Here is a 230,686-nt window from a genome sequence, read left to right as displayed (position 1 = left end):
GCCCGAAGAGGTACCGGCCGCCGCACCGCTCGACACACCGCTCGATATACCTGAAGCTGAAGAAACACCGGCGGAACTGCCCGAACAGCCCCTGCCCCAGCCGATGGCGCCTTTCAAGCGCCGCCAGGTCGATGACGCGCCCGCCTTTGTCACGTATCTGCGCGACAGCCGCCGCGAGCCGAACCTGGAAGCAGCGGCAGCCCCAGTCATCCCAGCCGAAAAAGTCAGCCTGGACAAGCCCGCGCCCGCGCGCCGGGAACCGACGCTGACTGACCACTCTTTCGAAGCGCTGCCCGCCGCACCCGTCGCGCCGGAACCAGCCGAAGAGCAGGAAGAACCTGTCCTGCCGCCAGCCGACGACGAGCCGGCCTTTGTAACCTTGGGACGGCGCCGCGAACAGAGCGGCAAGGCCTTGCGCATGGCCATGGCCGCCGGCTCGGCAGTACTGCTTTTGCTGCTATTCCTGCAAGTAATGACCACCTTCCGCAACCCGCTGGCGGCGCAATTTCCGCAGTGGAAGCCGACCCTGGTGGCGCTGTGCAAGCTCAGCGGCTGCCAGGTCGACTTGCCCGCGCAGATCGAGGCGCTGGCCATCGAGCAAGGCGAGTTGCAGACCTTGAAGGACCACACCTTTTCCTATGTCTCGCTGCTGCGCAACCAAAGCCGCAGCGTGCAAGCCTGGCCCAGCATCGAACTGATTCTCAACGACGCCAACGACAAGCCCGTCTTGCGCCGCGTGATCGCGCCGCGCGACTACCTGCCAGCCAATATCGACGTGAGCAAGGGCTTTGCGCCGCGCTCGGAACAAACCATCAAACTGTATTTTGCATTAGACCAGCTCACGGCGTCTGGCTACCATATCGCCATCTTTTACCCTTAACAGACACTATCATGACCAAAACATCGCTGATCTGCGGCTCGCTTGCCACCGACACCATCATGCAATTCCCCGGCCGCTTCGGCGAATCGCTGCTGGCCGACCAGTTGCACAAGGTGAACGTGTCCTTCCTCGTGCCCACCATGCGCACGGAGTTCGGCGGCTGCTCGGGCAACATCGCCTACAGCCTGAAAATGCTGGGCGGCGACCCGCGCATCGTCGGCGTCATGGGGCAAGACAGCGCCGCCTACCTGGAGCGCCTGCAAAAGCTGGGCATTTCCACCGCCAACATCCTGATCAAGGCCGACAGCTACAACGCGCAGTGCTTCGTCACGGCCGACGCGGACAATAACCAGATCAACGCCTTCCACCCGGGCGCCATGTCGTTTGCGCATGAAAACCCGATCGCCAATGCGGGCCCGGCCAAGGTCGCCATCATTTCGCCGGACGGCGACCAGGGCATGCTCAGGCACGCCGCCGACTTGGCCGAGCTGGGCATCCCCTTCATGTTCGACCCGGGACAGCAGTTGCCACGTTTCAATGGCGAACAGTTGATCGACTTCATCAACAAAGCCACGTATGTGTCGGCCAACGATTATGAAATGGAAATGTTGATGGAACGCACGGGCTTGACCCTGCCGGACATCGCCAGCCGCCTGGAAGCGCTGATCGTCACGCGCGGTGAAAAAGGGTCGGAAATCTATACGGACGGCAAGCGCATCGACATTCCTGTCGTGACCGCCAAGGAAGTGCTGGACCCGACCGGCTGCGGCGATGCCTACCGTGCAGGCTTGCTGTTCGGCATCACCAACGACCTGGGCTGGGAAACCAGCGGCCGTCTGGCCAGCCTGCTGGGCGCCATCAAGATCGCCACCCAGGGCGCGCAAAACCACGTGTTTACGCCAGAGAGCATCGCCGACCAGTTCGAAGCGGCGTTCGGTTACCGCTATTAATATGCAGGTCGGATGTGCGCGGCGCGGCCGCGCGTCATCCGGCAACATCATTGGCATGGCAAGTGCTGATGTCGGGTTACGCTACGCTAACCCGACCTACGCCACCATCATCGCACCACAATAATCATCCCCACCAGCACTTGCGCGATCTGCAACAGGATCAGCGCGACCAGCAACGACAGATCCAGGCTGCCGATCAACGGCACGACCTTGCGGATCGGACGCAGCAGCGGCTCGTTCAGGGCCCGCACGAACGGTGCCAGCGGCGCATGCGGATTGACCCAGCTGAAGATGGCTTCGATAATCAGCAAGGCCATGAAACCGTAGAGTATCCATTGCAGGAAGCGTTGCAGCGACTTGAGCAGCACCACTTCGACGGGATAGCCGGAAATAAACAGCACCGAGCTGGCCAGCAGCACGATCAGGAAGGCGCCGATCAGGCTGGCCCAGTCATACCCGCCCACACCCGGCACCACGCGGCGCAGGGGGCGCACCAGCCAGTCGGACAATTGAAACGTGAATTGCGCCACCGACGAGGGCGGCCGCACGCGCACCGCCTGCATCCAGAAGCGCAGCAGCAACACGCCGCCCAGCAAGGTAGCGATGGTATCAACGATCAATGTAAGGATAACGATCAGCACGACTAATTCTCCAAAAAAAAACCGCTGTGTGATTGAGTCACACAGCGGCGTGTTGCCTCATCCAGGCACCCGTATCGTGGAAATTACGATGGGCGGGTGCTGGTTGGGAATGGCCAGGCTGCAGCCGGTGCCAACACGGTTTTTGCTACAGGTGCGATAGGTGCCGATGGCTTGGCGACAGGAGCTGCCTTCTTCGGTGCGGCCTTTTTAGGCGCGGCCTTCTTGGCGGCTGGCTTGGCGGCCACGGCGGCTGGTGCCGCTGGAGCTGCTGCCGGCGCTGCTGCTGGTGCGGCTGCCACGACTGGCGCTGCGGCTGGCTTGGCGGCAGGTTTCGCTGCTGCTTTCGCTGCCGGCTTTGCTGCGACCTTGGCGGCTGGCTTCGCTGCAGCTTTTGCTGCTGGCTTGGCTGCCGGTTTTGCTGCGACCTTGGCAGCAGGTTTCGCTGCTGGCTTGGCTGCCGCTTTGGCTGCTGGCTTCGCTGCTACCTTGGCTGCTGGCTTCGCTGCTGCCTTTGCCGCTGGCTTCGCTGCTGCTTTTGCTGCCGGCTTCGCTGCTACCTTGGCCGCTGGCTTGGCTGCCGCCTTAGTTGCTGGCTTGGCTGCTACCTTGGCTGCCGGCTTGGCTGCCGCTTTGGCCGCTGGCTTCGCTGCAGCTTTTGCTGCTGGCTTGGCTGCTGCTTTTGCGGCTGGCTTCGCTGCTGCCTTGGCGACGACTTTTTTCGCTGCTGGCTTGGCTGCCGCTTTGGCGGCCGGTTTCGCTGCTGCCTTGGCTGCAGGTTTCGCTGCGGCTTTTTTCACTGCTGGCTTGGCTGCAGCTTTTGCTGCTGGCTTCGCTGCTGCTTTGGCGGCCGGCTTGGCTGCCGGTTTTGCTGCGGCTTTTTTCGCTGCTGGCTTGACTGCTGCCTTGGCGGCCGGTTTGGCTGCTGCCTTGGCGGCTGGTTTCGCTGCGGCTTTTTTCACTGCTGGCTTGGCTGCTGCTTTGGCGGCTGGTTTTGCTGCGGCTTTTGCCGCTGGCTTGGCGGCCGGTTTGGCTGCGGCTTTTTTCGCGACAGGCTTGGCTGCTGCCTTGGCGGCCGGTTTCGCTGCGGCTTTCGCTGCTGGCTTGGCTGCCGGCTTGGCGGCCGGTTTTGCTGCTGCCTTGGCCGCTGGTTTCGCTGCGGCTTTCGCTACTGGCTTGGCAGCCACTTTTGCTGCAGGCTTGGCTGCGGCTTTGGCGGCTGGTTTTGCTGCTGGTTTCGCTGCGGCTTTGGCAGCTGGTTTAGCGGCAACCGTCTTCGCTGCGGCTACCGGCTTCTTCGCGGCAGGAGCAGCCTTGGCGGCTGGTTTCTTTACTTCTGATTTCTTAGCGGCTGTTGCCATTTGTCTCTCCTTCATCTGAGATGAGAAATTTAAGCTACAAGATTTAAACCCGTCCGACCCACCACAGGGATAGGCCAGGCGAATTATTCATCGGCGCAAACGGTCGTTTGCGCTAATGAATTCGGCACCAGCTGAACTGCTGCAACTCCTCACGTTTGCAGCACTTCAGCCATCGTCGGTGCCACCCTGCTTTATCTCGCAGCTGGTGGCAAAGTCTGAATTCGGTCATTCGTTTTCGATGCCGTGCGTTTTTTCGCTCCTCGCATCGCGCTCGCCACAACACCGATGCGTCAAATAAAAAACCGCCATGCCTGAAAAAATTCGGGCACGGCGGCAGACGAAAACGGTGTGGTTTTGTGCATATCCGTGTAAATCTGTATCCCTGTTTTGCGAGGTTTTTTCGCTACCGCGCTGGTTAAAAAACCCCGCATTCTAACGCTCGCATTTGCAATCTCATAAAGTACACGAAAACCTTGTCAATGCGCAACCGGCACGACACGTTTTCGTCCGCTTTTTTGCACGATACGCGTGCTATCGCACAATCGCGCGGCAAATGCCGCCGCCAGCGTGTGCGGAAACGATATTTACACCCCGCCCCGCGCGCATTGGCGCCATCAAAAAAATGCGGTGCGGCGTGCGCGATGCGGCGAAAAAATGGCCGCACTTTTCTGCGCCACCACGCCACTGCACTTCATGAAAAAGCAGCGCGAAAAAAACGCGGCAGGCGATGCCGCAGCCGGTCTCCAGGATGATGGCGGCAGGCTGGAAAAAGCAGGCGAGGCTAGCGCGTGTCGCCGGAAGACGCAGGCCGGGAAAGCGCCAGCGCCGTATCGATGAAGGCGCGCAGTTTGGGCTGGCTTTGGGTACGGGCGGGAAAATACAGGAACAATCCGCTCGTCGGCGGCACGTAGTTTTCCAGCACCCGCAGCAAGCTGCCGCTGGCCAGGTCAGCTTCGATTTCCACATCGGGCATATACGCCAGGCCCAGACCCGAGCGCGCGAAATCGGCGATCAGCGTGGTGTCATTGACGACCAGGGGCGCGCCGGCTTGCACCAGAAATTCCTCGCCATCGCGCATGAAGCGCCAGCGGTGCAAGGCGCCGGAAGTATGGAAGCGATAGGCCAGCGTATCGTGGCGCATCAGGTCTTCCGGAATCAGCGGCCGCCCTTTCCGCTCGAAGTAGCCGGGCGCGCCAACCACGGACCAGCGCAAGTCCCCCGTCAGGCGTACGGCCACCATCTCCTGCTCCACCGACTGTCCCAGGCGGATGCCGGCGTCGTAACCGTGCGCCAGCAGATCAACGGCGCCATCGTCGAGCGACAGGTCGATGGTCACGTCAGGATAGCTGCCGCGAAAACGCGGTATCAATGCGCGCATCACCAGCGCGCCCAGCGCGCGCGGCACCGTCAGCCGCAAATGGCCGGCGGGCCGGTCGCGAAACATGGTCAGCGCGGCGAAGGCGTCATCGATTTGCCGGGTGGCGCCGGCCAGGCTGGCGTACAGGCCCGCGCCGGCTTCGGTGAAGGCGACATTGCGCGTATTGCGCTTGAAGAGCAGCACGCCATGCTGGCGCTCCATCACCTTGACCGCCTTGCTGACGGCCGTCACCGTCACGCCAAGCTGCAGTGCCGCGGCGCTGAAACTTTTGCGCTCGGCGACCGCGAGAAAGGTACGGATGCCATCGAGAGAGTTAGTTTTCATGCGCGATCACGCCGCCAATAATGAACCTGAAGTGCAAAGCCTATCACCCCTACGCTACTATTTCTCTGCAATTGAACGCCATATGATGGTCGCTCCCTACTCTCCATTGAAAGGAAGCACCATGTCTCTCCTCATGCCGGCCATCGTCGGCGACTACTTTAGCGCCGACAAGCATCACGATAGCAAGGCCGTGGCGCAATGCTTCACCGCCGATGGCGTCGTTCACGACGAAGGCCGGACCCACGCGAGCCATGCCGCCATCCAGGCCTGGAAAGAAGCTGGCAGCCAGCAGTACGGCGCCACCGTCAGCCCCATCGCGGCCGACACCCAGGGCGCGCGCTGCGTGGTCACCGGCAGCGTCAGCGGCAGTTTCCCCGGCAGCCCGCTGGCGCTGCGCTTTGTCTTCACGCTCGCCAGCAACCGCATCCAGGCCCTGGAAATCGGCGCATGAATACCGATTTCAAGGGCAAGCGCGTGCTGATCACGGGCCGCACCATCCCGACCGTGTGAGCCCGTTCAATAAGCTCGCCAGATAGCAAAAGGCCCCGCATTTGCGAGGCCTTTGTTACATACATGACTTGTGACGCTATCGGCTGGCTTATTCCCAGTTCAGCGCGCCGCCGGTCTGGTATTCCGTCACGCGCGTCTCGAAGAAGTTGCGTTCCTTCTTCATGTCGATCATTTCGCTCATCCACGGGAATGGATTTTCTTCCTGGGCGAACAGCGGCTCGATGCCGATCTGCTGCGCGCGGCGGTTGGCGATGAAGCGCAAATAGCCCTTGAACATCGGCGCGTTCAGACCCAGCACGCCGCGCGGCATGGTGTCTTCCGCGTATGCGTATTCCAGTTCCACGGCCTGCATGAACAACACTTTAATCTCTTCGCGGAATTCGGCCGTCCACAGCTGCGGGTTTTCCATCTTGATCGTGTTGATCAAGTCGATGCCGAAGTTGCAGTGCATCGATTCGTCGCGCAGGATGTACTGGTACTGCTCGGCCGCGCCCATCATCTTGTTCTGGCGGCCCAACGCCAGGATCTGCGTGAAGCCGACGTAGAAGAACAAGCCTTCCATCAGGCAGGCAAACACGATCAGGGATTTGAGCAGCTTCTGGTCGTTTTCCACCGTGCCGGTGACGAACGCCGGGTCGGTCAGGGTGTTGATGAACGGGATCAGGAATTCATCCTTGTCGCGGATCGACTTGACTTCGTTGTACGCGTTGAAGATCTCGCCTTCGTCCAGGCCCAGCGATTCGACGATGTACTGGTAGGCGTGCGTGTGGATCGCTTCCTCGAACGCCTGGCGCAGCAGGTACTGGCGGCACTCGGGCGCCGTGATGTGGCGGTAGGTGCCCAGCACGATATTGTTGGCGGCCAGCGAGTCGGCCGTCACGAAGAAGCCCAGGTTGCGCTTGACCAGGCGGCGCTCGTCGTCCGTCAGGCCGTTCGGGTTTTTCCACAGCTCGATATCGCGCTGCATGTTCACTTCCTGCGGCATCCAGTGGTTGGCGCAGCCGGCCAGGTATTTGTCCCATGCCCATTTGTACTTGAACGGCACCAGCTGGTTGACGTCCGTCTTGCCGTTGATGATGCGCTTGTCGTCGGCATTCACGCGGCGCGCCACTTGCTCGGCGTTCGCTTCGGACGGCTCGGCACCTGCCGGCAGGTTCAATTCGGTATTACCCAGTGGCGCTTGCTGCGCCGGACGCGGCACAGCTGCCGACGTGGTTTCATCATCCCAGGACAACGACATATTCTTCTTCCTTTCCATGCCGGCGAGCCGGCGATCCGCAACAGGCCCGTTGAATCGGACAATGCGGATATTGACAACATTGAATCAGCCCAGACGCTCTGGGCTGACAACTTTAAATTTTTTAAAAACCGTCGCGAGCAAGCCCGATATCGGGTCGAGTAGCGCAGCCGTACTTTAGTACGGTGAGCAACACAGAACCCGAGAGGGGGCTGCGCAGCAGGTTTTTACTGGCAGGCTTCGCACTCTTCGAAACCGTCATCACCTGGGCGCAGGTAGCAGGCTTCGCCATCGGCGTCGTCCGCTGCCGCCGCCACCACTGGTGCCACGGCCACCGCTGCTGCCGCCACGACCGCTGCCTGGGCGCTTTGCGCGCTGGCCGACATGCCGCCGTCGACAGCCACGGCGTTCAGGGCACCCGTCTTGGAGGTCGATTTCTCCATGTGGGTAGCGGCGATGGTACGCAGGTAGTAGGTGGTTTTCAGGCCACGCAGCCATGCCAGCTTGTAGGTTTCGTCCAGCTTCTTGCCCGATGCGCCAGCCATGTAGATGTTCAGCGACTGGGCCTGGTCGATCCACTTCTGGCGACGCGAAGCCGCTTCCACCAGCCAGCTTGGCGACACTTCAAAGGCCGTGGCATAGATATCGCGCAGGTCTTGCGGGATGCGGTCGATCTTCACCAGCGAGCCGTCGAAGTACTTCAGGTCCGAGATCATGACTTCATCCCACAGGTCGCGCGCCTTCAGGTCGCGCACCAGGTAGCCGTTGATCTCGGTGAATTCGCCCGACAGGTTCGATTTCACGTACAGGTTCTGGAACGTCGGCTCGATACAGGCCGACACGCCGATGATGTTCGAAATCGTCGCCGTCGGGGCGATCGCCACGCAGTTCGAATTGCGCATGCCGAACTTGGCGATGCGTTCGCGCACCGGAGTCCAGTCCATGGCCGACGAGGAATCGACTTCCAGGTAGCCGCCGCGCTCTTCGGCCAGCAGTTTGACCGAATCCTGCGGCAGGATGCCGCGGTCCCACAACGAGCCGGCGTACGACTCATAGCGGCCGCGCTCTTCGGCCAGTTCCGTCGACGCCAGGTAGGCGTAGTAGCAGACGGCTTCCATCGAGGTGTCGGCAAACGATACGGCAGCGTCCGAGGCGAACGGCACGCGCATCATGTGCAGGCAGTCCTGGAAGCCCATCACGCCCATGCCGACCGGACGGTGGCGCATGTTCGAATTGCGCGCCTTGTCGACGGCGTAGTAGTTGATGTCGATGACGTTGTCGAGCATGCGCATGGCGGTGCGGATGGTCTTGGCCAGCTTGACGTGATCGAGCTTGCCTTCCTTCATGTGCGCCGGCATGTTGACGGAACCGAGGTTGCAGACGGCGATTTCGTCAGGACCCGTGTTCAGCGTGATTTCCGTGCACAGGTTCGAGCTGTGGACGACGCCGACGTGCGACTGCGGGCTGCGGATGTTGCAAGGATCCTTGAACGTGATCCATGGGTGGCCCGTTTCAAACAGCATCGACAGCATCTTGCGCCACAGGTCCAGCGCGGCGATCTTTTTGAAGACGCGGATTTCGCCGGCGGCGGCCTTGGCTTCGTAGCCCAGGTAAGCCTGTTCAAAGGCCTTGCCGACCTTGTCGTGCAGGTCTGGCGTGTCCGATGGCGAGAACAGGGTCCAGTCGCCTTTTTCCATGACGCGCTTCATGAACATGTCGGGAATCCAGTTCGCCGTGTTCATGTCGTGGGTGCGGCGGCGGTCGTCGCCCGTGTTCTTGCGCAGGTCGAGGAATTCCTCGATGTCCATGTGCCAGGTTTCCAGGTAGGCGCAGACGGCGCCCTTGCGTTTGCCGCCCTGGTTGACTGCCACGGCCGTGTCGTTGACCACTTTCAGGAACGGTACCACGCCTTGCGACTTGCCGTTGGTGCCCTTGATGTGGGCGCCCAGGGCGCGCACTGGCGTCCAGTCGTTGCCCAGGCCGCCGGCAAACTTGGCCAGCAGCGCATTGTCCTTGATGGCGTCGTAGATGCCTTCCAGGTCATCGGAGACGGTGCTCAGGTAGCACGACGACAGCTGCGAGCGCAGGGTGCCCGAATTGAACAGGGTCGGCGTCGAGCTCATGAAGTCGAACGAGGACAGCAGGCTGTAGAACTCGATGGCGCGCGCTTCGCGGTCCGCTTCGTTCAGCGCAAGGCCCATGGCCACGCGCATGTAGAACGCTTGCGGCATTTCGATGCGCACGTCCTGGATGTGCAGGAAGTAGCGGTCATACAGGGTTTGCAGGCCGATGTAGCCGAACTGCAAGTCGCGGTCGGCGACGATGGCTTTCGCCAGGCGCTCCAGGTCGAAACTGGCGAGTACCGGGTTCAGCAGCTCGGCGGCGATACCCTTGGCAATGTATTGCGGGAAATACGTCAGGTATTCGGCGGCAGCGGCCGCTTGCGGCACTTCCTTGCCGAACACTTCCTTGCGCACCGTGTGTAGCAGGATGCGGGCCGTGACCTGGCTGTAGGCCGGATCTTTTTCCATCAGCGCGCGCGCCGCCAGGATGGCCGACTTGTGCAGCTCTTCGACAGGCACGCCGTCGTACAGGTTTTTCACGGTTTCAGCCAGGATGGCGTCGGCATCGACGTGCTTTTCCAGGCCGGCGCAGGCGGCATTGATCAGGTCGCGCACTTCCTGCATGTCCAGCAGGCGGCGCACGCCGTTGTCGGTGACGTTCAGCTGGGGCGCGGTCACTTGCGCGGACGCGCCTTGCGCTTCCTTCTGCAGGCGGCGCTCTTCCATGTGCTTGGCGCGGTACAGCACGTAGGCACGCGCCACGTCGTGCTCGCCCGAACGCATCAGCGACAGTTCCACCTGGTCTTGCACGTCTTCGATATGGAAGGTGCCGCCGCCCGGATGGCGGCGCACCAGCGCGGCGACGACGCCGTCGGTCAGCTGTTCCACCAGTTCGCGGATGCGTGCCGAGGCTGCGCCCTGGCCGCCGTTAACGGCCAAAAACGCCTTGGTCATGGCGATGGCGATCTTCGAAGGCTCAAATGCCACCACCGCACCGTTGCGGCGGATGATGCGATAGTCGCCCAATGCCGCGCCCGTGCTCGCCACGCTGTTGGCCGCGCCTGGCGCTGGCGATACTGGCGTTGGATGGATGGAAATATCTTGTGGTGATTGCATTGAAGCTCCCGTTGTCAGCTAAAGTCAGCCTGCAGTTTTGCTGCCGCGTGTGTTGTTGAATAGAACGCCCGATGGTCAGGGTTTCTTCAGGTATTTGTTGCTAAATAGTAAATTCTTAATGCATAAAACAGAGTCAGAAGCCATATCGCCACACCGTACTGCCCGGCTGGCGCGAAACACGATCAAGGGTGATAAACCGCCAGTTCCAGTGCTTTATCAGCAATCCGGGTAGCTTTGACAATAATTCTGAAAACGTCTGTGATGGCACTAGATATAGTCTTTACATCCAACTTCTGCACTAATTGTAGTACCCATCGGAGGGTGATGCAATAGTTTTCCGGCATCCGCCGGCGTAATTTTTTGTATTTTCATATACGATTTCGGTTGACTTTTCAGGGTGTGGATGGAAAGCCCAATCCCCGCGAAGTAAGCGCTAACGCAGGCTGCCCGTGCAAGGTTTCCAGCCAGCATTTTTGATAAAAATGCCAGTCAAAAAACGGCCCCGGATCCGTCTTCCTCCCCGGCGCGATATGCTCGTGGCCGCGCACTTGCGACAGTCCGTAGCGCGCCACCAGCGCCGCCGTCAGCGCCGCCAGCACATGGTATTGCCACCGCTGGAAGGGCACATCGTCCGCGCCTTCCATTTCGATACCGATGGAATAGCCATTGCACTGCGGGCGTCCTTCGAACATGGACGCGCCCGCATGCCAGGCACGTTGATCAGTAGAAACATATTGCAGCAGCGCACCATCGCGCCGCACAAAAAAGTGCGCCGACACCTGCAAGCCACGCAGGTCGGCGAAAGAAGGATGGGCATTATAATCTACCCGGCCCGTAAACAAGTCCGACACATGCGGCCCGCCAAATTGGCCGCCCGGCAAGCTGATGTTATGGATCACCAGCAAGTCGACTTGTGCACCGTCCGGGCGCGCATCGTGGTGCGGCGAGTCATAGCGCAGCGCGCCGTCGCACCAGCCGTCTTCATCTATCGTCCATACGCTCATCAAGTAAAGCTTCCTGTATCGTCAATTTCTGCATGCGGTAACGCAACTGGCGCACGCTCAAGCCCAGCTGGCCCGCCGCCCGTGCGCGGTGGTAGCGCGCCTGCACCAGCGCCAGCATGATCATGTCGCGCTCGGCCTGGCGCAAATACACGTCGAGCGGCAGGACGGGGGCCACGCCATGCGCCGCCATGCCGGGCAGGCACAGTTGCCGTTCCGGCAAGGCCGGCAATGCCGGCGCCGCCCGCAAAGGCATAGTACCCGCCGTGGATGGCAAGGCCAGCCCGTCGAGCGCGATCACGCCGCCGTCGGCAAACGCCAGCGCCCGCTCCAGCACGTTTTCCAGTTCGCGCACATTGCCGGGAAACGCATACGCACCCAGGGCCGCCAGCACCGGCGGCGCCAGGCTCACGGTCCGGCGTGGCGACAGGCGCGCGAGGATCACCTCACATAATACCTGCAGATCGCCGCGCCGCTCGCGCAGCGGCGGCAACGCCAGCTCGATCACGTTGAGCCGGTAAAACAGGTCCTGGCGGAACGTGCCGGCGGCCACGCCGCGCGCCAGGCCATGCTGGCTCGCGCACAGGATGCGCACGTCGACGGCTTCGTCATTACTGCCGCCCAGCTTGCGCACGCGGCGCTCCTGCAGCACGCGCAACAGCTTTACCTGCATGGCCAGCGGCAGGTCGTCGACTTCATCGAGCAACAGGCTGCCGCCATGGGCCGCCTGGAACAAACCCTGGCGTTCGTGCCGCGCGCCCGTATAAGCGCCCGGGCGGCAGCCGAAGAATTCCGCTTCCATCAGCGCTTCGGGAATGGCGCCGCAGTTGACGGCGATAAACGGGAAGCTGGCGCGCGCGCCCTGGGCATGGATGGCGCGCGCCGCCAGTTCCTTGCCCGTGCCCGATTCGCCGCGGATGGCCACCGGCGCGCCACAGCGGGCGATGCGGCCGATCTGCGCGCGCAGCGCCTGCATGGGCAGCGAGTTGCCGCTCAGTTGCGGCGCCGGCGGCATGCCGGTGGCGGTCACGGTATCCGGACCAGGATTGGGACGGGACATGGAAGCGCGCCTTTCCGCAATGGCGGCGGCGAACCGCCTCATGCAGATGCTACGCCGGACGGAGGCCGGAGGACGTTACGATACGGATGAGCAACGCGAGCGCACCTGCGGGCCTGCCCTTACAACGTGGCGTGCGCGTGGCTGCAGTAATCGTGGCCCTTGGCCTGCACATTTTCGGAGGCCGGGTAGTACACGCCGCAGTGGGCGCAGCACAGCATCAGCTCGGCATCAGGCAATTCCTGCGGCCGGCCGGGCGGCGCAAACGGGTTCGGCTGCTGTTGTTGCTGCGCGCGGGCGCGCTGCTGCATGCCACGGATCTTGCTGCGGATCGCAAACAGCACCAGGAACACCAGCGCCAGCCAGAATAAAACACGTGTCATGCGAATCCTCGGTGTAAAACCACTTCCAGTACAAAACGGCTGCCGACATAGGCCAGCAGCAAGGTGGCGAAACCGGCCAGGGTAAAGCTCAGGGCCGTCTTGCCGCGCCAGCCGCGAAAGCGCCGGCCTGCCAGCAGCGAGGCAAACAGCAGCCACGACAGCATGGTAAACACGGATTTGTGATCCCAGTTGAGCGCCTTGCCAAACAGTTGTTCGGAAAACACGATGCCCGACAGTACGGTCAGGCTGAGCAAAATAAAACCCAGGCCGATCATGCGGAACAGCAGCTTTTCCATCGTCAGCAGGGCTGGCAGCTGGTCCAGCGCCGTGCCGATGAAGCCGCGGCTTTCGCTGCGCGTATGCAGACGCGATTCCTGCAGCGCCATCAGCACGGCGTGAAAGGCGGCAATCGTCAGGGTGCTGTAGGCGAGCACGGCCACGGCAATATGCCAGCCGAAGACGGCCGACTTGCCTTCCATGCTGACCTGGCTGCCGGGAAAGGCCCAGGCCAGGCCAATGGCGAGGACGGCGCTGGGCATGACCATGCGGCGCAGTCCGTCCAGGCTGAAATTGCGGTTCTCTATCCAGTAGGCGCCCACCGAGACCCACAGCGCGGCCGACAGCATGGCGGAAAAACCGAAGCGCAAGGTGCCCGGCGCCATCAGGTCGAACCACAGGGTGGCGGCGTGCGCCAGCCAGGCAACGCCGGTCAGGCCGGCGATGAGCCGGGCACGGGACGAGGGAAGCACCGCGCACGCCGCATACAACAGGGCTGCGATGAAAAAGAAATAGATCTGCATAGTTTAAGTTTACACCATAGCCGGCAAGCGCGATTCAAGCGACAGTATGGGCTGCAGGCAATTCGCCGCCAGCCGACACCGCAAGCCTGCCATGATATCGCGCCTCGGGCGCGGCGGGGTGGCGCACCCTCAAGATTTTGGCAATCTTTCCTGCGGCGCACTGCCGCCGCGTCACGGCCACGTTGCCATCTGGATGAGCCAGCCCTATAATTATGTCCATAGAGCAACAATCTTTCACTTTTCGCCACTCGCCCACCACCGCCATGTTTTCTTTCAAAAAAATTTCCTGGACCTGTCTCCTGCTGGCCGCCTGCACCGTATTAAGCGGTTGCATGAAAGATGCGCCTTCCCAATCCACATACGAGGAGTATTTCCGCACGTCCATCCAAAGCTATGACCTGTACAAGGAGTACTTCGACATTGCAAAGCTGGAAAAGCTGAACGGCTGGAAAGAGAACGAACAGTACGAAATCAAGGGCTCGGCCGTGCTGCGCGCCAAGGTGGGCTACCTGGAATTGCTGGCCGACGTGGCCGACAAGCTCGAAACGCAGGCAAAGACGGACGGCTCCGTGGGCATGACCATGGGCCTGGGCCTGATGGCGCGCGGCATGGGCGGAGAGAACAAGGTCTTCCGCGAATTCTGGGTGCAGCAGCAGGAAAAGAAGGCGATTCCCGCGCCGCTGCTGGCGCGCCAGGCGGCAATGACGGCCGAGCGTTTCGACAACCTGATGCAATGGTCGGACCAGCTCGTGCAAGACAATTACGGCGCCATCATCAGCCGCCAGCTGAAGAAAGGCGATGAGCTGACCCGTATCTACACGCTGAGCTTCCGCCAGACGGAGAAGGGCTGGATGGGTTTTAACGCCCGCTAAGGCCACCCTTCCATAAAAAAACCTCCGCGCCATCGCTGGTGCGGAGGTTTTTTTCATGGCTGCCTGATTTACTTCACGTTCAGGCTCTTTTTCGCCTGCTCCAGCAAGTCCGTCTTGACCCAGTCCTTGGCCACGGGCGGTTTCGTCATGCGGCCCACGCCCGTTTTCACCATCACGTCCGTGGTGATCTGGATATGCTCGGGCGAGATATCGTACGAATACGGCGAATTGCTGATCGCGTCGTCGAAGTCATCCTTCGTGATCTGGCCGCGGAACACGACTTCGCGCACATATTTTTCCGCCGTCGCCTTGTTGTCGATAAAGGTCTTGGTCGCTTCGACGAAGCAACGCATGAATTTTTCCGCCACGGGACGGCGTTCCTTGTAGAACTTTTCCGTCATCACCATGGTCCGCACGGGCTCGCCGATCGGCGTGTCGTACGGTTTGATGACCTCGGTGCCGAAACCCTTGTTGATCGCCTGCGACGATTGCGGCTCGGACTGCATCATGGCGTCGATATTCTTGCCCATCAGCGCCTGGTTCAAGTCGGCGTAGGCGAGAAATACCAGCTGCACATCCTTGCCCTTGGTTTCCGAGTACGTCAGGCCCGCTTGCGACAGCTCGGCCAGCAGCAGCACTTCCTGGATGCCGCCGCGCGTCACGCCCACACGCTTGCCCTTGAGTTCCTTGACGCTGGTGATCTTTTGCCCCGCCCCGCCCACCAGGCGCGCGCCGCCCTTGGCAAAACCGGCCACCACATAGATCGGGGCACCACCGGCGCGGCCGGAAATGGCCGCTTCGGACGCCGTCGCGCCCACGTCCAGCTCGCCCGCGATAATCGCCTGCATCACGTCGAGACCCTTGGCGAAGATATGCTCTTCGACCTTGATGCCGCACTTGGGCGCGATTTCCTTGATGTACGACACGGCGCCGTAATGGGCGAATTTCAAATTACCCAGGCGCACGACTTCCTGCGCCTGCACGGCGCCCATGCCGAAGACCAGCATGAGGGCGGCGGCGATACCGGTCTTCAGGGTTGATTTTTTCTGCATCGGGTTCTCCTGTGGTGGTTGGTGTGTGCCCGCAAGGGCAAAACTACGCGAAACACTGCTTTTATTATCAGGAGATAGTACCGCGTGTTAGAGCCAGGGCAACATTTTTTTGCCGGCAGCCACGCTGCCGGCGTTGTTATTACTGTCCCGCCAGTGCCACCACCGGATCGAGTCCCGACGCCTTGCGCGCCGGCATGAAGCCAAACACCAGTCCCGTCACCACGGCGCAGGCGAATGCGCCGGCGATGGCGCTCAGGGAAAAGATCACCGGCACGTCCCACACCAGCAGCAAGCCGGCCACCGTCACGCCGACCACGATGCCGGCCACGCCGCCCACCACCGACACCAGCACGGCTTCGGTGAGGAACTGGCGCAGGATATCGCGCCGGCGCGCGCCCGTCGCCATGCGGATGCCGATTTCTCGCGTGCGCTCGCGCACCGTCATCAGCATCACGTTCATGACGCCGATGCCGCCCACCACCAGCGAGACGGCCGCAATCAGGCTGAGCATCATGGTCATGTTGTCCTGCGTCTTGGCTTCGGCGGCGATCGAGGCGGCCGCGTTGCTGATGCCGTAGTCGCGGATGCGGTGGCGCTCGAACATGGTGGCGTCGACCGCCGCCTCCACCTCCGTCACGCGCTTGACGTCGTCCACCGCCATCACCGTGTAGGTGGGCTCGCGCTGGCCGAAGACGCGGATGCCGGCCGTGGAAAACGGCAGCAGCAGCACGTCGTCTTCATCCTTCTCGCCCGTCAGCGCGCCCTTCGCGCTCATCACGCCGATCACCTGGAACGGCACGTTGCCGATCAGGATGCTCTGCCCCACGGGGTTGGGTACGTCGGGCATCAGCTTTTCCGCCAGGTGCGCGCCCAGCACGGCCACGGTGGCCATCTCGCGCTCGTCTTCCTCGGTAAAGAAGCCGCCCTTGGCCACGGGCCAGGTCTGGATCTGCGGCAGGGCCGGCCCAGTGCCGCGCACATAGGTCTGCACGTCGAGGTTGCCGTGGCGTATCACCTTGTTGCCCGTGACGTTAGGCAGCACGTGGGAAATGCCCGGCACGTCCTTGAGCGCATCGAGGTCGGCCAGGGTGATGCTGCGCCCGGGAATGCGCGAGCTTTCGCCGCGCGACGCCATGTACAGCAGATTCGAGCCGAACGCGCCCAATTGCGCCATCACTTGCTGGCGCGTGCCCAGGCCGATGGCCAGCATGACGATCACGGAAGCGACGCCGATGACGATGCCGAGCAGGGTCAAGCCCGTGCGGAAGCGGTTGATCCACAGCACGCGCCATGCCGCGCGGGCCGCATCGAGCAATTCCGTGCCCAGCGACGCGCCCGTGTCATGGGCGGCGCGCGACATGTCCAGCGGCGGCAAGGCCGCCGACGTGGCGGGAATGGCGATGGCGCCCGAATCTTCGACGATTTCGCCATCGCTGATCTCGATCACCCGGCGCGCCTGGGCCGCCACCTTGCGGTCATGCGTAATGAGGATGATGGTGTGGCCCGCGTCGGCCAGTTCGCCCAGCAGGGCCATGACTTCGGCGCCGCTGCTGCTATCTAACGCTCCCGTCGGTTCATCGGCGAGGATGATGCGTCCGCCATTCATCAGCGCGCGCGCGATCGACACGCGCTGCTGCTGCCCGCCCGACAATTGATTCGGCCGATGATCAAGGCGTTCACCGAGACCCAGGCGCTTGAGCAGCGCTGCGGAACGCGCATGGCGGGCCGCCGCCGGCATGCCCGCGTACAGGGCCGGCACTTCCACGTTTTCGCGCGCCGATTCCGTGGCGATCAGGTGATACCCCTGGAAGACGAAACCGAACGCTTCGCGCCGCAGCCACGCCAGTTCATCGGGGTTCAGGCTGGCCACGTCATGGCCGGCGAAGCGGTACGTGCCGTCGCTGGGGCGGTCCAGGCACCCCAGCAAATGCATCAGGGTCGACTTGCCGGAACCGGACGCGCCGACGATGGCAACGAATTCGCCGGCGCCAATCGACAAGGTCAGGCCGCGCAGCACTTCCACGGCCGGCGCGCCATCGTGGCCGCCGTAGCGCTTGCGAATACCCTCCAGTTCAATCAGTGGCGCCGGCTGGCCAGATTCTCCGGGTTGCCCCAGCGACGCGGCCTCGCTCATCGCGCTCACAGCTGGAACCTGCTGCTGCCGCTGTTCGATGGCTGCTCGCCCGTGACCAGCAATTCGCCTTCGCGCAAGCCTTGCAGCACTTCCGCGCTAAGGCGGTTGCGCACGCCGACGGTGACGGCGCGCGTATCGACCTTGCCGTCCGCATCCATCACGCGGGCCGTGAACTGCCCCGGCTTGGCGCCTTCTTCCGTCGACGGTTTCAGGGCCGGCAAGGGCACGGCCAGCACATTGTTCGCCGCCGCCGTGACGAACACCACTTGCGCCGTCATCTGCGGCATCAGTTCGCCGTCCGCGTTATCAACGTCGAACAGCACTGTATACAAGATCACCTTGCTGGTCGACGGCGCCAGGGCCGTGCCTGCGGCGGAACCGCCGGGTACCGGCGGCGCGGGCAGCACTTGCCGCACCTTGCCGCTCCAGCGCCGCTGGTCGCCGCCCAGGGTGGTGAAATACACGGGCATGTCCGGGCGCACGCGGCGCACGTCCGCTTCCGACACTTCCGTCCACACCGTCATGGCCGACAGGTCGGCGATGCGCAGGATGTTCGGCGTCTGGTACGTGGCGTTCAGGGTTTGCCCTTCCTTCGCGTCCAGGCCCACCACCTTGCCGGCCATCGGCGCGTAAATGCGCGTGTAGCCGAGGCGCGCCTCGTCCGCCTTCAGGCTGGCCTGGGTCTGGTCGATCTGCGCCTTCAGGTGGTCGATCTTGGCGCCGGCCGAGGCCAGCGTGGCTTCGGCCGTTTCCAGGTCGGCCAAAGGCGTCGAGTCAAACTTGGCCATCTGTTTCTGGCGCACGTGCTGCTGGCCCGCCAGGCGGTGCTGCGCCTGCTGGTCGGCCAGCTGCGCGCGCAGTCCCGCCAGTGCGGCGCGGCCTGCGTCGACCGTGGCTTGCTGCACGCTGGGGTCGATCTCGGCCAGCAACTGGCCTTTATCCACGTCGCTGCCCGGCTGCACGTGCAGCCGCGTGATCTGGCCCGACACCTGCGCGCCCACATCGACGTAGGTTTGCGGCTGCAGGGTGCCGATGGCCGTGACGCTGGCCTCGATATTGCCGCGCTTGACGGGCGCCGTGTCGAACACGGTGCTCGGGCCGCGCGTGGCCCACAGGGCGCCGGCGCCGAACAGCGCCAGCAAGACCACGCCGCCCAGGATACGGGCGCGGCGGGAAGGCAGGCGGGCCGCCATCAGGCAGCCGCTTTCAATATAGTCACAACATCAATCGGTGTCGCCAAACGTGAAAAGTGCATCGGTCTATCCTTGAAAATGGCGGTGAATATCACCGCAGGAACGTCACAAGACCTGCCAGCGCGGCGACGGCTGCCAGCAGGGAACTACGAAACAGCAAGCGGGGGGCATACGGCAGCAACAGGGCCACCAGCAGCGCGCCGGCCGATATGAAACCAAGCCAGGCGACGACGCCGACGGTCGCGCTCCAGCCGGCCACGCAGGGCCAGATGGCCAGCGCCAGCAACACCGCGCCCGCCAGCTGCAGCGCGCGCCGCACGTTCGGCGCCGCATCCCTGCCCCAGACCTGGCCATGGTGGCGGTCCATCGCCAAGGAGAGGCTGGCCATGCCCGCATACGACAGGCCCAGCGCGCACAGGATGGTAGGGGTCATGACTGTCCTTCCGTATTAATTTGCAGGCTGGCCGAGGGCGCGGCGCTTTCCCTGGCGGCGGCCTTGCTGGCCGGTTTTTCCTTGCGCTTGTGGACTTTCCACGCACCCCAGGCGGCCAGCAGGCCGAAGGCCATGCTGCCCAGTTCCACGCCGGCGCTTTCCCAGTCGCCGCGCGCGATCTGCGCCGCCAGATTGTCGCCCGTGCTCAGTACATTGAGCACCGGTAGCAGCAGGCACAGGGCCGCCAGCAAGCCCAGTTGCTCGATCCACGCGCGCTTTTCCGCGCGCAGGCAGGCGTGCACCAGCATCACAAACCACACGCCGAAGAAGGCGCGCAATTCCCAGCCGGCGCGGTGTTCGACGCCGACGGGAATCAGGCGGTTGGCCCACAGGAAGCCCACGCAGGCGATGGACAGGCCGGCAATCGCCGCCACGTTCAGGCAGGCGACGGTGCGGTACACGCGCTGCGTATAGGCGCCGAACTCGCCGCCGGACTTCTGGCGGCGCTTGACCATGAACAGGATGGCGCCCGTGCCCATCATGGCCGTGCCGGCCAGGCCGCAGAAGAAGTACAGCCAGCGCATCGGCGTGCCGCCGAAGCCCACCATGTGCAGGTTCGACATGACGGCGCGCGTCAGGCCCGCGCCGCCCGTATCCGACTCGCCGGGACGGCGCATGGCGACCTGCTCACCGGTGGTCAGCGCATAGCAAGCCCTGCCCGTGTTGGCGCTGATGCGTTCCATCGTGTCCGTCTCTTCATTCCAGCCGTACATGCACACGCGCATGGAGGCGTCGTTCGGGTTGTCCAATACCACGGCGCGGATTTCCTGGCCGATGGCCTGCTCGGCGCGCAGCGCGTACGGTTCCAGCGCGGGAATGGCCAGCGGCTGGCCTGTCTTCGCGGGCTTGCCCACATCGTTCCAGTCGGCCAGGAAGGCCTTCTTGGCGTTGTCCATGCCGTATTGCGCGACCACGGGGGCCGGCACATAATCATCGCTGAAGAACGCCAGCCCCGTGTAGGCGATCATGAACTGGAACGGCAAGGTCAGCACGGCCACCGCGTTGTGCGCGTCGAGCCACGAACGCTGGCCCTTGGCCGGGCGGAAGGTGAAGAAATCCTTGAAGATGCGCTTGTGCGTGATGACGCCGCTCACCAGCGCCACCAGCATGATCATGGTGGTGATGGCGACGATCCACACGCCGATGCGTCCCGCGTGCAGCTCGTAGTGAAAATCGACGAAATGGTGGCCGCCGATGGTGTCGCGCTCCGTTGCCTCGCGCGCATGTTCGATGACGGCGCCCGTCAGCGGATCGAGGTCCGCCGAGCCATAGCCGCCGGCGGGCTGGAACCAGTAGGCGGACAGGCCGTGGCCGGGACGCTGCACGGGCCAGATTTCCCACATGTCCGCCTTCGGGTGTTCCTTCGCCATGAAGTCGAGCGCCAGTTCCAGGCGGTGCCCACGGTCCGTGACCTTCGGCAGCGGCGGATCGTTCGCATGCGCCGCCTCTTCCAGTGCATGTTCGGGCGTCATCCAGTGGGTGATCGGTTCGTCGAAGACGGCCAGGGTGCCGGTGAGGAAAATGGCGAACAGCAGCCAGGAAATCCACAGGCCGCTCCATGTATGCAGCCAGGCCATGGCCTGGCGCAAGCCGCCCTGCTGCGGCGTCTTGGCCACTTTGTCTACCTTGACGGCGTTCATGCGGCACCTCGCGACAGCAGCAAGCCAAGGCCGCCGCAGGCGATGGCTGGCAGCAGCATGCCGAGCCAGGCGCGGCGCAGGTCCTGCACGGCAAAGACCCAGATGACGGCGCAGGTATAGACGACGAAGGCGCTCAGGGTAGCCGTCAGCACGGCTTCGGCGCGCGACAGCGGCAGCACGGCCGCCAGCAGCACGGCCACGCCGGACGTCAGTGCATAGCCGCCAAAGATGGCGGCGAGCACGCGCGAGAACAACATCATGTGGGCCGATTTCATCATCGCGGCGCTCCCTGTGGCATACGCTGGCTCACACCGTCGCGGGCCAGATTCAACTGCACTTCCATAAGCCATGCATCCTTCATCAAGATAGATCATTCAAAAGCGGTTATTTACAGTTTGTAGTTCAAGGTCAGCATCAGGTTGCGCGGCGCGCCCACCATGTTGCCGAAGACATCGGAATAGATGCTCTGGTAATAGTGCTTGTCGAGCGCATTGTTCACGTTCAGGCGCAGCTCGGCGCGGCTGTCGATCTGCCACGCCGCGTTCAAGCCCACAATCGCGTAGCGGCCCTGGCGCAGATGGTAAGTGCCGTCATTCGATTCGGTCGCGCCCTGGCCGTACACGGAAGCGCCGACGCGCCAGCCCTGCGCCGCACCGGACAGGCGGTAGCTGGTGGCCAGCTTGAGCTGCTGGCGCGGATAGCGGCTGTTGAAAACCTTGCCGATATTGGCCGGATCGCTGTCGCGCTTGAATTGCGCCTTCACATAGGTAAAACCGGCCGACAGCTGCCAGTCGGGCGTCAGCGCGCCCGCCACGTCCAGCTCCACGCCTTCGCTGCGCACTTCGCCCGACGCGCGCTGGCAATAGCCCCACGTGCTGCCCGGGCAGGGGTTCGGGCCGGCCAGGTCGTCCACGCCGCGGTTTTGCTGGCGGATCTGGAACACGGCCGCGCTGGCATTGAGGGCGCCGCCAAAGTATTCGCCCTTCACGCCCGCTTCATAGTTGGTGCCGCTGATCGGCTTCAATGGCTGCGCATTGGCGTCGGTGGCCGCCTGCGGCTGGAAGATTTCGGTCCAGCTGGCGTACACGGAATGCTGCTTGTCGAGGTCATACACGACGCCGGCATACGGCGTGAATTCGCGCGCCACCGAGTAGCCGGCATCGTCCTTGTACCAGCTCACGCGCCCGCCCAGCACCAGCGACAGCGGGTCGGCCAGGCGCATGCGCGTGCCCGCATACACGCCGCTTTGCTCGGTGATGCTGGCCGTGCGCCACTGCGCGTAGTTGATGACGGGACGCGCCACGCTGCCCGCATCCCAGTGGAACGGGTCGAGCACCGGCGCCGCCGCGCCCCAGCTGTACGGGGCCCAGCCGCCATAGCTGTTTTTCGACGAACGGCGGTGGCTGGCGCCGACGGTCAGCTCGTGCTCGCGGCCGAACAGGCTGTAGCTGCCGCTCGCATACGCGTCATAGCTGGTGTTGGCCAGCTCGGCGCGGTAGCTTTGCGAATTGAAGCGCAGGGTGTCGCCGCGGCGGTTGATGCCGGAAAACGTCGTGTCGATCTCGGGCGTCTTGCGCGTGGCTGCCAGCTTGGCTTTCCAGCCATTGGCAAAGCGGTGCTCCAGTTCGGCGAAGATGGTTTTATCCGTCTGGCGCCAGTCATCGAAGTCGCTGCCCAGGTAAGTGGAACGGGGCAAATTCAAAAAGCGGCCGTCTGCGGCCGTCACCACGCCCGTCGAGACGCCGTCGTTGTCCGTCTTGCGGTAATGCGCGCCCACCGTCAAGGTGGTGTCGGGGCGCAGGTCCGCTTCGATGATGCCGTACAGCTGGTGGTTGCGGCCATGCAGCACGTCGACAAAATCCTTCTTGTCCTGCACCGTCACGACGATGCGCCCGCGCAGGGTCTTCGCTTCGTTGAGCGCGTTGGCCGCATCGGCTTCCAGGCGGTAGTTGCTCCAGCTGCCCACGCTGGCCGAGAATGACGCTTGCGGCGCGGCCGTCGGACGCTTGCGCACCATGTTGATGGCCGCGCTGGGCGTGCCGCTGCCCGTCATCAAGCCCGTGGCGCCGCGCACCACCTCGATGCGGTCATAGATGGCCAGGTCGTCATTGTCGCCATTGAAGGTGCCGTTCGCGCCCAGGCTGGTGGGCAAGCCATCGAACAGGATGTTGTCGATTGGAAAGCCGCGTGCGCTGAAACTGCCCGAATCGCCCGTGAAGTTGCCCTTTTGCATGACCAGCCCCGTGATCGACTGCACGGCGTCGTCCAGGGTCGTGATGCCCAGGTCGTCGATCTGCTGGCGCGTCAGCACGCTGACCGACTGCGGCGTCTCGCGCAGAGACAGGTTCAGCTTGGTTGCCGTATTGCTCACGCCCGTCGTGTAGGAGCCGCTGCCTTCCGTTGTCGCATCGCGCCCCGCCGTGACGGACACGCCGAGCATGGTCTGTTCGGCGGCGGGGGTGGCTGGCGCCTGCTGCGCGATGGCCGGCAGGCTGGCGGCCAGGCACAGGGCCGCAGCCGCTTGCGCCAGCGGACGCAATGCGCAGTGATGAGATGGCAAACTGACAAAATTCAAAGCGTGAGACATGCAAGTTCCTGATAGTAGTGGCGTCATCAGACGGTGAAAAACAGGCGCCCTACTCTGTAGGTGCCGCGAAAACGAAAAACGGGCAGCCGGATGGCTAAATATTTTTTAATGACATGGCCGGTTCGACCGTCACCCAGTAGCGCGTGCGGCTGCGCACCTGCACGGGCAGGGAATTGGGCAGCATGTTCAAAATGCGCTGCGTGTCGGCCAGCGGGAACACGCCCGACAGGCGCAGCTGGGCCACTTGCGGCGCGCAGTCGATCACGCCGGGGCGGTAGCGGGCCAGGTCGGCCAGGAAATCGCCCAAGGTCACGTCGTCGACGATCAGCTGCCCGCGCGACCAGGCGTCCGCATACGCACCGAGGGCGTGCGGCGAGTCCAGCGCGTGGCGGGAAAATGCCACGCCGTGCCCGGCCGCCAGCAGCAAGGGTGCCCCGCCGTCGCGGGGACGGATTTCAACGGCGCTGTCAAACACGTCCACGGTGCTGTAGTCATCCTGCTGGCGCACGGCAAAGCGCGTGCCCAGCGCGCGCACCAGGCCTTCGCGCGTGGCCACTTCCAGCGGTGCACCGCTGCCGGCGCCATGGCCACTGGTGACGAGGATTTCGCCAGCCAGCAGCTCGATCAGGCGGCGGCTGGCATCGAAACGCACGTTCACGGCCGATCCCGTATTCAGGCTGAGCACACTGCCATCGTCCAGCGCCACCTCGCGCCGCTCACCCGTGGCCGTGCGGTAGTCGGCGCGCAGGATGCGCACGCCATCCCAGGCATCCGTCTGCGCGGCCAGCATGCCGCCGCCGGCCGCCACGCCCAGCCACGCCAGCAACTGGCGCCGCTTGCCGTTGACGGCTTTCTGCTGCGTGCCGGCCAGCGCCTGCGCAGCCGCACCGCGGTGCAAGCCGTTGAAGCGCTGCGACACGGCTTCGATATGCCGCCAGGCCCGCTCATGTTCCGGATCGGCCTCGCGCCAGCGCTGCCATGCGGCCTGTTGCGCCGCGTCCATCTCGCCCGACATCAGCATGGTCAGCCACTCGGCCGCCTGCTGCTGCACGTCCTCGCGGATGGCCGCCGGGGCCGCAGCATTGCCCACCTTGCTCATGCCGGCAGCGAGAAAAACACCTGGCGGTTGGCGCGCGTCAGGTATTGCTTGACCGAGCTGACCGACACGTTCAGGCGCGCGGCGATCTCGGCATAGCTGAGCCCTTCCAGTTGCGCCAGCAGGAACGCCGTGCGCACGGGCGCGGGCAAGCCAGCCAGGGCCTGGTCGATTTCCTGCAAGGCTTCCAGCGCCAGCAGCCGCTCTTCCGGCGCGGGCGCCACTTCGGGCGGCAGGCAAGCCAGCGCTTCCAGATAGGCGTCTTCCAGCACTTGCCGGCGGTGGCGGTGCGCCACCAGGCGGCGCGCGATAGTGGCCAGGAAAGGCCGCGCTTCACGGATCTGCGGCGCGGCATCGGCCGTCAGCACGCTGACGAAGGTGTCTTGCGCCAGGTCCGCCGCCTCGCCCGCATTGCCCAGCTTATGCCGCAGCCAGCCCTGCAGCCAGCCGTGATGGCTGCTGTAGAGCGCGTGCAGGTCTTGTTGCTGTGCAAAATCGGCGGCCGACATGGCATCCCTTTCCGCCCGGACGTGCGGCGCCCGAGAATGTAAATAAGAATTATTCTCATTCTAACCGCGTTCCTGCCATTCATGCAATCGCGGCATTGCCAGAAATACCAAGTAATTCAAACGCCGGCCAACCGCCAGGCGGTGCAGCGCGGGACCGCCAGCCACCCGCGATGGGGTAAAATGGCGGCCATCGTCCGGCTTGCGCCGCCCACTCCCAAGCTTTTCATTGCAGGTTCATCATGCTAGATAATCTCACCCAACGGCTTGCCAAAGTCGTCAAGACCATGCGCGGCGAGGCGCGCCTGACCGAAGCGAACACCGCCGACATGCTGCGCGAAGTGCGCCTGGCGCTGCTCGAAGCCGACGTCGCCCTGCCCGCCGTGCGCGAATTCATCGCCAAAGTCAAAGAAAAAGCCATGGGCGAGGATGTCATTTCCTCGCTCACGCCAGGCCAGGCCCTGGTGGGCGTGGTGCAGCGCGAGCTGGCCGCCCTGATGGGCGCCGACCTGGGACCGGAAGCGTCGCAGATCAGCTTTGCGCAGCAGCCGCCCGCCATCATCCTGATGGCCGGTCTGCAGGGTGTGGGTAAAACCACCACCGTCGGCAAGCTGGCGAAATACCTGAAGGAAGAAAAGAAGAAGAAAGTGCTGACCGTCTCGGCCGACGTGTACCGTCCCGCCGCGATCGCCCAGCTGCAATCGGTCACCGCCCAGGTGGGCGCCGACTTCTTCCCGTCCACCAGCACGGACAAGCCGGTCGATATCGCGCTGGCCGCGCTGGACTGGGCGAAAAAGCATTACCACGACGTGCTGATCATCGATACGGCGGGCCGTCTCGGTATCGACGAAGAGATGATGCGCGAAATCGCCGCCGTCCACGGCGCCGTGAAACCGATCGAAACCCTGTTTGTCGTCGACGCCATGCTGGGCCAGGACGCCATCAACACGGCGAAAGCCTTCAATGATGCCCTGCCGCTGACCGGTATCGTGCTGACCAAGCTCGATGGCGATGCGCGCGGCGGTGCGGCCCTGTCCGTGCGCCACATCACGGGCAAACCGATCAAGTTTGCCGGTGTCTCGGAAAAACTCGACGGCCTGGAAGCGTTCGACCCGACCCGCATGGCCAACCGCATCCTGGGCATGGGCGACATCCTCGCCCTGGTGGAAGAAGCGCGCAAGGGCGTCGACAGCAAGGCGGCGGCCGACCTGGCGCAGAAGATCAAGGTCGGCGGCAAGTTCGACATGAACGACTTCAAGGCGCAACTGGGCCAGATGAAGAAAATGGGCGGCATGGCCAACCTGATGGACAAGCTGCCGGCCCAGTTCCAGCAGGCGGCAGGCGGCAAGAACATGGATCAAGCCGACAAACAGGTGCGCCGCATGTGCGGCATCATCGACTCGATGACGCCGCAGGAACGCGCCAAGCCTGAACTGATCAAGGCCACGCGCAAGCGCCGCATCGCCGCCGGCGCCGGCGTGCAAGTGCAGGAAGTAAACCGCATGCTGACGCAATTCGAGCAAATGCAGACGATGATGAAGAAATTGTCGGGCGGCGGCATGATGAAGATGATGCGCAGTATGAAAGGCATGATGCCTGGCATGAGGTAAGGCTTCAAAATCCGCTGCGCGGTGGTCTTTGCGGCCGGCGATGCTCACCGTACTTTAGTACGGTTGCGCTTCTCGGCCACAATTACCATCCGCTCGCTATGATTTTGAAGGCCTTTTTTACGCCGCGTGAGACGTAGTTCAAGTCAAAAAACATCGTTCTAAATAATGCCGGATTGCATTTTCATGTGTCCGGCATCACTGTTCCCTCCCTCAGCAGCCCCCCTCCCCGCATAGCCAGCAACCATGCCATTTACGGGCAAAAACGCCAATCCACGCCCCCAAGCGGTGCGCCCGGGCGACAGCATTGCCATTTCCCTGCTTTTTCCTCGTGAAAACGTGAAAAACACTTGCATACTAGGTAAATCCACACCAATATTAGCCGTGCGATTAATTGCGCAATTTCCCATGTGTTTGTTAAGGAGGCTCGAAGATGGCAACAGCCAAAAAAACCCCAGTAGCAGCGCCAGCCAAAGCAGCAGCAGCCAAGCCTGCAGCCGCCAAGAAAGCAGCACCCGCAGCCAAAGCGGCAGCTAAACCTGCAGCGGCGAAGAAAGCGGCAGCACCGGCAACACCACGCAAGCCAAACGCAGCATTCATGAAAGCAATGACGCCATCGAAAGATCTGGCCGCCGTTGTTGGCGCAGCACCACTGCCGCGCACGGAAGTGACCAAAAAGGTATGGGATTACATCAAAAAACTCGATCTGCAAGATCCGGCCAACCGCCGCATGATCAATGCGGACGACAAGCTGAAAGCAGTTTTCGGCGGCAAAGCCCAAGTCTCCATGTTTGAAATGACCAAACTGATCTCCGATCATTTGAAATAATCAGATACGCACAGGGCGTCTACGCCGTGTGAGTGCCCTGCCGCTTTACTGCGAGCGGGGCATTTTTTTGGGCATTTTGGGGTCAGACCCTCAACACCGTTAACACAGAGCTCTGCGCCAACGCTGCCGGGGGTCTGACCCCAGCCTTCATTTGAATTCCCACTGCCGCCAAGCCGCCCGCACGGCATTCGGATACTCGGCCCTGCCCCGGCTGCCGTTGTACCGCCCCAGCGCCAGGTACAAATCGCCCTTTTCCATGTCCAGGTACATGCGCAGGATCGCGCAGCCGTAGCGCAGATTCGTCTGCATGTGAAACAGCTTGCTGCGGTCATGGTCGCCGATGACGCCCGTCCAGAATGGCATCACTTGCATGTAGCCGCGCGCGCCGGCCAGCGAGACGGCGTATTTGCGGTAGGCCGACTCCACCTGGATCAGGCCCAGCACGAGGGCCGGCTCCAGGCCTGCGCGGCGCGATTCGTACCATACGGTTTCCAGGAATTCCGTGCGCAGCTGGGCGTCCGGCAGCTTGCGCTGCAGGCGCGACGACATCTGCGCCAGCCATTGCTGGTAGCGCTGCAAGTCGGCGGGCGTGGCAAATTTGGGTTGCGGCGGGCGTTCGTCGCGGATCGCGTGCGACAGGGCCAGACGGACGGAGTCGGCCAGCGCCTCCTCCTTCTGGTTGCCAGCCTGCGCCAAGGGAGCGCAGGCCAGACAGGCGGCCAGCGCGAGCGCGCCAGCCGTCTTGCTTACTGATAGACGCTTCACTGCGCCATTTGGCCCTGGATGAAGGCGACGATCTCGTCCGGCGCCACGCCGGTCGCTTCCGCGTCGCGGCGGCCCTGGTATTCCAGCTTGCCTTCTTTCAGGCCGCGCTCGCCGATGACGATGCGGTGCGGCACGCCGATCAGCTCCCAGTCGGCGAACATGGCGCCTGGACGCAAGCCGCGGTCGTCGACGATGACGTCCACGCCAGCGCCTTGCAGGGCCGCGTACAGCTTCTCCGTCTCTTCCTTGACCAGTTCGCTGCGATCCATGCCCATCGGGCACAGCACGACCTCGAATGGCGCGATCGACGCGGGCCAGATGATGCCCTTGTCGTCGAAGTTCTGTTCGATGGCGGCGCCCAGGATGCGCGTCACGCCGATGCCGTAGCAGCCCATCTGCAGCGGCGCAGGTTTGCCGTTTTCATCGAGGAAGGTGGCTTTCATGCTTTCCGAGTACGCCGTACCCAACTGGAACACGTGGCCCACTTCGATACCGCGCTCGATCGCCAGTGCGCCCTGGCCGTCCGGCGAAGCGTCGCCGGCGACGACGTTGCGCAAGTCGGCCACGATGGCAGGCTCGGCCACGTCGCGGCCCCAGTTGGCGCCCGTGTAGTGGAAACCGGCGTCATTCGCGCCGCACACGAAGTCGCTCATGTGGGCAACCGTGCGGTCCGCCACCACGGTGACGGGCGCTTTGGTGCCGATCGGGCCCAGGTAGCCGGGAATCGTGCCGTAGACTTCCAAGATTTCCGCTTCCGTCGAGAAACGGTGACCGGCCAGGCCGGCAACCTTGCCCACCTTGATCTCGTTCAATTCATGGTCGCCGCGCAGCAGCAGCATGAAATGCTGTTTCGTGACTTTCTCGTCCTTGCCCGCCGTTTCCACCGTCAGGGCGATGGTTTTCACGGTGCGCGACAGCTCGATACCCAGCAGGGTAGCCACGGTTTCGCACTTGACGGTGTCCGGCGTGGCCGTTTTCGTCAGTGCCTGGGCGGCAGCCGGGCGCTCGCCCGCTGGCGGCAGCGCTTCGGCCGCTTCCATGTTGGCCGCGTAGTCGGACGTCGGGCAGTACACGAGCGCGTCTTCACCCGTGTGGGCGATGACGTGGAATTCGTGCGAACCGGAACCGCCGATGGCGCCGTTGTCGGCGGCCACGGCGCGGAATTTCAGGCCGAAACGCGTGAAGATGCGCGTGTAGGCGTCAAACATGACCTTGTACGACGCTTGCATGCCTGCCAGGTCGCGGTCGAACGAGTAGGCGTCCTTCATCGTGAATTCGCGGCCGCGCATCAGGCCGAAGCGTGGGCGGCGCTCGTCGCGGAACTTGGTCTGGATATGATAAAAGTTCAACGGCAACTGGCGGTAGGACTTGATTTCCGTACGCACGACGTCGGTGATGACTTCTTCCGATGTCGGCTGGATCGCGTATTCGCGGCCGTGGCGGTCTTTCACGCGCATCAGTTCGTCGCCCATCTTGGTCCAGCGGCCCGTCTCTTGCCACAGTTCGGCCGGCTGCACGAGCGGCATCAGCAGTTCGATACCGGCGGCTTTGTTCATCTCGTCACGGATGATGGCTTCCACCTTGCGGATCACGCGCAAGCCCATCGGCATGTAGGTATATATGCCGGAACCGAGGCGTTTGATCATGCCTGCACGCATCATCAATTGGTGGCTGACGATTTCCGCGTCAGAAGGTGCATCTTTAAGTGTGGAAATAAAAAAACGGGAGGCGCGCATAACGGTGAATTCTTTTTAAAAAGAGAGGGTTATAATCAACCTAATTTTAAAGGATTAGCTGGCTGATGCGTCCATACTTTACACAAATGCGCTCAATTGGTGCGATTCCGGCGCTTTTCGCACCCCGAAAAGGTCACCGGCTTGCGAAGTTGTGGGTAATTATGTAAAAAAGGACGCACTGTCGCAGAAAGTTTGAGGTGCATTATGCTCGACCGTGAAGGGTTTCGGCCCAACGTCGGCATCATCCTGCTAAACGCCCAGAACGAGGTGTGGTGGGGCAAGCGGGTGCGCGAGCACTCATGGCAGTTTCCGCAAGGCGGTATCAAATATGGCGAAACACCGGAACAAGCCATGTTTCGCGAACTTGAAGAGGAAATCGGACTCAGACAGGAACACGTCAAAATTGTCGGCCGCACCCGCGACTGGCTGCGCTATGAAGTGCCAGACCACTTCATCAAGCGCGAGATTCGCGGCCATTACCGTGGCCAGAAGCAGATTTGGTTTCTGCTGAGAATGTGCGCGCGCGATAACGACGTCAATCTGCGCCTGACCGACCATCCCGAGTTCGACGCCTGGCGCTGGCATGAATACTGGGTCCCGCTCGATGTCGTCATTGAATTTAAACGCGATGTGTACCAGCGCGCCTTGCAGGAGCTGTCCCGCTTCCTGACCTGGCCCGTGCATGGCAACGCACAGCAAGCGCACCGCCACACGTCGCGCTACCTGCGCCAGCCCCATGCGCCACGGGCACAGGACGGTACGGCTGTGGCCAAGCCTTGCGACGGCATTGCCGCCGAAGGATGTACGCCGGAGCTGATTCTGCCGGGCAAGGAGTAGTCTGCCGCAATGAACGCACTCTCCCACGCAAAAGGGGCAGCCTGAACAGGCTGCCCCTTTTTTCATGCCGGCAGGAAACTCCCCTGCCGGTCAGGCTGGCTTAGTTTGCTGCAGTAACTGGCGCAGCGGCGGGAACATCCAGCGTGATGGCTTTGAGGCCCAGGATATTGCTGCTGTAGTGGCGGATCTTGTTGGCCAGGGCCGGGTCGTTATTCAGCTTTTGACCGTACGACGGCACCATTTCCACCATCTTCGCTTGCCATTCCGGTGTTGCCAGGCGGCTCTTGAATGCCGTTTGCAGCACCTTGATCATGATCGGCGGCGCGGTCGAAGCGCCTGGCGATGCACCCAGCAGGGCGACGATGCTGCCATCGGCGGCGCCGACGACTTCCGTGCCGAACTGCAGCAAGCCGCCTTTGACAGGGTCATCCTTGACGATCTGCACGCGCTGTCCCGCGTTTTGCAGGGTCCAGTCTTCCATCTTGGCGTTCGGCAGGTATTCGCGCAGGGTCTTCAAACGGTCTTCCGGCGTGTTCATGACCTGTTCCACCAGGTATTTCGTCAGCGGAATATTGTCGTAGCCGGCTTGCAGCATCGGTTTCACGTTGCCCGTGCCGATCGAGGCAGGCAAGTCGATCCACGAACCGTTTTTCAGGAACTTGGTCGAGAAGGTGGCAAACGGGCCAAACAGCAGGGCTTTCTTGCCATCGATGATGCGCGTGTCCAGATGCGGCACGGACATCGGCGGCGAACCGACGGATGCCTTGCCGTAGACCTTGGCCGCATGCGCCGCCACCAGTTCAGGATTGGTCGTCACCAGCCATTGGCCGCCGACCGGCACGCCGCCGTAGCCCTTGGCTTCAGGAATGCCCGATTTTTCCAGCAGCGGCAGCGAACCGCCGCCGGCGCCGATGAAGACGAACTTGGCGCGCATGGTCTTTTCCTTGCCGGCGGCCAGGTCTTTCACCGTCACGTTCCACACGCCATCGGCGCCGCGCTGGATGTCTTCCACCTGGTGGCGCAGGTGCAGGACCATGCCGTGGCTGTCCGTCAGGTATTTCACGAGACCGCGCGTGAGGTTGCCGAAATTGACGTCGGTACCGATTTCCATGCGCGTCGCGGCCACTTTCTGGCCCTTGTCACGGCCTTGCATGACGAGCGGCGCCCACTGCTCGATCTGCGCCTGGTCTTCCGAGAACAGCATGCCCTTGAACAGGTTTTCCTTTTGCAGCGCGGCATAGCGCTTCTTCAAAAAGGAAATATTGTCGTCACCCCACACAAAGGCCATGTGCGGCACATTGTTGATGAAGGTTTGCGGCGCGCCCAGGTGCTTGTTGGCGACCTGATAGGCCCAGAACTGCTTGGAAATTTCGAATTGCTCGTTGATGGCAACGGCTTTCTTGGTCTCGATGCTGCCATCGGCCGCTTCCGGCGTGTAGTTCAGTTCGGCAAACGCCGAGTGGCCCGTGCCCGCGTTGTTCATCGCGTCCGAACTTTCGGCGGCCACGGAATCGAGGCGCTCGACCATTTCCATCGTCAGCGACGGATCGAGTTCCTTGAGCATGCTGCCCAGGGTGGCGCTCATGGTGCCGGCGCCGATCAGCAGCACGTCGACCGGTTTTTCGGACGAGGCCGGAGGGGTCTTGTTACATGCCGCCAGGATCAGGCACGACATCAAAAGTAATAGCGATTTACGCATACGTAACTCCGTTTATGAATACTGAAGGATGATTCTTGCGCGCCACCGTGACGGCACCATCGCTGTATGGAATGCAAACAGCCAGCCAGCCGGAACGCCAGGGCGGCCGGACAGCTCGATGTCGATGGTGATAGGCATGCTGCCGCGCTCCGGGATAAACCAGGAGCAAGATCTGGTGGCAAAGGTGCGGGCAATGGAAGCACGGAGTGACAACAAAATCGTCATCGTGTCCAGAGCAAATATCAAGAGCGGCGATTTTATCACCGTTATTTGGCGCCGCCGGGCCGTGGCGGTAGTGGATAATACTTACTGCAGGGTATTAAATTTCGGTGACTATCGGGTCATGAAAGCGGGCGCCAGACGGCAAAAAGGGCATCCTCGATGCCCTTCGTTGACGTACGCGGTACAATGCCGGCTGCCCTTTAGCCATAGCCATTCAGCCATGTTCAACCCCTCTTCCGACGACGTGCGCCGCTTCTTTTGCGACACCTTGCGCAAGCACCGCGCCCATGAAATCCTCACGCCGATGGAAGCCATCGCGCTCGACTGGATACTCGAACACCCCGAGTATGAAAACGAGCTGTCCGACGTCGAAGCGGCGCTGGAGCGCGACTATTCCGTCGAAGGGGGCCAGGCCAACCCCTTCCTGCACCTGTCCATGCATCTGTCGATCACGGAGCAGGTCCAGGTGGACCAGCCGCGCGGCATCCGCCCGGCCGTCCAGCAGCTGACCCAGCGCCTCGATTCGGCCCATGCCGCCCAGCACGAAGTGATGGAATGCCTGGGCCAGATGATCTGGGCTTCGCAGCGCTCGGGCTTGCCGCCGGATACAGAGGCATATATCGACTGCGTGCGACGCCGCTGATCAGGTAGTATCATGTTGCCAAGAAACTCAGCCACTGAAGGATATCTTGGCCCATCACACCATTCTCGTACTCGGCGGTTACGGTTTTTTCGGCACGCGCATTTGCCAGGCGCTAGCCGGCAATCATAATATCCATCTACTGGTGGCCGGGCGCGACGCCGCCAGGGCCAAGGCACTGGCGGCGCAATTGGACTTGCCACCGCGGCAAGCACTGGCGCTCGATGCCGATGCACCTGATCTGGCGCGGCGCCTGACCGAACTGGGCGTCGATACGCTGATCCATACCGCCGGCCCGTTCCAGGGCCAGGATTACCGCGTCGCCCGTGCGGCGATCGAGGCCGGCGCCAACTATATCGACCTGGCCGACGGCCGCGATTTTGTCGCCGGCATCGTCAGCCTCGACGACTTCGCGCGCCAGCGCGGCGTGTTCGTCACCAGCGGCGCCAGCTCGCTGCCAGCGCTGTCCTCGGCCGTGGTGGACCGCTACCTGCCGCGCTTTCGCCAGCTCACATCGATCCGCCACGGCATCGCCTCCGGCGCCCGCGCGCCGGGTATCGCCACCATGGCAGGCATCTTCTCGTACTGTGGCAAACCGTTCCAGCGCCTGGTTGCCGGCAGCCAGCAGACCACGCACGGCTGGCTCGACCTGAAACGCCACCGCTTTGCCGCGCCCGTGGGAGGGCGCTTGCTGGGCAGCTGCGACGTGCCCGACCTGGCGCTGTTCCCGCAACGCTATCCGGGCCTCGAGACCGTCACTTTTCACGCCGGTTTTGCCGGTGCGCCCGGCCATCTGTTCGTCTGGGCCGCCGCGCAACTGGTGCGCCTGGGCCTGTTGCGCAGCCTGCTGCCACTGGTCAGGCCATTGCACGCCATCAGCCAATGGGTGGAACCGGTGGTCAGCGACAAAGGCGCGATGTTCGTGACGCTGGAAGGCACGGGACTCGATGGCCTGCCGCTGACGCTGACCTGGCAATTGCTGGCGGCGCAAAACCACGGCCCGCATATCCCGTGCGGCGCGTCGATCGCGCTGGCGAACCGGTTGGCCAGCGCCAGCACCGGTGGCGTGCCGCTACCGCGCGGCGCAATGCCCTGCGTCGGCCTGCTCACGGTGGAAAATTACCTGGCCGCGCTGCAAGGCCATGACGTGACCGAGGTACCGGCATGAGCTGGTACCTGTTCGTCAAATGGCTGCATATCCTCAGCGCCACCATCCTGTTTGGCACCGGCATCGGCATCGCTTTCTTCAAGTGGATCAACGACCGGGGTGGCGAGGTGCGTACGATCCGCCTGTCGGCCGAAAAGACCGTGCTGGCCGACTGGCTGTTCACCACGCCGGCCGTCATTGTCCAGCCGCTGTCCGGACTGGCCCTGGCGCACCTGGCCGGCTATCCGATTCTGTCCGGCTGGGTCCTCGCCTCGATGCTGCTGTATGCGGTGGCCGGCGCCTGCTGGCTACCCGTGGTATGGCTGCAGATCCGCATGCGCAGCCTGGCCCGCCTGGCTGACGACACGGGCACACCGCTGCCGCGCCTGTACTGGTTGTATGCGCGCTGCTGGTTCTGGCTTGGCGCGCCCGCATTTGCCGCGCTCATGCTGGTCTACTGGCTGATGGTTGCCAAGCCCGCGCCATGACGCCAGCCAAACTGCAAGGGCTATACTGGGCCATGCGCCTCGGCATGGCCTTTATCTGGCTATGGACGGCGTTTGTGTCCTGGTATCTGTATCCGCATGCCGAATCGCTCGCATGGCTGCGCCGCAGCGGCATCACGCTGCATACGGAACACGTGTTTGCCGCCTCCTGCCTGGCCGACCTGGCCATGGGCATCGCCTCGCTGTTCCATGCCAGGCCGTTGCTATGGTGGACGCAGTGCGCGCTGGTGGCCGGCTATACACTGGTGATCGCCGTCTTCCTGCCGGAATTCCTGATACACCCTTTCGGGCCGCTGACGAAAAATATCCCGCTGGTTGCCGGCCTCGTCTTCCTGGCCCTGTATGAAAAAAGCCGTGGCTAGCACGGCTTCGGGAGAGCGATCAACAACACTCGGCGGTGCAGCAACCGATCAGGCTGGCCGTACCGCCTGTGGCAGCGCGGGTACCTTCGCCTTGCCCATCAACCCCAGCACCACCTGCAGCGCCATGGCGATGGCGCCGCCGATGAAGACCACGTCGCCAAAGGTGCGTATCCAGCGCAGGTTCTGCAGCAGCGGCTGCTGCATGAATGCTTCGCTGCGCGCATACCACAGGCCTTCCGTCACGCTGGCGTGGAACTGGATGATGCCAATCGGCAGCAAGCTGGTAAAGATCATCAGGACCAGGCCCACGTTCAAGCCCCAGAACGCCGTCTTCATCAAGGCAGGGCTGAAGCGGTAGTCGGGACGCAGATAGCGCAGCACCAGCAAGGTAAAGCCCAGCGCCAGGAAACCGTACACGCCGAACAGCGCAGCATGCGCATGCACGGGGGTCGTGTTCAGGCCCTGGATGTAGTACAGGGCGACGGGCGGATTGATCATGAAGCCCAGCACGCCAGCGCCCAGCATGTTCCAGAAGGCGACGGCGACAAAGCACATCAGAGGCCAGCGCAGGTTTTCCATCCATGGCGCGCGTTCCTTCAGACGCCAGTTTTCCCACGCTTCGTGTCCCAGCACGATCAGCGGCACCACTTCCAGCGCGCTGAAGCTCGCGCCGATGGCCATCACGGGCGTGGTGGTGCCGGCGAAGTACAGGTGGTGGAAAGTACCGGGTATCCCGCCCAGCATGAACAGCGAGGCAGAGGCCAGGCTGGCCGCCGTGGCCATGCGCACCGACACCAGGCCCAGGGTCGAGAAGATGAAGGCCAGCGCCGTCGTGGCGAAGACTTCAAAGAAGCCTTCCACCCACAGATGCACCACCCACCAGCGCCAGTACTCCATCACGGACAGGTGCGTGCGCTCGCCGTAGAACAGGCCGGCGCCGTAGAACAGGCCGATGGCGCCCACGGATGCGGTCAAGAGCGCCAGCAAATTCTTGTCGCCGCCCGGCTTGCGCAGGGCCGGCACGACACCGCGCAGCATCAGCACGAGCCACAGCAGGATGCCGATGTATTTACCGATCTGCCACAAGCGTCCCAGGTCCACATATTCATAACCCTGGTGACCGAGCCAGAAATTCCACTCGGGCGGCATCACTTGCGCAATGGCCAGGTAGTTGCCGATGAAGGAGCCGACCACCACGGCGACGAGGGCCCAGAACAGCACGTCGACACCGAGGCGCTGCCACTTGGGGTCCTTGCCGCCATTGATCAGGGGCGCGAGGAACAGGCCGGCCGCCAGGAAGCCCGTGGCGATCCAGAACAGCGCGGCCTGGATATGCCAGGTGCGCGTGAGCGCATACGGGAACCAGCGCGACACGTCGATGCCGTAGAACTGCTGCCCTTCCACCGTGTAGTGCGCCGTGAAGCCGCCGATGAAGACCTGGAAGATGAACAGCGCCACGACCAGGAACAGATATTTTCCCAGTCCCCGCTGCGAAGGCGTCAGCGCGAACGTGGTGAGCGGGTCGCGCGGACCGGCCGCCGGCAGCGCTTCGTCATGGTCGCGCAAGAAGGCCCAGCCCCAGACGAGGAAGCCCACGCCGGCCAGCAGCACCACCACGCTGGCAACCGACCAGACGAGGTTTTCGCCGCTGGGCTGGTTGCCGATCAGCGGTTCATGCGGCCAGTTGTTCGTATAGGTCACTTTCTGGCCAGGACGCTCGGTCGCGGCGGCCCATGCCGTCCAGAAGAAGAACTGCGTCATCTGCGCGCGCCGCTCGGCGCTGGGCAGGGTGTTTTCCTTCATGGCGAAATGCTCGCGGCTTTTTTGCAGCGCCGGCGCGTCGGAGAACAGCTGGTCGTAATAGTGGGCCGTGTTGGCGATCGCTTGCACGCGGCGCGGCGACAGGCGCAGCACTTGCGCATCATCGGTGCGGTTGCCGCGGTATTCGAGCTTGAGCGCTTCGCGCAGCGCCGCCTGCGCGGGGCCGTCGAGCGCCGCGTACGCCTTGCCATGCTGCTCTTGCGCGGCCAGTTCCAGCCAGGCCGTCAGTTCGCGGTGCAGCCAGTCGGCCGTCCAGTCGGGCGCCTGGTAGGCGCCGTGGCCCCAGATGGAGCCGAGCTGCATGCCGCCGGCCGATTGCCAGGCCGTCTGGCCATCGAGGATGCCCTCGCGGTCGAACAGTTGCCGGCCATCCTGCGCCAGCACTTGCGCGGGGATGGGCGGCGCCTGCCGGTACACTTCGGCGCCGTAGTAGCCGAGCAGCGAAAACGTCACGATCAGCACACCGATCAGGGTGAACCAGAGTTTTTTGTAGGGACCCATGGGTCTTTCCTTTGTCAGTGCACCACGGCCGGCGCAAAGCGCTCGAACAGGATATTGTTTTCAGTATGGATGTGCGCCATTAGGTCTTCGCGGAAGGTGCGCAAGCCTGTGTACAGCGCGCGCCAGGTGGTGCAGGCGCCGGCCGGCGCGGTGATGTCGTTCGTCATTTCCTCCATCGCGCGCAAGGCCACGCCATGGTCGTCATGCTCCATGCGCATCACGTTGATGGGCGCGCCGGCCCGGGGGCCCTGGCCACGCACTATCATGGGGAACAGCACGTCTTCTTCCTTGCGCATATGGCTTTCCAGTTCCTGCGCCATGGCCGACAGGTGTTCCGCCAGCCCGTGCGGACAGTCGGCGCGGTCGCCATGCACCTGCTCGACCTTGCGCGCCAGGCGTATCAGCTCGGGCAGCTGCTCGCGGTGCACGGCGTGGTAGCGCGACAGGATGTGTTCCACCAGCTCGGTGGCCGAAGCTTCCTGCCAGTCACGCTCGCCGCTGGCGTCAGTCCGTCCTGCCAGCACTTGCAGTTCCTTGACGATGGGCGCCGTGTCCACGCCGGCCGCTTCGGCCGCCGCGCGCAGGGTCTTGTTGCCGCCGCAGCAGAAATCCAGGCGGTGGGCATCGAACAGGCGCGTGGCGCCAGGGATGCGGCGGGCCAGCTGGCCCAGGGATTGGTCGATCATTTCCATAATGGTTCCTTGAGGATGAATGGGGTTTATTGATGGGCGCCAGCGTGATAGACGCCGGGCACGGGTTCGCCAGTCACTTCCAGCACGCCCACGGCGCCCTTGCCTGCGCGCGACAGCGCATGGTCGACCAGCAGATAGCTGCCAGGATGCTGTACCTTGAGTTCGACGATGGTCGCGCCGCCCGGTGCCACCAGGGTGGTTTGCACGTCGTGTTTCGGGCTGCTGATCGAGCCTTCGCTGTACACCTTGTCGAAGATCTCGCCGATGATGTGGAACGATGAAATCTTGTTCGGGCCGCCGACGCCGAAATAGATGCGCACCGTCTCGCCGACTTTCGCCTGCAGTTTGTGCGTTTTGCTCAGGGCGCCCACTTCGCCGTTGAAGACGTAGTAGTCGGGCAGCTCATTGGCCATTTTTTCCAGGTTCGCTTCCTGGTGCACGGGTGCGCCGTGCGGACGGCCCGTGTACATCTCGCCCTGCATCACGTAATACTCGCGGTCGACTTTTGACAGGCCGCCTTCCGGTTCGACCAGGATCATGCCGTACATGCCGGCCGCGATATGCTGCGGCACCAGCGGCGTGGCGCAGTGGTACACGAACAGGCCGGGATTGAGCGCCTTGAAGGTGACGGTTTTTTCCTGGCCAGGCGCCACCTGCGTGTGCTGTCCGCCGCCATGGCCACCCGTCACGGCATGCAAGTCGATCGAGTGGATCATCTTGCTGTCCTTGGCGTTGAACAGGGTCAGTTCCACCGTGTCACCCACCTTCGCGCGCAGCATGGGGCCGGGCACCTGGCGGTTGAAGGTCCAGTAGGTAAAACTGGTGCCGTCATCGAGCTTGCCCGGCAATTCCACCGTCTCCATCCTGTATTTCAGGGTTTGCGGCGCACGCGCGCCGATGGCGGTCGGTACGGAGGCGGGGTTGGCCGCCACGTTGACGGCCGAGGGATCGGGGCCGCGCATCGGCGATGGCGCGGGCGTGTACAGGGCCAGCGCCGCGGCCTGGCTCGATTCGCTGGCAGCGCTGCCGGTGCCAGCAGCCTTCGGCGCTCCGGCTTCGGCCAGCGAGGTACCGCTCACTTCCAGCTTGCCTTCCATGCCGATCTGGCGATGGCCGGGGATCGAGCAGTAATAGGTGAACGTGCCGGCGCGCGTGACCTTGAAGCGTACGGTGGTGCTGCCGCTGTTGGCGCTGAACTTGGCCGAGGCCACATTCAGTTCCGGGATCAGCAGATCGTGCTCGGCGCCTTCGCCGCTTTTCAGCACCAGTTCCACCGTGTCGCCCACCTTGGCCGCCAGCACGGGGTTGACCTGGCCCTTGGCGTCGATGAACACCATCTTGCCGTCGACGATATTGGTTTGCAGTTCATAGCGCTTGACCGCGGCGACGGCCGGTTTGGCGGCGGTGGCGGCGGCGCTGGCAGGGAGGCTCACCTGGGCTTGCACGGACAGGGGCATGGCCAGTACGCAGACGGCGGCGGCGATGGCGCGGAGGGAGGGAGTCGTTTTCATCAAGCTTTCCTTGGTCTTGTATGCCGGTTCGGCACCCTTACCTAGGCAATCCGTGTGCCAGGAAAAACTTGTTTTAAATCAACGATTTGAAAAATGCAGGGTCGATATGACCCTGTTCAAGCATGGTCCGTTGTACCCTGCATGGTACTTATGACCACCACCGCCATCCACCTGCTGTTACTCACCGACCTGGTCGCCGACCTGCCCGTGGCCGTGCGCCTGCAGCGCCTCGTCGGCAGCCTGCGCGCCCACTTCGGCTGCGAGGCCGTGGCCTTGCTCAAGCTCGATGGCGAGCATTTGCGCCCCGTGGCGATGGCCGGCCTGGCCAACGACGCGCTGGGACGCCGCTTCGCCGTCGCCGACCATCCGCGCCTGGCCGCCATCCTGCAGCGGCGCGGCGTGCTGTGCTTCCATCACGACAGCTCGCTGCCCGATCCCTACGATGGCCTGATCGCCGAGCGGGCCGGCGAGCCGCTGCCCGTGCACGACTGCATGGGCATGGCGCTGGACCTGGAAGGCGAACGCTGGGGCGTGATCACGCTCGACGCGCTGCAGGTGGGCACCTTCGATACGCAGGCGCAGCGCGACCTGGGCGAACTGGCCTGCGCCATTGAGGCGGCCGTGCGCGTCACGCGGCTGGAAACGGAAATCCGCGCCCTGCGCCTGTCGGGCGGCGCCATGCTGGCCGATGCCCAAGCGCCGCGCGAGGAACACGATTTCGTGGGCCAGAGCAGCGCCATCACGCACTTGCTGCACGAATTGCAGGTGGTGGCCGATTCCGAACTGCCCGTGCTGCTGCTGGGAGAGACGGGCGTGGGCAAGGAATTGTGCGCGCACCGCCTGCACCGGCTGTCGCGCCGCGCGGGCAAGCCTTTGATCCACGTCAATTGCGCGGCCTTGCCGGAATCCTTAGCAGAAAGCGAATTATTCGGCCATGTGCGCGGTGCGTTTTCCGGCGCCGTCAGCGACAGGCCCGGGCGTTTCGAGGCGGCCGAAGGGGGTACCCTGTTTCTCGATGAAGTGGGCGAATTGCCATTGTCGATACAGGCCAAGCTGCTGCGCACCTTGCAAAATGGCGAAATCCAGCGCCTGGGCGCGGACCGGCCGCGCCGGGTCAACGTACGCGTGATCGCCGCCACCAACCGCAGCTTGCGCGAACATGTGCGCGACGGCTCGTTCCGCGCCGACCTGTATCACCGTTTATCCGTGTATCCCGTGCCGATTCCGCCGCTGCGCGAGCGGGGCAATGACGTGCTGCTGCTGGCCGGGGGTTTCCTGGAACTGAACCGCGCGCGCCTGGGCTTGCGCAGCCTGCGCCTGTCCGCCGCGGCGGAAAACGCCTTGTGCCATTACCGTTGGCCGGGCAATGTGCGCGAATTGGAACATGTGATCAGCCGGGCCGCGCTGAAAGCCGTGATACGCGGCGCGGACCGCAAGGACATCGTGACCCTGGAAACGGATATGCTCGATCTCGATGCGCTGGAAGCGCCGGCCGGCACGGACGCGCCGCCGCTGGCGCCAGCCGCGTGCGGCACGCCGGCGGCGCCGCTGCTATCGATGCATCAGATCGTGGAAGCGAGCCAGCGCCAGGCCATCCGGCAAGCGCTGGTCCTGCATCAGGATAACTGGGCCGCTGCGGCGCGCCAGTTGGGGCTCGACGCCAGTAACTTGCACAAGCTGGCGCGCCGCGTCGGCTTGAAAGCCTGAGCCGGCGTTACCGCTCAGCGATGAGTGACCAGGCTGCTCGGCAAGCTGTGCAGGTAAGCGGCCAGGTCCTTGATGTCCTGGTTGCTCAGCGGTTTTACCTGGCCCGTCATGATGGCGTTGTTGCGGCCGTTGGCCTTGTCGCCCCGTTTATACGCGGTCAACGCATGTTCCAGGTAATCCTTGTGCTGGCCCGCCAGTTTTGGGTACGACGGGTCGATGGGCGAACTGTAATCCTTGCCGTGGCAGGTGGCGCAGCTGTATTTTTCGGCCAGGGCCTTGCCTGTATTGATATTGCCGGCGGCGCTGGCGGAAAACGAGACGGTGGCGCAAACGAGGGCGGCGAGTAGTTTTTTCATCAGGCTGGTCCTCAGTTCGTCTTGGCTTGTTGCGCATAATACGCGGCGACATCGGCGATATCCTGGTCCGACAGGCTGCTGGCGATGCCCTTCATGCTGGGGTGCTTGCGGTCGCCCTTCTTGTAGGCTTGCAGCGCATTCTCGATATATTTTGCCGGCTGGCCGCCGATCATCGGCACCTGGAATACTTCAGGGAAGGTTGCCTTGTAACCGGGAATGCCGTGGCAGCCGATACACATTTCCACCTTGGCAGGGGCTGCCTTGGCGTTTCCTACAATGTCAGCCGCTGTGACGGCATTTGCTATGCCGGCAAGCACGAGAAGTGCAAATATTTTTTTCATAGTGGCAATGTGAACAAAGGTAATCGGAGAAACGCCAGAGCTGGTTTTTTTTGATTTTATGTGTTGACAATTAAGGTTGCCAATTAATCTGCTGCTTGCCGATTCTAGCCAAGATATTCTTGCAAGTCCACCTATAAAACCCGCATTGTAGGCACGCAGGCACAGGCCGTCCGCGTGACGCTAGGCCACAGTTCTGTTTATACTCACCATTTCCCCACTTTGGCAGACCGCTCATGCAAGCACAGCACACCCAGCAAGGCCAACGCTTCGAAGGTTCCGACAGCTATGTCGCCACCGCCGACCTGAAACTGGCCGTGAATGCGGCGCTGACCCTGCAACGCCCGCTGCTGATCAAGGGAGAACCGGGCACGGGCAAGACCATGCTGGCCGAGGAAGTGGCCGCCGCGCTGAACATGCCGCTGATGCAATGGCATATCAAATCGACCACCAAGGCGCAGCAGGGCCTGTACGAATACGACGCCGTCTCGCGCCTGCGCGATTCGCAGCTCGGCGACGAGCGCGTGCGCGACATCCAGAACTACATCGTCAAGGGCGTGCTGTGGCAGGCCTTCACGGCGCCCGAACCGGTGGTGCTCTTGATCGATGAAATCGACAAGGCCGACATCGAATTCCCGAACGACCTGCTGCGCGAACTGGACCGCATGGAATTCTATGTGTATGAAACGCGCGAAATGGTCACGGCGCGCCACCGTCCGCTCGTCATCATCACATCGAACAACGAGAAGGAATTGCCGGACGCCTTTTTGCGCCGCTGCTTCTTCCACTACATCAAATTCCCGGACAAGGACACGATGGAGCAGATCGTCGCCGTCCACTACCCGCACCTGAAACAGGAATTGCTGGCGCAGGCGCTGCAAACCTTCTATGAAGTGCGCGACGTGCCGGGCCTGAAGAAAAAACCGTCGACGTCGGAATTCCTCGACTGGCTGAAACTCCTGCTGGCCGAGGACATTCCGGCCGAAGCCTTGCGCAGCAAGGACAACAAGGCCGTCGTGCCGCCGCTGCACGGGGCGCTGCTGAAGAACGAGCAGGACGTGCACCTGTTCGAGCGCCTGATGTTCATGTCGCGCACCAACCGCTAAGGAGCGCCGGTGAACGACATCAGCCCCGACAAGGTCTTCGTCCCCCTGGAACTGCACGGCATCCGCCTCGAAGCGCTGGCGCCGCACCATGCGGCCGGCCTGCGCGCGGCGGCCATGGATGGCGAACTGTGGAATCTGCGCGTCACCTCCGTGCCCGAGCCGGACCAGGTGGACCAGTACATTTTCAAGGGCATCGAGATGCGCCCCACGCGCTTCGCCTTTGCCGTCGTCGACGCGGCCAGCGGCGAGGTGCTCGGCACCACCAGCTACCACGACGTGGTGCCGGCCATCGGGCGCCTGGAAATCGGCTACACCTGGTATGCGAAGCGCTGCCAGCGCAGCCACGTCAACACCACCTGCAAATTGCTGCTGCTGGCGCACGCCTTCGACACGCTCGGCTGCGCGCTGGTGGGCCTGCGCACCGATAATTTCAACCACGCCTCGCAGGCGGCCATCGAACGCCTGGGCGCGAAAAAGGATGGCGTGCTGCGCCACCATGCGCTGCGCCGCGACGGCACCGTGCGCGACACCGTCATGTACAGCATCACGCGCGGCGAGTGGCCCGAGATTGCCGCCCATCTGCGCTACAAGCTGGCGCAGCGCCCCATCGCCGCACTGCCGCGCGCGGGAGAGCGGTCGCCATGCTGATCGATTTCTTCTTCACGCTCAAGGACGCGAAGATTCCCGTCTCGATCAAGGAATTTCTGACCTTGCTCGAGGCGCTGCAAAAGAACGTCATCGACGCTTCGATGGATGATTTTTACTATCTGTCGCGCCTGACCCTGGTCAAGGATGAAGCCCATTTCGACAAGTTCGACCGCGCGTTTGCCCAGTATTTCAAGGGCGTCAACGCGGCCTTCGACACGAACGCGGCGATTCCGCTCGACTGGCTGCTCAAGCGCATGCAGCGCGAGCTGTCCGAGGAGCAGAAGGCGCAGCTGGAGAAATTCGGCTACGACAAACTGATGGACCGCCTGAACGAGCTGCTGAAGGAGCAGAAGGAGCGCCACGAAGGCGGCAGCAAGTGGATAGGCACGGGTGGCACGTCGCCGTTCGGCAATGGCGGCACGAATCCGGAAGGCATCCGCATCGGCGGCAAGGGCGGCAACCGCACGGCCGTGAAAGTGTGGGAAGCGCGCAGCTACAAGGATTACGACGGCGAGCGCGAACTGGGCACGCGCAACATCAAGGTGGCGCTACGCCGCCTGCGCAAGTTCGCGCGCGAAGGCGCGGAAGACGAACTGGCGCTGGACGCCACCATTGCCGCCACGGCGAACAACGCGGGCTACCTCGACATCAGGATGCGGCCCGAGCGCAAGAACCGCATCAAGGTGCTGATGCTGTTGGATGTGGGCGGCAGCATGGACGACCATATCGAGCGCACCGAGGAACTGTTCTCGGCGGCGAAGACGGAATTCAAGAACATGGAGTTCTTTTACTTCCATAACTGCGTCTACGACTATTTGTGGAAGAACAACCGGCGCCGCAACGCCGAGCGTTTTCCCACCTGGGACGTGCTGCGCAAATACCCGCCCGACACCAAACTGATCTTCGTCGGCGACGCCACCATGAGTCCCTATGAAATCCTGCAGCCGGGCGGCAGCGTCGAGTACAACAACGAGGAAGCGGGGTCGACGTGGCTGGCGCGCTTTACCCAGGCGTTCCCGAAATTCATCTGGCTCAATCCAGAGTCCGAGGGCTTGTGGCAGTACCGCCAGTCGATCGGCGTGATGCGGCAGTTGATGAACAACCGCATGTTCCCCCTGTCGATCGACGGGCTGGAGCGGGGCATGCGCCTGCTCAGTAAATAAAAGCGCCTAACAAAAAGTCCATGGCGGCAGGGGGCCGCCATGCCGTACACTGCGACACGGCACTACCGTGCGGAGCATCTCCGCCGCGGGCGGGTACCATACGCTGGTACCAGTCCTGCCCTACCCTGCTGCATCCTGTGCGCGGCCGCCATGGCCGCGACACTGTTCGATTGCGCACATCGTGCGCGCCTTCTGCTCCGGTAGAATCGGCGCATCGCTCTGCGCAAACAATGCACCATCGCTGCACCACGACATTGCCGCGCCAGCCCCCGTGCTGCCGGCCGGTGCCAGCGCCATTTTCAAAGGAATGAGCATGCAAAGTCTGATCTCGATCGCCGCCGACCTGTCCTGGCCGTTCGCCATTACCCTGGCCTGGGTAGTGGGCGAATTCGGCCACCGCTGGACGGGCCTGCCGCGCATCAGTTTTTACGGCGTGATCGGTTTCGTCCTCGCGCAGACGCAGGTGGGCATCCTGCCGCAGACGGACGCCGGCCCCATGCTGGTGCTGGCCGACGTGGCCTTCGGCCTGATCCTGTTCGAGGTGGGCTACCGCATCAACCTGCGCTGGCTGAAGAACAACCCGTGGATCGCCGTCACGGGCCTGGTCGAATCCCTGCTGACCTTTGCCGTCGTCTACTTCATCGGCATCGAATTCGGCAGCACTTCGATGACGGCGCTGCTGCTCGCGTCGCTGGCCATGTCCACTTCGCCGGCCACCATCATGCGCGTCATCAACGAGGAACGCAGCTCGGGCCAGGTCACGGAACGCATCGTCCACCTCACGGCCTTGAATTGCGTGCTGGCCGTCTTCACGTTCAACATCATCGTCGGCTTCTGGATGTTCCAGAGCTCCACCGATTTGATCGAGGCGAGCAGCAGCAGCGCCGCCGTGCTGGCCGCCTCGGTGGCCGCCGGTACCGTCTTCGGTATCGTCGTGCCGGCCATGCTGCGCCGCCTGGGCAATATGGCGCAAGACGCCACCGTGGCGTTCGCGCTGTCGGTGATGCTGCTCGTCGCCCTGACCTACACCACCAGCCTGTCGCCGCTGCTGGCCACCCTCACTTTCGGCCTGGTGGCGCGCCACCGCAGGGTCGCCTTCAGCCAGGCGCAGCGCAATTTCGGCGCCATGGGCGAGCTGCTGACGGTGCTGCTGTTCGTGTATGCCGCCTCGACCCTGGAATGGGCCAGCGTGACGGCCGGAGCGGGCCTGGCCCTGGCCGTCGTCGGCGGACGCTTGCTGACGAAGGTCGCCGGCGTGGCCGCGTTTTCGCACGTGAGCGGCATTTCCTGGCGCAAGGGCGTGCTGACGGGCGTGGCGCTGACGCCCGTTTCCGTCTTCATCATCCTGCTGCTCGAACACGCGCGCCAGCACGGCGTGAACTTCGGCGACGAATTGAACGCCCTGGCCGCCATCACCTTGGGCCTGGAACTGGTCGGCCCCGTGCTGGTGCAGCGCGTGCTGATGCTGGCCAAAGAAACCCATGAAATCAAGGAGCGCTAAATGCCACTGGAACCCTTTGGCCAATCGGCCGCGCTGACCTTCGGCGTCGAACTCGAACTGCAACTGGTGAACCTGTCGGACTATGACTTGACGGCCGCCAGCCCCGACCTGCTGCATCTGCTGAACAAGAAACCGTTTCCCGGCAACGTCACGCCGGAAATCACCGAGAGCATGATCGAGATTAACTCGAGCGTGCACACGCATCACGGCCCCCTGCTGGCGCAGTTGCAGGAAATCCGCGACACCTTGATCACGGCCGGCGACAAGCTCAATATCGGCATCGCGGGCGGCGGCACGCACCCGTTCCAGCAATGGTCGTCGCAAAAGATCTTTTCCAAGCCCCGCTTCCAGGAGATTTCGGAGCTGTACGGCTACCTGGCCAAGCAGTTCACCATCTTCGGCCAGCACGTGCACATCGGCTGCGCCTCGGGCGATGACGCCATGTTCCTGCTGCATTCGCTGAACCGCTACATCCCCCACTTCATCGCCCTGTCGGCTTCCTCGCCCTACGTGCAGGGGCGCGACACCCTGTTCGACTCGGCCCGTCTGAACTCCGTGTTCGCGTTTCCCATGAGCGGGCGCGCGCCGTTCACCCTGAGCTGGGACCAGTTCTCCAACGAGTATTTCGCCAAGATGGAGAACACGGGCATCATCAAGAGCATGAAGGACTTTTACTGGGATATCCGTCCCAAGCCGGAATTCGGCACCATCGAACTGCGCGTGTGCGACACGCCGCTGACGGTGGAGCGTGCCGCCGCACTGGCCGCCTACCTGCAGGCCCTGTGCCGCTACCTGCTCGAACGCAAGGAAGTGCCGCCGGTCGAAGACGATTACCTCGTATATAACTACAACCGCTTCCAGGCTTGCCGCTTCGGCCTCGATGGCGCCATCACGCATCCGAAAACCTACGAGACGATGTCGCTGCGCGAAGACATCATGACGACGCTGCGCAAGATGGAACCGCATGCCGAGGCGCTGGGCAGCACGCCGGCCCTGAAACACCTGTCGGACGTGGCCAAGCAATGGAGCGACGCGCAATACCTGCGCAAGCAGCACAGTTTGCAGGGCAGCGCCGAGGGCATGGTCGATTCGGCGATCCGGTGTTTCCGGGGCGAGCCGATGAACTACTAAGGACTAGCCCGTCCAACCCAACACCTGAACTTCCGGGGTCGGACCCTGCAGGGTCCGACCCCAGATCTTGCTTCTGGGGTTTAAACAACGCCAGCAACGCGCTAAAAAACCACACCCCACATTTACACCTTATCCCCCGCTTGCTACAATAGTTGAGAATGATTCCTATTAACTAAATTGATCTGGCTGGCCCGGTCACGCTTGCAAGGGGAATGCGATGCCGCTGGCAAAGCCGTTACAACGCCAGGACATCACGACACTGTATGCCGACCACCACGGCTGGCTGCAGGGCTGGCTGCGCAAGAAGCTGGGCAGCACGGCGTGCGCGGCCGATGTGGCGCAGGACACCTTCATGCGCCTGCTCGACCGCGAAGACGCCGTCGCCGCGCGCGAACCGCGCGCCTTTCTCGCCACCGTCGCCCAGCGCGTGCTGTTCAACCATTACCGCCGCCAGAAACTGGAACAGGCTTATCTCGACGTGCTGGCGCAGCTGCCGCCCCTGCATGCGCCGTCGCCCGAGGATCGGGCGCTACTGCTGGCCACCGTGTTTGAACTCGACCGCATGCTCGACGGCTTGCCGCCTCCCGTGAAACGGGCTTTTTTACTCCGCCAGCTCGACGAACTGCCGCAGGAAGACATCGCGCGCCAGCTCGGCATCTCGCTGGCCACCGTGAAACGCCATCTGCAGCGCGCCGGCAGCGCCACGCAAGCGTGGCAGCAGCTGCAAACGCAGCACGAACACCTGCCGTCCGCCGTGCACGCGACCCTGCTGCGCGCCTGCGTGCAAGCGAACGCGCCGCGCCGCCACGCCGTCAAGACCCTGGCACTGCTGCTGGCCTGCGGTGCCTCGCTGTATGCGTTCGAACGCCGCAGCCCATGGCGCGGCTGGATGGCCGACTACCGCACGGCCGTCAACCAGCGCCGCGTGGTGACCCTCGATGATGGCACGCAGCTCGCGCTCAATACCAATAGCGCCGTGAATATCGCTTACGACGGCGCATGGCGCCGCATCGAACTGCTGGCCGGTGAAATCTTTATCGCCACCGGCAAGGATGCGGCGCAGCGCCCCTTCTTCGTCGACACGCCGCATGGCAGCCTGCAGGCGCTGGGCACGCGTTTCACCGTGCGCCTGCACGAGCAATACGCCAGCGCCGGCGTGCTCGAAGGGGCCGTCGCCGTGCTGGCCGATGATGGCGCGCAGCGCCTGGTGCTGCGTCCCGGCGAAGGCGCCCATTTCGACGGCACGGGCGTGCACCGCCAGGCCCTGGCGCCGTATGGCGGCGCGTGGCTCAATGGCATGCTGGTGGCGCGCGACATGCGCCTGGCCGATTTCCTCGCCGAGCTGTCGCGCTACAGCGACCATCCATTGAGCTGCGCGCCCGCCATCGCCGGCCTGCGCGTCTCCGGCTCCTACCCGCTGGCCGATGTCGATGCCATCCTCGACGCCGTCGGCGCCAGCCTGCAGCTGCGGCGCCATACCGTCACGCGCTTCTGGGGCCATCAAGTCGTCAGGATAGAACTGGCGGCCCGCTGAAAAATATTTTCTGCAAAGTGAGCTGTTTCGCCGTGCTTGCGTGACCTGGAAGATAGGCAGTCTCCATCTTGCGCATCCACGAAAGGTTTTATTCCATGCACCACGCTTCGCGTTCCCTCCTTACCCGCACCGTCCTCGCCTGCGCCCTGTCGCAGATCGGCATGGCCCTGGCCCTGCCGGCATCGGCCCAGGCGCAAACCCGGCAAGTGCGCACCTACAGCATTCCCGCCGGTACGCTCGGCGACGTGCTGACGCGCTTCGGCAGCGACAGCGCCATTTTATTGTCGTTCTCCAGCGAGGCCACGCAGGGCTTGCGCAGCGCCGGCCTGCAAGGCAGCTATGGCGTGCACGATGGTTTCCGCGTGCTGCTGGCCGGCAGCGGCCTGCAAGCCGTGCCGCAGGCGAATGGCGGCTACCTGCTGCAGAAAATCCCCGCCAGCGCCGGCGCCCCTTCGGCGGACAGCCGCGGCGTGGCCGTCATGGGCGGCGTCACCGTGGTGGCGGCAGCCGAACGCAGCGCCGTCACCAGCGGCACGGGCAGCTATACGGGAGGCCCCGCCAGCGGCGCTACGGGCCTGGCCCTGACGCAGCGCGAAACGCCGCAATCGCTGACCATCGTCACGCGCCAGCAGATGGATGACCAGAACAGCAATGCCGTCTCCGATGTCATGAAGAACGTCAATGGCGTCAACGTGCAAAACTATGACAGCGACCGCTGGAGCTTCTGGGCACGCGGCTTTGCCGTCACCAATTTCCAGTATGACGGCGTGTCGGCCATCTATGACGGCGTCTACGACTGGGGCACGACGAACAGCGACATGGCCATCTACGACCGCATCGAAGTGCTCAAGGGTGCAACGGGCTTGATGAGCGGCTCGGGCGACCCGTCGGCCACCGTCAACATGGTGCGCAAGCGCCCTACTGCAGCCTTCGAAGGCTCGGCCACCCTGGGCGCGGGATCGTGGGATAACTACCGCGGCGAAGCCGATGTTTCCGGCCCGCTCAATGCCAGCCGCACGGTGCGCGGCCGCCTGGTGGGCGCCTACCAGGACAAGCATTCCCACCTGGACCGCTACACGCAGCAGAAATCCGTCGCCTACGGCATCATCGAGGCGGACCTGACGCCCGTCACCCTGCTGACGGCCGGCTTCACGCACCAGGACTACAAGCCGCGCGGCTCGACCTGGACCGGTTTCCCCGTGCTGCTGGCCGACGGCTCGCGCACGGATTTCCCCACCTCGTGGAACCCGGCCACGGACTGGAGCCGCCGCGACATGCAGAACACCACGCTGTTCTCGTCGCTCGAACATACGTTCGCCAACGAGTGGAAACTGAAATTGAGCGCCAACCAGCTGCGCAGCAAGCATGACAGCGTGCTCGGTTCGGCCAGCGGCGGCAATCCCGATCCCGTCACGGGCGAAGGCGCCTACTTCTTCATGGGAAAATACAAGGGTGACCGCCGCCAGACCACCGTCAACGTGGACGCCAGCGGACCATTTACGGCCTTCGGCCGCCGCCACGAAGCGATGATCGGCTATTCCCACTCCAGCGCGAAGCAGGACGGTCCCGTCTACGAATCCGTCTACCCGCCGGTGGAAGGCAGCTACTTCGACTGGCGCGGCCAGTACGCGGAACCGGCGTTCACGCGCCTGGGCAACGACAACGACAAGACACGCCAGAGCGGCCTGTATGGCGCGCTGCGCCTGCGTCCCCTGGAGGCGCTGTCCGTCATCGTCGGCGCGCGCGTCAGCAACTACAAGCAGGACCAGGACCGTATCTTCTTCGACAGCGGCACAGCGCGCATCACCTCGCGTATCGACGAAAGCAATGTCATCACGCCGTATGCGGGCGTCGTGTATGACCTGGACAAAACCTATTCCCTCTTCGGCAGCTACACGAGCATCTTCGCGCCGCAAAGCAACCGCGACATGAACCGCAACTTCCTCGCCCCCGTGCGCGGCAAGGGTTTCGAGGCGGGCGTGAAAGCCGAATTCCTGGAAGGTAAAGTCAACGCCAGCGCCTCGCTGTACCAGATCCGCCAGAGCAACGTGGCCAACTATGTGGGCGAGGTCAATGGCGAGGAAGCGTATGAAGGCATCGACGGCGTCACCAGCCGCGGCCTCGAAATGGAAGTGACCGGCGAAGTGCTGAACGATGTGAAACTGAGCGCCGGCTATACCTATACGCGTATCCGCGACAAGGATGGACAGGAAGTGTTTTCCACCATGCTGCAAACGACGCAGCCGCCGCACCTGCTGCGCGTGCAGGGGACATGGCGCCTGCCGGCCAGCCTGAATAAAATCATCGTGGGAGGTGGCGTCAACTGGCAAAGCGGCTTCTACGGCCATATCTGGAACCCGGCCGCCAATGACTATGCGCGCATTGAACAAGGCGGCTTTGCCCTGGTCAACCTGTTGGCCCGCTACGAAATCAGCAAGAACACAACGGCCAGCCTGAACGTGAACAACCTGACGGGTAAAAAGTACTTCACGGGCCTGGGCCTGTTCCAGACGGGCTTTTACGGCGAACCGCGCAATGTCATGCTGACCTTGCGCACGAAGTTTTAATCAGTTGCCGTACAGCGCCAGCGCCCAGGCTGGCGGACGCAATTCCAGCGCCAGGGACAGGTAAGCGGGATCGAAGCGCGCCGCCAGCAAATACACATTGGCGGCCCCCTTCGGTTCCCAATTCCCCGTAAAGCCCTTTTCGCCGGCCGCCACGCGCTTGCGGTCGAAGGGCACGGCGCTTTTCGCGAATTCCTCGTGCGTCTTTTTGCCCTGCGCATACGGTGACAGCCAGGCCAGCGCCTCGGCAAGGCGCTTCGCTTCCGGCGCGCCATACCAGTCGTCGCCATGCGCCTGCGCCATCAGAGCCGTCGTCAGCAGCGGCTCCAGGCTGTAGGTGGTGTAGTGCAGGGCGTCGCGCTGCTCGAAGTCGAAGGGCACGCCGCCAGCGCCGATATTGCGCGGCACGTGCGCCAGGAAGCGCTCCTTCGCGCGCGCGATCAGCAGGGCGTCGCCCGTGACATACGCGGCGGCCGTGCCGATCTTGATGCGGTGGCTGTGCCAGTTATTGCGCGCCGTGGACGGGCCGCCCACCTTGATGGGATCACTCAGATACCCGTTCGCCAGGGTGCGGCAAAACGCCTGCACCTGCTCGCGCTCGACGCCGTTCAAGCGTTCCTGTACCAGGTCAAAGCCCATCAGCAGGCTGGCCAGCTCCGTCTCGTCCACGGGACTGAATGAGGGCTGATAACTGCCGCTCCAGGCCAGCAGCAGCTGGCGCGCCGCCTCGAAATGCGCCATCTCGCCAGACAGCCGCCAGGCCAGGGCCTGCAAGCGCGCCTGGCGCCAGTCTTCCTGCGCCTGCTGGCTGGTCTCGCGCCCGCCCTCGCCCTTCAGCAAGCCGCCCGTGCGCACTTCGGCCATCAGATGCACGGGCCGCGCCGCATCCTTGCGCGCCGCCTTGAGCACCTGTTCGGCGATGGCCGGCGCCACCTTCGCCTTGAGCATGCGAGCCCGCGCGGCGGAGGTCAAGGCAAACGCCAGCGGGCCGTCGTGCGGACGCGGCGCCGCGCGCAAGCCCGCCAGGGGCAGCGCCAGCAGGCCGGCCAGTACCATGCGCCGGCGCATCAGGTGCGCACTCAAAACCGCGTCTCCCGCGCCGCGCGCAAGAAATTATCGAGGATGGGCGTGCAATCGAGCAGCTCGACGCCGCCCGCCGAATGGAATTCCGGGTGCCACTGCAAGCCCATGACGAAGCGCGCCCGCTGGTAGCGGATGGCTTCGACGATGTTGTCCCCTTGCGAATACGCTTCCACGGTGACGTCGCGCCCCAGGTCCTTGACCGACTGGTGGTGGATGGAATTGACGAGCGCCTCGCCCGCCTTCGGGAACATGCCCGCCAGCGACGAGCCTTTCGGGAAGACGATGGTGTGGCGGTGACGGTCATACAGGTCGTTGACGTGCGAGGCGGCGCCTTCCACGTCCGAAGCGATGTCCTGGTACAGGGTGCCGCCAAAGCCCACGTTGATCAGTTGGCAGCCGCGGCAAATGCCCAGCACGGGTTTGCCCGCGTCGACGAATTCGTGCAGCAGTTCCAGTTCGTACAGGTCGCGCGCGCGGTCGCCGTTCCATTCGGGCCGCGTGGCCGCCTCGGAATACGTCTGCGGCGAAACATCGGCGCCGCCCTGCAGCACCAGGCCGTCGAGGTGGCGCGCATAGTGGCGCAAGGTGATGTTACTCGGGTGTAGCTGACCGTTGGTATTGACCGTCGGGATCATGAACACCAGCACGTCGCGCGACATGACCCACTGCGCGATCGACTCTTCCAGGTATTGCAGGTTCTTGCTGCGCAGGCCAGTGGCGCCCGGCTCGGGGTGGAAAATGCGTGCCGAGATGCCGATGCGCAGGGTGCGCCGCATGAAATCGCGGCTGGCCTTGTCGCGCATGGAGCGGTAGCGCGACGAGATCACCCGCCAGGCCAGCGCCAGTGGCGTATCGTTATCCTTCAGGTAGCGGGGGGCGGCGTCGCGCGCGCGGTGCTCGTCATCGGGTGCCCGGCGGCCGACCCGGTCGGGCCGCGCCGGTGCTGGCTCTGGCGGCGCTGGGTCGGTGGACGGGGGCTGCTGGGGATCTTTTTCGTCTGACATGGCGGGGCTGACTGAAAGCGGAGAACGGTTTCAATATAAACCCCTGCCTTCAAAAGCACGATTCAATTTTGTAACAAAAGCATACCTGCGGGGCGTCCACGCAACACGCCGGCGGCAAACGCATACGCCCCGTTTACGCTGGCGGCCCCGCTTTTTAGAGAATCTTTACGCCCCCGCTGCTAATCTTGAACGTACCTCAACCACCGCTGCAAAGCCACCATGGAACCCCATTCACGCCTGTCCGCACGCCAAGCCCTGCCCCACCGCCACCCGCGCCTGCCCACTTTCCTCATGCATATCACGGTCGACAAAGCCTGCCTGGCCGAGCTGCGCCAGCTGGTCGTCAGGACGTGCGGCGGCATGCTGTCATTCATGCGCGTCGAGGCGGTCGACCACGCCGAGCGCATGAAAGTCTGGTTGTGCGTGACGGAACCGGCCCTGCGCCTGACGATGGACGCCGTCATGCGCCTGCTGCCGGCGGCCGAATTTGGCCGCATCAGCCAGGGGAAATCGCTATGAACCAGTATTCGTGCGAGCAGGCGATGTCCTCGATGCGCATCACCACGCACTTCCAGGGCATCTGGGTGCCGATGGTCACGCCCTTCCGCGATGGCGACGGCGACATCGACTTCGACGCGGCCCAGCAGCTCGCGTGCGAACTGGCCGCCAGCGGCATCGATGGCCTCGTGGTGTGCGGCACCACGGGCGAAGCGGCCATGCTGAGCGCCGCCGAACAGACCATGCTGTTAGACAGCGTGCTCGAAGCCGTCGGTCCACGCTTCCCCGTCGTGATGGGAATAGGCGGCAGCGATACGCGCAATGTCGTCGCCACGGTGCAGCGCTACAACGACCATCCGCTGGCCGGTCTGCTGGTCTCCGCCCCCGCCTATGTGCGCCCGTCGCAGGACGGCATCGTGCGCCACTTCCAGGCCATCGCCGGCGCCACCGACCAGTCCATCGTGCTGTACAACGTGCCGGCCCGCACGGGCGTCAATATCGAACCGCAGACGGCCGCCCTGCTGGCGCGCGACTCGCACTTCGTCGCCATCAAGGAAGCGGGCGGCAAGCTGCAGCAGCTGGGCGAACTGCTGCTCGACACGCGCCTGGACGTGCTGTGCGGCGACGATGCGCTGCTGCTGGCCAGCCTGTCCATGGGCGGCCACGGCGCCATGTCGGCCGCCGCCCAGGTGCGCCCCGACCTGTATGCGCAGCTGTACCACCTCGTCAGGCAGGGCCGCCACGGCGCCGCCGGCGCCCTGTTCAAGACCATGCTGCCCGTCATCCGCCTGCTGTTTGCCGAACCGAATCCCGCTCCCGTCAAAGCAGCGCTGGCCATGCAGGGCAAGGTGCGCAACGCCTTGCGCCTGCCGATGACGCCCATGTCGGCCGCCGGCCAGGCCGCCCTGGCCGCGGCCCTCGAGCCCCTGCTGGAACTGCCCGTATGGACGGCCAGCGACAGGGACGAGCCGCGCGAAGGCTGTCTGCTGCAGCTGGTTTCCCCTGCCAACATCATGCCAGCCGTGCGCCAAGATGATCATCGCCATCACGGATGAACGCGGAGGGATGGAGAAATCCATCCTGGCCGGGCGGCTGGCCGCTTCGCGCGCGCTGGCCGGACGCAAGGTATTGCTGCTCGATGCCGATCCGCGCCAGGGCGCCATGGCGCAGGCCAGGAACATGCACGACGGCGCCATGCACGGCAGCCTGACGCGGCCGCGCCTGATGGCGCGCGCCATCAGCGCCAAGGGTTTGCAGCCGGAGCTGGAACACCTGGTGCACTGCTACCACGACATCGTCATCGACAGCGAAGGCCGCGACTCCATGGGCAGCCGTTCGGCCCTGATCGCCGCGCGCGTGCTGGTGGTGCCGCTCGACGGCGTCATCGACGCCGCCGCGCAATCGGGCCTGGCGCGCCGCATCGCACATGCGCGCAGCGTCAATCCGGGCCTGCGCGTGCTGCTGGCAACGGACACGCAAGCGGCGCCCGCCCATGCCCTGGCCGCGCAGATTCCCGCCGCCCGCGTGGTCGGCCTGGGACAGCTGTACTGCGCCGTTTTCAGCCTGCCCGCCTAGCCGGGCCGGGCACGCAAAAAAAGGCGGCGCATGCGCCGCTTCTCTTCTTTGTCAATTAAAACGTCTTGCTGACCGTCAGCTGCAGCGCCGTCTTGCCCATGAATTTGCCATTCACGGGCGAGGCATAGGCCGATTTGCCCGCGTTCGTGCCGATCACGGCCAGCGCGCCCGAAACAATGCCAAAGTCGCGCGTGACGCCCACTTTCCAGTCCGTATAGCTCGATGCATCATTGTTCCTGACCTTCTGGTGGCCCGCGTGCAGGTTGCCGGTCCAGCCGTTCGTCAGGTCGATATTCGCGCCGATGTCCAGGTAGCCGCTGTTCTTGCTGTTGACGATGCCGAACAGGTTCGAGACGGCGTGCGAATACTTGATATAGGCGGGGCCATACGACAGCTGGCCGTAGACTTCCTGCGTGTCCGCGTCGGCCAAGCCGGCGACGTGCTTCAAGCCGTTGTCCGCATACACATAGGCGAGCACGCCGACGTCATAGCCAACATCGCTGCTCAACTGGCCGCGCTTGCCCGCATACAGGTCCACTTCCACGTCGCCGCTGCCGCCCGCGTCCTTGGTCCACTTGATGGTGGAGGCCCAGGCGCCCGCATACAGGCCCGTCGGATTGTTGACATAGTCGACACCGCCCTGCAGCGCGGGCTTCAAGCGCGTCTGCGAGATGCCGCGGTAGCGGTAGTCGGATACGCCGGCCACGTTGAAGCTCACTTCATTATCGGGCTTGGCCTCGTCCGCGTGGGCCAGGCTGCCCGTCAAGGCGGTGAAGGAGGTGGAAAGGGCAAGTGCAACTAGCATTTTGTTCATGGTTGTTCTTCTTCATTGGTGGTATGGGCCTTTGCCAACATGGCGCAGCTGGCCCGCCGCTGCAAAAAATCGCTGCAAAAATTTTAAGTAAAGCGTCCCCCTGGCGCGCGCGGCGCCTGTTTTCAAACAGGGGATATAAAGTTGGCTAGAGCGGCAGCAGCAACCGGTAGCCGACGGCCGTTTCCGTCAGCAGGTACTGCGGCTGGGCCGGATCGGCTTCCAGCTTCTGGCGCAGATGGCCCATGTAGATGCGCAGGTAATGGCCGTTTTCGCTGTTCGACGGCCCCCACACTTCACGCAGCAGCTGCGGATTGGTGACCACCCTGCCCGCGTTTTTCACGAGCACGGACAGCAAACGGAATTCCGTCGGCGTCATGTGCACCAGCTGCTTGTTGCGCGTGACCAGGCGGTCCTTCAGGTCGACGCGCACGTCGCCGAACTGCACCACGCCATCGTCGCTGGCGGCGGGCTGGCGCTGGCGGCGCAAGGTGGCGCGCACGCGGGCCAGCAATTCGCCCACGCCGAACGGCTTGGTCAGATAATCGTCGGCGCCCGCGTCGAGCGCGCGGATCTTGTCCTGCTCGTCGACCCGCGCCGACAGCACGATGATGGGCACGGCCGACCATTTGCGGATGTCGGCGATGAAATCGATGCCATCACCATCGGGCAGTCCCAGGTCCAGCACGATCAGGTCGGGCCGGCGCGTGCCCGCATCGATCAAGCCCCGCTGCATGGTGGCCGATTCGAAAATCTGCCAGCCCTCGTCTTCCAGCGCGGCGCGCACGAAGCGGCGGATTTGCGGTTCATCCTCGACCAGCAAGGCGGTGGCGGAAGGTTCGTTCATATTGATTTTCCTGTTTTATGGTCGTTGGCGTCATCGAGCTCGAGCTCCGGCGGCGCCGGGGGCGTACCCAGCGGCAGGCTGAAGACGATGGCGGCGCCCTGTCCCGGCGCGTGCGGCTGCGCGTGGATGGTGCCTCCGTGGGCTTCGACGATGGCGCGGCAAATGGCCAGCCCCAGGCCGACACCCGGCTTGTTCGATTCGCGTTCGCCGCGCGTGAATTTTTCAAAGATGGCTTCTTCGCGGCCGGGCGGCAAGCCCGGGCCATCGTCCAGCACCGTCACCTGCAGGAACTGGCCGTGCACCCCGGCCGCGACCGTGATGGTGCTGCCGGGCGGCGTGTACTTGGCCGCGTTTTCCAGCAGGTTGCACAGCACGCGTTCGACCAGCACGGCGTCGTAGCGCACCAGCGGCAAATCCGGCGCCAGCTGCGTCTGCACAGCATGCTGCTGCAATTGCGGCCCGCTGGCGCGCAGCGCGCTGCCCACCACTTCTTCCAGCGCCTGCCATTGCAGGTTCAGCCGCACCTGGCCGCTCTCGATGCGCGCCATGTCCAGCAAGTTCGCCACCAGGGCGCTCATGCGCACGGTTTCGGACTGCAGCGAGCGCGCCATGTCCAGCTGCGCGGGCGACAGCGCAGGCCGGGACAAAGCCAGCGATTCGGCCAGGCCCACCAGCGACGTCAACGGCGTGCGCAAATCGTGCGACAGAGCCGCCAGCAGCGAATTGCGCAGCCGCTCGGACTCCATCTGCAGCAGCGCGCCCTGGGCCACGTCGATGTAGTGCACACGCTCGAGGGCGATGGCCGCCAGAGCGGCAAAGGTATCGAGGTGCTGGCGCTGTTCCGGCACCAGCAGCCAGCGTCCGCGCTGCGCACCCTCGAGCGGCAGCAGCGCCAGCACGCCGCGCGTGCGCATGGGTGCGATCAGCGGCAGGTAGAAAATGGGCGACGCCGGCAAGGTGTCGGTACCCGTTCCTGCCGCCTGCGCATGGTCGAAGGCCCACTGGGCGATGCCGATATCGAGCGCCTCGCCGCCGTTAGGGACTTGCAAGCTGCCTTCGTCATCGGGCAACAGCAAGGTTGCGCGTGCGCGGAAAGCCCGCTCGATGGCGCTTTTCGTGATGTCGAAAATCTGCTCCGTCTGCAGCACGCCGGACAGCTCGCGCGAAAATTCGTACAGGGCGCGGGCGCGCGCCTCGCGGTGCGAAGCCACGCGGGCCTGGAAGCGCAGGCCGGCCGTCAGGTGGCCCGTGATCAGGCCCACGGCCAGCATCACGCCAAACGTGATCACATACTGGAAATCGCCCACGGCAAACGAGAAACGGGGCGGCACGAAGATGAAATCGAAGCTGGCCACGCCCACCAGGCTGGCCAGCGCCGCAGGCCCGCGCCCCAGGCGCACAGCCACCAGCACCACCGTCAGCAGGGACAGCATGGCGATATTGGCCAGGTCCAGGTACGGTTGCAATGGAACCGAGGCGAGGGCCGTGGCCAGGCTGACGCCGGCGGCCACGATGTAGCGCCAATGGCGCGAGGACCGGCGTGGCGCTTCCGCATCGTCGCCGCTTGCGCGCCGGGGCGCCGCATCGGCTGGCGGCAAGCCCACCTCGATCAAATCGATATCGGGCGCCAGGCTGGCCATGCGCGCGGCCGGCGGCACATGCCACAGGCGCGCCAGCGCATTGGTGCGGCCTCGGCCCACGATGACTTTCGAGATATTCGCGCTGCGCGCATACTCGACCACGGCGCCGGCGATGTCGGCCGACGGCACAATGGCCGTGCGCGCGCCCAGGTCCTGCGCCAGTTTCAGGGTTTTCAAAATACGCTCGCGCTGGCCCGCCGGCAGGCGCTGCAAACGCGGCGTTTCCACGTACAGCGCATGCCATTCCGCATTCAGCTGGCTGGCCAGGCGCGCCGTGCTGCGGATTACGTGCTCGCCTCCCGCGTGCGGCCCCACGCAGGCCAGCAGCGCGGCGCCCGTCTTCCATACGGGGTTGATCGATTTCTCGACGCGGTAAGCCTGCACATCGTCCTGTACCCGGTCCGCCGTGCGGCGCAAGGCCAGTTCGCGCAGGGCGATCAGATTGCCCTTGCGGAAAAAATGCTGCGACGCCCGCTCGGCCTGCAGCGGCTGATACACCTTGCCCTGCTTCAGGCGGCGCAGCAGTTCATCGGCGGGGATATCGACGAGCACCACTTCATCGGCACGGTCGAATACCGTGTCGGGCAGGGTTTCGGCCACGCGCACGCCCGTGATCCCCCCCACCACGTCGTTCAGGCTTTCCAGGTGCTGCACGTTGACGGTCGACAGCACGTCGATGCCGGCGGCCAGCAATTCCTCGACATCCTGCCAGCGCTTCGGATGGCGCGAGCCGGCCACGTTCGAGTGGGCCAGTTCATCCATCAGTATCAAAGGCGGCGCGCGGCGCAGCGCTTCGTCGAGGTCGAACTCATACAGGGTCTTGCCCCGGTACTCGATGGCCTTCAGGGGCAGCACGGGCAAGCCGTCAAGCTGGGCGGCCGTATCCTGGCGCCCATGCGTCTCCACCACGCCCACCAGCAAGTCCTGGCCATCGGCCAGCAATTTGCGCGCGGCCGCCAGCATCGCATAGGTCTTGCCGACGCCGGCCGAAGCGCCAAAATAAATGCGCAGCCGGCCGCGCGCGGCTTTCTTTTCCTGCGCCTGCACTTGCGCCAGCAGGGCATCAGGGTCGGGGCGTTGGCTGTCGTTGGGGAGCATGTTGTATTTTAATCTTCCTGCGTAATGCTATCTTGTTATTTTGCCGTGGCGCCAAGCGGCGACGTAAGCACGTAGGTCGGATTAGCGCTTGCGCGTAATCCGACGACATTGTTGGCCTGGCTGGTGGTGGTGTCGGCTTACGCTGCGCCAAGCCGACCTACGCCGACCTACGCCGACCTACGCGCCGTCGCCAGCTTACTTTGCCATCGCATCGAGCGCCAGGTTCAGTTCCAGCACATTCACGCGCGGTTCGCCGAAAAAGCCGATATATGCGGTTTTCTGCACCTTGGCGATGGCGTTTTCCACCTGCGCCAGCGGCATGGCGCGCACGCGGGCCACGCGTGGCGCCTGATAGAGCGCGCCGGCCAGGCTGATTTCCGGATCCAGGCCGCTGCCCGACGCCGTTACCAGGTCGACGGGGATGGCGCGCGTGTTGCCGGGATCCGCTTCCTTCAGGGCGGCGATGCGCGCCTTGACGGCGTCCACCAGGGCCGGATTGGTCGGCCCCTGGTTCGAGCCACCCGAACCGGCGCCGTTATTCGCCATCGGCGCGGTGGCCGATGGACGGCCCCAGAAGTACTTGGGCGACGTGAAGGACTGGCCGATCAGGGTCGAGCCGACGGGTTTTCCGCCACGCTCGACGATGCTGCCATTGACTTCATCGTTGAAGGCCAGCTGGCCGATGCCGGCCGTGGCAAATGGATAGACGACGCCGCAGATCACGGTCAGCGCGGCAAACAGGACCAGGGCGGGACGTACGATAGTGCTCATGATGGTTCCTTTAGACTAAATTGAGTGCGGACAGCAGCATGTCGATCAGCTTGATCCCGATGAAGGGCAGGACGATGCCGCCCAGGCCGTAGATCAGCAGATTGCGGCGCAACAGGCTGGCCGCGCCGATGGCCCGGTATTGCACGCCTTTCAGGGCCAGCGGAATCAGCACGACGATGATCAACGCATTGAAGATCACGGCCGACATGATGGCCGACGCGGGGCTGGCCAGGTGCATGATGTCCAGCGCCTTCAGTTGCGGATAAGTGCCCACGAAGGCGGCCGGGATGATGGCGAAGTACTTGGCGATGTCGTTCGAAATCGAGAACGTCGTCAGCGAGCCGCGCGTCATCAGCATCTGCTTGCCGATTTCAACGATTTCCAGCAGCTTGGTCGGGTTCGAATCGAGGTCGACCATATTGCCCGCCTCTTTCGCCGCCTGCGTGCCCGAATTCATGGCCACGGCCACGTCGGCCTGCGCCAGCGCGGGCGCATCGTTGGTGCCGTCGCCCGTCATCGCCACCAGGCGGCCTTCGGCCTGGTAGCTGCGGATCAGTTTCAGCTTGTCTTCCGGCGTCGCTTCGGCAAGGAAGTCGTCCACGCCCGCTTCGGCGGCAATGGCGGCGGCCGTCAGCTTGTTGTCGCCCGTGATCATGACGGTCTTGATACCCATGCGGCGCAATTCCGCGAAGCGTTCCTTGATGCCGCCCTTGACGATATCTTTCAGCTCGACAGCGCCCATGACCTTGCCATCGTCGACCACCACCAGCGGCGTGCTGCCGCGGCGCGCGATGTCGTCGACGGCACGCGCCACTTCATCGGGATACGGCTGGCCCAGCGCTTCCACATACTTTTTCATGGAATCGGCCGCGCCCTTGCGCAACTGGCGCACCTGCTGTTCGCCCGCGATATCGACGCCGCTCATGCGCGTTTGCGCCGTGAACGGGACAAACGTGGCGTGCAGGCTGGCCATCTCGCGTTCGCGGATATTGAACTTCTGCTTGGCCAGCACGACGATGCTGCGCCCTTCCGGCGTTTCATCGGCCAGCGAGGCCAGTTGCGCCGCGTCGGCCAGCTGCTGCTCCGTCACGCCCGGTGCCGGCACAAAGCTCGACGCCTGGCGGTTGCCCAGGGTGATGGTGCCCGTTTTATCGAGCAGCAGCACGTCCACGTCGCCGGCCGCTTCCACGGCGCGGCCCGACGTGGCGATCACATTGGCCTGCATCATGCGGCTCATACCGGCCACGCCGATGGCGGACAACAAACCGCCGATGGTGGTCGGGATCAGGCACACGAGCAGCGCGATCAGCACCGTGATCGTCACGGGCGTGCCAGTGCCGGCCGCCGCCACGGAAAACAGCGAATACGGCAGCAGGGTCACGGTGACGATCAGGAAGACGATCGACAGGGCCACGAGCAGAATCGTCAGGGCGATCTCGTTCGGCGTCTTCTGGCGCTTGGCACCTTCGACCATGGCGATCATGCGGTCGATGAAGGCTTCGCCGGGATTGACGGAAACGCGCACCAGCAGCCAGTCCGACAGCACGCGGGTGCCGCCCGTCACGGCGGAAAAGTCGCCGCCCGATTCGCGGATGACGGGCGCCGATTCGCCCGTGATGGCGCTTTCATCGACGGAAGCCACGCCGGCCGTCACTTCGCCGTCGGCGGGAATCACGTCGCCCGCCTCGACCAGCACTGTCATGCCCTTTCGCAGGTCGGTGGCCGGCGTGGGCAGCCAGGAAGTGCCGTATTTCGGCGTCTGCATTTTCTTTGCCATCACCGTCTGCTTGAGGGCGCGCAACGAGGCCGCCTGCGCCTTGCTGCGGCCTTCGGCCAGTGCTTCGGCGAAGTTCGCGAACAGCACGGTAAACCACAGCCACACGGCGACGGCGACGATGAAGCCGAATGGCGCTTCGCCCTGGCCGCCGCTGATCCCGGCCTGGGTCGCCAGCAGGCTCGTGATGATGCTGCCCGCGTAGACGACGAACATCACGGGGCTGCGCCACTGCGTGCGCGGGTCGAGTTTTTTGAACGCATCGACGACGGCGGGGCCAATCAGTGCGGAATCGAACAAAGTCAGGCTTGTGCGTGACATGGTAGCCTCTTATTTGATGAAAAGTTGCAGGTGTTCGACGATCGGGCCCAGGGCCAGCGCGGGAACGTAATTCAATACACCGACGAGCACGACGACGCCGATCAGCAGGCCGATGAACATGGGGCCGTGCGTGGGCATGGTGCCGGCATTGGCCGACAGGCGCTGCTTGGCCGCCAGCGAACCGGCCACCGCCAGCACGGGCACGATCACGCCGAAGCGGCCAAACCACATGGCGATCGCCAGCATCACGTTGTAGAACGGCGTGTTGGCGGACAGGCCGGCAAACGCGCTGCCGTTGTTGTTGGCGGCCGATGTGAACGCGTACAGGATTTCGGAAAAACCATGCGCGCCCGGGTTGGCCACGCCGATCTTGCCCGGTTCGACCATCACGGCGATCGCCGTACCCGTCAGCACCAGGGCTGGCGTGATCAGGATGGCCAGCGAGACCATCTTCATTTCATAGGCCTGGATTTTCTTGCCCAGGTATTCAGGCGTGCGGCCTATCATCAGGCCGGCGATGAAGACGGCCAGGATGGCGAACATCAGCATGCCGTACAGGCCCGTGCCCACGCCGCCGAAAATCACTTCGCCGAACTGCATCAGCAGCAGCGGCACCATGCCGCCCAGGGGCATGTAGGAGTCGTGCATGGAATTGACGGCGCCGCACGATGCGGCCGTCGTCACCGCCGCGAACAGGGTCGAGGAGCTGATGCCGAAGCGCGTTTCCTTGCCTTCCATGTTGCCGCCCGATTGCAGGCTGCTGGCCTGCTGGTCCACGCCCAGCGCTTGCAAGGATGGATTGGCTTGCTGCTCGGCGCTCATCACGCCGGCCGTCATGACGACAAAGATCACGGTCATGGCGGCCAGCACTGCCCAGCCCTGGCGCAGGTCCCCCACCATGCGGCCGAAGGTGAAGCACAGGCCGGCGGGAATGATGAAGATGGCCAGCATCTGCAGGAAGTTCGACAGCACGGTCGGGTTTTCATACGGGTGCGAGGAATTGGCGTTGAAGAAGCCGCCGCCATTCGTGCCCAGCAGCTTGATCGATTCCTGCGACGCGACGGGACCCATGGCGATCGTCTGCGTCGTCGCCACTTGCGCTTCCATCACAGGCTTGCCGGCCGCATCCAGCACGGGCTGGCCGTCGGCCGTCATTTTCGGCGTTTCATACGCCACGTGGTCGAGCAGGGTCACTTCCTTGTAGGCGGAAAAATTCTGGATCATGCCTTCGCCCATGAAGACGACGGACAGGGCCAGCGACAACGGCAGCAGGATGTACAGGGTCGAGCGCACGAGGTCGACCCAGAAATTGCCGATCGATTTGCCCGAGCGCGAGGCGAAGCCGCGCACCAGCGCGAAGATCACGGCGATGCCGGTGGCCGCCGAAAAGAAGTTCTGGCATGCCATGCCCAGCATCTGGGTCAGGTAGCTCATGGTCTGTTCGCCGCCATAGCCCTGCCAGTTGGTATTGGCGACGAAGCTGACGGTGGTATTGAACGAGGAATCGGGGCTGACGGCGCCCAGGCCCTGTGGATTCAACGGTAAAAAGCCCTGCAGGCGCTGCAGGCCGTAGACGAAGACGGCGCCCACGGTATTGAAGACGATCAGGGCGATGGCATAGCTTTTCCAGCCCATGGCCTTGTCGGCGGGCAGGCCGGACCAGCGGTACAGCAGGTTTTCCAGCTTTTGCAGCCAGCCCAGGCCGCGCACGGGCGCATCGCCGGCCACCTTGGCCATGTACAGGCCCAGCGGATAGCCGGCGGCCAGCAGCACGGCCAGGAAAGCCACCAATAACAGTATCGATTGCGTCGTCATCACAGTTCCTCCGCCTTCAGCAGCGCCACCAGCAGGTAGACGAGCAAACCAGCCGAGACGACGGCGCCCAGCACATAAAACGCGTTCATTTGACGCTCCCTAATTTGTCGCAGGCGACGGCGAAGCCGGCCGCCAGGACGAAAAACACGGCAATCAAGCCGAGATACACGAGATCCATTCCCACCCTCATTCAGGTTTGTTTTGATAGTGAGCAGATTAGCCAAAAGGGTCTAAAAAATTCGTAAAGACTGGGGAGGCGCATGTAAACAAGATGTAAAAACGGGGGCTTTACCACATAAAATCCATCACAATTGGCGCAAAACCACGCGCGCGGCGCACTGTTGTTGCCTTGGAGTAGCGCTATTGCCCGCCGATCAAGATAGAATGCGCGAGCGTCCGCACAAGGACGCCTGGCCTGCCGCACTGCCCTCCCCCAGTGACGCTGGACGGGATATACTGTATATTCATACAGTTATCGCCGCCGCTGTCATTGCGCCCGCAGTGCCCTGGCCTGGCGTTCCAACCACTGTCTTTACTTAGCTTGAACACGTATGGCCACTAAAAAACCAGCATCCGACTACAGCGAATCATCCATCCGTGTCCTGAAAGGACTGGAACCCGTCAAGCAGCGCCCGGGGATGTACACCCGCACTGAAAATCCGCTGCACATCATTCAGGAAGTGATCGACAATGCCTCCGACGAGGCGCTGGGCGGTCATTGCACGCACATCGCCGTCACGCAAAACACGGATGGCAGCATCACCGTGGAAGACAATGGCCGCGGCATTCCCGTCGGCCTGCACCCGGAAGAAGGCGTGCCGACCGTGGAAATCGTGTTTACAAGGCTGCACGCGGGCGGCAAGTTCGACAAGGGTTCGGGCGGCGCCTACGCGTTCTCGGGCGGTCTGCACGGCGTCGGCGTGTCCGTCACCAATGCGCTGTCGACGCGCCTGGAAATCACCGTCTGGCGCAAGGAAAGCGACGGCAACGGCTTGCACCACATGGTGTTTGCGAATGGCGATGTGATCGAGCCATTGAATTCCCGCCCCGCCCCGCGCGACGGCAAGAAGTCGGGCACGCGCGTCACGGCCTGGCCCGATGCAAAATATTTTGATTCGCCGAACATCTCGCAAACGGAGCTGCAACGCCTGCTGCGCTCGAAAGCCGTGCTGCTGCCGGGCGTCACCGTCACCCTCACCAACGCGAAGACGGGCGACACGCAAACGTGGCAGTACGCGGAAGGCTTGCGCGGCTACCTGACCGAAACGCTGGCGCAGGTATCGAATGGCGAAACCCTGATTCCCCTGTTCGAGGGCGCGCAGTACGCGGGTCCGGACTCGGAAGGCTTTGCCGAAGGCGAAGGCGCGGCGTGGGTGGTGGCCTGGACGGAAGAAGGCGCCATCGTGCGTGAATCGTACGTCAACCTGATCCCCACCTCGAATGGCGGCACGCACGAATCGGGCTTGCGCGACGGCCTGTTCGGCGCCGTGAAAAACTTCGTCGAAATGCACTCGCTGCTGCCGAAAGGCGTGAAGCTGCTGCCGGAAGACGTGTTCGCGCGCGCTTCGTTCGTGCTGTCGGCCAAGGTGCTGGACCCGCAATTCCAGGGCCAGATCAAGGAACGCCTGAACTCGCGCGACGCCGTGCGCCTCGTCTCGACCTTCACCAAGCCGCCGCTGGAACTGTGGCTGAACCAGCACGTCGACTACGGCAAGAAGCTGGCCGAACTCGTGATCAAGCAGGCGCAGTCGCGCCAGCGCTCGCTGCAAAAAGTGGAAAAGAAAAAATCGTCGGGCGTCGCCGTCCTGCCCGGCAAGCTGACCGACTGCGAATCGTCCGACATCGCGCGCAATGAACTGTTCCTCGTCGAGGGCGATTCGGCGGGCGGTTCGGCCAAGATGGGCCGCGACAAGGAATTCCAGGCGATTCTGCCCCTGCGCGGCAAGGTCTTGAACTCGTGGGAGACCGACCGCGACCGCCTGTTCGCCAATAACGAGATCCACGATATCGCCGTGGCCATCGGCGTCGATCCGCACAGCGTGGGCGATACACCCGACCTGTCCGGCCTGCGCTACGGCAAGATCTGCATCCTGTCCGATGCGGACGTGGATGGCTCGCACATCCAGGTACTGCTGCTGACCTTATTCTTCAAGCACTTCCCGGTCCTGATCAACAAGGGCCACATCTGCATCGCCCGCCCGCCTTTGTACCGGGTCGACGCGCCCGCGCGCGGCAAAAAGCCGATCCAGAAAATCTACGCACTCGACGACGGCGAACTGGTGGCCATCGAGGACAAGCTGCGCAAGGAAGGCGTGAAACAGGGCGCCTGGTCGATCTCGCGCTTCAAGGGCCTGGGCGAGATGAACGCCGAGCAGCTGTGGGAAACGACGATGAACCCGGACACGCGCCGTTTGCTGCCCGTCACGCTCGGTGAAGTCGATCACATGGCTTCGGCCTTGCGCTTCAATATGTTGATGGGCAAGGGCGAAGCGGCAGGACGCCGCGCCTGGATCGAAGAACACGGCAATGAGGCGGAGGCGGATATCTGATGATCATCGGCATCGACCTGGGCACCACCAACAGCCTGGTCGCCATCTGGCGCGACGGCAAGGCTTCCATCATCCCGAATGCGCTCGGTGAACACCTGACGCCATCGTGCGTGAGCATCGATGACGACGGCACCGTGCTCGTGGGCCGCGCCGCGCGTGAGCGCCTGCAGACGCACCCGCAGCTGACGGCGGCCGTCTTCAAGCGCTACATGGGCAGCGAAAAGAAGATCATCCTCGGCACGCAGCAATTCCGTCCGGAAGAACTGTCGTCGATGGTGCTGCGCGCGCTGAAGGAAGATGCCGAAGCCTTCCTCGGCCACAAGGTCGAGGAAGCCATCATCACCGTGCCCGCGTATTTCAGCGATGCGCAGCGCAAGGCCACGCGCATCGCCGGCCAGCTGGCGGGCTTGCGCGTGGAGCGCCTGCTCAACGAGCCGACGGCCGCCGCGCTGGCCTATGGCATCCGCGACAAGGAACAGGAAAGCAAATTCCTCGTTTTCGACCTGGGCGGCGGCACGTTCGACGTGTCGATTCTCGAGCTGTTCGAAGGCGTGATGGAGGTGCGCGCATCAGCCGGTGACAATTTCCTCGGCGGCGAAGACTTCGTTACCGTGCTGGTCGACGCCTTCCTCGAAGGCAGCGGCCTGCGCGACGCCGTCGGCAGCCGCCTGCTCGACCCGCGCCAGCAGCAGTTGCTGCGCGATGAGGCCGAGCGCGTCAAGCGCCTGCTGTCGGAGCAGCCGTCCGTGCGCATGGCTACGCGCTACCAGGACAAGGAATACAGCTGGGAGATCGGCGAAGACAAGCTGGCGCAATTGTGCGAGCCCCTGCTGGCTCGCCTGCGCCTGCCAGTGGAACGGGCACTGCGCGACGCCACCATCCGCGCCGCGGAATTGAATGAAGTGGTGCTGGCCGGCGGCGCCACGCGCATGCCGCTGGTGCGCAAACTCGTCTCGCGCATGTTCGGCCGCTTCCCCGCCATCCACCTGGACCCGGACGAAGCAGTGGCGCTGGGCGCCGCCGTGCAGGCGGGCCTGAAAATGCGCGACGCGGCCCTCGACGAAGTGGTCATGACGGACGTGGCGCCATACTCGCTGGGCATTTCCATTTCGCGCCAGGTCGGCGCGAACCAGTATGAAGGCGGCCATTACCTGCCCATCATCGAGCGCAATTCCGTGGTGCCCGTCTCGCGCACGGAAAACATCACCACCATCTACGACAACCAGAAGGAAATCAACGTGGCGATCTTCCAGGGCGAATCGCGCCTGGTGGCCGACAACGTCTTCCTCGGCAAGATCAGCTTCCCGATACCCGCGAAAAAAGCCGGCGAGATCGGCATCGACGTGCGCTTCACCTATGACATCAGCGGCGTGCTGGAAGCGGAAGTGACGGTGCTGGCCACGCAGGAACGCCACAAGATGATCATCAGCGACAACGCGGGCGTGATGACGCAGGAACAGATCGAGCAGCGCTTTGCGGAACTGGCCGACCTGAAGATCCACCCGCGCGAGCAGCTGGAAAACCGCACCCTGGTCACACGCGCCGACCGCCTGTACGAACAGTCGCTGGGCGACGTGCGCCAGTACCTGGCCGCGCACACGGCCAATTTCCAGGCCGCGCTGGAAACGCAGGACCCGAACACCATCCGCAAGGCGCGCCAGGCGCTCGACGAGGTGCTGCGCCAGGTCGAGAGCGAGAGCTTCCTGTAAATGGACGGCGGCATGGACAACGGACAGCGCAGCCTGTGGGCAATCCTGGGCACGGAGCCGACGGGCGACGAGCGCGCGCTCAAGCGCGCGTATGCAAAGCGCCTGAAGGTGACGCGCCCCGAAGACGATCCGGCCGCCTTCCAGGAACTGCGCGACGCGTATGAATACGCGCTGCGCCATGCGCACCTGTTTGCCGAGGAGTTCCCGGAAGCGCAAGCGGCCGAGGCCGAAACGGTAGAGGCGCAAGCGCCAGAAGCGCCGCCCTTGGAAGCGGCCGAGCTGTGGGGCGTGATCGACGAACCCGCGCAGGAAGCGCAGGAGCCGCCTGCGGAACTGTGGGGCGTCATTGCCCTGGAGCCCGCACCGCCGCCGGAACTATGGGGCGTGGTCGCCATTGATCCCGTCCAGGAAGGCGCCAGCCTGTGGCAGGCATTCCTGGAGCAGTCGCGGCATGCGGATGCCAGCGAGGTACTGGCCGGCATCCTGCAGGACGACGCCATGCTCAACCTCGACGTGCGCGAAGAATTCGAGCTGTGCGCGCTGCGCTACTGCGCCAGCGCCGGCTATGACCTGGCGCTGCGCCAGGCCCTGTTCGAGCAGCTGGGCTGGGACCGCGATTTTTCCTACCTGGCGCGCAGCCATGGGGATCTGGTGCGCAGCGCCGTGCAGCGCTACCGGGCCGACCGCTCGTTCGCCCATTTCAGCGACAACCGCGACAGCTACCCGGGCCTCGATTGCATCATGTCGCTGCAGCCGCCTTCGGCCTACGCGCGCCAGCTGTTCGACCAAAAATTCACGCTGCAGCTGCGCGAACTGCTGCACACGATACGCTGGCAGCACGGCGAGATGCTCGCTTACAAACTCGATACGGACCTGTTCGAACGGTGGGAACACGCCGTCCATGCGAAGCGCTACTTCAAGCAGACGGCACTGGCCTCGGGCGGCCTCGGTTTCGTGCTGCACTTCATGCTCGCGGGCGTGCTCGATGCGGCCGGCTTCAAGCTCGGCGACACGGCGGCCTATGCCAGCCTGCTGGGCTTCCAGGCGCTGGCCTTTTCCCTGCTGGCCATGCATGCCTTGCGCTGGCCGCAGCCCCTTTTCACGCGCCTGGAAGCGCTGCAAGAAACGCTGCAGGAACGCCTGCCCATGCTGTGGCAGCGGCCCGGCTTGCGGCAACTGGGCTGGATCGCGCCCTACCTCGTGCTGGCCTTGCTGCTGTTCCTGCCCGAACGCAGCGACACCATGCGCCTCGTCACCGCGGCCGGCTTGTGCGCGTCCGCCCTGCTCGCGTATGCGATGAACCGCCAGCTGCTGCATGGCATGCTGCTGCTCCTGTGTCTGGGCCTGTCGCTGTTCGCGGCCATGTTCATGAGCGGCAAAGGCCCGTCGGCGCTGGCCATCGGCGATGCCATGCCGATGCTGTTTTGCCTGGCGGCGCTGGCCCTGCGCAGCGCCACCGGCCTGTATGGCGATTGCGGCTTCCCCGAGGCGCTCTTGCCCCGCCTGCGCGTCGCATGGCTGATCGGCTGCGCGGGCTTGCTGTTGCAACTGTATTTGCAATTGCTGCCGGCCGCCCTCGTCGGCGCTGCGCTGTATGCCTGGTCGTGCGCCGGCTTGCTGTTTTCCCCCACCGATTTCAAATGGAAGACGATCTGGCCGGTGGTGCTGGTACCGTCCCTCGCCAGCGTCGTGCTGGCCGGCCATGCCCCGGCCATCCGCGCCATGCCGATGATGGATCACAGCGTCGAACTGGCCCTGGCCGTGCTGTATCTGACCTTGCGCTATATGTATCTGACGTACGGCAAGTCCTTTTCCAAATCCGGGCTGTCATAATCAGCCCCACGAATTCAACCGCAACCACTCAACACCGAAACAAGCGCCATGTCCACACAAACGAATTTATTTGACGATGCCCAGCCTGAGCCGATCGAGCCGGATGAACCGGTATTCGACGGCGAAGCGCTGACCCTGTCCACCTTTGCCGAGCGCGCCTATCTCGATTACGCCATCTCCGTCGTCAAGGGCCGCGCCCTGCCCGACGTGTGCGACGGCCAAAAGCCCGTGCAGCGCCGCATCCTGTATGCGATGAACGAGCTGGGCCTGAACTCCACGGCGAAGCCGCGCAAATCGGCGGCCGTGGTCGGCGACGTGCTCGGCAAATTGCATCCGCACGGCGACCAGTCCGTGTACGACGCGCTGGTGCGCATGGCGCAGGATTTTTCCTTGCGCTACCCGCTGATCGATGGCCAGGGCAACTTCGGCTCGCGCGACGGCGACGGTGCGGCGGCCATGCGTTACACGGAAGCGCGTCTGACGCCGATCGCCAAGCTGCTGATGGATGAAATCGGCATGGGCACGGTGGACTTCCAGCCCAATTACGACGGTTCGACGGAAGAACCGAAGCTGCTGCCGGCGCGCCTGCCGATGGTGCTGCTGAACGGCGCCTCCGGCATCGCCGTGGGCCTGGCGACGGAAATCCCGTCGCACAATCTGGCCGAAGTGGCGAAAGCGGCCGTCGCCATGATCCGCGATCCGAAGATGACGCACGCCGAGCTGATGGCCATCATTCCCGGTCCCGACTTCCCCGGCGGCGGCCAGATCATCACGCCGCCATCGCAGATCCAGGACATGTACGCGAGCGGCCGTGGCAGCATGAAGGTGCGCGCACGCTGGAAGATCGAAGAGCTGGCGCGCGGCCAGTGGCAAGCCGTCGTGACGGAACTGCCGCCGGGCACCTCGTCGCAAAAAGTGCTGGAAGAAATCGAGGAGCTGACGAATCCGAAGATCAAACTGGGCAAGAAGGCGCTGTCGCCGGACCAGGTAGCCCTAAAAGCGCTGATCCTCAATTCGCTCGACACCATCCGCGACGAATCGGGCCGCGCCGCGCCCGTGCGCCTCGTGTTCGAGCCGAAGTCGAAGAACCAGGACCAGACGGAATTCATGCTGATGCTGCTGGCGCACACCTCGCTGGAATCGTCGACCTCGATCAACCTGGTGATGATAGGCGGCGACGGCCGTCCGCGCCAAAAGGGCCTGGGCGACATCCTGCGCGAGTGGATCGACTTCCGCTTCGAGACCGTCACGCGCCGCACCGGCTACAAACTGGGCAAGGTCAAGGACCGCATCCATATACTGGAAGGGCGCGAAGCGATCCTGCTCAATATCGACAAGGTGATTCAGATCATCCGCAATTCGGATGAACCGAAAGCGGCCCTGATCGAAGCGTTCAATCTGTCCGAGCGCCAGGCCGACGACATCCTGGAAATCCGTCTGCGCCAGCTGGCGCGCCTGGAAACGATCAAGATCCAGCAGGAGCTGGCCGAGCTGCGCAAGGAAGAAAAATCGCTGCAAGACCTGCTCGACAATCCGGGTTCGATGAAGCGCGCCGTCATCCGCGAAATCGAAGCGGATGCCAAGCAGTTCGGCGACGCACGCCGCACGCTGATCGAGGAAGCGCAGAAAGCCGTGGCGGAACAGAAGGTGGTCGATGAACCGGTCACCGTCATCATTTCGGAAAAAGGCTGGGTGCGCGCGCGTACCGGCATCGGCCACGATGCGGCGCAATTCACGTTCAAAGCGGGCGACAGCCTGCATGGCGCCTTTGAGTGCCGCACAGTCGACACCCTGCTGGGCTTTGGCAACAACGGTAAGATTTACTCGGTTCCCGTCTCGGCGCTGCCCAACGCGCGCGGCGACGGCGTGCCGATCACAACCTTGTGCGACCTGAGCGGCGGTACCCCGGGCAATGCCGTGCGCATCTTGCACTACTTTGCGGGCAATGGCGCCACCAATTTGCTGCTGGCGTCGAGCGCCGGCTACGGCTTCATCGCCAAGGCGGGCGACATGGTCAGCCGTCTGAAAGGCGGCAAGGCCTTCATCACCCTCGATGACGGCGACGTGCCGCTCGAACCGAAGGTCATCGCCGAGGCGGCCAGCGCCCTGGCCTGCCTGACGGAAGGCGCGCGCTTGCTGGTGTTCGGCCTCGATGAAATGAAGACCCTGTCCAAGGGCGGCACGGGCGTCAAGCTGATCGACCTCGATGCCAAGGACAAGCTGCTGGCCGTGCAGCCGATCACGCAGCGCGGCGTGGTCGTCTCCGGCATCGGCCGGGCGTCGAAACCGCAGGATGCGTCGCTGGGCGCCACGGCCCTGGCCGACCACTTCGGCAAGCGCGCCAAGAAAGGCAAGGCGCTGGCGGCCAAGCTGAAACCGGTGTCGATGGCGGCCATCGGCTGATCACCATCGCGCCACACGAAAAGACAGGTTCGCCTGTCTTTTTTTTCGCCCATCGCAGCGTATCGAAGCAGGAGAAATAGTTTTACAGATACGCCCCGTGCTCCCGTTATCCCTGCAGGCATGCCACCGGCATGCCGCCCACGGACAGGAGAACAGCGATGACAAACAACGTTTCAGGCAGGCCGCCATGCAGCGTTTGACCCCGGCCGAGCGGCTGGTGGCGGCCATGGCGGCTGAAGGTCTGCCCTACAAAAGCATCGCCAGGGAACTGGGCAAGTCGCCGGCCACCGTGCGCAACCAGCTGCACGCGATTTATCAGAAGCTGGACGTGGGCAACCGCACAGCGCTTGCGCACAAGCTGCGCGGCCAGGCTTAACGCCGCGCCAGGCGCAGCACGTCGGGCGTCGCTTCGACGATATCGATCACGTCCTGCGCCCCGGCGCCGTCACCGAGCGCATAGCGGCCCATGCCCAGGGGCACGAGCCGGGTCACGGGGCCGGCGCGGGGCCGGTCGTCGGGGCCGGGCGCCATCGGCGTCAAGGTCGCCGCCCCTTGCGCCATGGCGCCGGCGGGCGTGCCGAACTCCAGCACCTTGCGCCCCTTGCGGCTGGGAGGAAAGACAAACGTGGCCGTGGGCCGGTACACCTCGATGCCGTCCGCATCCTCCTCGAACGAGTGCGTCCAGCTGCCGCTGGGCAGTGCCGTTGTCATGCCATGCATGGCGATCCCTCCCTCAGAAGCACGATACCACGCCGCCCAGGTTTTCATAGCCCGTCACGGAGGGCGACCAGGCCGTGCCGTTCCAAGCCTTGTGGAACAGCGCGCCATTCGTGCCCGTGACAAACACGTCGAGGCGGTCCGGCGCCCAGGCCGTGGCGCGCGGACGCGAAGTACACACGCCACCCAGGTTGTCAAAGCCCGTCAGGGAAGGCGACCAGGCCGTGCCGTTCCAGGCCTTGTGATACAGGGCGCTGTCCGTGCCGATGACGAACAGGTCGAGCCGGTCCGGCGCCCAAGACACGGCTTCCACCTCGCCCACACAGATACCGCCCAGGCGCTCGAAACCATCGTTGGAAGGCCCCCATTGCGCGCCATCCCACCACTTGTGGTACAGCGCGCCATCGGTGCCCGTGACAAAGACGTCGAGGCGGTCCGGTCCCCACGCCACGGCTTTCGGCGACGAGGTGCAGATGCCGCCCAGGCGCTCGTAGCCCGTCAGGGACGGCCCCCAGGCCGTGCCATCCCACCACTTGTGGTACAGGGCCCGGTCCATGCCGACGACGAAGACATCGAGGCGGTTCGGCCCCCACGCCACGGCTTCCGGCTGGCCCAGGCAGATGCCGCCCATGGCTTCGTAACCGGTCAGCGACGGCCCCCAGGCCGATCCGTTCCACCATTTGTGATACAGGCCGCGGTCCGTGCCGACGACAAACACGTCGAGGCGGTTCGGGCCCCAGGCCACGGCGCGCGGGTCGCCCACGCACAGGCCACCCATCGCTTCATAGCCGGTCAGAGACGGTCCCCAGGCCGTGCCGTTCCACCACTTATGGAACAAGCCGCTGTCGGTGCCCGTGACGAACACGTCGAGCCGGTTCGGCCCCCACGACACCACTTGAGGCGCACTGGTGCAGATGCCGCCCTGGGCTTCATAGCCGCTGACGGACGGCGCCCAGGCCGTGCCATTCCAGGCCTTGTGATACAGGGCGCGGTCCATGCCAACGACGAAGACATCGAGGCGGCTTGCCCCCCAGGCCACGACGGGAGAGGAGCTTTGGCGCGGCGTGGCGCCTGCGCCAGTACCGCCCGTGCCGATGCTGGCGCGCGGGCCATCGAGGCAAGCCTGCATACGCGCCACCTGGCCCGCCGTGAACATGAACATGGCGGGATCGTCGACGTAATCCATGTAGTTCATGAACATGTCGCCATTCGGTCCGTTATTGCACGACACCTGGGGAAATGAAGGCTGGCCCGTGTTCGGCCCGCCCTGGTTCGGCGTGTCGGCCACGTTGTCCGTGCCCGAGCATCCGGTGCCGTCGTCGCCCCAGATATGGTTCAGGTTCAGCCAGTGGCCGATTTCATGCGTTGCCGTGCGCCCCAGGTGGAACGGCGGCGCCGCCGTGCCCGTCGTGCCAAAGGCCGATTGCAGGATCACCACGCCATCGGTGGCGGCCGGGCCGCCGGGAAACTGCGCGTAACCGAGCAAGCCGCCACCGAGCTGGCACACCCATATATTGAGGTAACTGTCGGCCGGCCAGGCATCCATGCCACCCGTCGCCTGCGACTTGACCGCATCGTCCGCGCCAAACGAGGCCACCGTCGTCTGGCGCCGCTCGATGCCGCTGGTGGCTGCGCCATGCGGATCGGTCGTGGCCAGCGCGAACTCCACGCGCGCATCGGCCGTCAACGGCAGGAATGGCGCCGGCGTGCTGTTGACATCGGGATTCACACGCCGGAAGTCGCGATTGAGCACATCGATCTGGCTGGCGATCTGCGCATCCGAGATATTCTGCTCGGCCGTATTCCACACCACGTGCACCACCACCGGAATGTGCGTCACGCCGGAACGCCCGGCAATGCTGGCGTCGCCCTCGTACAGTCCCGCCAGGTTTTCAATATCGGCGCGCACGTTCGCGTACGCCGGATCTTCGGTGAGCAGGCGGCGATGCACGTCCATCGTGGCGCAGGTGCGCTTCTGCGGAGTGCCGTCCCCCTGCCCGCCGCCCTGTCCTCCATCACCGCCCATGCCGCCACTACCGCCACCATCGCCTCCCATGCCGCCGCCAACGCCCACCTGCATGCAACTGGCGCCCGCCATGCCCTGCGATGGCGGCTGCATGCCGCCGCCCGGCATGGCGCCGGCATACACGGCTGCCGCGCCCTGGGTGAGCGCCGCCTGGTCCGCATACGACACGCCCAGGCGCGGCCCCGGCATGGCATCCGCCGCCCGAGCATCGGCCTGCATGTCACCTTCGACCGGCATGGCTGGCATGCTTTCGGCCGAACTGGTGGCCGGCGTTTTTTTCGTTTTAGCGGTGCTCATGATGTCTCCTTCGTCTATGTGCCAATTCACTATGGCACGGCGAAAAGAGGAGCACTTGCGCGAGATCAAGGCTGGCAAGCGGCGCCAGGGAAAAGTGGCGGACGAAAAAAAAGACAGCCGAAGCTGTCTTGTGGGCTTGCGGGCCGAAGCCCGCAAACGGTGTATTACTTGGCGGCGGCGGCCTTGACTTCAGCGTCGGCCTTGGCCTTGGCTTCTTCCGTTTTGGTGGCGGCGATGGCTTTATCCTGGTTCGCTTCCACTTTTTCCTTGGCCACTTTGGCGTCCGCTTTCACGGCGGTTTTACCCGCTTTCGCATCGGCCTTGGCGGCAGCCTTGTCAGCCTTGGCCTGCGCCTTCATCTTGTCTTCCGGATCGGCATCGACCACTTTGTCGTGGGCCTTGGCCTTGGTTTTATTTGCCTTGTGCTGGGCATCGGCTTTCTTTTCGTCGGCCTTCATTTCCGCCTTGGCGACGTTGGCGTCAGCCTTGGCATCGACTTTGGCTTCCTTGTTGGCAGCCTTGTTGATGTCATGCTGCGCAGACGCCTGGGCGCTGGCAACGGCTGGGGTAGTTGGCGCCGTTTGCGCGATGGCAGCGGTGGCAAACAGGGTAGCGATCAGGGTGGCGAGTAATTTGTTCATGATGAGACCTTTCAATATGGTTTAATTTTATTCTTACTAAAGGCGGGCAAAATGCTCAAAATTTGCCAGGCATCGCGCTGTTTCTTGATGTAGCGCAATGGCATGACTTCATAGTAAAGATATCTGGCAAACCACACAGTGCGTTAGCGCACTCAACGGAAAATATGTGCAAATCAGCAAATTTTCCATTGGGTGCGATGCAGGTCTCATAGCCTCATGCGCCCACGGCCAGCGCCGCGTGGCGGGCAGCCACCCATTCCTCGTTGGCCGGCTCCACGCCCACGACAATGCGGCTGGCATCGGTGGAGATACGGCTGGCATTGCGCGCATTGGCCTCCCCGTCGAGCACGGGGCCGATAAACCCCAGCTCGTCGCAGATGCGCTGGCGCAGCTCAGCGCTGTGTTCGCCGATACCGGCCGTAAACACCAGAATGTCCAACCCACCGAGCACGGCCGTCAGGGCGCCGATCTCGCGCACGATGCGGCGGATATATAAAGCCAGCGCGGCGCGGATGCGCTCGCCCGTGGCATCCTGCCGGTCCTGCTGCGCCAGCAAGACCGGCGGGTCGGCCGACACGCCCGACACGCCCAGCAAGCCCGACTCGTGGTACAGCACGTGCGCCACTTTTTCCAGCGACAGCTTTTCGATTTCCATCAGGTAGATCACGGCGCCCGGATCGAGCGAACCGCAGCGCGTGCCCATCATCAGGCCATCGAGCGCCGAAAAGCCCATGGTGGTGGCCACGCTGTGCAAATTCTCCATCGCGCACAGGCTGGCGCCGCTGCCCAGGTGGGCCACGATGACCTTGCCGCGCGCGGCAGCGCCAAAACGCTGCTCCAGCACCAGCGACTGGTATTCGTACGACAGGCCGTGGAAACCGTAGCGGCGCAAGCCCCGCTCCCACGCATCGTAAGGCAGGGCCAGCATCTGCTCGACCTGCGGCACCGTGTGGTGGAAGGCCGTGTCGAAGCACGCCACCTGGGCGATGTCGGGCCGCGATTCGAGCAGCACTTCGATGGCTTCCAGCGCGAACGGCTGGTGCAGGGGCGCGAGCGGCACATAACTTTTCAGGTCGGCCAGCACGGCAAAATCGATGCGCACGGGGGCGAAATACTTGCTGCCGCCATGCACCACGCGGTGCGCCACGGCGCGCAAGGGGCGCCCGTCCAGCTGCGCCACCACTTGTGCGCGGATGTATTCGAGCGCCGCATGATGCGGCTGCTGCGGATCGAGCTGCAGGGCGACGGCAGGCAGGCCGCCGGCGCGGTAGGTGGCGTTTTCGCGGCCGATGCCTTCGACCTTGCCGCTCCATTGCGCCTGCTGCGGCAGCACGCCGCCCGCCTGCTCAAACAGGGCGAACTTGATGCTCGACGAACCGCAATTGAGCACGAGGATCAGGGCGCCATCGGCATGTGTGATTGGTGCGTTCATGGCGGCGTGCTCCGGTAATGGTTGGCCAGCATCACGGCGATGGCGCACGAGGCGATGCGGCTGGCGCGCGAGTCGGCGCGGCTGGTGAGGATGACGGGAATTTTCGCGCCCAGCACGATGCCGGCGCTGTCCGCGTCGCCCATGTATTCGAGCTGCTTGGCCAGCATGTTGCCGCTTTCCAGGTCGGGCACCAGCAGGATATCGGCGCGGCCCGCCACTTCCGAGACGATGCCCTTGACGGTGGCGGCGGCGATCGACACGGCATTGTCAAAAGCCAGCGGGCCATCGAGGATGGCGCCCGTGATCTGGCCACGGTCGGCCATCTTGCACAGGGCGGCCGCGTCCAGGGTGGCGGGCATGTCCGCATTCACCGTTTCCACGGCAGCCAGGATGGCCACGCGCGGACAGGCCACGCCGATCACGTGGGCCAGGTCAATGGCGTTGCGCACGATGTCGGCCTTCATGGCCAGGTTGGGCGCGATATTGATGGCCGCATCCGTGATGATGAAGGGACGCGGATACGCGGGCGTCTGCATCAGGAAGCAGTGGCTGATGCGGCGCTTGGTGCGCAGCCCGGCGCTGGCCGACAGCACGGCCGACATCAGTTCATCCGTGTGCAGGCTGCCCTTCATCAAGGCTTCCACTTCGCCCTTGCCCGCCAGTTCGGCGCCGCGCGCGGCGGCCGCATGGCTATGCTCGACGTCCTCGATGGCGATGCCGTCCAGGCTCAGGCCCGCTTCGGCCGCCACCGCTTCCAGGCGCGCGCGCGGCGCCACCAGCACGGGGGTGATCAGGCCGGCCGCATGCGCGTCGAGCGCGCCGGACAGGCTCAGTTCATCGCAAGGATGGATCACGGCCACCCTGATCGGTCCCAGAGTGCGCGCGTGCTCGAGCAGGCGCCGCGTACCGTCGCCGTTATGCAGGCGTACTTCGGGCAAGGTGGCGCGCGCCCGCTCGATCTGCTCGGCGGGCGCGATCACCTGCGCCTCGCCTTCTAGCACCACGGCGCCATGCTGGTTGACGCAGCGGCAAGCGAGGGTCACGTGGCGGCTGCGCGGTTCCAGCGCCGTGACGGTGACGCTGATGGCCAGCGTATCGCCCACGCGCACCGGTTGCAAAAAGCGCAGGGTCTGGCCCGTGTAGACGGTGCCGGCGCCGGGCAGGCGTGTGCCCAGCACGGCGGAAATGAGGGACGCGCCCCACATGCCGTGCGCGATCACGCCCTGGTAGCGGGTGGCGGCGGCAAATTCCGTATCGAGGTGCTGCGGGTTGTCATCGCCCGACATCACCGCGAACAGGGCGATATCGTCCATGCTCAGGGTGCGCGTGATACTGGCCGTGTCGCCGATGGCGATCTGGTCGAAGGTGCGGTTGCGTACGATATTCAGCTCATCGTCTTGGGAAGTAGTCATCGTGGTCTTCTATACAGGGGTAATGTGTTTGGCCGGTTTGGCTTTGGGGCCGGGAGCGGATGTGCGCGCGTCCGGCGGCAGCGCCTTCGTTTGCGCCTTGACCGCCCGGTCGAAGACGTCCAGCATCTGCTGCAGGCTCGCTTCCTCGTCCGGCGTCGGCGCCTCAGGCACTTGCAGCACCTGCTGCAGCCACCCGGCCAGTGCACCGATGTCGTCCGGGTCGGCGCGCGACAGCAAGGCCGGCAAGGCGGCGATGGCCGCATCGAAATCATGCAGCATCAGGCGTGCCTGCTGGCGCACGATACCGCGGAACTCCTCCATGCCGACGTCCTGCCGGTATTGCGGCTTGATCAGTTTGAGGGCCAGGTTGACCCTGCGCTCGTCGGCGATCATGCGGAAGCGGTAAATATAGAACAGCGCGCGCACGGCCGCTTCCACCAGGCCGCCCCGCTGCATGTCCTCGTCCATCTTGCGCGTTTCGCAGCGCACGTATTCGCAATGCTCGGGCGAGATGCCGGGATGGGGGCGCGGCGGCGTCGTATCGCCGATGGCTTGTCCCGTCAGCGCCTGCACCAGCGGCGAGCCGTACACCAGATCGAAAGTGGTTTCCTGCACCGTGTCGCGCCAGTCGCGCCAGCCGTTCAAGCCGGCCGTGATGGCGCCGGAGATCGCTTCCTGCATGGCCAGCAGCGGGTTGTCTGGCGCCACCGGCTGGCGTTGGGCGCGCACTTTTTCCGCCTCCTTGGCCACCAGCCTGGCCAGAGGATTATGGTCGGTCCAGCGCTCGTACGACACGCGCAGCGGGTGTGCCAGCTGCAGGAAGCGCGCCGTCTGCGGCGTGACCATGGCGCGCACCCACGGCTGCGCAAACGTGCGGTACAGGGCCAGGTTCACTTCGGACACGCGCGCGGCGGCGGCAAACTTGCGGTCGTTTTCCACGCTCGGCTGCACGATGGCGCGCACGTCGTCGATGCCGCGGTGCTCGACCTGCAGCACGTAGTCGCCGCTGGCCAGGTCCGCGTTCGGCGTATCGGGCGTCTTGTCGACGATCCGCGCTTCGTAGATACCGGCCGGCAGCAGGTTGATCAAGTCGATATTACTGGCGAATTTCTGGTGTTCCTTGTGCCCCACCTTGGCCGATACAAAGATGCCCAGGTGGCCAATGCTGTCATGCACGGCGTAGACGATGGTCTGGTCGTGCATCAGTACGTCCTTGTCGTCGCGGTACAGGTCCGTGATCCAGCCCAGCGCCTGCGGCGGCGGCGTGATGTTGTCGCCATTCGAGCAGAACACGACGATGGGCGAACGGATATTGCGCAAGTCCAGGCGCACGCCGTCGGAGGTGATCAATTCGGCCGTGGCCAGGCGGTTGCCGATGAACAGATTGTCGACGATGTACTGCATCTCGACGTCGTTGAGGAAGACGTGGCCGCCCCAGTATTTTTCAAATTCCAGGTAACGGGGCGCTTCCGTATCAATGTTCGCGTACAAGTTGTACTGCTTGCTCCACAGCGTGTTGGCCGGGTTGAGCTTCTCGAAATTTTGCACCAGGCTGGCGCCGTCGAAGCGGCCGTTGCCCAGGTCGCCCGCCAGCGCCGTGGCCCAGCTGCCGCCCATCAGGCCGCCCGCGTAGCGCATCGGATTGCGGCCATGCCAGCCGGCCCAGTACGAGACGGGCGCGCCTGCCACGATGATGGGACCGAACAATTCCGGGCGCATGGCCGCCGTCATGAGGATTTGCCAGCCCGCCTGGCAATTGCCGATGACGACGGGTTTCCCCTCGCTGTGCGGATGCAGGGCGATGACTTTTTCCAGGAAGGCCGCCTCGGCGTGCATCACGTCTTCCACCGTCTGTCCCGGCACGGGATCGGGCAGGAAGCCGATGAAGTAGCATGGATGGCCTGCGCGCAGGGCCACGCCGATCTCGCTCTCGGCCTTGAAGCCGCCGATGCCGGGACCATGGCCGGCGCGCGGATCGACGACGACGAAGGGCCGCTTCGATGGATCAGGTTCGGGCGCATCGGGCGTCAGGATGCGCGCCAGGCCGTAGTTGACGGGACGCGCCAGTTCCAGGCCCGACATCACCAGTTCGGCGGGGAAGTCGAGCACGTTCGGCACTTCCTCGGCCATGTGTTCCTGGTACTGGTTGCCGCGCCGGCGCATCACGTCCGCGTACAGCACGATGCGCTGCCACGAATCGCGCGCATAGTCGCCCAGCACGCCCAGCGACGGCAAGCCGCCGGTGGAGAAAAATGGTGCAGCTTCGGTTTTCATGGCTATCCTTTTCATGCAAAAAACGCCGGACCATTCCGGCGCGGGAGCTACGCCATCTGGCTGATGGTCTTGCGAAAACGGGCAAGGGCAAACGTGAACAGGGCCGTGCCGATGGCCAGCAGGGCCAGGAACGGTTTCCACACCACGTCGATGCCGGCGCCCCGGTACAGGATCGCCTGGCTCAATTCGACGAAATGCGTGGTCGGGGCGATCAGCATGATGTTCTGCACCAGTTCAGGCATGCTTTCGCGCGGCGTGCTGCCGCCCGAAAGCATCTGCAGCGGCAGCAGCACGAGGATCAAGAGCATGCCGAACTGCGGCATGCTGCGCGCCACGGTGGCGAGGAAAATACCCATCGACGTGGTGGCGAACAGGTGCAGCGCGGCGCCGCACAGGAACAGCGCGATCGAGCCTTCGATCGGCACGTGCAGCATGCCGCGCACCACCAGGTTCAGCGACAGGGCAGCGGCCAGCAGCACCACGAGGCCCATGGACCATACCTTGCCCAGCATGATTTCGGCCGGCGTCACGGGCATCACCAGCAAATGCTCGATGGTGCCGTGTTCGCGCTCGCGTATCAGGGCCGCGCCAGTCAAAATGATCGACAGCATCGTCACCTGGTTGATAAGCTCCATCAGCGAGCCAAACCAGGCCTGGCTCAGCGACGGGTTGAAGCGCGCGCGCATCACCAGCTCCACGGGCGAGACGGTTGCGCCCCGGTAGCGCTTGGCGAATTCCGATATCTCGCCGGCGGCGATCTGCTGGATGTAGCCGCTGCCGCTGAAAGCCTGGCTCATGCGCGTGGCGTCCACGTTCAGCTGCAGTTCCGCCTGGCGTCCGCCCAGCACGTCGGCCTGCAGCTTGGGCGGGATCGTCAGCACGAAGGTGTACTGTCCCGCGTCGAGGCCCGCGTCGACCTGGCTCTGGTTGATCATGGCCGGCGGCGTGAACTGGGGCGGGAAGAAGGCCGAGGCGATGCGCCCGGACAGCGGCGAGCCATCCTCGTCGACGATGGCGATCGACGCCATGTGCAGCGTTTCCGGCTTGGCCGTGGCGGCCACGTAGATCGCCAAAGTGAACGTGTAGAGGATCAGGATCAGCATCATCGGATCGCGGATCAGGCTCCAGATTTCCTTCACGCCCAGGCGGTAGATGTTTTCAAGGTGGCGCATATCAGCTCTCCTGCTTCTTCAGCAGCGCCACGGTCACGCCGAGGATCACGGGGATGGCGATGATCAATGGCCAGAACGAGGCGTGCAGGTCGCCCAGTCCCAGCGCCTTGTTGAACACGCCCCGGCTGATATTGAGCATGTGCGTGGCCGGGTACATCAGGCCGATGGCCTTGCCCACGCCTTCCATCGACGAGACGGGATTGAGCAGGCCGGAAAACTGGATGGCCGGGATCATGGTGCCGATCATGGTCACGAACAGCGCCGCGATCTGGCTGCGCGTAAAGGTCGAGGCGAACAGGCCGATGCCGGTGGCGCAGATATTGAAGATGAACGTGGCGCCGATCAGGGTCGCCAGGCTGCCCTTGACCGGCACGCCAAAAGCGGTCACCGCCAGCAGCGCCATGAGAAGGAAGTTGAACATGGCCAGCACGACGTAGGGCACCTGCTTGCCGAGCAAGAATTCCAGGCGCGTGACGGGCGTCACGTACAGGTTGATGATGGAACCCAGTTCCTTTTCGCGCACGACGGACAGCGCCGCCAGCATGGCCGGCAGCATCAGCAGCAGCAAGGGAATCACGGCCGGCACCATGGCGGGCAGGCTTTTCACGTCGGGGTTGTAGCGGTAGCGCGTCTGGATGGCGACGGGGTTGCTCATCGTGATGCCATAGCGGTGCAAGGCCTGGTCGGCCAGCCACAGCTGATGCATGCCCTGCACGTAGCCTTGCACGGTTTCCGCGCGCATCGGCATGGCGCCGTCGATCCACGCGCCCACCTGAGCCGGCGCGCCGCGCTGCACGTCGCGCGCGAAGCCGGGCGGGATCTCGATGGCCAGCGACAGTTCTCCGCTGCGCATGCGCTTGTCGATATCGGCATAGTCGCGCAGCGGCGCTCGCTCAATAAAATAGCGCGAGCCGGCCAGGTTGTTCGTGTAATTCTGGCTCAACGTCGTCTGGTCGTGGTCGAGCACCGCGTAACTCAAGTCTTCCACATCGAGGCTGATGCCGAAGCCGATGACGAACAGCAGCAGCACGGAGCCGCCCAGCGCCAGGGTCAGGCGCACGGGATCGCGGCGCAATTCCAAAGTCTCGCGCCACATGTAGCTGAGCATGCGGCCCAGGCTGAAACGGCTGCGCCGGTGTTCCTGTTGCGGTGCGACCGCTTCCGCCTTCTGCACGGGCGCCTCGCTTTCCTGCACCGCCGGCGCCGTGCCGCCGCCCGCCTCTTCCAGGTAGGCGATGAAAGCCGCTTCCAGCGAGGGCGCGCCCTTCTTGCGCACCAGTTCGGCCGGCGCATCGCTGACCAGCACTTTACCCGCATGCATCAGCGAGATACGGTCGCAGCGCTCGGCCTCGTTCATGAAGTGGGTGGAGATGAAAATGGTGACGTGGTCGCGCCGCGCCAGCTCGATCATCAGGCGCCAGAAATTGTCGCGCGCGATGGGGTCGACGCCGGACGTCGGCTCGTCGAGGATCAGCATTTCCGGCTTGTGCACCATGGCCACGGCCAAGGACAGCCGCTGGCGTATGCCCAGCGGCAGGCTGTCGGGCAAGTCGTCCATCACCGCACCCAAGTCGAAGCGCTGCGCCATTTCGTCGATGCGCGCAGGTATCTCGCCCTCTGGCACGTGGAACAGGCGCGCGTGCAGCACGAGGTTCTGGCGTACCGTCAGTTCGCTGTACAGCGAGAACGCCTGCGACATGTAGCCGACCCGGCGGCGCGTATCGATGTCGCTGGAATCGACCTGCTTGCCGAACAGCCAGGCCTTGCCCTCGGTCGCCGGCAGCAAGCCCGTGAGCATCTTCATGGTGGTCGACTTGCCGCAGCCGTTCGAGCCCAGGAAGCCGAAGATTTCGCCGCGGCCGATGCGGAAATTCACGTGGTCGACGGCCGTAAAATCGCCGAAGCGCATGGTCAGGTCCTGCGCCTCGATGGCGACGTCCTGCGCGCTGGCGGCATCGAGCGGCGTGATGAGGACGGGCTGGTGGCCCGCGCGCTTCGCTTCCGGCAGCAGCTTGATGAAAGCCGCTTCCAGGTTGCCGCTGTCCGTGCGCGCCAGCAGTTCGGCCGGCGTGCCCGTATCGAGCACCTTGCCGTCATCCATGGCCACCAGCCAATCGAAGCGCTGCGCCTCGTCCATGTAGGCCGTGGCCACCATCACGCTCATTTGCGGGCGCTGCACGCGGATGCCGGCGATCAGGTCCCAGAACTGGGCGCGCGCCAGCGGATCGACGCCGGTGGTCGGCTCGTCGAGAATCAGCAGGTCAGGATCGTGGATCAGCGCGCAGCACAGGCCAAGCTTCTGCTTCATGCCACCCGACAGCTTGCCCGCCGGGCGCGCGAGGAACGGTTGCAAGCCCGTGCTGCGGGTCAGCTGGTCGATGCGGCGGCGGCGCTCGGCCGCGTCGTGGCCGAACAGGCGCGCGAAAAACTGCAGGTTTTCCTCGACCGACAGGGTCGGATACAGATTCTTGCCCAGGCCTTGCGGCATGTAGGCGATGCGGGGGCAAACGTCGTCGCGGTGGCGCGCATCGCGCATGTCGCCACCGAGCGCCATCACTGTGCCCTGCTGCACGGCGCGCGCGCCCGCCACCAGCGACAGCAAGCTCGATTTGCCCACGCCATCGGGACCGATCAAGCCCACCATGCGGCCGGCCGGCACATCGAGGTCGATGCCGTCCAGCGCCACCGTCTTGCCGTAATGCTGGCTGACGCCGCGGATGCTGACGACAGGGGAAGTGGAAGCCACAGTCACTGCGGAACCTTCGCCGTCAATTCAGCGGGCCAGGCCTGCTTGGTATCGAGACGCACCCAGGCCACGCCGGGCAAGCCCACTTTGACGAGGGCCAGATGCTTTTGCAGCAGCTCCCGGCTGATCTGCGCTTTCACGCGGAACATCAGCTTCTGGCGTTCGCTGGCCGTTTCCACGGTCTTCGGCGTGAACTGCGCGCTGGCGGCGACAAACGAGATCGTCGCGGGAATCACGTACTGGGGCGCCGCGTCGAGGATGATGCGCACTTCACCGCCCAGCGCCACCTTGCCGGCCGCCGTCTCGGGCAGGAAGAAGGTCATGTAGACGTCCGACAGGTCGACCAGGTTGAGCACCTTGCCGCCACCGGCCAGCACTTCGCCCTGCTGCGCCACCAGGTATTGCACGCGGCCGTCGCGCGGCGCCGCCAGCTGGCCATCGGCCAGGTCGGCATCGATGCGCGCCGTCGTCGCCTCGGCCGCCACGACGGCGGAACGCGAGCCGACCACCTGCGCCTTGGCCGCGTCGATAGCCGCCTGCGCCGCCGTCACCTGCGCCCTGGCCGCATTCAGGGCGGCGGCCACGCTGCGCACGCGGGCACGGTCGTCATCGAGTTCCTGCACCGAGGACGCGCCTTCTTTCGACAGGGTCTCGGAGCGGGCCAGGCGGCGCTTGGCCGCATCGAGTTCGCTTTCGCGCTGCGCCACCATGGCCAGCGCGGCCGCCTTGTCGCTCTCACGCACGGCCACCTGCGCCTGCGCGCCGACCACCGCATCGGATGCCTGCTGCTGGCGCGCGCGCGCTTCGTCGCGCTGGGCCATCAGCGAATCGACCTGCATGGTGGCCAGCGGCTGGCCCGCCTTGACGAAGTCGCCCTCGCGCACGAGGATCTCCTTGACCCTGCCGGCCAGCTTGGTGGCGACGTCGATTTCCGTCGCTTCGATGCGGCCATTGCCGCTGACAAAACCTTCGCCAGGACCCGTAGGACGCATTTTTTGCCAGGCCACATAGCCCAGCACGAGAACGGCCACGACGAGTGCCGCGGGGATAAGTTTTTTCTTCAGTTGAGCATTCATGGTATCGGGGCGATCAAATTAGTGGGTGGAAGCGGCGGCGGAGGCGACGGGCGCGCCGCCGCCCAGGGCCGCATACAGGCTGACCTGGCTCGAGAGCAGAGCGCGGCGCGTCTGCACCAGCTGCTGCTCCACCGTCAGCAGGTCGCGCTGCGCGTCGAGCACTTCCAGGTAGGGCGCGGCGCCATTGTCGTAGCGCAGCTTGGCCAGGCGTGCCCGTTCGCTCTGCGCGGCCAACGTCGTCTTGCCGATGTCGACCTGCAGCGCCAGCCAGCGCCGGTTCGACAGCGCGTCGGCCACTTCGCGGAACGCGCCCTGCACGCTCTTTTCGTAATTGGCCACGGCCACGTCGCGGCGCACCTCGGCCAGGTCCATATTGGCGCGCAAACGGCCCGCGTCAAAGATCGGCAGCACCAGGCGCGGCGCGAGATTCCAGGCGCCGCTGCCCGAGTCGAACAAACCGTTCAATTCCGCGCTGGCCGTGCCGTAGGCGGCCGTCAGTGAAATCGTCGGGAAGAAGGCGGCGCGCGCGGCGCCGATATTGGCTTGCGCGGCGCGCAACTGGTGTTCGGCCGCGATCAGGTCGGGGCGCTGCGTGAGCAAGGCCGAGGACAGGCCCGCATGCAGCGGCTGCAGCACGCTGGCGTCGTCGAAGCGGCGCACCTCACCAGCCACCGGCGTCAGATCGACGGGGCCGCCCACCAGCTGGGCCAGCGCGTGCGCCTGCACGGCGCGCGCCTGTTCCAGCTGGGCCGACAGCGAGAGGGCCTGGCTGAGCAGGGTTTCCACCTGCGTCAGGTCCAGCTTGGAAATCGAGCCTACCTCAAAGCGGCGGGTGAAGATGCGCAGCGATTCGGCGCGGCTGTCGACGGTGGCGCGCGCCAGTTCCACCCTTTCGTCGAGTTCACGCAAGCCCAGGTAGCCATTGGCCACCTGCGCCACGAGGGCCACGCCGACGGCGCGGCGCGCCTCGTCGCTGGCCAGCAGGGTTTGCAGCGCGCTGTCTTTCAGGCTACGTACCCGGCCCCAGAAATCGAGTTCCCACGCGCTCACGTTCAAGCCCGCCTGGTACTGCGCGCTCGTCATGGCGCGGCCCGTCGGACTCAGGTCATCTGGCACGCGTGCGCGGCTGCCGGAGGCGCCCAGCGCGATAGTGGGAAATTGCTCCGCGCGCTGGATGCCATACGCGGCGCGCGCCTCTTCCACGCGCAACGCGGCGATGCGGATGTCGCGGTTGCTGGCCAGCGCCTGCGCAATCAGCGCCTGCAGGCGCGGGTCGGAAAAATAACTTTGCCAGGCGACGTCGGGCGCGTGCGCGCCGGCCGGATCGGTTTCCGGATACTGCGCCGCCACGGGCAGCGGCGGTGGCGCATACGGCGGCGCCATCGAGGCGCAGCCGGCCAGGGCCAGCGTGGCTGCCAGGGCGGCCAGCATGGCGCGGTGTGGCAAGGTAAAAACAGCCATGGTCATCATCTTCCAGTCAATTCAGAATGTTGTAGCCGCCATCGACGTACAGGGTGCCGCCCGTGATGGCGCGCGCGCCGTCGCCGGCGAGGAAGGCGCACAGCGCGCCCACGTCCTCGATGGTGGCCAGGCGGCGCATGGGCGAACGTTCGATGGCGTCGGCCATCAGGCGGTCGAAATGGGCGATGCCGGAAGCGGCCCGCGTTTCCAGTGGCCCCGGCGAAATGGCGTTCACGCGGATGCCTTGCGGCCCCAGTTCGGCGGCCAGGTAACGCACGGACGCTTCCAGCGCCGCCTTCACGGGCCCCATCAGGCCATAATCGGCGATGACTTCCTCGGCGCCCAGGTAACTCATGGTCATCAAGCTGCCGCCATCCGGCATCAACGGTTCGGCCAGTTTCGCCATACGCATGAAGGAGTGGCAGGAGACATCCATCGCCTGCGCAAAGCCGTCGGCGGAACTGTCCGTCACGCGGCCATGCAAATCGTGTTTCGGCGCATAGGCGATGGAATGAACAAGGAAATCGAGCCGCCCCCACTGCCGTTCGATCTGCGCGAACAGCGCCTCCAATTGCCCCGGCACGGCCACGTCGAGCGGCGCCATGATCGACGCCTGCACTTGCTGCGCCAGCGGTTCCACGTGCGTTCTCGCCTTGTCATTGAGCCAGGTCACGGCCAGTTCGGCGCCGGCCGCGCGCAGGGCGCTGGCGCAGCCCCAGGCGATGCTTTGCGCGTTGGCGATGCCCACCACCAGCCCCCGCTTGCCCTGCAAAGGCAAGGATGGGCGCAAGCCGGCCGTCATGCCGGGACTGGACGCAGGGCGGGCCACGGCGTAGCCGCATGCACGCAGCGCACGGCGCCCGCATGCATGGCGGCGGCGCACATGGCCAGGGTAACGCCGCCAGCACGCGCATACGGCAAGGCAATCGGAGTGTGGGGATGGAGGGTACTGCACGCGTCAGGCGCGGGGGGCTGCATCTTCATGAATCTGGCTTCCGTCACTGAAATTCGAGGCCGGCACCAGTGCATTCTCGGGGAACTGGTACAGGGCGAAAATTACTCTACAGCATTTAGATACGTGATTCGCGATGAGTCCGGTCCGCATGCTTATCGTTTTGAGCTAGGTCAACTATAAGTGCGATTGCGGCAATGCAACATTGATATACATCAAATTCTACATCAATATTATTTAAATGAACTAATTGACAAGCAAGCGAATCGCGGTGCCTTTTTGATAACTCCGTGGGGCTGGCGCACAGAAAAGCAGCCGTGCAAAAAGAAAGGGAGATTGCCTGGAAAACAAGCGGTGGGGCGACTTGGCGCGCGGCGCCAGGCGGGGAATGGGAAAAATCGGGGCCATGCTATTGCGATGCAACATGGCCCCCATGCACTACTGGAATGACAGGAGCGGTTATTTGCCCGGCGCCGATGCCGGACGCGAATACAGGTCGATGATGGTGCTGATGCCATCCTGGCATACGGAGCAGAACGTCTCGCTGCGGTCGAACATGATGCACTGCATCTCGGGCCGGTAGTAGCCGGACGACTCGTAGTGCGCGCCTTCGAAGGCGCCCACCGCATGGCGCTGCGGCGCTTTCGAGAACAGCTGCTGCGTGTACGCCAGGTCGGCCTTGAACAAGGTGCTCATTTCACTTTCCGGGCGGTTGGCCGCGCGCAGGGCAGCGCGCTGCTTCTGGTATTCGCGCGCATGGCTGTCGTACGCCTCCTTCGGCCATGGCGTGGGTAGCGGCGTGCCCGCCTTCACATGGTTTTTCCATTTCAGCTTGGCCGGATCGCGCAGCGCCGTGGCGTTCGGTTCCCACGGTTCCTGCCGCTCGCCATTCGACTGGTAGGCCACGGGCGAAGTGTAGTACTCGTCGGCCAGGCCGGCGAAATGGTGGCCGAATTCGTGCACAAACAGGTAGTTGGCCCAGTCGCTGTTGGCCGCCGCCGTGCTGAACTGGCCGAAGATGCCGCCACCGCCGTAGGTATCGTTATTGACGAGGATTTCGATGAATTCATATGGCGCGTACTGCGCCAGGTCGCGCAGCGCGCGGTTGTCCGCCGTCAGCACATAGCGCTCGCTGCCGAAGATGTCGTAGCGCGTGCCCAAGGGCGAGGCGTGATGCACGCCCGTCGAGGGACGCGACACGCCCGACTCCTGCGTCGGCGCGGCCATGGCCCACACATTGAAGTCATTGGCCCGCTCGCGGAACGGCGACACCGTGAAAAGATGCTCGGCCAGCTTGCGTGCCGTCGCTTCAAACTTGCCCATTTCGGCCGCCGTATAGCCATCGCCCATGATCAAGAGGTCGACCTTGCCGGACGATGGACCGCTGATGCGGATCGGGATCGGCTTGGCGGGCGCCGGCGGCTGCTTGCGGATCACGTCCTGCGCGGCAGGATCGACATCCGTGCTCCACGCAACGGAAAACAGGCCGCGCTCGTCGCGCTTGAGGATGCGCACGCGCACGGGCTGCTCGGGCTGCGGGAAGCGCACGGATTCCTGGAACGCGCGCGTGGTGGTTTTCGCTTCATCCGTGCTGGCCCATTCGCCGAAGATGGTGGAAAAACCGCGCGAATACAGCACCTTTCCCGACTTGATGTCGACCACTTCCAGCATATTGTTGCCGCGGTTGCTGTCATCGATGGGGCGCGCCAGGTTGCCCGCCCATGGCAGGGGCTCGACCAGCACGCGCTCGACCGCATAATGCTCGCCCAGCGCATTGCCGCTGTGCTGGTAATCGAGGCGCATGGTGGCCGGCTGGGCGGCACTGGCCGCTTGCGCGGCAGGGGCGATGCCGGCGGCCAGCGCCAGCGCGCAGAGGAAGGATCGAATCGGGGTCTGCTGCATGTCATTCCTAAAACGGTAGAAAAACAGGTGAAGGGATCGGTTTTCCAAACAATCGGCGGGCCTGCCGGCAGGCGCGGGGAAAACCGCTGCGGCACATTGTAGCGACAGGAAGCGGACGTGCAAAGCGGCCAGCTTGACCCGGCAAGGCAATCGGTTTATATTAGACTGACCAGTCGATTAATTAAAGGTAAGTCCATGCGCACCATCGATCCCGATAAACACGCGGCACGCCGCGACGCCATTCTCGCCGCCGCGCGCCACTGCTTCGCGCACAAGGGCTTTCACCAGACCAGCACCGCCGCCATCTGTGCGCAGGCGGGCATGAGCCCCGGCAACCTGTTTCATTACTTCCCCACCAAGCAAGCGATCATCGCCGCCATCGTCGACCAGGAAGGCAGTGAGACGGCCGCCTATTTCGCGGGCGTGCAAGGCAGTGCCGATGCCTACGGCGCCCTGCTCGACTTCATGGACGTGGTGCTGGCGCTGGCGGCCGACGCGGACTTTGCGGGACTGGCGCTGGACATCGCCGCCGAGGCGATGCGCGATACGGACATCGCAGCCAGGGTGGCGCGCAACGACGCCGGCCTGCGCGGCGGCGTGCAAACCTTGCTCGAAGAGGCGGCCGCGCAGGGCCAGGTCGACGCCGCGCTGGACCCCGCGCAAACGGCCGGCTGGATCGCCGCACTGATCGATGGCATCTTCAACCGCGTCGCCGTCGATCCCGATTACGCGCCGCTGGCGCAGCGGGCAAGCCTGCACCTGTTATTGGCGCGCTTCCTGCGCCCTGCCCTGGCATGAGCGCCGCCATGAGCCGCTCACCGAGTACGCCGCCCACACGCATCGCCGACGTCGACGCCCTGCGCGGCTGCGCCCTGTTCGGCATTTTGGTCGTCAATATCGGCGCCTTCGCCACGCCCTGGTTCGGCCTGGGCCTGACCGATCCCGCCTTTCACGGCGGCGTGGACCGCGCCACGCATTTTCTCATCGCCCTGCTGTTCGAAACCAAGTTCTACCTGCTGTTTTCCTTTTTGTTCGGCTACAGCTTCACCCTGCAGTTGCAGGCGGCCGCGCGCGCTGGCGCACCGTTCGTGCCGCGCATGCTGCGCCGGCAAGCGGGCCTGTGGCTAATCGGCGCTCTGCACGCCGTGTTCCTGTTTCATGGCGACATACTGACCACCTACGCCGTGCTGGGCATCGTGCTGCTGGCGCTGCACCGCTGCGGCGAACGCCAGGCTTTGTCCCTGGCGTTGACGCTCGTCGCCGTCTGCGTGGCGTTCTGGGCAGGCATGGCCTGGCTGCAAAGCCTGCAGCCGGCGGGCAACGACGCGCAGCTGGCCGTGGACATGGCGCAAAAGGCGGCAAGCGCGCTGGCCGCCTACCGCGCCACGCCAGCCGCCGTCATCCATCAGCACCTGCGCGAACTCAGTGACATCTGGCTCGTCCTGCTGCTGGTGCAGGCCCCGTGCGCGCTGGCCATGTTCCTGTGCGGCCTGGCCGCCGGCAAGCGCGAGATGCTGCTGCATGCGAGCGACTATCTGCCGCTGCGCCGCCGCCTGCTGCGGGCCGGCACGCTGGCGGGATTGCCCGGCGCCGCCTTCTATGCGTGGACCTCCGTGTATGGCGACAGCCAGGCATGGCAGGTGGCGGGACTGGCCGTGGGACTGGCCACCGCTCCGCTGCTGGCGGGCGCCTACCTGGCATTGGCCCTATCTCTGTTCGAGCGTCTGCGCGACGGCACGCTGTTTGCGCTGCTGGCCGATACAGGCCGCATGGCCCTGTCGAACTACCTGCTGCAGTCGGCCATCTGCGCCGTGCTGTTCCTCGCGTATGGCGCGCGGCTGATGGGCAGCGTCTCGCCGCTGGGCGCCCTGGCGCTGGCCGCCATCATCTTTGGCGCGCAGCTGCCATTGAGCCGCTGGTGGCTGCGCGGCCACGCTTATGGCCCTGTCGAGTGGCTGCTGCGGGCCCTGACGGTCGCCGCGTGGCCGCGCTGGCGGCGCTAGCGCGCCACTTACTTGTAGCGGTACAGGGGCTGGCGCAGCTGGATCGGGCGGATATCGAGGCGCAGCTTCAGCACCGAGTACGCTTCCGCCTCGGTCGAGCTGTAGCCGACGCTGTTGACGGTTTTACTGAAGCGGAACTCGAAGCCCAGGTCCGGGTACGGGTCGCGCGGATTGCCGAAGGCGATGCCGATGGCTTCCTGCTGGGCGTTGTCGATCAAATTGCCCATCAGGTCGAGTACGGCGTTGTTGCCGAGGATATCGTTGGTAAACACAGGTTCGCGCATGTCGGGCTGGTTCGGATCGAGCTTGTTGTCGGCCTTGTCCGGCGACGGCGTAAACACGCGCGTGACAAGATTGAATTTGTCGCCACGGTCCAGATAGCTGATGGCCGCGTTGCTGATATTGAAATTTTTTACGCCACGGTCGCTGATGGCGCCCGACAGGTCGATCAGCAGGGCGCCGCTGTAGCCGATGACTTCCACGTCGCGCATGGCGTCGACCACCATGGCGCTGTTTTCATCGATGCCCAGTCCCAGGTGATAGCCTTTTTTCAGCATCACGGGAATCATGCGGGCAAAACGCCCACGCACCAGCAGATGCTGGTCCACAAAAACGTCGCTGCCGATGAAGCCCAGGCCCGGCGCGATCTCGCGGCCATCCGTCACGCCCATCTTGAGCATGTCGAGCACGGGTTTGGCGTCGTAGAACATGGTCGTGCTCATGATGGCCGCGCCGGCGCTGGAACCGGCGATCACGCCGCCGTTGCGATAGACCGACCAGATGGCTTCCAGCGCGGCCGTGCGGCTGCCGTCCGGGCGCAGCAGGGCTTGCGTGATGCGTCCCTGATCGCCGCCGGCAAAATAGATGCCGGTGGCCGACTTGATCTGCGTGACGATGGCAGGGTCTTCGGCCGCCTTGCGGTAATCGCGATTGGCCAGCTTGACGGCCAGCGGCACGAAAAAGGCCTCGGCGCCATATTGATTGAGTTTCTTGATGATGTTTTCACCGGATTTTTCCGGGTTCATCGCGGCCGACGCCAGCACGGCGATGCGCGCGCCCGGCCCGCCCGACAGCTTGACGATACGTTGCCAGACTTCGGCATTGTCGGCGCGCAGGCCGCCGCCGATGATGACGAGAGTGCCCTGCGGCGCGCTGCCGATGGCACTGCCGGCCGGCGCCGCCACGGCATGGACGCTGCACAATGCCAGCACGAACAGCAGCGCGGCGCGGAAGGTGTGGTACAGGCTTGAAGATGATTTCATGGTGCCTTTCGAATACAAGAAAAGTGGCGCGCACTTGTCGATACCGGCGCGCGCCCTTGCTGCCAAACTGCTGCTTGCAACCCGACTCCAGCGAACGACGATACTACCTGCCGCATATGACAGCGTTGTTGCGGCATCCCCGACTTTTTTTACTTGAAGCTGTAATTGGCGCTCGCATAGAAGCGCCGGCCGCGCGGGTCCGTGTAGCTGGGATCATAGCCGGACAGGAAAAAATAGGCCTGGTTCGAGTATGGCGGACTGGTATTGAACAGATTCTGTATGCCCGCGCGCAGCTTGAACTGCTGGCTCACCGCATAGGCCGCCGACATGTCCCACAAGGTGTACGCCTTCACCCGGTTCGGCTTGACCACGCTGCCGTCATCGATGTTGATGGCCGAGTTCTGATCCCGGTAGCCGCTCGAATACGTGTTCGACAGGCTGGCCGAATACGGGCCGCTATCCCAATCGAGTGTGATCGTGTGGCGCCAGCGCTGCACCACGCCGTCCGTGACGAAGCGATTGAGATTGCTGATGAAATCGTCGCCAGGACTGGTCTGGATTTTTGAGCCCAGCACATACGTGCCGCTCAGGTGGCCGCCAAAGCGTCCCCACGCCGTTTGCACGCCATGCAGGTCGGCCGTGATATCGATGCCAGCAGCTTTTTGCGCGCCGCGGTTTTCCTTGCGCAGCTCGATATAGTCGATTTCATTGTCCTCGTTGCGGTGCACGAGGTCGCCGTACTTGGCCAGGTTCCCGAGGATGATGTCGTCGCCGATTTCGCTGATCAGGTTCGTGCGCCTGATGTTCCAGTAATCGGCACTGAAGGTCCAGTGCTGGCTCGTTTCGAGCACCAGGCCCACCGAGAACTGGCGGCTGCGTTCCGGTTTCAGCTTGTCGTTGCTGTAGCGGCGCGTATCCCAGTCTTGCGCACAATCGGCATAATTGTTGTCGACGGTGGCGCACAGCACGGGATCGGGTAGGGTCGCCGTACTGCTGTAGACGGTGGGACGGTGCAAGTCCGACATCGACGGCGCGCGGAAACCCTTGCCGGCCGAAGCGCGCAGCAGCACCTGCTTGCTGGGCATGTAGGTCAGGCCGACCTTGGGACTGAGGGCGCCGCCCACCTGCTCGTAATGGTCGTAGCGGCCTGACAACTGCGCCTGCCATTGCCTGGTCAACGGCAGCAGCAATTCGCCATAGACGGCTTGTACATTGCGGCTGTCGCTGGTGCCCCTGCCGCCTTCCGGCGCCGCATCGTTGCTGATGTTGTCGCTCATGAGCAGCGCCGATGGGCGAAACTCGGTGCGTTCGCGCCGCACTTCGCCGCCCACGGCCAGCGCCATGTCGCCGCCGCCCATGGGCATCAAGGCGCGCGACACCTTGAAATCGAGCGAGTCCATGACGCCGCGCGCATGGCGCACCTCGTCGTCGACCTGGATGCTGTCGAGCAGCGCCCGGCCTTTCGCGCTGGAGGGCCCGAAGGGATTGATGTCGCCGGCCGCGATCCCTGCCTGCAGCTTGTCGTACAAGACGTAGCCGTGGGTATCGCGGTCTTTCACCACATTGACGCTGTGATTGAAGCCCACGTCGTAATCCCAGCCGGCGAGCGTGCCGGTGGCGCCCACCACGTAGCGCTGGCTCTCGCTGGTCAGCTGGCTGGTGCGCATGCCCGCCTCGTTCAGCCGCATGCGCAGTTCCAGTTCGCGCTCCACCTGCTTGCCATCGTCATCGAGCAGCGTGTCGAAACCCGCATTGGCCAGCTGCGGCACCTTGCTGTAATCGAGGTAGCCGATCACGCGCGCCGACGACCCCACGTAATGGCTGCGCGAGCGACTCAGCGCCACTTCCGCATACAGCTGGTGATCGCTATTCAATTTCAGCACGCCGCGCGTGAGCAGGTTCTGCTTGTCCGTCTTCGGATACAGCTCCGTGTCGCCCATATAGTTATAGGTACAGGCATCGACGCCACCCGTGCCCGCCGGCAGGTACAGATTGGCCGGCGGCGCGCAGTTCGGAATGCCAAAATTGATCTGGCGGTTGGTGATCGGCTGGCCATTGAGCAGGAAGCCGTTGTCCTGCAGGTGCTCGCGCTGGGCGCTGGACAGGCGGATATTCGCCGGGCTGGTAAAGTTCGACAGCAAATGCCCGAGGCGCTGCGGAATCTGCAGGTTCGGGATGAACTTGCGCTGCGAGGAGCGCAGGCCGTCCGTTTTTTGCAGGTCGACCACGGCGAAGATATTGTAGCCATCCGCAGCCAGGTCGCCCGTGCCGGCCGTGATGCTGGCCGTGCGCTTGCCCGCGCCCCCTTCATCGGTGCGGCTGCCGTAGACGTTCAGCTCCACGCCCTGGTAATCCTTGCGCGTAATGAAATTGATGACGCCGCCGATGGCGTCCGTGCCGTACAGGGCCGATGCGCCATCGAGCAGCACTTCCACGCGCTGCAGGGCGGCGGCCGGGATGTTGTTCAGGTCCACGCCCGCATCGTCGCCGGGCGAGGCAAAGTTGGCCATGCGCCGGCCATTGAGCAGCACCAGGGTCGACGAAGTGCCCACGCCGCGCAGGTTGGCGCTGTTGAAGCCGCGCTGGTCGCCGCCCACGTTGATGCTGGCGCCGTCCGTCAAGCCGCCCACGTTGGCCGACACGCGCGCCATCAGCTCGGCCGCCGTCGTCACGCCTGCCTTTTCGATTGCGGCGCGCGTGATGATCTGCACGGGCAGCGCCGTTTCCGATTCCAGCCGCTTGATGGCCGACCCCGTGATCTCCACGCGCTGCATTTTTTTCGGCGCAGGTTCTGTCTCCTGCTCCTGCTCCTGCGCCTGCGCACCATTGCCCAGCATGCCCAGCGCCGCCGTCACGCTCAGGGCGCCCAGCGCCACGCGCACGCCTTGCGCCAGCACCGACTCGCGTGGCAAGGCGCCGTCCTGTCTTTTCATCTGCATTGTCACTCTCCCCCTGATGTTGATGTCTGATTTTTATAATGATTTTGCGACTGCCTTGCGCTGCTTCGCCGCTGTTTTTCGTGGGCCCTGCACGCCATGTTCGCCGCCATACAGATAGGCGGCGATGACGTCGCTCAAGCGGGCCGCTTTTTCTACGTTCTTTTTGTTCGATACCATCAGCGCCACGGCCAGCGCCTCGATCATGGCCAGCGCCGTGCTGGCGCTGCTGGGCAGGACAGGATGCGTGCTTTGCGCGTACAGCGCGTGGTCGGCCAGTTCGGCCAGCGGCGAGGCGGGCGAGTCGGTGAGCGCCACGATGCAGGCGCCGCGGTCGCGCGCGAAGCTGGCCAGGCCGATGCAGTCGAGCGTATAGCGGGGAAACGCGATCACCACCAGCACGTCGTGCGCCGTCAGGTTGACCAGGTGGCCGGCCGCTACTTCCGAGCCGCCGATGCCCACCACTTCCACCACATGCGGGCAAAACGGCTGCAGGTGCTGCACCAGCATGCCCGCCAGGTTGGCCGACAGGCCAAAACCCATCACATACACCACCCTGGCGCGCGTCAGTCGGCGCACCACGGCCTGCATGGCGGGCGGCGACAGGGCATCAGACGTGGCGGCGATATTCGCGGCCGCATATTCGAGGCTTTGCGTGATGGGCGAGGTGGCGCGCGCGCGCCGTTCTATCGTGCGGCGCAGTTTGTCGACCGGCTGCAACAGCGATTGCAGGGTTTCTGCCATGGCGCCGCGCATGGCAGAATAATTCTTCTGGCCGATATCGCGCGCGAAGCGGCTGATGGTGGCCGTCGACACCTGGCAGCTGTCGGCCAGTTCCTCGATGCCCAGCGCCGTCACGCGCATCTGGTTGCGCAGCAGGTAATCGGCGATCTGCCGCTGCGAAGCCGAGCCGCCAGCCAGCACGTGCAGCAGCGCCTGCCCCAGCGGCGATTGCGCGAACGCGGCGTCGGGCGACGCCAGCGTGGTAGCAAATGGCATGGGGGCGTTGCTTCTGGCAGGACTAGCGGATGCTCTCATATCACTGGCGGCCTGTATTCTTGGGCACTGCGGATCACTGGCGGAAGGCGAAATCGGGTCGCTGGAACTTACTGTACTCATATCAAAAAGAAAACTCAACAAATATTTGTAAAAGGATTTTCATTGATTTACTTCGTGAAAATATTGCTACATAATCGACCGGAATCCATCAACCATGCACCTTTCCGGGGCGCCCACCATGCAAGTACAACAGCATCCCATCTCCACCGCGCACGCCAGCATGTCCTGCCAATTGAGCAGCTTCCACTTCGGCGCCGCGGCCGCCACCAGCCGCAGCGGCAAGAAGGTGTATATCCAGGCGGCCCTGCACGCGGACGAGGTGCCGGGCATGCTGGTGTCGCAGTTTTTGCGCCGCGAACTGCTGGCGCTGGAAGCGGCGGGCAAGGTCCACGGCGAAATCATCCTGGTGCCGGCTGCCAACCCGATCGGCCTGGCGCAAGCCATCCATGGCGCACCGTTCGGCCGCTTCGACCTGACCACCGGCATCAATTTCAACCGCGCCTACCGCCACGTGGCCGATGAACTGAAAATCACGCTGGCTGGTCAGCTGGGACAGGATGCGCAAGCCAACGTGGCGCTGATACGCGAGCATGCGCGCGCCGCCATCGCCGCCTGGCGGCCGGGCACGGATGCGGAAACCTTGAAGAAAACCCTGCTGGGCATGGCCATCGACGCCGACATTGTGCTCGACCTGCACTGCGATAACGAGGCCGCACTGCACATCTATACGGGCACGCCGCTGGCGGCGCAGATCGCGCCCCTGTCCGCGCTCCTGGGCGCGCGCGCCGTGCTGCTGGAACTGGCGGCCGGCGAAGAGCCGTTCGACGAAGCCTGCAGCCGCTTGTGGTGGGATCTCGACGCGCACTTCGGCGGCCGCTATCCGATTCCCGCCGCCTGCCTGTCGACCACCGTCGAACTGCGCGGCGAAGTGGAAGTGAGCTACGTCCTGGCCGAACGCGACGCCGCCGCCCTGCTGCGTTTTCTCGCCATCGAGGGCGTGCTGGAGATCGACGGCGCCGGCGACAACCTGCCCGCGCCGCAATGCGAGCCGACGCCGCTGGCCGGCGTGGAGCCGATCCTCGCGCCGCATCACGGTGTGCTGGTCTACCTGCGCGAAATGGGCGAGGTGCTGGCCGCCGGCGATGCGGTGGCCGACCTGATCGACCCCGTCAGCGGCGAGACGACGACCTTGCGCTGCACGGTCGCCGGTGTCTTTTTTGCGCGCAGCGCCCACCGCCACGTCCTGCGCGGCATGAACGTCGGCAAGGTCGCCGGAGCCGTCGCCTACCGCGGCGGCAGCCTGCTGAGCCAATAAGTGACACCCATGAGAAAATTCAAGCTCCCCAATACCTTCGTCCTGCTGTGCGGCATCCTGGCCATGATCGCTGTGGCCACGTGGCTGGTGCCGGGCGGGAAATTCGACACCCAGCTGGTGAACGGCAAGCAGTTGATCATCCCCGGCACGTTTCACTATGTCGACAACAAGCCGCAAGGCCTGGCCGCGCTGATGATGGCGCCCATCAAGGGCTTCGTCGACGCCAGCCTGATCATCGGCTTCGTGCTGATCGTCGGCGGCGCCTTCGCCGTGCTGCAAAAAACGGAAGCCTTCGATTCGCTGATCAAGGCCATCGCCAAGGCGCACACCAGTTCGCGCTTCGTGCGCGCCGCCATCATCCCCGTCTTTTTCACCATGTTCTCGCTGGGAGGCGCCACCTTCGGCATGAACGAGGAAGCGATCCCCTTCATCCTGATCTTCGTGCCGCTGGCCCTGGCCCTGGGCTATGACACCATCACGGGCGTGTCGATTCCCTTCATCGGCTCGCAGGTGGGCTTTTCCGCCGCCTTTTTGAACCCGTTCAACGTCGGCATCGCGCAAGGTATCGCGGGCGTGCCGATCTTTTCCGGCATCGGCTATCGCCTGATAGTGTGGGCCATCGCCACAGCGGTCAGCATCGTGTTCTTGATGTGGTACGCGGCGCGCATCAAGCGCCATCCGGAGAAAAGCCCGACCTACCTGCTCGATATCGAGAAGCGCAGCGAGCACTCGATGGACCTGGACAGCTTTGCCGGCATGACGCGCACGCACCGCGCCGTGCTGTGGATCTTCATGGCGACCTTGCTGACGATGGTCGTCGGCGTCGTCAAGTACGACTGGTTCATCGATGAAATCGCCGCCCTGTTCCTGGTGATGGCCATCGTCGTCGGCCTGGTTGGCCGGCTCGACATGGATAGCCTGGTGGCGTCGTTCGTGCAGGGTGCGCGCGACATGGTCAGCGTGGCGCTGGTCATCGCGCTGGCGCGCGGCACCATGATCCTGGCGCGCGATGCGCAGATTATCGACACCATGCTGCATGCATTGACGCCGCTGGTGGCCTCGTCGAGCCCCGTCTTCGCCGCGCAAAAGATGTTCTTCATGCAGTCGGTGATCAACTTCTTCATCCATTCCGGCAGCGGCCAGGCGGCGCTGACCATGCCCATCATGGCGCCGCTGGCCGATCTGGTGGGCGTGACGCGCCAGACGGCCATTCTGGCCTTCCAGTTCGGCGAATTCACCACGCCGATGATCCCCACCTCCGGCATCACCGTCGGCGTGCTGGCGCTGGCGCGCGTGCCGTGGATCACGTGGGCCAAGTGGATGATCCCGCTGCAGCTGATCTACCTGGTGCTGGCGCTGCTGCTATTGATTCCGCCCTGCCTGATGCACTGGCAGTAAAACGGAACACGCCATTGGCCAATGCCGATGGCGAGTTGAAAAATGCTGTGAATGGCCCACCGTCTCCACCGGATTGCGATGATCAGCGTCGATGCCAGACGCCCTGCCCTACTGCGCGCATACACTGCCAACTCAGTTCTGGCTCCACTGCGGTAGGTACTCTTGCACAACATCCTCGACTGAACTCGCCTGCAGTGCATCGCGACGACGCTTGAGCGGATCGCGCTCGGGCAATGCACTCATCCATTGTTTGAAACGGACAAAGGCCATCGGCTCGAGCGTATTCATCCTGGCCATAGCACCGTTGGTGGCGACGATGACCGCAGAGAATTGCGCTGAATCGAGCAACTCCTGGGCACGCGGTGCTTGCGCCACCCAGAAATCGTCGTCCTCATCGCTTAAGCGAATGGGATGCGGATCATCACCGACCTGCACGCGGCGGATAATATCCACTTCGAATCCATCTTTATTGACGGCGGTATATTTCTGCGCGTCCCGGATCCGGAACGTCGGGTCCACTTTCTGAAGCACGCCCAACATGGAAACGTCAACTTTGCTCAAGGCGGTAGCGAATGCGACGCGTTTTCGTACATCCCACAGCAGATCAATATCGCGTGTTGCTACCGCATCGTCTTCAAAGGTCATGCCGGCAGCCGATTCATAGGCATACAGCGCGTGCGTACCAACCACGCGAAAGTGCTCACCGAGCCTGGTAGCCGCCAGGCGGTTCAAAATATCCACAATAATCGGCGCGACGCGTCCAACGCGAAGTGCACGGTTCATGCGTTTATGCTTGAGCAATGAAGCCTTCAGACCATCTCGCCGCTCGGCAGCCATTTCCTTTCTCTGACGGAAACTGGCGTACATTGCTTCCGTTTCCGGCGAGCGCCGCCCCAGACTCTTCTCACTGCCGGAGGCGCTGGTACGTACCAGATAGGCATCGTCAGGCGCTGAGGCAGGCCCCTTATGCCAATACATACCCCCTCGCACTTTGGCGGCCTCGGCAAGAGCATCTTCATAGGCCTCAAAAGTGGCGACCGCATCAATATATTGTCGCGTGGCGTCGGCAGGCCGTTCTCGCATGACTAGGCTCCTCGGTACATTTATCTATTTTTTGATTTTATGCCGAAAAAATATAATAATCAATTACTTACAAAGCAATACGCGGGTGTTGATATTTTATAGAACCTGAAAGGACACTAGCACCAGAACACAAGCGATGGTTGATCGCACGCTGCACGGATGCCAACGGGATGCCCATGCCACCGAGCCGCGCTGATGGTACTAGGGGACAATGTTCGCTGTATTGACGTTGCTGTCACGTGGGCAGGCAAGAAGCGGGGTGACTGCCGATGATGCTGTATTGCTGAAGCTGATGGTGCTACTGGTATGGCTTACTGATACTGCAGACAATGCATGGCCGCGCTTACAGGGCGGCTTTTTCTTCCGCGTTCAAACGCTTGGCGCTGACGTACACGGTGTGCATGGTGGCTTGATCGGCGCTGGCGACAAGGGCGGCGGAAGCGGCTGGCGCGGCGCGGAACTTCGGCACGGCGGCGGTGGCCAGGCTCGTGGCAGCGGCGACGGCGATGATGGCAACGAAGATGGCTTCCATGTTTTTAGCGATGTTCATGATGGTGTCCTTTGAGTGGCTGGTTGTGTGCTGCGATGATTGAACTGTAGGCCGATCCCCCCTGAACTGCCATCGGATTGCGACCAAACGCACGATTTGCGGGACAGAATACAAACAGCCCGGATGGAACGCGCAACAGGCCATCGCCGTGGCATTTGACGCTTGCCGGCCCCATTCCTGGCCATTTCAGCGCCTTGCAAGCCCCTAAAAGCCCTACCGCCGGCCAACCTTGTTTATAATCGCCGTACACTAAAGGACTTCTTTCATGACTGATCAATTCTCCAAAAAGGGCGAAGCCTGGTCGGCCCGGTTTTCCGAACCGGTCTCGGACCTCGTCAAGCGCTACACAGCTTCTGTATTTTTTGACAAGCGCCTGGCGCTGTTCGACATCGAAGGTTCGCTGGCCCATGCGGAAATGCTGCATGCGCAAGCCATCATCAGCCCTGCCGACTACGCGGAAATCCAGCGCGGCATGGCGCAAATCTCGCAGGAAATCGCCGCCGGCCAGTTCGAATGGCTGCTGGACCTGGAAGATGTCCACCTGAATATTGAAAAACGCCTGACCGAACTGGTAGGCGATGCGGGCAAGCGCCTGCACACGGGCCGTTCGCGCAACGACCAGGTGGCCACCGACATCCGCCTGTATGTGCGCTCCGCCATCGACGACATCACCGCCCTGCTGGCGACGTTCCGCAGCGCGCTGACGGACCTGGCCGAGCAGCATGCCGACACCATCATGCCGGGCTTTACCCACATGCAGGTGGCCCAGCCGATCACCTTCGGCCACCACATGCTGGCGTATGTCGAAATGTTCGGCCGCGACGCCGAACGCATGGCCGACTGCCGCAAGCGCGTCAACCGCCTGCCGCTGGGCGCCGCCGCCCTGGCCGGCACCACCTTCCCGATCGACCGCCTGCGCGTGGCAAAAACGCTGGGCTTTGACGACGTGTGCCACAACTCGCTCGACGCCGTCTCGGACCGCGATTTCGCCATCGAATTTTGCGCCGCCTCCGCCGTGCTGATGATGCACGTGTCGCGCATGGCCGAAGAACTGGTGATCTGGATGAGCCCACGCATCGGCTTCATCGACATCGCCGACCGCTTCTGCACCGGCTCGTCGATCATGCCGCAAAAGAAAAACCCGGACGTGCCGGAACTGGCGCGTGGCAAAACGGGCCGCGTCTACGGTCACCTGACTGGCCTCTTGACCCTGATGAAAGGCCAGCCGCTGGCCTACAACAAGGACAACCAGGAAGACAAGGAACCGCTGTTCGACACCGTCGACACCGTCATCGACACCCTGCGCATCTTCGCCGACATGGCTGGCGGCATCACGGTGAAACCGGAAGCGATGCGCGCGGCCGCCCTGCAAGGCTACGCCACGGCGACCGACCTGGCCGACTACCTGGTCAAGAAGGGCTTGCCGTTCCGCGACGCCCATGAAGCGGTGGCCCTGGCCGTGCGCGCCTGCGTCGACGCGGGCTGCGACCTGGCCGACCTGTCGCTCGAGCAGCTGCGCGCGTTTTCCCCGTTGACGGACGAAGACGTGTTTGCCGTGCTGACCCTGGAAGGTTCTGTCGCCGCGCGCGACCACGTGGGCGGCACCGCGCCACGCCAGGTACGCGCCGCGATCGCCCGCGTGCGTACGCAGCTGGAAAAATAAACGGCGCCTGCGCCTTCGGACGCCCCGCTGCATCGCTGCAGCGGGGCGTTTTTCATTGGCTATGTCACCGTCAGGTGTGGAAACGCTCCCAGCGTTGCCTTCAATAATGTTTCTGGCGAACGGATGCGCCCGGCATCTAGTATCCAGCGCCAGCCCAGGTAGTTCGGCAGGTAGCGCGTCGCGACGCCGTGAAAGGGACCCAGCCATTGCCGCAGTCGGCTGTGATAGGCGTTGACGTTCTGCACATGGGCGGCACCCTGCACACGGATGCCGGCGCGCAAGTTGACGGCCTGGTGGCTGATGCCCGCTTCCCTGGCGAAGGCCCGATAGGCCGCATGACCATCGGTGACCAGCAGCACATCCTTGTCGATGACGGGCAACAAACAGTGATGCAGATGCGCCTTGGTCAGCGCTCCTTTGCCCGTGACGAAATCGAGGGTCTGTCCCGTGCGGTCGCGCGCCACCAGGATACAGACCTGTTCGTTCGATATGCCGCGCTTGTGGGCATGGCCGCCCCGGCAGCGGGCCGGACGCGTCATCTGCCGCGCTCCCTTTTCCGATTCCAGCAGATATAACTCGTCGGCCTCGGCGATGCCGTGCAAGCCATGCGGCCGGTCTGTCTTTGCCAACGATAAAAACCGGTGGCGCCAGCGAAACGTGGTGTTGCGGTGCACGCCCAGTTGAGTGGCTGCCTTGCGCACGGAATCCGATGCCAGCAGGCAATCGGCGTAGTCGAGCCACAGCGATTTATGACGCAAGCGCGCCAGCGGCGTGCCGGTTAGCGCATTGAAGGTGCGCCCGCACGGCACGCAACGGTATCGCTGCAGTCCGTGTGCATGGCCATGCCGGTGAGCATGGTTGCTATTGCAGGCAGGACAGTGCAATCGCTGCCGGGCCACGCTTTCGACCAATGCCACGATGACGTCTTGCGATGCAACCCCGCGCAGCAGGGTGATGCCCGCCAGGCGCTGGCGGCGGCTCAATTCGGCGAACTGGGCGATGAACGTTTTCCATTGGGCTGGCTGCATGGAAGGCTCCCGTTTGTCTGGTATACATAGTCAGACAGCAGGGACACAGGAAGATTCCTGGAGTTCCCCTACTTAGCGGAGACAGAGCCTTTTTCATTGCGCGACGATTTTTGAAAGCACGGAAAAAGCCGCCCCCGTCTGCGACGCCTCCAGCAGCAAGGTCAGTTCCGTATACGTGCAGATGATGTTGATCAGGTTGATCCGCTCCCACGCCAGGCGCTTGAGGATGGCGTGATACACGCCCGGCGTGTAGCAGGTTTCTGGCGCCAGGTGCAAGGTCACGGCCGTCACGCGCTCCAGGCGCGCCAGTTCCTGCTCTTCGCCGAACACCTCTTCCACCAGCGCATGCAGCGAACGGCTGCAGATCACCATCACCTCGTTGACGCCGCGCGTGACCGTGATGAACGTGCCGCGCTGGGGCGCCGCAAGCGCCAGCAACTGGCGCTGGCAGTCATAGGTCTGGTCGGAATAACGGTAGGTAAAAATCATCAATTCGCTGCGTGTGGAGAGCTCTCCCGCGCGGTGCGCCAGCACGATCTCGCCGCTTTTCTGCTGCGGCATCCGTTCGGCCAGCCGGCGCAGCGCCATCACTACGGCGGCCTGCCCCACCGGTTTCCACAAGTCGGTCTGCAATTGCGGCTGCAGCTGGCGCGCCAGTTCCGACAGGTTCAGCAAGCCACGGCCCAATCCCTCGCTGAGAAAGGCCGATTCCATCACGATCTGTTCCACTTTGGTCGCTATCGAAAGCATAGTTCTTCGGGCCGGTGATTCCGGTGCACGCACCAGGAGCCGGCAACCCTTCCTGAAAAAAGGATGCACTGCGCCAGCGGCCACGCCGGGCGGCGCGGTCGGACTCGCGGAAAAGATCCCCCTCGCGGGGGAAGAGCCGGCTGGCGGCGGCTAGGAAGGCGGATGCAGCATGAATGCCGCTCCAGAGGGGAAATGGCTGAAACCAACAGCAGAAAACAGAACTGACGTCATGTGAAACTCCCGATTTTTTTCCCGATGCGCTGTATCTGGACGCGGTCATTGCCGCGTGCGCTTTTTTTGTCTTCGCGTGGTCCGCAGGGAACAACGCGAAGAGCTAGTGTAGATCGCAACATTTAGAAAAGGCAACAGTGTTTTTCCAACAGAACGCTCCATTAGGGGAAGTAGTCCATAACAAAAGTTGCAGCTTGTGGTAGATCAAACTTTCCAACGATGCGATGCCGATAAATGTTCAATTCTTAACAAAAAATCGCGGAGTGACCCATTTCTTGAATTTTTTGACATGGCGATCTCGACAAGTTTAGTGTCCCCCTACCCGGCGTCATGCCACAACAAAACGGCAGGCTATCCGCCCGCCGCCAGGCACGCCGGGGTGGCCATCAGGCATCGCGGCCAGCTCATTCACCATTTCCTTAACCGATACCCTGGAGCAGAAATGAATTTACGTTTGACAATAGTTGCCGCATCCATCGCCGCCCTGCCGCTGATGGCCACCACGGCAGACGCCGCCACGCCGCTGCCACAGACCCTGATGGCCGCCCCGGTCGCCCTGGCTTCTCCACAAGAGACCGCCAGCCTGGTCAACAAGCTGGCCGCGCAGGCGCGCAGCCGTGGCCTGAATACCGAACATGGCTTTGCCGTCGGCGCCCAGCATCCTGGTGTCAGCGGCACGCGCGTGAGCCGCGTACAGCACACCTACAAGGGCTTGCCCGTCTTCGGTTCCGAAACGGTCGTGGTCAGCAACAGCGCCGGCGACATCGTCAGCGAATCCGTGTCGGACCGCGCGTCCGGCCTCGGTAGCGGCGGCGTCAATTCCGTCACCCGCAGCGCCACCACCGATATCGACACCACGCCCGCCATCAGCGCGGCAGCCGCCATCGCCGCCGCCGTGAATAACATCGGCGTGCGGGCCGTCGACCACGTGCCGCCGCATGCGCAGCTGCTGATCTATCCCGTCATGAAAACCGTGCGCGTGGCCGGCGCCGAGAACAAATCGGAAGCCGCGCTGAACGCCCTCGACGTGCAGGACGTGGTCGACCACTACGAGCTGGCCTACCTGGTGCAGACGCGCATGATCAGCGGTAACAAGCCGGTCTACTACGACACCGTCGTCAGCGCCAAGGATGGTCGCATCCTGCGTCAATGGAAAGCCCTGAAAACCGTGGCCGGCATCGGCAACAGCCAGTACAACGGCCAAGTGCCGCTCAACACCACGCTCACGGGCAGCACCTACACCATGAAGGACCCGAGCCGCGGCACGGGCGGCAGCTTCGGCGGCATGGCCATCACGAATGCCAACCACGGCACCAGTTCGGGCAGCGTGTACAGCAGCACCAGCAATACCTGGGGCGACGGACAGCAATACATCAACGGCGGCAGCACCACCAACGCCAACGGCCAGACGGCGGCCGTGAACGCGATGTGGGGCTTGATGAATACCTACGACACGCACAAGAATGTGCTGGGCTGGTCCAGCCTGGACGGCAACAACACGGCCACCCACATCGCCGCCCACGTCAACACGGCCTACGACAACGCCTACTACGACAGCAGCTGCAAGTGCATGTACATCGGCGACGGCGGCAGCTCGTTCAACAACCTCGGTTCCATCGACGTGATCGGCCACGAAATGGGCCACGGCATCACGGACGCCACCTCGGGCCTGATCTACTCGCAGGAGTCGGGCGGCTTGAACGAATCGAGCTCGGACATCGCCGGCGAAATGGTGGAAGCGTATGCGCGCGCCGGCGGCACGGGCACCACGATTCCCAACACGGGCAACGATTGGATGACGGGCAAGGAAATCGCCAAGAATGGCCAGCCGCTGCGCTGGCTGTACAAGCCAAGCAAGGATGGCAGCAGCCCGAATGCGTGGAGCAGCACCATCAAGAACCTCGACGTCCACTACAGCAGCGGCCCGAACAACCGCATGTTCTACTTCCTGTCGCAAGGTTCGAACTCCACGTCCAGCAGCGACTACTACAGCTCCTACCTGAACAAAAGCCCGCTGGCCATGACCGGTATCGGCAGCGACAAGGCTTACCGCATCTGGTTCAAGGCAGCCACCACCAAGTTCACCTCGTCGACCAACTACGCCGACGCGCGCAACAAGGTGCTGCAGGCAGCCGAGGAACTGTATGGCGTGGGCAGCACCGAGGCGACCGCCGTCAAGCGCGCATATGCGGCCATCAACGTGGGCGCCGACGTCGATGAATCGACGACGGGCGGCGCGGTGACGATCACCAGCCAGCCGGCCAGCATCACCGTCGCACCGGGCGCCACCGCCTCGTTCGCCGTGGGCGCGGGCGGCGGCACGGCACCGTACACCTACAAGTGGTTCCGCAACGGCGCCGTGATCAGTGGCGCCACGTCGCCGGCCTACAGCTTCACGGCCGTAGCGGCCGACAGCGGCGCCGTCTTCAAGGCCACGGTGACGGATTCCTCGTCGCCCGCCGTGACGGCCACGTCGAACAACGCCACCCTGACGGTCGGCACGAGCAGCGCCACCGAGCGCGTGACGAACGGCGGCTTCGAGTCCGGCGCCACGGGCTGGAGCGGCACTACGGGCGCCATCGGCACCTTCACGGGCCAAACCGCGTACGAAGGCACGAAGTACGCCTGGCTGGGCGGCAATGGCACCACGGCCAGCGAATCGCTGACGCAAAGCGTGGCCATTCCGGCCGCCGCCACGTCCGCCAGCTTGAGCTTCGCGCTGCATATCGACACGGCAGAAACGGGCAGCACCGTGTACGACAAGCTGGTCGTCACCGTGAAGAACAGCGCCGGTACGGTGCTGGGCACCCTGGCCTCGTATTCGAACGTGAACAAGGCCGCCGGCTACCAGATCCGCACCTTCGACCTGATCGCCTACAAGGGCCAGACCGTGCAGATCTCGTTTGCCGCGACCGAGGATGCATCGCTGCAAACCTCGTTCGTGATCGACAAGGTCAGCCTGGTTACCCAGTAAGCGGCTGAATTGCGGGCAAGCCATCGATACAAGGCTTGCCCGCACGGCACGATTGATTTCCTGGCAATTCCAGTCTACCCTGAGGCAGTGATTGCCTCTTGCCTGCTGCCGGTACCCGCGACGAATTGAACTTTTTTTGGATTGTTCCTGACCGATGCCTACTTCGACCTTGTCCGCACGCGCTGTCCCCTTTTCACATCACCCCATTTTCACGCCCCAGGCCATCACCATGCTCGCCTGAGCCGACGATGCAGTTCCACCTCCAGGTGCAGGGCCCGGCGGGCAGCCAGGCGCTGGCCATCGACGCCGCCAGCGAGGCCGAGGCGATCCGCGCGGCCGTGCGCGGCGGCTGGCGCGTGCTGGCCGTCGACGCTGGCGCCACGTCAGACACGGGCGCCGCGGCGCTGCGTCCCGGCAAGCAGGGCCTGCCCCTGCTGCAATTCAGCCAGGAGCTGCTGGCCCTGCTCGAAGCGGGCCTGAACCTGGGCGAGGCCATGGCCACCCTGCACAACAAGGAAACGCGCGCGGGCGCCAAGGCCCCCCTGGCCGCCATCGTGCTCACCCTACAGCAGGGCCTAAGCTTTTCCGACACCCTGGCCGGTTTTCCCGACATCTTCCCCGACATTTACATCGCCACCGTGCACGCGGCCGAACGCTCGGGCAACCTGCCCGAGGCGCTGGCGCGCTTCGTCGCCTACCAGCTGCAGTTCGACGCCATCCGCAAAAAACTCATTTCCGCCGCCATCTATCCGTGCATGCTGCTCGTCGTCGGCGGCCTCGTGACCCTGTTCCTGCTCGGCTACGTAGTGCCCAAGTTCAGCGTCGTCTACGAAAGCTCGGGCCGCGAGATCCCGTGGATGTCGCAAATGCTGCTCGGCTTTGGCCAGACCCTGGCCGCGCATCCGCTGCTGTGCGCCGGCGCGCTGGCTGCCGTGGTCGGCGCCGTGGTCTTCGGCATCGCCAACCGCGCCATGCGCATGGCGCTGGTGCTGCGCCTCTTGCGCCTGCCCGTGCTGGCAGCAAAGGCGGCGGAATTCCGCCTGGCCCGCTTCTACCGTGCCCTCAGCCTGCTGCTGCACGCCGGCATCCCGCTGCACAAGGCGCTGGCCATGGTCGGCCCCATGCTGCTGCCGGCGCAGCAGGAGCAGCTGGCGCAGGCGCGCCGCGCGGTGCAGGAAGGCATGCCGTTTTCCACCGCCTTGGAACAGGCCGGCATGGCCACGCCGGTGGCGCAATCGCTGCTGAAAGTGGGAGAGAACACGGGCCGACTGGGCGACATGCTGGAACGCTCGGCCAAGTTCCACGACGAGGAATTCGCCCGCTGGGTGGACTGGGCGTCGCGCCTGCTCGAACCGCTCTTGATGACCATCATCGGCGTCGTCATCGGCGGCGTGGTGGTGCTGATGTACATGCCGATCTTTGAACTGGCCGGGAGCTTATCGTGAGGAGCATGCCATGAACGCACGCGACGAAGAACGGGCCGTGCTCGATGCCGCCATGCTGCGGCGCGCCCACGCCAGCGCGCTGGAACAGGGCCGCCCGCAGATGGCCGTGCTGCAGGAAACGGCGGCCCTGCCGCCCGAAGTCTTTTTGCGCCAGCTGGCCGCCCTGTTCCGCTACCCGGCCTGGACGATGGCCGAGCTGCAGGCCGCCTTGCCCGCCTTTGGCCTGCTGCCCTACACGGATTGCGCCCAGCGCGACTGCGTGCTGCTGCAGCCTGGCGTTCCCGGCGCGCCGCCCGTGCTCGTCATCGGCAACCCGTTTGCCGAAGACTTGCTGCAGTGGGCCGACTTCGCCCTGTCCACGTCCTTTACGGTGGCGCTGGCGCACCCGGACGACCTGGCCGCCTATTTGCTGCAGCAGGAAAGCGTGCAGCAGGCGATGCAGGAAATGCAGCATGGGGACGATGTGCCTGGCCTGGACCAGAGCATCGAAGACATCTCGCTGATCCGCATCAGCGAGGACAGCAGCCCGGTGGTCAAACTGGTGAACTCCACCATCTACGACGCCCTGAAATTCCAGGCCAGCGACATCCACCTCGAATGCGACGTGGCCAGCCTGGTCATCAAATACCGCGTCGACGGCGTGCTGGTGCAGGCGGGCCAGGTGCAGGGGCTGGCGATGGCCGAGCAGATCATCTCGCGCATCAAGGTCATGGCCGATCTCGACATCGCCGAGCGGCGCGTCCCGCAGGATGGTCGCTTCAAGGTGCGCGTGAAAGGGGCGGAGATCGATTTTCGCGTTTCCATCATGCCCAATATCTTTGGCGAAGACGCCGTATTGCGCCTGCTGGACCGGCGCGCGCTGACGGAAGCGGCGCAGGCGCTGCGCCTGGAAAGCCTGGGCCTGAACGAGGACGCCATCGAGCAGATCCGCCGCCTGGCCGCCAAGCCGCACGGCATGCTGCTGGTGACGGGACCCACGGGTTCCGGCAAGACCACCACCCTGTACGCGGCCATCACGGAAATCAACACAGGACGCGACAAGATCGTCACCATCGAAGACCCGGTCGAATATCGCTTGCCGCGCGTGCTGCAGATCCCCGTCAACGAAAAGAAGGGACTGACGTTCGCGCGCGGCCTGCGCTCCATCCTGCGCCACGACCCCGACAAGATCATGATCGGTGAAATCCGCGACGATGAAACGGCGCAGATCGCCGTGCAGGCCGCGCTCACGGGCCACCTGGTGTTTACCACCGTGCATGCGAACAACGTCTTTGATGTGGTCGGCCGCTTCCTGCACATGGGCGTCGACGCCTACAGCTTTGCGGCCGCCCTGAACGGCATCGTGGCGCAGCGCCTGCTGCGCCTCAATTGCGCCCATTGCGCCGTCGACGCCAGCGCCGAAGTGCTGGCCGATGCGCAGCAGCTGCGCGACAGCGGCCTGGCCCTGCATCAGGTGCAGGACTGGCAATTCATGGCCGGCAAGGGCTGCGGCCACTGCCGCGGCACCGGCTACAAGGGGCGCAAGGCCGTCGCCGAAGTCTTGATGCTCAGCGACGCAATGCGCGAAATGATCTGCACGCGCGCCCCCCTGAGCCAGATGAAGGAAGAAGCGGCACGCAACGGCTTTCGCCTGGCGCGCGAAGCGGGCCTGGATCTGGTGCGGCGCGGGGAAACCACTTTAGCGGAGCTCAATCGTGTCACTTATTGAACACCTTGCCCGCGCCACCGTGTGCCTGCACCTGGCGCCGCACGGGCTGCACAGCGTGCTGCGCCGCGCCGGCCGTCCCGTGGCGGACAGCGCCTTCCACCTGTCCATTGCGAATCCCGACGCCAGCTGGGAAGTGGCGCTGGCCGCCCTGCGTGGCTGGCTCGAACAGCATAGTGAAAAAAAACTGCCGCTGGCCGTCAGCCTGGCCAGCCGCTGGTGCGCCATGCAAGTGGTGCCGTGGAGCGGCGCCCTGCTCGACCGGGCCAGCGCGCAGCGCTTCCTGCATAGCCAGTTCGCCGCCGTCTACGGCGATGGCGCGCGCGCCTGGCGCCTGGCCGCCGACGACGCGCCCTATGGCAAGCCGCGCCTGGCCTGCGGCATCGATGCGGCTCTGCTGCAAGGCGTGCAGGATGCGGCGGCCGCGCATGGCAGGCGCTGCCTGTCCATCGAACCGATCGCCGGACCGGCCTGGCGCAGCATCGCCGGTGCCAAGCCCGACGCCTTCGCCCTGGTGGAAGCGGGACGGCTGCTGCTGGCAACGGCGAGCGGTGGGCGCATCACGGCCCTGCACAGCCAGTCCTGCGCCACGGACTGGGGCGATGAACTGGACCGGGCCTGGCGGCGCTGGAACTTGCGTGCGCCACAGCTCGACGCCATCGACCAGGTGGCGTTGATCGACTTGAGCGGCGTGCCGCAAGCGAACGTGCCGGAACGCTTCGTGCCCGTCGCCGTGGCCAGCGGCGCCCACCTGATGCGGGAGGCCGCATGGGCCTGAGCCGCCTGGAGTTCCTGCCGCCTGGAGCGGCGCAAACCTTCAAGGGCTGGCGCCTGGCCCTGTGCCTGGCGGGCGGCTTGATGCTGCTGCCGGCCGCCGTGTACTGGCTGGTGCAGACGCAGGAAACGCGGCGCCTGGAAGCGCAACTGGCGCAGCTGCAGCCCGCGCGTCCCGTGCGCGCGCCCCTCTCGGCGAGCCAGCAGCGCGAACGCGACCTCGAACTGAAACAGGTGGCTGCCGCCGTGCGCCAGCTTAACCTGCCCGTCACGCGCCTGGTCAAGACGGTGCAGGCGCCGCGCGACGTGCGTGTAGCCCTGCTGGGGCTGGACCTGAACGCGCAGCAGGGACAGGATGGCGCCAGCGTCCTGAAGATCGCCGCCGAAGCGGAAACGCCGCAGGACATGCTCAATTACCTGGCCTTCCTGAACCAGCAGCCGATGTTCAGTTCCGTGTATCTGCTCAAGCACGAGATGAATGTGAACGCCCCCGAACACCCTTACCGTTTTCAGCTGGAGGCGCAATGGCGGCAATAAAACCCGTGTTAAAAGCTGGCACGCCCGTGGCCCGCGCGCGCCTGCAGCTGCACGTGCCGCCGCGCCTGGTTTGGGAGGCGCAGCGGCTGTGGCGCATGCTGGGCTGGCCCAGTGCCATCGGCGCAGCCTGCCTGGCGCTGGCCGCTTTCGCCGTGCAGCAGGGCGATGCCTTGGGCACGCGCCAGCAGCAACTGGCGGCGCAACTGGCCACTGCCGCCAGACAGGCGGCGCTGCCGCCGGCACCCGTCACGCTCGATGCGGATGCCGACAGCCTGGCCGCCTTTCACGCCTACCTGCCCGCGCATGACAGCATTCCCGACCAGTTGAAGGCCTTGCTGGAAGTGGCGCAAAAGAGCGGCGTCACCCTGGCCAAGGCCGACTACAAGCCGCAGGAAGACGGCAACACGGCCTTTTTGCGCTACCAGATCACCCTGCCCGTCAAGGCTGAATACGCACAGCTGCAAACCTTTATCGTCGACGCCCTGCAGGCGCTGCCCACCCTGACACTCGACTCCGTGCTCTTCAAGCGCGAGCAGATCGAGGCGGGCGAGATCGACGCGCGCATCCAGTTCATCCTGCTGGTGAAGAAGGCGGAGGTGCGCCGATGAAAAAAGCCGTACTGGGAGGCACCGCCGTGGCGACCTTGCTGGCCGCCCTGTTCGCGCCCGAGGACGAAGGCAGCATCGTGGGACCGGCCACGGCCACCACGCGCCAGGTGGAGCGGGTGGCGCCGCTCCCCCTCGTCGTCGCCACTGCCGCTGCGCAAACCAATCGCGCACTGGCCATCGAACCGCGCCGGGGCCTCGACGACGAGGAAGCGGCCACCCTGTTCGCCAAGCAAAGCTGGCAGCCGGAGACGCCGAAAAAAATCATGCTCGACCAGCAGGCGGCCCAGGCCGCGCTGCCCGCCGCCCGCGTCGATGCGAACGCGCCGCCACCGCTGCCATTTCAATTCCTGGGCCGCTTTGTCGACGAAGGCAAGGCGGCCTACTTCCTGCAAGCGGGCGAACGCAACGTGGTGGCGCGCCCCGGCGACACGCTCGAAGAGCGTTACCGCTTCGACGGCGTGGTGCAAGGCGCCCTGCAATTTACCTATCTGCCGCTCAACCTGAAACAGACACTCGCCGTAGGGGACCTCAATTGAAACGACGCGCCGCACGTATGTCTCGTAATCTCATCACCCTGCTCCCAGTGCTGTCCCTGCTGGCCGCCTGCGCCGGCAACCAGGCCTATAACGATGGCCAGGCCATGCTGGGCGCGGGGCGCACGGAACAGGGACTGGCCCTGCTGGAACAGGCGGCGCAGGCCGAACCGACCAACGCCAAGTACCGCATCGCCGTCACCAACGGCAGGATGCGCGCGCTGAACAATCTGAATGGCCGCGCCGAGGCGCTGCGCCAGCAGGGCAAGCTGCCCGAAGCGCAAGCGCTGTACCAGCAGGCCTTGGCGCTGGACGCCAGCAACGACGTGGCGCAGCGGGGCTTGGCCGGCGTGGCGCAGGATGAACGGCACCGCAAGCTGGTGCAGGAAGCGCAGGCCAGCTACCAGCGCGGTGGCGAAGCGAATGTCGCGCAGGCGCAGGAAGCCTTGCGCCAGGTGCTGCAGGAACGCCCCGCGCAGCGCGAGGCGCTGGCCCTGAAAAGCCGCATCGGCGAAGCGTCGTCGAAAAGCCTGCCGGCCGGCGGCAAGCTGGCGGCCGCCTACAGGAAACCCGTCACCCTCGAATTTCGCGACGCGCCGCTGCGCTCCGTGTTCGATTTCATCAGCAAAGTGTCGGGCCTGAACTTCGTCTTCGACAAGGAAGTCGACCCCGCCCTGCGCGCCACGATCTCCGTGCGCGACACCAGCATCGAAGAGGCGATCGCCATGCTGCTGGGCGCCAACCAGCTGGAACAAAGCGTCACCAGCGACAAATCGATCACGATCTATCCGAACACGCCGCAAAAGGTGAAGGATTACCAGCAGCTCGTCGTGCGCACTTTTTTCCTCGCCAATGCCGACGTCAAGACGGTGGCGTTTTCCATCAAGACCCTGCTCAAGGCCAAGGACGTCGTCACCGATGAACGCCTGGGCATCATCATGCTGCGCGATACGCCGGAAATGGTGCGCATGGCCGAGCGCATTATCAATGTGCAGGACCTGGCCGATCCGGAAGTGATGCTGGAAGTCGAGGTGCTGGAAGTCAAACGCACGCGCCTGATGGAGCTGGGCGTGCGCTGGCCGGACCAGGCCAGCCTGACCTTGGCCGGCGTTGCAGGCAGCACGGGAGGCCTGGGCGGCCTGAAAGTGGCGGACCTGCACCGCATCAATGGCAACAATATCAACCTGGGCATCGGCGGCGTCACCCTGAATGCCAACAAGACGGACAGCGACAGCAATATCCTCGCCAACCCGCGCATCCGCGTGCGCAACAAGGAAAAAGCCAAGATCCTCATCGGCGACCGCGTGCCCGTCATTACCGTCACGACGAATAACGGCGTCAGCTCCGACAGCGTCAACTACATCGACGTGGGCCTGAAACTCGACGTGGAACCGAACGTCTACCTGGACGACGAGGTGGCCATCAAGATCAACCTGGAAGTGTCAAACGTCGTCAAGGAAGTCATCAGCAAGACGGGCACGCAGGCTTACCAGATCGGCACGCGCAGCGCGTCGACCGTGCTGCGCCTGAAGGATGGCGAGACCCAGGTGCTGGCGGGCCTGATCAGCGATGAAGACCGGGGTACGGCCAACAAGGTGCCGGGCGTGGGCGAACTGCCCGTGCTGAACCGTTTGTTCGGCAGCCAGAAGGACGACGCCATGCGCAGCGAGATCGTACTGTCGATCACGCCGCGCCTGCTGCGCAGCATCCGCCGCCCGGACCTGATGACGGCCGAATTCAACTCGGGCACCGAAGCATCCGTGGGTGGCCGCGCCAGCGTGGGTGGCTCTCCCGAGGCGATCGCCGCGCCCGAGCAGGCCGCGCCACGCACCGGCTCGCCCATGACGGGCGGCGACGAGGCGCCCGCCGCCGGCGAAAAATCAGGCAAGGGTGGCCAGTGAAGCCAAGGGGATTTACCTTCATCGAGCTGATGATCACCCTGGCCATCATGGCGACCCTGGCCACGGTGGCAGTGCCGATGGCGCAGGTGGCCTTGCAACGGTCCAAGGAGCAGCAATTGCGCAGTGCCCTGATCGAGATGCGCGAAGCGATCGATGCCTACAAGCGTGCTTCGGACAATGGCCGCATCAAGCTGTCGCTGGGCGCCTCCGGCTATCCGAAAAAACTCGAGGAACTGGTCGAGGGCGTGCCCGACCAGCGCAGCCCGTCCAAGCAAAACATCTATTTCCTTCGCCGCCTGCCGCGCGACCCGTTCCAGCCCAGGGAAGAAGGCAGCGCCGCCGACAGCTGGAGCAAGCGCGCCTATGCCTCGCCGCCCGACAATCCCAGCGAAGGCGAGGACGTGTTCGATGTCGCCTCGCGCTCGACCAAGGTGGGCCTGAACGGCGTGCCGCTCAATCAATGGTGAACCCGATGCCTGCCTCTTCTCTACGCCGCGGCTTCACCCTGGTCGAACTGCTGGTGGTGCTGGCGATCATCTCGCTGCTGCTGACGATCGCCATCCCCCGCTATTTCGGTTCCGTGGAAAAATCGAAGGAAGTCGCGCTGAAGGAAAACCTGCAAGTACTCAGGAGCGGCCTCGATAAATACTATGCCGACAAGGGCGAGTATCCGGCCGCGCTGGCCGACCTGGTGACCCACCATTATTTCCGCAGCGTGCCGCTCGACCCCGTCACGGAGTCCGCCGCCACCTGGCAGCTGATCCCTTCGCCCAATGGCGAGATCGGCGGCGTGGCCGACGTGCGCAGCGGCGCCAAGGGCAAGACGCGCGAGGGCATCCCCTTTGAGCAGCTCTAGTTTTCAACGCCGCGCACAGGGCTTCGCGTATATCTGGACCCTGATGCTGGTGGCTTTCATGGGCGTGGGCCTGGTACTGGCCAGCGAATTGCATGCCACGGCCGCGCGGCGCGACAAGGAGCGCGAGCTACTGTTCATCGGCCATGAATTCCGCAATGCGCTGGGCCGCTACTACGACAGCACGCCGGGCGACGGGCGGCCCCGCTATCCATTGACCCTGCAGGAACTGCTGCGCGACCCGCGCTTTGCCAACGCCCGGCGGCATCTGCGCCGCCTGTATGCGGATCCCGTCACGGGCAAGGCGGAATGGGGGCTGCTGCGCCAGGAGGGACGCATCGTCGGCATCCATTCGCTGTCGCCGCAGTTGCCCATCAAGCAGGACAATTTTCTCGATGAAGACGCAAGCCTGCGCCGCAAGCAGCGCTACGCGGACTGGCACTTCACGTATCCGCACGACCTGGTGCTGGCCCCGCCCGATGCGGCCGGCGGCGCGCCCGGGCTCAAGCCGAAAGGCGCGAACTGATATCATGCCCGCATTCCATATTCAGCATCGAGCAAAGGAGCAGGCATGAGCATAGGTGGCACTTCCATCGAACAGGCATTGGCATCGCTGTCGGACATGACGGGCGGCATGGTCGCCATCGGCAAGGACGAACATGCGCAACGCATCGCCAAGGCGCAAGCGTTCATGCGCCAGCAGGGCATCGCCGCGATCTACCTGAACGCGGGCGCCAACCTCACCTATTTCACGGGCACCAAATGGTATGCCAGCGAACGCATGGTGGGCGCCATCCTGCCGGCGAGCGGCGACATCGAATACATCGCTCCCGCGTTCGAGGAAAGCACCTTGCAAGGCTTCATGCTCATCGAAGGCCGTGTCAATTGCTGGGAAGAGCATGAAAGCCCTTACCAGCTGTTCGCCGACGTGCTGGCGCGCATGGGGATAGCGCAGGATACGGCCGCGCCGCCGCGCGTAGGCATCTGCGAAAGCGCCGCCTTCTTCATCTACGATGGCGTCAAGCCGCTGGCCCCCGGCTATGCGCTGGAAAACGCGCGCACCGTCACGGCGTACTGCCGCAGCCGCAAGTCCCCGGCGGAAATCGCCCTGATGCAGCGCGTGATGGACATGACCCTGGCCGTGCACGTGGCCACGGCCAGCATGCTGTACGAAGGCATCACGACGGTGGAAGTGGAAGAATTTATCCAGCGCGCGCACCGCAAGGTAGGCGCGCCCCGCTCGTATTTCTGCATCGTGCTGTTCGGCGAGGCGACCGCGTATCCGCATGGCGTCAACTATGTGCAAACCCTGAAAGCGGGCGACACGGTGCTGATCGACACGGGTTGCCAGGTGATGAACTACATCTCCGACATCACGCGCACCTATGTGTTTGGCGCCATCAGCGAACGCCAGCGCAGCGTGTGGAACAGCGAAAAGGCCGCGCAGGCCGCCGCATTCGCCGCCGCCCAACTGGGCGTGCCCTGCGGTGACGTCGACCGCGCCGCGCGCGTGTCGCTGGAAGCGGACGGCTTCGGTCCCGGCTACAAGCTGCCAGGCCTGCCGCACCGCACGGGCCACGGCATTGGCCTCGATATCCACGAGTGGCCCTACCTGGTGGGCAATGACACGACGCCGCTCGACGTGGGCATGTGCTTCTCGAACGAACCGATGATCTGCATCCCCGGCGAATTCGGCATCCGCCACGAAGACCATTTTTACATGACGACAGACGGTCCCCGCTGGTTCACGCAGCCCGCGCACAGCATCGATGATCCGTTCGGGCTGCGGGCCTAGCTTGACGCCCTTGTGTTGGATTACGCTGCGCTAATCCAACCTACGTCTTCGCCAACGCCAACGGCCGTGGCACGGGCATGCTGGACAAACCGCCCTGCGCCAGCTTGAACACGGCCAGCGCCGTGCCCAGTTGCACGGCTTGCTCCTGCAGCGATTCGGCCGCCGCCGACGCTTCTTCCACCAGCGCGGAGTTTTGCTGCGTCATCTGGTCCATGCTGCCGATGGCCACGCCGATGTCGCCGATGCCGGCACTTTGCGCCTGGCTCGCGGCGCTGATGTCAGCCATGATGTCGGCCACTTTTTTCACGGAATCGACGATCTGGCCCATGGTCAGCCCCGCCTCGTCGACCAGCTTCGAACCGACGTTCACCTTGGCCACCGAATCGCCGATCAGTTGCTTGATCTCGCGCGCCGCGGACGCGCTGCGCTGCGCCAGGCTGCGCACTTCGGACGCCACCACGGCAAAGCCGCGTCCCTGCTCTCCGGCGCGCGCCGCTTCCACGGCCGCGTTCAAGGCCAGGATGTTCGTCTGGAAGGCGATGCCGTCGATGACGCCGATGATGTCGACGATGCGTTTCGAGGAATCGTTGATCTCGCCCATGGTGGTGACCACCTGGCTGACCACTTGCCCGCCCTTCACGGCCACCGACGATGCCGACACCACCAGTTCGTGCGCCTGGCCCGCGTTGGCGGCGTTGTCGCGCACGGTGGAAGTCAGACTGTCCATGCTGCGCGCTGTCTGATCCAGGCTGCCCGCCTGCGATTCCGTGCGCGCCGCCAGGTCCGCATTGCCCTGAGCGATTTCCGCGCTGGCCACCTGGATGGTTTCAGCCGACGCCTTGATACCGGACACCATGCCGGCCAGCCGGCCGCGCATCTCCTTCAGCGCCGCCAGCAGGCTGTCCTGGTCGCCCGCCTCGGTCACAATCTGCATCGAGAGGTCGCCATCGGCCACGGCGCGCGCGATCTGGCGCGCATATTCGGGCTCGCCGCCCAGCTGCTGCCAGATGGCGCGCACGACGAAATGCGAGACGGCCACCAGGCAGACGATGACGGCCAGCGCCACGGCGATGCTGGTATTGAGCGCATTGCGCACATTGGCCGCGCTGCGTTCGATGCCCTGCTTGAACTGCAATTGCGCCTGTTCGTTGGTCTTGGCCAGGTCCGTGTTGAGGACCGCCAGCGCGCCCTGCATGCGCGCCACGGTCGCTTGCGGGTCGCCCTCTTCCATTTCCAGCATGATGCGCGCCGCGCTCAGTGCCGGCGCATAGTAGGCATCGAATTCCTTGGCCAGGCGCTGGCCCTGCTCGCGCTGGCCGGGAATCGCCGCAAAGGCGGCCAGTTTTTCACGCAGCTTGACGGCCTGGCCGCCGACTTGCCCGATGCGCTCCTTGTCGCCTTCGCTGACGGCGTCGCGCAGGGCGTCACCCACGGCGGCCACGTCCAGGGTCAGCGACTTCGCCATGTCGAGCACGGGATAGTCGGCGCTTTCCGTGGCGTGGATGGAATTGAGCGTGGCCGTGGACAGATAGGCGCTGACGGCCAGCCCCATCCCGAAAATCACGGCCGAGACGACAGGCAGCGCCCATATCTTGCGTTTGATGCTCATTGCTGTCTCCTGATGGTATGTGTACCGGGCCGCCGCATGGCGCGCGGCCCGGGCCGGCTTTATGGCGCCGTCAGCACCACTTTGACGCTGGCGTCGACGGCACTTTTTTCGATATAGCCGATGGCTTTCGGATCGGCGGCCACGGCCTTCTTCACGTCGGCGCTATTGGCCACTTCTTTCGGCAAGGTGGCCTTGCCCGTGAAGACCAGCTTGGACCACAGGGCCTTCGCCTGCGACGGTTCCTTGTCCGTCACCTTCTTGTAGAATTCGGCGCGCACGGGAGCGCTTTCCGGCTGGTCGATCGGCGTCATGGCCGTCGATTTTCCGAGGAAAAATTGCGCCACCTGTTCGTTCGTCATCGCGCCGGCGGCACTCTTAGCATTGACCACCACGACCACTTCGGCCATGGCGGGAACAGCGGTCGACAGCGCCAGCAAGGCAGCCGCAAAAATATGGGGTTTCATGCGGCGCTCCTTAGAAAACGAAATCGATGGCGGCGGCAGCCACCGTGACGGGGCCATGGAAGCCTGGCTTGGCTTGCACGAACAGGCCCGGGCCATTCTTCGGCTTGATGCGGTCGATCTGCACTTTCAGCGCGGCCGAACGGTGGAAATCCCAGCGCACGCCGATGCTGTCCGTCGATTGCTCGAGCTGGTTGCGCATGGTGGCCAGGGTGTCGACACCGGCCGACAGCGCGCGCAGGGTCGGCGTGCAGGCGGCCGGATAGCCGGCCGGGCAGGATGCGGGCACCGTGTTGTTCACGCGGCCATCGGCCTTCAGGCTGGCGTGGCTGTAGTAGGGCAAAAAGGCGCCGATGCGGTAGCCGCCCATCACGTACCACGAGGTGCTGTCGCTGACATAGCTGTCCGTCTTGCGCTTCGCATATTCCGACTGCACCAGCACGTTGTTCCAGTCCAGGCCCAGGCCCACGGACGTGAACGACGCCTTCTTGTCCTTCACTTCCAGCGCATCGGCCAGAGCGCCCAGCTGGGCGATCCTGTAGCCGCTGCCGGCCGCGCGCAAGCTGCCCATCAGGGTATTCAAGCTGGGCGAATCGTTGATCGTCAGCTTGGTCTCGGCACGGCCGAAGCGCACGGTGACGGGGCCATGTTCGGCCACGACGTTGAGGGCCACGATGGACTTGCCTTCCACCTGCACGGTCGAAGCGGGGCCTGTGGCCAGGGTGGCCTTGGTGCGGCCCAGCGCCAGCTGCGTGGTGACGCTGGTGTCGCCCGCGCTGAACTGGTAGGTGCCGTCGATGCCGTCAATACTGTTGAGGGGAACCTGCGAATACATTTCGCCGGGTGGACGCAGCATGGTGTTGGCATAGCCGACGTTACGGTAATCGGAAATCATGAAGACGGGCAGACCCATGCGGCCGACGCGCACGCTGAAGCTGTCCGACACCTTGGCCTTGGCGAAGGCCCACGCCAGTTCGGCGCCGAAATCATCCTCGCCATCCTTGCGCGCCAGGCCCTGCACGGTGGCCGACAGCCACGGGTTGACGGCGACATTGGCTTGCAGTCCCAGGTTGGAATCGACGCCCGTGCGGGCTGTCTTGCTGGCGCCAGCCGCCTGGTTCGGGCGCGCGAACTGCGCGCTGTCGGTATCGGCCATGGTCAGGGCGGCACTGCCATAACCGCTGATCTTGACCGCGGGGCCGGTGGGCTCTTCGGCATAGGCATGGCTGATGGCCAGGGGCATGGCCAGCAGGAAAATCAGGACGTGTTTATTCATAGTAATTAAATACCCGTAGCGGTGAACGTGGAGTTGGGCTCGAGGTCGATGGCTCACCGGCCGTAAAAGGCCGGGTCCGTTTTTTTCGCGCCGCCATCGCCTTGGGCGTGATGGCGGCGTAACCAGTGAGTAAAACCATGCTACAGAGAAAAGGTTTTACGTTGGAAAGTTTTCTTGAGGCAATGAACGAATTCACCTCTTTTCACGGAAAAAGCACGCGTTCTAGAGGGGTTTATCTAAATAGCACGCCGTGCAAAACCACACTTACGCTATGTTTTTCATACACTTATGGATAATTCAAGACAAAAAGAACCGCGATAAAAAAAGCGCCACCCGCGCGAAGATCGCGGGCGGCGCCATTCACACCAGTGCTGCAGCAGAAGCTTATTCGCGCTTCGACACCAGGGTCAGGATGTCGTAGCTGGCCACCAGTTCCTCGTTCTGGTTCGTCACCTGCACGTCCCACGCGACCACGCCCTGGCCCACGCCAAACACGTCCTTGCGGTTGCGGTCGACCTTGCGCTTGCACGTCAGGCGGGCGCGGATGGTGTCACCAATCGCCACCGGCGCGACGAAGCGCAGGTTGTCCAGGCCATAGTTGGCCAGCACGGGACCGACACCGGGCGAGACGAACAGACCGGCGGCGGCCGACAGCACGAAATAGCCGTGGGCGATGCGCTTGCCGAACTGCGATTCCTTGGCCGCGATTTCGTCGAAGTGCATGTAGAAGAAGTCGCCCGAGATGCCGCCAAAAGCGACGATGTCCGCTTCGCTGACGGTGCGGCGGTGCGTGAGCAGCGAGTCGCCCGTCTTCAAGTCCTCGAAGTGCTTGCGGAACGGGTGGATCGGGCTTTCATTGACGTCCGCACCGCGCACGTATTCACCGGTGATGGCCGCCAGCATGGTCGGCGAGCCTTGCACGGCCGCCCGTTGCAGATAGTGGCGCACGGCGCGCACGCCGCCCAATTCTTCGCCGCCGCCCGCGCGGCCAGGACCGCCGTGCTTCAGTTGCGGCAAGGGAGAACCATGCCCCGTCGAATCGACGGAAGCGACGCGCTCGAGCACGTGCACGCGGCCATGCGTGGCCGCCACTTGCGGCACCACGCGCGCGGCGATCTTCGGATCGCGCGTCACCAGGGTGCTCACCAGGCTGCCCTTGCCGCGCGCGGCCAGGGCCAGCGCTTCGTCGATATCGTGGTAACCCATCATGGTGCTGACAGGGCCGAACGCTTCCACGTCGTGCACGGCGTCGTTGCCGAAGGCGTCGCGGCACATCAGCAAGGTCGGCGAGAAGAAGCTGCCATCCAAGGCGCCATCGCCCAAAGGATTGAAACCGTCGGCCGCGCCGAACACCACCTCGTTACCCTGCGACAGTGTGGCGACACGTTCAGCCACGTCGTTCTGCTGCTCTTTCGATGCCAGCGCGCCCATGCGCACACCTTCGATGGATGGATCGCCCACCACCACCTTGGCCAGCCGCTCGCGCAGGCGCGTGCCGACGGCGTCCATCAGGTGCTCGGGCACGATGATGCGGCGAATCGCCGTGCACTTCTGGCCCGACTTGCCCGTCATCTCGCGCACGACTTCCTTGACGAACAGGTCGAATTCCACATCGTCTGGCGTGACGTCCGGTGCCAGGATGGCGCAATTGAGCGAATCGGCTTCGCCGTTGAAGGGCACGGACTGAGCAATCAGGTTGGGATTCGTGCGCAACTTGGCGGCCGTCGCGGCCGAACCCGTGAATGTCACGAAATCCTGGCCGTTCAGGCGGTCCAGCAAGTCGCCCGTGGAGCCGATCACCAGCTGCAAACTGCCGGCCGGCAGCAAGCCCGATTCATGCATCATGCGCACGACGGCCTGCGTCAGATAGCTCGTCGCCGTGGCCGGCTTGGCGATGCAGGGCATGGCCGCCAGGAAGCTGGGCGCGAATTTTTCCAGCAAGCCCCAGATGGGGAAGTTGAAGGCGTTGATATGCACGGCCAGGCCGCCGCGCGGCACCAGGATGTGCGTGCCGGCGAAACCGCCTTTTTTACCAAGCGCGATGGCCGGGCCTTCATGCAGTACGTTCGACGACGGCAGCTCGTTGCTGCCCATGCTGGCGTAGGCGAACAGGGTGCCCGTGCCGCCTTCGATGTCGACCCAGCTGTCGGCGCGTGTGGCGCCCGACAAATGCGAGATCGCATACAACTCTTCCTTGCGCTCGACCAGGTACAGGGCGAGCGCCTTCAGGCGCGCGGCGCGCTGCTGGAAGTCCAGCGCCATCAGGCCCGGCACGCCCGTCTTGCGCGCATAGGTGACGGCTTCGTCGAAGTCGATCTTTTCCGCATGCGTGTGATAGATGACGCGGTTGTTCAAGGCGCTGTGCAGGGGCACGGCGGCGCTTTCGCCCAGCCAGCGGCCGGCGATCAGGCTTTGCAGGGTGGATATTTGAGCCATGTGGTTTCTCCGTAAAACGAGGGTGTGGTGACGTTGGTGGTAGTGTCGGATTACGCGGGGCGCTGCCCCGCTAATCCGACCTACGCCCATATTGCTTACTGCGCCGCTGCGTTCTTGTGCAGGTGCAGCGGCAAGGCGGATTCGAAATTCAGGCGCTGGCGGTTCGCCTCGACTTGCGTCAGGGCTTCCACTTCGCGCATCGTCTGCATGGAGCGCACGGCCAGTTCGTGGTACTGGCCCGTGCCCGAGCTTTTCCATTTGATTTCATCGTCGGTCAGTGCGCGGATGATCTTGGCGGGCGTGCCGACGACCATGCTGCGCGGCGCGACGATCATGCCCGCTTTCACAAAACTCATGGCGGCGACGATGGATTCCTCGCCGATGACGGCGTTGTCCATCACCACGGAGTTCATGCCGACGAGCGCATTGCGGCCGATGCGGCAGCCGTGCAGCACGGCGCCGTGGCCGATATGACCGTCGACTTCGACCACCGTGTCGCAGCCGGGAAAGCCGTGCATGACGCAGGTGTCCTGCAGGTTGGCACCTTCTTCCAGGATCAGGCGGCCGAAGTCGCCGCGGATCGAGGCCAGCGGGCCAATATAGCAGCGCGGCCCGATGATCACGTCGCCGATCAGCACCGCCGACGGGTGCACGTAGGCGCTGGGGTGGACGACGGGGGTGACGCCGTTGATTTCGTAGACTTTGACCATATTGCTCTCCAAAACATTATTGCCAGCCGTAGCGGCTGATGTCGGATTACGTGCAAGCGCTAATCCGACCTACGTCATCACATACCCAAGTAGGCGCTCTGCACCTGCTCGTTATGCAGCAATTCAGGACCAGGCCCGGACAAGGTGATGGCGCCCGTCTCGATCACATAGCCCACGTCGGCAATCGACAGGGCCGCATGGGCGTTCTGCTCGACGAGGAAGATGGTGATGCCCTGGTCGCGCAGTTCGGCCACGATGCGGAAGATTTCCGCGATCAGCAAAGGCGCCAGGCCCATGCTCGGTTCGTCGAGCAGCAGCAGTTGCGGACGGCCCATCAGCGCGCGCGCCATGGCCAGCATCTGCTGCTGTCCGCCCGATAAGGTCCCGGCCAGCAGCAAGCGCTTTTCCTTCAGGATCGGGAACAGGCCGTACATACGCTCCATGTCACCGGCCACGTCTTGCGGCGGACGTGTAAACGCACCGAGGCGCAGGTTGTCTTCCACCGTCATGGGGCCGAACACTTGGCGCCCTTCCGGCACCTGGCAGATGCCGGCGCGCACGCGCTTGTCGGCGCTCATGCGGCTGACGTCCTGGCCGGCGAAGGCGATACTGCCGGCGCTGATCGGCTGCACACCGGAGATCGCCCGCAGCAGGGTCGTCTTGCCGGCGCCATTCGCGCCCACCAGCGCCACCAGCTGGCCCTGGCGCACTTGCAGGTCGATGCCGTGCAGGGCCTGGATGCGGCCGTAATGGCTGGTCAAGCCGGCGATATCGAGCACCAGCGGTGCCTGGGGTTTTTCCATCTTCATCATGCCGCCACTCCCAGGTACGCCGCCACCACGTCGGGGTTCGCGCGCACTTCGGCGGCGGTCCCTTCGGCCAGCTTCTTGCCATAGTCGAGCACCAGGATATGGTCCGACAGATTCATCACCAGTTTCATGTCATGCTCGACCAGCACCACCGTCACGCCCGATTGCGCCACCTTGCGGATCAGGGCTTCGATCTCGCCCGTCTCCGTATGGTTCAAGCCGGCCGCCGGTTCATCGAGCAGCAGCACCTTCGGCTTGGCCGCCAGCGCGCGGGCGATTTCCAGGCGCTTCAATGCGCCATACGACATCTGCCCCGCCTCGTCATCGACATGCCGGCCCACGCCGACGAATTCCATCAGGCTGGCCGCCTCGTCGCGGCAGGCCGCATCGGCGCGGCGCACGGATGGCAAACGCAGCATGGAAGCGAACAGGTTCTGGTTCAGGCGCAGGTGCGCGCCCACCATCACGTTGTCGATGGCCGTCATGTTCATGCACACTTGCAGGTTCTGGAAGGTGCGGCTCATGCCGCGCCGCGCCAGCGCATCGGGCGACATGGCGGCCACGTTCTCGCCATTGAGCAAAATCTCGCCCTTTGTTGGCGTGTAGACGCCGGTGATCAGGTTGAACAGAGTCGTCTTGCCTGCGCCGTTCGGCCCGATCACGGAGTGGATATTGCCTTCCTTGACCGTAAAACTGACGTCCTGCACCGCGTGCACGCCGCCGAAGCTCTTGCTCAGCTTGTTAATTGTCAGCATCTCAGACCTCCTGTGCAGATTTAGGCGGTGCTTTCGGCGTGGCTGCCCGCTTGCGCGAACGGCTGGCCAGGCTCGGCACCAGGCCTTTCGGCATGAAGATCATGGTGGCCATCAGGATCACGCCAAACACCACCGTTTCCCAGCCCTCGAAACTGGACAGCAGCTGCGGCAGAATCGTCAGCAGTGCCGCACCGATGATGGAACCGAAGATCGACGCCATGCCGCCCACCACCACCATCGTCACCAGCTCGATCGAGTGGAAGAAGCCGGCCAGGTTGGGCGTGATGAAACCGATGTAATGGGCGCTGATACTGCCCGCGATGCTGGCAATGACGGCCGACAGCACGAACACGCGCACCTTGAAGCGCGTCGTATCGACGCCGACCACGCGGGCTGCCACTTCCGAACCATGGATCGCCTGCAGCGCGCGGCCGACGGGCGAGTCGATCAGGTTCAGGGCCAGCCAGGTGACCAGCAACAGCAGCACGGCGCACACCAGGTACCACGATTTTTCACCGGCGATCTCCAGGCCGGCGACACTGAAGGCGGAGACGCCGATGCCGTCCGGGCCGCCCGTCCACTGCGTCTCGTTGTTGATGACGATGGAAATGATGATGCCCAGGCCCAGGGTCGCCATGGCCAGCGTATGGCCCTTGAGCTTCAAGACGGGGCGCGCCAGCAGCAGTGCCAGCAGACCCGTGGCGACGGCACCGGCGGCCAGGGCGGCCAGCGGCGGCCAGCCATAGTGCGTGGTCAGCACGGCCGACGCATACGCGCCCAGGCCATAGAAACCCGCGTGACCGAGGCTGATCTGGCCCGTGTAGCCCATCAGCAGATTGAGGCCGATGACGACGATGGCGTTCAGCGCAATGCGGATCGCCACGTCATAGTAGAACGCGTTGGTGAGGAACAGCGGCAGGATGGCCAGGATCAGCGCCAGCACCAGCAGGCCGCCGTGGCGCGAGCGGGTAAATAAATTCTTCATACACGCTCCGAATTTTTAGCGCCGAACAAGCCTTGCGGCAGGAAGAACAGGATCAGCAGGATCAGCACGAAAGGCACCGCATCTTTGTAGGCCGACGAGATGTAGCCGGCCGTCATGGCTTCGGCGATGCCGAGGATCAGGCCACCGGCAATCGCGCCCGCGCCGCCACCGAGGCCACCGAGAACAGCTGCGACAAAGCCTTTCAGGCCCAGCATGATGCCCGCGTCGTAGGACGTGTAAGTGATCGGTGCGACGAGAATGCCGCCGGCAGCACCCAGCAGTGCCGACAGGCCGAACGAGAACAGCAGCACCTTGCGCGTGTTGATGCCCACCAGTTGCGCGGCCAGCTTGTTGTGCGAGGTGGCCAGCATGGCCTTGCCCATCAGGGTACGGCCGAAGAACCAGCCCAGCACCAGCACGATGACGACCGTCACGCCCAGCACCCACAGGCTTTGTGGCAGCAGGCTGGCGCCCAAAAATTCGATCGGCGCGTCGCCGGAAAACGCTGGCAGCGAGTGCGTATCCTTGCCCAGCCAGATTTGCACAAGGCCGCGCAGCACGAGCGAGGCGCCGATGGTGATGATCAGCAGCGTGATGACCTGCGCATTTTGCGCCGGCTCGATCACGGTTTTTTCCATCAGCAGGCCAATGATGCCGGTGGCGATGACGGCCAGGATGATGGCCAGCGGCAGCGGCACGCCGGCGGCCGACATCACGGCGGCCAGCATCCCGCCCAGCATGATGAATTCGCCCTGGGCGAAGTTGATCACGCCGCTGGTGTTATAGATGATGGTAAAGCCCAGCGCCGCCAGCGCATAGGCGGAACCGACCGTCATCCCGGAATACAGAAATTGTAGAAATTGTGCGACTTCCATGGTGTCTCCAATATGTTCGGCGATGCGCGGGCCGTCTTCGAGGGCGGCCTCGCGCAGGTACTTCTGGCTTACCTTGTTTCGAACATCACTTCGACAATTGCCATTCGCCGTTCTTCACTTCGACCATGCGGAACGCCGACAGGTCCAGGCCCATGTGGTCTTTGGCCGACATGTTGAAGACACCGGTGGTGCCCACAAAACCCTTGGTCGATTCCAGCGCCGCGCGCACTTTTTCGCGGTCCGTGCCGCCGGCGCGCTTGATGGCGTCGACCGACAGGTTCAGGGCGTCGAGCGCATAGCCGCCGAAGGTCGACGGATCGATCTTGTAGCGGTCTTTATACGTCTTGTCGTAGCCGACGACGACGGCCTTCTGGCCGTCGCTGTCCGGCAGCATGGCACCGATCAACAGGGCTGGCGTTGGCAGGCGCACGCCTTCGGCGGACTTGCCCGACAGTTTCAGGTATTCGTCCGACGCCACGCCATGCGACTGGTACAGCGGCAGCGCGGCCATGCCCAGCTGGCCATAGTTCTTGGTCACGACGGCCGGCCCCTGGCCCAGGCCGAAAACGAACACGGCTTGCACACCCTTGGTGTTCTTGATGCGGGTCAGCTGCGCCGTGATGTCCGTATCTTTCGGGCCGTAGGTTTCGTCAGCCACCAGGGTGATGCCGTATTTCGATGCGACGATTTGCGACTCCTTGCGACCCGAGGCGCCAAAGCCGCTCGTTTCCGACAGCAGGCCCACCTTGCTGATGCCGCGCTTCTTCATGTCCTCGAACACCTTCTCGGCCGCCATGCGATCCGTGTGCGGCGTCTTGAAGACCCATTTCTTGACCGGGTCGATGATCACCACGGCGCCCGCCAGCGAGATGAACGGCATGCTGGCGCGCTCCACCAGCGGCGCCATCGCCATCGTCGCACCCGTGGTCGTGCCGCCGATCAGCACATCGACCTTGTCGGACTCGATCAACCGCTTGGTAAAGCCGTTGGCCTTGGCAGCATCGCTGCCGTCGTCGTAATGCACGAGTTCCAGCTTGCGTCCCAGGACGCCGCCGGCTGCGTTGATCTTCTCGATGTACAGCTGCAGGGTTTTCAGTTCAGGGTCGCCCAGGAAGGCGGCCGGTCCCGTGACGGACAGCACGGAACCGATCTTGATGTTATCGGCCGCGTACGCGCCCGTGGCGGACATGGCCAGCACGCCGGCGATCAGGGTTTTCTTGAAGATATTGGCAATCATTATGGTCTCCACCAGGTTGGCACTACGGTCAATTTTGGTTGGCGCTTTTTTTACAAGCCAGCGCCTTTTTTGTTTTTACTTTGTTATACGCGTTCAATCACGACGGCAATCCCCTGCCCCACGCCGATGCACATGGTGCACAGCGCATAACGCCCACCTGTGCGTTCCAGCTGGTTCAGCGCCGCCATCACCAGACGAGCGCCCGATGCGCCCAACGGGTGGCCGATGGCGATCGCGCCGCCATTCGGATTCACGTGGGCCGCATCGTCAGCCAGACCCAGGTCGCGCGTGACGGCCAGGGCCTGCGCCGCAAACGCTTCATTGAGTTCGATGACGTCCATCTGCTCTATGGTCAATCCCGTCTGCGCCAGCACCTTGCGCGACGCGGGCGAAGGGCCAAAGCCCATGATGCGCGGCGCCAGGCCGGCCGTGGCCATGCCCAGCACTTTTGCACGCGGCGTCAGCTTGTATTTGTCGACGGCGGCGGCGGACGCCAGCAGGATGGCGCAAGCGCCGTCGTTCAAGCCCGAGGCATTGCCGGCCGTGACCGTGCCATCCGGCTTGACCACGCCCTTGAGCTTTGCCAGCATCTCCAGCGAGGTATCGGGACGCGGATGTTCGTCACTGGTGACCATCTTAGGATCGCCCTTTTTCTGCGGCACGGCGACGGGCACGATTTCGCGCTCGAACACGCCGGCAGCATGGGCGGCGGCCCAGCGCTGCTGGCTGCGCAAGGCCAGACCATCCTGGTCGGCGCGGCTGATGCCAAATTCCACGGCCACGTTTTCCGCCGTTTCCGGCATGGTGTCGATACCGTACTGCGCCTTCATCTTGCCGTTCACAAAACGCCAGCCCAGGGTCGTGTCTTCGATTTTCGCCGCGCGCGAAAACGCGCTGTCGGCCTTGCCCATCACGAACGGCGCGCGCGTCATGCTTTCCACGCCGCCGGCGATGATCAGCTCAGCTTCGCCCGCCTTGATCGAGCGCGCCGCCAGGCCCACGGCATCCAGGCTGGAGCCGCACAGGCGATTGATGGTATTGGCCGGCACGTCGACCGGCAAGCCGGCCAGCAGCGCGGCCATGCGGCCCACGTTGCGGTTGTCTTCGCCCGCCTGGTTGGCGCAGCCGTAGAACACGTCGTCGATGGCGGACCAGTCGACGGACGGGTTGCGGGCGATCAGCGCCGCGATCGGCAGCGCGCCCAGGTCGTCCGCGCGTACGCTGGACAGCGCGCCGCCGTAGCGGCCAAACGGGGTACGTACGGCGTCACAGATAAAGGCTTCGTTCATGTCTGCTTCCTTGTTCGGGCTATCAGGAGAAAATCTTCGGGCGCTGGTCGACCACGCGGCGGGCCTTGCCCGTCAAGGTGCGCTCGATGCCGGCGGCGGCCACCAGGCGCACGCGGGTGCTCACGCCCACGTGGGTCTTGATGCGGTGTTCCAGTTCGCGCGCCAGCGCGTCCGTTTCGCTGGCCGAGATAGTGGCGGTCAGGTCGATACGCAGCTCGGCGATCACTTCCAGTTTGTCGAGGTGGCCGTCGCGCGTTACCACCAGCTGGTATTGCGGCGCCAGGCGCGGCATCTTGAGGATCAGCTCTTCGATCTGCGTGGGGAAGACGTTCACGCCGCGGATGATCAGCATGTCGTCGGAACGGCCCGTGATCTTGCCGATGCGGCGCATCGAGCGCGACGTCGGCGGCAGCAAACGGGTCAGGTCGCGCGTGCGGTAGCGGATGATGGGCAGCGCCTCTTTCGACAGCGAGGTAAACACCAGCTCGCCCTCTTCGCCGTCCGGCAGCACTTCGCCCGTTTCCGGGTCGATGATCTCCGGGTAAAAATGGTCTTCCCAGATGACGGGACCGTCCTTGCTTTCGATGCACTCGGATGCCACGCCAGGACCCATCACTTCGGACAGGCCGTAGATATCGACGGCGTCGATGCCGGCGCGCGCTTCGATCTCCGAACGCATGGCGTCCGTCCACGGCTCGGCGCCGAAGATGCCCACCTTCAGCGACGATTCCGCCGGGTCCAGGCCCTGACGCGTGAATTCCTCGATGATGTTGAGCATGTACGATGGCGTGACCATGATGATCGAAGGCTTGAAATCCTGGATCAGCTGCACCTGCTTTTCCGTCTGCCCGCCCGACATCGGGATGACCGTGCAGCCCAAACGCTCGGCGCCATAGTGCGCACCCAGGCCGCCCGTGAACAGGCCGTAGCCGTACGAGATATGGACCATGTCACCGGCGCGCCCGCCGCCTGCACGGATCGAGCGCGCCACCACGTTGGCCCAGGTGTCGATGTCGTTCTGCGTGTAGCCGACCACCGTGGCCTTGCCCGTGGTGCCGCTCGACGCGTGGATACGCACCACTTGCTCACGCGGCACGGCGAACAGGCCGAACGGGTAATTGTCGCGCAAGACCTTCTTATCGGTGAACGGGAATTTGGCCAGGTCCGCCAGGGATTTGAGGTCGTCCGGATGCACGCCCGCTTCGTCAAAAGCGGCGCGGTAATGGGGCACGTTGTCATACGCGTGCTTGAGCGTCCATTTCATGCGTTCGAGCTGCAGCGCCTGCAGTTCATCCTTGCTGGCGCGCTCGATCGGCTCGAGGTCATTCGGGGAAGGCGTACGTTGGACCATCATTGTCTCCTGAATCGTTTCTATCACTGTGTAATTTGTACCGGCAGTTCAAACCTGCTCTTGTAATTTCAAACGCTAATAACTTCGCCGGCCACCCGGATCGACTTGCCGCGGAAGAGCGCAATGGCGCGGCCTTCCTGATTGCTGACCTTGACGTCATAGACGCCGCTCTTGCCCGCCAGCGCCTGCTCGACGGCATGCGCCGTCAGCACGTCGCCTTCGCGGCCCGGCGCCAGGTAGTCGATGGTGCAGCCGGCGCCCACGGTATTCATGTTGTAGCTGTTGCAGGCAAAGGCGAAAGCGCTGTCGGCCAGAGCGAAGATGAAACCGCCGTGGCAGGTCTGGTGGCCGTTGAGCATGTCGGCGCGCACCGTCATCGTCATGCGCGCATGACCGGGGCCTACATCGGCCAGGGCGATGCCCATGGCGGCGGTGGCGTTATCGCGCGACAGCATGGAGGCGGCGGCCGCTTCGGCCAGGGCTTGCGCGCTCATGTTGTGGTCCTTATTTGACATATCATTCGGCATGAAACGGTGCTCCATTGGCGAGTTTGCGGCGCAGCAGCGGCGAGACCCGGTAGCGGTCTTCGCCATAGCCCAGCGCCAGATGCTGCAATACGGTGACGATGTGCTGGACGCCGACGGCATCGGCCCAGGCCAGCGGTCCGCGCGGATAGTTGACGCCCTTCTGCATGGCGATATCGACGGCGGCCACCGTGCATACGCCCTGGTTGACGGCGTCGGCCGCTTCGTTGGCCAGCATGGCGACCGTGCGCATGACGGCCAGGCCAGGCACGTCGTCCAGGCGCGTGACGATGAAACCGGCCGCCTGGAACAGGCCGACGACGGCCGCGTAGGCGGCGTCGCTGCACTGGTCGGCACGGGCCACGGCGATGCGTTTGGCGCCGGCGTAATCGAGCGCCAGGTCGAACAGCACCGTATCCGGATGCTGGTTGTCGTGCGCACGCTGGGTGGCGCTGCGGCCATCGGTCAGATAAATCGCGGCGCCATGGCAATGCAGGGCCGGCGCTTCGTCGTGCGATTGCCCTTCCTGCGTCACGCGGCGGCTGACGGTGATGCCGGCCTGCTCCAGGCGCTGCACCAGGCTGTGGATGATGCCGCTGTGGCCACGGCCATCGCCGCCGATGGCGGCCGACAGGGCGACGAATTCCGGTGTCGGCTGCGCGCACTCCGCCTGCGCTACAGGCGCGCTGGCCCCTTCGCCATACGGGTAGAAACCGCGGCCCGATTTGCGGCCGAGGAAACCGGCGTTGACCATTTCCTGCTGCAGCACGGATGGCGTGAAGCGCGGGTCGTTGAAATAGGCGCCGAACACGGATTGGGTGACGGAGAAATTCACGTCGTGGCCAATCAGGTCCATCAATTCGAAGGGCCCCATGCGGAAACCGCCCGCTTCGCGCAGCACCGCGTCGATGGTGGCGGCGTCGCCGGCCTGCTCGCTGAGCAAGCGCCAGCCTTCGGCGTAGAACGGACGGGCCACGCGGTTGACGATAAAGCCGGGCGTCGATTTCGCATGCACGGGGTTCTTGCCCCAGGCAAGCGAGGTGTCGTAGACGGTGGCGGCCACCTGCTCGCTGGTGGCCAGGCCACTGATCACTTCGACCAGCGCCATCAGGGGCACGGGATTAAAGAAATGCATGCCGACCAGGCGTTCCGGGCGGCGCAGTTTGGCGGCAATCGCCGTGACGGAAATCGACGACGTGTTCGTCGCCAGGATGCAGTCGTCGCCGACCAGCGCTTCGAGTTCGGCGAACAGGCCGCGTTTGACGTCGAGGTTTTCCACGATGGCTTCCACCACCAGGGCGCAATCGCTCACATCGGCCAGGCTGCCGGCCGCCTGCAGGCGCGCCGTGGCGGCCGTGGCTTCGTCTGCCGTCATGCGCCCCTTCTCGGCCAGCTTCGCGTACATCTTGCCGATGTCGAGCAAGGCCTTGCTGACGGCTTCCGCGCGCGTATCGTACAGTTTGACGCGGTAGCCGGCGGCGGCCGCCACCTGCGCGATGCCGGCGCCCATGGCGCCGCTGCCGATGACGGCGACGATACTGTTGTTGTCCAGAGCTGCCATATCAATGTCCCTTGAATTGCGGTGCGCGCTTTTCCATGAAGGCGGCCACGCCTTCGCGGTAATCGTCGCTGTTACCGAGATCGCTCATCATGCGCGCTTCCAGCGCCAGCTGCTGCGGCAAGGTATTGGCGCCGCTGGCGGCCAGCGCCTGCTTGGTGTAGGCCAGGCCCTTGGTCGGCGCCGTGGAAAAGTGCACGGCCAGCTTGCGCGTTTCCTGCGCCAGTTCTGCATCCTCGACGCATTTCCAGATCAGGCCCCAGTCTTCCGCTTTTTCCGCCGTCAGTTTTTCACCGAGCATGGCCAGTCCCATGGCGCGCGCCGAACCGATCAAACGTGGCAGGAAGAAGGTGCCGCCCGTGTCCGGGATCAGGCCCAGCTTGCAGAACACTTCGACGAAACTGGCCGACTTGCCGGCGATGACGATGTCGCAGGCCAGCGCCAGGTTGGCGCCCGCGCCGGCAGCCACGCCGTTGACGGCGCAGATCACGGGCATGGGCAAAGCCTTCAAGGCCAGCACCAGCGGCGCATAGTTCTTTTCCACCGATTCGCCCAGGTCCACGCCCTTCGAACCCGGCTCCACGGCGCGGTCGGACAAATCCTGACCCGCGCAAAAGCCGCGGCCCGCGCCCATCAGCACGAACACGCGCACAGTGCTGTCCGCATTGACTTTCGCAATCGCGTCGCGCACTTCCTCGTGCATGGCTTGCGTAAAGCTATTCAGTTTGTCGGGACGGTTCAGGGTCAACGTGGCGATGCCCTGCTCGATGGTGAAGAGGATGTTTTGGTAGGTCATGGCGTGTCTCGCTATTTTATTTATTGGCCCGCAGCGGAAATCTGGGGTCAGACCCGGCGGGTCTGACCCCGGCATTTATTCAGCCTGGTCGAAATCGACAATCACCTTGTCGGTGACAGGAAAACTCTGGCAGCTGAGGACAAAACCGCGCGCCACTTCGTAGTCTTCCAGCGCGTAGTTGACGTCCATTTCGACCTTGCCGTCGAGGATCTTGCAGCGGCAGGTCGAGCATACGCCGCCCTTGCACGAGTAGCGCATGTCCAGCCCGGCGCGCAGGCCCGCGTCGAGGATGGATTCCTTGTCCTTGTCCATCGTGAAGGTGGTGTGGTTGCCGTCCATGATGACGGTCACTTCCGTTTCCTGCACGGCGTCGGCGGCCAACTGGGCGCGCGGCTTGTGGGCATTTTTCGGGATGCTGGCGGCGAACAGTTCGATCTTGATGTTCTGCTTGGGCATGCCGGCCGCCTGCAGGGCGGCGGAGACGCCCAGCATCATGTCTTCCGGGCCGCAGATAAACGCATTGTCGTAGTCTTCGACCTTGATCCAGTGCTGCAGGAATTGCTCGCATTTTTCCTGGGTGATGCGGCCGTTGAACAATTCGATGTCCTGCTGCTCGCGGCTCATCACGTAGACGAGGTTCAGGCGCTCCAGGTACACGTCTTTCAAGTCCGTCAATTCTTCCTTGAAGATGACGGACGACGAGGCGCGGTTACCGTAGAACAAAGTGAAGCGGCTCAGGGGTTCCGTCAGCAGGGTCGTCTTGATGATGGAGAGGATGGGCGTGATGCCGCTGCCTGCCGCAAAGGCCAGGTAGTGCTTGCGGTTGACACAGTCGAGCGGCACGTTGAAATGGCCCATGGGGGGCATCACCTCGATGGTGGCGCCAGCTTTCAGGGTGTCGTTCGCCCAGGTCGAGAAGGCGCCGCCGGGCGTGCGCTTGATGGCCACGCGCAGGGTGCCGTCCTGCACCGCCGAACAGATCGAGTACGAACGGCGCACGTCTTCCGCATTGATATTGGCGCGCAGGGTCAGGTGCTGGCCCTGCTGGAAACGGAACTGCTGCTGCAGCTCGGCAGGCACGTCGAACGTGACGGCGATGGTGTCGCGCGTTTCGTTGCGCACGTTGGCCACGCACAGCGGATAAAATTTACTCATGCTTCATCTCCAGTTTCTTCGGAACGTGTGCCTGATTTTTTTAGTGGCACTTGAAGTAGTCAAACGGTTCGCGGCAATCGATGCATTTGTACAGGGCCTTGCACGGCGTGGAGCCGAACTGGCTGGTCAGCTGCGTGTGCGTCGAGCCGCAGTTCGGGCAGATCACGTCCAGTTTCGGCATCGCCTGGCGCTTGACGCCGCCACGCAGGCCGCTGATATCGATCACCTGCTGCTGCGGCGGGGCGATGCCATAGCCTTTCAGCTTGGCCTTGCCCGCTTCGCTCATCCAATCCGTCGTCCAGGCGGGCGCCAGCTGGTTCACCAAGGTCACCTTGGCCACGCCATGGCTGCGCAAGGCCTCCGTGACGGCGTCGGCGATCACCTGCATCGCCGGACAGCCCGAATACGTGGGCGTGATCGTCACGATGCACGCATCGCTATCCGTGACTTCGACGGCGCGCACGATGCCCAGGTCCACCACCGAAATGACGGGGATTTCCGGGTCCGGCACGTCGCCGAGCCAGGCCCAGACTTGGGCGGCGTCCAGCGCCGTGGCGCCAGCGACCGTGTTCATTACCACTCCGCCCCGGGATAGGCGCGCTGCAGGAACTGCATCTCGGCCAGGATGAAACCCAGGTGTTCCGTGTGCGTGCCCTGCTTGCCGCCTTTTTGCATCCAGGCGTCGGGCGCCGGCATGGTCAAGGTGGCTTCGGCGAAGATCTCGGCCACGTGTTCGAGGAAAGCCCGGCGCAGTACGTCCGATGGCGGCGCGATGCCGGCGGCAACCATGGCCTGGTCGACGGCGTCGTACGTGAACATCTCGCCCGTGTACATCCACAGCTTGTCGGCGGCGGCCTGCGTTTTCGCGTGGCTGTCGGCCGTGCCATCGCCGAGGCGCACGATCAGGTCGCCGCTGCGGCGCAAGTGATACGTGACTTCCTTGATCGACTTTTGCGCCACTTCGACGATGCGCGCATCCGTCGATTTGGTCAGTTCCAGCAGCTGGAAGTAGTGCCAGCTGTCGAAGAAGAACTGGCGCATCATGGTGTCGGCGTAATTGCCGTTCGGCTGTTCGGCCAGCAGGCAGTTCTTGAAGTCGTGGGCGTCGCGCAAAAAGGCGATGTCGTCCTCGTCGCGGCCCGCGTTTTCCAGTTCGGCCGCATAGCTGAACCACAAGCGCGTCTGGCCCAGCAAGTCCAGCGCCACATTGGTCAGCGCCATGTCTTCTTCCAGCGCCGGCCCCTTGCCGCACAGCTGCGACAGCTGCTGGCTGAGGATCAGGGCGTTATCGCCCAGGCGCAAGAGGTAATTGACCTTGTCATCCATTGCAGGCGCTCCCATCACAGGTTCTTGACTTCTTCCGGCATCGGGAAGAAGGTGGGATGGCGGTACACCTTGCTGTTCGACGGTTCGAACAGGGCGCCCTTGTCGCCGGGGCTGCTGGCGACGATATCGGCCGCGCGCACCACCCAGATGCTCACGCCTTCATTGCGGCGCGTGTAGACGTCGCGCGCATGGTTGACCGCCATGGTGGCGTCGGACGCGTGCAGGCTGCCCACATGCTTGTGCGCCAGGCCGTGCTGGCTGCGGATGAAAACTTCCCACAATGGCCATTCTTTGCTCATGTTGCTATCCCCTATCTGTCTTATGTATTTACGCTGCCGCTTTGTTAGCAGCTTGCTTGTCTGCATACGCGACCAAGGCATCGCGGAACCATGCGCCGTCTTCATACGCTTTCACGCGCGTTTGCAGGCGTTCGCGGTTGCACGGGCCATTGCCCTTCAGGACGTTGTTGAACTCGGACCAGTCGATCTCGCCGAATTCATAGTGGCCCGTCTCCGCATTGAACTTCAGGTCGGGATCGGGCACGGTCAAGCCCAGGTATTCGATTTGCGGCACGGTCTGGTCGACCATGCGCTGGCGCAGTTCATCGTTCGAAAACAGCTTGATACGCCATTGCGCCGACTGGGCGCTGTTGACGGAGGCGGCGTCCGACGGGCCGAACATCATCAGGGATGGCCACCACCAGCGGTTCAGCGCATCCTGCGCCATGGCTTTCTGCTCGGGCGTGCCCTTGCACAGCGACATCATGATGTCGTAGCCCTGGCGCGCATGGAACGATTCTTCCTTGCACACGCGAATCATGGCGCGCGCATATGGACCGTATGAGCAGCGGCACAGGGGAATCTGGTTGATGATGGCGGAGCCGTCAACGAGCCAGCCGATGGCGCCCATGTCGGCCCACGACAGGGTCGGATAGTTGAAGATGCTCGAATACTTGGCTTTGCCCGAGTGCAAGGCGGCCAGCAAGTCGTCGCGCGACACGCCCAGGGTTTCCGCGGCGCTGTACAGATACAGGCCGTGGCCCGCTTCGTCCTGGATCTTCGCCAGCAGGATCGACTTGCGTTTCAGGGTCGGGGCGCGCGTGACCCAGTTACCTTCGGGCAACTGGCCGACGATTTCCGAGTGCGCGTGCTGCGAAATCTGGCGGATCAGGGTCTTGCGGTAGGCGTCCGGCATCCAGTCCTTGGCCTCGATCTTGATACCTTCGTCGATGCGCGCCTGGAAAGCGCGCTCTTCTTGACCCATGTCGTCGAGGGAACGGACGTTCTTGAGGCCGGTTTCAACCATTTGTGCGTACATGATGTGTCTCCCATGTCTTTGATTTTGCGCAGCAACGCGGTGCGATGAACAGATAATACGATACAAAAAACGATTTGCATACACTTGATATGAATCATTTTAAAATTTCGTATCTTGTGCAGCTTTTTTGTGCGTATGATATTGCTTATGAGAAAACACTATGGAGCGCCACCAGCGCTTCCGGCAAATTATTGCCGCGCTACCCGCGCAGCCAAGTAAACTGCTGCTTTTATTGATTCGACCGCAACACGGCCAGACCGGAACCACATGAAGAACACCCGCTGCACGGCATGGATAGCCGATTTCCTGGAAAGCGACCCACCGCGCTCGAAGTCCCTGGTGATGACCATCTTTGGCGACGCCATCGTGCCGCGCGGCGGCGCCATCTGGCTGGGCAGCCTGATCGAACTGCTGGCGCCTTTCGGCGTCAATGACCGGCTATTGCGCACCAGCGTGTTCCGCCTGGCGCAGGAAGGCTGGCTCAGCTCGCAGCGCGACGGCCGCCGCAGTGCCTATACGATACGCCCGGAGGCGCTGGCCCGCTTCGAACGCGCCTACCGCCGCATCTATGCGCCGCTGGTCGTGCATTGGGATGGCAGTTGGACCTTGGTGATCGGGCCGGCCGGCAGCATCGGCGCCGCCGAGCGGGGGGCGCTGCGCAAGGAATTATTGTGGGCCGGCTATGGCTTGATTTCTCCCGGCATCTTCGGCCACCCCGCCAGCAATGCGGAAGCGCTCGAAGATATCCTCGTGCGCAACGAGGTGCAGGGCAAGCTGTACGTCTGCCACACAACAGAATTGCCTGGCGTGAGCACGCGCCCCCTGCGCGACATGGTGGGCGACTGCTGGGACTTGTCGGAAGTGATGGCCGGCTACGAAAAATTCATCGCCAGCTTCCAGCCCCTGCTGACCCTGCTGCAGGAAGAACCCGTGTTCGATGCGGAGCAGGCGTTCGTCATCCGCTCGCTGCTGACGCACGCCTACCGCCGCGTGCAATTGCACGACCCGCAACTGCCCGTCGAACTGCTGCCCGAACCGTGGCCCGGCACGCAAGCGTATGCGCTGGCGCGCGACCTGTACCGCATCACGTATGCACCTGCCGAGGAGCATATCCTGGCGACATTGCGGCGCGAGGATGAGCATGCCCCCGACGTCGAGCCGTGGTTTTTTGAACGTTTTGGCGGTCTGAACACCTGACAAAACGTCCATGGCGGCGTTGCAGGGCCTGGGCGTACGTTCGTACTGCCTGCGGCCCTGCGCCTTGCCCTGAACATTTTCCAGGCGTTCAGGAATAAGTTACTGTCTGCTCACTGCTTCACCACTACTTGCTTGGCCCCTGCCAACAAATCCTGCCCCAGCTTTTCCAGCGCATTGACCTGCACCAGCATGGTATCGAGGATGGCGACGTTGAACGTGTATTCGGCCGGCGTCGTATAGCCGGGGAAACGTATGATGCGCAGCAATTCCTGCAAGGTCGTACCTTTGCCCAGATGCGCCAGGGCGTCGCTGAGGGCGCTGACTTTCTTTTCCAGTTCGCGTATGTGTTTGCCGTTGTCATCCATGATGATCTCCCCGTGTTGGAGCTTCCACGTTAGCAAAGCATGTCCGTCATCGTTTGCGCCAGCACAAAGGCCACCGCAAAACAGGTATCATCGCGCCATTGCACACGATGCAAAACCCATACGTTTTTATCAGGAACACTCATGACCATTAAAATCAGCCAGCAATTCGACGCCGGCGCGATCGAGGTGCTGCGCGCCGACGATGCCCACTCCATCGAGCTGAACATCCGCAAGGATTCCCACGCCGACATCACGCAGTGGTTTTACTTCCGCCTGCAAGGCGCGCAAGGCGAGGCGTGCACGATCCGCTTCATGAACGCAGGCAAGTCGGCCTACCCGGACGGCTGGAAAGATTACCAGGCCGTCGCCAGCTACGACCGCGAAACCTGGTTCCGCGTGCCGACCAGCTTTGACGGCACCGTGATGACGATCGAACATACGCCCGAAGAAGAAAGCGTGTACTACGCCTACTTCGAGCCGTACCCATGGGACCGCCACCTGGCCCTGATCGACAGCGCGCAAGCGTCGCCGCTGGTGCGCCTGATCGACCTGGGCAGCACCGTCGAAGGCCGCGACATGAATCTGCTGGTGGTCGGCGACGCCGATGCCGAGAAAAAAGTCTGGGTCATCGCGCGCCAGCATCCCGGTGAAACGATGGCCGAATGGTTTGTCGAAGGCATGCTCGAAGCCTTGCTGGACCAGGCCAATCCGTTTGCCCGCCAGTGCCTGCAGGACGCCGTCTTCTACGTGGTGCCGAACATGAACCCGGACGGTTCCGTGCATGGCAACCTGCGCACCAACGCGGCCGGCGCCAACCTGAACCGCGAATGGATGACGCCGACGATGGAGCGCAGCCCGGAAGTATTCCTGGTGAAACAGAAAATGCATGAAATCGGCTGCGACCTCTTCCTCGACGTGCATGGCGACGAAGGTTTGCCTTACGTCTTCGTGGCCGGCAGCGATGCGCTGGAAAATTTCACGCCAGCACAAAAGGCCGAGCAAGACCGCTTCATCGCCGACTTCAAGGTGGCCAGCCCCGACTTCCAGGATGAGCACGGCTACGAAGACGGCCCGTTCACGCCGGAAGTGCTGACCATGGGTTCGCCCCACATCACGCACGCCTTCGGCTGCCTGTCGCTGACCCTGGAATTGCCGTTCAAGGACAATGCCAACGATCCCGACCCGCAAACGGGCTGGAGCGGCGCCCGCAGCGCCGCCCTGGGTGCGGCCGTGCTGCAGCCTATCCTGTCCACCTTGCGCGCCTGAACGCCAGGGCCAGACCGGCCCGCTTGACCCCATGCCCCGTTCGCCGGGGCATTTTTTTTGCCCGCGCGGCAAGCGTTGCTGGCCCGGTGATTTTTTGCGCGAACATCTTGCCTGCCAGAAATTATCGTCCTACACTGAACAACAAAATCGGACCGTGCCCTTCTGCGCGGCCCCTCAAGAATACGCCGCTGGCCACCTCGCCGGCGCCCTGCAATGCGCATCCATGGCATTGCCCTTGACATCACGGCCCCATACCTGCCGAGCTAGCTCTCTGTAACGCACACTGACCGCATCAGCATCGTCACGGACGGACGCCGCCTGTCCGCAGGACGATGCCCAGCGCACGCTTTCCGCTTTCCGCCAAGGATGAATACCCTATGTCCAAGCTTAAAATCAGTACCCGCCTGGCCTTCAGTTTCGGCCTGATCATTGTCCTGCTTATCATGGTGGCATTTGTTTCCATCACCCGCATCCGCAATATCAATGCCTCGACGGAAAAAATCCTCAACGACCGCTATGTCAAGGTCATGCTGTCCAATGCGATACAGTCCGAGGTCAATATCCAGGCTCGCCTCCTGAGCATCGCCATCATCGGCGCCAACGATGCCGATGAAGTCAGCAGTTCCGTGGCCAAGGTACAGGCGTCGGTCAAAAAGAACGTGGAACTGCTGGCGCGCCTGAAAGTCCTGGTCAACACGCCCAAGGGGCAGGAGCTGTTCCAGGCCGTGGCGAACGGCCACGAAGGCTATGGCAAGACGCGCGATGCGAATATCAAGCTATTACAGGAAGGCAAATCGGAAACGGCGGGCATTTTCCTGCTGACGCAGCTGCGTTATCCGCAAGAAAAATTCCTGACGGCACTGGCGGCCATGGCCAGCTTCCAGGAATCGCTGATGGAAAGCGAAGGCAAGCAAGCCGGCGCCGATGGGCGCATGGCCATCATCCTGAGCCTGTCCCTGTCGATCGCCGCGACGGCCATTGCCATCACGCTGGCCATCCTGATCAGCCGTTCCATCAGCCGCCCCATAGCCGAAGCCGTCAAGGTGGCGCAACGGGTGGCTGCCGGCGACTTGTCGGTCACCATCGACGCGCGCGGCAACGATGAAACAGGCCTGCTGCTGCGGGCCTTGAAAGAGATGAATGACAATCTGCAAGGCATCGTGGCGCGCGTGCGCCATGGCACGGATGCCATCGCCCACGGCTCGCGTGAAATCGCCTCCGGCAATATGGACCTGTCGTCGCGCACGGAACAGCAAGCCAGCTCGCTGGAAGAAACGGCCTCGTCGATGGAGGAACTGACGTCCACCGTCAAGCAGAATGGCGAAAACGCGCGCCAGGCCAACCAGATGGCGCAATCGGCCTCCAGCGTGGCCAGCAAGGGCGGTCAGGTAGTGGCCGAAGTGATCACGACCATGGACTCCATCAATGCCTCGTCAAAGAAAATCGTCGACATCATCGGTGTCATCGACGGCATTGCTTTCCAGACCAATATCCTGGCCCTGAATGCGGCCGTGGAAGCGGCCAGGGCGGGCGAGCAGGGACGGGGCTTTGCCGTGGTCGCCACGGAAGTGCGCAACCTGGCCCACCGCTCCGCCTCCGCCGCCAAGGAAATCAAGATCCTCATCGACGACTCCGTGCACCAGGTCAACCTCGGCAGCAGCCTCGTGAACCAGGCGGGCAGCACCATGGAAGAGATCGTCAGCAGCGTGCGGCGCGTCACGGACATCATGGCCGAGATCACGTCCGCCAGCAACGAGCAGGAAACGGGCATTGAACAGATCAACCAGGCCATCACGGAAATGGATGCGGTGACACAGCAAAATGCGGCCCTCGTGGAAGAGGCCGCCGCCGCGTCCGAAGCCCTGCAGGATCAGGCGGGCATTCTGGCCGAAGCCGTCAGCGTGTTCAAGCTCGACGGCACGCAGGCGCTGCCGCCGGCGCAGGTGCAAGCCATCCGCGCTCCGGCACGCGCGCCAGCCAAGCCCGCCGCCGCGCCGCGCGTCACGGCAGCGCCCGCGAGGAAAGCAGGCAAGGCGGGCACCCTGGCCGTGGTCGCCGATGCCGAGTGGGAACAGTACTAAGGCAGGACCTGCCGCAAGGCATACATCAGCCTGCGCCTCAGCCGCCCGCCACCACCATGCTCTCGATGAGGATGGACCCCGTCTCTTTGGTGCCGCGGCGCAAGGTGTCGGCGCCTACGGCCACGATGTTGCGCAGCATGTCCTTCATGTTGCCGGCGATGGTGATTTCTTCCACCGGGTATTGAATGACGCCGTTTTCGACCCAGAAACCGGAGGCGCCGCGCGAATAGTCGCCCGTCACGTAATTGGTTCCTTGCCCCATCAGTTCCGTCACCAGCAAGCCCGTGCCCAGCTTTTTCAGCATGGCGACAAAATCGTCGCTGGCGACCGTCAGCTTGGAGGTCAGGTACAGATTGTGCGAACCGCCCGCGTTGCCCGTCGTCTGCATGCCCAACTTGCGGGCCGTGTAAGTCGACAGGAAATAGCCTTGCACCACGCCATCCTTGACGACGTCGCGGCTGACGGTTTTCACGCCCTCTTCGTCGAACGGCGCCGAACCGACGCCGCCGATCACGTGCGGGTCTTCGAAGATCTGCACATGCGACGGCAGCACTTGCGTGCCCAGCGAGTCGTTCAGGAACGTGGACTTGCGGTACAGGGCGCCGCCCGAGGTCGCTTGCACATAAGTACCGAGCAAACCGGCCGCCAGCGGCGCCTCGAACAGCACGGGGCAAGTACGCGTGCCGAGTTTACGCGCATTCAGGCGCGACAGGGCGCGCTCGGCGGCGTAGCGGCCGATGGCTTCCGGGCTCGACATTTTGGACGCGTCGCGCACGGATGAATACCAGTCGTCGCGCTGCATCTTGGCGCCCTTGCCGGCGATGGGCGCCACGGACAGGGTGTGGCGCGAAAACGGGTAGCCGCCGATGAAACCGCGCGAATTGGCGGACACAAAGTGCGATTGCTGCACGTGCACGCTGGCGCCCTCGCTGTTGGTGATGCGCGGGTCGACGGCGAACGCGGCCGCTTCGGCCCGCTGGGCCAGCACGACTGCTTCCTCGGTGGAAATGAGCCACGGATAGAACAGTTGCAAGTCGCGGGGGGACATTTCCAGCATGTCCGCGTCGGCCAGGCCCGCGCAATCGTCCTCGGCCGTGAAGCGGGCGATGTTGTAGGCCGCGTCCACCGTGGCGCGCAGGGCGGACGGCGAAAAGTCGGAAGTGCTGGCATTGCCGCGCTTCTTGCCGACAAAGACGGTGACGCCCATGCCCTTGTCCTTGTTTTGCTCGATCGTCTCGATCTTGCCTTTTCGTACAGAAACGGACAGGCCACCGCCTTCGCTGACTTCGACGGCAGCGTCGGTGCCGCCCGCTTCCCGCGCAAAAGACAACACATCACGGGCCAGTTGCTGCAATTGCTCTTGACTATGGGTAAATACGGAGTCGTTCATGCGCTGTTTTCTTCGGAAAGCCGCTAAAAAGGTTATCATAGCAGTCGTTTACAGTTTACAGGAGCGGTCCACAAGTCCTCTCCCGCCTTATATATCATGCCAAATCCAAACCGGGGAGCTTGCGGCTTCCAATCGACCGAATTCGAACAGGAATATGAACGTCCGTCGAAATCGGAACTCAAACGCCAGATGACCGTCCTGCAAAAGCTGGGCGAAGAACTCGTCAATGAAGCACGCGACCGCGTCAAGCGCGTCCCGATGCCGGAAGACGTGCGCGACGCCATTCTCGAATGCCAGCAAATCAAGGACCACGAAGGCCGCCGCCGCCAGCTGCAATACGTGGGCAAGAAGATGCGCACCCTGGATGAGGAAGAAGTTGCCGCCATCCAACGCACCATCGATAGCTGGAAAGGCTTGTCGAAAGCCGACACGGCCAATATGCACGCGATGGAACGCCGCCGCGACAAGCTCTTGACGGACGACAAGGCGTTGACCGTCTTGCTGTCGGAAAACCCGGAACTGGACGTGCAGCACCTGCGCACCCTGATCCGCAATGCCCGCAAGGAGCAGGCCGAGAACAAGCCGCCAAAAGCCTACCGCGAAATCTTCCAGATCTTGAAAGAGATCGCCAAGAAGAAAAACGGCGGCAAGAAAGATGCCGACGAAGATGACGTTGAAGGCGAAGACGACGAGTAAAAAACTGGGGTCTGACCCCAGCATTGACGAAAAACCGGGATCAGCCCGGTTTTTTTACGACATAGACAGGTGCCCCATGACCACGATAGAAGACGAATTGATTATCGGCCTCGTGTCGATCTCGGACCGCGCCAGCGGCGGCGTGTATGAAGACCTGGGCATCCCGGCCCTGGAAAGCTGGCTGTCCGCCGCCATCCGCACGCCTTTCCGCCTGGAAAAGCGTTTGATCCCGGACGAGCGCTCGCAGATTGAAAACACCCTGATCGACCTGGTCGACTTGAGCCACTGCCATCTGATCCTGACGACGGGCGGCACGGGGCCGGCGCGGCGCGATGTCACGCCGGACGCCACCTTGTCCGTCGGGACCAAGGAAATGCCCGGTTTCGGCGAACAGATGCGCCAGATCAGCCTGCAATTCGTGCCGACGGCGATCCTGTCGCGCCAGGTGGCCGTGATCCGCGAAACGCCCGAGCGCGCCGCCCTGATCATGAACTTGCCGGGCCAGCCGAAAGCCATCAAGGAAACCCTGGAAGGCTTGAAAGACGCTGACGGCAAACAACTGGTGAACGGCATCTTTGCCGCCGTGCCATATTGCATCGACCTCATCGGTGGTCCCTACATGGAAACCGATCCGGCCATCTGCAAGGCCTTCCGTCCCAAATCGGCGCTGCGTCCGGCGCAACCATTACCAGAGGAAAACACATGAGCAACTTGCTGGAAACCATAGAACTCGACAGCGCACCGAATCCTACCGTCTCCATCATCTGGATGCACGGCCTGGGGGCCGACGGCAACGACTTCGTTCCCCTGGTGAAAGAACTCGATTTGCGCGGCTGCCCCGCCATCCGCTTCATTTTCCCCAGCGCCGGCACCATGCCCGTCACCATCAACAACGGCTATGTGATGCGCGCCTGGTACGACATCCTCGTGAACGACCTCGTGCGCCGCGAAGATGAGGCCGGCTTGCGTGCCTCGCAGGCGCAGATCGAAGCGCTGATCGCGCGCGAAAAGGCGCGCGGCATTCCCGCCAGCCGCATCATCCTGGCCGGCTTCTCGCAAGGCTGCGCCATGACCTTGCAAACGGGCTTGCGCCACGCGGAACCGCTGGCCGGCCTGATGTGCCTGTCCGGCTATCTGCCGCTGGCCGACAAGACGGCAGCCGAGCGCACGCCGGCAAGCCTGCAGACGCCGGTCTTCATGGCGCACGGCACGGCCGACCCCGTGGTACCGGTAGCCCGCGCACAGCAGTCGCGCGACTTGCTCACCGGCATGGGTTACAAGGTGGAGTGGCACGAGTACATGATGCAGCACTCGCTGTGCCAGGAAGAAATCGACGCCATCGGCGCGTGGCTGAAAAAAGTGCTGGCCTAAAATAAAACAGGCGCGGTGTGCGCCGCGCCTGCTGTCTTGTGAAACGCCGGGAACGATCAGTTCGCCGGCGTTTTTTCATTCCAGATTTTCAGCATGTCGGGCGATGCTTCCGAGCGAATGCCGTTGTCCGTCAGTATCGATTCCGTCGCTGCCAGCATATCCTTGCGGGGCACGACGACCATTTCCGCATCGCGCTGCTGGAAGCGGAACGTCAGCAAGTCATCGGTCTGGTCGCGCAGCAAGGCCACCAGATGCGCCAGGCTGCGCACGCGCACGCCATTGACGGAATCAACGACCGAGAAGAAACGGGTGCTGTAGCCATTCATCAGCTTGTGCGGGAAGAAGGGCGCGGCGATCACCACCAGCTCATCGCGCTCGCTATCGGGCGCATCGCCGCGCCGCGTGGCCAGCGGATTGCCGGCAAACGCCATGCCGCCCAGGATCGCCGGGTTGCCATTTGGCGCGGCCATGAATTCCGTGGTGGCGCGCGAAAACACCATCGGGCCGAAGATGAAATAGGACGGGTAATTGCCCTGCAGCCCGGCGATCAGCATCGGATGCGCGGCCGAGACGGGTACCTTGATTTTCAGGGGCGCGCCCTGGCGCACCACCGTCAGCGGCAATTCGCCATCTTTCGCCAGCTGCTGCACCCGGTACTGAAAGCGCACACGGCTATTGGCATTCAGCTTGACCATGCCCTGGTTGTCGATGGGGAAATCGCCGATATGCGTGATGACATCCCACTCCTTGAGCGGATAGCCGGCATCCTTGCTGGCCGGCGTCATCACGACGGCGCCCTCGACGCCCTTCGCCAGCTTCAGATAGGTGCGCAGCGCGGGATTTTCCAGCGTTTGCGTCACGTCGCGCATGGCCGGCTTGCCCTTGGGCGCGCCACTTTCCTGATCGCGCAGGAACAGCTCGATTTCCTCGTTGGGGATGATGTAACCGATGTTTTGCGCATTGAGCATGCCGGCAAAGGCCAGGCCGATCATCTTGTCGCCGGCAATTACGGGGCCGCCGCTATTGCCCGGGTTGATGGCCGCATCGATCTGGATGCGCAGGCCGGAGACGGGGAAGTTGTAGCGCACGAATTCGATGCGCGAGACGATGCCCTTGGTGATCGACAGCGACGTGCCGCCCGTCGGATAACCGTACGCCAGCACGGCATCGCGCACGTCGGGCAACACATTGGCGCGCGGCACGGCTTTGTGGCTGGCGAAAAAACTGTCGTCGTCGATTTTCAGCAAGGCCAGGTCCATGCCGCGCGAGATGGCCAGCACGGTCGCCGGGATCTTGTCGCCGGCGCCATTGGCCTGGATCTGCACCTGGCTGGCATAGCCGACCACGTGCGCATTGGTGAGGATGCGGCGGCCTTCGATGACAACCCCGGAGCCCGTCACCTCTTGCGGCGCGGCCTTGCTCCACGGCTTGTACGGATCAGGCCCGCGCAGGGTGGAAAACACCTTGACGACGGAGTTTTCCAGGGCGGAAGCGCTGGCGCTGGCAGCCGTCTCGGCGGCAAGCGCACGCACCGTCATCAAGGGGCAAAAAGAAAGGGCCAGCGCCAGGAAGGCGCGGCCCATCAGGGTGAAGCACGGACGAGTTTTCATTGAGCTTGTTGGCAATGGAAGGGAAGTAAAATTATATATTGAATAATTGCAACTTCATTACACTTTGTCCATCTTTGCCGAAGAACTCCTCTAAACTCATCTCATCAGGCGGGCATGGGCGGCACGCCCAATGCCGGCACGGCCGTCTGTGCCCCATTCATCACCATGGCCAGGAAGGTGTAGTAGCCATTGATGCCCATCAAGTCGACGACGCCGTGCTCGCCAAACAGGGCCAGCGCCCGCGCATACGTGGCGTCGCTGATCCGCTTGTTCTGCTGCAACTCGATGCAAAAGTCGTGCACGGCTTGCTCATCGTCTTTCAGGGCAAGCGGTACGCGCCGTTCAGCAATGGCGTCCACGGCCGCTTGCGCGATGCCGTTCTGCACGGCCAGCGGCGCGTGGATGGCCCACTCGACTTGCTGGTCCCACTGGCGCGCCGTCACCAGGATCGCCAGTTCCGACAGGCGCGTGCCGATCGCGCTGCGGTAGCGCAGGTATTCACCCATGCGCTGCGCCGTTTCCATCAACTCGGGGCTGCGGATCAGCGGCACGAAGGGGCCGTACAGCGCCCCGCGCGGGCCGTCGATGATGGCTTGCGCGGCCACGCGCTGCTGCTGGTCCAGCTGGTCCAGCGGCAACGCGGGCAAACGGTCGATATCGCTACCGGCCATCAAGCGGTCCAGGCGACCACGTCCTGCTGCTGTTCGCCGAGGCCGGCGATACCCAGGCGCATGCTGTCGCCTTTTTTGAGGAAGCGCTGCGGCTTGCGGCCCTGGCCCACACCCGGCGGCGTGCCTGTGGCGATGACGTCGCCCGGTTCCAGGGTCATGAATTGCGACAAATAGCTGACGATCTGCGCCACCGTGAAGATCATGGTTTGCGTATTGCCGGTCTGCATGCGCTTGCCGTTGACTTCCAGGTACAGGTCCAGGTCCTGCTCGTCGATGACTTCATCGCGCGTCACCAGCCACGGGCCGACGGGGCCGAAGGTGTCGCAGCCCTTGCCCTTGTCCCACTGGCCGCCCCGTTCCAGCTGGAACGAGCGTTCGGAAATGTCGTTGACGACGCAATAGCCGGCCACGTATTTCAGGGCGTCCTCTTCGCTCACGTATTGCGCGCGCGTGCCGATGACCACGCCCAGTTCCACTTCCCAATCCGTCTTTTTCGAGCCTTTTGGCAACACGACATTGTCGTCCGGGCCATTCAGGCAAGTAATGGCCTTCATGAAGACGATGGGTTCCGCGGGGATAGCCATGCCGGACTCGGCTGCGTGATCCGCATAATTGAGGCCGATGCCGATGAACTTGCCGACTTTCGCCAGCGGCACGCCGAAGCGTGGATTGCCGCGCACCAAAGGCAAGGTCTTTTCGTCGAGCTTGGCCAGCTTGCGCAGGGCCTTGTCGGACAGTTGTGCGCCGTCAATATCGGCAATCACGCCGGACAGGTCGCGCAGTTTGCCTTCTTCATCGATCAGGCCCGGTTTTTCCTTGCCTGGACGTCCATAACGAACGAGTTTCATAGTCTTCCTTGGAGTTGATCATTGCCGCTGTGCAGGCTGCCATTTTACCGGATGGCCCGGCACGCCTGTAGCGGCCAATGAAAAACATCGCAAGTCCCGGCAGTTGCAAGGCCGCCAGCACACCAAACGCCGCCTGGTAGGCCTGCGGCGGATACTGCTGCTGGCTGTTCAAAGGCCAGCAGCCGAGGATCAGGCCAAAGCCCGCCTGCACCAGGAAGGCGCCCGTGAAAATGAGCAAATTGAGGCAGGTGGCCGCCCTGCCCGTCAGGCTGGCCGGCATGCTTTGCGCGACGATCGCATACTCAAGGCCCGTCACCGTGCCCAGCAAGGTAAACAGCACGGACAGCAAAGGCAGGCTGGGCACCACATTGCAGGCCATCGCCACTTGCACGCCGACAAACAGGACGATGCCGGCGCCCGCCACTTGCATCGGTTCAATCGCGCGCCGCCCCGCCCATTCCGTCAGCATGCCCATGCCGATGGCGCCGAAGATGACGGCCGCCATGCCCAAGTACAACAAATACGCGACGTTATCGTCAGACAAGCCGCCCACGTCGGCCAGCCAGCGGCCTATCCACAAGCCCTGCACGCCAAAGAACACCGTGTGCGGCAGCAGAATCAGCGCGATGGTGCGGCGAAAACCGGGATCGCGGTACACGCTCCAGACGCTGACCCTGCTCTTGGCCGCGGCAGGCGCGGGCATGGCCGGCGACAGCAGGCGGATCAGCAAGGCTATGGCCAGTGCCGCCAGCGCCAGGCCCAGGAAGACGCCGCGCCAGTCCGTGTAGTGCAGCGCCAGCTTGACGGGCATGGTGGCCGTGGCAGCACCGAGGCCACCCACAGCGATCAGATAGCCATGCACGGACGGCAGGCGCGATGGCGCGATGGCGCACGAGATCGCTTTCACGGCGGCCATGAAACAGCCGCCCAGCCCCGCTCCCATCAAGGCACGCGCCCACATCAGCTCGGCAAAGCTGTGACCCCGGCTGAACAGCCACACGCCCAGGGCCGCCAGCGCCAGCAGCCACAATTGCACCGCGCGTGGACCGTAGCGGTCGAGCGCCATGCCGATCGGCAATTGCACCAGCGCAAAAGCCAGAAAAAAGGCGCTGGTGAGCAAGCCCAGCTGGGCTGGTGTCAGGGCGATGGCGCCCAGCAACTCGGCCGTCAGCACGGCATTGACGCCGCGCAGCAGACACGACAGGTAATGCCCGAGCGCGAACGGCAGGAACACCAGGCAAAACACGGCCACGCCGGAGCGGGCAGGCGCAACGGCAGCTTGCATGCTCAGGCGGCCTGTGCCAGGCGGATGATTTTATGCGGCAGCTGCGGCACGGGCTCATCCATTTCAAAGAAAAACTTGTCGTGGCCAAATGCGGGCTTCAAATGATCCAGCCATGTCGCTTCCGCATCGAACTTGGCATAAAACGGCCGGCGCACCCAGTCCGGGTTGCGCGCCTGCAAAAATTGCAGGGCAAACAGTTTTTCGCCATTGATGGTGACGATGCCGTCAATGACGACCTTGCCGGGGAAGGCGCTCATGGACGGTCCGCGCACCGTGCGCGACAGGCCCGACACCATCTGGTAGGCGGCCTGGAAAATCTCGTGCGCCTTTGCCAAAGGCAACTCGAAATAGCCGCGCGGACCCGTGTCCCGTTCGACAAACATGTAATAGGGAATCGCCCCCAGGCGCGTGCCCGTCTGCCACAGCTCGGCCCAGCTTGCCGGGTCTTCATTGATGTGACGGATCAGCGGCCCCTGCATGCGCAAGGTGGCGCCCGTGGAGACGATGCGTTTTACGGCTTGCTGGGCAATGTTCTGGCGCAACTCGACGGCATGACTGTAATGGCCCATCACGGCCAGGTTCTTGCCCGCCTTGACGATGCGCTCGAACAGGCGCATCAGGTCATCCGCATCGCGGTCGGACACGAAGCGCTGCGGCCAATACGCCACCGCCTTGGTGCCGATGCGAATGTTCTGGATGTGTTCCAGGCCCGGCGCCAGCAGCGGCTCCAGGTAGGCGGCCAGTTGCCGCGTGTTCATGATCATCGGGTCGCCGCCCGTGATCAGCACGTCCGTCACTTCAGGATGCAGTTTCAGGTAGGCAACCAGCTCATGCGACTCGCGCGCATCGAACTTCATGTCGTCCATGCCGACGAACTGGGGCCAGCGGAAGCAGAAAGTGCAATACGCGTGGCAGGTCTGGCCCGCGCTGGGAAAGAACAGCACCGTTTGTGCATATTTATGTTGCAGGCCGCGCACGGGCGCGTCGTTGACCCGGGGCACGTTATGCGTCATCTGCCCGGCAGGATGAGGATTCATGCCCAGGCGCAAGCCATGCACATAGGCATCGATGGCCGCCTTGTCGCGCCGCACCAGCACCAGGTCGCGCAGGTGCGCGTACTGCTCGGGTGGCAGCATGTCGCGGTGGGGAAAGACGAGACGGTAGATGGGGTCGTCAGGGATGTTGTTCCAGTCGATCAGTTGATCAAGCACATATTCATTGGTGCGAAACGGCAAGACGTGCGACACCACTTGCACGGCTACACGCTGCTCTTCCGGCAGCCATTCCCACTGCCGCGCCTGCTGAATGGTTTGCCGCGTATACGGCTTGAACTTGGGTGAAAACGGCTCGGTAATGAGTGCGGACACGATCGGCTCCTTGCCTGTAAATAGCGATAACTTTTATGAAATTGACCGTATATCGGCCAATCCCAGCCTTTTTCTCCCGCATGCCAGATCACCCAGGCATGCTGCAAAAGTCATCATAATTCTTGCCATTCGGAACCAAATTGCTGCATATCAACAAGCCGTCGAGACGTTGCATGCTGCCTACAAGCAACACCTTAGTTTGTTCCAACGCAAGCTGAGACGAACTTCGGCGACGTAAATTACGTCTTGGCAACACTTCCCTCGATATCACAAGGAGCTTTCATGAAACGCTTATTCACGGGCAGCCTGCTGTGCCTGGCATTTGCCGGCGGCAGCGTCAGTGCCGCGGTCGAACCAACGGAAAAAGATGCGATCGCCATGGCCGAACGGGGCGCCGCCTTCATGAAGGCGCATGGCAAGGAAGAAATGATGAAGAAAATCACGGCGAAAGACCCGGACTTCGTGCAGGGCTCGCTATATGTGGACATGCGCGACATCAAGACGGGCATCGTGCTGGCCCACCCCATCAATCCTTCCATCGTGGGCAAGGATTTGACGGATGTGCCCGATGCGAACGGCAAGAAATATCGCCGTGAAATCATTGAACTGGCACAAAAGCAGGGCAAGGGCTGGGTCGATTACCAGTACAAGAATCCCGTCAGCGGCAAGATCGAGCCGAAGACCACCTACATTCTGCGCGTCAACGATGTGGTGCTGGAAGCGGGCATCTACAAAAAATAAGACGGGGGCGGCGCGCACGCACGCCGTGCGCCGCCTGCGGTTGGAACAGCCATCGCCAGGAGTCAAGCATGCTCAATCAATTACGCATCGGACCAAAATTATTGCTGGCGCCCACCCTGGTCTTGCTGCTGCTGATACTCAGCTCGAGCGGCGCCTGGTATGGCATGGTGCGGCAAAATGCCTCGCTGGAAAACATGGTGCGGGTACGCATCACGCATTTGAAGGCGGCCGCCGACGTACTAGGAGAGGCCAGGCAAGTACACGGCAATATGTACCAGTTGCTGTCGTGGACGAATGGCAGCTTCGCCAAGGCCCGCCTCGATACGCTGGAGCAACAGATCAAGGCGCGCCATGCAGCCATCGGCACCCAGCTGGCCACGCTGCGCACCACAGCCACGGGTGCCGAGCGCACCTTGGTCGATGCGGCCATCACGGCGCTGGCCGGCTATCGCAAGGCTGTGCTGGAAACCATGGAAATGGCGCAGATGGACCAGTCGATCGCCACCAATTCCATGCTCAAGGCGGAAACCCAATTCGTCCAGTTCAATACGCAGCTGGCGCAACTGTCGGCCCTGGAAACAAGCCTCAGCAGCGAAGCCCATGCGACGGCCAGCGCCGAGTTCCGCAGCCTGGGCTGGAGCCTGCTGCTGACGGTGCTGCTGTCGATCCTCGTTTCCATCGTCGTGACCATGCTGGTGCGGCGCGCCATGCTGGTGGAAATCCGCGGCATTGCCGACGCCGTGCAAGACCTGGCTGCGGGCAAGCTGACGGCCGGCGCGCCCAAGCAGGGCAATGACGAAATCGCCGGCACGTCGCGCGTGCTGGACCAGACTATCGCCCACCTGAACCAGACCTTGCGCACCATCATGGACGCCGTGCAATCGATCGACACGGCCTCGCGCGAAATTGCCACCGGCAACCTGGACTTATCGGCGCGCACGGAAATGCAAGCAAGTTCGCTGGAAGAAACGTCGAGCGCCATGGAAGCGCTGACGCAAGCCGTCAATGACAATGCCGACAACGCCCAGCTGGCCTGCGAGCTGGCGGAGCAAGCATCGACCCTGGCCGTGCAAGGAGGTGCGTCGATGCAGCAAGCGGTGACGACGATGGCGACAATACGCGCCAATTCGCGCCAGATCGTGGAAATTATCGGCGTGATCGACGGCATTTCCTTCCAGACAAATATCCTCGCGCTAAATGCGGCCGTGGAAGCGGCGCGCGCGGGCGAACAGGGCCGCGGCTTTGCCGTCGTGGCGTCCGAAGTGCGCACCCTGGCGCAGCGCTCGGCCCAGGCGGCCAAAGAAATCAAGACCCTGATCGCCACCTCGGTCACCACCATCGACGGCGGCAGCGTGGCCGTGCAGCAAGCGGGCGACAGCATGGGCGCCATCGTGGCCTCGGTGCAGCAAGTCAATGAAATCATCCAGCGCGTGAAAGAGGCCAGTGCGGAGCAGGCGTCCGGCATCACGGAAGTGAATCAGGCCGTCACGCAAATGGATGACGTCACCCAGCAAAATGCGGCCCTCGTGGAGCAGGCGGCAGCAGCGGCGGCCAGTTTGCAGGACCAGGCCGTCAAATTGTCGGCGGCCGTGGCCGTGTTCACCCTCGACCCGCTGGCGTCCGCGCAGCCCGCCTCGCCGGACGAGGAAGCGTTCCGGCATCCGGCCAGTGCGCAGCAGGAGCGGCGCGCACTGCATAGCCCGCTGCGCGGCATGCCCGGCTTGCACGGCGCAAACACGACGCCACAGCGCCGGCGCAGCTAGCTGGCCGGCGCGCGCATCGGTTTGCTCAAGTGAGGCGAACCGGCCAGCACGAAACGCCACGGCGTCTCCATCGCCTTGGAAATACCGATGCGCTGGCCAGCGTGTACCGTCACCTCTTCCTCGCGCGCCAGTAGCATGAATGGCGGCGCATCGAGCGCCAGCCGGTTATGCATATGCGTGACACCGAGCGCCTGGCACACCTTGCCCGGCCCCGAACACAGCAGCCGCGCATCCTCGACGCCGCGCCGTTCACGCATGGTATCGAGTCCCACGAGCGGCTCGATGGCGCGGATCAGCACGCCCGCGCCATGGCCCGCTTCGCGGCACACAAAGTTCAAGCACCAGTGGATGCCGTACGAGCGGTAGACATAGGCGTGCGCGGGCGGGCCGAACATGGCCGCATTGCGTGGCGTCATGCCGCCATACGTGTGCGAGGCTGGGTCCAGCCGGTCATACGCTTCCGTTTCCACGATGCGCCCGCCCACGCCGTCGACCAGCACGGTCACGCCGATCAGCTGGCGCGCCACGCTGCTGGAATCGTCCGCAAAATCGATACCCGCGAGGATTTTTTTCATCCGGCAATTGTACTGCCGCCCATCCCGCCGCACGCCTACCCCGCTTGAAAACAAATAAAACTTGATTTTTTTATCACGAATATCACGATGGGCCGCGTCGTAAAATGACGAAAAACGCGGCTGGGCCGGGCCAAAACGGGGATTTTTGCGAGAATATATTGCAGATATGAACTATTGCCATGCATAAACAGCGATAATCGTCGGGCACTGCGTCAGACGCTCATGCAGCGGGCAGCGGCAGCGCACGACAGAATAAGCACCGGGCACAAAAATGATGATGAAAGCGTAATGATGAGAGCGGCAGCGCAAAAGCAGGTAGTGCAGGAAGATCCGGTTGACGCCCTGATGCGTTCCATCCGTATCCCGCCGCGTCCCAGCCTGCTGGTCGACTTGCAGCGCGAACTGGCGGAACAAGACCCGTCGCCGCGCCGCATCGCGCGCATCATCGCCGATGACGTCGGCATGTCCGGCGCCCTGCTGAAATTGGCCAACTCGCCGTTCTATGGCGCCGCGCGCAAGGCAAAATCCGTCGAGCAAGGCATCAACTTTCTCGGCATTAACCAGTGCAGCGCCATGATGACGGGCTTGCTGGCACGCCAGGCACTGGAAGCGGAAGGCGTGGAACTGACCAACTTCTGGGATGTGTCGGCCAAGCGCGCGCGCGCCCTGGTATTTACTTCGCGCAAGCTGCGCATCGCCCCGCCCGACATCGCCCACACCTTCGGCCTGTTCTGCGATATCGGCGTGCCCCTGCTGATGAACCGCTTCCCCGACTACGTCAACACGTACGCGGCGGCGGCCAACGATGCGCACAATTGCTTTACGGCACTGGAAGATGCGCGCCACCAGACCAACCACGCGGCCATCGGCTGCCTGCTGGCGCGCAACTGGGGCCTATCCTCCGATGTCTCCTGGGCGATTTTGCACCACCACGACTACACAGTGCTGGCCGACCCGTCCACGGACGACGCCATCCGCTCGCTCGTCGCCCTGTCGCTGCTGGCCGAAAAGGGCATTCAGCGCTACCATGGCAACAGTACCTCGCTCGAGTGGGACAAGGGCGGCGAACTTGCCTGCCAGCATCTTGGCCTGTCGCAGGAAGAAGCAGCCGACCTGCTCGACGAACTGCACGAGATGTTCGATACCGACCATTGAGGTATCAGGCGGCCGCGTCCGCCTGTATGATCTGTCCCGGCGCCTGGCCTGAGCCATGGCGCCCGTTTCCGTTTGCCTGACCCGTATTTCTTAACCTGTTGATCGCCATGCCCAAAAATAAGCGCCCTGTCCCCCGTAAATCCGCCAACACGCCTGAAGACAAGGATGAATCCGTCACGCGCATGCTGTGCACGATGGCCCTGAACCTGGCGGAGCAGGAAGACAGCGAATCGCAGGGCACGGTGCTGGCCGAGCAAGCCGTCGAGTTCGGCCGCCTGATCCGCAAGGCCTTGAATCAAAAGAAGGATGAAATCCTGTACGACGCCATCGAGCGTTCGAAATACGAAGACGTGGGCGCCTACCAGTACTTGCGCAGCCACATCGAGGAAGCGGCATCCATTTCCGTGATCCGCCGCGACAACGCGCCGGCCATGGAAATCAACGCCTTCGTCGTGCCCCTGCTGGTGCAAAGCACGGGCGGCTTGAAGGAAGCGGACAGCTTCCAGGACCAGGACGCTTTCGAAGCGCTGGTGAAAAGTTTCCAACAGGCAGAACTGGAAAGCGCCAAGGCCAAGGTGGTCTTGATGAGCCATGCCTACGACCTCGACGAGATCGACCGCATCACCTACAGCCATTTGCACGAGATGGTGCGCGATGCCTATAGCTCGATGACGGACAAGAAGATCGTCGCCACGCCGGGCCTGGAAAGCAGCATCGTCGGCTGGAGCGAGACGGCCTTCGGCCCGCAGGACACGGCCGTCGAACTGCGCTTCCTGCTGGGCTTTACCTTGAAACGCGTGGACGACCCGTTCTATGCGGAACCGAAGGACGAAGCGGCGCTCGACGCCTGGTTCGATGCACGCATGGCCCGCTACCAGCAGTGGACAACGGAAGTGGGCGAGCTCGTCAAGCGTTGCCTGGCGCCAGCCGGCAGCGCCCTGGAAGTAAGCTTCCTCTACCAGGATCTGTTCCACGGCGGCAAGGAACAAGGCATGAGCGAGTACGCGATGCTGCAGATGATGTCCGGCATCAACCATGCACTGGCGGAAAACAAGGTGGACGCCGGCGACGTCTCGGTGGTCGTCGGCCCCGCCGATGAACATGGCGAAATGCTGTTGCGCGTCAATGTCAGCACGGCGAACGGCCAACTATTGCACAGCGCCGACAAGCCGCTGGACCTGGCCGCCGACTTGCAGGACGAAGTCGACGACATTTGCGACGCGCTGGCCACCATCGGCGTGACGCAATTGTCCGTGGCGCTGAAATTCGATGCCAAGGGACAGCCGCTGGAAGCGCAGCCGTACGCGCCGGCGTAAGCTTTACAAGGGCTGTAGTGTTTTCCACTGCAGCAACTTGGCGCCATATGCCAAGGTGTAGGCGGGGCTGCTCGACGGCAAGCTGACGATGCGGTAGCGCTGCGCGTGTTCGCCCAGCACCTTGATGCCCAGCTTTGCCGCCGTGCCGCCGTTGAAGGCGATCGTGTGCAACTTCGGCAGGCTGGCGGCCAGGGCCACGAGGTCGTTGTCGTCGCGCGCACGGATATTGCTGTCCAGGCTGCCCGTGCGCTGCGCCTGCGCCACCACATCCCACAGGCCCACGCCGTGCGCCAGCAAGGTCGCCAGCCGTTCCTCATAGGGCTGGCTCTTCAAATCCACGCCCAGCACCTCGCCCAGCAGCATCCAGAACCTGTTTTGCGGATGCGCATAGTACTGGCTGTGCGCCAGCGATTTTTCGCCGGGCAGGCTGCCCAGTATCAGCAAGCGCGTGCTGGCGTCGACGACGGGATCGAAGCAGCGCTTGCGCGCATCTGCGGCTTGCTCTGGCAGGATGACTGGGCTATTGACTGGGCTATTCAATGGGCGGTCCGGAAGGGAAAACGAAGGACCATTTTACCCGGCCACGCGACGGTGTAGAATTCCCGCACAACCTTCCTGCACACGAGACCGCCCATGCGCACCATCGACACCCTGCTGGCCCAGTATGGCGAAAGCCACCGCAACCACGTCAATGAATGGGTGCACATCGTGTGCGTGCCGCTGATCGTTTTCAGCTTGCTGGGGCTGCTGTGGAGCGTGCATCCCAGCGTGGCGCTGCTCGGCAGTATTCTGGCCTTATACTATTATTACAAGCTGTCGCGCCCGTTTGCGGTGGGCATGCTGGCGATGCTGGCCGCCATGCTGGGTCTGCTGTTGCTTATGCCGCCGCTGACCATCCTGCCCGTGTCGCTGGCGCTGTTCGTGCTGGCCTGGATAGGCCAGTTCATCGGCCACCAGATCGAAGGCAAGAAACCGTCGTTTTTGGACGACTTGCGCTTTTTACTGGTGGGGCCGCTGTTTGTGCTGGGATTTTTATACCGGCGCCTGCGGCTGGCGTATTGAGCGGCAAGTGCTCACCTGGTAACGCGATGCCGGTAACAGATTTTTACTATTCGCAACTAGTTATCTGAGGCAAGTGTCCTTATGATAAGTCATCATCTGCCGGTCGACGCAATCGGCAACCAACTTTTGTCCAAGGGAGTCCCACATGAAAGCACCAATTATTGCAGTGGCATTGCTCGCCACCCTGGCCGGCTGCGCCGTACAACCGAATTCGGCAAATGTCTACAATGCGCGCCAGGCGCAGAACGAACAATCGGTTCGCATGGGCACGGTTGAATCCGTGCGCCAGGTAACCATCGACAAGGGCGAAACGGGCACAGGCGTGCTGGCTGGCGCGGCGCTGGGCGGCGTGGCCGGCTCGACAGTCGGTGGCGGCAAGGGCGCCATCGCGGCCAGCATCCTCGGTGCCGTCGCTGGCGGCATGGCCGGCAAGAGCATCGAAGCGAATGCCTCGAACAAGGCCGGTCTGGAAATCACCGTACGCCTGGACAATGGCGACATGCGCGCCATCGTGCAAGACGCCGACGAGCTGTTCCGCCCGGGCGAGCGTGTGCGCCTGCTGTCGGACGGCCGCAAGACCCGCGTCACGCACTGATCCGCTTGCCGGCGCACGCGCTCAGCCGAATGCGCCGGCAGCGAGCAAGACTGAAGGGTGCAGCCAGATGGCAATCACCGCCGTCACGACGACATACACAAGCACGCTCCATACTTTGATCTGCAGTGAGGCTGGCATGGCGGTCCCCTTCAAAGATGCAATCCGGAAAATATTACTTGATAATAAAGTAAATATTTTCATAAATTCAACATTTTCCAGAAGCACTGCGCTGGCTCAATGCCTAGTACCTTCTGGCAACACATCGAGCAAACTCGACCGCACTCGCCATCCCTGCGCGATGCCCGTATACTTGCGCGATGTCCTCTCCTCTCCTGTTCATCATTGCCTGCCTGATCTGGGGCTCCACCTTCTGGGCCATCACCTTGCAGCTGGGCGATGTCACCCCCGCCGTTTCCGTGGTCTACCGCTTCGGCCTCGCGTCCGCCACCCTGTTTGCCTGGTGCGCCGTGCGCGGCGACCGCTTGCGCCTGCCCTGGCGCGCGCAAAAATGGATGTTGCTGCAGGGACTGGCCTCGTTTGCCCTCAGCTATGTGTGCACGTATAGTTCCGAACAGTATCTGGTGTCGGCCCTCGTCAGCGTGCTGTTTGCGCTGATGGTCTTCTGGACGCCGTTGCTCAACCGCATCGCCTTCGGCACACCGATCACCTTGAGCACCTGCTGCGCGGCATTCGTCGCCATCTGCGGCATCGTGCTGCTGTTTTACCAGTCCATCGGTGCGGCGCTGCAAGATATTCTGGGCGGCGGCAATGGCCATTTTCTGCTCGGTTTTATCCTGGCGCTGGTGGCTACCGTGTCGAGCACGGCAGGCAACGCCCTCGTCATGAAAGTGCGCGAACATTCGGGCAACGTGATGCTGACCATGGCCTGGACCATGCTGTGGGGCACCTTGATGGTGGCCGCCTGGGCCATCGCCACGGGCCAGTCCTGGCAGCTGCCCACGCGCCCCAGTTACTGGATGGGATTGGTGTACCTGGCCATCTTCGGTTCGGTGATCGCATTCAGCGCGTATTTCACGTTAATCGCCCGCATCGGCACGCAAAAGACCGTGTATATCGGCGTCGTCACGCCCGTCATTTCCGTGCTGCTGTCAGTGCAGTTCGAACACTACCGGCCTGCCGCCATCGAATGGGTGGGCATGGTGCTGTGCCTGTCCAGCGTGGCCTGGGCCTTGACGTCGGGCACGCGCAAGACGAGTACCATCGCTTCCCTTTCCACCACTCCATCAACAAAGGCAACATGAGCACCTCTTCCTCCCTCGCCATCCGTCCCGCGGCCGCATCCGACGTGGCCGCCATCTTCGGCATGATCCATGAGTTGGCCGTGTTTGAAAAACTCGAACACATGATGATCGCCAAGGAATCCATGTTGCACGACAGCCTGTTCGGCGCCCATCCCGCATGCGAAGCGCTGGTCGGCGAGGAAAATGGTGAAGTCGTAACGTTCGCCCTGTTCTTCCATAATTTTTCCACCTTCCTGTGCCGCAAGGGCCTATACCTGGAAGACCTGTACGTGAAGCAATCGGTGCGCGGCAAGGGTTATGGCAAGCAGATGCTGGTGGCGCTGGCGCAACTGGCCGTCGAACGCGATTGCGGCCGCTTCGAATGGTCGGTGCTGGACTGGAATGAAAACGCGATCAACTTCTACAAGGGCATGGGCGCGGACGTGATGCCGGACTGGCGCATCTGCCGGGTCGCTGGCGATGCCTTGACGCAATTGTCGGCGGGCACTCCAAAGCTTGCCTGATTGGAGGGGAACTGTAAGCGTAAGTTCCAAAAAAAATCCCCGCGGGCTAGCGGCACCGCGGGGCAGAACCCATTGTCAAGTGGGAGGGGGAGAATGCAATCAACGGTTATCAATATAAACGCTGCCGCTTGCGATGGCGCAGACCTTTACATTTGCTTACCGGGCCTTACATTTGACTTAAATCCGCTAACCAAGTGTCACCCAGTGTCGCTCGGATGCCACTGATTATTTCCGTGGTTCAATCAATGTGCCGTGCAAGCCAATATGTTGTTGCGCAACCCCACTGCCACCCTGCGATTTTTTATAGATTTGGTACACTGTCAGGCAGGCGATGCAGCCAGCAACCACGGCAAAAATGACCATGCGACGCTCCTTGAGTATGCTTGAAGGAATCAGGCCTGCGGCTGATGATGACCAGGCGAGCAGGGAAAATTCAGTGTGGCATCTTCGGCCTGGGAGACATTGCGGAAGATCAAACGCGCCAAAGTGACGGCACGCTGGGGTTTGATGCGACGCAAAATGGCGGCAATGCGCTCACACACAATGAACGAATCAATGAACGAATCGCATACGGGAGCCACATCATGAATGTTTCTGCCAAACCGCTCGTCATGAAAATCTACCGCGCCTACCTGCGCTCCCGCCTGGAGCGCTACACGCGCGACTTGCAAGCCATCGCCGAACAGCGCGAAAACGACTTCCAGGCCGAACGCATCCTGCACCAGGCCGTCGTCTCGGTGCGCTCGAAACTGCACTCGCTGTAACCGTGATGCCGTCAGCGCTGCCGGCCGGCAACGGCCCAGCGCTCCACCAGCTCGAACAAGCCCTGCGTCAGCAAGGCCAGTACGGCTGCGGGGATCGCGCCGGCCAGCAGCATGTCGTTGTCATTGAGCGCCAGGCCGATGGTGATGCGTTCGCCGTAGCCGCCCGCACCGATGAAGGCGGCGATGGTGGCCGTGCCCACGCTCATCACGGCCGCCGTTTTCACGCCCGCCAGCATCACGGGCAAGGCCAGCGGCAAGTCCACGTGCAGCAGGCGGTCGCGCCGGCTCAAGCCCAGCGCCAGCGCCGCCATGCGCAAGCCTTGCGGCACCTGCAAGATGCCCGTGCACGTGTTGCGCACGATGGGCAGCAGCGCGTACACGAATAGCGCCACCAGCGCCGGCACGGTGCCGATCATGCCCAGCACGGGGATCAATATCGCCAGCAGGGCCAGCGAGGGCACCGTCTGCAGCACGCCGACGAAGGCCAGCACCGTTTGCCGCAGCGGCGCCGAAAACGCCGCCAGCACGCCCAGTGGAATGCCGATCAGACATGCCAAAGCCACCGACAACAGCACCAGGGTCACATGCTGGCGCGTCAGGGTCCACAAGTCGTCGCCGATGATTTTATCGAGCAGCTTGCCGCGCGCGGCGGCCGGCTTGTTCGCCTGCGTGCCGGAAGCCAGCCACTGCCGCGCCACCTCGGAAAAACGCTTGCCATCGATTTCCACGGCCGCATTCATGGCGATCATGTCGCTCTCGCTGATGCGTCCCTGCAACCCTTGCAACGCCAGCCAGGCGGCGGGGAAACGCTGCGGCAGGTCGAGCCGGTACAACAGCATGGCGTCATAGCGGGGGAAATATTGCTGCGTGTCGGCCAGCACGCGCAGGCCGTACTGGCGGATCTTCGCATCCGTCGAGTAAATATCGATCACGTCCACCTGGCGCTGCGCCAGCGCTTCATAGGCGATGCCGTGATCGAGTCCGCGCGGGCGCTGCGGCAAGCCATAACGCGTGGCCAGGCCTGGCCAGCCATCGACCCGGCCGATGAATTCATGCGACAGGCCGAATTTCAGGGCCGGGTGCTGGGCCAGCTGCGCCAGGCTGGCGATCGATTTTTCATCATGGCGCACTGCCAGCGCATAGGTATTGTTAAAGCCCAGCGGCACGGCCACGCCCAGGCCCAGCGCCGCCAGCTCGCGCCGCATCTGTTCCAGGCCGATGGCCTTGTCGTGCTTGAGGATTTCGCTGCCGATGGTGCCCATGTATTCGGCATACACGTCGATGCTGCCCGCCTGCAGCGCGGCCAGCACGATGGCCGTGTTGCCCAGGCCCTGGCGGTGCTCCGCCTTGACGTGCGGCGCGGCGCTCTGCTGGAGGATTTCGCCGAGGATGTACGATTCCGTAAAGCGCTTCGAACCCACCTTCAGGGTGCCGCCATCCTGGGCATGTGCAGGGGCGGCGGCAAAAAACAGCAACAACAGCAGGTAAGACAAGGAGTAAACAACACGCACGCGGCGCTCCAGGGCGGATGATCAATCCGGCAAGCTTACCACCGGCGCGCGCCAGACACCGCCATGCACCACGCCCGCGCACGGGTTCAGGCCCAGCGCATACGCCAGGTCGGCCGGGCGCGCGATGCGCCACAGGGCGAAATCGGCGCGCTTGCCCACCACCAGGCTGCCCGTCCGATCCTGCAAACCCAGCGCGCGCGCCGCGTGGATCGTGCAGCCGGCCAGTGCTTCCTTCGGCGTCAAGCGCCACAAGGTGCACGCCATGTTCATCACCAGCAGCAGGGACGTCATCGGCGACGTGCCCGGGTTGCAATCGGTGGACACGGCCATCGGCACGCCGGCCGCGCGCAAGGCCGCGACAGGGGGCGGCTGCGTCTCACGCAAAAAATAATACGCGCCCGGCAGCAGCACGGCCACCGTGCCGTGTTGCGCCATGGCGGCGACGCCCTCTTCCGACAGGAATTCCAGGTGGTCGGCCGACAGGCCATCGTAACGGGCCACCAGCGCCGCGCCGCCCAGGTCCGACAACTGCTCCGCATGCAATTTGACGGGTAGCCCCAGCGCCCGCGCCGCGTCAAACATGCGCTGCGTTTGCGCCGGCGTAAAGCCGATGCGCTCGCAAAACGCGTCGACGGCGTCGACCAGTCCATCGCCCGCCAGCTGGGGCAGCATCCGCCCGCACAGCAGCTCGATATAAGAGTCGGCGCGGCCCGCATATTCGGGCGGCAGCGCGTGCGCGCCGAGGAAGGTGGTGCGCACAGTGACCGGCAGCTGTTCCCCTATCCTGCGCGCCACGCGCAGCATCTTCGCCTCGCTGTCCGCGTCGAGGCCGTAGCCGGACTTGATCTCCAGGGTCGTCACGCCCTCGGCCAGCAGCGCCAGCACGCGGGGCAGGCTTTGGCGCAGCAATTCGTCATCGCTGGCCGCGCGCGTGGCGCGCACGGTGGACATGATGCCGCCGCCGGCGCGGCTGATGTCTTCATAGCTGGCGCCATTCAGGCGCGCCTCGAATTCGTCGCTGCGGTTGCCCGCGTGGACGATGTGCGTATGGCAGTCGATCAGGCCTGGCGTCAGCCAGCAGCCCTGGCCGTCGTGCAGCACCGCGCCGCTGGCCGGCAGCTCGTCGCCGGGGCCGAACCACGCGATGCGGCCATCCTTGACGGCGATGGCCGCGTCGAGCAGCTCGCCATAGCCATGCTCCATCGTGGCCAGGTGGACGTTGTGGATGACCATATCCCAGTCTTGCATATGTGTTCCTTCCTAGATGAACAGGTCGACGCGGAGCACGGCCGTGCGCTGCAAGGCGTCGAGCCGCCAGTCCGGTGCATCGTCGGCGTCGAGCAGCAGCGCGTCGTGGCGGGCCAGCGCGAACTGCTGCTCGCCACCGCGTGCCAGCACGTGGCCTTCGCCGGCGACGAACAGCAGGGTCGCCGCGCTGCGCCGCGCCAGCTTGCCCGGCGCCGTGATTTTTTCCAGCTGGTGGCGGCAGCGGTCGCGCCGCGTCATCACATTGAAATCCGTCGTCGGCCCCTTGACCTGCGCAACCACGGCCGCTTCGCCGGGAAACCACAGCATCGGTTGCGCCGCGCTCAAGGTCACCTTGCGCGCGCCGTCCAGCGTCAGCTGCACGCTGTCGCCATCGACCAGCATCAGACTGCGGTCGATGCCGGGAAAGCTGGAAAATGGCCCGCTGGCCGTGATCGTCGCCAGGCTGATGCGCCAGTCGAAATCGTCGAAGCCGGCACCCGGGGGAGCAATCGCAATTTCCGTCGTGCTGCCGCCGCCGTTTTTCCACGGCGCGGCGCGCAGGTATTCCTGCGGGATGAAGGTTGCCATCAGAGTGCCCTCAGTTGCGCCAGGGTGCGCTTGTAGGCGGTGGCGATGGCGTCCTGCGCCACATGGCGCCCATCGCGCACCTGCCACTGGCCGCCGCACAGCACGTCGCGTACCAGGTTGTCGTTGCCGCAGAAAAGTACGCTGCCCAGCACATCGGCGATGGCCACGCCGTACAGGTTCACATGCGCGTCGTCGAGCACCAGCAAGTCGGCACGGCAGCCCGGCGCCAGCGCACCGAGCTTGCGCCCGGATGCCTGCGCGCCGCCCTGCAAGGCCGTTTGCCACAGATAGTCGCCCACATGGCGTTCATCCGGCGTGGCGGCCACATTGCGCTGCTGGCGCTGCAAGCGCTGGCCATATTCGAGCCAGCGCAATTCCTCCACCGGCGACTGCGACACGTGGCTGTCGCTGCCGACGCCGAAACGCCCGCCGGCGGCGATGAATTCGGCCAGCGGGAACAGGCCGTCGCCTAAGTTCGCTTCCGTCGTCGGGCACAGGCCTGCCACGGCGCCGCTGGCCGCCATCAGCGCCACTTCATCCGGCTGCACATGCGTGGCATGCACGAGGCACCAGCGCGCATCGACGTCGATCTGGTCGTACAGATACTGCACCGGGCGCAGGCCGGTGACATCGAGACTCTGGCGCACTTCGCCCTGCTGCTCGGCGATGTGGATGTGGATGGGGCGGTCCGCAGGCAGCGCTTGCGCCACTTCGCGGATCTGCGCCACGCCGGCCGCGCGCAGGGAATGGGGCGCAAAGCCCACCTCCACCTGCCCGCCGCGCTGCGGCGCCAGCGCTTCGACGATGCGCAGCACGTCATCCGCACCGGTGCGAAAGCGCGCCTGCTCAGGTTTGAGGGGCTGTGCGCCGAAACCCGCATGGCTGTACAGCACGGGCAGCATGGTCACGCCGATGCCGCTGAGGCGCGCCGCGGCCAGTACCCGTTCCGCCGTTTCCGCAGGGCGCGCATACAGCGCGCCGGCCGCATCGCGCTGCAGGTAGTGAAATTCGCACACGGCCGTGTAGCCATGGCGCAGGCATTCGGCAAACAGCTGTGCGGCGATGGTTTCCATCTGCGGCGGCGTGATGTGGTGCGCGAAACGGTACATCAGGTCGCGCCAAGTCCAGAAGCTGTCCAAGCCATCCCCGGCGACTTCCGTCATGCCGCCCAGCGCCCGCTGGAACGCATGCGAATGCAGGTTGACCATGCCGGGCAAGACATATTCGGCCACTTCCGCGCCAGGCGGCGCTGCGGTGTTGTCCGCCACCGCCGTCAGATCGCCGGCCGCATCCCATTCCAGCAGCACGTCGCGGCGCCAGCCTTGCGGCAGCAGCGCGTGGCGGGCAAACAAACAGCCGCTCAACGCGCCACCCATGCCACAGCCGCTTCCATCATCTGACGCAGCAGCGGCTGCACCTGTGCCGCCAGGTCGGGCCGGTAGCCAAACGGCGCCGTCTCGTCCATGTACAGGCACTGGCACATCTCCAGCTGGATCGCATGCACGCGGCTGTCCGGCTGGCCGTAATGGCGCGTGATGTGGCCGCCTTTGAAGCGGCCATTCAGCGCAACCGTAAATTGATCCTGCGCGCGCGCGATATCGACCACGGCCGACGTCAGGCCGCCATCGCAGCTGGCCCCATCGGCCGTGCCGAAGTTCAGGTCGGGCAGCTTGCCGTCAAAGAAGCGCGGCACATGCGAGGCGATGGAATGGGCATCCCACAGCACCACGGCGCCGTGCACGCGCAGCAGCCGGTCCAGTTCCGCGCGCAGCTGCGCGTGATACGGCGCCCAGTAGCGCTGCAGCCGGCGCTGCACATCGGCCGCATCGGGTTCCTTGCCGGCCAGGTACAGCGGCTCACGGTGGAAGGTATCGTTGGGCAGCAAGCCCGTCGTATCCTGGCCCGGATACAGATTCGTGTCTTCCTGCGGGCGGTTCAAGTCGATGGTGTAGCGCGACCAGCGCGCCGACAGCACGGACGCATCCATCTCCTGCAAAAAACCATACAGTTCGCGCAAATGCCAGTCCGTATCGGCCTTGACCAGGGCCTGGGGCGTCATGCGCGCGGCGATATCGTCGGGTATGTCGGTGCCCACGTGGGGCATCGACACGAGCAGCGGGATGCTGCCTTCGTTGAAGCGGAAATCCATGCTTGTCTCCTTGCGCCCGCTCAGGCGTACAGCGGGGCGAACAAATTCTTGCACTTGCTGCTCAACTCACCCTGCAGCACCATCTGCTTGGCCGCTTCGATATCGGGCGCGAAGAAGCGGTCGGCGTCGAAGAACGGCACTTTCTGGCGCAGCTGTTGATGCACGTGCTCGAGGTGCGGCGAGGTTTTCAGCGGACGGTGGAAATCGATGCCCTGCGCGGCGGCCAGCAGCTCGATGCCGACGATGACGGCCGTGTTGTGCGCCATGTCGTCCAGGCGGCGCCCGGCGAACGTGGCCATGCTCACGTGGTCTTCCTGGTTGGCGGAAGTGGGCAGGCTGTCGACGCTGGCCGGATGGGCAAGCGACTTGTTTTCCGACGCCAGCGCGGCCGCCGTCACATGGGCGATCATGAAGCCGGAATTGACGCCGGGGTCGCGCACGAGGAAAGGCGGCAGGCCGGACAAGGTGGCGTCGATCAGCAGCGCGATGCGGCGCTCAGCCAGCGCGCCGATTTCAGCAATCGCCAGCGCCAGGGTGTCGGCCGCAAAGGCCACCGGCTCGGCGTGGAAATTGCCGCCCGAGACGATCTCCGCCTGCCCGTTCGGGCCATCCTGGAAGATCAGCGGATTGTCCGTGACGGCATTGGCTTCGATCAGCAGGGTGCGGCCGACGTTACCGATCAGGTCCAGGCAGGCGCCCATGACTTGCGGCTGGCAGCGCAGGCTGTACGGGTCCTGCACGCGCTCGTCGCCTTCCAGGTGCGAGGCGCGAATCGCGCTGTGCGCCACCAGCTGGCGGTACATCTGCGCGGCCAGGATCTGCCCCGGCTGTCCGCGCACGGCATGCACACGCGCGTCGAATGGCGAGTCGCTCCCCTTGGCCGCATCGAGCGACAGCGCGCCCGTGACCATGGCCGCTTCCAGCAGGCGTTCGGCCATGAACAGACCATGCAGCGCCAGCGCGTTCGACACCTGCGTGCCGTTGATCAGCGCCAGGCCCTCTTTCGCCGCCAGCACGACGGGTGCGATGCCGGCCTGCGCCAGCGCTTCGGGCGCCGCCATCAATTCACCGTTGACGCGCACCTCGCCCACGCCCAGCATGGCCAGGGTCATGTGCGACAGCGGCGCCAGGTCGCCCGAGGCGCCGACGGAACCCTTGGCGGGAATGGCCGGCATGATGCCCGCGTTGTACAGCGCGATCAGGGTGTCGACGATCAGCGGGCGCACGCCGGAAAAGCCGCGCGCCAGGCTGCCGATCTTCATCAGCATGATCAGGCGCACGACGGCGTCCGACAGCAGTTCGCCCGTGCCGACCGAGTGCGACAGGATCAGGTTGCGCTGCAATTGCTCGAGCTTTTCATCGGGGATGCGCGTCTTGGCCAGCAGGCCGAAACCCGTGTTGATGCCGTAGGCCGCATCGCCCTTGGCGACGATGGCTTGCACGGCGGCGGCCGATGCTTCGATGACGGGATAGGCCTCGGCGGCAAGGATCAGTTTCGCGGGTGCGGCCCACACGGCGCGCAGGTCGCCCAGGGTCATCGCGCCCGGTTTCAGGGTCCAACTTTTGGAGTGCTGTGTCATGTTTGCTTTCACTTCGTATTAAGCATCGGCAGGTTCAGGTTGTTACGCTTGGCGCAGGCGGCCGCTGTTTCGTAGCCGGCATCGGCATGGCGCATCACGCCCGAGCCGCTGTCGTTGACCAGCACTCTAGCCAGGCGTTTCGCCGCCGCTTCACTGCCATCGGCCACGATGACCATGCCCGCATGCTGAGAATACCCCATTCCCACGCCGCCGCCATGGTGCAGCGAGACCCAGGTGGCGCCGCCGGCCGTGTTGAGCATGGCGTTGAGCAGCGGCCAGTCGGAAACGGCGTCCGTGCCATCCTTCATGCTTTCCGTCTCGCGGTTCGGGCTGGCGACGGAGCCCGTATCGAGGTGGTCGCGGCCGATGACGATGGGGGCCTTCAGTTCGCCCGTGCGCACCATCTCGTTGAAGGCCAGGCCGGCGATGTGGCGCTCGCCCAGTCCCAGCCAGCAGATGCGCGCCGGCAGGCCCTGGAAGGCGATGCGCTCGCGCGCCATGTCCAGCCAGTGGTGCACCTGCTTGTGGTGCGGGAACAGCTCCTTGATCTTCGCATCCGTTTTATAGATGTCTTCCGGGTCGCCCGACAGCGCCACCCAGCGGAACGGCCCGCGCCCTTCGCAAAATTGCGGGCGGATGTAGGCGGGCACGAAGCCGGGGAAGTCGAAGGCGTTCTGCACGCCCTGGTCGAACGCCACCTGGCGGATGTTGTTGCCATAGTCGACCGTGTGCACGCCCATGGCGTGGAAATCGAGCATCGCCTGCACGTGGGCGGCGCAGGAGTCGGCGGCGGCCACCGTCAGGCGCGCGTGGCGCTGCGGGTCTTGCTGCGCCGCCTTCCAGTCCGACACGCTCCAGCCGCGCGGCAGATAGCCGTTGACCAGGTCATGCGCGGACGTCTGATCCGTCACCAGGTCCGGCACCAGGCCGCCCGCTTTCGCGCGGCGCACCAGTTCCGGCAGCACTTCGGCCGCGTTGCCCAAGAGGCCAATGGAGATCGCTTCCTTGCGTTCGGTGTGGTACTTGACCAGCTCCAGGGCTTCGTCCAGGCTGGCCGCCTGCTTGTCCAGGTAGCGCGTGCGCAGACGGAAGTCGATGCTGCTTTGCTGGCATTCGATATTGAGCGAGACGGCGCCCGCCATGGTGGCGGCCAGCGGCTGCGCGCCGCCCATGCCGCCCAGGCCCGCCGTCAGAATCCAGCGCCCGCCCCAGTCGCCGCCGAAATGCTGGCGGCCCGCCTCTGCGAAGGTTTCATACGTGCCTTGCACGATGCCCTGCGTGCCGATATAGATCCAGCTGCCGGCCGTCATCTGGCCGTACATGAACAGGCCTTGCCGATCGAGTTCGTTGAAGTGTTCCCAGTTCGCCCATTTCGGCACCAGGTTGGAGTTCGCGATCAGCACGCGCGGCGCATCCGCGTGGGTCTGGAACACGCCCACCGGTTTGCCGGACTGGATCAGCAAGGTCTGGTCGTCTTCCAGTTCGCGCAGCGAGGCGAGGATCTGGTCGAAACAGGCCCAGTTGCGGGCGGCGCGGCCGATGCCGCCGTAGACGACCAGATGCTGCGGATTTTCCGCCACTTCCGGGTCCAGATTATTTTGCAACATGCGGTAGGCCGCCTCGGCCTGCCAACTCTTGCAAGCCATGACCGTGCCGCGCGGGGCGCGGATGGTACGGCTGGCATCAAAGCGTGGATCGGTGTCCATTGTGCTGTTCATGCTGTCTCCTCGTAGGGTGCGAGCGGACATGCGTGGTCCGCTCTGGTACTCCCAGCATAGGTTGTCTATACAACCAAGTCAACAGGTTTTCTTTGGGGTCAGACCCGGCGGGTCTGACCCCAGCCTTTATTTTTTCTCGAACACGCGCTTGCCCGCCACCCACGTCTGCAGCACCCGCGTCTTGCCAATCGCCGCTGGAGCCACGGTGAACAGGTCCTGGTCGACGACGATAAAGTCCGCCCATTTTCCCGCTTCCAGGGTGCCGATGACCTTTTCCTGGTGCGCCGCCCACGCCGCGTCGAGGGTGAAACAGCGCAGCGCTTCCGTCACCGTCATGGCTTGCTGCGGGTACCAGCCGCCAGCCGGGAATCCTTCGCTGTTTTGCCGCGTCACGGCCGCGTGGATGCCCTCGAACGGGTTTGGCGACTCGATGGGGAAGTCCGATCCGCAGGCGATGCGCGAACCTTGCTTGAGGAAGGTGCGCCATGCATACGCACCCTTGATGCGCTCGTGCCCCACGCGCTGCTCCGCCATGTTCTGGTCCGAGGTGGCGTGCGTCGGCTGCATCGACGGCACGATGCCCAGCGCCTTGAAACGGGGGATGTCGCTCAATTGCACCACCTGCGCGTGTTCCATGCGGTGACGCAGGCCCACGCTGCGGTATTGCGCGGTCAAGGCTGCATAGCCGTCGAGGATTTGATGGTTGCCCGCGTCGCCGATGGCGTGCACGTTCACCTGGTAGCCGGCGCGCATGGCTTTTTCCATCTTCGCGCGCATGGCGGCGTCCGGGTAGAACAGCAGGCCGCTGGTAGAGGGATCGTCGCTGTACGGTGCCAGCAAGGCAGCGCCGCGGCTGCCCAGGGCGCCGTCGGACAGCAGTTTCACGGCGCGCAAGGCGTACATATCGCGCGCATAGCTGGTCAAGGGACCGTTTTTCGACAGCGCGTCGAAATCGTCCGTCGTGTCGGCAATCATGCCGTACACGCGCACCGTCAGCTTGCCGTGGTCCGCATAATCGCGGAACAGCCGGTCCTGCATCTGGCCGATGCCCGCATCGTGCACGCTGGTCAGGCCTACCTGCGACAGCTGCGCCAGTGCGCCGTCGAGGGCGGCACGGTTTTCCACGTCGCCCGGCTTGGGCAGTACGGCATCCATCAAGTCCATGGCACTGTCGACCAGAACGCCGGTGGCATTGCCCTGTGCATCGCGTTCGATCTTGCCGCCCGCCGGATCCGGCGTATCGCGCGTGATGCCGGCCAGTGCCAGCGCACGGCTGTTGGCCCAGCCCGCGTGACCATCGACCCTGCGCAGCCACACGGGCCGCGCGCTTTCCGCCGCATCAAGTTCCGCCGCCGTGGGGAAGCGCCCCAGCTTCCAGATTTCCTGGTTCCAGCCATTGCCGACAACCCAGCTGCGTTCTGGATGCGCCTTGGCGAAGTCGCCCACGGCCTGCACGGCGGCCGCCAGCGACGCGGAACCGTACAGCATGACGCCACTGGCAATCGTCCCCAGGCCGAACACGTGGCCATGTGCGTCGATCAGGCCAGGCAGCACGGTTTTTCCCTGCACGTCGACGTGGGTCGCGCCCTTGGCCGCCTTGCGTTTCACCTGCGCGGCGCTGCCGACGGCGAGCAGCTTGCCCGCATCGTCAAAGGCCAGCGCCGTGAAGCGCACCACCTTGCCATGTGCATCGAGCGTGTAGCCGTTGGCGTTATCGATGACGGTATCGGCGTGGGCGTAAACGTGGGTCAGGGCGCCCAGGCAGGCGAGAACGAGCAAGGTACGGCGCGGGATCGGCATTTCCATCTCCAAGTCTTGAATGAAAAGACGAGTGTATAGAAATTGGCAAAATGGTCAATCAGGCAGCGTGAGGTTCCCGTACCATCAGCCAGTAATCGCAGCCCGTGACGGCTTCCCCATACCGCCCCGCCACCACGAAGCCCAGGCGGGCATAGAACGGCAGGCTGCGTTCGTTGTACGTCTCTAGGAAGCACGCGGCACCGGCCGCATCGACGGCCGCCAGGCCAGGCGCCAGCACGGATGCGCCCAGCCCTCGGCCCTGTGCGGCTGGATCGATGCCGGCGATCGACAGATACCACGCATCCTGCAGACCATGCGGCGCCAGCGCGTGTTCCATATTCTCGACGATGGCCGTGAAATGGGCGAAGCCGCGCTCCCCCAGCAGCGCGCGCAAAGCTGCTTCGCGCTGCGCATACGCAGCCTGGCGCAGGGCCGTCGGCGTGTCCGTCGTCCAGATCGCGGCACCATTGCCGACCTCATTGCACACATCGCCGGCCAGGTCTACACGGCCCGCTTGCTCCCCCTCGGCCAGCGCCAGCGCGAAGTACGCTTCCAGCATCGCCAGCCGCGCCGCTTCGTCCTCGCCGCACGCCACCGTGACGGTGCGGTAGAAAGGGTCGCCGATCAGGGCGGCGGCCAGGCTGCGGGCGGTGCGGGAGGTTTCGGCAGGAAATGGGCTGGACATGGTTCTCTTTCTTTTTTTGGAAACGCCCGGCATCTTAGCGCAAGCGCGCAGGCCTTGCGCCTGGCCAATATCACCACAGGCCTGCACTGGTATTTCATGTGGAGCAGCATGGCCGAGCACCATGTCACGCGACCTTACCTGGCCCCGTCCTCCGGCTTTTGCGCCGGCGCCCTGAACCATTCCTCCGGCGGCACCACCTGCGACTCTTTCGGGTCATCGATGTAGTGCGGCGAGGTGATCTGCACGTCGAATTCGTTGAAGACGTCGATGATGTTCTGGTGCAAGCGGTTCAGTACTTCGGCGCGCTGGCGGGGGACTTCGGCGCTGGCGTAGGCGACAAGGCGGTATTGCACATAATAGTCTTGCAGGGCCAGTTGCATCACGTACGGTTTTGGCGAAGTGGACAGTTCCGGCGTGCGCGAGGCCGCCAGTTCCAGCATGGCGTGCACTTGCCGCCACGGCGTGGCATAACCGATGGTGACGGTGGAGTCGAGCACGAAGCCGCCGCCGGGCTGGGCGCGCGAATAGTTCTTTGTCGTTTGCGACATCACCCACGCGTTCGGCAAGGCCACCTCTTCGCCCAGGCCCGTGCGCAAGCGCGTCTCGAACATGCCCACGTCGACCACCGTGCCCTCGCTGTCGCCCACGCGCACATATTCCCCCTTGCGCAGGGCGCGCGTGTACATCAGGATCAGGCCGCTGGCGCCCTGCCCCACGATGCTCGACGCGCCGATCGACACCATCAGGCCGACCAGCACGGACAGGCCCTGGAAGGCCGCCGTGTGCGAGCCGGGCAGATACGGATACGCCATGGCCAGCGCGAACAGCCAGATCACCACGCTGGCGATGCGGCGCGTCGGCAGGGCCGTGTCCTTGTCGAGCCAGCCGATTTGCAATTCTCCGCTTTCCACGCGCTTGAACAGCGAGGCGGCCGTGGCGGCGATCAGGCGCGCGATGGCAAAGATCACGCACACCAGCACCAGCCCCGGCAAGGCGCCGATGATGGCATGGAAGACGTCGGCCGCCACGTCGAACAGATAGCCGTTCAGGCTTTCGCCCCAGGAACGCGTGTAGGGCAAACGGCCCAGCACGAAGGCGGCCCACAGATACGTGGCCATCAGACGCAAGCCCCACAGCACGGCGCTCAGCAGTTGATACGCAAAGGCAATGTAGTGTTCGGCATCGAGCACGCGCACATTCTTCAGGCGCACGTCGCGCAGGCGCGAGGCCAGCAGGATGCCGCTGCGGCGCTTGGCCCAGCGATAGAAGCGCGTCAAGCCCATCCATACCAGCCAGAACACAAGCGTGGCGGCCGCGCACACGGCGGCGGCGATGGCCAGGTAGCGCCAGCTGCTCTGCTCGCGATAGTCAAACACAGCCTTGCTCAGTTCGCCGGCCGCCGCTTTCGCCACGCTTTCCGTCGTGTCGCCGGCCAGCAGGTTGACGTCGCCGGGCACGACGACGAACAGCTGCACGCCATCGAGCAGCACCTGCGTACCTTCGGAAATCGTGCGCGTGCTCGCCTGCAAGGGGCCGTTTTTTGCCAGCACGCTTTCCAGGCGTGCGCTGCGCCCCGATGGCCCGCTCATCGGGCGGATAGCCGGCCAGCGCGGCGCGGAAGACGAATACCTTGCGGTTGGCAAACATCAGCGGCGCCGTCCTGGCTGCGGCTTGCGACGGCGCCACGACGGTCCCGGCCTCCGCAACGAGCGCGGGCACGCCATCGTCCGCATAGGCTGAGGGCAGCAGGAAAATGGTCAACAGGCACAACAGGCGGAGCAGCGCGGACATGGCGGAAATGAAAGAGTGACAAGGAGTAGCCATCATGCCATGTAATCCTGGAAACTCAAGGATCACACGTACTGCTCAGCTCGCATCATGGAAAATGATGCCCAGGGTGTGGCGCAAGCCCGAACGCAGGCGCGACACGCCATGGCGCATGTTCACGCGGTAAGTGCCGCGCGTGCCGTTCACGGGGCGCAGCGCGACGGGAAAGAGGACGGCGTCGCCCTGCGCCAGCGGCACCACTTCGGCGCGCGACTGCATGCGCGGGCGCTGCTCCGTCAGCACGAACTCGCCGCCCGTGAAATCGTCTTGCGGGCGCGACAGCAGCACGGCCAGTTGCAGCGGAAACACGTGCTCGCCATACAAGTCCTGGTGCAGGCAGTTGTAATCGCCTTCACGGTAGCGCAGCAGCAGAGGCGTGGGCCGGGTTTGCCCGGCCGCATGGCAGCGCGCGAGGAAATCGGCGTGGCTGGATGGAAAGCGCGTCCCGATGCCCATGGCGGCGTGCCAGCGGTTGGCAATCGCCGCCAAGGGGGAATACAAGCTCGCGCGCAAGGCGGCCACCACGTCCGGCAATGGATGCGCCCAGTACTGGTACTCGCCCTGTCCAAAACCGTGGCGCTGCATCACGACCTTGCTGCGAAAGCGCGACGCGTCGTCGTACTGTGCCGCCAGCGCCGCGCACTGCGCGGGATCGAGCAAGCCCGGCACGACGGCGCAGCCATGCGCATTCAGCTCATCTTCGATCCGCTGCCAATCGAGCGCCTTCACCGCTCGCCCTCGCGCTCGAGCAGCGCCTGCTTGCGCTCCACGCCCCAGCGGTAGCCGGACAGCGCGCCATCGTTGCGCACCACCCGGTGGCAGGGAATGGCGACGGCCAGCGCATTGGCGGCGCAGGCACCGGCCACGGCGCGCGCGCCTTGCGGGGCGCCGATGCGGCGGGCCAGCTCGGCATAGCTGACCGTGCTGCCGGCGGGAATCTCGCGCAAAGCTTGCCACACGCGCTGCTGGAACACGGTACCGCGTACGTCGAGCGGCAAGTCCAATCCCAGGCCCGGCGCCTCGACCAGGCCGACGACTTGCGCCACCGTCTGTTCATAGTCGGCTTCCGCGCCGCGCAGCTCGGCTTGCGGAAAACGGTCCTGCAAGTCGCGCAGCAGCACTTCCGGATCGTCATCGATGAGGATGGCGCAAATGCCCTTGTCCGTGCTGGCCACGAGAATGGCGCCCAGCGAGCAGGCGCCAATCGCAAAACGGATCACGGCGCCGCTGCCGCCGGCGCGAAAGGCGCCCGGCGTCATGCCCAGCAAGCCGGGCGTGGCCGCATACAGGCGGCCGCTGGAATTGAAGCCGGCCGCATACAAGGTTTCCGTGACATTCGCTTCGCCCTGCAAGCCGGCCTTGAGGCGCTCGCCGCGCCGCGCCGCCGCGTACGCTTTCGGCGTGATGCCCGTGTGCGCCTTGAAGACGCGGTGGAAGTGAAAGCGGCTCATGCCGGCCGCCTGTGCCAGGCTGTCCAGGTCGGGCAGCTCGTCGCTGGCGTCGATCAGCCGGCAGATGTCGGCCACGATGGCCGCCTGGCGCTGGGCCAGCGGCGGCAAATTCGGCTTGCAGCGCAGGCAGGGGCGAAAGCCGGCCGCCTCCGCCTGTTCGCAACTGGCGTGGAAAGCGACGTTGCGGCGCAAGGCGGGGCGCGCGGCGCAGGAAGGCCGGCAATACACGCCCGTCGTGCGCACCGAGTAATAAAAGACGCCGTCGGCATCGGGCGCGCGCCGTTGCAGGGCATCCCAGCGTTCATCGTCAGTCAGGTAAGCGTGTTCCATGGCGAACTCCGTGCAAGTCAATATTAAGAGCCTATCCCAGTAGATGAATACATCCCCTGCTGGGATAGTCTCCAAGTCACCAGCATAGCCAGCACCCGCGCGCACCACACTCCGGCGCTTGCTTTTGAATTCAAAAAAGGCTGGCGGCAGGCATCGTGCTCGGTGCTAAAATCGGCCATCGCGCCTCCAGCCGGCGGCGTGCCCTGCCCGCGCCTCGGAGAAACCGCATTGGACGATCACAATACACAAGAAAATACGCCCATTTTCCAGCGCATCAAGGATTTTCTGCTGGCCGGTATCGCCGCCGGGCGCTGGAAGGAAGGCGACGTAATTCCATCCGAGCAAGCACTAGTAAAACAATTCGGCGTCTCGCGCATGACGGTCAACCGCGCCGTGCGCGAACTGACGAGCGAACAGGTGCTGACCCGGCGCCAGGGTTCCGGCACCTATGTGGCGCAGCAAAAATACCAGGCGACACTGTTGGAAATCAAGAGTATCGCCGATGAAGTGCGGGCGCGCGGACATATCCACCGCAGCAGCTTGCAATTGCTGGAACGCACCAAGGCGTCCGACTTGCTGGCCAAGCAATTCGGCCTGCCGCCCGAGCACCCGCTGTTCCACTCGCTGATCGTGCATTTTGAAAACGGCGTACCGATCCAGGTGGAAGACCGCTGGGTCAATCCCGAGTGCGCGCCCGACTACATGACGCAGGATTTTTCCAGCATCACGCCGAACGAATACCTGATGGCGGCCGCGCCCCTGCAAGGCGCCACCTACAGCATCGAAGCGCTGTCGGCGCCGCGCGACATCGCCGAAATGCTGGCCATCGACACGAAACAGCCATGCCTGGTGCTGCGCCGCCAGACGCGCTCAGGCGGCAAGATCGCCTCGATCGCCACCATGTGGCATCCCGGACACCGATATCAGTTTGCCGGCAGTTTTACCTGAGGTCATACAACGCCATTCCGTAGCACGATTTCGCGCCAACTTTCTCTCAGATTCTCACAAAACCGCAAAAAAAACAGCCATTCCGGGGCAAAAAAAATCCCGTTTTGGCTGTTTCAGAACTTAACTACTGCGAGCAAATATTCGATGCTATAGTTGCCGCCAGAAAGCGCCGCAGGCGTTTATTTGAGCGCGCATCATGCACTGTCAGCCCAGTTCCATCATGCCCCAGAAAGGGATGCATTTGTCGTATTGCAGCCACACGAGTTTCAGCGCACCACGCCCCCGGCGCCCTGCGCTGCACCGGCTCGCTCATACGATGCTGGCGGCAGGCATGGCGCTTTCGTTGCCGGTGCAGGCGGCGGCACAGGGCATGGCGCCAACAGTGCTGTGGCCATACGCTGCCGCCAGCGCCACCGCCCTGGCGGGAGTGGCTTGCTGGCAAGCATGGCGGCTGCGGCAACAGTTGCGCCGCCTGCTCCTGCCCGCGCACGCCCTGGCCGAACAGGATGCGGGGCAAGCCTTGCGCGGCGCGGCCCTGGCTGGCTGGACCTGGCGGCGCCAGTCCGGGCGGCTGCAGTTCGCGCCCCAGTACCAGGACGTGCTGGGCGACAAGAGCGCCAAGCTCGACCATGCACTGGACGAGTGGCTGGCCGAAGTGCACCGCGACGACCGCGCGCGCCTGAGCCTGGCATTTCGCCAGCATCTGGACGGCCAGGCGCCCGGCACCTTCAATTGCGAATTCCGTTTGCGCCACAGCGACGGCCACTGGCGCTGGCTGCTGGCGCGCGGCGCCGTGCTGACACGCGCTTCGGATGGCGCCGCCACGCAGGCCAGCGGCATCATCTGCGATATCAGCGAACGCAAGCAGGACGAGCAATCGCGCATGCGCTCGATGCTGGAAGCGGCGCCCGAAGCCATGCTGGTGGCCGACGTCGAGGGCAAGGTGCATTACGCCAACCAGATCGGGGCGCGCTGCTTCGGCTATCCGCTGGCCGAATTGACGGGCATGTCGCTGGAGCAATTGGTACCGGAAAGCACGGCCAGCCATTCCGTGGGCGACCCGCAAGCACGGCACAGCCTGCCGGGGCGGGTGATGATGGCGCGCCGCCGCGATGGCACGCATTTTCCTGCCAAGGTCAGCCTGTCGCCGCTGCGCATGGCCGGCCAGGTGTTTTCCATTGTCTCGCTGCGCGACATGACGCAGCGGCAACGCGCCGAGGAAGCGCTGCACGCCAGTTCGGAACGCTACCGCCTGATCGTGCAGACGGCCGCCGAAGGCATCTGGATGACGGGTGCGGACGGCAAGACCACCTTCGTCAATCCGAAGATGGCGCACATGCTCGGCTACACGGTACAGGAAATGCTGGGCCGTCCCCTGCTCGACTTCATGGACCGCGACAGCCAGCTGCTGATGCAGCGCCGCCTGGCCAGCCACGGTAGCTTCGCCAGCCAGCCGGACCAGGTCGATTTCCGCTTCTTCCGCAAGGATCAGTCCAGCCTGTGGGGCTTGCTGTCGAGCACCAGCATCCAGTCGGACAACGGCGAGCCGGGCGGCACCCTGGCGATGATCACCGACATCACGGAACGGCGCCAGGCGTCGATCGCGCTGTCGAACTCGAGCCAGCGCATGGCGTCCGTCTTCGGCGCCGTGACGAATGGCCTGGTGGTGCAGGACAGCCACGGCCACATTCTGGAAAGCAACGCCGCCGCCGAGCGCATGCTGGCGGCCAGTCCTGCCGGCAACAGCCTGTGGCAAGCCATCCATGAGGACGGTTCCCCCTTCGACCAGCGCAGCCATCCCGTGCACATCACCCTGTCGACGGGTGTCGCCATGCGCGACGTGCTGATGGGCGTGCAGCAGCCCGACGGCAGCCTGTCGTGGCTGTCCGTAAATACCGAGGCCATCCGCGATGAATACGGCAAGGTGGGCATGGTGGTGGCCAGCCTGACGGACATCACGTATCACAAGCGCAGCGAAAGCGCCTTGCGCGAACTCAATGAACATCTGGAAGAGCGCGTGGCGCAGCGTACCGAACAGCTCGACCAGGCCAAGCAGGTGGCCGAGGAAGCGAGCCTGGCAAAGGGACAATTCCTGGCCAACATGAGCCATGAAATCCGCACGCCGATGAATGGCGTGATCGGCATGGCGTATCTGGCCCTGAAAACGGATCTGGAACCGCGCCAGCGCGACTACCTGGAAAAAATCCGCTTTGCCGGAGAACACTTGCTGGGCATCATCGACGACATCCTCGACATCTCGAAAATCGAGGCGGGCAAGCTGGAGATCGAGCGCGTCAACTTCAGTTTCGACCATGTCGTGCAAACCCTGATGACGGTGGTGGCGCCGCGCGCCGCCGGCAAGAATCTGGAATTGCTGTTTGAAATCGACCCGCAATTACCAGCCGTGCTCGTGGGCGACCCGCTGCGCCTGGGGCAAGTGCTGATCAACTACGCCAATAACGCCATCAAGTTCAGCGAACAGGGCAGCATTACCGTGAAAGTGCGCAAGGTGGTGGCGGACGCCAAGCACTGCCTGGTGCGCTTTGAAGTGTGCGACCACGGCATCGGCCTGTCGCAGGATGAAATGAGCAAGCTTTTCCAGTCCTTCCAGCAGGCCGACACCTCCACCACGCGCGAATATGGCGGCACGGGCCTGGGCCTGGCCATCTGCAAGCAGCTGGCGCAGCTGATGGGCGGCGACGTCGGTGTCGACAGCCGTCCCGGCGCCGGCAGCACCTTCTGGTTCACGGCCAACCTGGGCATTTCCGACCAGGCGGCGCCGGCCATGCTCGACAGCATGGTGCAGACGGCGGCCGCCATGCGCGCCAGCGCCGACGCGGCCCTGGTGATGCGCACGCTCAAGCATGCGCGCATCCTGCTGGTGGAAGACAATACGTTCAACCAGCAAGTGGCGCTGGAATTGCTGGAAGAAGCGGGCGCTTCCGTCTGCCTGGCCAACAATGGCGAAGAAGCGCTCGACCTGCTGCGCCAGACCCAGTTCGACTGCGTGCTGATGGACGTGCAGATGCCGCTGATGGATGGCTTGCAAGCGACGCGCCACATCCGCGCCGACCCGCAGCTGGCGCATTTGCGCGTACTGGCCATGACGGCCACGGCCACCAGCGAAGACCGCGTGCGCTGCCTGGACGCGGGCATGGACGATTTCATTTCCAAGCCCATCCAGCCGGCCATGATGTACCAGACCATCGCCAGCTGGCTGCCGGCGCGCGAGACACCGCCGCCACCGGCGCGCAGCCGCGCCGCGCCCGCCTTCAAGACCACCCTGGCAGGCGACCCGCAGGTGATCGACCTGTCCATCCTGGCCAAGTTGCTGGGCTACAACCCGGAAAAGGTGCGCAAGTTCGCCTTCAAGTTCCTGCAGACGACGCAGGATGGCTTTGGCGACATCGATGCGGCCCTGGCGCGCGGCGACGTACACCAGGTGCGCGAACTGGGGCACCGCATCAAGTCGTCGGCGCGTACCGTGGGCGCCCTGGGATTGGCCGAGCTGTGCCACAACCTGGAAACGCTGGCGCCGGGCGAACCGGCCGACGAGGCGGAGCGGGCACGGCGCATCGTGGCGCGCCTGTGGCCCCTGCTGGAACAGATTACCGAACAAATCATGAATAACACCAGCTTTGCCAATGACGATTAGCTACCGCCAAATTACGCTATGGCAAGGTATCGGCATCGACAGCGATGCATATCAACAGAAAGACAGGACGATGAACACTGTACCAAACCAAGCAAACGGGGAACACAATGAAGCAGGCCTGGCGCCGTTGCGCGTGCTGCTGCTGGACGACGACGTTTTCATGCTCGACGTGCTCAGCGACATGCTCGAGCAGATGGGCCCGTTCGACATCCGCTGCGAATCGCACAGCGAACAGGCGCTGTCGACCTTGAAGCAGCACCAGCCCGACCTGCTGATCTGCGACCTGTCGATGCCCGACATCGACGGCATCGAATTCTTGCGCATGGCGGCTGAAAACGGCTTCCGCGGCGGCGTGGTCCTGCTGTCGGGCCTGCATTCGGCCGTGCGCCTGGCGGCCGAGCGCCTGGCCATGGCCAACGGCCTGCATATATTGGGCACCTTCCGCAAGCCGATGGAAAGCGCGGAATTGCAGCTGATGGTGAACTTGCAACTGCAACACACGGCGCGTCAAGCCAACGCGCAAGCCTGATCTCAAGGCCAGGCCGAAGGGGCGGGCACGGCGCCGCAGGCCAGCAGGCATGCGGCTTTGCCGCCCTGCACGCGCCTGCGGAAGCGATATGCTGGCGATATGCCTCAAGTTTTTCTGCAATAATCGCCACGCTTTGAAAAAATGGGTTATTATTTCAGCCATCCCCGCCTGCATACCTCTGGTCGCACCTTCCAAGAACATTGAATTCGTGCCCATTGTCCCCATCTTCTCATTGCATTCCAGGAAGCATGGATGGCGAACCAGCGTATGGTTAATTCTAGGCATTATTGATCCCACCCTCATTTGAGGAAAATATGAGCGAAAATATCAAACACATTAGCGATGCATCTTTTGAAGCAGACGTCCTGCAATCCGAGTTGCCAGTACTGGTCGACTTCTGGGCAGAATGGTGCGGTCCCTGCAAGGCCATCGCTCCGATCCTGGAAGAAGTGGCCAAGGAATACGCCGGCCGCATCCAGATCGCCAAGATGGACGTGGACGCCAACCAGGCAGTGCCTGCCAAGTTCGGCATCCGCGGCATCCCGACCCTGATCCTGTTCAAGGATGGTGTTGCAGCTGCTCAAAAAGTAGGCGCCATGGCCAAGGGCCAGTTGACCGCTTTCGTCGACAGCAACATTTAATGTATGATGGGCAGCGCTGCGCCCGCAGCGCCGCCTGACTGAACAACCGGGAAGCGGCTTTGCCCTCATTCGTGCACAGCCTTCCCCAATAATTAATCAACGCCACGCAGTCCCCTCCCCTACCTTTACATCCCGTCTCGGGACACTCAACACATATGCATTTATCCGAACTAAAGGCCCTACACGTATCCGCCCTGCTTGAGATGGCGATCGGTCTTGACATTGACAACGCAGCCCGCTTGCGCAAACAGGAGCTGATGTTCGCTATCCTGAAAAAACGCGCCAAGTCCGGCGAACAGATTTTTGGCGATGGCGCCCTGGAAGTGCTGCCTGACGGCTTCGGCTTCCTGCGCTCGCCCGACGCCAGCTACATGGCGTCCACCGACGACATTTACATCTCCCCTTCGCAAATCCGCCGCTTCAATCTGCACACCGGCGATTCGATCGAAGGCGAGGTACGGACCCCGAAAGATGGCGAACGCTATTTCGCATTGGTCAAAGTCGACAAGGTCAACGGCGAATCGCCGGAGATGTCGAAACACCGCATCCTGTTTGAAAACCTGACGCCGCTGCACCCGAACGAGCCGCTGCGCCTGGAACGTGAAATGAATGGCCAGGAAAACATCACCGGCCGCATCATCGATCTGATCGCCCCGATCGGCAAAGGCCAGCGCGGCTTGCTGGTGGCGTCGCCGAAATCCGGTAAATCCGTGATCCTGCAGCACATCGCGCATGCGATCACGGCCAATCACCCGGACATCACGCTGATCGTGCTGCTGATCGACGAACGTCCGGAAGAAGTGACCGAGATGCAACGCTCCGTGCGCGGCGAAGTCGTCGCCTCGACCTTCGACGAGCCGGCCACGCGCCACGTGCAAGTGGCCGAGATGGTGCTGGAAAAAGCCAAGCGCCTGGTCGAAATGAAAAAAGACGTGGTCATCCTGCTCGACTCGATCACCCGTCTGGCCCGCGCCTACAACACCGTCATCCCTGCCTCGGGCAAGGTCCTGACCGGTGGTGTCGACGCGAACGCGCTGCAACGTCCAAAACGCTTCTTCGGCGCCGCGCGCAATATCGAAGAAGGCGGCTCGCTGACCATCATCGCCACGGCGCTGATCGAAACGGGTTCGCGCATGGATGACGTGATCTTTGAAGAATTCAAGGGTACCGGCAACATGGAAGTGCATCTGGAGCGCCGCCTGGCCGAAAAACGCGTCTACCCTGCAATCAACCTGAACAAATCGGGTACCCGCCGCGAAGAACTGCTGATCAAGCCGAACGAACTGCAAAAAATCTGGATCCTGCGCAAGTTGCTGTACTCGATGGACGAGATCGAGGCGATGGAGTTTATTCTGGACAAGATGAAAGCGACGAAAAACAACGCCGAGTTCTTCGACATGATGCGCCGGGGGGGATAAACCTACTGCGCGGCCACATTTGCGATCTCCGTTGCTCACCGTACTTTTGTACGGTTGCGCTACTCGATCGCAACTGCGGCCTGCTCGCTACGGTTTCTCCCTCCCCGGTGGCAACATGCTGCCACCAAAGACGTAGGTCGGATTAGGTGGGGCCGCCGAGGCCCGCAGGGCCGTAATCCGACAACATTGTTGGCGAAGGCGGCGGTGTTGTCGGATTACGCCACGCCGACCACACGCGATCATGCAAAGCCGCTCATTGAGCGGCTTTTTTATTGCCGCCGGCCCGAAAGCGCTATATAATCGACGGTTGCATTATTTTAAACCCTGGCAAGTGATCGGCAATCGGGTCAAGAAGCAAGACGACCGACGAAGTGCTGTTTGGCTACCTACTTAGAGAGAATCCCATGAAAGTCGATACCCATCCAGAATACCGCGAAGTTGTTTTCCACGACCTGTCGTGCGATTTCAAATTCGTTACCCGCTCGACCATCCAAACCCGCGAAAAAATCACCCACGACGGTAAAGAATACCCACTGGTGAAGATCGAGGTTTCGGCTGAATCGCACCCATTCTTCACGGGCAAGCACAAAATCGTCGATACCGCTGGTCGCGTCGAGAAGTTCCGTCAGAAGTTCGGTTCGGTTGGTTCGAAAACCGCAGTCGCAGCAGGCTAATTTTTGCCGCATTGCGGCAAAAAAGGGCAGCTTCGGCTACCAGAGAAAAGGCAGCCACGGCTGCCTTTTTTGTCTTTGGCCGCTTTACTTTATACTCGCGCATACCCGACGCCATTCGTCGCGTCTTGCCACTATTCTGATACAACTATCGATGAAGCCAGTCCGCCTTCCCGCCGCTGCCACACTCGCGCTGCCACGATGGGCCTTGTTTGCACTTGGCCTGCTGTACATCCTGCCTGGCCTGATCGGCCGCGAACCGTGGAAGAACGATGACGCCGCCAGTTTCGGCATCATGTGGACCATGGCGCATGGCGGCCTGAACGACTGGCTGTGGCCCAACATCGCCGGCCTGTCGCTGCCCGATGAAGGCCCGCTGGCCTTCTGGCTGGGCGCCATCTTCATCAAGCTGTTCGGCTGGATCGACGGCGACGTCTTCGGCGCGCGCATGTCGACCATCGGCATCTTCGTCGTCAGCACCCTGTCCGTCTGGTACACGGCCTTCAACCTGGGCCGCCGCAACGACGCCCAGCCGCTGCGCCTGGCCTTCGGCGGCCAGCCCGAGCCGGACGACTTCGGCCGCACCCTGGCCGATGCCGCCGTCCTCATCTATCTGGGCTGCCTGGGTCTGCTGCAGCACAGCCACGACATCACGGCCGAAGCGCTGTACGTGTCCCTGATGGCCTATCTGCTGTACCGCGCCGTGCGCTACGTGGAAGGCCCGTCCGTGCGCAATGCGGCCCTGCTGGGCCTGGCGCTGGGCGGCCTGACCCTCGCGCGCGGCTGGATCACGCCGGCGGCGCTGAGCATCGCCTTGCTGCTGTGCACCGTCTTCCTGCGCCTGCCGCTGCTGCGCAGCGTGCGCCACCTGGCGCTGGCCATCGTGATCGTCGCCGCGCTGACCCTCGTCTGGCTGCTGCCGGGCGAATGGCTGCGTCCGTACGGCCATTCGCCGCTGCAGGCATGGATGGAATGGAATTGCCGCCAGTTCAGCGCCCCGAGCCTGAAAAGCCTCCAGTACTTCTTGCGTGTCGGCATTTGGTTCTTCTGGCCTGCCTGGCCGTTCGCCGCCTGGGCCGTGTATGCCTGGCGCCGCCAGCATCACGTGCTGCACATCGTCGTGCCGCTGACCTTTGTCGCCATGCTGGCCATCCTGGGCCTGTGCCATCCCGATCCGGACCCGAGCCAGCTGCTGCCGCTGCTGCCGCCGCTGGCCGTGATGGCCGCGTTCGGCCTGCTGACCATGAAACGGGGCGCCATCAACGCCATCGACTGGTTCTCCGTGATGGTGCTGACCATCTGTGCTCTCGCGCTGTGGCTGTTCTGGTTCGCCATCCTGACGGGCTGGCCGCCGAAACTGTCGCATAACGCATTGAAACTCATGCCAGGCTTCAAGCCCGAACTGGACTTGCTGGCCTTCTTTGTCGCCGCCTGCGCCAGCGCAGGCTGGGTGGCGCTGGTGCACTGGCGCATCTCGCGCCAGCCGGCCGTGCTGTGGCGCGCCGTGGTGCTGTCGTCCGGCGGCCTGATCCTGATCTGGGTGCTGATCATGACCTTGTTCCTGCCGCCGCTGAACTACAGCAAGAGCTACGCCAGCGTGGCGCACCAGATTTCCGTCCACCTGCCGCCAGGCAGCAAGTGCATCAACAGCAACGTCGGCGCCGCCCAGCGCGCCTCGTTCGCCTACTTCGGCCACCTGCCGTTTGCCAGCGTAGGGCAGCAGCAGTGCGATGTGTTCTTGTTGCAAGACAGCATCAAGGTTCCCGACAACAAGGAAAAGCTGCCCGAGCATCACGGCGCGGACTGGATCAAGCTATGGGAAGGGCGCCGCCCCACGGATGACGTGGAACGTTTCCGCCTGTACCAGCGCGTCAAGTAAGCAGTAAAAAAACCGGGCCAGCCCGGTTTTTTTATGTCCGCCAGACAATTGCTGCCCGTAGGAAAAGTGTTGCCTTAAAATATAGTTAATTACCTAAATTGAACTAGAATTGTTTTTTATATTATAATAGCGGACTGCGCGATGGCGGTGTCTTGCTTTCCCGCCCTAATCGTCCCCAATTTACTATGAGATTGTCCATGAAATTATTTGCTACCCGCACCTTGCCGCTCATCAGCGCCGCCCTGTTCGCTTTCTCCTTCAGCGCGTCGGCCCAGGCCACCGTGGTTGACCTTGGCGTCGCCAATGGCTACTCGGCCTTCATCTTCGGCAACATCGGCAGCAGTGGCGCCAGCGGCTTTACCAGCGTCGGTGGCAGCATTGCCGCTGGCGGCAATATCTACCTGGACAACTACAACGTTGGCACGAACAAAAAGCCAGGCAGCGCCGTCAATTCCGTCGTTGCTGGCGGCAACCTGAACACGGGCTGGGGCACGCTCGGCGGTTCGGCCGTGTACGGCGTCAGCAACCCCAACGCCACGCTGACGGCGCCACAATGGTTCCCAACCAACAACATCAGCAAAGGCAACGCGTCCACCCTGGACTTCGCGGGCGCCAAGCAACAATTGACGACCCTGTCGGGCGACGTGGCCAAGCTGCAGTCGAACGGCACCGTGATCTCGCAATACGGCAACATGACCCTGGTGGGCAACGTCAACGCCGATGTGAACATTTTCAACATCGATGCGTCGAACCTGCATAACCTGACCCTGGACCTGTCCTCGCTGAAAAGCACGGCCAGCATCATCATCAACGGCACGGCCAGCAACATCACCCTGAGCGGCGGCTTCGACAATTTCGCCAGCTTCGCCAACCGCACGCTGTTCAACTTCGCCAACGCCACCACCACCAACCTGCAGAACGTCGGCATCAACGGCAGCATCCTGGCGCCGAACAGCGCGTTCTCGGGTTCGGGCGACATGAACGGCACCCTGATCGCCAATTCCGTCAGCTCGATCAATTATGGCCACGTGGCGATGAACGGCGCCGGCTTCAACACGGTCAACGTGTCGGCCGTGCCGGAACCAGGCACCTACGCCATGCTGCTGGCCGGCCTGGGCTTGCTGGCCTTCATGCGCCGCCGTACGCCAGCGCGCGCACCGCAAGCCGCGATGGCCTGAGCTTTACGCTGAATCAATGCAAAACACCGGGCCGCGCGAGCGTCCCGGTGTTTTTTTATGGACTGGCGAAAACCCTATTCCGTGCTCAAGCCCAGATCCGTCGCCACCTGCTTGCGCAAGACATATTTCTGGATCTTGCCCGTCACCGTCATGGGGAATTCCTCGACGAAACGCACGTAGCGGGGAATCTTGTAATAGGCGATCTGCCCATCGCAGAAGGCGCGGATATCGTCGCTGGTGGCCTGCGTGCCGGGCCGCAAGATGATGCAGGCGCATAACTCTTCGCCATACTTGGCATCCGGTACGCCCACGCATTGTACATCGAGCACGCTCGGGTGGCGGTACAGGAATTCCTCGACTTCGCGCGGGTAGATGTTTTCGCCGCCGCGTATCACCATGTCCTTCGAGCGCCCGACGATGCTGCAAAAGCCGTTGTCATCGATCACGGCCAGGTCGCCCGTGTGCATCCAGCGCGCCGCGTCGATGGCTTCGCTGGTTTTTTCAGGGTCGCCCCAGTAGCCCTGCATCACTGAATAGCCGCGCGTGAGCAATTCGCCCTTTTCGCCGCGCGGCACGATCCGGCCTTCCGCATCGATGATTTTCACTTCCAGGTGCGGGTGGACACGGCCGATGGACGACACGCGCATTTCGCGCGGATCGTCGATCGACGTCTGGAAGCTAACGGGCGACGTTTCCGTCATGCCATAGGCAATCGTGATTTCCGCCATGTGCATCAATTCGATGACCCGCGTCATGACTTCCATCGGGCACGGCGAGCCGGCCATGATGCCGGTGCGCAAGTTCGACAGATCGTATTGCTTGAAGTCGGGATGGTCGAGGATGGCGATGAACATCGTCGGCACGCCATGCAAGCCCGTGCAGCGCTCCGCTTGCACGGTTTCCAGCACGGCTTTCGGATCGAAGCCTTCGCCGGGAAACACCATGGCCGCGCCATGCGTGACGCAGGCCAGGTTGCCCAGCACCATGCCGAAGCAGTGGTACAGGGGCACGGGTATGCACAAGCGGTCCTGTTCGGTGAGGCGCATGGCTTCGCCGATGAAAAAGCCGTTGTTCAGGATATTGTGGTGCGTCAAGGTGGCGCCTTTCGGCGCGCCCGTCGTACCGGACGTGAACTGAATGTTGACGGCGTCGTCAAACTGCAAGCCAGCGCTCACTTCTTCCAGGTGCGCGAGGTCGGCAACGGCAATGCCGTCCATCAGGGCGTCGAAGTTGTGCATGCCCGGCGTGGCGGCCGCGCCCAGGCGGATGACGTGGCGCAACTGCGGCAGGCGCGGCGACTGCAGGGCGCCGGCGCGCGAACGGGCGATGTCCGGCACCACGTCTTGCACGATGGCCAGATAGTCGCTGGACTTGAAGCTGGGCGACAGGATCAGCGCGCTGCATTCCACCTTGTCGAGCACGTATTCGAGTTCCGAGCGCCGGTAGGCGGGGTTGATGTTGACCATGATCAAGCCAGCTTTCGCCGTGGCAAACTGGGTCAATACCCATTCGGCGCAGTTCTGCGACCAGATGCCGACCCGGTCACCCGGTTGCAAGCCCAGTTTCAGCAAGCCGGCGGCCAGCCGATGCACGCGCTGCTGGAACTCAAGATAGGTCCAGCGCACGTTCTGGTGCGCCACGATCAAGGCGTCGTGCTGGCCATAGCGGGCGGCGATGCCGTCCAGGTAGGCACCTATCGTTTCGCCGATCAACGGCGTCTCGTGGGCGCCGTGTACATAACTGATTGCTTGCATGCTGTCTCCGGGGTGGGTGGCGCGGCGCGCTCTTGTTATCGTCTTCGATGCAGAAAATTATAGCCGCAACCGCCCCCGCCCTGCGTCAGCTTGCTGTAATGTGCAGGCCAGCACATCCGACACTCACGGCACCATGACAGGCAACACCGAGCACACGCCCGAACAGGGCTTCATCCTGACCCGCCACTGGCGCGACACGAGCGCCGGCACGGAAGTCGATTTCTGGCTGGCAACGGATGCCGGGCCCCGCCACGTGCGCCTGCCCGTGCAGACGGCCGTCGCCTTCCTTCCCATGGAGCAGCAGGAACAGGCGCAACAGCTGCTGCGCGGCGAGCGCCATGCGGAGCTGCGGCCCCTGTCGCTGTGCGATTTTCACCACCGCCCCGTGCTGGGGCTGTACTGCAAGCAATACCGGCATTTGCTGAAGCTGGAAAAGCAGCTGCGCGCGCACGGCGTCGACGTGTACGAAGCCGATATCCGTCCGCCCGAGCGCTACCTGATGGAGCGTTTCATCACGGCACCTGTCACGTTCAGCGGAGAAACGGAAGTGCAGCTGAAACCTGCGCCCGGCTACCGCCCCACATTAAAACTGGTGTCGCTCGATATCGAGACGACGGCCCATGGCGAACTGTATTCGCTGGCCCTGGAAGGCTGCGGCCAGCGCCAGGTCTACATGCTGGGGCCGCCAAACGGCGGCGATGACGCCCTGGACTTCGACCTCGAATACTGCGACAGCCGCGCACAGATCCTCGAACGCCTGAACACGTGGATGGAGCGCCACGACCCGGACGCCATCATCGGCTGGAACCTGGTGCAGTTCGACTTGCGCGTGCTGCGCCAGCACGCCGAGCGCTACCAGGTACCGTTGAAACTGGGACGCGGCGGCGCCGTCATGGAATGGCGCGAACATGGCGGCAAACAGGAACACTATTTTGCAGCCGCTGCGGGACGGTTGATCATCGACGGCATCGAAGCCTTGAAATCGGCGACATGGAATTTTTCCTCGTTCAGCCTGGAAAACGTGGCGCAGACGCTCTTGGGCGAAGGCAAGTCCATCGACAATCCCTACCAGCGCATGGCCGAGATCGACCGGCGTTTCCGCGAAGACAAACCGGCGCTGGCCCGCTACAACCTCAAGGATTGCGAACTGGTCACGCGCATATTCGCGAAGACCGAGCTGCTGACCTTCTTGCTGGAACGGGCCAGCGTGACGGGGCTGGCGGCCGACCGCAGCGGCGGCTCCGTGGCCGCCTTCGAACATCTGTACTTGCCGCTGATGCACCGGCAGGGTTACGTGGCGCCCAACCTGGGCGATGTCTCCGGCGAAAACAGCCCGGGCGGCTTCGTCATGGATTCGCAGTCGGGCCTGTACGATTCCGTGCTCGTGCTCGACTACAAAAGCCTGTACCCGTCCATCATCCGCACCTTCCTCATCGATCCCGTGGGCCTGGTGGTGGGTACCAGCGGCGATGAAGCCGATACCGTGCCCGGCTACCGGGGCGCGCAGTTTTCGCGCGTGAAACACTGCCTGCCGGCCATCGTGAAGCAGGTGTGGCAGGGGCGCGAGACGGCCAAGCGCGAACGCAACGCGCCGCTGTCGCAAGCGCTAAAAATCATCATGAACGCGTTTTACGGCGTGCTGGGATCGAGCGGCTGCCGCTTTTTCGATCCGCGCCTGGCGTCGTCGATCACCCTGCGCGGCCACGACATCATGCACCGCACGCGCGAGCTGATCACCGGGCACGGTTATCAGGTGATCTACGGCGACACGGATTCCACTTTCGTCTGGCTGAAAACGGCGCATACGGATGAAGAGGCGGGCAAGATCGGCCGCGCCCTGGTGGCGCATGTGAATGCCTGGTGGAATACCTATCTGCGCGATGAGTTCGGCCTCGAGAATGCGCTGGAACTCGAGTTCGAGACGCATTACCGGCGTTTCCTGATGCCCACCATCCGCGGCTCGGAAGAAGGCAGCAAGAAGCGCTATGCGGGCCTGGTCGGCAAACCCGATGGCAGCGAGGACATGGTCTACAAGGGCCTGGAAACCGTGCGCAGCGACTGGACGCCGCTGGCGCAGCAATTCCAGCAGGATTTGTACCGGCGCATCTTCCAGCGCACCGCCTACCAGGACTATGTGCGCGACTACGTGGCGCGTACCGTACGCGGCGAGTTCGACGCCTTGCTGGTCTACCGCAAGCGATTGCGCCGTCCGCTCGACGATTACCAGCGCAACGTGCCGCCCCACGTGCGCGCGGCGCGCACGGCCGACGCCTATAACCTGGCGCAGGGCCGGCCGCTGCAGTACCAGAACGGCGGCTGGATCAGCTATGTGATCACGGTGGCGGGGCCGGAACCGCTGGAAACGCAGCGCTCGCCCATCGACTACCACCATTACCTGACGCGCCAGCTGCAGCCGGTGGCCGACGCGATCCTGCCGTTCCTCGGCGACGATTTTTCACGCCTCGTGTCGGGCCAGCAGGATTTGTTTTAGATCAATTTTGCTGACCTGGGCGGCCAAGCTGAGGTAATATCGGCGCCTTCCGGGCTTATCTGACCCTGTCCGCGGGCGCTGTGCGCCGTGGCAGCGTAAAATACGCCATGGCGAAAGAATAAGAGCTGCATGCAGAAGAAGATGCCATTCCAGACGAGAATCGTTCGCAACAGAATTTTCCTCGCTGAAATGGCGCATAATTTACAACTATGTTGAACCAGCGGGCAGTCGCACCAGCCATCTGCCCTGCTAATTTTAGAATGAATTGACACCATGACCGAGATCACGTCCTTAAGAGACATCCCGCAAAAAAATATCTTCCGCAAGGGCGACACCTTTGTGCTGTTCGGCGAGCTGTTCGGCCGCGGCTATGTAAATGGCTTGCTGGACGAAGCACGCAAGGCGGGCATGAATATCGTCGGCATGACGGTCGGCCGCCGCGATGAAAACATGGCGCTGCGCCCGCTGAACGCGGAAGAGCTGGCCGAAGCGGAAGCCAACCTGGGCGGCCGCATCATCAATGTGCCGCTGATGGCCGGTTTCGACCTCGACGCGCCAGCCGGCGAACCGACGCCGACGGCACTGCTGGCCGACATGACCCTGAAGAGCTGGCAAGAAGACAAGCTGGACTGGGCGCAGATCGAACGCTGCCGCGAAGCCGGCATCGCCCGCTTCAGCGCTTCCGTGGCCAAAGCCATGGCCGAGCTGGACAGCCTGATTCCTGACGGCAGCAATGTGTATTTCGCCCACACCATGGCTGGCGGCATTCCGAAAGTCAAAGTCTTCCTGGCGATCGCCAACCGCATCTACAAAGGCCGCGGCGAGCGCTTCATGTCCTCGCGCGCCCTGCTCGACAGCGACCTGGGCAAGCTGATCCTGATGAACTTCGACGAAGTCACGGCCAACACCCTGCAGCACCTGATCGACGGCAGTGCCGCCATCCGCGCCCGCATCGAGCAAACGGGCGGCCAGGTGCGCTACAGCGCCTACGGCTACCACGGCACCGAGATCCTGATTGACGGCAAGTACCAGTGGCAAACCTACAGCAACTACACGCAAGGCCTGGCGAAGATGCGCCTGGAAAACGTGGCCAAGGCCGCGTGGGACAAAGGCATCAAGGCCACCGTCTTCAATTGCCCGGAAATCCGCACGAACTCGTCCGACATCTTCGTCGGCGTGGAACTGTCCCTGTTCCCGCTGCTCGACGCGCTGAAAAAAGAAGGCGGCAGCGCCTGGGCCGAAGAGCAATGGAAAATCTGCCAGGGCTTGCTGGAAGATGGCGTTTCGCTGCAAGACTTGCTCGACCGTATCGCCGCCTACAATGGCGACGCGACCAGCGTGCAATTCCGCAACTTCGCCGCCTGGCCGATGGACAACACGCCAGAGCTGGCCGACGTCATGATCGGTACCTCGGACGACATCACCAAGCTGCACAAGGACCGCAAGGAACTGATCACCGACCACCTGAGCTCGCTGGTACTGGAAGGCACGGGCCCGCTGATGTTCCACACCATGTCGGAACCGCCGGCACCGGTCGTCTGGCTCAACCACGACATCATCGCGCGCCAGCTGAACTCGGCTCACAACTGAGCTTGATCTAGCAGCACAGCACCGACGGCCCGGCTCATCCCCGGGCCGTCGGCGTTTTCGGCGCCCCGTTATGCCCGTACGATGGATACGCCACCGTCGGCCAGCAGCGCCGTGCCAGTGGTAAAGCTCGATGCATCGGAGGCCAGGTACAGCGCCGAGCGGGCGATCTCGTCCGGCGTGGCCAGGCGTTTCAATGCGTGCAGTCCCGCCACGAAGGCCTGCGTCTCTGGCGTACTGGCCACTTGCCGCCCCAACGGTGTATCGGTACCGCCTGGCAATAAGGCGTTCACGCGGATGCCCGCCGCGCCATATTCGGCCGCCAGGGCCTTCGTCAAGCCGATCACGCCCGCCTTGCTGGCCGCATACGCCGCCATGCCGGGCATGCCCAAGGTATGGCCGACGAAGGTCGAGGTGAAAATCAGCGAGCCGCCGCCGCGCGCCGCCATGGCGGGCAACTGATATTTTGCCGCCAGGAAGGCGCTCGTGAGATTGGTATCGACCGTCGCCCGCCAGTCTTCCAGGGCAACTTCCTGCGTGGGCCCCATGGGCCCCAGGGTGCCCGCATTATTAAAAGCGATATCGAGGCCGCCAAAGCGTTGCAGCGCCAGCGCCACGGCCCCTTGCGCGCACGCCGCGTCGCCCACATCGCCCACGCAAGCCACGGCTTGCGCGCCACCGTCCGCCAGTTGCGCCACGAGCGCATCGAGCTCCTTCCGCCGCCGCGCCACCAGCACCAGCCGCGCGCCATGGCGGGCAAACAGCCGCGCCGCCGCATGACCGATGCCCGAGCTGGCGCCCGTGATGATGGCGACCTTGTTTTCCAGTTGCTTCATGGGATATCCCTCCAGGTGAATGAAGGGACACGATAGGACGGCAGGCCAGGCGCGGCACTCCGCTTCTTGCGCTGGAATCGGCGCGTTCAAAGACTTTCAACGCTTGTGCAAAACACACGCCAAGCATAAAACTTGCCAGATTGTGACAAATCAGTGATAATGCGTCTCGCGTTGCCGGGATGGCGGAATAGGTAGACGCACGGGACTCAAAATCCCGCGCTGGAAACAGCGTGCCGGTTCGATTCCGGCTCCCGGCACCACAGAACAATTCAAAGTAGTACAGGTAAAGCCATTAAATCAAAAGGATTTAGTGGCTTTTTTTTGTCCAACCGATCCGTACTTTCTCGATAAAAAGCAATAAGTGTTACCGGGGCGGAAGCACGCGAAGCACGCCAGGCCTCAGGGCAACGCGGTAGATATTCTGGTTGAGCCGGACTGGAGCGATCAAGTTGCTGCCATCGAGCCCCACAGGCGGCTTTCAATCTGCACCCCAGGGATCGGAAGATAGCCAGCGCACGCATAAGAAACGACATATGCTTGCTAGAAATTGCCTCAGACTATCAAGTGCAGTAAGCTCCTCAGCAAGCAACACTAGCATGCATTTTTACGATACGCCTGCAAGTAGTCCACCATCCCCCATATCCTGGATTGAATTTTGAAGAAAATTACCGAATTAACAGGCTTGAGATGCCTGGCCGTCATGATGGTTGTGATTGGTCATGCCCAACAAACAATCCAAGGAGGATATAGTGGATGGTTATCGCCACTAAAACCATTTGCAAACGGGTATCAGGGGGTTTTAATATTTTTTGTTTTGAGCGGCTTCTTAATTACAAACATATTAAAATCAGAATATACGCTATCCGGGAAAATTGATTACGCACGGTTTTATTACCGTAGAGCGTTAAGAATCTGGCCGGCCTCTTATGCCGTCATCCTGGTCATCGTCATTTTTTCGGCGATTGGATTCATTAATGTCGCATGGCAGCAGTCAATATTTGCAGCCCTTCACTTATGGAACTATTCTGGCCCCTTGGGTTTAAAAGAAATACATGCATCGCATCCAGATGGCGTGTGGTACTTCGGCCACTTTTGGAGTCTTGCATTAGAAGAGCAGTTCTATTGGGTCTGGCCTCCCTTGCTGATCTTTTTGCTACGCCGTAAGAATGATCGAATTTTACCGGCTCTCATTATCACAATCCCCCTTGCGCGCATGGGAACCTATGTACTGTTCCCGGGCCTTCGTGACTACTTGGGCATGATGTTACACACCAGTGTAGATGCGATGCTGATTGGCTGTTATGTCGCCATGAAGAAAGATAAAATAAATAGCATCATGGACTCTTCAAAATATACTTCCACCATTTGCACCATCTCAATTTTCATCTTGCTGTTTGCCATCCCACCAATTGCAAATAATTATGGAGGCTACTGGAACGCGACTTATGGAAGAACAATTGAAGCAATACTTGCAAGCATACTCATGTTGTCAGTTATCAACATTAAAGATTTTTGGCTATCAAAAATCCTAAGAACTCGCATATTCATATTCATTGGAACAATTTCATTTAGCCTTTATCTTTGGCAACAAATTTTCCTTGGCATTAATTCGCCGTTTGCATTTAAATTTCCATTCAATATAATGCAAGCTATTGCTGCAGCAAGCCTGAGCTACTGGTTGATAGAAATTCCCTTCCTAAGAATAAAAAGTAAAATGAAATCAAAAATTAATATCTCAAATATAGACACATCCCTTCAGGGTGAATTGAAAACCAAAGAAAAAGCTACCTGACATGATGAGGTGAGCGGCCAAAACAAGGACCGCTCACCATGTTCAGCGCCCACGACAGGTGGCAGAATGAGCGCGGCCAGTGATCTGCCGCAAGCCGCGCTTTTTGAAATGCACCCATTGCCTGCACGTTCCCAGGTTCAGGTCGCTACCGTACAAGGTAGGCAACCAGAAGCACACTACGCCTCCCATGAATCTCAGCTTTTCGCCACAGCCCCAGCCATCTCGGTCCTCGCGATCCTCGCAGTTGATACAAAACAGCATATTTCATGCTGTCAAGAAAATCTTGCACTAGGTTAAAACTATGTGGCGGAAAAGTTAACTAATTTAAAGCCAATATTTCATTTTGCCTGTGTACGCGGCATACTAGCGCCACAGGCAATTGTCCACTTTACGGCTTGCGCCTGAGTATACAAGCTGCTGTCATGCCTGTTCGCGCAGGATGCGTTATCCAATGTTCAGTAATATTTTCACTCTTACCTTCCGGTGCTTATGAATTCCCTATCTGAACTTGCATCCGCCACCAGGCAAGATGACTTTGCTTATTTTCGTGAGCTGAACGCACGACTGGGTACCCTCAAGGCGGCCAATTATGACGTGGCGTCAAAATGCAATTTACGCTGTGAGGGCTGCCTGTTCTTTGAAGGCGAGGAAAACGAGGGACACGAAGATAGCCGTTCGCTTGCCGAGTGGGATGCCCTGTTTGCCGCCGATGCGGCGCGTGGCGTCACGCTGGCCTACATGGCGGGCGCGGAACCGAGCCTGGTGCCCGACAGGCTGCGCGCGGCCCAAAAATACATCCCACATGGCATTGTGTTTACCAATGGCACGATACGCTTGCCGGACGATATCTTTTATCGTATCCATATCTCCTCTTGGGGAGTCGATGAAATCGGTAGCTCATTGCGCGCCGGCGACGTGCTGACCAAGGCAATGAACAATTATCGCGACGACCCTCGTGCCGTCTGCGTATTTACCATTACATCCCTGAATATCAATCAGATCATGATCATGGCAGAGCTTGCCAATAATCATGGCTTACCGCTCACCTTCAGCTATTTCAGCCCGACCACCCGCTATCTGGACAAGCTGGAAAAAAAGGTGGATAACGACAAGGCATATTTCCGCATCAGTAGCGCCACACAAAGCCTGGCCTTGACGCAAGCCGATTTTGCCCATGCGCGCGCGGAAATTATGCGCGCCATGGTGGCCTATCCGGAAACGGTGCAATATTCCCTCCACTATGACGACTGGGTCACGGGCGACAAGCTATATGACATCGATCCCGTTACCAAGATCGCCAAAAACTGCGGTTTCCGCGTTACCAAGCAAGTACATGTCCATGTCGATCATCAGCCGGGCAAGGGCAAGTGCTGCAGTTCGAATATCGACTGCAGCAACTGTCGCGCTTATGCCATGGGACAGTCGACCTATCTGTCGCGCATCCGCGAAGCCGTCAGAAAACCGGACGAACTCGCCAAATGGCTGGAAGTAAGAGAAATCTGGGCCAAGCTGTTTTTAAACGCCAACAACTCGGCCAAGGCACGCCTGTAATACGATGAGTTTTACTTCGTACTGGTTTGCCCTTGCCTTCCTGCCCCTGTCCGCGTACGGCTATCGCCAATTGCTGTCAACAAGCCATTTCAAACTGCTGCTGCCGCTGCTGATTTCACTGGTTTTTTATTACCTCAATGATGCGCACAACCTGCTGCTGTTTTGCGCATCGATGGGCGCCAACTGGCTGCTCGCCGGCGTGATTGGCCGGCACCGCGAGAAAACCCGCTACCTGGCGCTGGCCATTGCGGGGAATTTATGTTTTCTCGCGTTTTATAAATATGCGACATTCTTCGCCGTGCCCGGCACGGCGATTCCCGCCCTCCCTCTGGGTATCTCGTATTTCACATTTACGCAAATCGCCTTCCTGATCGATACGGCGCGGGGGCAAGCCCGCAGCACCAACCCACTCGAATATGCGCTCTTCGTGGCCTGGTTTCCCCACCTTCCATCGGGCCCCCTGCTTTCCCACAAGGACATGCTGCCGCAATTCCTGGCCGCGCCAGTCATATCATCCACCTTGCGTCCGGCACCGCGCGACTACGCCGTCGGCCTCACCCTGTTCACCATGGGTCTGTTTAAAAAATCCTGCATCGCCCCCATTTTTCACTATGCCCAAGGAGACGTTTTCCTGCGCGCAGGACAAGGCGACCCCATCGGCCTGGTCGAGACCTGGATCGCCTGCCTGGGCTTCCTGTTTGAGACGTACTACGATTTTTGCGGCTATTCGGAAATGGCCATGGGCATCAGCCGCATGTTCGGCATTCACCTGCCCGTCAATTTCCACGCCCCCTTCAAGTCTTCCAGCCCGGTCGAATTCTGGACGCGCTGGCATGTGACGCTGGGCGCTTTCATGCGCGACTATCTGTATCGTCCCCTGACAAAAAAACGCCAGGTATGGCGGCATTACGCGGCCCTGTTCGTGGTGATGATGGCAGTCGCCATCTGGCATGGCGCCACCATTCCCCTCCTGGTCTTCGGCATCTATCAGGGCCTGCTGGTCACGGGCAATCACGCCTTGCGGCGCTGGAATCTCGTATCACGCAAAGGCGGCAAGCTGCAGCACTGGGCTGGCAGAGTTTTTACACTGGCCGCCATCACCTTTTCCGTCAGCCTGTGGGCCACGCCAGACTGGCATGAAGCCATCCACATTATCCGTGGCTTGTTGGGTGCCGGCCACGCTCCAGCCTGGCCAGCTGGCCTCTTTGGCATGACGGCCATCCTCGCAGCCATTGCTTTCAACTGGTCTGCCCCTTCCATGATCGACCTGGTGGCAAAGGAACTCCCCGCCTGGAGCATACAGCTGAAAAAATCGGCTACCAGCAAGCTGGCCTGGAAACCCAGCCTGGCATGGGCGACAGCGGTGGCCTTGGGCCTTGGTCTGGCGCTCATCAATTTATCCGCTGTCAAAGAGTTCAAATATGCAGGGTTTTAATCAAGAAATCCCCGTCGCGCGCTTTTTCACCTGCATTTTTTTCATTGCGGTCGCATTGCTGCTCATGACTGCCGGATTCGTATTTATCGTGGATCCATATGCCATCTGGCGGCAGGAAAGCCACAAGATCAATGCCATCAAACTGGAACCCCCATCTGCCAGCCAGCGAGGCTCGGCGGTATTGCGCAGCGCGCTGCACACACCTGACGTGCTGATTCTTGGCTCCTCGCGGGTGCGGCGCGGTTTCAACGAGCGTCTCGCCTCCCGCTTATACCGCAGCGACGTCCAAGTCGTTGGCGTCGATGCCTTGCCGCTATCAAATGCAAGGGATCTGTTTTTTGCCATCAGCCAACAGGGACGAATTAAAAGACTGTATCTGGAAGTCAGTTACCTGACATCCAATGCCTGCGAAGCGAAAAATGACGATGAAACAGGGAAAAATAAACTCGCCTTTCCATTCGATTATCTTTCGCCCAAGGATGCCGTCAAGCAAAGCTTAAAAACGCTGAAAACAAATCTGTTGCATATAAGCTCTTACGACAGCTACTTTGACGCGCAAGGACGTTTCCATGACCAGGTCGTTAACGGGACTACGCATGCTGGAGGAGCCGAAATAGATGAACCGCGCTACAACCGTATCATCCAGACGAGGATAGGCGCTTGCAAAGGTCGCGCAGCCAATGCCGCCGACATCAAGGACTTGACAGACATGTTTCAGCGGGCGAAAGCCGAAGAAACGGAAGTCATTTTGCTGATTTTACCTGTCACGGCAAGATGGCAAGCACGCATCCTGCAAGTGGGGCTGTCAGCACGTGCGGCACAATGGAAAACGGAGATCACTGGGCTCGCATCACAATTTCACGTGCAAGTACTCGATTATGAACAGCGTAACGACTTGAGCACCCTCGCTGAAAACAGCAACCATGCCATGCCCATGTTTTGGGATGAAATCCATTTCTCCAACCGCTTGGGAGACCATATATTGAACGACATGGCATACGCCAGCCCTGTAGGCAGGGTTCCCCACACGCGCTAGGGCATCGTGGTCATGCTCATGTTCCACGACTGGCCTTCGGCGGCCGCTCGCATGAACAGCAAGCCGGCCAGCTGGCCGCGCTAGCCTGGCTGCATCGCATGATTTACGCGTCAGCGTTCCTCGCGATAATAATCGCAACCCTCGAACGTGGTGCGCAGCGCCTGCTGCAGCTGGGCGTAGCGCTCTGGCGTCAAATTGAAACGCACGTCGATCTGGCCATCGTCATCCATCTGCATGGCGGCCTCGGCATCCATCTGCACGGACAATCGGTTCGGATGCAAAATCACGGCGTGCATGTGGCCATACCAGGCGAATTCCTGGCCGCAGTATTCGATGTAGGGCTCGTCCATGCCCATGGCCACGTCCTGCTCGTCATATTCTTCGGCGCGCTGCAGCATCAGGTAGACGGGTTCGCCTTTGCCGGCTGGCGCGGCCAGGGTGGTGATCAGGGCGTCGTCTTCATTAATGACGGACAACTCGGTGGCGGTAAATCCTGCGGACATGGCGTGCTTTCAACAAATGGATGGATGACGCCACCATAGCGCAAAAGCGTCCCGGACAACATAGCGCGCGGCGAATAAAGCGTGCCGCCTATAATGGCCATTCCATCCATATTGCACAGGAGACCGCCTTGACCGCAGCATCGTCCTACACCACCCGCCTGGCCATCCCCTCCAGCGCCACCTACCAGCACCTGCGCGTCGCCGCCGGCATGAGCGCGAAAAGCACGGCGGCGGCGGCCAAGGGCTTGCCGAACTCCCTGTTTGCCGTACAAATCCTGCATGGCGACGAGGTGGTGGGTATCGGCCGCGTCATCGGCGATGGCGGCTGCTTCTTCCAGGTCACCGATATCGCCGTGCTGCCGGCCCACCAGGGCAAGGGCCTGGGCAAGCGCATCATGGGCGAGATCATGCAATTCATCGAGACGGAGGTACCGGAAAGCGCGTACGTCAGCCTGATCGCCGATGGCCAGGCGCAAGACTTGTATGCGCAATTCGGTTTCAAGCACACGGCGCCCGCCTCCGTCGGCATGGCGTTGACACGCTAGTGCCGGTCTGGCTGGTTTGCAGCATGGCGCTGGCGCTGCTGTTGAGCGCTGCCGCCTGGGGCGCAGAGCGCCTGCTGCAGCGGCACGGCTGCACGACGCGCTGGCTGTGGCTGGCGGCCATCGCCGCGTCCGTCCTCTTGCCCCTGGCATGGCTGCCAGGCGTGCTGGCGGCCATGCCGGCGGAACAGGCGCAGCTGAAGCTGGGCTGGTTTGTCTTGTCGATGGGCATGCTGTTGATATTGCTGCTGCGCAGCGTCTGGCTGCTGTCGCACCAGCGCCGCTGGCAAAAGAGCACCTTGCTGGGCACGCCCGTCTTCCTGAGCGGCGGCATCGGTCCCTGCGTGGCGGGACTGCTGCGGCCCCGCATCGTGATGCCCGTCTGGCTGCGATTGATTCTGCCGCCGCAACAGGCGCTGCTGCTGGCGCACGAGCAATGCCGGCTGGCCGCGCGCGATCCGCTGCTGCTGGCCGTGGCGTACGCCTTGATCGTGCTCATGCCCTGGAACCTGCCCCTGTGGTGGCAACTGCACCGGCTGCGCTTTGCCATCGAGGTCGATTGCGACGCGCGCATGCTGGCGCACGGCCACGCGCTGCGCGACTATGCCATCGTCCTGCGCCAGCATGGCCAGTACTATTCGGGCCTGACGGGCGCCTCGCCCATCGTGCTGAACGACCCGCTGGCACTGCGGCGCCGGCGGCAAATCATGACCAGATTTACCCGGGACCAAGCGGCGAACTTGCTATAGTAGCGGCAACGCCGCGCGGCGCGCCCGCGATCCCGGCTTCCCCCTTCGAAATCAGAGAGATACCATGCTTTACCTGCTTGCCATCGTGATCGTCATCGCCCTGCTGTACTACGTCTTCAGCGGCCGCACGCCCGTCAAACCGCTGCACAAGCCGCTCGTTTCGGTGCGCCAGTACGTGCCGGCGATTCCTCCCGGCGCACCCGCGCACCACTGGAGCGATGAGGGACGCTTTGCGTCGGAAGTGGAAAACGAGTCGATGTACCAGCCCGCCATCGCCAAGCTGGCCGGCGAGCACGGTCCCGGCAATGCGGAAGAAAAATGCCTGGCCCTGCTCGTCTGTGACGATGCCAACCCGTTCCAGGACAAGGCCATCGCCGTCTTCATCGATGGCCTGCTGGTCGGCTACCTGTCGCACAACGACGCCCTGCGCCTGCGCCGCAACCTCGGTCGCATGGACCTGGTGGGCCAGCTGACCTCGTGCGACGCCGTCATCCGCGGCGGCGGCCTGTGGAATGGCAAGCGCCTGTCGTACGCCGTATGGCTCGATCTGCAGCCCTACAACTAAGCTATCGCGCGCGCCAACCTGACGGCGCGCGTGGCGATAAAGCTGGGCAGGTATTTTTCAATTTCAAAGCGCGGGTGGGGATGCATTTCCTCGTGGTAGCCTGCCAGCACGAACCCCGCCGCCAGCTGGCCGCCGATCTGGCTGTCCAGGCCGTGGCCGAAGATCAGCGCCTCGCCCCTGTCCATGCGCGCCGCCAGCGCATCGGCTGGCATATCCTCCACATCCGAATACGGCAGCACAAAACGGGGACGTATCAATCCCTGCTTTGCCCATTGCGGATCGCGGTCGCCGATGAACACGGCCGGATTGAAGAAACTGCTCAGCAGCACGCCGCCGTCCGCCAGCACGCGCGCGCATTCGCGCCACACGGGAGCAATGTCGGGCACGTACTGGTTCGACACGGGGTGCACGATGAGGTCGAAACTGGCGTCGGCAAAGCGGCGCAGGTCGCGCATGTCTCCCTGTACGGTGGCCAGGTGCAAGCCGTCGCGTTCACCCACCATGCGGTCTTTCGCCAGTTGCTGCTCAGATAAATCGAAGACGGTCACGTGTGCGCCGGCCGCGGCCAACACGGGCGCCTGCTGCCCGCCGGCACCGGCCAGGCACAGGATACGCTTGCCTTGCACATCGCCAAGCCAGCCGGCCGGCAAGGAGCCGGGCGTCAAATGGATTTGCCACTGCCCGGCGCGCGCCGCGGCGATGGTGGCGCTGTCGACAGGCTGCGACCATGGGCTGTTCTGTACAGCCTGGGCATCCCAGGCTTGCTGATTATGCCGCAAGAAGTTGTCACTTGAAGGCATCGTCATCCTTTCAGAAAAAACAGGACGCGAATGTAGCATGACACCAGGCAAGGCGTCGCACCTTGTAAAAAAACCACACAATTCTTGATGGCAACTTCCTCGCCGGCATCGCCATTCCACGGGCACGACAAGTCCGCGACCCACCTATCCCGCTCGGGAATAGCTTGCACGACAGGGAAAATAATTACAATTAAGATATTTGTTTCCTGAAATCTGGTAAGGTAATTCGCATCGATCACCCGCAGTGGCGGCAGGCGCCCACGCCAGCGCCAAACGCGTCACCTGTTTGCCTACGATGATACCTGCCAGCGTCCAGCATCTGTTCCACCTTCCCGCCGACCCGGCCCAGCTGCACCACGGCCAACATGCGCCTGGCCTCGTGCTGCTGTCGCTCGTGATCGCCATTTTCACGTCGTGGATGGCTTTCCAGATGACGGCGTACAGCCGCGCGCAGGCGAGCATCAGCCGCCGCTTGCACTTGCTGTGCCTGCTGGCCGGCAGCCTGGCGCTGGGCTGCGGCGTGTGGGCCATGCATTTCATCGGCATGCTGGCCTTCGAGCTGGGCACCAGCATTGCCTACGATCCGGGCCTGACCTTGCTGTCCATCGTGCCCAGCGTGGCGGCCTCGTTCGTGGCCCTGGCCACCATCAGCCGGCGCGCCGTCACGGCGCCGCTGCTGCTGCGCAGCGGCTTGCTGGTGGGCCTGGGCATCGGCGCCATGCATTACACGGGCATGCAGGCCATGCGTGTGGGCCTGTCGCTGCGCTACGATCCGCTGCTGTTCGCGCTGTCGCTCGTCGTTGCCGTGGCGCTGGCCACCCTGGCCCTGTGGATACGTTTCGGCTTGCGCGGCTGGAGCAGCCGCGTGCCCTCGTCGCAGCGCACGCTGATAAGCGCCTGCGTCATGGGTTGCGCGATTACCGGGATGCATTACATGGGCATGCAGGCGGCGCGCTTCGTGGGTACGATCCCCCCGGGCAATGATGCCGATGCCAACCGGCCCATGCTGGTGATCAGCGTGACCCTGCTGACCATTGCCCTGACGATCCTGGTCGCCTCGGCCGTAGGCATCTTGCGCTACCGCGAACTGTTTCGTCACCTGAACCAGAGCGAACACTGGACCCGTTCGCTGCTGACAAGCACGGTCGACGGCGTCATCACCATCGACCGGCACGGCAGCATCATCGACTTCAACGGCGCCGCCGAGCGCATCCTCGGCTGGCGGTCGGCGGAAATTGTCGGTCGCCATGTCAGTGTGCTGGTCAGCGACGTGCGCCAGTCGGAACAGCACGGCCTGCTGCATTACCTGCGCACGGGCGAGGCTGACGCTTTCCAGTCCAGCGAGGAAATCGTCTACCTGCGCAAGGATGGCGTGCCGGTCGCCGTGCAGCGTTCGGTGGCCAGTGCGCGTCTGGCCGACCAGGATTTATATGTGCTGTTCATTACGGACATCAGCGAACGGCGCGCCATGCTGGCCGCCCTGCGCGAAAGCGAGCAACAGCTGCGCTCGCTGATCGGCAATATTCCGGGCATCGCCTTTCGCTGCACCACGGCGGAAAACCAGCCCATGCTGTTCATCAGCGATGGCGTGGAAGCCGTCACCGGCTATCCGCCCGCCGACTTTCTCGGCGCCGCACCGCGCCGCAGCATCACGGGCCTGATCGCCAGCGAAGAGCGCGCCTACGTCGTCGACGTCTTCAACCGCAGCGTGGCCAGCGGCGAGCCCTACCTGCTGGAATACCGGCTGCTGCATGCCGACGGCACGGCGCGCTGGCTGTGGGAGCGTGGCACCGTCGTGCACGATGCGGCAGGCGCCGTACGCTGGGTCGACGGCGTCATCCTCGATATCAGCGAACGGCGGCAGATGGAGGAAGACTTGCGCAAGGCCAAGGAAAAAGCGGAGCTGGCGGCCGCCACGCGGGCCAGCTTTGTCGCCAACATGAGCCATGAAATCCGCACGCCGATGAACTCCATCCTCGGCTTCACCGATGTGCTGCTCGACTCGCCGCTGGCGCCGGAGCAGCGGCGCCACCTCAACACCGTGCGCCAGTCCGGCCGCTCGCTGTTGCGCCTGCTCAACGAAGTGCTCGATACGGCCAAGCTGGACAAGGGCGCCGTGGCGCTGGAAATGCGCGACTACAGCCTGCTGGCGCTGGTCGATGAACTGGCGTCGACGTATGGCATCCATGCGCGCAACAAGGGTTTGCGCATGGAGGTGCAGTACGATCCGCAACTGCCGGCCGTGCTGCATGGCGACGAATTGCGCATGCGGCAAGTGCTGGGCAACCTGCTCGACAACGCCATCAAGTTCACGCCCAGCGGCGCTGTCAGCCTGACGGCGCGCCGCGACGACGGCCAGCTGCACCTGCTGGTGCGGGACAGCGGCATCGGTATCGCAGCGGAACGGCGCGACGCCATTTTTGATCCCTTCGTGCAGGCGGACGCTTCGACCACGCGGCGCTTTGGCGGCACGGGCCTGGGCACCACCATCAGCAGGCAGTTGGTGACCCTGATGCAGGGGCGCATCTGGGCCGACGCCAGCGTGCCGCACGGCAGCGTATTCCACGTCATGCTGCCCTTGCTGCCGGCACGCCAGGCGGCGCTGCCCGCCAGCGAACGCCGCAGCGTGCGCCTGCCGCCCCTGCGCGTGCTGGCCGCCGACGACGTGCCGCAAAACCTGGAACTGCTGAGCCTGCTGCTGGGCAAGCGCGGCCACACGGTGATCACGGCAGGCGATGGCGTGGAAGCCTTGCAGCTGACGCAGCAGGACGACTTCGACATTCTGCTGCTGGACTTGCAAATGCCGCGCATGGATGGCCTGGCCGCCACGCAAGCCATCCGCGCCGCCGCCCTGCGCGATGGCCGCCCGCGCGTGCCCGTGATCGCCATGACGGCCAGCGTGCTCGATGCGCACCGCAAGGCGGCGCGGGCGGCCGGCATGGACGGTTTCGCCACCAAGCCCGTCGAGTGGCAGGCGCTGTCGCGGGAAATCGCCCGCGTGCTGGGCCTGGCGGCGGAGCCGGCCGATGACAGCCCCGCGCCCGCTGGAGGAAGAGTGCTGCACCATGCGGGCGCCCTGCAGCGCTGGGCCGGCAACGACAGCGCCTACCGCGCGGCGCTGGCCCGCTTTGGACACGAGCATCCGCGCGTGCCGCCTGCCCTGCAGGCCGCCATCGAAGCACGCGACCACGCGGCGCTCCTGCCGCAAAGTCACCGGCTGCGCGGCGCGGCGGCCAACCTCGGCCTGGAACAGCTGGCCGCCAGCCTGGCGGCACTGGAACAAGCGTGCGCCAGTCCCGCCCTCGCCACGGCGCCGCAGCTCGATGAGACGCTGGGCAAGCTGCTGACGCAATGGCCAGCGGCCCTGGCCGCCATCGCCCGGCTGGCACCGCCTGCATTGCCGGCGGCAACGACGACGAGCGCCATCGACGCGCCCGCCGCCCGGCAAGCGGCCAGCGCCCTGCTGCAGGCCTTGCAGCGCGGCGAACTCGATGACGCGGCGCAAGCCCAATTGCAGCACGCCATGGGCGCGCAAGCGGATGCGCTGGCGCCGCTGCTGCACGCCATCGACGACTTTGATTTTCCCCTGGCACAGTCGCTCCTGCACGGCCTGCTGCCCACCTTCGCCCCGGAGTCCCCATGAATGCACAAGCCAGGCCCGTGATTCTCGTCGTCGACGATGAAGCGGCCAATTTGCAATTGCTGCGCCAGATCTTGCAGAACGACTACGCGCTGCTGTTCGCCAAGGATGGCGCGCGGGCCCTGGAACTGGCGCAGCAGGAACGCCCGGCCCTGATCCTGCTCGACGTGATGATGCCGGGCATGAGCGGCCACGACACCTGCCGCCAGCTGAAAGCAGCGCCGCTGACGGCCGCCATCCCCGTCATTTTCGTCACGGCCCTGAACGACATGCGCGATGAACTGAGCGGTTTTGAAGCGGGCGCCGTCGATTACATCACCAAGCCGCTCAGCCCTGCCATCGTGCGGGCCCGTGTGCGCACGCATCTGTCGCTGGTGCGCATCGACGAATTGAAGGAAACGCGGCTGCAGATCGTCCAGCGCCTGGGCCTGGCGGCCGAGTACAAGGACAATGAAACGGGCTTGCACGTGATCCGCATGAGCCATTACGCGCGCCTGCTGGGCGTGGCCGCCGGCATGGACGAGGCCGCCGCGGACGACCTGCTGCACGCGGCGCCCATGCACGACGTGGGCAAGATCGGCATCCCCGACCGCATCCTGCAAAAGCCGGGCAAGCTCGACGCGGACGAATGGGCCATCATGCAGACGCACGCGCGCATCGGCGCCGACATCATCGGCGAACATGCCGCAGGCGGCATGCTGGCGCTGGCCCGCGAGATCGCCCTGTCGCACCATGAAAAATGGGATGGCAGCGGCTACCCGAACGGCTTGGCGGGCGAGGCGATCCCGCTGGCGGGACGCATCATCGCCGTGGCCGACGTCTTCGACGCACTGACCTCGGTGCGCCCGTACAAGCGCGCGTGGTCGGTGACGGACGCCGTGGGCTATTTACAAGCGCAACAAGGCAGCCATTTCGATGCGCGGCTGGTCGATCTGTTTGTCAAGGAACTGCCCGCCATCGACGCCATCCGGCTGCGCTGGGCAGAGAAAGAGGAAGCCACGCGGCCGCCTGAAAAGTGAACTCCCGCCACGGCCAGCGTTGTTGCGTCACACAAAACAGTGCCGGACAGATGACGCCGGCACCGATGCAGACCACTGGAAGGGCAAGGAGCTCGATGCCATTATGGCCGGCAGCGGGCCAAGCATTTTGATGCACATCAAATAACTTGCACTTTCCTGGCGATAGCCTTGCCGATGGCGCACTGACGTAAAAAGCCGCGCCACCCTTGCGGATGGCGCGGCTTTTAACTGACAGCGACAGCCTTAGACTTTGCGCTGGGCGACGGCGTCAACAACACACAGCGCCGTCATGTTGACGATGCGGCGCACGGTGGCCGATGGCGTCAGAATGTGCACGGGCTTGGCGCAGCCGAGCAGGATCGGGCCCACGGCGATGCCGTTGCCGGCGGCCGTTTTCACCAGGTTGTAGGCGATGTTGGCCGACTCGATGTTCGGCATGACGAGCAGGTTGGCGTCGTTCTTCAGTGCCGAATTGGGCATCAGTTTTTGACGCAGCTTGCTGTCGAGGGCCGTATCGCCGTGCATTTCGCCGTCGATTTCCAGGTCCGGCGCGCGTTCCTTGACGATGGCCAGGGCGGCGCGCATCTTTTGCGCCGAGGCGCTGTCGCTGGAACCGAAGTTCGAGTGCGACAGCAGGGCCGCGCGCGGCGACAGGCCGAAACGGGTCATCTCTTCGGCGGCCATGATGGTGATCTCGGCCAGCTGCTCGGCGTCCGGGTTTTCATTGACGTGCGTGTCGACCATCACCAGCTGGCGCTCCGGCATGATCAGCACGTTCATGGCGGCGTAGACATTGCTGCCGGCGCGCTTGCCCAGCACCTGGTCGATGTATTTCAGGTGCAGCTGGGTGGTGCCGAAGGTGCCGCAGATCATGCCGTCGGCGTCGCCCTTGTGGATCATCATCGAACCGATCAGGGTGTGGCGGCGGCGCATTTCCAGCTTCGCGTATTCCTCGGTGACGCCCTTGCGGCTCGTCATCGCGTAATACGTGTTCCAGTAATCGCGATAGCGCTCGTCGAAGTCCGGGTTGATGACGTCGAAGTCGACGCCTTGCTTGAGGCGCAGGCCGAACTTCTGGATGCGCGCTTCGAGCACCGGTGGACGGCCGACCAGGATAGGACGCGCCAGTTTTTCATCGACCACCACTTGCACGGCGCGCAGCACGCGCTCTTCTTCGCCTTCGGCGTAGACGATGCGTTTGAGTTCGGCCGGCGTGGATTTGGCCATCAGGAACAGCGGCTTCATGAAGGTGCCGCTGCGGTAGACGAATTGCTGCAGGCTGTCCGCGTACGCTTGCAAGTCCTTGATCGGACGCGTGGCGACGCCGGAATCCTCGGCCGCCTTGGCAACGGCCGGCGCGATCTTGATCAGCAGACGCGGATCGAACGGCATCGGGATCAGGTATTCAGGACCGAACGACAGGTTGCTGATGCCATACGTGGTGGCCACGATGTCGGACTGCTCCGCATGCGCCAGGTCGGCGATCGCGTGCACGACGGCGATTTCCATTTCGCGCGTGATCGTCGTCGCGCCGCAATCGAGGGCGCCGCGGAAGATGTACGGGAAGCACAGCACGTTGTTGACCTGGTTCGGGTAGTCCGAACGGCCCGTGGCGATGATGGCGTCGCTGCGCACGGCCTTGACTTCTTCCGGCAGGATTTCCGGATTCGGGTTGGCCAGCGCCAGGATCAACGGATTCGGCGCCATCTTGCGCACCATGTCTTGCTTCAGCACGCCGCCGGCGGAGACGCCGAGGAAAATGTCGGCGTCCGGGATGATCTCGGCCAGGGTGCGCAGCGGCGTGTCTTGCGCGAAGCGTTCCTTGTCCGGGTCCATCAGTTCCGTGCGGCCCTTGTAGACGACGCCGGCCAGGTCGGTGACGTAGATGTTTTTCAGCGGGAAGCCCAGGTCGACGATCAGGTCCAGGCAGGCCAGCGCCGCGGCGCCCGCGCCCGACACGACCAGTTTGCAGTCCTCGATTTTCTTGCCGACGGCTTTCAGGCCGTTCAGGATGGCCGCGCCGACGATGATGGCGGTGCCGTGCTGGTCGTCATGGAAGACGGGAATCTTCATGCGGTCGCGCAGCTGGCGCTCGATGTAGAAGCACTCGGGCGCCTTGATGTCTTCCAGGTTCACGCCGCCGAAGGTCGGTTCCAGCGAAGCGATGATGTCGACCAGTTTGTCCGGGTCCGATTCGTTGATTTCGATGTCGAAGACATCGATGCCGGCGAATTTCTTGAACAGCACGCCCTTGCCTTCCATCACCGGCTTGGCGGCCAGCGGACCGATATTGCCCAGTCCCAGCACGGCCGTGCCGTTGGTGATGACGGCCACCAGGTTGCCGCGCGCCGTATATTTATAGGCGTTGGCCGGATCGATGACGATTTCTTCGCACGGTGCCGCCACGCCTGGCGAGTAGGCCAGTGCCAGGTCGCGCTGATTGGTCAGTTGTTTGGTCGGCGTCACGCTGATTTTGCCGGGGCGCGGGCACTCGTGATACTCGAGTGCGGCCAAGCGCAATTGTTGACGCAATTCTTCTTTTTTATCAGATGACGAATCCATGCTGTGCTGCCTTCCTGTTTGGTCGATCGGGTGTTCCGGATTTTATCAGACCGATTCTTTCAATTAGCTAGGTATTTTCCGCTAGCCACAGTCTGATATCACGAAAACGCATAACCTAGCATTGTAAGGCCGTCCGGCGGCACAAACGTCCTCAACAGGAAAAACTATCAAATTTTATATTTCAATTAGTTTTTATGATCACTTACCGGGAGCGCGCCACAGCGGCAGCGCGGCGACGGCGCGCTCGATATCGTCCATCTCGTCGTCCCCGAGAGTGGTGTCGAATGGGGCGGACAGGATGCGGCGCATCAGCGCCAGGCGCGTCGTCGCCTGCTGCGCGTCGATGAAGCGCGTTGTCTCCGCGCAATACTGCGCGCGGCGCTGGGCATCGGCGCCGTCATCATCGCCGTCGGGATAATAATGGCGGCCGATGTTATTGAGCGACATTAACAAAAATTCGATCTCGCGCAGGATGCGCAGCGCATCCTCGCCGGACAGCACGATGCGGCGGTTGGCGGGCAGCAGGGATGGCGGCGTGGCGCGACTATTCAAAATAGTCCTCGATCAGGAAGGCATAGTCGCCATCGATCAGCATTTGCAGATAAGCGTCGAAGCTGTCGGCGATGACCTGGTAATTGTCGGGGTCATGCAGGAAGCGCACGACCTGCCCGACCTTGCCCGACACCGTGGGCGTGAAATCGATATACAGCCGAGAGGAGCCGCCATTGTTCATGCAATGCGAAAAACACAGGCGCTGGCCTTGCTGGATACCGGCGTCGATGCGGGCGTCGACGATGCCGGGATCTTCCTCCAGGTAATGGCCGTAGATATCGGCGATGCTGCGCTGGTTCGCCTGCCCGTCCTGCAGGATCTGCTCGACGGAACTCAGGTAATACGGATACTCGAACACGTCCGAGCCCAGCATGTACACCAGCACCATGCCGCCCGCGTACTCCTGATAATAGGTGCCGTTGTACTGGCCCAGCAAGCGCAGAAGGCTGTCCGGGCACAGTGGATACGCGTGGCGCAAGCTGGCCAGTTGTGCCGCGCTGGCGCCGCTGGCCAGTGCCAGCTCCGCCAGCGGCTCTGGTGGCAAGGCCTGGCGCAATCCTGCCAAATAGTGGTCGACGATGTGCATGGGCGAAATATATCAGCTGCCGGCACACGGCACGCGCACCTTAGCGTGCATTGGCCAGCCGCGCCCCGGGCGCGAAGCGCACGGCGATCAGCAGCAGCACCACGACGCCGGCCGCCATCACCATCCACGCCTGGGCCAGGCTGGACGAGTGCTGGCGTATCAGGCCGGCGATGAACGGCATGCTGCTGGCGATGATGTAGCCGCCGCCCTGCACGAAACCGAGCAGTGCGCCGGCGCCGGCCGGCTCAACCACGTGGTCCATGCTGACGATCAGCGACAAGGGGAACAAAGCGCCGATGCCGCAGCCCAGCAATATCACGGCGGGCAACGCCAGTTGCGCGGGCGCCACAATCAGGCAGGCCAGGCCGCCCAGCACGGCCAGCAGGACGGCCAGCAACAGGATGCGGCGGTCGGGGAAACGGTGGATGACGCTGGAAATCACCAGTCCCGCCAGCACCTCCACGAGGGTCAGGCCACCGAGCAGCAAGCCGCTGTCGGCCGCGCTCCAGCCCAGCTCCGTATAAAACGGCGGCAGCCAGGCCAGCACCAGGGTGTACGCGCCCGTGCCGATGCCAAAGAACACCATCAGCAGCCAGGCGCGGCCACTGCCCACGGGCAGGCTGGCGCCCGCGCCGCTGGATACCTCCACGCGCGAAGCGGCTGCCCGGCGCCACAGCAGCGCGGCGGCAACGGCCGGCAGCGCCCACAGGGCTAGCAGCACCTGCCAGCCCAGCGATTGCGCCAACGGTGAAGCGGACGCCGCGGCAATGGCGGCGCCGCCCATGATGCCCGTCGTATAAAAGCCCATCAACTGGCCTGCCCGCTCGGGGAAATGGCGCTTGATGAAGGCGGGCAGCAAGGCTTGCACCAGCGCGATGCCCAGGCCGCCCAGGGCCGCCGTGGCGATCAGGCCGCCGCTGCCATGCAAGGGCCAGCGCAGCGCGCAGGCGGCAGCGATGATGGCGATGCCCAGCGAGATGCCGCGCGCCACGCCCAGCCGGCGCTGCAGCTGCGCGCCCGCCAGCGCGCACAGGCCCATGGCGAACACGGGCACGGTGGTCAGCAAGCCCGCATCGGCATTGCTGAGGCCCGTGCCGGCCTGAATACTGTCGAGCAAGGGGCCGATGGCGGCCAGGATGGGCCGCAAGTTCAAGCCCAGCAGGATGATGGCGGCCACCAGCAGGGCCGAAGAAGCTGAAGCAGAAAGGGATGCGGCAGGTCGGGCGGAAGGCATGGGATAGTCCTTGCCTCGCTGGGAGGCACATGGTTTAATGCGTCATCAAATATGACTCGATGAAAAGTATCTTAACATAAAGATAGAAATCTATCTTGAGGTCAAGATAAATGGATGCCCATGACAACTACCCCGCAAGAACACACGCGCGCGCAATTTGCCGCCGCACAATGGCAGCGCGAGCTGCCGCAGATGGACACGCGCGCCATGCAGCTGGTGGGCCAGTTGGGCACGGTGGCGCAGCTGATGGCGCGCGACTGGCTCAATCCGCTGTTCGCGGAGCACGGCTTGCAGCCGGGCGAATTCGACGTGCTGGCGACCTTGCGCCGCTCGGGCGCGCCCTACAGCCTGACGCCGACGGCCCTGTACGAAGCGGCCATGCTGTCCTCGGGCGGCATGACCAACCGCATCGACCGGCTGGAAGCGGCCGGCTGGATCGAGCGACAGAAGCACCCGACGGACCGGCGCGGCGTGCTGGTGGCCCTGACACAAAGGGGATTGGAATTGATAGAAAAACTCGTGCTGCTGCACGTGGAGAACGAGCGCGCCATGCTGTCGGCGCTCGATGCGGACGAACAGCGCCAGCTCGACCAGTTGCTGGCCAAGCTGCTGCACGGCATGGCGCAGGAGAAGAAAGCTTAGGTGAGCAGACTCGCCAGTTCGCGCAGCGCCGCATTGCCGCGCCGGGCCAGGCGCCGCAGTTCGGCAGGGTCGCGGCTGTCGTAGATGGCCTGGACATGGCGCGCGCTGGCCGCGCGCAAGTCGATATCGCTGTCGCGGTCCGGCAGCTGGGCATCGGCCACATGGCCCTCGACCAGGGTCAGGTAGTAATGGCGGGGCTTGCCACGCAAGTTGGCGCAAAACTGCAGCACCAGGCCGCTCTCGAACAGCAGGGCGCCGCTGCGGCCATCTTGTTCCAGCAGCACGCGACACGCCGGCAAGGGCTGCCGCGCCGCGCGCAGAAAACCGGCCAAGTGCACCTGATAACCGAGTTCCAGGCCATTCGCGCCCAGCTGGCCGCGCTGCAGATACACCTTGAACGACGCCGGCACGGGCCGGCCGGCGCGGCGGAACAGGCGCGCATCTTCGTACAGGCACAGCTGGCCGCCGTCGCTGATGGCGTCGAAACCGCACGCCGCCAGCTCCTGCGCCTCGAAGGTGCGCAAGCCGACGGCTTGCGGGTCGCGCAGCCAGCCGTGGTCGAGCCAGGATTGCAGTAAGACGTGAATATCGGGGAGGGGCATGGCAAGCTGTTCGTCAGTGGCAAAGGCGCCTATTGTATGCCAGCCTATAATAGCCGGGCCACACCATCACTCAACGAACTGACCACGCCATGGCCCCACACGACGCGCTTTCCGAATTCGACCTGATCAAACAATATTTCGTGCGCCAGCGCCCCGGCCGCGCCACACTGGGCATCGGCGACGATTGCGCGCTGATCACGCCCGGCGCGGGCAAGCAGATCGCCATCTCGTCGGACATGCTGGTCGAGGACCGGCACTTCTTTGCCGGCGCCGACGCCCGCATGCTCGGCCACAAGAGCCTGGCTGTGAATTTGTCCGACCTGGCCGCCATGGGCGCGCGCCCCGTGGCATTTACCCTGGCCCTGGCCCTGCCGCAAGCGGAGCGCGCCTGGCTGGCCGGCTTTGCCGACGGCCTGTTTGCGCTGGCCGACGCCTTCGGCTGCGAATTGATCGGCGGCGACACCACCAAGGGCCCTTTGAATATCTGCATCACCGTGTTCGGCGAACTGGCGCCGGGCCAGGCCCTGCGCCGCAGCGCGGCCGTGGCGGGCGACGACATCTGGGTCAGCGGCACCCTGGGCGACGCGCGCCTGGCCTTGGCCGGCTACCGCAAGGAACAGGCATTGTCGCCAGCCGACCTGGCCATGGCAGGCGCGCGCATGCACACGCCGACGCCGCGCGTGGCGCTCGGCCGCGCGCTGGCCGAAGCGGGTCTCGCGCATGCGGCCATCGACATCTCGGACGGCCTGGTGGGAGATCTGGGCCACATCTTGAAAGCGTCGCAGGTGGGCGCCACCCTCGATGTCGACGCCCTGCCTGCCGGCCCCGTGCTGGCGCAGCAGGAAACAGGCTTGCGCCGCCGCTACACGGCCGCCGGCGGCGACGATTATGAATTGTGCTTCACGGCGCCCGCTGCCTCGCGCGACGCCATCGCCGCCCTGGCGGCCAGCTGCGCCACACCAGCCACGCGCGTGGGCAGCATCGAGGCCAAAGCGGGCTTGCGGCTGGTGGATGCGGCAGGGCAGCCGCTCGATCTGCAGCTGTCTTCCTTCGATCACTTCACCGATTGAGCTAGCGCACCGCCACCCGCGCCAGCCCCGGCTGGTTCACCATCCAGTAGTGCTGGAAGGCCAGGCGGATGTTGTCGCGCAACTGGGTGTCATCCCACGGTTTCGTATAGAAACGGTAGATGGCGCCCCGGTTGATCGAGTCGAGCACGGCTTCGAGGCCCGTGTAGCCGGACAGGATGATGCGGATGGTTTCCGGGTACAGCTCCTTCACCTTGCTGAGGAATTCCGTGCCGCTCATGCTCGGCATGCGCTGGTCGCAGACGATCACGTGCACCCTGTGCAGGGCCAGCATTTCAAACCCTTCGGCCGGCGTGCTGGCCGTCAGGATCTGGTAACCCTCGGGACGGAACAGGCGGTGCAGCGACGACAGCACGTTGACGTCGTCGTCGACGATGAGCAGCGTCTGCGCGGGCTGGGCGGCCGGGTCGTGGCCGGGCGGCAGACCGGCGCCGGCGACGATCATCTGCCCCAGTTCCAGCGCCGGCAGGGCGCGGCTGAAATAAAAGCCCTGGATCTCGTCGCAGCGGTTGCGCCGCAGGTATTCGAGCTGCGGACGCGATTCCACGCCCTCGGCCACGACACTCAGCTTCAGGCTGTGCGCCATGCTGACGATGGCCAGCGCGATGGCCGCGTCGTTCGGGTTGCTGGTGATGTTGCGCACGAAGGCGATGTCGATCTTCAGCTTGTCGATGGGGAAGCGCTGCAGATACGCGAGGCTCGAATAACCGGTGCCGAAATCGTCGATGGCCACCTTCACGCCGATTTTTTTCAATTTTCCCAGCACAACGATGGTGCGCTCGGCGTTCGACATCAGCGCCGTTTCCGTCAATTCCAGTTCCAGCAATTCCGGCGCCACGTTGTGATGCGCCAGCGCGCGCGTCACTTCGCCTTCCAGGTCGCCTTCGGCAAACTGGCGGCTCGACACATTCACGGCCACGTGCACGGGTCCCACTTCGCTGTCGCGCCATTCGGCGATCTGGCGGCAGGCGGCCTGGATCACCCAGGCGCCCACGCGCACGATCAACCCCGTGTCTTCCAGCACGGGTACGAATTCGGCGGGCGCCACCAGGCCGTAGCCGGGACGGCGCCAGCGCAGCAGCGCTTCCACGCCGCTGATGCGGCCCGTGCGCAAATCCACCTTGGGCTGGTAGTACAGGATGAACTGGTCATGTTCGAGCGCATGGCGCAGCGCCAGTTCCAGGTCCAGGCGCGCCAGCACCTGCACGTTCATGCCGGCCGTGAAGAAACGGTAGCCGTCGCGGCCCGCCTGCTTGGCGCCGCCCATGGCCGTATTCGCGTATTTGATCAGGGTTTCCGGGTCGGTGGCGTCGTCCGGATACATGGCGATGCCGATGCTGGCCGTCAGGGTGGCCGCATGGCCGCGCAAGTCGAATGGCGCCCTCAAGGCTTCGCGCACCTGGTTGGCCACGGCGACGGCTTCCTGCTGGTTGCGGCTCATCGTCAATATCAGCGCGAATTCGTCGTTGCCCAATCGCCCCACCGTGTCGCGCAGGCGCACGCATTCGACGAGGCGGTTGCTGAACTGGCGCAGCAGTTCGTCGCCCAGCGCCGCGCCCAGGGTGTCGTTGATGCTTTTAAAACGGTCGAGCGCGATGAACAGCACCACGATGCGCCAGCTTTTCTCTTGCGCCAGTTCCACGGCCTGGGCCAGGGTCTGGTAGAACAGGCTGCGGTTCGGCAGTCCCGTCAAGCCATCGTAATGGGCCAGGTGCTTGAGGCGCTCCTGCGCCTGGCGCCGCTCGCTGATGTCGCGCGCCACGGCGATCAGCAGCAGGCCGCCCGCGCCAGGGGTGCCAGAATAGCCGCCCGTCACGGGCGCTTGCGCATACCAGTGCCAGCCCAGTTCCACGGGGGTCAGGCTCAGGTCGCGCCGCACCAGTTCGCACTCCGTCACTTCCGTCGCCAGATGGGCAGGGCCACCCGGCAGCGCGGCCAGCGGCGGGGCCGGCGGCGATGGCAGCAAGGTGCCAGGCGCCAGCGCCAGCAGTTCGGTGCGCGCATAGCCAAGCAAACGGCAAGCGCCGTCGTTGACGTCGACCAGCGTCATGCCCAGCACGTCAACGAGGAAGATGGCGTCCGTGGTGGCATCCATGGCGCCGCGAAAGCGCTGCAGTTCGGCCGTGCGCTGGCCCACCGTGCGTTCGAGCAGGGTGTTGTAGTGGCGCGCGGCGCGGTGCAGCAGCCGCACTTCGAGCATGTTGCGGATGCGCGTGAGCACCTCGAGCGCATCGAAGGGCTTGCTGATGAAGTCGCGCGCGCCCGCTTCCAGCGCCGCCAGCTTGGCGTCCGGGTCGGCGGCGATCACCAGCACGGGCAGGTAGCCTTCCAGCTCCAGCGGACGCAGGGCATCCATCACCTCGTAGCCGCTCATGCCGGGCATCACCAGGTCGAGGATGATCAGGTCGAACTGGTGGCGCTGGTGCAGGCCGGCCACGGCGCGCGCGTCGAGGGTGCTGGTGATGGCCGTGTAGCCGCCGCTTTGCAGCAAATGCTCGAGCAGGCGCAGATTGACTTCCTGGTCGTCGACGAGGAGAATTTTCGCCGCGTAGATATCGGCCTGGCTGATCATGGCGCGCCTGTTCCCTTCTGCCGGCGCTGCTGCGCCACATAGGCCAGGGTGCTGTTGATCGCCTCGGTAAATTCATCGAGGTTGATCGGCTTGGTCAGATAGCGGTAGAACCCCAGCGCCATGCTGCGCTCGACGTCGCCCGGCATGGCGTTGGCCGTCAGGGCGATGACGGGGATGTGCGCCGTGCGCGGATCGGCGCGCAGCAGTTTCAGCGCGTCCGTGCCATTCACGTTCGGCAGATTGATGTCCATCAGGATCAGCTGCGGCAGGTGCGTGCGCGCCATTTCCACGCCCAGGCGGCCATCGGTGGCCGTCAGCAGATGCAATTGCGGGCAGTAGCGCACGATTTCCTCGACCAGGGTCAGGTTGGCGGGATTGTCTTCCACGTACAGCAAGGTCACGGGGGCACTGTGATCGAGCAGCGCCCCGGCCAGGTCCGGCCGCGGCAAGGCGGGTGCCGCAGGCATGGGCAAGGCGTCGACCACGCGCAGCTCGATCCAGAAGGTGCTGCCCTCGCCGGGTGCGCTGGTCACGCCGATGCTGCCATCCATCAGTTCCACCAGGCGCTTGGTGACCACCAGGCCGATGCCGCTGCCCTCCTCCGTGCCGCCCTCCTGCCCCAGCCGGTTGAACGGCTGGAACAGCAGCGCCACCTGCTCGCCGTCGAGGCCCACGCCCGTATCGCGCACGCTGATGCGCACCCGGCCGCCCGCCTGCGGCGCGCAATCGATGGCCACCTGCCCCTGCTCGCGGTTGTACTTGAGCGCATTCGACAACAGGTTCAACAGGATTTGCTTGAGGCGCGTGCGGTCGGCCAGCACGTTCAGGGGGCAGGCGTCGGGGAAGGTCATGCCGATGCCGCGCTGGCTGGCCAGCGGCGCGATCATGTCGCGGCATTCCTGCAAGATGGCGTCCAGACCCACCGGTTCCAGCGACAGGCTGACCGTGCCCGATTCCACCTTGGCCAGGTCGAGGATTTCATTGATCAGTGTCAGCAGGTGGCGCCCCGATTTCAGGATATGGCCGGCGAACTCCTTCTTTTGCTCCAGGGTCGACGGCAGGCGGTCGGAACTGAGGATTTGCGCGAAGCCCAGGATGGCGTTGAGCGGCGTGCGCAATTCATGGCTCATCGACGACAAAAACGCCGACTTGGCGTAGTTGGCGCTGCGCGCCTCTTCCATCGCCATGGCCAGTTCGCCATTCGTCATTTCCAGTTGCATCGTGCGCTCGTGCACGCGCACTTCCAGTTCCTGGTTCAGGCGCATGACTTCCTGCTGCGCCTCGGTGCGCTGCTCGCCTTCGCGCGCCAGCTCGCCGTTCGAGCGCTCCAGCGCCTGCGTGCGCAGCTCGATCTCGGCCAGCATCTTGTTGAAGGAATCGACCAGCTGCGCCACTTCGTCGACGCTGAGCTTGCGCGCGCGGCGCGAATAATCGCCCGTCTCGATCACTTCGCGCGCCACGTCGGCGATGTCGAGGATCGGTTGCGTGATGACGAAATCGAGGCGGCGCAGCAGCAGCAAGGCCACCAGCAGCGCCAGCACCGTCACGCCCAGCGCGATGGCCAGGTAATCGGCCGTGCGGCCGGCCAGCTCGTAATCGGCGCGCAGATACACGGTGCCCAGCAGTTCGCCATTGTCGACGATGGGTTTGAACAATTCGACGGATTTGCCCGCGATGCTGACGCCTTCCTGGCCCGCCTTCGCCGGCAGTTCGCCCACGTGCTGATGCGCGCGGTAGCTGGCAAACAGGCTGCCGTCGGCCTTGTACAGGGCGCCGGCCGTCACGCGCGGGCGGATGCGCATCAAATTGAGGTTTTCCAGCGCCAGGCGTTCATCGTCGAAGGCCAGCGCGGCCGAGCTCATGTGCCCGAGCAGCTCGGCCTGGGTACTGATGTCGGCCACCAGGTTGCGGTGGTAGGCACGCAAGTCGTAGACGACGATGGTGCCCAGCGAAATGACGAGCGCCACCAGGGTGGTCAGCAAGACCACCGACATCAGCTTGTGGCGGATGGAACGCAGTCTGATCATCTAGGCGCCCCCAGTCTGCACGCGGTAGGCGGCCAGCAGCATGCGCGCGCTGATGCGGATATGCGCCTGCGCCACGGGTTTCAAGGCCACGTCGAAGCGGACCTTGTCTTCGGCCATCACAAAATTGATCATGCTGCCCATCGCGTAGACCTCATCCGAATCGGACACCGTCAGCAACGCCAGGCCACGGCTGGCGGCCAGCATTTCCTGCAGCGCCGTTTTCTCCAGCGCGCCCAGGTACAGCACGTGCAGCCCGGCCAGCGCTTCGCCGCGGCGTACTTTCTTCACCTGCACGGCACGGCCGTTGACGCTATGCCCGGCCACGCTCTGTTCGAGCTGCTCGGCCAGCGCATCGGCGCCCGCCACGCCGATCACCAGCGGCGAGTCGGGCCGGGCAAAGCTGCCGTCGGGCCATTCGACATAGCCGGCGAACTTGTACAGATACCCGGCCTTGACCTGGCGTTCCAGCTCCCCCGGCACCTGCGATCGCGCATCGGCGCACAGCACGCCCAAAAGCAGCAATAGCCAGCCCCAGCGCAGGGAACGGCAAGCGGCACCGCTCGCGGGGCGGCGCAAGGGGCCAGGATGACGCCACCAGGTCCAGTTCAGAATTACCATGACAACCGAGTAAAGATAATGCATACGAAGGCGCGGCACCATGCCGCTTGCCTGTTCGAGCGATGCGCACCCGGGTGGCGCAGCGACAGAGCGCCTGCCGGCCCGAAGTGGTAGCAAATGTATAAAAGAGTGTACGCATTTTCGCTGGTACCGGGGAAAGTTTCTTTTGCCGTCGGCCATGCTACAGTCTTGCCACCATTTTCACCGCATGCAGGAGTCATCCATGAGCAACGAACTCGTCCCCCTCTCCACCGCAGTCGGCCTGGCCTTGCAGGCGAAAGGCCTGCTGCTGGCCACGGCCGAATCGTGCACGGGCGGCGGCGTGGCGCAGGCCGTCACCGATATCTCGGGCTCGAGCGCCTGGTTCGAACGGGGTTTTGTTACGTACTCCAACGGGGCCAAGAGCGGCATGCTGGGCGTGCCTGCCGAACTGATCGCCGCACACGGCGCCGTCAGCGAGGAAGTCGCCGCCGCCATGGCGCAAGGCACCCTGGTCCACAGCGAAGCCCAGGTGGCGGTCTCGACCACGGGCATCGCCGGCCCCACGGGCGGCGTGCCGGGCAAGCCCGTCGGCACCGTCTGCTTCGGCTGGGCCATGGACGGGCGCGTGCAGACGCAGCGGCTGGTATTTTCGGGCGACCGCCAGGCCGTGCGCGAGCAGGCCGTGGCGCACGCGCTGCGCGAACTGCTGCGCTTTATCCAGTAGCGTCGGCGATGCAGGCGCGGTCGCGGCCCGCCTGCTTGGCCGCATACAGCGCGCTGTCGGCGCGCATCAGCAATTCGTGGCGGCCGGCGCCGTGGCGCGGATATTCAGCGATGCCGGCCGAAAAGGTACAGCCCGTCAAGCTGTGCGGCGCCTGCTGGATCAGCAGCTGGCGGTAGCGCGCGGCGATATCGTCGATCTTGTGCGCCGCGATGAGGCTGTCGGCTTCGCGCAACAGCAGGCAGAATTCCTCGCCGCCATAGCGGCAGACCATATCGGTGCCGCGCAGCTGGCCTTCCACCAGGCGCGCGAACTGGATCAGCACTTCGTCGCCAAAGTTGTGCCCGTAGGTATCGTTGACGCGCTTGAAAAAATCCAGGTCGATGATGGCGATGGCCACGGGCGCATCCGCATCGGCCTCGTGCAGGATGGCATTGAGGCAGGTTTCAAAATGGCGGCGGTTGTACAGGCCCGTCAGGTGGTCGCGCATGGCCTGCTCCTTCAGGCTATCCTGCAGGGAATTGACGTGCAGGATCTGGTGCGCCAGTTCGCGGTTCAGGTGTTCGAGCTTGACGTTTTCCGATTCGCGCGCGGCCTGCAGCTCCAGCGCCTTGTCGCGCTCGGCTTTCAGGCTGTGCATTTCCTTTTCCAGATTGCGCATCAGGCTGCGCGACGCGCGCGCCGACTTGCTGCTGGCCTCGTACGCGGCCTGGTATTGCTGCAGGAAACCATACGCGGCCTGCCATTCGCCCAGCTGGGCATTGATGTCGGACAAGCCGCGCAGGATCTGCTGCTGGTGAAACGGATTGCGCGTCCAGCTCAGCAGGCTGTGCGCCTGCGTCAGCGACGCCAGCGCCTGCGCCGTCTGGCCCGCGTGCAAGTCGAGCTTGCCGCGCACCAGCCACGCATGCATCTGCTCTTCCAGGTCCTGGCCCCGGCGCGCGTACTCTTCGGCCCGCAACAGCAATTGCAGGGCACTGTCGGGCTGGCGCAGCAGGATCGCGGCGTGGGCGGCGATGCAGAAAAGAAAGGCGCGCACGGCCAGGTCTTCTTCCGGCCACTCGTAAAACGGTTCCACCAGCGCCAGCGCCTCGGCCGGCTTGCCAGTGGCCAATAAACACATGGCCAGGTTGGCCGACACGATGGTTTGCTGGTATTTGAGCTTTTGCGTGCCGATGATTTCGAGCGCCTCGACCAGCAGGGGAATCGCGTCTTCATCGTTGCCCAGGTCATGCTGCGACGACGCCAGGTTCGACAGGCTGTTGACCCGGTGCGCGGGGCTGCCGAAGCGCTCGGCGATGTCGAGCGCCAGCAGGAAATTGCGCGGGCCGTCCTGCGTATCGCCACGGTTCAGGGCATCGACGCCCAGGCGCGCATACAGCATGAATTTGTGCAGCGAGTCGGGTATCTGCGCGGCCTGGCTGCGCGCCTGCAGGAAATGCTGCTCGGCATCGGCAAAATCGCCGCGCCGGCTCGCATACGCGCCCTGCAGGGCGGCCACTTCCATGCCCCCCTCCAGATCGCCGCTGTGCTGGAAATACGCGCCCAGGCGCTCGCATGACGGTTCGGCCTCGCCCGCGTAATACGCGAGCCAGCAATGATTGAGTTCCGCATACGCGCCGCCGCGTGCATACTGTTGCCGTTGCGCCGCCGCCAGCGCCATCTGCGCCAGCCGGCGCGCCTGGCGGCGGTTGCCGACCAGGCAAGACAGGGCTTGCTGATTCAGACGGTCAATGTCGGCTTTATCGAGACTGGAGATCGGCACTGCGTCCTCGTTCACACTCTGGGGTGGATTTTTCACACAAAACTTGCTCTACATCAATGGTATCCTGATTAACATCATAACCAGATTCGCTGTTCCGCATGGCATATTTGCAAAGGATTGTGGTAAAAATGCCAGTCGCCGCTGTCACGGATCTTTGATTGTCACTGACGCAACAACTTGGAGTAGTCGCAATGCAAAACACGGTACATTTCATCCTGCAGGGCAAGGGTGGCATCGGCAAGACCCTCGTCTCGACCCTGCTGGCCCAGTGGATAGGCGGCAAGGACGACACGCCTTTGCGCTGCTATGACACCGATCAGGAAAACGCCACGTTCTCGCGCTACAAGGCGATGAACGTCAAGCACGTGCCTGTGATGACGGATGCGCGCAACATCGACCCGAAACGCTTCGACGCGCTGATGATCGACATTCTCGACACGGACGGCAACTGCGTGATCGACAATGGCGCGAACACGTTTTCGCCGCTGATGGGCTACCTGCTGGAAAACGACTGTTTTTCGCTGCTGGAAGAATCGGGCCGCAAGGTCTACATCCACACCATCGTCGGCGGCGGCGATACCTTGCATGACACGGCCACGGGTTTTGTCGCGACAGCCCAATCGACGAAGGTGCCGCTGGTGCTGTGGCAAAACGAACACTTCGGCCTGCTGCAATCGGCGTCCGGCAAGCAATTCGTCGAATCGCAGTCGTACAGCGACAACCGCGCGCGCGTGAAAGGCAGCATCACCTTGAGCCAGCGCAATCCCGACACCTTCGGCGCGGACGTCAAGAAAATGAACACGGCGCGCCTGACGATGCAGGAAGTGCTGCAGAACGACAAGTTCAACATCATGGAAAAGCAGCGCATCAAGGTCGTCTACCGCGACATCTTCGAACAGCTCGACAAGGTGCAGTGGTAGATGGACCAGCACAAACTGCGCAGCCACGTGTTCGACAAGACGGGCATCAAGGTCGACGTCGACGACCCGATATTCGCCCTCGTGGCGCTGAACGAAGCCGTGCTGGCGGAAACCGTCGAGCGCCAGCTGGCCCTGCTCGACGCCGCCACGCAGGCGCTGGCGGCCCAGGCGCGCGCGGCGGGCGGCTTGCCTGCGGCCGTGCCCCAGCCTGCGCCGCAAGAGCCCCTATCCGCCGCTTGGTTTTCTCCGCGCGAATGGCGCTTGCTGGGCGCGGCTGCCATCGTCTCCATCGCCAGCGCGCTGCTGGTGCTGGGCGGCGCGGCCCTGCTGTATAAACTGTAGCACCGACCGTAGCACCGTCGCGCTGCGCCAGCCACGAGCGAGCCGCAGCGTCTTCTCCACCCATCCCTGGAAGCATGCATGAAACCGATCAAACTGCTGGCCATTCCCGCCCTGCTGCTGTCGCTGTACGGCGCCCCGCTCACCCTCGCCCATGCCGCCGATGCGGCCGTCACGACAGGTGCAACGTCCGTGCCCCATATCGCCTACGAAAAATACACTTTGCCGAACGGCCTGGACGTCATTCTCGTGGAAGACCATAAATTGCCCGTCACGGCCGTCAACATCTGGTACCACGTGGGTCCGGCCAATGAAGCGCCGGGCCTGACGGGCTTTGCGCATTTGTTCGAGCACATGATGTTTGCCGCCACCAAGCACGTGCCGCGCGGCATGGCCGACCAGTTGCTCGAAGGCGCGGGCGCCACCGATTCCAACGGCAGCACGGATTTCGACCGCACCAATTATTTCGACACGGTGCCGTCGAACCAGCTGGAACTGGCCCTGTGGACGCATTCCGACCGCATGGGCTATCTGCTCGACGTGCTCGACCAGACGGCGCTGACGAACCAGCAGGACGTCGTGCGCAACGAGCGCCGCCAAAGCGTGGAGAATGCGCCGTACGGCATCGTGCAGGAAGCGCTGTACCACCAGCTGTTTCCCAAGACCCACCCGTATTACGCCAGCGTCATCGGTTCGCACGCGGACATCCAGAACGCGAAGCTGGCCGACATCAAGGATTTCTTCAGCAAATACTATGGGCCCAACAATGCCAGCCTCGTGATCGCGGGCGACATCGACAAGGCGAAGACCAAGGAACTGGTCAATAAATACTTCGGCAGCTTCAAGAGCGGCCCGGCCGTGCCGAAACCGAATGTCGTGACGCCGCCCATCACGCAGGAACGCCGCATCGTGGTACAGGACCGGGTCGAGTTGCCGCGCGTCTTCATGGCCTGGCTGACGCCGTCCGCCTACACCAGGGACGACGCGGAACTGTCGATGGCCGCGCACATCCTGGCCGGCGGCAAGTCCAGCCGTTTATATAAATCCCTCGTGTACGACAAGCAGATCGCGCAGGACGTGGGCGCCAGCCAGGGCTCGAACGCTCTCACGTCGATTTTCACCATCGACGCGACGGCGCGCCCGGGCCGCAAGCCCGAGGAAATCGAGCAAGCCCTGCAGGCGGAACTGGAACAGCTGCGCGCCAAGGGCCCGACCGAGAAAGAATTGGAGCGCGCGCGCAACAGCATCGAGACGAGCATGCTGAGCCAGGTGGAAAAAATGGGCGGCCACGGCGTGGCCAACTTGCTCAACGAATACAACCAGTACGTGGGCGACCCCGGCTATCTGGCCAAGGATATCGAACGCTACCGCCAGGTGACGGCGGCCGGCGTGCAGCGCGCCGTCGACCAGTACCTGAAGAACCAGTCGCGCGTGGTCGTCTATGGCGTGCCCGGCACGCCGGACCTGGGCGCGGAAGTGCCGACGCCGGCGCCGGGCAAGGTCAAGCCTGCGCCTGGCACGGCCATCAATGCGGACGAACCATGGCGCAATGCCGTGCCGAAGGCCGGTCCCGCACCGAAGATTGTTTTACCGCAAGGAAAATCGTTCACCCTGGCGAACGGCCTGACCGTGATCCACCACTACAACGGGGCCGTGCCGCTCGTGTCCAGCCAGCTTGTGGTGAAAAGCGGCTCGGGCGCCAATCCGCTGGCGCAGCCGGGCTTGTCGAGCTTTACGGCGCAATTGCTGCAGGAAGGCACGGCCACGCGCAGCGCGCCGCAAATCGCCGATGACGTGGCGCAGCTGGGCGCCCTGCTCAATACCGGCTCCGGCGTGGACGCGTCGTTCGCCCAGCTGACGTCGCTCAAAGCCACGTTCCCGCAAGCGCTCGACGTGCTGGCCGACGTGGTGCTGCACCCGCAATTCCCGCAAGAAGAAGTCGAGCGCCAGCGTGCCAGCCGCATCGGCGAACTGGCGCAGCAGCGCGAAAACGCGGGCGCGGTGGCGGCCCGCGTGGAAGCGGCGGCGCTGTATGGCCCGCAGCATCCGTATGGCTACATTCAGCTGGGCACGGAAGCGGCGCTGAAAGCGGCCAGCCGCGCCGACTTGCAAGGTTTCTGGCAGCAGCATTACCTGCCGAACAATGCGGCGCTGATCGTTTCGGGTGATATCGGCGAGGCGGAATTGAAGGCGCTGGCCGAAGCGAAGTTTGGCAGCTGGAAGGCAGGCACGGTGGCGCCATCCGTGGCCGCAGCGCCGCAGACGACGAAGGCAAAATTGATTTTGGTCGACAAGCCAGGCGCGCCGCAAACGGCCGTGCGTCTGTCGACCATCGCCGTGCCGCGCGCCACGCCTGATTACGCACCGCTGCAAGTGATGAACGCGGCGCTGGGCGGCTTGTTTACCAGCCGCCTGAACACCAACTTGCGCGAAGAAAAGGGCTACACCTATGGCGTGCGTTCGCAATTCCAGTACCGCAATCAGCCTGGACCGTTCTCGATTGCCGCCAGCGTGCGCACCGATGTGACGGGCCCGGCCGTATCGGAAACCGTCAGGGAAATCCGCGCCATGATCGCAAAACCCTTGCCTCGCCAAGAACTGGCGAATGCGCGCAACTCGCAAGTGCTGTCCTTGCCCGGCCAGTTCGACACGAATGCCAGCATCAGCGCCAGCATGGCCAACACGTATATCTACGGCCTGGGCCTCGACTACTACACGACCTTGCCGCAGCGCTTTGCCAGCGTGACGGACAAGCAGGTGCAGCAGGTGGCGAAGAAATACCTGCAGCCGGAAAAGCTGATCGTCATCGGCGTGGGCGACAAGGCGAAGATCGCTCCGCAATTGTCGAAGCTGAAGCTGGCGCCCGTCGAATTGCGCGACGCGGAAGGTAACGTCAAGTAATCAGGATTAGCGGCGCTTGAACAGCGCCGCTTGATCCACCAGCGCCGCGATCGCCACGCCCGCCGTGTAGGCGATCAGGTCGACCCAGCCGAAGGCGGAGCCCAGCACCAGGTGTCCCAGCGGATGCGCGCGCAACGCGACGATCCACGGCGCCTGGTATAGCTGGCCGAATTCCACGGCAAAGCAGATCAGCAAGGCCGTCAGCGCCAGCTGCCACGTGCGCATGCGCGTGGCGACAATGCCCAGCGCAAAGACGATCATCATGGCCCACAGGGCGTCGCCCGGATACTTGCCGAGCGCGGCAGGGACGAATTGGGGAAAGGCGCGCGAAGCCAGGCCCAGCGCGATGACAGCCACGGTTGCGCCCACCTGCAGCAGGCGGCGGCGTTCAGGTTTTACCAGGAACATATTTCCATTCAAAGGCACAATACGGGCCGAACCATTGCGGCCCGTCCGATATTGTACTGCGCGGCCGTGCCTGCCTGTAGCCTAATGCGCTTGGACAACCTCAGCCCAGCTCGACGTGCTGCGCCAGGAAATCGAGAAACACGCGCACGCGCAGCGGCACATGCCCGCCTTGCCCCACGAACACGGCATGCACTTCCTCGCTGTCGCCGGGATTGCACTCTTCCAGCACGGCCTGCAGCCGGCCGGCCGCGATATCGGCGCGCACCTGGAAAG

Annotated in this window: 198 protein-coding genes, 1 tRNA gene and 3 pseudogenes (2 of these 202 only partly in view); 89 read left to right on the top strand and 113 right to left on the bottom strand. The window is 63.6% G+C overall.

All coding sequences use genetic code 11. The annotated features are described in order from the left end of the window. Together SKZ59_RS02295 and SKZ59_RS02290 are read left to right on the top strand one after the other, a co-directional pair. Window positions 1–880: the 3' portion of a DUF3426 domain-containing protein gene (locus tag SKZ59_RS02295; RefSeq protein ID WP_319990700.1), read on the top strand. The gene continues 362 nt to the left of window position 1, outside the view; the window shows 880 of its 1,242 coding nt (coding positions 363–1,242); the start codon falls outside the window, past its left edge; the stop codon is at window positions 878–880. 11 nt (window positions 881–891) lie between these two features. Beyond that, window positions 892–1,830, top strand: a complete 939-nt coding sequence (locus SKZ59_RS02290) for a carbohydrate kinase family protein (RefSeq protein WP_319990699.1) — start codon at window positions 892–894, stop codon at window positions 1,828–1,830. 107 nt (window positions 1,831–1,937) lie between these two features. Here SKZ59_RS02290 and SKZ59_RS02285 read toward each other — a convergent pair whose 3' ends face one another. Continuing rightward, window positions 1,938–2,471, bottom strand: coding sequence for a YggT family protein (locus tag SKZ59_RS02285; protein ID WP_034746613.1), 534 nt, complete (start codon window positions 2,469–2,471; stop codon window positions 1,938–1,940). A 253-nt stretch (window positions 2,472–2,724) separates the two neighbouring features. Here SKZ59_RS02285 and SKZ59_RS02280 point away from each other — a divergent pair, with 253 nt between their 5' ends. Together SKZ59_RS02280 and SKZ59_RS02275 are read left to right on the top strand one after the other, a co-directional pair. Continuing rightward, the gene (locus tag SKZ59_RS02280; RefSeq protein WP_319990698.1) at window positions 2,725–3,057 is read left to right on the top strand and encodes a hypothetical protein; all 333 of its coding nucleotides are present in this window, start codon (window positions 2,725–2,727) and stop codon (window positions 3,055–3,057) included. A 20-nt stretch (window positions 3,058–3,077) separates the two neighbouring features. Continuing rightward, on the top strand, window positions 3,078–3,848 hold the full coding sequence (locus tag SKZ59_RS02275) for a hypothetical protein (protein WP_319990697.1): 771 nt from the start codon (window positions 3,078–3,080) through the stop codon (window positions 3,846–3,848). A gap of 762 nt (window positions 3,849–4,610) precedes the next feature. Here SKZ59_RS02275 and SKZ59_RS02270 read toward each other — a convergent pair. Beyond that, window positions 4,611–5,531: a LysR family transcriptional regulator gene (locus tag SKZ59_RS02270; protein ID WP_034746607.1), complete on the bottom strand. Its 921-nt coding sequence runs from the start codon at window positions 5,529–5,531 to the stop codon at window positions 4,611–4,613. Between the two features lie 121 nt (window positions 5,532–5,652). Between SKZ59_RS02270 and SKZ59_RS02265 the strand changes: the two genes are divergently transcribed. Then, window positions 5,653–5,982, top strand: a complete 330-nt coding sequence (locus SKZ59_RS02265; RefSeq protein WP_319990696.1) for a nuclear transport factor 2 family protein — start codon at window positions 5,653–5,655, stop codon at window positions 5,980–5,982. Window positions 5,983–6,129: 147 nt separating this feature from the next. Here SKZ59_RS02265 and SKZ59_RS02260 read toward each other — a convergent pair whose 3' ends face one another. The 7 genes from SKZ59_RS02260 to SKZ59_RS02230 all read right to left on the bottom strand — a co-directional run bounded on the left by SKZ59_RS02260 (window position 6,130) and on the right by SKZ59_RS02230 (window position 14,032). Further along, a complete protein-coding gene (locus SKZ59_RS02260; RefSeq protein ID WP_034746600.1) occupies window positions 6,130–7,281 on the bottom strand; it encodes a ribonucleotide-diphosphate reductase subunit beta in 1,152 nt (383 codons plus the stop codon). A 224-nt stretch (window positions 7,282–7,505) separates the two neighbouring features. Further along, window positions 7,506–10,457: a ribonucleoside-diphosphate reductase subunit alpha gene (locus SKZ59_RS02255; protein ID WP_034746597.1), complete on the bottom strand. Its 2,952-nt coding sequence runs from the start codon at window positions 10,455–10,457 to the stop codon at window positions 7,506–7,508. Between the two features lie 392 nt (window positions 10,458–10,849). Then, window positions 10,850–11,461, bottom strand: a complete 612-nt coding sequence (gene ampD / locus SKZ59_RS02250; protein WP_319991087.1) for a 1,6-anhydro-N-acetylmuramyl-L-alanine amidase AmpD — start codon at window positions 11,459–11,461, stop codon at window positions 10,850–10,852. Then, window positions 11,439–12,518, bottom strand: coding sequence for a sigma-54 interaction domain-containing protein (locus tag SKZ59_RS02245; protein WP_051990789.1), 1,080 nt, complete (start codon window positions 12,516–12,518; stop codon window positions 11,439–11,441). The genes ampD and SKZ59_RS02245 overlap by 23 nt, the downstream gene beginning before the upstream one ends. Window positions 12,519–12,637: 119 nt before the next feature. Continuing rightward, window positions 12,638–12,898, bottom strand: coding sequence for a PP0621 family protein (locus SKZ59_RS02240; protein WP_034746591.1), 261 nt, complete (start codon window positions 12,896–12,898; stop codon window positions 12,638–12,640). Then, window positions 12,895–13,698 (bottom strand): inner membrane protein YpjD, encoded by an 804-nt coding sequence (locus tag SKZ59_RS02235; protein WP_046684240.1) that lies wholly within the window; start codon window positions 13,696–13,698, stop codon window positions 12,895–12,897. Before SKZ59_RS02235 ends, SKZ59_RS02240 begins: the two co-directional genes overlap by 4 nt. A gap of 34 nt (window positions 13,699–13,732) precedes the next feature. Further along, a complete protein-coding gene (locus SKZ59_RS02230; RefSeq protein WP_034746585.1) occupies window positions 13,733–14,032 on the bottom strand; it encodes a hypothetical protein in 300 nt (99 codons plus the stop codon). Between SKZ59_RS02230 and SKZ59_RS02225 the strand changes: the two genes are divergently transcribed. After that, window positions 14,031–14,570: a hypothetical protein gene (locus SKZ59_RS02225; RefSeq protein ID WP_070301191.1), complete on the top strand. Its 540-nt coding sequence runs from the start codon at window positions 14,031–14,033 to the stop codon at window positions 14,568–14,570. The genes SKZ59_RS02230 and SKZ59_RS02225 overlap by 2 nt on opposite strands. A 68-nt stretch (window positions 14,571–14,638) precedes the next feature. On the opposite strand, the gene SKZ59_RS02220 is transcribed toward SKZ59_RS02225, so the two are convergent. The 9 genes from SKZ59_RS02220 to SKZ59_RS02180 all read right to left on the bottom strand — a co-directional run bounded on the left by SKZ59_RS02220 (window position 14,639) and on the right by SKZ59_RS02180 (window position 25,274). Then, window positions 14,639–15,622: an ABC transporter substrate-binding protein gene (locus SKZ59_RS02220; protein ID WP_413774526.1), complete on the bottom strand. Its 984-nt coding sequence runs from the start codon at window positions 15,620–15,622 to the stop codon at window positions 14,639–14,641. A gap of 139 nt (window positions 15,623–15,761) precedes the next feature. Further along, window positions 15,762–17,756: a MacB family efflux pump subunit gene (locus SKZ59_RS02215; RefSeq protein WP_319991085.1), complete on the bottom strand. Its 1,995-nt coding sequence runs from the start codon at window positions 17,754–17,756 to the stop codon at window positions 15,762–15,764. A gap of 5 nt (window positions 17,757–17,761) precedes the next feature. After that, on the bottom strand, window positions 17,762–18,949 hold the full coding sequence (locus SKZ59_RS02210) for an efflux RND transporter periplasmic adaptor subunit (RefSeq protein WP_319990695.1): 1,188 nt from the start codon (window positions 18,947–18,949) through the stop codon (window positions 17,762–17,764). 91 nt (window positions 18,950–19,040) lie between these two features. Further along, window positions 19,041–19,382, bottom strand: a complete 342-nt coding sequence (locus tag SKZ59_RS02205) for a DUF3325 domain-containing protein (RefSeq protein WP_319990694.1) — start codon at window positions 19,380–19,382, stop codon at window positions 19,041–19,043. Further along, entirely contained in the window at window positions 19,379–21,082 is a 1,704-nt protein-coding gene (locus SKZ59_RS02200; protein ID WP_319990693.1) for a PepSY-associated TM helix domain-containing protein, read from the bottom strand. The genes SKZ59_RS02205 and SKZ59_RS02200 overlap by 4 nt, the downstream gene beginning before the upstream one ends. Beyond that, entirely contained in the window at window positions 21,079–21,360 is a 282-nt protein-coding gene (locus SKZ59_RS02195) for a hypothetical protein (protein ID WP_139090745.1), read from the bottom strand. Before SKZ59_RS02195 ends, SKZ59_RS02200 begins: the two co-directional genes overlap by 4 nt. Before the next feature lie 110 nt (window positions 21,361–21,470). Beyond that, the gene (locus SKZ59_RS02190) at window positions 21,471–23,669 is read right to left on the bottom strand and encodes a TonB-dependent siderophore receptor (protein WP_319990692.1); all 2,199 of its coding nucleotides are present in this window, start codon (window positions 23,667–23,669) and stop codon (window positions 21,471–21,473) included. 94 nt (window positions 23,670–23,763) lie between these two features. After that, on the bottom strand, window positions 23,764–24,768 hold the full coding sequence (locus SKZ59_RS02185; RefSeq protein ID WP_319990691.1) for a FecR domain-containing protein: 1,005 nt from the start codon (window positions 24,766–24,768) through the stop codon (window positions 23,764–23,766). Beyond that, complete coding sequence (locus SKZ59_RS02180) at window positions 24,765–25,274, bottom strand: sigma-70 family RNA polymerase sigma factor (protein ID WP_319990690.1); 510 nt, start codon at window positions 25,272–25,274, stop codon at window positions 24,765–24,767. The genes SKZ59_RS02185 and SKZ59_RS02180 overlap by 4 nt, the downstream gene beginning before the upstream one ends. A gap of 239 nt (window positions 25,275–25,513) precedes the next feature. On the opposite strand from SKZ59_RS02180, the gene ffh reads away from it, so the two are divergent. Together ffh and SKZ59_RS02170 are read left to right on the top strand one after the other, a co-directional pair. Next, window positions 25,514–26,881, top strand: a complete 1,368-nt coding sequence (gene ffh, locus SKZ59_RS02175) for a signal recognition particle protein (protein ID WP_034746567.1) — start codon at window positions 25,514–25,516, stop codon at window positions 26,879–26,881. A gap of 430 nt (window positions 26,882–27,311) precedes the next feature. Next, window positions 27,312–27,707 (top strand): SWIB/MDM2 domain-containing protein, encoded by a 396-nt coding sequence (locus SKZ59_RS02170; protein ID WP_071650146.1) that lies wholly within the window; start codon window positions 27,312–27,314, stop codon window positions 27,705–27,707. Window positions 27,708–27,854: 147 nt separating this feature from the next. On the opposite strand, the gene SKZ59_RS02165 is transcribed toward SKZ59_RS02170, so the two are convergent. Continuing rightward, window positions 27,855–28,472, bottom strand: a complete 618-nt coding sequence (locus SKZ59_RS02165; protein WP_034746560.1) for a lytic transglycosylase domain-containing protein — start codon at window positions 28,470–28,472, stop codon at window positions 27,855–27,857. Next, the gene (locus SKZ59_RS02160) at window positions 28,469–30,208 is read right to left on the bottom strand and encodes a proline--tRNA ligase (protein ID WP_319990689.1); all 1,740 of its coding nucleotides are present in this window, start codon (window positions 30,206–30,208) and stop codon (window positions 28,469–28,471) included. The genes SKZ59_RS02165 and SKZ59_RS02160 overlap by 4 nt, the downstream gene beginning before the upstream one ends. Before the next feature lie 204 nt (window positions 30,209–30,412). Between SKZ59_RS02160 and SKZ59_RS02155 the strand changes: the two genes are divergently transcribed. Then, window positions 30,413–31,045 carry an RNA pyrophosphohydrolase gene (locus tag SKZ59_RS02155; protein ID WP_034746553.1) on the top strand — a complete coding sequence of 211 codons (633 nt, stop codon included), beginning with the start codon at window positions 30,413–30,415 and terminating at the stop codon, window positions 31,043–31,045. A gap of 100 nt (window positions 31,046–31,145) precedes the next feature. Here SKZ59_RS02155 and mqo read toward each other — a convergent pair whose 3' ends face one another. Then, window positions 31,146–32,744, bottom strand: coding sequence for a malate dehydrogenase (quinone) (gene mqo, locus SKZ59_RS02150; protein ID WP_319990688.1), 1,599 nt, complete (start codon window positions 32,742–32,744; stop codon window positions 31,146–31,148). A gap of 442 nt (window positions 32,745–33,186) precedes the next feature. Here mqo and SKZ59_RS02145 point away from each other — a divergent pair, with 442 nt between their 5' ends. The 4 genes from SKZ59_RS02145 to SKZ59_RS02130 are packed head-to-tail and all read left to right on the top strand — an operon-like array spanning window position 33,187 to window position 35,621. Next, window positions 33,187–33,609, top strand: coding sequence for a DUF1841 family protein (locus tag SKZ59_RS02145; RefSeq protein WP_319990687.1), 423 nt, complete (start codon window positions 33,187–33,189; stop codon window positions 33,607–33,609). 46 nt (window positions 33,610–33,655) lie between these two features. Next, window positions 33,656–34,774, top strand: a complete 1,119-nt coding sequence (locus SKZ59_RS02140; RefSeq protein WP_319990686.1) for a saccharopine dehydrogenase family protein — start codon at window positions 33,656–33,658, stop codon at window positions 34,772–34,774. Then, window positions 34,771–35,241, top strand: a complete 471-nt coding sequence (locus SKZ59_RS02135; protein ID WP_319990685.1) for a DUF2269 domain-containing protein — start codon at window positions 34,771–34,773, stop codon at window positions 35,239–35,241. The genes SKZ59_RS02140 and SKZ59_RS02135 overlap by 4 nt, the downstream gene beginning before the upstream one ends. Then, the gene (locus SKZ59_RS02130) at window positions 35,238–35,621 is read left to right on the top strand and encodes a DoxX-like family protein (RefSeq protein ID WP_052140001.1); all 384 of its coding nucleotides are present in this window, start codon (window positions 35,238–35,240) and stop codon (window positions 35,619–35,621) included. The genes SKZ59_RS02135 and SKZ59_RS02130 overlap by 4 nt, the downstream gene beginning before the upstream one ends. Before the next feature lie 48 nt (window positions 35,622–35,669). On the opposite strand, the gene SKZ59_RS02125 is transcribed toward SKZ59_RS02130, so the two are convergent. Genes SKZ59_RS02125 through nirK form a run of 3 tightly spaced genes read right to left on the bottom strand, consistent with a single transcriptional unit; the run spans window position 35,670 to window position 40,146 of the window. Continuing rightward, on the bottom strand, window positions 35,670–37,943 hold the full coding sequence (locus SKZ59_RS02125) for a nitric-oxide reductase large subunit (protein WP_319990684.1): 2,274 nt from the start codon (window positions 37,941–37,943) through the stop codon (window positions 35,670–35,672). A gap of 14 nt (window positions 37,944–37,957) precedes the next feature. Then, window positions 37,958–38,635, bottom strand: a complete 678-nt coding sequence (gene ytfE, locus SKZ59_RS02120; protein ID WP_034746535.1) for an iron-sulfur cluster repair protein YtfE — start codon at window positions 38,633–38,635, stop codon at window positions 37,958–37,960. Between the two features lie 26 nt (window positions 38,636–38,661). Beyond that, window positions 38,662–40,146: a copper-containing nitrite reductase gene (gene nirK, locus SKZ59_RS02115; RefSeq protein ID WP_319990683.1), complete on the bottom strand. Its 1,485-nt coding sequence runs from the start codon at window positions 40,144–40,146 to the stop codon at window positions 38,662–38,664. Between the two features lie 150 nt (window positions 40,147–40,296). Here nirK and norR point away from each other — a divergent pair, with 150 nt between their 5' ends. After that, a complete protein-coding gene (gene norR, locus SKZ59_RS02110) occupies window positions 40,297–41,853 on the top strand; it encodes a nitric oxide reductase transcriptional regulator NorR (protein ID WP_034746530.1) in 1,557 nt (518 codons plus the stop codon). A 14-nt stretch (window positions 41,854–41,867) separates the two neighbouring features. Here norR and SKZ59_RS02105 read toward each other — a convergent pair whose 3' ends face one another. Together SKZ59_RS02105 and SKZ59_RS02100 are read right to left on the bottom strand one after the other, a co-directional pair. Then, entirely contained in the window at window positions 41,868–42,209 is a 342-nt protein-coding gene (locus SKZ59_RS02105) for a c-type cytochrome (RefSeq protein WP_034746527.1), read from the bottom strand. Between the two features lie 11 nt (window positions 42,210–42,220). Beyond that, entirely contained in the window at window positions 42,221–42,550 is a 330-nt protein-coding gene (locus tag SKZ59_RS02100; protein ID WP_034746524.1) for a c-type cytochrome, read from the bottom strand. 233 nt (window positions 42,551–42,783) lie between these two features. Here SKZ59_RS02100 and SKZ59_RS02095 point away from each other — a divergent pair, with 233 nt between their 5' ends. From SKZ59_RS02095 to SKZ59_RS02060, 8 genes and pseudogenes are all read left to right on the top strand, one after another. Next, window positions 42,784–43,653 carry an AAA family ATPase gene (locus SKZ59_RS02095; RefSeq protein WP_034746522.1) on the top strand — a complete coding sequence of 290 codons (870 nt, stop codon included), beginning with the start codon at window positions 42,784–42,786 and terminating at the stop codon, window positions 43,651–43,653. A 9-nt stretch (window positions 43,654–43,662) separates the two neighbouring features. Further along, window positions 43,663–44,301, top strand: coding sequence for a GNAT family N-acetyltransferase (locus tag SKZ59_RS02090; protein WP_034746520.1), 639 nt, complete (start codon window positions 43,663–43,665; stop codon window positions 44,299–44,301). Next, window positions 44,295–45,464, top strand: a complete 1,170-nt coding sequence (locus tag SKZ59_RS02085) for a vWA domain-containing protein (RefSeq protein ID WP_034746518.1) — start codon at window positions 44,295–44,297, stop codon at window positions 45,462–45,464. Before SKZ59_RS02090 ends, SKZ59_RS02085 begins: the two co-directional genes overlap by 7 nt. 313 nt (window positions 45,465–45,777) lie before the next feature. Continuing rightward, on the top strand, window positions 45,778–46,965 hold the full coding sequence (locus SKZ59_RS02080; protein WP_046684256.1) for a cation:proton antiporter: 1,188 nt from the start codon (window positions 45,778–45,780) through the stop codon (window positions 46,963–46,965). Beyond that, window positions 46,966–48,096, top strand: a complete 1,131-nt coding sequence (locus SKZ59_RS02075; protein WP_034746510.1) for a YbdK family carboxylate-amine ligase — start codon at window positions 46,966–46,968, stop codon at window positions 48,094–48,096. 217 nt (window positions 48,097–48,313) lie between these two features. Beyond that, window positions 48,314–48,796, top strand: a pseudogene (locus tag SKZ59_RS02070) (sigma-70 family RNA polymerase sigma factor); the annotation flags it as partial. 189 nt (window positions 48,797–48,985) lie between these two features. Beyond that, window positions 48,986–49,630 (top strand): FecR domain-containing protein, encoded by a 645-nt coding sequence (locus tag SKZ59_RS02065; RefSeq protein WP_319991084.1) that lies wholly within the window; start codon window positions 48,986–48,988, stop codon window positions 49,628–49,630. A gap of 95 nt (window positions 49,631–49,725) precedes the next feature. Further along, window positions 49,726–52,197: a TonB-dependent siderophore receptor gene (locus SKZ59_RS02060; RefSeq protein WP_319990682.1), complete on the top strand. Its 2,472-nt coding sequence runs from the start codon at window positions 49,726–49,728 to the stop codon at window positions 52,195–52,197. Here the strand turns inward: SKZ59_RS02060 and SKZ59_RS02055 are convergent, their stop codons facing one another. Next, on the bottom strand, window positions 52,198–53,277 hold the full coding sequence (locus SKZ59_RS02055) for an alginate lyase family protein (protein ID WP_319990681.1): 1,080 nt from the start codon (window positions 53,275–53,277) through the stop codon (window positions 52,198–52,200). Next, window positions 53,274–54,281 carry a gamma-glutamyl-gamma-aminobutyrate hydrolase family protein gene (locus tag SKZ59_RS02050; RefSeq protein ID WP_034746507.1) on the bottom strand — a complete coding sequence of 336 codons (1,008 nt, stop codon included), beginning with the start codon at window positions 54,279–54,281 and terminating at the stop codon, window positions 53,274–53,276. Before SKZ59_RS02050 ends, SKZ59_RS02055 begins: the two co-directional genes overlap by 4 nt. A 219-nt stretch (window positions 54,282–54,500) precedes the next feature. Between SKZ59_RS02050 and SKZ59_RS02045 the strand changes: the two genes are divergently transcribed. The 3 genes from SKZ59_RS02045 to SKZ59_RS02035 are packed head-to-tail and all read left to right on the top strand — an operon-like array spanning window position 54,501 to window position 56,354. Continuing rightward, window positions 54,501–54,800 carry a hypothetical protein gene (locus SKZ59_RS02045; protein ID WP_235194154.1) on the top strand — a complete coding sequence of 100 codons (300 nt, stop codon included), beginning with the start codon at window positions 54,501–54,503 and terminating at the stop codon, window positions 54,798–54,800. Then, window positions 54,797–55,834 (top strand): 4-hydroxy-tetrahydrodipicolinate synthase, encoded by a 1,038-nt coding sequence (gene dapA, locus SKZ59_RS02040; protein ID WP_034746504.1) that lies wholly within the window; start codon window positions 54,797–54,799, stop codon window positions 55,832–55,834. Before SKZ59_RS02045 ends, dapA begins: the two co-directional genes overlap by 4 nt. A 10-nt stretch (window positions 55,835–55,844) precedes the next feature. Further along, entirely contained in the window at window positions 55,845–56,354 is a 510-nt protein-coding gene (locus SKZ59_RS02035) for a cobyrinic acid ac-diamide synthase (RefSeq protein WP_319990680.1), read from the top strand. A gap of 55 nt (window positions 56,355–56,409) precedes the next feature. On the opposite strand, the gene SKZ59_RS02030 is transcribed toward SKZ59_RS02035, so the two are convergent. The 7 genes from SKZ59_RS02030 to kdpF all read right to left on the bottom strand — a co-directional run bounded on the left by SKZ59_RS02030 (window position 56,410) and on the right by kdpF (window position 65,520). Next, window positions 56,410–57,168 carry a TorF family putative porin gene (locus tag SKZ59_RS02030; RefSeq protein ID WP_319990679.1) on the bottom strand — a complete coding sequence of 253 codons (759 nt, stop codon included), beginning with the start codon at window positions 57,166–57,168 and terminating at the stop codon, window positions 56,410–56,412. A gap of 145 nt (window positions 57,169–57,313) precedes the next feature. Next, window positions 57,314–58,012, bottom strand: coding sequence for a two-component system response regulator KdpE (gene kdpE, locus SKZ59_RS02025; RefSeq protein WP_034746496.1), 699 nt, complete (start codon window positions 58,010–58,012; stop codon window positions 57,314–57,316). Next, the gene (locus SKZ59_RS02020) at window positions 58,009–60,750 is read right to left on the bottom strand and encodes a DUF4118 domain-containing protein (protein WP_319990678.1); all 2,742 of its coding nucleotides are present in this window, start codon (window positions 60,748–60,750) and stop codon (window positions 58,009–58,011) included. The genes kdpE and SKZ59_RS02020 overlap by 4 nt, the downstream gene beginning before the upstream one ends. A gap of 195 nt (window positions 60,751–60,945) precedes the next feature. Continuing rightward, window positions 60,946–61,521 carry a potassium-transporting ATPase subunit KdpC gene (gene kdpC, locus SKZ59_RS02015; RefSeq protein ID WP_319990677.1) on the bottom strand — a complete coding sequence of 192 codons (576 nt, stop codon included), beginning with the start codon at window positions 61,519–61,521 and terminating at the stop codon, window positions 60,946–60,948. Window positions 61,522–61,531: 10 nt separating this feature from the next. Next, window positions 61,532–63,616 (bottom strand): potassium-transporting ATPase subunit KdpB, encoded by a 2,085-nt coding sequence (kdpB, locus tag SKZ59_RS02010; protein WP_319990676.1) that lies wholly within the window; start codon window positions 63,614–63,616, stop codon window positions 61,532–61,534. A 9-nt stretch (window positions 63,617–63,625) separates the two neighbouring features. Next, on the bottom strand, window positions 63,626–65,431 hold the full coding sequence (gene kdpA, locus SKZ59_RS02005) for a potassium-transporting ATPase subunit KdpA (protein WP_319990675.1): 1,806 nt from the start codon (window positions 65,429–65,431) through the stop codon (window positions 63,626–63,628). Next, window positions 65,431–65,520, bottom strand: coding sequence for a K(+)-transporting ATPase subunit F (gene kdpF, locus SKZ59_RS02000; RefSeq protein ID WP_034746483.1), 90 nt, complete (start codon window positions 65,518–65,520; stop codon window positions 65,431–65,433). The genes kdpA and kdpF overlap by 1 nt, the downstream gene beginning before the upstream one ends. Window positions 65,521–65,982: 462 nt before the next feature. Between kdpF and SKZ59_RS01995 the strand changes: the two genes are divergently transcribed. From SKZ59_RS01995 to SKZ59_RS01975, 5 genes are all read left to right on the top strand, one after another. Continuing rightward, window positions 65,983–67,980, top strand: coding sequence for a DNA topoisomerase IV subunit B (locus SKZ59_RS01995; protein WP_034746481.1), 1,998 nt, complete (start codon window positions 65,983–65,985; stop codon window positions 67,978–67,980). Continuing rightward, a complete protein-coding gene (locus SKZ59_RS01990; protein WP_319990674.1) occupies window positions 67,980–69,689 on the top strand; it encodes a molecular chaperone HscC in 1,710 nt (569 codons plus the stop codon). The genes SKZ59_RS01995 and SKZ59_RS01990 overlap by 1 nt, the downstream gene beginning before the upstream one ends. A 12-nt stretch (window positions 69,690–69,701) precedes the next feature. Next, entirely contained in the window at window positions 69,702–71,522 is a 1,821-nt protein-coding gene (locus SKZ59_RS01985; RefSeq protein WP_319990673.1) for a J domain-containing protein, read from the top strand. Between the two features lie 48 nt (window positions 71,523–71,570). Then, on the top strand, window positions 71,571–73,925 hold the full coding sequence (gene parC, locus SKZ59_RS01980) for a DNA topoisomerase IV subunit A (protein ID WP_072455023.1): 2,355 nt from the start codon (window positions 71,571–71,573) through the stop codon (window positions 73,923–73,925). A gap of 187 nt (window positions 73,926–74,112) precedes the next feature. Next, a complete protein-coding gene (locus SKZ59_RS01975) occupies window positions 74,113–74,301 on the top strand; it encodes a helix-turn-helix domain-containing protein (protein WP_072455022.1) in 189 nt (62 codons plus the stop codon). On the opposite strand, the gene SKZ59_RS01970 is transcribed toward SKZ59_RS01975, so the two are convergent. From SKZ59_RS01970 to SKZ59_RS01910, 13 genes are all read right to left on the bottom strand, one after another. Next, a complete protein-coding gene (locus SKZ59_RS01970) occupies window positions 74,298–74,645 on the bottom strand; it encodes a hypothetical protein (protein ID WP_139248411.1) in 348 nt (115 codons plus the stop codon). The genes SKZ59_RS01975 and SKZ59_RS01970 overlap by 4 nt on opposite strands. A 13-nt stretch (window positions 74,646–74,658) precedes the next feature. Beyond that, window positions 74,659–76,965, bottom strand: coding sequence for a M43 family zinc metalloprotease (locus SKZ59_RS01965; protein ID WP_319990672.1), 2,307 nt, complete (start codon window positions 76,963–76,965; stop codon window positions 74,659–74,661). A 164-nt stretch (window positions 76,966–77,129) separates the two neighbouring features. Continuing rightward, window positions 77,130–77,606, bottom strand: a complete 477-nt coding sequence (locus tag SKZ59_RS01960; RefSeq protein ID WP_319990671.1) for a hypothetical protein — start codon at window positions 77,604–77,606, stop codon at window positions 77,130–77,132. 214 nt (window positions 77,607–77,820) lie between these two features. Beyond that, window positions 77,821–79,038, bottom strand: coding sequence for an acetate/propionate family kinase (locus SKZ59_RS01955; RefSeq protein ID WP_319990670.1), 1,218 nt, complete (start codon window positions 79,036–79,038; stop codon window positions 77,821–77,823). After that, on the bottom strand, window positions 79,035–80,450 hold the full coding sequence (locus tag SKZ59_RS01950) for a bifunctional enoyl-CoA hydratase/phosphate acetyltransferase (protein WP_319990669.1): 1,416 nt from the start codon (window positions 80,448–80,450) through the stop codon (window positions 79,035–79,037). Before SKZ59_RS01950 ends, SKZ59_RS01955 begins: the two co-directional genes overlap by 4 nt. Before the next feature lie 9 nt (window positions 80,451–80,459). Then, window positions 80,460–82,724 (bottom strand): DUF3141 domain-containing protein, encoded by a 2,265-nt coding sequence (locus SKZ59_RS01945; protein ID WP_319990668.1) that lies wholly within the window; start codon window positions 82,722–82,724, stop codon window positions 80,460–80,462. A 47-nt stretch (window positions 82,725–82,771) separates the two neighbouring features. Continuing rightward, window positions 82,772–83,896: an ABC transporter permease gene (locus SKZ59_RS01940; RefSeq protein ID WP_070301161.1), complete on the bottom strand. Its 1,125-nt coding sequence runs from the start codon at window positions 83,894–83,896 to the stop codon at window positions 82,772–82,774. A 1-nt stretch (window position 83,897) separates the two neighbouring features. Next, window positions 83,898–86,642 (bottom strand): ribosome-associated ATPase/putative transporter RbbA, encoded by a 2,745-nt coding sequence (gene rbbA, locus SKZ59_RS01935; protein WP_319990667.1) that lies wholly within the window; start codon window positions 86,640–86,642, stop codon window positions 83,898–83,900. Window positions 86,643–86,644: 2 nt separating this feature from the next. Further along, window positions 86,645–87,718, bottom strand: coding sequence for an HlyD family secretion protein (locus SKZ59_RS01930; RefSeq protein ID WP_070301159.1), 1,074 nt, complete (start codon window positions 87,716–87,718; stop codon window positions 86,645–86,647). A gap of 18 nt (window positions 87,719–87,736) precedes the next feature. Beyond that, a complete protein-coding gene (locus tag SKZ59_RS01925) occupies window positions 87,737–89,185 on the bottom strand; it encodes an efflux transporter outer membrane subunit (protein ID WP_319991083.1) in 1,449 nt (482 codons plus the stop codon). Between the two features lie 10 nt (window positions 89,186–89,195). Then, window positions 89,196–89,981, bottom strand: a complete 786-nt coding sequence (gene fabI / locus SKZ59_RS01920; protein ID WP_072455012.1) for an enoyl-ACP reductase FabI — start codon at window positions 89,979–89,981, stop codon at window positions 89,196–89,198. After that, window positions 89,978–90,163, bottom strand: a complete 186-nt coding sequence (locus SKZ59_RS01915) for a hypothetical protein (RefSeq protein WP_139248410.1) — start codon at window positions 90,161–90,163, stop codon at window positions 89,978–89,980. Before SKZ59_RS01915 ends, fabI begins: the two co-directional genes overlap by 4 nt. Before the next feature lie 427 nt (window positions 90,164–90,590). After that, window positions 90,591–92,033, bottom strand: a complete 1,443-nt coding sequence (locus SKZ59_RS01910; protein ID WP_319990666.1) for an IgA Peptidase M64 — start codon at window positions 92,031–92,033, stop codon at window positions 90,591–90,593. A gap of 195 nt (window positions 92,034–92,228) precedes the next feature. Here SKZ59_RS01910 and SKZ59_RS01905 point away from each other — a divergent pair, with 195 nt between their 5' ends. Together SKZ59_RS01905 and SKZ59_RS01900 are read left to right on the top strand one after the other, a co-directional pair. Further along, entirely contained in the window at window positions 92,229–92,831 is a 603-nt protein-coding gene (locus SKZ59_RS01905; protein ID WP_319990665.1) for a TetR/AcrR family transcriptional regulator, read from the top strand. 8 nt (window positions 92,832–92,839) lie between these two features. Beyond that, window positions 92,840–94,036 (top strand): DUF418 domain-containing protein, encoded by a 1,197-nt coding sequence (locus SKZ59_RS01900; protein WP_319990664.1) that lies wholly within the window; start codon window positions 92,840–92,842, stop codon window positions 94,034–94,036. An 8-nt stretch (window positions 94,037–94,044) separates the two neighbouring features. On the opposite strand, the gene SKZ59_RS01895 is transcribed toward SKZ59_RS01900, so the two are convergent. The 3 genes from SKZ59_RS01895 to SKZ59_RS01885 form a co-directional block, all read right to left on the bottom strand. Beyond that, entirely contained in the window at window positions 94,045–95,298 is a 1,254-nt protein-coding gene (locus SKZ59_RS01895) for a cyanophycinase (RefSeq protein WP_070301465.1), read from the bottom strand. Between the two features lie 149 nt (window positions 95,299–95,447). Beyond that, window positions 95,448–98,237: a TonB-dependent receptor gene (locus SKZ59_RS01890; protein WP_319990663.1), complete on the bottom strand. Its 2,790-nt coding sequence runs from the start codon at window positions 98,235–98,237 to the stop codon at window positions 95,448–95,450. A 33-nt stretch (window positions 98,238–98,270) separates the two neighbouring features. Then, window positions 98,271–99,233 carry a MurR/RpiR family transcriptional regulator gene (locus tag SKZ59_RS01885; RefSeq protein WP_319990662.1) on the bottom strand — a complete coding sequence of 321 codons (963 nt, stop codon included), beginning with the start codon at window positions 99,231–99,233 and terminating at the stop codon, window positions 98,271–98,273. A 238-nt stretch (window positions 99,234–99,471) separates the two neighbouring features. Here SKZ59_RS01885 and SKZ59_RS01880 point away from each other — a divergent pair, with 238 nt between their 5' ends. Continuing rightward, window positions 99,472–100,608 carry a M14 family metallopeptidase gene (locus SKZ59_RS01880; RefSeq protein ID WP_319990661.1) on the top strand — a complete coding sequence of 379 codons (1,137 nt, stop codon included), beginning with the start codon at window positions 99,472–99,474 and terminating at the stop codon, window positions 100,606–100,608. Between the two features lie 9 nt (window positions 100,609–100,617). Beyond that, a complete protein-coding gene (locus SKZ59_RS01875) occupies window positions 100,618–102,006 on the top strand; it encodes a YfcC family protein (RefSeq protein WP_034746426.1) in 1,389 nt (462 codons plus the stop codon). A 132-nt stretch (window positions 102,007–102,138) separates the two neighbouring features. Here the strand turns inward: SKZ59_RS01875 and SKZ59_RS01870 are convergent, their stop codons facing one another. Beyond that, window positions 102,139–103,089 carry a GSU2403 family nucleotidyltransferase fold protein gene (locus SKZ59_RS01870; RefSeq protein ID WP_034746423.1) on the bottom strand — a complete coding sequence of 317 codons (951 nt, stop codon included), beginning with the start codon at window positions 103,087–103,089 and terminating at the stop codon, window positions 102,139–102,141. A gap of 343 nt (window positions 103,090–103,432) precedes the next feature. After that, complete coding sequence (locus SKZ59_RS01865) at window positions 103,433–103,639, bottom strand: hypothetical protein (protein WP_034746421.1); 207 nt, start codon at window positions 103,637–103,639, stop codon at window positions 103,433–103,435. 265 nt (window positions 103,640–103,904) lie between these two features. On the opposite strand from SKZ59_RS01865, the gene argH reads away from it, so the two are divergent. Next, on the top strand, window positions 103,905–105,302 hold the full coding sequence (argH, locus tag SKZ59_RS01860) for an argininosuccinate lyase (protein WP_099376466.1): 1,398 nt from the start codon (window positions 103,905–103,907) through the stop codon (window positions 105,300–105,302). A 59-nt stretch (window positions 105,303–105,361) separates the two neighbouring features. On the opposite strand, the gene SKZ59_RS01855 is transcribed toward argH, so the two are convergent. Both SKZ59_RS01855 and SKZ59_RS01850 read right to left on the bottom strand, forming a co-directional pair. Then, the gene (locus SKZ59_RS01855; protein WP_319990660.1) at window positions 105,362–106,330 is read right to left on the bottom strand and encodes an IS1595 family transposase; all 969 of its coding nucleotides are present in this window, start codon (window positions 106,328–106,330) and stop codon (window positions 105,362–105,364) included. Window positions 106,331–106,423: 93 nt separating this feature from the next. After that, entirely contained in the window at window positions 106,424–107,080 is a 657-nt protein-coding gene (locus SKZ59_RS01850) for a hypothetical protein (RefSeq protein ID WP_034746413.1), read from the bottom strand. 673 nt (window positions 107,081–107,753) lie between these two features. On the opposite strand from SKZ59_RS01850, the gene SKZ59_RS01845 reads away from it, so the two are divergent. The 12 genes from SKZ59_RS01845 (at window position 107,754) to SKZ59_RS01790 (ending at window position 120,436) form a co-directional block, all read left to right on the top strand. Then, window positions 107,754–110,285 (top strand): M4 family metallopeptidase, encoded by a 2,532-nt coding sequence (locus SKZ59_RS01845; RefSeq protein WP_319990659.1) that lies wholly within the window; start codon window positions 107,754–107,756, stop codon window positions 110,283–110,285. A gap of 248 nt (window positions 110,286–110,533) precedes the next feature. Continuing rightward, window positions 110,534–111,730 carry a type II secretion system F family protein gene (locus SKZ59_RS01840; RefSeq protein WP_319990658.1) on the top strand — a complete coding sequence of 399 codons (1,197 nt, stop codon included), beginning with the start codon at window positions 110,534–110,536 and terminating at the stop codon, window positions 111,728–111,730. A 10-nt stretch (window positions 111,731–111,740) separates the two neighbouring features. After that, on the top strand, window positions 111,741–113,438 hold the full coding sequence (locus tag SKZ59_RS01835; protein WP_319990657.1) for a GspE/PulE family protein: 1,698 nt from the start codon (window positions 111,741–111,743) through the stop codon (window positions 113,436–113,438). Continuing rightward, window positions 113,425–114,213, top strand: coding sequence for a hypothetical protein (locus SKZ59_RS01830; RefSeq protein WP_319990656.1), 789 nt, complete (start codon window positions 113,425–113,427; stop codon window positions 114,211–114,213). Before SKZ59_RS01835 ends, SKZ59_RS01830 begins: the two co-directional genes overlap by 14 nt. Continuing rightward, window positions 114,204–114,746, top strand: coding sequence for a hypothetical protein (locus SKZ59_RS01825; RefSeq protein ID WP_319990655.1), 543 nt, complete (start codon window positions 114,204–114,206; stop codon window positions 114,744–114,746). Before SKZ59_RS01830 ends, SKZ59_RS01825 begins: the two co-directional genes overlap by 10 nt. After that, the gene (gene pilO / locus SKZ59_RS01820; protein ID WP_319990654.1) at window positions 114,734–115,354 is read left to right on the top strand and encodes a type 4a pilus biogenesis protein PilO; all 621 of its coding nucleotides are present in this window, start codon (window positions 114,734–114,736) and stop codon (window positions 115,352–115,354) included. The genes SKZ59_RS01825 and pilO overlap by 13 nt, the downstream gene beginning before the upstream one ends. Then, a complete protein-coding gene (locus SKZ59_RS01815) occupies window positions 115,351–115,890 on the top strand; it encodes a hypothetical protein (protein ID WP_319990653.1) in 540 nt (179 codons plus the stop codon). Before pilO ends, SKZ59_RS01815 begins: the two co-directional genes overlap by 4 nt. Before the next feature lie 17 nt (window positions 115,891–115,907). Next, the gene (locus SKZ59_RS01810; RefSeq protein WP_319990652.1) at window positions 115,908–117,788 is read left to right on the top strand and encodes a secretin and TonB N-terminal domain-containing protein; all 1,881 of its coding nucleotides are present in this window, start codon (window positions 115,908–115,910) and stop codon (window positions 117,786–117,788) included. Next, the gene (locus SKZ59_RS01805) at window positions 117,785–118,255 is read left to right on the top strand and encodes a type II secretion system protein (RefSeq protein ID WP_268747017.1); all 471 of its coding nucleotides are present in this window, start codon (window positions 117,785–117,787) and stop codon (window positions 118,253–118,255) included. Before SKZ59_RS01810 ends, SKZ59_RS01805 begins: the two co-directional genes overlap by 4 nt. Before the next feature lie 5 nt (window positions 118,256–118,260). Further along, window positions 118,261–118,644 carry a type IV pilin protein gene (locus SKZ59_RS01800; RefSeq protein WP_092712201.1) on the top strand — a complete coding sequence of 128 codons (384 nt, stop codon included), beginning with the start codon at window positions 118,261–118,263 and terminating at the stop codon, window positions 118,642–118,644. After that, a complete protein-coding gene (locus SKZ59_RS01795; RefSeq protein ID WP_319990651.1) occupies window positions 118,631–119,167 on the top strand; it encodes a type II secretion system protein in 537 nt (178 codons plus the stop codon). Before SKZ59_RS01800 ends, SKZ59_RS01795 begins: the two co-directional genes overlap by 14 nt. 45 nt (window positions 119,168–119,212) lie before the next feature. Then, a complete protein-coding gene (locus SKZ59_RS01790; protein WP_319990650.1) occupies window positions 119,213–120,436 on the top strand; it encodes a Xaa-Pro peptidase family protein in 1,224 nt (407 codons plus the stop codon). A gap of 40 nt (window positions 120,437–120,476) precedes the next feature. Here SKZ59_RS01790 and SKZ59_RS01785 read toward each other — a convergent pair whose 3' ends face one another. From SKZ59_RS01785 to paaA, 20 genes are all read right to left on the bottom strand, one after another. Further along, window positions 120,477–122,045 carry a methyl-accepting chemotaxis protein gene (locus SKZ59_RS01785; RefSeq protein ID WP_319990649.1) on the bottom strand — a complete coding sequence of 523 codons (1,569 nt, stop codon included), beginning with the start codon at window positions 122,043–122,045 and terminating at the stop codon, window positions 120,477–120,479. 59 nt (window positions 122,046–122,104) lie between these two features. Further along, window positions 122,105–122,509, bottom strand: a complete 405-nt coding sequence (locus SKZ59_RS01780; protein WP_319990648.1) for a hypothetical protein — start codon at window positions 122,507–122,509, stop codon at window positions 122,105–122,107. A 10-nt stretch (window positions 122,510–122,519) separates the two neighbouring features. After that, window positions 122,520–123,782 (bottom strand): hypothetical protein, encoded by a 1,263-nt coding sequence (locus tag SKZ59_RS01775; protein WP_319990647.1) that lies wholly within the window; start codon window positions 123,780–123,782, stop codon window positions 122,520–122,522. A gap of 384 nt (window positions 123,783–124,166) precedes the next feature. Continuing rightward, window positions 124,167–126,218 (bottom strand): phenylacetic acid degradation bifunctional protein PaaZ, encoded by a 2,052-nt coding sequence (gene paaZ / locus SKZ59_RS01770; protein WP_034746377.1) that lies wholly within the window; start codon window positions 126,216–126,218, stop codon window positions 124,167–124,169. A 95-nt stretch (window positions 126,219–126,313) separates the two neighbouring features. Further along, on the bottom strand, window positions 126,314–126,928 hold the full coding sequence (paaY, locus tag SKZ59_RS01765; RefSeq protein WP_319990646.1) for a phenylacetic acid degradation protein PaaY: 615 nt from the start codon (window positions 126,926–126,928) through the stop codon (window positions 126,314–126,316). A 77-nt stretch (window positions 126,929–127,005) separates the two neighbouring features. Beyond that, a complete protein-coding gene (locus tag SKZ59_RS01760; protein ID WP_319991082.1) occupies window positions 127,006–127,737 on the bottom strand; it encodes an ABC transporter ATP-binding protein in 732 nt (243 codons plus the stop codon). Continuing rightward, window positions 127,737–128,492: an ABC transporter ATP-binding protein gene (locus SKZ59_RS01755; protein ID WP_070301133.1), complete on the bottom strand. Its 756-nt coding sequence runs from the start codon at window positions 128,490–128,492 to the stop codon at window positions 127,737–127,739. Before SKZ59_RS01755 ends, SKZ59_RS01760 begins: the two co-directional genes overlap by 1 nt. 1 nt (window position 128,493) lies before the next feature. Continuing rightward, complete coding sequence (locus SKZ59_RS01750; protein WP_319990644.1) at window positions 128,494–129,477, bottom strand: branched-chain amino acid ABC transporter permease; 984 nt, start codon at window positions 129,475–129,477, stop codon at window positions 128,494–128,496. Continuing rightward, a complete protein-coding gene (locus tag SKZ59_RS01745; RefSeq protein WP_319990642.1) occupies window positions 129,474–130,352 on the bottom strand; it encodes a branched-chain amino acid ABC transporter permease in 879 nt (292 codons plus the stop codon). The genes SKZ59_RS01750 and SKZ59_RS01745 overlap by 4 nt, the downstream gene beginning before the upstream one ends. An 85-nt stretch (window positions 130,353–130,437) precedes the next feature. Further along, window positions 130,438–131,589 (bottom strand): ABC transporter substrate-binding protein, encoded by a 1,152-nt coding sequence (locus SKZ59_RS01740; protein WP_319990641.1) that lies wholly within the window; start codon window positions 131,587–131,589, stop codon window positions 130,438–130,440. An 83-nt stretch (window positions 131,590–131,672) separates the two neighbouring features. Next, complete coding sequence (gene pcaF, locus SKZ59_RS01735) at window positions 131,673–132,878, bottom strand: 3-oxoadipyl-CoA thiolase (protein WP_034746370.1); 1,206 nt, start codon at window positions 132,876–132,878, stop codon at window positions 131,673–131,675. 22 nt (window positions 132,879–132,900) lie between these two features. Beyond that, complete coding sequence (paaK, locus tag SKZ59_RS01730; RefSeq protein WP_034746368.1) at window positions 132,901–134,229, bottom strand: phenylacetate--CoA ligase PaaK; 1,329 nt, start codon at window positions 134,227–134,229, stop codon at window positions 132,901–132,903. A 68-nt stretch (window positions 134,230–134,297) separates the two neighbouring features. Further along, window positions 134,298–134,723: a hydroxyphenylacetyl-CoA thioesterase PaaI gene (gene paaI, locus SKZ59_RS01725; protein ID WP_413774525.1), complete on the bottom strand. Its 426-nt coding sequence runs from the start codon at window positions 134,721–134,723 to the stop codon at window positions 134,298–134,300. A 22-nt stretch (window positions 134,724–134,745) separates the two neighbouring features. Continuing rightward, entirely contained in the window at window positions 134,746–136,314 is a 1,569-nt protein-coding gene (gene paaH, locus SKZ59_RS01720; RefSeq protein WP_319990639.1) for a 3-hydroxyacyl-CoA dehydrogenase PaaH, read from the bottom strand. 1 nt (window position 136,315) lies between these two features. Beyond that, window positions 136,316–137,107 (bottom strand): 2-(1,2-epoxy-1,2-dihydrophenyl)acetyl-CoA isomerase PaaG, encoded by a 792-nt coding sequence (paaG, locus tag SKZ59_RS01715; RefSeq protein ID WP_319990638.1) that lies wholly within the window; start codon window positions 137,105–137,107, stop codon window positions 136,316–136,318. A 75-nt stretch (window positions 137,108–137,182) separates the two neighbouring features. Next, window positions 137,183–138,262 carry a 1,2-phenylacetyl-CoA epoxidase subunit PaaE gene (paaE, locus tag SKZ59_RS01710; protein WP_319990637.1) on the bottom strand — a complete coding sequence of 360 codons (1,080 nt, stop codon included), beginning with the start codon at window positions 138,260–138,262 and terminating at the stop codon, window positions 137,183–137,185. A gap of 40 nt (window positions 138,263–138,302) precedes the next feature. After that, the gene (gene paaD / locus SKZ59_RS01705; RefSeq protein ID WP_319990636.1) at window positions 138,303–138,836 is read right to left on the bottom strand and encodes a 1,2-phenylacetyl-CoA epoxidase subunit PaaD; all 534 of its coding nucleotides are present in this window, start codon (window positions 138,834–138,836) and stop codon (window positions 138,303–138,305) included. Further along, on the bottom strand, window positions 138,836–139,588 hold the full coding sequence (gene paaC, locus SKZ59_RS01700; RefSeq protein ID WP_070301127.1) for a 1,2-phenylacetyl-CoA epoxidase subunit PaaC: 753 nt from the start codon (window positions 139,586–139,588) through the stop codon (window positions 138,836–138,838). The genes paaD and paaC overlap by 1 nt, the downstream gene beginning before the upstream one ends. Before the next feature lie 14 nt (window positions 139,589–139,602). Beyond that, on the bottom strand, window positions 139,603–139,887 hold the full coding sequence (gene paaB / locus SKZ59_RS01695; RefSeq protein ID WP_034746356.1) for a 1,2-phenylacetyl-CoA epoxidase subunit PaaB: 285 nt from the start codon (window positions 139,885–139,887) through the stop codon (window positions 139,603–139,605). 28 nt (window positions 139,888–139,915) lie between these two features. Beyond that, complete coding sequence (gene paaA / locus SKZ59_RS01690; protein WP_034746354.1) at window positions 139,916–140,905, bottom strand: 1,2-phenylacetyl-CoA epoxidase subunit PaaA; 990 nt, start codon at window positions 140,903–140,905, stop codon at window positions 139,916–139,918. A 267-nt stretch (window positions 140,906–141,172) separates the two neighbouring features. On the opposite strand from paaA, the gene paaX reads away from it, so the two are divergent. Next, window positions 141,173–142,102, top strand: coding sequence for a phenylacetic acid degradation operon negative regulatory protein PaaX (gene paaX, locus SKZ59_RS01685; protein ID WP_319990635.1), 930 nt, complete (start codon window positions 141,173–141,175; stop codon window positions 142,100–142,102). 110 nt (window positions 142,103–142,212) lie between these two features. On the opposite strand, the gene SKZ59_RS01680 is transcribed toward paaX, so the two are convergent. Continuing rightward, window positions 142,213–142,467 (bottom strand): hypothetical protein, encoded by a 255-nt coding sequence (locus tag SKZ59_RS01680; protein ID WP_070301125.1) that lies wholly within the window; start codon window positions 142,465–142,467, stop codon window positions 142,213–142,215. A 141-nt stretch (window positions 142,468–142,608) separates the two neighbouring features. Between SKZ59_RS01680 and SKZ59_RS01675 the strand changes: the two genes are divergently transcribed. Beyond that, on the top strand, window positions 142,609–143,733 hold the full coding sequence (locus SKZ59_RS01675) for a M14-type cytosolic carboxypeptidase (RefSeq protein WP_035822333.1): 1,125 nt from the start codon (window positions 142,609–142,611) through the stop codon (window positions 143,731–143,733). A 377-nt stretch (window positions 143,734–144,110) separates the two neighbouring features. Continuing rightward, on the top strand, window positions 144,111–145,814 hold the full coding sequence (locus tag SKZ59_RS01670) for a methyl-accepting chemotaxis protein (protein ID WP_319990633.1): 1,704 nt from the start codon (window positions 144,111–144,113) through the stop codon (window positions 145,812–145,814). Between the two features lie 37 nt (window positions 145,815–145,851). On the opposite strand, the gene pmbA is transcribed toward SKZ59_RS01670, so the two are convergent. Further along, entirely contained in the window at window positions 145,852–147,204 is a 1,353-nt protein-coding gene (gene pmbA, locus SKZ59_RS01665; RefSeq protein ID WP_319990632.1) for a metalloprotease PmbA, read from the bottom strand. Window positions 147,205–147,300: 96 nt separating this feature from the next. Here pmbA and yjgA point away from each other — a divergent pair, with 96 nt between their 5' ends. The 3 genes from yjgA (at window position 147,301) to SKZ59_RS01650 (ending at window position 149,271) form a co-directional block, all read left to right on the top strand. Further along, window positions 147,301–147,900 carry a ribosome biogenesis factor YjgA gene (yjgA, locus tag SKZ59_RS01660; protein WP_034746337.1) on the top strand — a complete coding sequence of 200 codons (600 nt, stop codon included), beginning with the start codon at window positions 147,301–147,303 and terminating at the stop codon, window positions 147,898–147,900. Window positions 147,901–147,976: 76 nt separating this feature from the next. Continuing rightward, window positions 147,977–148,606, top strand: coding sequence for a molybdopterin adenylyltransferase (gene mog / locus SKZ59_RS01655; protein ID WP_319990631.1), 630 nt, complete (start codon window positions 147,977–147,979; stop codon window positions 148,604–148,606). Next, window positions 148,603–149,271: an alpha/beta hydrolase gene (locus tag SKZ59_RS01650; protein WP_319990630.1), complete on the top strand. Its 669-nt coding sequence runs from the start codon at window positions 148,603–148,605 to the stop codon at window positions 149,269–149,271. Before mog ends, SKZ59_RS01650 begins: the two co-directional genes overlap by 4 nt. Window positions 149,272–149,327: 56 nt before the next feature. On the opposite strand, the gene SKZ59_RS01645 is transcribed toward SKZ59_RS01650, so the two are convergent. The 5 genes from SKZ59_RS01645 to SKZ59_RS01625 all read right to left on the bottom strand — a co-directional run bounded on the left by SKZ59_RS01645 (window position 149,328) and on the right by SKZ59_RS01625 (window position 155,052). Next, the gene (locus SKZ59_RS01645; protein ID WP_235194152.1) at window positions 149,328–150,881 is read right to left on the bottom strand and encodes a S1C family serine protease; all 1,554 of its coding nucleotides are present in this window, start codon (window positions 150,879–150,881) and stop codon (window positions 149,328–149,330) included. Window positions 150,882–150,985: 104 nt separating this feature from the next. Beyond that, window positions 150,986–151,552, bottom strand: coding sequence for a carboxymuconolactone decarboxylase family protein (locus SKZ59_RS01640; protein WP_034746328.1), 567 nt, complete (start codon window positions 151,550–151,552; stop codon window positions 150,986–150,988). Continuing rightward, window positions 151,552–152,400 carry a fumarylacetoacetate hydrolase family protein gene (locus SKZ59_RS01635; protein ID WP_046684323.1) on the bottom strand — a complete coding sequence of 283 codons (849 nt, stop codon included), beginning with the start codon at window positions 152,398–152,400 and terminating at the stop codon, window positions 151,552–151,554. Before SKZ59_RS01635 ends, SKZ59_RS01640 begins: the two co-directional genes overlap by 1 nt. Continuing rightward, entirely contained in the window at window positions 152,345–153,685 is a 1,341-nt protein-coding gene (locus SKZ59_RS01630; RefSeq protein WP_319990629.1) for an MFS transporter, read from the bottom strand. The genes SKZ59_RS01635 and SKZ59_RS01630 overlap by 56 nt, the downstream gene beginning before the upstream one ends. Window positions 153,686–153,687: 2 nt before the next feature. Next, window positions 153,688–155,052, bottom strand: coding sequence for a lysine 2,3-aminomutase (locus SKZ59_RS01625; RefSeq protein WP_319990628.1), 1,365 nt, complete (start codon window positions 155,050–155,052; stop codon window positions 153,688–153,690). A gap of 282 nt (window positions 155,053–155,334) precedes the next feature. On the opposite strand from SKZ59_RS01625, the gene SKZ59_RS01620 reads away from it, so the two are divergent. Together SKZ59_RS01620 and SKZ59_RS01615 are read left to right on the top strand one after the other, a co-directional pair. After that, complete coding sequence (locus tag SKZ59_RS01620) at window positions 155,335–155,793, top strand: cache domain-containing protein (protein WP_070301115.1); 459 nt, start codon at window positions 155,335–155,337, stop codon at window positions 155,791–155,793. Between the two features lie 68 nt (window positions 155,794–155,861). Then, window positions 155,862–157,556: a methyl-accepting chemotaxis protein gene (locus SKZ59_RS01615; protein WP_319990627.1), complete on the top strand. Its 1,695-nt coding sequence runs from the start codon at window positions 155,862–155,864 to the stop codon at window positions 157,554–157,556. Here the strand turns inward: SKZ59_RS01615 and SKZ59_RS01610 are convergent. Beyond that, on the bottom strand, window positions 157,553–158,131 hold the full coding sequence (locus SKZ59_RS01610; RefSeq protein WP_319990626.1) for a DNA-3-methyladenine glycosylase: 579 nt from the start codon (window positions 158,129–158,131) through the stop codon (window positions 157,553–157,555). The genes SKZ59_RS01615 and SKZ59_RS01610 overlap by 4 nt on opposite strands. A gap of 288 nt (window positions 158,132–158,419) precedes the next feature. Between SKZ59_RS01610 and SKZ59_RS01605 the strand changes: the two genes are divergently transcribed. Both SKZ59_RS01605 and SKZ59_RS01600 read left to right on the top strand, forming a co-directional pair. Continuing rightward, a complete protein-coding gene (locus SKZ59_RS01605; protein ID WP_034746307.1) occupies window positions 158,420–159,286 on the top strand; it encodes an HDOD domain-containing protein in 867 nt (288 codons plus the stop codon). A 107-nt stretch (window positions 159,287–159,393) separates the two neighbouring features. After that, complete coding sequence (locus SKZ59_RS01600) at window positions 159,394–160,602, top strand: hypothetical protein (protein ID WP_319990625.1); 1,209 nt, start codon at window positions 159,394–159,396, stop codon at window positions 160,600–160,602. Between the two features lie 3 nt (window positions 160,603–160,605). Here the strand turns inward: SKZ59_RS01600 and SKZ59_RS01595 are convergent, their stop codons facing one another. Continuing rightward, on the bottom strand, window positions 160,606–161,142 hold the full coding sequence (locus SKZ59_RS01595) for a DNA-deoxyinosine glycosylase (protein ID WP_257620222.1): 537 nt from the start codon (window positions 161,140–161,142) through the stop codon (window positions 160,606–160,608). 93 nt (window positions 161,143–161,235) lie between these two features. Between SKZ59_RS01595 and SKZ59_RS01590 the strand changes: the two genes are divergently transcribed. Both SKZ59_RS01590 and SKZ59_RS01585 read left to right on the top strand, forming a co-directional pair. Further along, on the top strand, window positions 161,236–161,664 hold the full coding sequence (locus SKZ59_RS01590) for a DUF962 domain-containing protein (RefSeq protein WP_034746303.1): 429 nt from the start codon (window positions 161,236–161,238) through the stop codon (window positions 161,662–161,664). A gap of 145 nt (window positions 161,665–161,809) precedes the next feature. Further along, window positions 161,810–162,259, top strand: coding sequence for a glycine zipper 2TM domain-containing protein (locus SKZ59_RS01585; protein ID WP_034746298.1), 450 nt, complete (start codon window positions 161,810–161,812; stop codon window positions 162,257–162,259). 21 nt (window positions 162,260–162,280) lie between these two features. Here SKZ59_RS01585 and SKZ59_RS01580 read toward each other — a convergent pair whose 3' ends face one another. Continuing rightward, window positions 162,281–162,460, bottom strand: coding sequence for a hypothetical protein (locus tag SKZ59_RS01580; RefSeq protein WP_319990624.1), 180 nt, complete (start codon window positions 162,458–162,460; stop codon window positions 162,281–162,283). A 116-nt stretch (window positions 162,461–162,576) separates the two neighbouring features. On the opposite strand from SKZ59_RS01580, the gene SKZ59_RS01575 reads away from it, so the two are divergent. Both SKZ59_RS01575 and SKZ59_RS01570 read left to right on the top strand, forming a co-directional pair. Further along, window positions 162,577–163,521, top strand: a complete 945-nt coding sequence (locus tag SKZ59_RS01575) for a DMT family transporter (protein WP_319990623.1) — start codon at window positions 162,577–162,579, stop codon at window positions 163,519–163,521. Next, window positions 163,518–164,024: a GNAT family N-acetyltransferase gene (locus SKZ59_RS01570; RefSeq protein WP_319990622.1), complete on the top strand. Its 507-nt coding sequence runs from the start codon at window positions 163,518–163,520 to the stop codon at window positions 164,022–164,024. The genes SKZ59_RS01575 and SKZ59_RS01570 overlap by 4 nt, the downstream gene beginning before the upstream one ends. A 225-nt stretch (window positions 164,025–164,249) precedes the next feature. On the opposite strand, the gene SKZ59_RS01565 is transcribed toward SKZ59_RS01570, so the two are convergent. Continuing rightward, window positions 164,250–164,387 (bottom strand): hypothetical protein, encoded by a 138-nt coding sequence (locus tag SKZ59_RS01565; protein ID WP_161781466.1) that lies wholly within the window; start codon window positions 164,385–164,387, stop codon window positions 164,250–164,252. A gap of 221 nt (window positions 164,388–164,608) precedes the next feature. Between SKZ59_RS01565 and SKZ59_RS01560 the strand changes: the two genes are divergently transcribed. Then, entirely contained in the window at window positions 164,609–164,788 is a 180-nt protein-coding gene (locus SKZ59_RS01560) for a hypothetical protein (protein ID WP_034746290.1), read from the top strand. Window positions 164,789–164,799: 11 nt separating this feature from the next. Here the strand turns inward: SKZ59_RS01560 and SKZ59_RS01555 are convergent, their stop codons facing one another. The 12 genes from SKZ59_RS01555 to ada all read right to left on the bottom strand — a co-directional run bounded on the left by SKZ59_RS01555 (window position 164,800) and on the right by ada (window position 179,675). After that, on the bottom strand, window positions 164,800–166,299 hold the full coding sequence (locus SKZ59_RS01555) for a glycine betaine ABC transporter substrate-binding protein (protein ID WP_413774524.1): 1,500 nt from the start codon (window positions 166,297–166,299) through the stop codon (window positions 164,800–164,802). A gap of 21 nt (window positions 166,300–166,320) precedes the next feature. Further along, the gene (gene hutI, locus SKZ59_RS01550) at window positions 166,321–167,547 is read right to left on the bottom strand and encodes an imidazolonepropionase (RefSeq protein WP_319990621.1); all 1,227 of its coding nucleotides are present in this window, start codon (window positions 167,545–167,547) and stop codon (window positions 166,321–166,323) included. A gap of 12 nt (window positions 167,548–167,559) precedes the next feature. Next, a complete protein-coding gene (locus SKZ59_RS01545; RefSeq protein ID WP_319990620.1) occupies window positions 167,560–168,135 on the bottom strand; it encodes a HutD family protein in 576 nt (191 codons plus the stop codon). Next, on the bottom strand, window positions 168,135–169,511 hold the full coding sequence (locus SKZ59_RS01540) for a formimidoylglutamate deiminase (protein ID WP_319990619.1): 1,377 nt from the start codon (window positions 169,509–169,511) through the stop codon (window positions 168,135–168,137). Before SKZ59_RS01540 ends, SKZ59_RS01545 begins: the two co-directional genes overlap by 1 nt. Continuing rightward, complete coding sequence (gene hutG, locus SKZ59_RS01535; RefSeq protein WP_319990618.1) at window positions 169,496–170,284, bottom strand: N-formylglutamate deformylase; 789 nt, start codon at window positions 170,282–170,284, stop codon at window positions 169,496–169,498. Before hutG ends, SKZ59_RS01540 begins: the two co-directional genes overlap by 16 nt. A gap of 20 nt (window positions 170,285–170,304) precedes the next feature. Next, entirely contained in the window at window positions 170,305–171,864 is a 1,560-nt protein-coding gene (hutH, locus tag SKZ59_RS01530; RefSeq protein ID WP_046684340.1) for a histidine ammonia-lyase, read from the bottom strand. An 8-nt stretch (window positions 171,865–171,872) separates the two neighbouring features. After that, on the bottom strand, window positions 171,873–173,582 hold the full coding sequence (hutU, locus tag SKZ59_RS01525) for a urocanate hydratase (protein ID WP_128141824.1): 1,710 nt from the start codon (window positions 173,580–173,582) through the stop codon (window positions 171,873–171,875). 126 nt (window positions 173,583–173,708) lie between these two features. After that, window positions 173,709–175,388 carry an amidohydrolase gene (locus SKZ59_RS01520; RefSeq protein ID WP_413774523.1) on the bottom strand — a complete coding sequence of 560 codons (1,680 nt, stop codon included), beginning with the start codon at window positions 175,386–175,388 and terminating at the stop codon, window positions 173,709–173,711. Between the two features lie 52 nt (window positions 175,389–175,440). Next, on the bottom strand, window positions 175,441–176,067 hold the full coding sequence (locus SKZ59_RS01515; protein ID WP_319990617.1) for a GNAT family N-acetyltransferase: 627 nt from the start codon (window positions 176,065–176,067) through the stop codon (window positions 175,441–175,443). Between the two features lie 134 nt (window positions 176,068–176,201). Next, a complete protein-coding gene (locus SKZ59_RS01510; RefSeq protein WP_319990616.1) occupies window positions 176,202–177,656 on the bottom strand; it encodes a mechanosensitive ion channel family protein in 1,455 nt (484 codons plus the stop codon). 277 nt (window positions 177,657–177,933) lie between these two features. After that, complete coding sequence (locus tag SKZ59_RS01505) at window positions 177,934–178,623, bottom strand: 2OG-Fe(II) oxygenase (protein ID WP_319990615.1); 690 nt, start codon at window positions 178,621–178,623, stop codon at window positions 177,934–177,936. After that, the gene (ada, locus tag SKZ59_RS01500; RefSeq protein ID WP_072454961.1) at window positions 178,620–179,675 is read right to left on the bottom strand and encodes a bifunctional DNA-binding transcriptional regulator/O6-methylguanine-DNA methyltransferase Ada; all 1,056 of its coding nucleotides are present in this window, start codon (window positions 179,673–179,675) and stop codon (window positions 178,620–178,622) included. Before ada ends, SKZ59_RS01505 begins: the two co-directional genes overlap by 4 nt. Before the next feature lie 228 nt (window positions 179,676–179,903). On the opposite strand from ada, the gene hutC reads away from it, so the two are divergent. From hutC to SKZ59_RS28170, 9 genes and pseudogenes are all read left to right on the top strand, one after another. Further along, window positions 179,904–180,623 carry a histidine utilization repressor gene (gene hutC, locus SKZ59_RS01495; protein WP_034746253.1) on the top strand — a complete coding sequence of 240 codons (720 nt, stop codon included), beginning with the start codon at window positions 179,904–179,906 and terminating at the stop codon, window positions 180,621–180,623. A gap of 331 nt (window positions 180,624–180,954) precedes the next feature. Next, a complete protein-coding gene (locus tag SKZ59_RS01490; RefSeq protein WP_319990614.1) occupies window positions 180,955–184,278 on the top strand; it encodes a PAS domain S-box protein in 3,324 nt (1,107 codons plus the stop codon). 70 nt (window positions 184,279–184,348) lie between these two features. Next, the gene (locus SKZ59_RS01485) at window positions 184,349–184,807 is read left to right on the top strand and encodes a response regulator (RefSeq protein ID WP_319990613.1); all 459 of its coding nucleotides are present in this window, start codon (window positions 184,349–184,351) and stop codon (window positions 184,805–184,807) included. 314 nt (window positions 184,808–185,121) lie between these two features. Beyond that, window positions 185,122–185,448: a thioredoxin TrxA gene (trxA, locus tag SKZ59_RS01480; RefSeq protein WP_034746251.1), complete on the top strand. Its 327-nt coding sequence runs from the start codon at window positions 185,122–185,124 to the stop codon at window positions 185,446–185,448. A gap of 155 nt (window positions 185,449–185,603) precedes the next feature. Next, window positions 185,604–186,866 (top strand): transcription termination factor Rho, encoded by a 1,263-nt coding sequence (gene rho / locus SKZ59_RS01475; protein ID WP_034746249.1) that lies wholly within the window; start codon window positions 185,604–185,606, stop codon window positions 186,864–186,866. Between the two features lie 404 nt (window positions 186,867–187,270). Continuing rightward, window positions 187,271–187,540 (top strand): type B 50S ribosomal protein L31, encoded by a 270-nt coding sequence (locus SKZ59_RS01470; RefSeq protein ID WP_034746247.1) that lies wholly within the window; start codon window positions 187,271–187,273, stop codon window positions 187,538–187,540. A 151-nt stretch (window positions 187,541–187,691) separates the two neighbouring features. Beyond that, window positions 187,692–189,416, top strand: coding sequence for a glycosyltransferase (locus SKZ59_RS01465; RefSeq protein WP_319990612.1), 1,725 nt, complete (start codon window positions 187,692–187,694; stop codon window positions 189,414–189,416). Window positions 189,417–189,601: 185 nt separating this feature from the next. Continuing rightward, a pseudogene (locus SKZ59_RS01460) lies at window positions 189,602–190,423 on the top strand (choice-of-anchor A family protein); the annotation flags it as partial. Between the two features lie 51 nt (window positions 190,424–190,474). Beyond that, window positions 190,475–190,594, top strand: a pseudogene (locus tag SKZ59_RS28170) (PEP-CTERM sorting domain-containing protein); the annotation flags it as partial. A 74-nt stretch (window positions 190,595–190,668) separates the two neighbouring features. On the opposite strand, the gene SKZ59_RS01455 reads toward SKZ59_RS28170, so the two are convergent. Next, on the bottom strand, window positions 190,669–192,348 hold the full coding sequence (locus SKZ59_RS01455; RefSeq protein WP_319990611.1) for an AMP-binding protein: 1,680 nt from the start codon (window positions 192,346–192,348) through the stop codon (window positions 190,669–190,671). 133 nt (window positions 192,349–192,481) lie between these two features. Here SKZ59_RS01455 and SKZ59_RS01450 point away from each other — a divergent pair, with 133 nt between their 5' ends. Both SKZ59_RS01450 and SKZ59_RS01445 read left to right on the top strand, forming a co-directional pair. Then, entirely contained in the window at window positions 192,482–194,839 is a 2,358-nt protein-coding gene (locus SKZ59_RS01450) for a DNA polymerase II (RefSeq protein WP_319990610.1), read from the top strand. 273 nt (window positions 194,840–195,112) lie between these two features. Then, window positions 195,113–196,429: an enoyl-acyl carrier protein reductase FabMG gene (locus SKZ59_RS01445; protein WP_070301095.1), complete on the top strand. Its 1,317-nt coding sequence runs from the start codon at window positions 195,113–195,115 to the stop codon at window positions 196,427–196,429. Between the two features lie 68 nt (window positions 196,430–196,497). On the opposite strand, the gene SKZ59_RS01440 is transcribed toward SKZ59_RS01445, so the two are convergent. Continuing rightward, the gene (locus SKZ59_RS01440) at window positions 196,498–197,262 is read right to left on the bottom strand and encodes an SDR family oxidoreductase (RefSeq protein ID WP_319990609.1); all 765 of its coding nucleotides are present in this window, start codon (window positions 197,260–197,262) and stop codon (window positions 196,498–196,500) included. Window positions 197,263–197,435: 173 nt separating this feature from the next. On the opposite strand from SKZ59_RS01440, the gene SKZ59_RS01435 reads away from it, so the two are divergent. The 5 genes from SKZ59_RS01435 (at window position 197,436) to SKZ59_RS01415 (ending at window position 203,076) form a co-directional block, all read left to right on the top strand. Further along, window positions 197,436–197,522 (top strand) — tRNA-Leu (locus SKZ59_RS01435). A 395-nt stretch (window positions 197,523–197,917) separates the two neighbouring features. Next, window positions 197,918–199,054 carry an acyltransferase gene (locus tag SKZ59_RS01430; protein WP_319990608.1) on the top strand — a complete coding sequence of 379 codons (1,137 nt, stop codon included), beginning with the start codon at window positions 197,918–197,920 and terminating at the stop codon, window positions 199,052–199,054. 489 nt (window positions 199,055–199,543) lie between these two features. After that, window positions 199,544–200,605 carry a radical SAM protein gene (locus SKZ59_RS01425; RefSeq protein WP_319990607.1) on the top strand — a complete coding sequence of 354 codons (1,062 nt, stop codon included), beginning with the start codon at window positions 199,544–199,546 and terminating at the stop codon, window positions 200,603–200,605. A gap of 4 nt (window positions 200,606–200,609) precedes the next feature. Continuing rightward, entirely contained in the window at window positions 200,610–202,040 is a 1,431-nt protein-coding gene (locus tag SKZ59_RS01420) for an MBOAT family O-acyltransferase (protein ID WP_319990606.1), read from the top strand. After that, a complete protein-coding gene (locus SKZ59_RS01415; protein ID WP_319990605.1) occupies window positions 202,027–203,076 on the top strand; it encodes a hypothetical protein in 1,050 nt (349 codons plus the stop codon). Before SKZ59_RS01420 ends, SKZ59_RS01415 begins: the two co-directional genes overlap by 14 nt. Before the next feature lie 110 nt (window positions 203,077–203,186). Here the strand turns inward: SKZ59_RS01415 and SKZ59_RS01410 are convergent, their stop codons facing one another. Continuing rightward, window positions 203,187–203,579 carry an Imm10 family immunity protein gene (locus SKZ59_RS01410; RefSeq protein ID WP_099376409.1) on the bottom strand — a complete coding sequence of 131 codons (393 nt, stop codon included), beginning with the start codon at window positions 203,577–203,579 and terminating at the stop codon, window positions 203,187–203,189. Between the two features lie 128 nt (window positions 203,580–203,707). Between SKZ59_RS01410 and SKZ59_RS01405 the strand changes: the two genes are divergently transcribed. The 3 genes from SKZ59_RS01405 to SKZ59_RS01395 all read left to right on the top strand — a co-directional run bounded on the left by SKZ59_RS01405 (window position 203,708) and on the right by SKZ59_RS01395 (window position 205,435). Continuing rightward, window positions 203,708–204,124, top strand: a complete 417-nt coding sequence (locus tag SKZ59_RS01405) for a GNAT family N-acetyltransferase (protein ID WP_070301089.1) — start codon at window positions 203,708–203,710, stop codon at window positions 204,122–204,124. Between the two features lie 23 nt (window positions 204,125–204,147). Further along, window positions 204,148–204,870 carry a M56 family metallopeptidase gene (locus SKZ59_RS01400; RefSeq protein ID WP_319990604.1) on the top strand — a complete coding sequence of 241 codons (723 nt, stop codon included), beginning with the start codon at window positions 204,148–204,150 and terminating at the stop codon, window positions 204,868–204,870. A gap of 64 nt (window positions 204,871–204,934) precedes the next feature. Beyond that, complete coding sequence (locus SKZ59_RS01395) at window positions 204,935–205,435, top strand: hypothetical protein (protein ID WP_034746219.1); 501 nt, start codon at window positions 204,935–204,937, stop codon at window positions 205,433–205,435. Here SKZ59_RS01395 and SKZ59_RS01390 read toward each other — a convergent pair. Continuing rightward, window positions 205,432–206,235 carry a class I SAM-dependent methyltransferase gene (locus SKZ59_RS01390; protein ID WP_319990603.1) on the bottom strand — a complete coding sequence of 268 codons (804 nt, stop codon included), beginning with the start codon at window positions 206,233–206,235 and terminating at the stop codon, window positions 205,432–205,434. The genes SKZ59_RS01395 and SKZ59_RS01390 overlap by 4 nt on opposite strands. 295 nt (window positions 206,236–206,530) lie before the next feature. Here SKZ59_RS01390 and SKZ59_RS01385 point away from each other — a divergent pair, with 295 nt between their 5' ends. Continuing rightward, window positions 206,531–209,878 carry an MHYT domain-containing protein gene (locus SKZ59_RS01385; RefSeq protein ID WP_319991079.1) on the top strand — a complete coding sequence of 1,116 codons (3,348 nt, stop codon included), beginning with the start codon at window positions 206,531–206,533 and terminating at the stop codon, window positions 209,876–209,878. Continuing rightward, window positions 209,875–210,894: a two-component system response regulator gene (locus SKZ59_RS01380; protein WP_319990602.1), complete on the top strand. Its 1,020-nt coding sequence runs from the start codon at window positions 209,875–209,877 to the stop codon at window positions 210,892–210,894. Before SKZ59_RS01385 ends, SKZ59_RS01380 begins: the two co-directional genes overlap by 4 nt. 243 nt (window positions 210,895–211,137) lie before the next feature. Here SKZ59_RS01380 and SKZ59_RS01375 read toward each other — a convergent pair whose 3' ends face one another. The 4 genes from SKZ59_RS01375 to SKZ59_RS01360 form a co-directional block, all read right to left on the bottom strand. Further along, a complete protein-coding gene (locus SKZ59_RS01375) occupies window positions 211,138–213,456 on the bottom strand; it encodes an NADP-dependent malic enzyme (protein ID WP_070301084.1) in 2,319 nt (772 codons plus the stop codon). 198 nt (window positions 213,457–213,654) lie between these two features. Further along, entirely contained in the window at window positions 213,655–214,008 is a 354-nt protein-coding gene (locus tag SKZ59_RS01370; RefSeq protein ID WP_319990599.1) for a hypothetical protein, read from the bottom strand. Next, window positions 214,001–214,594 (bottom strand): SMI1/KNR4 family protein, encoded by a 594-nt coding sequence (locus SKZ59_RS01365; RefSeq protein WP_070301083.1) that lies wholly within the window; start codon window positions 214,592–214,594, stop codon window positions 214,001–214,003. The genes SKZ59_RS01370 and SKZ59_RS01365 overlap by 8 nt, the downstream gene beginning before the upstream one ends. A gap of 40 nt (window positions 214,595–214,634) precedes the next feature. Continuing rightward, window positions 214,635–215,828 carry an MFS transporter gene (locus SKZ59_RS01360; RefSeq protein ID WP_070301082.1) on the bottom strand — a complete coding sequence of 398 codons (1,194 nt, stop codon included), beginning with the start codon at window positions 215,826–215,828 and terminating at the stop codon, window positions 214,635–214,637. A gap of 120 nt (window positions 215,829–215,948) precedes the next feature. Between SKZ59_RS01360 and SKZ59_RS01355 the strand changes: the two genes are divergently transcribed. Next, window positions 215,949–216,470 (top strand): MarR family transcriptional regulator, encoded by a 522-nt coding sequence (locus SKZ59_RS01355; RefSeq protein ID WP_319990598.1) that lies wholly within the window; start codon window positions 215,949–215,951, stop codon window positions 216,468–216,470. Here the strand turns inward: SKZ59_RS01355 and SKZ59_RS01350 are convergent. Next, complete coding sequence (locus SKZ59_RS01350) at window positions 216,467–217,072, bottom strand: hypothetical protein (RefSeq protein WP_319990597.1); 606 nt, start codon at window positions 217,070–217,072, stop codon at window positions 216,467–216,469. The two genes, SKZ59_RS01355 and SKZ59_RS01350, sit on opposite strands and share 4 nt — an antisense overlap. 89 nt (window positions 217,073–217,161) lie before the next feature. Here SKZ59_RS01350 and thiL point away from each other — a divergent pair, with 89 nt between their 5' ends. Continuing rightward, complete coding sequence (gene thiL, locus SKZ59_RS01345; RefSeq protein WP_319990596.1) at window positions 217,162–218,142, top strand: thiamine-phosphate kinase; 981 nt, start codon at window positions 217,162–217,164, stop codon at window positions 218,140–218,142. A 1-nt stretch (window position 218,143) separates the two neighbouring features. Here thiL and SKZ59_RS01340 read toward each other — a convergent pair whose 3' ends face one another. From SKZ59_RS01340 to SKZ59_RS01330, 3 genes are read right to left on the bottom strand one after another with little or no spacing between them, the layout of a single operon-like run. Continuing rightward, on the bottom strand, window positions 218,144–220,732 hold the full coding sequence (locus SKZ59_RS01340; RefSeq protein ID WP_319990595.1) for an EAL domain-containing protein: 2,589 nt from the start codon (window positions 220,730–220,732) through the stop codon (window positions 218,144–218,146). Then, window positions 220,729–222,759, bottom strand: a complete 2,031-nt coding sequence (locus SKZ59_RS01335; RefSeq protein WP_319990594.1) for an ATP-binding protein — start codon at window positions 222,757–222,759, stop codon at window positions 220,729–220,731. Before SKZ59_RS01335 ends, SKZ59_RS01340 begins: the two co-directional genes overlap by 4 nt. Next, window positions 222,760–223,377, bottom strand: a complete 618-nt coding sequence (locus tag SKZ59_RS01330) for a YfiR family protein (RefSeq protein ID WP_319990593.1) — start codon at window positions 223,375–223,377, stop codon at window positions 222,760–222,762. It lies immediately after the preceding gene. Between the two features lie 223 nt (window positions 223,378–223,600). On the opposite strand from SKZ59_RS01330, the gene SKZ59_RS01325 reads away from it, so the two are divergent. Further along, window positions 223,601–224,083, top strand: a complete 483-nt coding sequence (locus SKZ59_RS01325; protein WP_319990592.1) for a CinA family protein — start codon at window positions 223,601–223,603, stop codon at window positions 224,081–224,083. Here SKZ59_RS01325 and SKZ59_RS01320 read toward each other — a convergent pair. After that, on the bottom strand, window positions 224,073–225,845 hold the full coding sequence (locus SKZ59_RS01320; RefSeq protein ID WP_319990591.1) for a GGDEF domain-containing protein: 1,773 nt from the start codon (window positions 225,843–225,845) through the stop codon (window positions 224,073–224,075). The genes SKZ59_RS01325 and SKZ59_RS01320 overlap by 11 nt on opposite strands. Window positions 225,846–226,036: 191 nt before the next feature. Here SKZ59_RS01320 and SKZ59_RS01315 point away from each other — a divergent pair, with 191 nt between their 5' ends. The 3 genes from SKZ59_RS01315 (at window position 226,037) to SKZ59_RS01305 (ending at window position 230,005) form a co-directional block, all read left to right on the top strand. Next, complete coding sequence (locus SKZ59_RS01315; protein ID WP_034746168.1) at window positions 226,037–226,765, top strand: hypothetical protein; 729 nt, start codon at window positions 226,037–226,039, stop codon at window positions 226,763–226,765. Next, window positions 226,766–227,107, top strand: coding sequence for a hypothetical protein (locus SKZ59_RS01310; protein WP_319990590.1), 342 nt, complete (start codon window positions 226,766–226,768; stop codon window positions 227,105–227,107). It begins immediately after the preceding gene. A gap of 78 nt (window positions 227,108–227,185) precedes the next feature. Then, window positions 227,186–230,005 (top strand): pitrilysin family protein, encoded by a 2,820-nt coding sequence (locus SKZ59_RS01305; RefSeq protein ID WP_319990589.1) that lies wholly within the window; start codon window positions 227,186–227,188, stop codon window positions 230,003–230,005. A 6-nt stretch (window positions 230,006–230,011) separates the two neighbouring features. Here the strand turns inward: SKZ59_RS01305 and SKZ59_RS01300 are convergent, their stop codons facing one another. Continuing rightward, on the bottom strand, window positions 230,012–230,413 hold the full coding sequence (locus SKZ59_RS01300; RefSeq protein ID WP_070301074.1) for a DUF2809 domain-containing protein: 402 nt from the start codon (window positions 230,411–230,413) through the stop codon (window positions 230,012–230,014). Between the two features lie 100 nt (window positions 230,414–230,513). Continuing rightward, window positions 230,514–230,686, bottom strand: the end of a protein-coding gene (locus SKZ59_RS01295; RefSeq protein WP_319990588.1) for a LysR family transcriptional regulator. Its footprint extends 733 nt past the window's final position; 173 of the gene's 906 nt are visible here — the last part of the coding sequence; its start codon lies off the right edge, out of view; it ends in the stop codon at window positions 230,514–230,516.

Origin of the sequence: Janthinobacterium sp. GMG2, from assembly GCF_033949445.1 — a bacterium.
In the GTDB taxonomy this organism is placed as follows: Bacteria; Pseudomonadota; Gammaproteobacteria; order Burkholderiales; family Burkholderiaceae_D; genus Janthinobacterium; species Janthinobacterium aestuarii.
The sequence above is the reverse complement of the archived record's forward strand: the minus strand, read 5'-3'. Positions and strand labels throughout refer to the sequence as shown.

Coding starts and splice junctions, on each gene's coding strand:
- SKZ59_RS02290 (WP_319990699.1), top strand. CDS start 892: ATGACCAAAACATCGCTGATCTGCGGCTCGCTTGCCACCGACACCATC.
- SKZ59_RS02270 (WP_034746607.1), bottom strand. CDS start 5,531: ATGAAAACTAACTCTCTCGATGGCATCCGTACCTTTCTCGCGGTCGCC.
- SKZ59_RS02265 (WP_319990696.1), top strand. CDS start 5,653: ATGTCTCTCCTCATGCCGGCCATCGTCGGCGACTACTTTAGCGCCGAC.
- SKZ59_RS02260 (WP_034746600.1), bottom strand. CDS start 7,281: ATGTCGTTGTCCTGGGATGATGAAACCACGTCGGCAGCTGTGCCGCGT.
- SKZ59_RS02255 (WP_034746597.1), bottom strand. CDS start 10,457: ATGCAATCACCACAAGATATTTCCATCCATCCAACGCCAGTATCGCCA.
- ampD (WP_319991087.1), bottom strand. CDS start 11,461: ATGAGCGTATGGACGATAGATGAAGACGGCTGGTGCGACGGCGCGCTG.
- SKZ59_RS02245 (WP_051990789.1), bottom strand. CDS start 12,518: ATGTCCCGTCCCAATCCTGGTCCGGATACCGTGACCGCCACCGGCATG.
- SKZ59_RS02240 (WP_034746591.1), bottom strand. CDS start 12,898: ATGACACGTGTTTTATTCTGGCTGGCGCTGGTGTTCCTGGTGCTGTTT.
- SKZ59_RS02235 (WP_046684240.1), bottom strand. CDS start 13,698: ATGCAGATCTATTTCTTTTTCATCGCAGCCCTGTTGTATGCGGCGTGC.
- SKZ59_RS02225 (WP_070301191.1), top strand. CDS start 14,031: ATGAAAGATGCGCCTTCCCAATCCACATACGAGGAGTATTTCCGCACG.
- SKZ59_RS02230 (WP_034746585.1), bottom strand. CDS start 14,032: ATGCAACCGCTTAATACGGTGCAGGCGGCCAGCAGGAGACAGGTCCAG.
- SKZ59_RS02220 (WP_413774526.1), bottom strand. CDS start 15,622: ATGCAGAAAAAATCAACCCTGAAGACCGGTATCGCCGCCGCCCTCATG.
- SKZ59_RS02215 (WP_319991085.1), bottom strand. CDS start 17,756: ATGAGCGAGGCCGCGTCGCTGGGGCAACCCGGAGAATCTGGCCAGCCG.
- SKZ59_RS02210 (WP_319990695.1), bottom strand. CDS start 18,949: ATGGCGGCCCGCCTGCCTTCCCGCCGCGCCCGTATCCTGGGCGGCGTG.
- SKZ59_RS02205 (WP_319990694.1), bottom strand. CDS start 19,382: ATGACCCCTACCATCCTGTGCGCGCTGGGCCTGTCGTATGCGGGCATG.
- SKZ59_RS02200 (WP_319990693.1), bottom strand. CDS start 21,082: ATGAACGCCGTCAAGGTAGACAAAGTGGCCAAGACGCCGCAGCAGGGC.
- SKZ59_RS02195 (WP_139090745.1), bottom strand. CDS start 21,360: ATGATGAAATCGGCCCACATGATGTTGTTCTCGCGCGTGCTCGCCGCC.
- SKZ59_RS02190 (WP_319990692.1), bottom strand. CDS start 23,669: ATGTCTCACGCTTTGAATTTTGTCAGTTTGCCATCTCATCACTGCGCA.
- SKZ59_RS02185 (WP_319990691.1), bottom strand. CDS start 24,768: ATGAGCAAGGTGGGCAATGCTGCGGCCCCGGCGGCCATCCGCGAGGAC.
- SKZ59_RS02180 (WP_319990690.1), bottom strand. CDS start 25,274: ATGTCGGCCGCCGATTTTGCACAGCAACAAGACCTGCACGCGCTCTAC.
- ffh (WP_034746567.1), top strand. CDS start 25,514: ATGCTAGATAATCTCACCCAACGGCTTGCCAAAGTCGTCAAGACCATG.
- SKZ59_RS02170 (WP_071650146.1), top strand. CDS start 27,312: ATGGCAACAGCCAAAAAAACCCCAGTAGCAGCGCCAGCCAAAGCAGCA.
- SKZ59_RS02160 (WP_319990689.1), bottom strand. CDS start 30,208: ATGCGCGCCTCCCGTTTTTTTATTTCCACACTTAAAGATGCACCTTCT.
- SKZ59_RS02155 (WP_034746553.1), top strand. CDS start 30,413: ATGCTCGACCGTGAAGGGTTTCGGCCCAACGTCGGCATCATCCTGCTA.
- mqo (WP_319990688.1), bottom strand. CDS start 32,744: ATGCGTAAATCGCTATTACTTTTGATGTCGTGCCTGATCCTGGCGGCA.
- SKZ59_RS02145 (WP_319990687.1), top strand. CDS start 33,187: ATGTTCAACCCCTCTTCCGACGACGTGCGCCGCTTCTTTTGCGACACC.
- SKZ59_RS02135 (WP_319990685.1), top strand. CDS start 34,771: ATGAGCTGGTACCTGTTCGTCAAATGGCTGCATATCCTCAGCGCCACC.
- SKZ59_RS02130 (WP_052140001.1), top strand. CDS start 35,238: ATGACGCCAGCCAAACTGCAAGGGCTATACTGGGCCATGCGCCTCGGC.
- SKZ59_RS02125 (WP_319990684.1), bottom strand. CDS start 37,943: ATGGGTCCCTACAAAAAACTCTGGTTCACCCTGATCGGTGTGCTGATC.
- ytfE (WP_034746535.1), bottom strand. CDS start 38,635: ATGGAAATGATCGACCAATCCCTGGGCCAGCTGGCCCGCCGCATCCCT.
- nirK (WP_319990683.1), bottom strand. CDS start 40,146: ATGAAAACGACTCCCTCCCTCCGCGCCATCGCCGCCGCCGTCTGCGTA.
- norR (WP_034746530.1), top strand. CDS start 40,297: ATGACCACCACCGCCATCCACCTGCTGTTACTCACCGACCTGGTCGCC.
- SKZ59_RS02105 (WP_034746527.1), bottom strand. CDS start 42,209: ATGAAAAAACTACTCGCCGCCCTCGTTTGCGCCACCGTCTCGTTTTCC.
- SKZ59_RS02100 (WP_034746524.1), bottom strand. CDS start 42,550: ATGAAAAAAATATTTGCACTTCTCGTGCTTGCCGGCATAGCAAATGCC.
- SKZ59_RS02095 (WP_034746522.1), top strand. CDS start 42,784: ATGCAAGCACAGCACACCCAGCAAGGCCAACGCTTCGAAGGTTCCGAC.
- SKZ59_RS02085 (WP_034746518.1), top strand. CDS start 44,295: ATGCTGATCGATTTCTTCTTCACGCTCAAGGACGCGAAGATTCCCGTC.
- SKZ59_RS02080 (WP_046684256.1), top strand. CDS start 45,778: ATGCAAAGTCTGATCTCGATCGCCGCCGACCTGTCCTGGCCGTTCGCC.
- SKZ59_RS02075 (WP_034746510.1), top strand. CDS start 46,966: ATGCCACTGGAACCCTTTGGCCAATCGGCCGCGCTGACCTTCGGCGTC.
- SKZ59_RS02065 (WP_319991084.1), top strand. CDS start 48,986: ATGGCCGACTACCGCACGGCCGTCAACCAGCGCCGCGTGGTGACCCTC.
- SKZ59_RS02060 (WP_319990682.1), top strand. CDS start 49,726: ATGCACCACGCTTCGCGTTCCCTCCTTACCCGCACCGTCCTCGCCTGC.
- SKZ59_RS02050 (WP_034746507.1), bottom strand. CDS start 54,281: ATGTCAGACGAAAAAGATCCCCAGCAGCCCCCGTCCACCGACCCAGCG.
- SKZ59_RS02045 (WP_235194154.1), top strand. CDS start 54,501: ATGGAACCCCATTCACGCCTGTCCGCACGCCAAGCCCTGCCCCACCGC.
- dapA (WP_034746504.1), top strand. CDS start 54,797: ATGAACCAGTATTCGTGCGAGCAGGCGATGTCCTCGATGCGCATCACC.
- SKZ59_RS02035 (WP_319990680.1), top strand. CDS start 55,845: ATGGAGAAATCCATCCTGGCCGGGCGGCTGGCCGCTTCGCGCGCGCTG.
- SKZ59_RS02030 (WP_319990679.1), bottom strand. CDS start 57,168: ATGAACAAAATGCTAGTTGCACTTGCCCTTTCCACCTCCTTCACCGCC.
- kdpE (WP_034746496.1), bottom strand. CDS start 58,012: ATGAACGAACCTTCCGCCACCGCCTTGCTGGTCGAGGATGAACCGCAA.
- SKZ59_RS02020 (WP_319990678.1), bottom strand. CDS start 60,750: ATGCTCCCCAACGACAGCCAACGCCCCGACCCTGATGCCCTGCTGGCG.
- kdpC (WP_319990677.1), bottom strand. CDS start 61,521: ATGAGCACTATCGTACGTCCCGCCCTGGTCCTGTTTGCCGCGCTGACC.
- kdpB (WP_319990676.1), bottom strand. CDS start 63,616: ATGTCACGCACAAGCCTGACTTTGTTCGATTCCGCACTGATTGGCCCC.
- kdpA (WP_319990675.1), bottom strand. CDS start 65,431: ATGACGACGCAATCGATACTGTTATTGGTGGCTTTCCTGGCCGTGCTG.
- kdpF (WP_034746483.1), bottom strand. CDS start 65,520: ATGAACGCGTTTTATGTGCTGGGCGCCGTCGTCTCGGCTGGTTTGCTC.
- SKZ59_RS01995 (WP_034746481.1), top strand. CDS start 65,983: ATGGCCACTAAAAAACCAGCATCCGACTACAGCGAATCATCCATCCGT.
- SKZ59_RS01990 (WP_319990674.1), top strand. CDS start 67,980: ATGATCATCGGCATCGACCTGGGCACCACCAACAGCCTGGTCGCCATC.
- SKZ59_RS01985 (WP_319990673.1), top strand. CDS start 69,702: ATGGACAACGGACAGCGCAGCCTGTGGGCAATCCTGGGCACGGAGCCG.
- parC (WP_072455023.1), top strand. CDS start 71,571: ATGTCCACACAAACGAATTTATTTGACGATGCCCAGCCTGAGCCGATC.
- SKZ59_RS01975 (WP_072455022.1), top strand. CDS start 74,113: ATGCAGCGTTTGACCCCGGCCGAGCGGCTGGTGGCGGCCATGGCGGCT.
- SKZ59_RS01970 (WP_139248411.1), bottom strand. CDS start 74,645: ATGCATGGCATGACAACGGCACTGCCCAGCGGCAGCTGGACGCACTCG.
- SKZ59_RS01965 (WP_319990672.1), bottom strand. CDS start 76,965: ATGAGCACCGCTAAAACGAAAAAAACGCCGGCCACCAGTTCGGCCGAA.
- SKZ59_RS01960 (WP_319990671.1), bottom strand. CDS start 77,606: ATGAACAAATTACTCGCCACCCTGATCGCTACCCTGTTTGCCACCGCT.
- SKZ59_RS01955 (WP_319990670.1), bottom strand. CDS start 79,038: ATGAACGCACCAATCACACATGCCGATGGCGCCCTGATCCTCGTGCTC.
- SKZ59_RS01950 (WP_319990669.1), bottom strand. CDS start 80,450: ATGACTACTTCCCAAGACGATGAGCTGAATATCGTACGCAACCGCACC.
- SKZ59_RS01945 (WP_319990668.1), bottom strand. CDS start 82,724: ATGAAAACCGAAGCTGCACCATTTTTCTCCACCGGCGGCTTGCCGTCG.
- SKZ59_RS01940 (WP_070301161.1), bottom strand. CDS start 83,896: ATGCGCCACCTTGAAAACATCTACCGCCTGGGCGTGAAGGAAATCTGG.
- SKZ59_RS01930 (WP_070301159.1), bottom strand. CDS start 87,718: ATGAATGCTCAACTGAAGAAAAAACTTATCCCCGCGGCACTCGTCGTG.
- SKZ59_RS01925 (WP_319991083.1), bottom strand. CDS start 89,185: ATGACCATGGCTGTTTTTACCTTGCCACACCGCGCCATGCTGGCCGCC.
- fabI (WP_072455012.1), bottom strand. CDS start 89,981: ATGACGGCCGGCTTGCGCCCATCCTTGCCTTTGCAGGGCAAGCGGGGG.
- SKZ59_RS01915 (WP_139248410.1), bottom strand. CDS start 90,163: ATGAAGATGCAGCCCCCCGCGCCTGACGCGTGCAGTACCCTCCATCCC.
- SKZ59_RS01910 (WP_319990666.1), bottom strand. CDS start 92,033: ATGCAGCAGACCCCGATTCGATCCTTCCTCTGCGCGCTGGCGCTGGCC.
- SKZ59_RS01905 (WP_319990665.1), top strand. CDS start 92,229: ATGCGCACCATCGATCCCGATAAACACGCGGCACGCCGCGACGCCATT.
- SKZ59_RS01900 (WP_319990664.1), top strand. CDS start 92,840: ATGAGCCGCTCACCGAGTACGCCGCCCACACGCATCGCCGACGTCGAC.
- SKZ59_RS01895 (WP_070301465.1), bottom strand. CDS start 95,298: ATGAAATCATCTTCAAGCCTGTACCACACCTTCCGCGCCGCGCTGCTG.
- SKZ59_RS01890 (WP_319990663.1), bottom strand. CDS start 98,237: ATGCAGATGAAAAGACAGGACGGCGCCTTGCCACGCGAGTCGGTGCTG.
- SKZ59_RS01885 (WP_319990662.1), bottom strand. CDS start 99,233: ATGCCATTTGCTACCACGCTGGCGTCGCCCGACGCCGCGTTCGCGCAA.
- SKZ59_RS01880 (WP_319990661.1), top strand. CDS start 99,472: ATGCAAGTACAACAGCATCCCATCTCCACCGCGCACGCCAGCATGTCC.
- SKZ59_RS01875 (WP_034746426.1), top strand. CDS start 100,618: ATGAGAAAATTCAAGCTCCCCAATACCTTCGTCCTGCTGTGCGGCATC.
- SKZ59_RS01870 (WP_034746423.1), bottom strand. CDS start 103,089: ATGCGAGAACGGCCTGCCGACGCCACGCGACAATATATTGATGCGGTC.
- SKZ59_RS01865 (WP_034746421.1), bottom strand. CDS start 103,639: ATGAACATCGCTAAAAACATGGAAGCCATCTTCGTTGCCATCATCGCC.
- argH (WP_099376466.1), top strand. CDS start 103,905: ATGACTGATCAATTCTCCAAAAAGGGCGAAGCCTGGTCGGCCCGGTTT.
- SKZ59_RS01855 (WP_319990660.1), bottom strand. CDS start 106,330: ATGCAGCCAGCCCAATGGAAAACGTTCATCGCCCAGTTCGCCGAATTG.
- SKZ59_RS01850 (WP_034746413.1), bottom strand. CDS start 107,080: ATGCTTTCGATAGCGACCAAAGTGGAACAGATCGTGATGGAATCGGCC.
- SKZ59_RS01845 (WP_319990659.1), top strand. CDS start 107,754: ATGAATTTACGTTTGACAATAGTTGCCGCATCCATCGCCGCCCTGCCG.
- SKZ59_RS01840 (WP_319990658.1), top strand. CDS start 110,534: ATGCAGTTCCACCTCCAGGTGCAGGGCCCGGCGGGCAGCCAGGCGCTG.
- SKZ59_RS01835 (WP_319990657.1), top strand. CDS start 111,741: ATGAACGCACGCGACGAAGAACGGGCCGTGCTCGATGCCGCCATGCTG.
- SKZ59_RS01825 (WP_319990655.1), top strand. CDS start 114,204: ATGGGCCTGAGCCGCCTGGAGTTCCTGCCGCCTGGAGCGGCGCAAACC.
- pilO (WP_319990654.1), top strand. CDS start 114,734: ATGGCGGCAATAAAACCCGTGTTAAAAGCTGGCACGCCCGTGGCCCGC.
- SKZ59_RS01815 (WP_319990653.1), top strand. CDS start 115,351: ATGAAAAAAGCCGTACTGGGAGGCACCGCCGTGGCGACCTTGCTGGCC.
- SKZ59_RS01810 (WP_319990652.1), top strand. CDS start 115,908: ATGTCTCGTAATCTCATCACCCTGCTCCCAGTGCTGTCCCTGCTGGCC.
- SKZ59_RS01800 (WP_092712201.1), top strand. CDS start 118,261: ATGCCTGCCTCTTCTCTACGCCGCGGCTTCACCCTGGTCGAACTGCTG.
- SKZ59_RS01790 (WP_319990650.1), top strand. CDS start 119,213: ATGAGCATAGGTGGCACTTCCATCGAACAGGCATTGGCATCGCTGTCG.
- SKZ59_RS01785 (WP_319990649.1), bottom strand. CDS start 122,045: ATGAGCATCAAACGCAAGATATGGGCGCTGCCTGTCGTCTCGGCCGTG.
- SKZ59_RS01780 (WP_319990648.1), bottom strand. CDS start 122,509: ATGAAACCCCATATTTTTGCGGCTGCCTTGCTGGCGCTGTCGACCGCT.
- SKZ59_RS01775 (WP_319990647.1), bottom strand. CDS start 123,782: ATGAATAAACACGTCCTGATTTTCCTGCTGGCCATGCCCCTGGCCATC.
- paaZ (WP_034746377.1), bottom strand. CDS start 126,218: ATGGCTCAAATATCCACCCTGCAAAGCCTGATCGCCGGCCGCTGGCTG.
- paaY (WP_319990646.1), bottom strand. CDS start 126,928: ATGGTCAAAGTCTACGAAATCAACGGCGTCACCCCCGTCGTCCACCCC.
- SKZ59_RS01760 (WP_319991082.1), bottom strand. CDS start 127,737: ATGAAGATGGAAAAACCCCAGGCACCGCTGGTGCTCGATATCGCCGGC.
- SKZ59_RS01755 (WP_070301133.1), bottom strand. CDS start 128,492: ATGCTGACAATTAACAAGCTGAGCAAGAGCTTCGGCGGCGTGCACGCG.
- SKZ59_RS01750 (WP_319990644.1), bottom strand. CDS start 129,477: ATGAAGAATTTATTTACCCGCTCGCGCCACGGCGGCCTGCTGGTGCTG.
- SKZ59_RS01745 (WP_319990642.1), bottom strand. CDS start 130,352: ATGGAAGTCGCACAATTTCTACAATTTCTGTATTCCGGGATGACGGTC.
- SKZ59_RS01740 (WP_319990641.1), bottom strand. CDS start 131,589: ATGATTGCCAATATCTTCAAGAAAACCCTGATCGCCGGCGTGCTGGCC.
- pcaF (WP_034746370.1), bottom strand. CDS start 132,878: ATGAACGAAGCCTTTATCTGTGACGCCGTACGTACCCCGTTTGGCCGC.
- paaK (WP_034746368.1), bottom strand. CDS start 134,229: ATGGTCCAACGTACGCCTTCCCCGAATGACCTCGAGCCGATCGAGCGC.
- paaI (WP_413774525.1), bottom strand. CDS start 134,723: ATGAGCGCGCAAGCCCTGGCCGAAGCGGCCGCCGCCTCCATGCTGTCG.
- paaH (WP_319990639.1), bottom strand. CDS start 136,314: ATGGCAGCTCTGGACAACAACAGTATCGTCGCCGTCATCGGCAGCGGC.
- paaG (WP_319990638.1), bottom strand. CDS start 137,107: ATGACCTACCAAAACATCCTCTTCACCATCGAGCAGGGCATCGCCACG.
- paaE (WP_319990637.1), bottom strand. CDS start 138,262: ATGAGTAAATTTTATCCGCTGTGCGTGGCCAACGTGCGCAACGAAACG.
- paaD (WP_319990636.1), bottom strand. CDS start 138,836: ATGAACACGGTCGCTGGCGCCACGGCGCTGGACGCCGCCCAAGTCTGG.
- paaC (WP_070301127.1), bottom strand. CDS start 139,588: ATGGATGACAAGGTCAATTACCTCTTGCGCCTGGGCGATAACGCCCTG.
- paaB (WP_034746356.1), bottom strand. CDS start 139,887: ATGAGCAAAGAATGGCCATTGTGGGAAGTTTTCATCCGCAGCCAGCAC.
- paaA (WP_034746354.1), bottom strand. CDS start 140,905: ATGTACGCACAAATGGTTGAAACCGGCCTCAAGAACGTCCGTTCCCTC.
- paaX (WP_319990635.1), top strand. CDS start 141,173: ATGAAGAACACCCGCTGCACGGCATGGATAGCCGATTTCCTGGAAAGC.
- SKZ59_RS01680 (WP_070301125.1), bottom strand. CDS start 142,467: ATGGATGACAACGGCAAACACATACGCGAACTGGAAAAGAAAGTCAGC.
- SKZ59_RS01675 (WP_035822333.1), top strand. CDS start 142,609: ATGACCATTAAAATCAGCCAGCAATTCGACGCCGGCGCGATCGAGGTG.
- SKZ59_RS01670 (WP_319990633.1), top strand. CDS start 144,111: ATGTCCAAGCTTAAAATCAGTACCCGCCTGGCCTTCAGTTTCGGCCTG.
- pmbA (WP_319990632.1), bottom strand. CDS start 147,204: ATGAACGACTCCGTATTTACCCATAGTCAAGAGCAATTGCAGCAACTG.
- yjgA (WP_034746337.1), top strand. CDS start 147,301: ATGCCAAATCCAAACCGGGGAGCTTGCGGCTTCCAATCGACCGAATTC.
- mog (WP_319990631.1), top strand. CDS start 147,977: ATGACCACGATAGAAGACGAATTGATTATCGGCCTCGTGTCGATCTCG.
- SKZ59_RS01650 (WP_319990630.1), top strand. CDS start 148,603: ATGAGCAACTTGCTGGAAACCATAGAACTCGACAGCGCACCGAATCCT.
- SKZ59_RS01645 (WP_235194152.1), bottom strand. CDS start 150,881: ATGAAAACTCGTCCGTGCTTCACCCTGATGGGCCGCGCCTTCCTGGCG.
- SKZ59_RS01640 (WP_034746328.1), bottom strand. CDS start 151,552: ATGGCCGGTAGCGATATCGACCGTTTGCCCGCGTTGCCGCTGGACCAG.
- SKZ59_RS01635 (WP_046684323.1), bottom strand. CDS start 152,400: ATGAAACTCGTTCGTTATGGACGTCCAGGCAAGGAAAAACCGGGCCTG.
- SKZ59_RS01630 (WP_319990629.1), bottom strand. CDS start 153,685: ATGCAAGCTGCCGTTGCGCCTGCCCGCTCCGGCGTGGCCGTGTTTTGC.
- SKZ59_RS01620 (WP_070301115.1), top strand. CDS start 155,335: ATGAAACGCTTATTCACGGGCAGCCTGCTGTGCCTGGCATTTGCCGGC.
- SKZ59_RS01615 (WP_319990627.1), top strand. CDS start 155,862: ATGCTCAATCAATTACGCATCGGACCAAAATTATTGCTGGCGCCCACC.
- SKZ59_RS01610 (WP_319990626.1), bottom strand. CDS start 158,131: ATGAAAAAAATCCTCGCGGGTATCGATTTTGCGGACGATTCCAGCAGC.
- SKZ59_RS01605 (WP_034746307.1), top strand. CDS start 158,420: ATGATGAGAGCGGCAGCGCAAAAGCAGGTAGTGCAGGAAGATCCGGTT.
- SKZ59_RS01600 (WP_319990625.1), top strand. CDS start 159,394: ATGCCCAAAAATAAGCGCCCTGTCCCCCGTAAATCCGCCAACACGCCT.
- SKZ59_RS01590 (WP_034746303.1), top strand. CDS start 161,236: ATGCGCACCATCGACACCCTGCTGGCCCAGTATGGCGAAAGCCACCGC.
- SKZ59_RS01585 (WP_034746298.1), top strand. CDS start 161,810: ATGAAAGCACCAATTATTGCAGTGGCATTGCTCGCCACCCTGGCCGGC.
- SKZ59_RS01580 (WP_319990624.1), bottom strand. CDS start 162,460: ATGAAAATATTTACTTTATTATCAAGTAATATTTTCCGGATTGCATCT.
- SKZ59_RS01575 (WP_319990623.1), top strand. CDS start 162,577: ATGTCCTCTCCTCTCCTGTTCATCATTGCCTGCCTGATCTGGGGCTCC.
- SKZ59_RS01570 (WP_319990622.1), top strand. CDS start 163,518: ATGAGCACCTCTTCCTCCCTCGCCATCCGTCCCGCGGCCGCATCCGAC.
- SKZ59_RS01565 (WP_161781466.1), bottom strand. CDS start 164,387: ATGGTCATTTTTGCCGTGGTTGCTGGCTGCATCGCCTGCCTGACAGTG.
- SKZ59_RS01560 (WP_034746290.1), top strand. CDS start 164,609: ATGAATGTTTCTGCCAAACCGCTCGTCATGAAAATCTACCGCGCCTAC.
- hutI (WP_319990621.1), bottom strand. CDS start 167,547: ATGCAAGACTGGGATATGGTCATCCACAACGTCCACCTGGCCACGATG.
- SKZ59_RS01545 (WP_319990620.1), bottom strand. CDS start 168,135: ATGGCAACCTTCATCCCGCAGGAATACCTGCGCGCCGCGCCGTGGAAA.
- SKZ59_RS01540 (WP_319990619.1), bottom strand. CDS start 169,511: ATGGGTGGCGCGTTGAGCGGCTGTTTGTTTGCCCGCCACGCGCTGCTG.
- hutG (WP_319990618.1), bottom strand. CDS start 170,284: ATGGATTTCCGCTTCAACGAAGGCAGCATCCCGCTGCTCGTGTCGATG.
- hutH (WP_046684340.1), bottom strand. CDS start 171,864: ATGACACAGCACTCCAAAAGTTGGACCCTGAAACCGGGCGCGATGACC.
- hutU (WP_128141824.1), bottom strand. CDS start 173,582: ATGAACAGCACAATGGACACCGATCCACGCTTTGATGCCAGCCGTACC.
- SKZ59_RS01520 (WP_413774523.1), bottom strand. CDS start 175,388: ATGGAAATGCCGATCCCGCGCCGTACCTTGCTCGTTCTCGCCTGCCTG.
- SKZ59_RS01515 (WP_319990617.1), bottom strand. CDS start 176,067: ATGTCCAGCCCATTTCCTGCCGAAACCTCCCGCACCGCCCGCAGCCTG.
- SKZ59_RS01510 (WP_319990616.1), bottom strand. CDS start 177,656: ATGAGCGGGCCATCGGGGCGCAGCGCACGCCTGGAAAGCGTGCTGGCA.
- ada (WP_072454961.1), bottom strand. CDS start 179,675: ATGGAACACGCTTACCTGACTGACGATGAACGCTGGGATGCCCTGCAA.
- SKZ59_RS01490 (WP_319990614.1), top strand. CDS start 180,955: ATGGCGCTTTCGTTGCCGGTGCAGGCGGCGGCACAGGGCATGGCGCCA.
- SKZ59_RS01485 (WP_319990613.1), top strand. CDS start 184,349: ATGAACACTGTACCAAACCAAGCAAACGGGGAACACAATGAAGCAGGC.
- trxA (WP_034746251.1), top strand. CDS start 185,122: ATGAGCGAAAATATCAAACACATTAGCGATGCATCTTTTGAAGCAGAC.
- rho (WP_034746249.1), top strand. CDS start 185,604: ATGCATTTATCCGAACTAAAGGCCCTACACGTATCCGCCCTGCTTGAG.
- SKZ59_RS01470 (WP_034746247.1), top strand. CDS start 187,271: ATGAAAGTCGATACCCATCCAGAATACCGCGAAGTTGTTTTCCACGAC.
- SKZ59_RS01465 (WP_319990612.1), top strand. CDS start 187,692: ATGAAGCCAGTCCGCCTTCCCGCCGCTGCCACACTCGCGCTGCCACGA.
- SKZ59_RS01455 (WP_319990611.1), bottom strand. CDS start 192,348: ATGCAAGCAATCAGTTATGTACACGGCGCCCACGAGACGCCGTTGATC.
- SKZ59_RS01450 (WP_319990610.1), top strand. CDS start 192,482: ATGACAGGCAACACCGAGCACACGCCCGAACAGGGCTTCATCCTGACC.
- SKZ59_RS01445 (WP_070301095.1), top strand. CDS start 195,113: ATGACCGAGATCACGTCCTTAAGAGACATCCCGCAAAAAAATATCTTC.
- SKZ59_RS01440 (WP_319990609.1), bottom strand. CDS start 197,262: ATGAAGCAACTGGAAAACAAGGTCGCCATCATCACGGGCGCCAGCTCG.
- SKZ59_RS01425 (WP_319990607.1), top strand. CDS start 199,544: ATGAATTCCCTATCTGAACTTGCATCCGCCACCAGGCAAGATGACTTT.
- SKZ59_RS01420 (WP_319990606.1), top strand. CDS start 200,610: ATGAGTTTTACTTCGTACTGGTTTGCCCTTGCCTTCCTGCCCCTGTCC.
- SKZ59_RS01415 (WP_319990605.1), top strand. CDS start 202,027: ATGCAGGGTTTTAATCAAGAAATCCCCGTCGCGCGCTTTTTCACCTGC.
- SKZ59_RS01410 (WP_099376409.1), bottom strand. CDS start 203,579: ATGTCCGCAGGATTTACCGCCACCGAGTTGTCCGTCATTAATGAAGAC.
- SKZ59_RS01400 (WP_319990604.1), top strand. CDS start 204,148: ATGGCGCTGGCGCTGCTGTTGAGCGCTGCCGCCTGGGGCGCAGAGCGC.
- SKZ59_RS01395 (WP_034746219.1), top strand. CDS start 204,935: ATGCTTTACCTGCTTGCCATCGTGATCGTCATCGCCCTGCTGTACTAC.
- SKZ59_RS01390 (WP_319990603.1), bottom strand. CDS start 206,235: ATGCCTTCAAGTGACAACTTCTTGCGGCATAATCAGCAAGCCTGGGAT.
- SKZ59_RS01385 (WP_319991079.1), top strand. CDS start 206,531: ATGATACCTGCCAGCGTCCAGCATCTGTTCCACCTTCCCGCCGACCCG.
- SKZ59_RS01380 (WP_319990602.1), top strand. CDS start 209,875: ATGAATGCACAAGCCAGGCCCGTGATTCTCGTCGTCGACGATGAAGCG.
- SKZ59_RS01375 (WP_070301084.1), bottom strand. CDS start 213,456: ATGGATTCGTCATCTGATAAAAAAGAAGAATTGCGTCAACAATTGCGC.
- SKZ59_RS01365 (WP_070301083.1), bottom strand. CDS start 214,594: ATGCACATCGTCGACCACTATTTGGCAGGATTGCGCCAGGCCTTGCCA.
- SKZ59_RS01360 (WP_070301082.1), bottom strand. CDS start 215,828: ATGCCTTCCGCCCGACCTGCCGCATCCCTTTCTGCTTCAGCTTCTTCG.
- SKZ59_RS01355 (WP_319990598.1), top strand. CDS start 215,949: ATGACAACTACCCCGCAAGAACACACGCGCGCGCAATTTGCCGCCGCA.
- SKZ59_RS01350 (WP_319990597.1), bottom strand. CDS start 217,072: ATGCCCCTCCCCGATATTCACGTCTTACTGCAATCCTGGCTCGACCAC.
- thiL (WP_319990596.1), top strand. CDS start 217,162: ATGGCCCCACACGACGCGCTTTCCGAATTCGACCTGATCAAACAATAT.
- SKZ59_RS01340 (WP_319990595.1), bottom strand. CDS start 220,732: ATGATCAGCCAGGCCGATATCTACGCGGCGAAAATTCTCCTCGTCGAC.
- SKZ59_RS01335 (WP_319990594.1), bottom strand. CDS start 222,759: ATGATCAGACTGCGTTCCATCCGCCACAAGCTGATGTCGGTGGTCTTG.
- SKZ59_RS01330 (WP_319990593.1), bottom strand. CDS start 223,377: ATGGTAATTCTGAACTGGACCTGGTGGCGTCATCCTGGCCCCTTGCGC.
- SKZ59_RS01325 (WP_319990592.1), top strand. CDS start 223,601: ATGAGCAACGAACTCGTCCCCCTCTCCACCGCAGTCGGCCTGGCCTTG.
- SKZ59_RS01315 (WP_034746168.1), top strand. CDS start 226,037: ATGCAAAACACGGTACATTTCATCCTGCAGGGCAAGGGTGGCATCGGC.
- SKZ59_RS01310 (WP_319990590.1), top strand. CDS start 226,766: ATGGACCAGCACAAACTGCGCAGCCACGTGTTCGACAAGACGGGCATC.
- SKZ59_RS01305 (WP_319990589.1), top strand. CDS start 227,186: ATGAAACCGATCAAACTGCTGGCCATTCCCGCCCTGCTGCTGTCGCTG.
- SKZ59_RS01300 (WP_070301074.1), bottom strand. CDS start 230,413: ATGTTCCTGGTAAAACCTGAACGCCGCCGCCTGCTGCAGGTGGGCGCA.